General features: G+C 62.1%; 213 protein-coding genes, 1 tRNA gene, 2 other RNA genes, 1 pseudogene and 1 riboswitch (1 of these 218 running past the window's edge). Of the genes and pseudogenes, 107 read left to right on the top strand and 110 right to left on the bottom strand.

The features are described from left to right. The 4 genes from moaA to ACYQ00_RS15100 all read right to left on the bottom strand — a co-directional run. Nucleotides 1-1048, bottom strand: partial view of a GTP 3',8-cyclase MoaA gene (moaA, locus tag ACYQ00_RS15115; RefSeq protein WP_460032931.1) — the 5' portion only. Its footprint begins 11 nt before the window's first position; the window shows 1048 of its 1059 coding nt (coding positions 1-1048); its start codon is at nt 1046-1048; its stop codon lies beyond the left edge, outside the window. A gap of 97 nt (nt 1049-1145) precedes the next feature. After that, nucleotides 1146-1793, bottom strand: a complete 648-nt coding sequence (mobA, locus tag ACYQ00_RS15110) for a molybdenum cofactor guanylyltransferase (RefSeq protein WP_460032930.1) — start codon at nt 1791-1793, stop codon at nt 1146-1148. 126 nt (nt 1794-1919) lie between these two features. Further along, nucleotides 1920-2891, bottom strand: coding sequence for a formate dehydrogenase accessory protein FdhE (locus ACYQ00_RS15105; protein WP_460032929.1), 972 nt, complete (start codon nt 2889-2891; stop codon nt 1920-1922). A gap of 128 nt (nt 2892-3019) precedes the next feature. Beyond that, complete coding sequence (locus ACYQ00_RS15100) at nt 3020-3454, bottom strand: winged helix-turn-helix domain-containing protein (RefSeq protein WP_460032928.1); 435 nt, start codon at nt 3452-3454, stop codon at nt 3020-3022. Nucleotides 3455-3661: 207 nt separating this feature from the next. On the opposite strand from ACYQ00_RS15100, the gene ACYQ00_RS15095 reads away from it, so the two are divergent. Both ACYQ00_RS15095 and ACYQ00_RS15090 read left to right on the top strand, forming a co-directional pair. Then, nucleotides 3662-4006 carry an STAS domain-containing protein gene (locus ACYQ00_RS15095; protein WP_460032927.1) on the top strand — a complete coding sequence of 115 codons (345 nt, stop codon included), beginning with the start codon at nt 3662-3664 and terminating at the stop codon, nt 4004-4006. 20 nt (nt 4007-4026) lie between these two features. Continuing rightward, nucleotides 4027-4476 carry an ATP-binding protein gene (locus ACYQ00_RS15090; RefSeq protein WP_460032926.1) on the top strand — a complete coding sequence of 150 codons (450 nt, stop codon included), beginning with the start codon at nt 4027-4029 and terminating at the stop codon, nt 4474-4476. A 185-nt stretch (nt 4477-4661) separates the two neighbouring features. Here the strand turns inward: ACYQ00_RS15090 and ACYQ00_RS15085 are convergent, their stop codons facing one another. Genes ACYQ00_RS15085 through ACYQ00_RS15075 form a run of 3 tightly spaced genes read right to left on the bottom strand, consistent with a single transcriptional unit; the run spans nt 4662 to nt 8084 of the window. Further along, nucleotides 4662-4997 (bottom strand): STAS domain-containing protein, encoded by a 336-nt coding sequence (locus ACYQ00_RS15085; protein WP_460032925.1) that lies wholly within the window; start codon nt 4995-4997, stop codon nt 4662-4664. 41 nt (nt 4998-5038) lie between these two features. Beyond that, nucleotides 5039-5584, bottom strand: coding sequence for a cyclic nucleotide-binding domain-containing protein (locus ACYQ00_RS15080; protein ID WP_460032924.1), 546 nt, complete (start codon nt 5582-5584; stop codon nt 5039-5041). Next, nucleotides 5553-8084 carry an ATP-binding cassette domain-containing protein gene (locus tag ACYQ00_RS15075; RefSeq protein WP_460032923.1) on the bottom strand — a complete coding sequence of 844 codons (2532 nt, stop codon included), beginning with the start codon at nt 8082-8084 and terminating at the stop codon, nt 5553-5555. Before ACYQ00_RS15075 ends, ACYQ00_RS15080 begins: the two co-directional genes overlap by 32 nt. 194 nt (nt 8085-8278) lie before the next feature. Between ACYQ00_RS15075 and ACYQ00_RS15070 the strand changes: the two genes are divergently transcribed. The 3 genes from ACYQ00_RS15070 to ACYQ00_RS15060 are packed head-to-tail and all read left to right on the top strand — an operon-like array spanning nt 8279 to nt 10589. Next, complete coding sequence (locus ACYQ00_RS15070) at nt 8279-9127, top strand: DMT family transporter (RefSeq protein WP_460032922.1); 849 nt, start codon at nt 8279-8281, stop codon at nt 9125-9127. A 32-nt stretch (nt 9128-9159) separates the two neighbouring features. Then, nucleotides 9160-9696 carry an ImmA/IrrE family metallo-endopeptidase gene (locus ACYQ00_RS15065; RefSeq protein WP_460032921.1) on the top strand — a complete coding sequence of 179 codons (537 nt, stop codon included), beginning with the start codon at nt 9160-9162 and terminating at the stop codon, nt 9694-9696. Beyond that, complete coding sequence (locus ACYQ00_RS15060) at nt 9693-10589, top strand: hypothetical protein (protein ID WP_460032920.1); 897 nt, start codon at nt 9693-9695, stop codon at nt 10587-10589. The genes ACYQ00_RS15065 and ACYQ00_RS15060 overlap by 4 nt, the downstream gene beginning before the upstream one ends. Before the next feature lie 6 nt (nt 10590-10595). Here ACYQ00_RS15060 and ACYQ00_RS15055 read toward each other — a convergent pair whose 3' ends face one another. From ACYQ00_RS15055 to ACYQ00_RS15040, 4 genes are all read right to left on the bottom strand, one after another. Continuing rightward, nucleotides 10596-11354: an STAS domain-containing protein gene (locus ACYQ00_RS15055; RefSeq protein ID WP_460032919.1), complete on the bottom strand. Its 759-nt coding sequence runs from the start codon at nt 11352-11354 to the stop codon at nt 10596-10598. Nucleotides 11355-11385: 31 nt separating this feature from the next. Then, complete coding sequence (locus ACYQ00_RS15050; protein ID WP_460032918.1) at nt 11386-13272, bottom strand: ATP-binding protein; 1887 nt, start codon at nt 13270-13272, stop codon at nt 11386-11388. Nucleotides 13273-13274: 2 nt separating this feature from the next. Beyond that, a complete protein-coding gene (locus tag ACYQ00_RS15045) occupies nt 13275-14591 on the bottom strand; it encodes an ABC transporter substrate-binding protein (protein ID WP_460032917.1) in 1317 nt (438 codons plus the stop codon). Nucleotides 14592-14707: 116 nt separating this feature from the next. Continuing rightward, the gene (locus tag ACYQ00_RS15040; protein ID WP_460032916.1) at nt 14708-16465 is read right to left on the bottom strand and encodes a GspE/PulE family protein; all 1758 of its coding nucleotides are present in this window, start codon (nt 16463-16465) and stop codon (nt 14708-14710) included. 311 nt (nt 16466-16776) lie between these two features. On the opposite strand from ACYQ00_RS15040, the gene ACYQ00_RS15035 reads away from it, so the two are divergent. Then, entirely contained in the window at nt 16777-16974 is a 198-nt protein-coding gene (locus ACYQ00_RS15035; RefSeq protein WP_460032915.1) for a heavy-metal-associated domain-containing protein, read from the top strand. Nucleotides 16975-17168: 194 nt separating this feature from the next. Here the strand turns inward: ACYQ00_RS15035 and ftsH are convergent, their stop codons facing one another. The 4 genes from ftsH to ACYQ00_RS15015 form a co-directional block, all read right to left on the bottom strand. Continuing rightward, nucleotides 17169-19115, bottom strand: coding sequence for an ATP-dependent zinc metalloprotease FtsH (gene ftsH / locus ACYQ00_RS15030; RefSeq protein WP_460032914.1), 1947 nt, complete (start codon nt 19113-19115; stop codon nt 17169-17171). A 101-nt stretch (nt 19116-19216) separates the two neighbouring features. Then, nucleotides 19217-20152, bottom strand: coding sequence for a DMT family transporter (locus ACYQ00_RS15025; RefSeq protein WP_460032913.1), 936 nt, complete (start codon nt 20150-20152; stop codon nt 19217-19219). 31 nt (nt 20153-20183) lie between these two features. Continuing rightward, the gene (locus tag ACYQ00_RS15020) at nt 20184-21071 is read right to left on the bottom strand and encodes an AraC family ligand binding domain-containing protein (RefSeq protein WP_460032912.1); all 888 of its coding nucleotides are present in this window, start codon (nt 21069-21071) and stop codon (nt 20184-20186) included. 4 nt (nt 21072-21075) lie between these two features. Then, a complete protein-coding gene (locus ACYQ00_RS15015; protein ID WP_460032911.1) occupies nt 21076-24543 on the bottom strand; it encodes an ABC transporter substrate-binding protein in 3468 nt (1155 codons plus the stop codon). 298 nt (nt 24544-24841) lie between these two features. On the opposite strand from ACYQ00_RS15015, the gene ACYQ00_RS15010 reads away from it, so the two are divergent. Beyond that, complete coding sequence (locus tag ACYQ00_RS15010) at nt 24842-25483, top strand: cysteine hydrolase family protein (RefSeq protein ID WP_460032910.1); 642 nt, start codon at nt 24842-24844, stop codon at nt 25481-25483. Between the two features lie 3 nt (nt 25484-25486). Further along, nucleotides 25487-25816, top strand: a pseudogene (locus ACYQ00_RS15005) (MarR family transcriptional regulator); the annotation flags it as partial. 107 nt (nt 25817-25923) lie between these two features. On the opposite strand, the gene ACYQ00_RS15000 reads toward ACYQ00_RS15005, so the two are convergent. From ACYQ00_RS15000 to ACYQ00_RS14925, 16 genes are all read right to left on the bottom strand, one after another. Next, on the bottom strand, nt 25924-27054 hold the full coding sequence (locus ACYQ00_RS15000) for a chemotaxis protein CheW (protein WP_460032909.1): 1131 nt from the start codon (nt 27052-27054) through the stop codon (nt 25924-25926). Nucleotides 27055-27082: 28 nt separating this feature from the next. Then, nucleotides 27083-27838: a GGDEF domain-containing protein gene (locus tag ACYQ00_RS14995; protein ID WP_460032908.1), complete on the bottom strand. Its 756-nt coding sequence runs from the start codon at nt 27836-27838 to the stop codon at nt 27083-27085. A gap of 2 nt (nt 27839-27840) precedes the next feature. Next, nucleotides 27841-28227 carry a DUF1987 domain-containing protein gene (locus ACYQ00_RS14990; RefSeq protein WP_460032907.1) on the bottom strand — a complete coding sequence of 129 codons (387 nt, stop codon included), beginning with the start codon at nt 28225-28227 and terminating at the stop codon, nt 27841-27843. A 3-nt stretch (nt 28228-28230) separates the two neighbouring features. Continuing rightward, a complete protein-coding gene (locus ACYQ00_RS14985) occupies nt 28231-28827 on the bottom strand; it encodes a SiaB family protein kinase (protein WP_460032906.1) in 597 nt (198 codons plus the stop codon). A gap of 16 nt (nt 28828-28843) precedes the next feature. Beyond that, complete coding sequence (gene feoB, locus ACYQ00_RS14980; RefSeq protein WP_460032905.1) at nt 28844-31411, bottom strand: ferrous iron transport protein B; 2568 nt, start codon at nt 31409-31411, stop codon at nt 28844-28846. After that, a complete protein-coding gene (locus ACYQ00_RS14975; protein ID WP_460032904.1) occupies nt 31408-32556 on the bottom strand; it encodes a SpoIIE family protein phosphatase in 1149 nt (382 codons plus the stop codon). The genes feoB and ACYQ00_RS14975 overlap by 4 nt, the downstream gene beginning before the upstream one ends. A gap of 82 nt (nt 32557-32638) precedes the next feature. After that, nucleotides 32639-34867 carry a heavy metal translocating P-type ATPase gene (locus ACYQ00_RS14970; protein WP_460032903.1) on the bottom strand — a complete coding sequence of 743 codons (2229 nt, stop codon included), beginning with the start codon at nt 34865-34867 and terminating at the stop codon, nt 32639-32641. Between the two features lie 7 nt (nt 34868-34874). Further along, nucleotides 34875-35051 (bottom strand): hypothetical protein, encoded by a 177-nt coding sequence (locus ACYQ00_RS14965; protein ID WP_460032902.1) that lies wholly within the window; start codon nt 35049-35051, stop codon nt 34875-34877. Nucleotides 35052-35100: 49 nt separating this feature from the next. Further along, entirely contained in the window at nt 35101-35445 is a 345-nt protein-coding gene (locus ACYQ00_RS14960) for a YtxH domain-containing protein (protein WP_460032901.1), read from the bottom strand. Between the two features lie 11 nt (nt 35446-35456). After that, entirely contained in the window at nt 35457-35858 is a 402-nt protein-coding gene (locus tag ACYQ00_RS14955) for a magnetosome protein MamC family protein (protein WP_460032900.1), read from the bottom strand. A 4-nt stretch (nt 35859-35862) separates the two neighbouring features. Then, a complete protein-coding gene (locus ACYQ00_RS14950) occupies nt 35863-36993 on the bottom strand; it encodes a PAT1 family protein (protein ID WP_460032899.1) in 1131 nt (376 codons plus the stop codon). Nucleotides 36994-37029: 36 nt separating this feature from the next. Further along, complete coding sequence (locus ACYQ00_RS14945) at nt 37030-37350, bottom strand: hypothetical protein (protein ID WP_460032898.1); 321 nt, start codon at nt 37348-37350, stop codon at nt 37030-37032. Nucleotides 37351-37504: 154 nt separating this feature from the next. Further along, the gene (locus tag ACYQ00_RS14940; protein WP_460032897.1) at nt 37505-39697 is read right to left on the bottom strand and encodes a heavy metal translocating P-type ATPase; all 2193 of its coding nucleotides are present in this window, start codon (nt 39695-39697) and stop codon (nt 37505-37507) included. Then, the gene (locus tag ACYQ00_RS14935) at nt 39694-40434 is read right to left on the bottom strand and encodes an HD-GYP domain-containing protein (protein ID WP_460032896.1); all 741 of its coding nucleotides are present in this window, start codon (nt 40432-40434) and stop codon (nt 39694-39696) included. Before ACYQ00_RS14935 ends, ACYQ00_RS14940 begins: the two co-directional genes overlap by 4 nt. A gap of 114 nt (nt 40435-40548) precedes the next feature. Next, the gene (locus tag ACYQ00_RS14930; protein WP_460032895.1) at nt 40549-41388 is read right to left on the bottom strand and encodes a DUF4198 domain-containing protein; all 840 of its coding nucleotides are present in this window, start codon (nt 41386-41388) and stop codon (nt 40549-40551) included. A gap of 68 nt (nt 41389-41456) precedes the next feature. Further along, nucleotides 41457-41771, bottom strand: coding sequence for a hypothetical protein (locus ACYQ00_RS14925; protein WP_460032894.1), 315 nt, complete (start codon nt 41769-41771; stop codon nt 41457-41459). Nucleotides 41772-42131: 360 nt separating this feature from the next. Between ACYQ00_RS14925 and ACYQ00_RS14920 the strand changes: the two genes are divergently transcribed. Then, nucleotides 42132-42452, top strand: a complete 321-nt coding sequence (locus ACYQ00_RS14920; protein ID WP_460032893.1) for a FeoA family protein — start codon at nt 42132-42134, stop codon at nt 42450-42452. 18 nt (nt 42453-42470) lie between these two features. Here ACYQ00_RS14920 and ACYQ00_RS14915 read toward each other — a convergent pair whose 3' ends face one another. Both ACYQ00_RS14915 and ACYQ00_RS14910 read right to left on the bottom strand, forming a co-directional pair. After that, nucleotides 42471-43532: a glycosyltransferase family protein gene (locus tag ACYQ00_RS14915; RefSeq protein ID WP_460032892.1), complete on the bottom strand. Its 1062-nt coding sequence runs from the start codon at nt 43530-43532 to the stop codon at nt 42471-42473. Then, nucleotides 43529-44569: a radical SAM protein gene (locus ACYQ00_RS14910; protein ID WP_460032891.1), complete on the bottom strand. Its 1041-nt coding sequence runs from the start codon at nt 44567-44569 to the stop codon at nt 43529-43531. The genes ACYQ00_RS14915 and ACYQ00_RS14910 overlap by 4 nt, the downstream gene beginning before the upstream one ends. Before the next feature lie 262 nt (nt 44570-44831). Here ACYQ00_RS14910 and ACYQ00_RS14905 point away from each other — a divergent pair, with 262 nt between their 5' ends. Next, on the top strand, nt 44832-45257 hold the full coding sequence (locus tag ACYQ00_RS14905) for an HIT family protein (RefSeq protein ID WP_460032890.1): 426 nt from the start codon (nt 44832-44834) through the stop codon (nt 45255-45257). A gap of 41 nt (nt 45258-45298) precedes the next feature. Further along, nucleotides 45299-45592 carry an integration host factor subunit alpha gene (locus ACYQ00_RS14900; protein ID WP_021759211.1) on the top strand — a complete coding sequence of 98 codons (294 nt, stop codon included), beginning with the start codon at nt 45299-45301 and terminating at the stop codon, nt 45590-45592. Here ACYQ00_RS14900 and ACYQ00_RS14895 read toward each other — a convergent pair. The 23 genes from ACYQ00_RS14895 to ACYQ00_RS14785 form a co-directional block, all read right to left on the bottom strand. Continuing rightward, the gene (locus ACYQ00_RS14895; protein WP_460032889.1) at nt 45579-46295 is read right to left on the bottom strand and encodes a septal ring lytic transglycosylase RlpA family protein; all 717 of its coding nucleotides are present in this window, start codon (nt 46293-46295) and stop codon (nt 45579-45581) included. The two genes, ACYQ00_RS14900 and ACYQ00_RS14895, sit on opposite strands and share 14 nt — an antisense overlap. Then, the gene (locus tag ACYQ00_RS14890; RefSeq protein WP_460032888.1) at nt 46271-47923 is read right to left on the bottom strand and encodes a homocitrate synthase/isopropylmalate synthase family protein; all 1653 of its coding nucleotides are present in this window, start codon (nt 47921-47923) and stop codon (nt 46271-46273) included. The genes ACYQ00_RS14895 and ACYQ00_RS14890 overlap by 25 nt, the downstream gene beginning before the upstream one ends. Continuing rightward, nucleotides 47920-48729 (bottom strand): hypothetical protein, encoded by an 810-nt coding sequence (locus tag ACYQ00_RS14885; RefSeq protein WP_460032887.1) that lies wholly within the window; start codon nt 48727-48729, stop codon nt 47920-47922. Before ACYQ00_RS14885 ends, ACYQ00_RS14890 begins: the two co-directional genes overlap by 4 nt. Nucleotides 48730-48859: 130 nt before the next feature. After that, nucleotides 48860-49273, bottom strand: a complete 414-nt coding sequence (locus ACYQ00_RS14880; protein WP_460032886.1) for a PaaI family thioesterase — start codon at nt 49271-49273, stop codon at nt 48860-48862. A 13-nt stretch (nt 49274-49286) separates the two neighbouring features. Continuing rightward, a complete protein-coding gene (locus ACYQ00_RS14875) occupies nt 49287-50393 on the bottom strand; it encodes a tetratricopeptide repeat protein (protein WP_460032885.1) in 1107 nt (368 codons plus the stop codon). 795 nt (nt 50394-51188) lie between these two features. Next, nucleotides 51189-52748, bottom strand: coding sequence for a ribonuclease Y (gene rny / locus ACYQ00_RS14870; protein ID WP_460032884.1), 1560 nt, complete (start codon nt 52746-52748; stop codon nt 51189-51191). A gap of 343 nt (nt 52749-53091) precedes the next feature. Further along, nucleotides 53092-53275: non-coding RNA, 6S RNA (gene ssrS, locus ACYQ00_RS14865), on the bottom strand. A 207-nt stretch (nt 53276-53482) separates the two neighbouring features. Continuing rightward, entirely contained in the window at nt 53483-53749 is a 267-nt protein-coding gene (gene zapA, locus ACYQ00_RS14860) for a cell division protein ZapA (RefSeq protein WP_460032883.1), read from the bottom strand. Then, nucleotides 53736-53990 carry a cell division protein ZapB gene (zapB, locus tag ACYQ00_RS14855; protein WP_460032882.1) on the bottom strand — a complete coding sequence of 85 codons (255 nt, stop codon included), beginning with the start codon at nt 53988-53990 and terminating at the stop codon, nt 53736-53738. Before zapB ends, zapA begins: the two co-directional genes overlap by 14 nt. A gap of 31 nt (nt 53991-54021) precedes the next feature. Continuing rightward, nucleotides 54022-55419, bottom strand: coding sequence for a bifunctional UDP-N-acetylglucosamine diphosphorylase/glucosamine-1-phosphate N-acetyltransferase GlmU (gene glmU / locus ACYQ00_RS14850; RefSeq protein WP_460033177.1), 1398 nt, complete (start codon nt 55417-55419; stop codon nt 54022-54024). Nucleotides 55420-55623: 204 nt separating this feature from the next. Then, nucleotides 55624-56025: a F0F1 ATP synthase subunit epsilon gene (locus ACYQ00_RS14845; protein ID WP_460032881.1), complete on the bottom strand. Its 402-nt coding sequence runs from the start codon at nt 56023-56025 to the stop codon at nt 55624-55626. A gap of 15 nt (nt 56026-56040) precedes the next feature. After that, nucleotides 56041-57456 (bottom strand): F0F1 ATP synthase subunit beta, encoded by a 1416-nt coding sequence (gene atpD / locus ACYQ00_RS14840; RefSeq protein WP_460032880.1) that lies wholly within the window; start codon nt 57454-57456, stop codon nt 56041-56043. A gap of 18 nt (nt 57457-57474) precedes the next feature. Then, a complete protein-coding gene (locus tag ACYQ00_RS14835) occupies nt 57475-58356 on the bottom strand; it encodes a F0F1 ATP synthase subunit gamma (RefSeq protein ID WP_460032879.1) in 882 nt (293 codons plus the stop codon). Nucleotides 58357-58375: 19 nt separating this feature from the next. Then, nucleotides 58376-59884, bottom strand: a complete 1509-nt coding sequence (gene atpA, locus ACYQ00_RS14830) for a F0F1 ATP synthase subunit alpha (RefSeq protein ID WP_460032878.1) — start codon at nt 59882-59884, stop codon at nt 58376-58378. Between the two features lie 4 nt (nt 59885-59888). After that, nucleotides 59889-60440, bottom strand: a complete 552-nt coding sequence (gene atpH, locus ACYQ00_RS14825; protein ID WP_460032877.1) for an ATP synthase F1 subunit delta — start codon at nt 60438-60440, stop codon at nt 59889-59891. After that, the gene (atpF, locus tag ACYQ00_RS14820; RefSeq protein WP_460032876.1) at nt 60437-61006 is read right to left on the bottom strand and encodes a F0F1 ATP synthase subunit B; all 570 of its coding nucleotides are present in this window, start codon (nt 61004-61006) and stop codon (nt 60437-60439) included. Before atpF ends, atpH begins: the two co-directional genes overlap by 4 nt. Nucleotides 61007-61046: 40 nt before the next feature. Next, nucleotides 61047-61463 (bottom strand): F0F1 ATP synthase subunit B, encoded by a 417-nt coding sequence (locus ACYQ00_RS14815; RefSeq protein WP_460032875.1) that lies wholly within the window; start codon nt 61461-61463, stop codon nt 61047-61049. 155 nt (nt 61464-61618) lie between these two features. Next, nucleotides 61619-62044, bottom strand: a complete 426-nt coding sequence (locus ACYQ00_RS14810; protein ID WP_460032874.1) for a bactofilin family protein — start codon at nt 62042-62044, stop codon at nt 61619-61621. 86 nt (nt 62045-62130) lie between these two features. Further along, entirely contained in the window at nt 62131-63270 is a 1140-nt protein-coding gene (gene rodA, locus ACYQ00_RS14805) for a rod shape-determining protein RodA (protein WP_460032873.1), read from the bottom strand. After that, nucleotides 63267-65285 carry a penicillin-binding protein 2 gene (gene mrdA / locus ACYQ00_RS14800; RefSeq protein WP_460032872.1) on the bottom strand — a complete coding sequence of 673 codons (2019 nt, stop codon included), beginning with the start codon at nt 65283-65285 and terminating at the stop codon, nt 63267-63269. Before mrdA ends, rodA begins: the two co-directional genes overlap by 4 nt. Beyond that, on the bottom strand, nt 65269-65736 hold the full coding sequence (locus tag ACYQ00_RS14795; protein ID WP_460032871.1) for a hypothetical protein: 468 nt from the start codon (nt 65734-65736) through the stop codon (nt 65269-65271). Before ACYQ00_RS14795 ends, mrdA begins: the two co-directional genes overlap by 17 nt. Before the next feature lie 24 nt (nt 65737-65760). Further along, nucleotides 65761-66633: a rod shape-determining protein MreC gene (mreC, locus tag ACYQ00_RS14790; RefSeq protein ID WP_460032870.1), complete on the bottom strand. Its 873-nt coding sequence runs from the start codon at nt 66631-66633 to the stop codon at nt 65761-65763. Between the two features lie 166 nt (nt 66634-66799). Further along, entirely contained in the window at nt 66800-67840 is a 1041-nt protein-coding gene (locus tag ACYQ00_RS14785) for a rod shape-determining protein (RefSeq protein WP_460032869.1), read from the bottom strand. A 266-nt stretch (nt 67841-68106) separates the two neighbouring features. Between ACYQ00_RS14785 and mnmL the strand changes: the two genes are divergently transcribed. Next, on the top strand, nt 68107-69057 hold the full coding sequence (gene mnmL, locus ACYQ00_RS14780; protein WP_460032868.1) for a tRNA modification radical SAM protein MnmL/YtqA: 951 nt from the start codon (nt 68107-68109) through the stop codon (nt 69055-69057). A 39-nt stretch (nt 69058-69096) separates the two neighbouring features. After that, the gene (locus tag ACYQ00_RS14775) at nt 69097-69618 is read left to right on the top strand and encodes a methylated-DNA--[protein]-cysteine S-methyltransferase (RefSeq protein ID WP_460032867.1); all 522 of its coding nucleotides are present in this window, start codon (nt 69097-69099) and stop codon (nt 69616-69618) included. A 74-nt stretch (nt 69619-69692) separates the two neighbouring features. Here ACYQ00_RS14775 and sppA read toward each other — a convergent pair whose 3' ends face one another. From sppA to rimO, 3 genes are all read right to left on the bottom strand, one after another. Then, nucleotides 69693-70589 (bottom strand): signal peptide peptidase SppA, encoded by an 897-nt coding sequence (sppA, locus tag ACYQ00_RS14770; protein WP_460032866.1) that lies wholly within the window; start codon nt 70587-70589, stop codon nt 69693-69695. Beyond that, the gene (locus ACYQ00_RS14765; RefSeq protein WP_460032865.1) at nt 70576-72294 is read right to left on the bottom strand and encodes a 30S ribosomal protein S1; all 1719 of its coding nucleotides are present in this window, start codon (nt 72292-72294) and stop codon (nt 70576-70578) included. Before ACYQ00_RS14765 ends, sppA begins: the two co-directional genes overlap by 14 nt. Nucleotides 72295-72627: 333 nt before the next feature. After that, nucleotides 72628-73971, bottom strand: a complete 1344-nt coding sequence (gene rimO, locus ACYQ00_RS14760; protein ID WP_460032864.1) for a 30S ribosomal protein S12 methylthiotransferase RimO — start codon at nt 73969-73971, stop codon at nt 72628-72630. Between the two features lie 241 nt (nt 73972-74212). Here rimO and ACYQ00_RS14755 point away from each other — a divergent pair, with 241 nt between their 5' ends. From ACYQ00_RS14755 to ACYQ00_RS14720, 8 genes are all read left to right on the top strand, one after another. After that, nucleotides 74213-75859, top strand: a complete 1647-nt coding sequence (locus ACYQ00_RS14755; protein ID WP_460032863.1) for a sensor histidine kinase — start codon at nt 74213-74215, stop codon at nt 75857-75859. Between the two features lie 259 nt (nt 75860-76118). Next, on the top strand, nt 76119-76787 hold the full coding sequence (locus ACYQ00_RS14750; protein ID WP_460032862.1) for an XTP/dITP diphosphatase: 669 nt from the start codon (nt 76119-76121) through the stop codon (nt 76785-76787). Nucleotides 76788-76793: 6 nt separating this feature from the next. Next, the gene (gene glmS, locus ACYQ00_RS14745) at nt 76794-78620 is read left to right on the top strand and encodes a glutamine--fructose-6-phosphate transaminase (isomerizing) (RefSeq protein WP_460032861.1); all 1827 of its coding nucleotides are present in this window, start codon (nt 76794-76796) and stop codon (nt 78618-78620) included. Nucleotides 78621-78663: 43 nt separating this feature from the next. Beyond that, nucleotides 78664-80946, top strand: a complete 2283-nt coding sequence (locus ACYQ00_RS14740; protein ID WP_460032860.1) for an N-acetylmuramoyl-L-alanine amidase — start codon at nt 78664-78666, stop codon at nt 80944-80946. A 70-nt stretch (nt 80947-81016) separates the two neighbouring features. Then, a complete protein-coding gene (polA, locus tag ACYQ00_RS14735) occupies nt 81017-83722 on the top strand; it encodes a DNA polymerase I (protein ID WP_460032859.1) in 2706 nt (901 codons plus the stop codon). A gap of 65 nt (nt 83723-83787) precedes the next feature. Continuing rightward, a complete protein-coding gene (locus tag ACYQ00_RS14730) occupies nt 83788-84207 on the top strand; it encodes a DUF1844 domain-containing protein (RefSeq protein WP_460032858.1) in 420 nt (139 codons plus the stop codon). Between the two features lie 10 nt (nt 84208-84217). Next, on the top strand, nt 84218-85279 hold the full coding sequence (gene argC, locus ACYQ00_RS14725; RefSeq protein ID WP_460032857.1) for an N-acetyl-gamma-glutamyl-phosphate reductase: 1062 nt from the start codon (nt 84218-84220) through the stop codon (nt 85277-85279). 38 nt (nt 85280-85317) lie between these two features. Beyond that, complete coding sequence (locus tag ACYQ00_RS14720; RefSeq protein WP_460032856.1) at nt 85318-86589, top strand: EAL and HDOD domain-containing protein; 1272 nt, start codon at nt 85318-85320, stop codon at nt 86587-86589. Nucleotides 86590-86641: 52 nt separating this feature from the next. Here ACYQ00_RS14720 and ACYQ00_RS14715 read toward each other — a convergent pair whose 3' ends face one another. Next, on the bottom strand, nt 86642-87946 hold the full coding sequence (locus ACYQ00_RS14715; protein WP_460032855.1) for a phenylacetate--CoA ligase family protein: 1305 nt from the start codon (nt 87944-87946) through the stop codon (nt 86642-86644). A 155-nt stretch (nt 87947-88101) separates the two neighbouring features. Between ACYQ00_RS14715 and purD the strand changes: the two genes are divergently transcribed. Further along, on the top strand, nt 88102-89406 hold the full coding sequence (gene purD / locus ACYQ00_RS14710) for a phosphoribosylamine--glycine ligase (protein WP_460032854.1): 1305 nt from the start codon (nt 88102-88104) through the stop codon (nt 89404-89406). 45 nt (nt 89407-89451) lie between these two features. After that, entirely contained in the window at nt 89452-89946 is a 495-nt protein-coding gene (gene purE / locus ACYQ00_RS14705) for a 5-(carboxyamino)imidazole ribonucleotide mutase (protein ID WP_460032853.1), read from the top strand. Between the two features lie 125 nt (nt 89947-90071). On the opposite strand, the gene ACYQ00_RS14700 is transcribed toward purE, so the two are convergent. Next, nucleotides 90072-90374, bottom strand: coding sequence for a hypothetical protein (locus tag ACYQ00_RS14700; RefSeq protein ID WP_460032852.1), 303 nt, complete (start codon nt 90372-90374; stop codon nt 90072-90074). A 158-nt stretch (nt 90375-90532) separates the two neighbouring features. Here ACYQ00_RS14700 and mutL point away from each other — a divergent pair, with 158 nt between their 5' ends. Beyond that, a complete protein-coding gene (gene mutL / locus ACYQ00_RS14695) occupies nt 90533-92521 on the top strand; it encodes a DNA mismatch repair endonuclease MutL (protein WP_460032851.1) in 1989 nt (662 codons plus the stop codon). A gap of 203 nt (nt 92522-92724) precedes the next feature. Beyond that, a complete protein-coding gene (locus tag ACYQ00_RS14690) occupies nt 92725-94785 on the top strand; it encodes a methyl-accepting chemotaxis protein (RefSeq protein ID WP_460032850.1) in 2061 nt (686 codons plus the stop codon). Between the two features lie 117 nt (nt 94786-94902). Here ACYQ00_RS14690 and rfaD read toward each other — a convergent pair whose 3' ends face one another. The 8 genes from rfaD to dsrA form a co-directional block, all read right to left on the bottom strand. Continuing rightward, nucleotides 94903-95886: an ADP-glyceromanno-heptose 6-epimerase gene (rfaD, locus tag ACYQ00_RS14685; protein WP_460033176.1), complete on the bottom strand. Its 984-nt coding sequence runs from the start codon at nt 95884-95886 to the stop codon at nt 94903-94905. 20 nt (nt 95887-95906) lie between these two features. After that, nucleotides 95907-96677 (bottom strand): YkgJ family cysteine cluster protein, encoded by a 771-nt coding sequence (locus ACYQ00_RS14680; protein ID WP_460032849.1) that lies wholly within the window; start codon nt 96675-96677, stop codon nt 95907-95909. Then, nucleotides 96674-98116, bottom strand: a complete 1443-nt coding sequence (locus ACYQ00_RS14675) for a protein kinase domain-containing protein (RefSeq protein ID WP_460032848.1) — start codon at nt 98114-98116, stop codon at nt 96674-96676. The genes ACYQ00_RS14680 and ACYQ00_RS14675 overlap by 4 nt, the downstream gene beginning before the upstream one ends. Before the next feature lie 9 nt (nt 98117-98125). Next, the gene (locus ACYQ00_RS14670; RefSeq protein WP_460032847.1) at nt 98126-98851 is read right to left on the bottom strand and encodes a metallophosphoesterase family protein; all 726 of its coding nucleotides are present in this window, start codon (nt 98849-98851) and stop codon (nt 98126-98128) included. Further along, on the bottom strand, nt 98851-100227 hold the full coding sequence (locus tag ACYQ00_RS14665) for a cobyrinic acid a,c-diamide synthase CobB (protein ID WP_460033175.1): 1377 nt from the start codon (nt 100225-100227) through the stop codon (nt 98851-98853). Before ACYQ00_RS14665 ends, ACYQ00_RS14670 begins: the two co-directional genes overlap by 1 nt. Before the next feature lie 291 nt (nt 100228-100518). Continuing rightward, nucleotides 100519-100746: a dissimilatory sulfite reductase D family protein gene (locus ACYQ00_RS14660; protein ID WP_460032846.1), complete on the bottom strand. Its 228-nt coding sequence runs from the start codon at nt 100744-100746 to the stop codon at nt 100519-100521. A 75-nt stretch (nt 100747-100821) separates the two neighbouring features. After that, nucleotides 100822-101982, bottom strand: a complete 1161-nt coding sequence (gene dsrB, locus ACYQ00_RS14655; RefSeq protein ID WP_460032845.1) for a dissimilatory-type sulfite reductase subunit beta — start codon at nt 101980-101982, stop codon at nt 100822-100824. Nucleotides 101983-101998: 16 nt separating this feature from the next. Next, entirely contained in the window at nt 101999-103312 is a 1314-nt protein-coding gene (gene dsrA, locus ACYQ00_RS14650) for a dissimilatory-type sulfite reductase subunit alpha (protein ID WP_460032844.1), read from the bottom strand. 518 nt (nt 103313-103830) lie between these two features. Between dsrA and ACYQ00_RS14645 the strand changes: the two genes are divergently transcribed. After that, nucleotides 103831-104094, top strand: coding sequence for a hypothetical protein (locus ACYQ00_RS14645; protein WP_460032843.1), 264 nt, complete (start codon nt 103831-103833; stop codon nt 104092-104094). 6 nt (nt 104095-104100) lie between these two features. On the opposite strand, the gene ACYQ00_RS14640 is transcribed toward ACYQ00_RS14645, so the two are convergent. Further along, nucleotides 104101-104700: a type I restriction enzyme HsdR N-terminal domain-containing protein gene (locus ACYQ00_RS14640; protein ID WP_460032842.1), complete on the bottom strand. Its 600-nt coding sequence runs from the start codon at nt 104698-104700 to the stop codon at nt 104101-104103. A 198-nt stretch (nt 104701-104898) separates the two neighbouring features. Here ACYQ00_RS14640 and ACYQ00_RS14635 point away from each other — a divergent pair, with 198 nt between their 5' ends. From ACYQ00_RS14635 to ACYQ00_RS14605, 7 genes are all read left to right on the top strand, one after another. Then, nucleotides 104899-105705 carry a tetratricopeptide repeat protein gene (locus ACYQ00_RS14635; RefSeq protein WP_460032841.1) on the top strand — a complete coding sequence of 269 codons (807 nt, stop codon included), beginning with the start codon at nt 104899-104901 and terminating at the stop codon, nt 105703-105705. Nucleotides 105706-105773: 68 nt separating this feature from the next. Further along, entirely contained in the window at nt 105774-106328 is a 555-nt protein-coding gene (locus ACYQ00_RS14630) for an acetate uptake transporter (RefSeq protein ID WP_460032840.1), read from the top strand. 134 nt (nt 106329-106462) lie between these two features. Beyond that, nucleotides 106463-107287 carry a type III pantothenate kinase gene (locus ACYQ00_RS14625; RefSeq protein ID WP_460032839.1) on the top strand — a complete coding sequence of 275 codons (825 nt, stop codon included), beginning with the start codon at nt 106463-106465 and terminating at the stop codon, nt 107285-107287. A gap of 74 nt (nt 107288-107361) precedes the next feature. After that, the gene (gene eno, locus ACYQ00_RS14620; protein WP_460032838.1) at nt 107362-108687 is read left to right on the top strand and encodes a phosphopyruvate hydratase; all 1326 of its coding nucleotides are present in this window, start codon (nt 107362-107364) and stop codon (nt 108685-108687) included. A gap of 187 nt (nt 108688-108874) precedes the next feature. After that, a complete protein-coding gene (folD, locus tag ACYQ00_RS14615) occupies nt 108875-109774 on the top strand; it encodes a bifunctional methylenetetrahydrofolate dehydrogenase/methenyltetrahydrofolate cyclohydrolase FolD (protein WP_460032837.1) in 900 nt (299 codons plus the stop codon). A gap of 30 nt (nt 109775-109804) precedes the next feature. Continuing rightward, the gene (locus ACYQ00_RS14610) at nt 109805-110548 is read left to right on the top strand and encodes a TlyA family RNA methyltransferase (protein WP_460032836.1); all 744 of its coding nucleotides are present in this window, start codon (nt 109805-109807) and stop codon (nt 110546-110548) included. Between the two features lie 140 nt (nt 110549-110688). Next, on the top strand, nt 110689-111642 hold the full coding sequence (locus tag ACYQ00_RS14605; RefSeq protein ID WP_460032835.1) for a biopolymer transporter Tol: 954 nt from the start codon (nt 110689-110691) through the stop codon (nt 111640-111642). A gap of 119 nt (nt 111643-111761) precedes the next feature. On the opposite strand, the gene ACYQ00_RS14600 is transcribed toward ACYQ00_RS14605, so the two are convergent. The 12 genes from ACYQ00_RS14600 to ACYQ00_RS14545 all read right to left on the bottom strand — a co-directional run bounded on the left by ACYQ00_RS14600 (nt 111762) and on the right by ACYQ00_RS14545 (nt 124477). Next, the gene (locus ACYQ00_RS14600; protein WP_460032834.1) at nt 111762-112646 is read right to left on the bottom strand and encodes a sirohydrochlorin cobaltochelatase; all 885 of its coding nucleotides are present in this window, start codon (nt 112644-112646) and stop codon (nt 111762-111764) included. A 136-nt stretch (nt 112647-112782) separates the two neighbouring features. Then, nucleotides 112783-112966: riboswitch (cobalamin riboswitch) on the bottom strand. Nucleotides 112967-113025: 59 nt separating this feature from the next. Beyond that, nucleotides 113026-114201: a phosphoglycerate kinase gene (locus tag ACYQ00_RS14595; protein WP_460032833.1), complete on the bottom strand. Its 1176-nt coding sequence runs from the start codon at nt 114199-114201 to the stop codon at nt 113026-113028. 61 nt (nt 114202-114262) lie between these two features. Beyond that, complete coding sequence (tkt, locus tag ACYQ00_RS14590; RefSeq protein ID WP_460032832.1) at nt 114263-116254, bottom strand: transketolase; 1992 nt, start codon at nt 116252-116254, stop codon at nt 114263-114265. 90 nt (nt 116255-116344) lie between these two features. After that, the gene (gene rpe / locus ACYQ00_RS14585) at nt 116345-117025 is read right to left on the bottom strand and encodes a ribulose-phosphate 3-epimerase (protein WP_460032831.1); all 681 of its coding nucleotides are present in this window, start codon (nt 117023-117025) and stop codon (nt 116345-116347) included. Beyond that, complete coding sequence (locus tag ACYQ00_RS14580) at nt 117022-117471, bottom strand: MerR family transcriptional regulator (RefSeq protein ID WP_460032830.1); 450 nt, start codon at nt 117469-117471, stop codon at nt 117022-117024. The genes rpe and ACYQ00_RS14580 overlap by 4 nt, the downstream gene beginning before the upstream one ends. A gap of 21 nt (nt 117472-117492) precedes the next feature. Next, complete coding sequence (gene pheT / locus ACYQ00_RS14575) at nt 117493-119922, bottom strand: phenylalanine--tRNA ligase subunit beta (RefSeq protein WP_460032829.1); 2430 nt, start codon at nt 119920-119922, stop codon at nt 117493-117495. A gap of 30 nt (nt 119923-119952) precedes the next feature. Further along, nucleotides 119953-121029, bottom strand: a complete 1077-nt coding sequence (gene pheS, locus ACYQ00_RS14570) for a phenylalanine--tRNA ligase subunit alpha (protein ID WP_460032828.1) — start codon at nt 121027-121029, stop codon at nt 119953-119955. A gap of 36 nt (nt 121030-121065) precedes the next feature. Next, the gene (gene rplT / locus ACYQ00_RS14565; RefSeq protein ID WP_460032827.1) at nt 121066-121425 is read right to left on the bottom strand and encodes a 50S ribosomal protein L20; all 360 of its coding nucleotides are present in this window, start codon (nt 121423-121425) and stop codon (nt 121066-121068) included. A 39-nt stretch (nt 121426-121464) separates the two neighbouring features. Beyond that, on the bottom strand, nt 121465-121662 hold the full coding sequence (gene rpmI, locus ACYQ00_RS14560) for a 50S ribosomal protein L35 (RefSeq protein WP_460032826.1): 198 nt from the start codon (nt 121660-121662) through the stop codon (nt 121465-121467). Between the two features lie 122 nt (nt 121663-121784). Beyond that, complete coding sequence (gene infC, locus ACYQ00_RS14555) at nt 121785-122309, bottom strand: translation initiation factor IF-3 (protein WP_460033174.1); 525 nt, start codon at nt 122307-122309, stop codon at nt 121785-121787. After that, entirely contained in the window at nt 122281-124230 is a 1950-nt protein-coding gene (thrS, locus tag ACYQ00_RS14550) for a threonine--tRNA ligase (protein WP_460033173.1), read from the bottom strand. Before thrS ends, infC begins: the two co-directional genes overlap by 29 nt. A 172-nt stretch (nt 124231-124402) precedes the next feature. Continuing rightward, nucleotides 124403-124477 (bottom strand) — tRNA-Val (locus tag ACYQ00_RS14545). A 174-nt stretch (nt 124478-124651) separates the two neighbouring features. On the opposite strand from ACYQ00_RS14545, the gene ACYQ00_RS14540 reads away from it, so the two are divergent. Further along, nucleotides 124652-124930 carry a hypothetical protein gene (locus tag ACYQ00_RS14540; RefSeq protein ID WP_460032825.1) on the top strand — a complete coding sequence of 93 codons (279 nt, stop codon included), beginning with the start codon at nt 124652-124654 and terminating at the stop codon, nt 124928-124930. Between the two features lie 278 nt (nt 124931-125208). On the opposite strand, the gene nifB is transcribed toward ACYQ00_RS14540, so the two are convergent. The 10 genes from nifB to nifH form a co-directional block, all read right to left on the bottom strand. Next, entirely contained in the window at nt 125209-126507 is a 1299-nt protein-coding gene (gene nifB / locus ACYQ00_RS14535) for a nitrogenase cofactor biosynthesis protein NifB (protein ID WP_460032824.1), read from the bottom strand. A gap of 12 nt (nt 126508-126519) precedes the next feature. Beyond that, the gene (locus ACYQ00_RS14530) at nt 126520-127950 is read right to left on the bottom strand and encodes a nitrogenase component 1 (RefSeq protein ID WP_460032823.1); all 1431 of its coding nucleotides are present in this window, start codon (nt 127948-127950) and stop codon (nt 126520-126522) included. After that, nucleotides 127947-129425: a nitrogenase iron-molybdenum cofactor biosynthesis protein NifE gene (nifE, locus tag ACYQ00_RS14525; RefSeq protein ID WP_460032822.1), complete on the bottom strand. Its 1479-nt coding sequence runs from the start codon at nt 129423-129425 to the stop codon at nt 127947-127949. Before nifE ends, ACYQ00_RS14530 begins: the two co-directional genes overlap by 4 nt. Nucleotides 129426-129553: 128 nt before the next feature. After that, the gene (locus tag ACYQ00_RS14520; RefSeq protein WP_460032821.1) at nt 129554-129853 is read right to left on the bottom strand and encodes a (2Fe-2S) ferredoxin domain-containing protein; all 300 of its coding nucleotides are present in this window, start codon (nt 129851-129853) and stop codon (nt 129554-129556) included. Between the two features lie 41 nt (nt 129854-129894). Continuing rightward, nucleotides 129895-131106 carry a NifB/NifX family molybdenum-iron cluster-binding protein gene (locus tag ACYQ00_RS14515; RefSeq protein WP_460032820.1) on the bottom strand — a complete coding sequence of 404 codons (1212 nt, stop codon included), beginning with the start codon at nt 131104-131106 and terminating at the stop codon, nt 129895-129897. A gap of 114 nt (nt 131107-131220) precedes the next feature. After that, the gene (locus ACYQ00_RS14510; RefSeq protein ID WP_460032819.1) at nt 131221-132606 is read right to left on the bottom strand and encodes a nitrogenase component 1; all 1386 of its coding nucleotides are present in this window, start codon (nt 132604-132606) and stop codon (nt 131221-131223) included. 28 nt (nt 132607-132634) lie between these two features. Further along, nucleotides 132635-134302, bottom strand: a complete 1668-nt coding sequence (gene nifD, locus ACYQ00_RS14505) for a nitrogenase molybdenum-iron protein alpha chain (protein WP_460032818.1) — start codon at nt 134300-134302, stop codon at nt 132635-132637. Between the two features lie 54 nt (nt 134303-134356). Continuing rightward, the gene (locus ACYQ00_RS14500) at nt 134357-134737 is read right to left on the bottom strand and encodes a P-II family nitrogen regulator (RefSeq protein ID WP_460032817.1); all 381 of its coding nucleotides are present in this window, start codon (nt 134735-134737) and stop codon (nt 134357-134359) included. A 1-nt stretch (nt 134738) separates the two neighbouring features. After that, the gene (locus ACYQ00_RS14495) at nt 134739-135095 is read right to left on the bottom strand and encodes a P-II family nitrogen regulator (RefSeq protein ID WP_460032816.1); all 357 of its coding nucleotides are present in this window, start codon (nt 135093-135095) and stop codon (nt 134739-134741) included. A gap of 55 nt (nt 135096-135150) precedes the next feature. Continuing rightward, nucleotides 135151-135975 carry a nitrogenase iron protein gene (nifH, locus tag ACYQ00_RS14490; protein WP_460032815.1) on the bottom strand — a complete coding sequence of 275 codons (825 nt, stop codon included), beginning with the start codon at nt 135973-135975 and terminating at the stop codon, nt 135151-135153. Nucleotides 135976-136289: 314 nt separating this feature from the next. Here nifH and ACYQ00_RS14485 point away from each other — a divergent pair, with 314 nt between their 5' ends. Next, nucleotides 136290-137219, top strand: a complete 930-nt coding sequence (locus ACYQ00_RS14485) for a DNA-methyltransferase (protein ID WP_460032814.1) — start codon at nt 136290-136292, stop codon at nt 137217-137219. 7 nt (nt 137220-137226) lie between these two features. Here the strand turns inward: ACYQ00_RS14485 and ACYQ00_RS14480 are convergent, their stop codons facing one another. Genes ACYQ00_RS14480 through ACYQ00_RS14470 form a run of 3 tightly spaced genes read right to left on the bottom strand, consistent with a single transcriptional unit; the run spans nt 137227 to nt 138488 of the window. Next, nucleotides 137227-137691: a hypothetical protein gene (locus ACYQ00_RS14480; RefSeq protein ID WP_460032813.1), complete on the bottom strand. Its 465-nt coding sequence runs from the start codon at nt 137689-137691 to the stop codon at nt 137227-137229. A gap of 15 nt (nt 137692-137706) precedes the next feature. Beyond that, entirely contained in the window at nt 137707-137934 is a 228-nt protein-coding gene (locus ACYQ00_RS14475; RefSeq protein WP_460032812.1) for a helix-turn-helix domain-containing protein, read from the bottom strand. 17 nt (nt 137935-137951) lie between these two features. Then, nucleotides 137952-138488, bottom strand: a complete 537-nt coding sequence (locus tag ACYQ00_RS14470) for a DUF2975 domain-containing protein (protein ID WP_460032811.1) — start codon at nt 138486-138488, stop codon at nt 137952-137954. 189 nt (nt 138489-138677) lie between these two features. Between ACYQ00_RS14470 and ssrA the strand changes: the two genes are divergently transcribed. Next, nucleotides 138678-139035: a transfer-messenger RNA gene (gene ssrA / locus ACYQ00_RS14465) on the top strand. Between the two features lie 418 nt (nt 139036-139453). Here ssrA and ACYQ00_RS14460 read toward each other — a convergent pair. From ACYQ00_RS14460 to ACYQ00_RS14445, 4 genes are read right to left on the bottom strand one after another with little or no spacing between them, the layout of a single operon-like run. Next, entirely contained in the window at nt 139454-139876 is a 423-nt protein-coding gene (locus ACYQ00_RS14460; protein WP_011367856.1) for a hypothetical protein, read from the bottom strand. Beyond that, the gene (locus ACYQ00_RS14455; RefSeq protein WP_460032810.1) at nt 139873-141459 is read right to left on the bottom strand and encodes a recombinase family protein; all 1587 of its coding nucleotides are present in this window, start codon (nt 141457-141459) and stop codon (nt 139873-139875) included. Before ACYQ00_RS14455 ends, ACYQ00_RS14460 begins: the two co-directional genes overlap by 4 nt. Beyond that, on the bottom strand, nt 141452-141976 hold the full coding sequence (locus tag ACYQ00_RS14450; protein WP_460032809.1) for a DUF2924 domain-containing protein: 525 nt from the start codon (nt 141974-141976) through the stop codon (nt 141452-141454). The genes ACYQ00_RS14455 and ACYQ00_RS14450 overlap by 8 nt, the downstream gene beginning before the upstream one ends. Before the next feature lie 34 nt (nt 141977-142010). Then, a complete protein-coding gene (locus tag ACYQ00_RS14445; RefSeq protein WP_460032808.1) occupies nt 142011-142253 on the bottom strand; it encodes a hypothetical protein in 243 nt (80 codons plus the stop codon). 301 nt (nt 142254-142554) lie between these two features. Between ACYQ00_RS14445 and lexA the strand changes: the two genes are divergently transcribed. From lexA to ACYQ00_RS14360, 17 genes are all read left to right on the top strand, one after another. After that, nucleotides 142555-143178: a transcriptional repressor LexA gene (lexA, locus tag ACYQ00_RS14440; protein WP_353612805.1), complete on the top strand. Its 624-nt coding sequence runs from the start codon at nt 142555-142557 to the stop codon at nt 143176-143178. Nucleotides 143179-143224: 46 nt separating this feature from the next. Further along, nucleotides 143225-144391: a hypothetical protein gene (locus ACYQ00_RS14435; RefSeq protein WP_199263706.1), complete on the top strand. Its 1167-nt coding sequence runs from the start codon at nt 143225-143227 to the stop codon at nt 144389-144391. Continuing rightward, nucleotides 144384-145448, top strand: a complete 1065-nt coding sequence (locus tag ACYQ00_RS14430) for a hypothetical protein (protein WP_460032807.1) — start codon at nt 144384-144386, stop codon at nt 145446-145448. Before ACYQ00_RS14435 ends, ACYQ00_RS14430 begins: the two co-directional genes overlap by 8 nt. Before the next feature lie 322 nt (nt 145449-145770). Beyond that, entirely contained in the window at nt 145771-146097 is a 327-nt protein-coding gene (locus ACYQ00_RS14425) for a hypothetical protein (protein ID WP_011367849.1), read from the top strand. Between the two features lie 195 nt (nt 146098-146292). Next, nucleotides 146293-146877, top strand: a complete 585-nt coding sequence (locus ACYQ00_RS14420; protein WP_020886696.1) for a sigma-70 family RNA polymerase sigma factor — start codon at nt 146293-146295, stop codon at nt 146875-146877. Between the two features lie 104 nt (nt 146878-146981). Beyond that, on the top strand, nt 146982-147320 hold the full coding sequence (locus ACYQ00_RS14415; protein ID WP_013258642.1) for a hypothetical protein: 339 nt from the start codon (nt 146982-146984) through the stop codon (nt 147318-147320). Then, complete coding sequence (locus tag ACYQ00_RS14410) at nt 147317-148333, top strand: PD-(D/E)XK nuclease family protein (RefSeq protein WP_200174595.1); 1017 nt, start codon at nt 147317-147319, stop codon at nt 148331-148333. The genes ACYQ00_RS14415 and ACYQ00_RS14410 overlap by 4 nt, the downstream gene beginning before the upstream one ends. A 26-nt stretch (nt 148334-148359) precedes the next feature. Next, nucleotides 148360-149130 carry an ATP-binding protein gene (locus ACYQ00_RS14405; RefSeq protein WP_460032806.1) on the top strand — a complete coding sequence of 257 codons (771 nt, stop codon included), beginning with the start codon at nt 148360-148362 and terminating at the stop codon, nt 149128-149130. A 12-nt stretch (nt 149131-149142) separates the two neighbouring features. Next, nucleotides 149143-149616, top strand: a complete 474-nt coding sequence (locus ACYQ00_RS14400; protein WP_013219083.1) for a DUF669 domain-containing protein — start codon at nt 149143-149145, stop codon at nt 149614-149616. Next, nucleotides 149616-150098: an ERCC4 domain-containing protein gene (locus ACYQ00_RS14395; protein WP_460032805.1), complete on the top strand. Its 483-nt coding sequence runs from the start codon at nt 149616-149618 to the stop codon at nt 150096-150098. The genes ACYQ00_RS14400 and ACYQ00_RS14395 overlap by 1 nt, the downstream gene beginning before the upstream one ends. After that, nucleotides 150050-152278, top strand: coding sequence for an SF1B family DNA helicase RecD2 (gene recD2, locus ACYQ00_RS14390; RefSeq protein WP_460032804.1), 2229 nt, complete (start codon nt 150050-150052; stop codon nt 152276-152278). The genes ACYQ00_RS14395 and recD2 overlap by 49 nt, the downstream gene beginning before the upstream one ends. A gap of 2 nt (nt 152279-152280) precedes the next feature. Further along, nucleotides 152281-155586, top strand: a complete 3306-nt coding sequence (locus tag ACYQ00_RS14385) for a CHC2 zinc finger domain-containing protein (RefSeq protein WP_460032803.1) — start codon at nt 152281-152283, stop codon at nt 155584-155586. Nucleotides 155587-155679: 93 nt separating this feature from the next. Beyond that, nucleotides 155680-157026: an AAA family ATPase gene (locus ACYQ00_RS14380; RefSeq protein ID WP_460032802.1), complete on the top strand. Its 1347-nt coding sequence runs from the start codon at nt 155680-155682 to the stop codon at nt 157024-157026. Next, a complete protein-coding gene (locus ACYQ00_RS14375) occupies nt 157026-157622 on the top strand; it encodes an RloB family protein (protein WP_460032801.1) in 597 nt (198 codons plus the stop codon). The genes ACYQ00_RS14380 and ACYQ00_RS14375 overlap by 1 nt, the downstream gene beginning before the upstream one ends. A gap of 490 nt (nt 157623-158112) precedes the next feature. Beyond that, nucleotides 158113-158883 carry a hypothetical protein gene (locus ACYQ00_RS14370; RefSeq protein ID WP_460032800.1) on the top strand — a complete coding sequence of 257 codons (771 nt, stop codon included), beginning with the start codon at nt 158113-158115 and terminating at the stop codon, nt 158881-158883. 3 nt (nt 158884-158886) lie between these two features. Next, nucleotides 158887-159165 (top strand): hypothetical protein, encoded by a 279-nt coding sequence (locus ACYQ00_RS14365; RefSeq protein ID WP_239882994.1) that lies wholly within the window; start codon nt 158887-158889, stop codon nt 159163-159165. Nucleotides 159166-159256: 91 nt separating this feature from the next. Beyond that, nucleotides 159257-159757 carry a hypothetical protein gene (locus ACYQ00_RS14360; RefSeq protein WP_015721258.1) on the top strand — a complete coding sequence of 167 codons (501 nt, stop codon included), beginning with the start codon at nt 159257-159259 and terminating at the stop codon, nt 159755-159757. Nucleotides 159758-160357: 600 nt separating this feature from the next. Here the strand turns inward: ACYQ00_RS14360 and ACYQ00_RS14355 are convergent. The 3 genes from ACYQ00_RS14355 to ACYQ00_RS14345 are packed head-to-tail and all read right to left on the bottom strand — an operon-like array spanning nt 160358 to nt 161855. Beyond that, a complete protein-coding gene (locus tag ACYQ00_RS14355) occupies nt 160358-161272 on the bottom strand; it encodes a tyrosine-type recombinase/integrase (RefSeq protein ID WP_460032799.1) in 915 nt (304 codons plus the stop codon). Beyond that, nucleotides 161253-161627, bottom strand: a complete 375-nt coding sequence (locus ACYQ00_RS14350; protein ID WP_045668318.1) for a hypothetical protein — start codon at nt 161625-161627, stop codon at nt 161253-161255. Before ACYQ00_RS14350 ends, ACYQ00_RS14355 begins: the two co-directional genes overlap by 20 nt. Nucleotides 161628-161660: 33 nt before the next feature. Next, nucleotides 161661-161855, bottom strand: coding sequence for a hypothetical protein (locus tag ACYQ00_RS14345; protein WP_011366959.1), 195 nt, complete (start codon nt 161853-161855; stop codon nt 161661-161663). A 140-nt stretch (nt 161856-161995) separates the two neighbouring features. Here ACYQ00_RS14345 and ACYQ00_RS14340 point away from each other — a divergent pair, with 140 nt between their 5' ends. The 3 genes from ACYQ00_RS14340 to ACYQ00_RS14330 are packed head-to-tail and all read left to right on the top strand — an operon-like array spanning nt 161996 to nt 164066. Further along, the gene (locus tag ACYQ00_RS14340) at nt 161996-162268 is read left to right on the top strand and encodes a hypothetical protein (RefSeq protein ID WP_415519341.1); all 273 of its coding nucleotides are present in this window, start codon (nt 161996-161998) and stop codon (nt 162266-162268) included. Then, a complete protein-coding gene (locus tag ACYQ00_RS14335) occupies nt 162265-162543 on the top strand; it encodes a hypothetical protein (RefSeq protein WP_192623669.1) in 279 nt (92 codons plus the stop codon). The genes ACYQ00_RS14340 and ACYQ00_RS14335 overlap by 4 nt, the downstream gene beginning before the upstream one ends. After that, on the top strand, nt 162543-164066 hold the full coding sequence (locus ACYQ00_RS14330) for a terminase large subunit domain-containing protein (RefSeq protein ID WP_205228843.1): 1524 nt from the start codon (nt 162543-162545) through the stop codon (nt 164064-164066). Before ACYQ00_RS14335 ends, ACYQ00_RS14330 begins: the two co-directional genes overlap by 1 nt. A gap of 84 nt (nt 164067-164150) precedes the next feature. Here the strand turns inward: ACYQ00_RS14330 and ACYQ00_RS14325 are convergent, their stop codons facing one another. Beyond that, nucleotides 164151-165461, bottom strand: coding sequence for an ATP-binding protein (locus ACYQ00_RS14325; RefSeq protein WP_455697346.1), 1311 nt, complete (start codon nt 165459-165461; stop codon nt 164151-164153). A 299-nt stretch (nt 165462-165760) separates the two neighbouring features. Here ACYQ00_RS14325 and ACYQ00_RS14320 point away from each other — a divergent pair, with 299 nt between their 5' ends. Both ACYQ00_RS14320 and ACYQ00_RS14315 read left to right on the top strand, forming a co-directional pair. Next, nucleotides 165761-167269 (top strand): phage portal protein family protein, encoded by a 1509-nt coding sequence (locus ACYQ00_RS14320; RefSeq protein ID WP_205228841.1) that lies wholly within the window; start codon nt 165761-165763, stop codon nt 167267-167269. Beyond that, a complete protein-coding gene (locus ACYQ00_RS14315) occupies nt 167269-168831 on the top strand; it encodes a minor capsid protein (protein ID WP_205228840.1) in 1563 nt (520 codons plus the stop codon). The genes ACYQ00_RS14320 and ACYQ00_RS14315 overlap by 1 nt, the downstream gene beginning before the upstream one ends. A gap of 3 nt (nt 168832-168834) precedes the next feature. Here the strand turns inward: ACYQ00_RS14315 and ACYQ00_RS14310 are convergent, their stop codons facing one another. From ACYQ00_RS14310 to ACYQ00_RS14300, 3 genes are read right to left on the bottom strand one after another with little or no spacing between them, the layout of a single operon-like run. Beyond that, nucleotides 168835-169575, bottom strand: coding sequence for a PaeR7I family type II restriction endonuclease (locus ACYQ00_RS14310; protein WP_205228839.1), 741 nt, complete (start codon nt 169573-169575; stop codon nt 168835-168837). 2 nt (nt 169576-169577) lie between these two features. After that, the gene (locus ACYQ00_RS14305) at nt 169578-171317 is read right to left on the bottom strand and encodes an Eco57I restriction-modification methylase domain-containing protein (RefSeq protein WP_205228838.1); all 1740 of its coding nucleotides are present in this window, start codon (nt 171315-171317) and stop codon (nt 169578-169580) included. Between the two features lie 21 nt (nt 171318-171338). Beyond that, a complete protein-coding gene (locus tag ACYQ00_RS14300) occupies nt 171339-171548 on the bottom strand; it encodes a helix-turn-helix domain-containing protein (protein ID WP_205228837.1) in 210 nt (69 codons plus the stop codon). 228 nt (nt 171549-171776) lie between these two features. Here ACYQ00_RS14300 and ACYQ00_RS14295 point away from each other — a divergent pair, with 228 nt between their 5' ends. The 35 genes from ACYQ00_RS14295 (at nt 171777) to ACYQ00_RS14125 (ending at nt 202185) form a co-directional block, all read left to right on the top strand. Further along, nucleotides 171777-174185 carry a DNA adenine methylase gene (locus ACYQ00_RS14295; RefSeq protein ID WP_205228836.1) on the top strand — a complete coding sequence of 803 codons (2409 nt, stop codon included), beginning with the start codon at nt 171777-171779 and terminating at the stop codon, nt 174183-174185. A gap of 12 nt (nt 174186-174197) precedes the next feature. Next, a complete protein-coding gene (locus tag ACYQ00_RS14290) occupies nt 174198-174560 on the top strand; it encodes a hypothetical protein (protein WP_013219066.1) in 363 nt (120 codons plus the stop codon). Between the two features lie 18 nt (nt 174561-174578). Further along, a complete protein-coding gene (locus ACYQ00_RS14285; protein ID WP_460032798.1) occupies nt 174579-175442 on the top strand; it encodes an HK97-fold major capsid protein in 864 nt (287 codons plus the stop codon). Between the two features lie 19 nt (nt 175443-175461). Next, nucleotides 175462-175821 carry a hypothetical protein gene (locus ACYQ00_RS14280; protein WP_013258624.1) on the top strand — a complete coding sequence of 120 codons (360 nt, stop codon included), beginning with the start codon at nt 175462-175464 and terminating at the stop codon, nt 175819-175821. Then, a complete protein-coding gene (locus tag ACYQ00_RS14275) occupies nt 175808-176272 on the top strand; it encodes a hypothetical protein (protein ID WP_423946454.1) in 465 nt (154 codons plus the stop codon). The genes ACYQ00_RS14280 and ACYQ00_RS14275 overlap by 14 nt, the downstream gene beginning before the upstream one ends. Further along, nucleotides 176259-176618: a hypothetical protein gene (locus ACYQ00_RS14270; RefSeq protein WP_011366972.1), complete on the top strand. Its 360-nt coding sequence runs from the start codon at nt 176259-176261 to the stop codon at nt 176616-176618. Before ACYQ00_RS14275 ends, ACYQ00_RS14270 begins: the two co-directional genes overlap by 14 nt. Continuing rightward, entirely contained in the window at nt 176608-177093 is a 486-nt protein-coding gene (locus ACYQ00_RS14265) for a phage virion morphogenesis protein (RefSeq protein WP_460032797.1), read from the top strand. Before ACYQ00_RS14270 ends, ACYQ00_RS14265 begins: the two co-directional genes overlap by 11 nt. A 59-nt stretch (nt 177094-177152) precedes the next feature. Beyond that, the gene (locus ACYQ00_RS14260) at nt 177153-177701 is read left to right on the top strand and encodes a hypothetical protein (RefSeq protein WP_199263728.1); all 549 of its coding nucleotides are present in this window, start codon (nt 177153-177155) and stop codon (nt 177699-177701) included. 12 nt (nt 177702-177713) lie between these two features. Beyond that, nucleotides 177714-177971 carry a hypothetical protein gene (locus ACYQ00_RS14255; protein WP_205228830.1) on the top strand — a complete coding sequence of 86 codons (258 nt, stop codon included), beginning with the start codon at nt 177714-177716 and terminating at the stop codon, nt 177969-177971. Nucleotides 177972-177973: 2 nt separating this feature from the next. Continuing rightward, nucleotides 177974-179503, top strand: coding sequence for a phage tail sheath C-terminal domain-containing protein (locus tag ACYQ00_RS14250; protein WP_205228829.1), 1530 nt, complete (start codon nt 177974-177976; stop codon nt 179501-179503). Between the two features lie 30 nt (nt 179504-179533). Next, nucleotides 179534-179980: a phage tail protein gene (locus ACYQ00_RS14245; protein WP_225940361.1), complete on the top strand. Its 447-nt coding sequence runs from the start codon at nt 179534-179536 to the stop codon at nt 179978-179980. 15 nt (nt 179981-179995) lie between these two features. Then, nucleotides 179996-180673: a T4 family baseplate hub assembly chaperone gene (locus ACYQ00_RS14240; RefSeq protein ID WP_460032796.1), complete on the top strand. Its 678-nt coding sequence runs from the start codon at nt 179996-179998 to the stop codon at nt 180671-180673. A 143-nt stretch (nt 180674-180816) separates the two neighbouring features. After that, nucleotides 180817-184452, top strand: coding sequence for a phage tail tape measure protein (locus ACYQ00_RS14235; protein WP_460032795.1), 3636 nt, complete (start codon nt 180817-180819; stop codon nt 184450-184452). An 8-nt stretch (nt 184453-184460) separates the two neighbouring features. Next, a complete protein-coding gene (locus tag ACYQ00_RS14230) occupies nt 184461-184772 on the top strand; it encodes a DUF7768 domain-containing protein (protein WP_460032794.1) in 312 nt (103 codons plus the stop codon). A gap of 3 nt (nt 184773-184775) precedes the next feature. Further along, entirely contained in the window at nt 184776-185246 is a 471-nt protein-coding gene (locus ACYQ00_RS14225) for a CIS tube protein (RefSeq protein WP_460032793.1), read from the top strand. Then, entirely contained in the window at nt 185243-185533 is a 291-nt protein-coding gene (locus ACYQ00_RS14220; RefSeq protein ID WP_460032792.1) for a LysM peptidoglycan-binding domain-containing protein, read from the top strand. Before ACYQ00_RS14225 ends, ACYQ00_RS14220 begins: the two co-directional genes overlap by 4 nt. Nucleotides 185534-185599: 66 nt before the next feature. Next, a complete protein-coding gene (locus tag ACYQ00_RS14215; protein WP_460032791.1) occupies nt 185600-186883 on the top strand; it encodes a phage late control D family protein in 1284 nt (427 codons plus the stop codon). Then, nucleotides 186876-187250 carry a YcbK family protein gene (locus ACYQ00_RS14210; RefSeq protein ID WP_460032790.1) on the top strand — a complete coding sequence of 125 codons (375 nt, stop codon included), beginning with the start codon at nt 186876-186878 and terminating at the stop codon, nt 187248-187250. Before ACYQ00_RS14215 ends, ACYQ00_RS14210 begins: the two co-directional genes overlap by 8 nt. Next, nucleotides 187247-187666 carry a DUF1353 domain-containing protein gene (locus tag ACYQ00_RS14205; RefSeq protein WP_460032789.1) on the top strand — a complete coding sequence of 140 codons (420 nt, stop codon included), beginning with the start codon at nt 187247-187249 and terminating at the stop codon, nt 187664-187666. The genes ACYQ00_RS14210 and ACYQ00_RS14205 overlap by 4 nt, the downstream gene beginning before the upstream one ends. Further along, the gene (locus ACYQ00_RS14200) at nt 187659-188708 is read left to right on the top strand and encodes a phage baseplate assembly protein V (protein ID WP_460032788.1); all 1050 of its coding nucleotides are present in this window, start codon (nt 187659-187661) and stop codon (nt 188706-188708) included. Before ACYQ00_RS14205 ends, ACYQ00_RS14200 begins: the two co-directional genes overlap by 8 nt. 12 nt (nt 188709-188720) lie before the next feature. Beyond that, nucleotides 188721-189095 carry a hypothetical protein gene (locus tag ACYQ00_RS14195; protein ID WP_015721232.1) on the top strand — a complete coding sequence of 125 codons (375 nt, stop codon included), beginning with the start codon at nt 188721-188723 and terminating at the stop codon, nt 189093-189095. Further along, complete coding sequence (locus ACYQ00_RS14190; RefSeq protein ID WP_011366988.1) at nt 189092-189355, top strand: PAAR domain-containing protein; 264 nt, start codon at nt 189092-189094, stop codon at nt 189353-189355. Before ACYQ00_RS14195 ends, ACYQ00_RS14190 begins: the two co-directional genes overlap by 4 nt. Before the next feature lie 10 nt (nt 189356-189365). Continuing rightward, complete coding sequence (locus tag ACYQ00_RS14185; protein ID WP_020886740.1) at nt 189366-189674, top strand: hypothetical protein; 309 nt, start codon at nt 189366-189368, stop codon at nt 189672-189674. Next, a complete protein-coding gene (locus tag ACYQ00_RS14180) occupies nt 189671-190681 on the top strand; it encodes a YfaP family protein (protein ID WP_460032787.1) in 1011 nt (336 codons plus the stop codon). The genes ACYQ00_RS14185 and ACYQ00_RS14180 overlap by 4 nt, the downstream gene beginning before the upstream one ends. A 12-nt stretch (nt 190682-190693) precedes the next feature. Then, a complete protein-coding gene (locus tag ACYQ00_RS14175; RefSeq protein ID WP_460032786.1) occupies nt 190694-191584 on the top strand; it encodes a hypothetical protein in 891 nt (296 codons plus the stop codon). Next, nucleotides 191584-192519: a GPW/gp25 family protein gene (locus ACYQ00_RS14170; protein WP_460032785.1), complete on the top strand. Its 936-nt coding sequence runs from the start codon at nt 191584-191586 to the stop codon at nt 192517-192519. Before ACYQ00_RS14175 ends, ACYQ00_RS14170 begins: the two co-directional genes overlap by 1 nt. A gap of 114 nt (nt 192520-192633) precedes the next feature. After that, a complete protein-coding gene (locus ACYQ00_RS14165; RefSeq protein ID WP_460032784.1) occupies nt 192634-194043 on the top strand; it encodes a baseplate J/gp47 family protein in 1410 nt (469 codons plus the stop codon). Then, entirely contained in the window at nt 194043-195617 is a 1575-nt protein-coding gene (locus ACYQ00_RS14160) for a phage tail protein (protein WP_460032783.1), read from the top strand. Before ACYQ00_RS14165 ends, ACYQ00_RS14160 begins: the two co-directional genes overlap by 1 nt. A 10-nt stretch (nt 195618-195627) precedes the next feature. Further along, nucleotides 195628-196221: a hypothetical protein gene (locus ACYQ00_RS14155; protein WP_460032782.1), complete on the top strand. Its 594-nt coding sequence runs from the start codon at nt 195628-195630 to the stop codon at nt 196219-196221. A gap of 10 nt (nt 196222-196231) precedes the next feature. Then, nucleotides 196232-197221, top strand: coding sequence for a hypothetical protein (locus ACYQ00_RS14150; RefSeq protein WP_460032781.1), 990 nt, complete (start codon nt 196232-196234; stop codon nt 197219-197221). A gap of 4 nt (nt 197222-197225) precedes the next feature. Then, a complete protein-coding gene (locus tag ACYQ00_RS14145; protein ID WP_460032780.1) occupies nt 197226-197357 on the top strand; it encodes a hypothetical protein in 132 nt (43 codons plus the stop codon). Beyond that, nucleotides 197344-197805, top strand: coding sequence for a hypothetical protein (locus ACYQ00_RS14140; RefSeq protein WP_460032779.1), 462 nt, complete (start codon nt 197344-197346; stop codon nt 197803-197805). Before ACYQ00_RS14145 ends, ACYQ00_RS14140 begins: the two co-directional genes overlap by 14 nt. A gap of 12 nt (nt 197806-197817) precedes the next feature. Beyond that, a complete protein-coding gene (locus ACYQ00_RS14135; RefSeq protein ID WP_460032778.1) occupies nt 197818-198351 on the top strand; it encodes a hypothetical protein in 534 nt (177 codons plus the stop codon). A gap of 15 nt (nt 198352-198366) precedes the next feature. Then, the gene (locus ACYQ00_RS14130; RefSeq protein ID WP_460032777.1) at nt 198367-201915 is read left to right on the top strand and encodes a DUF4815 domain-containing protein; all 3549 of its coding nucleotides are present in this window, start codon (nt 198367-198369) and stop codon (nt 201913-201915) included. Between the two features lie 12 nt (nt 201916-201927). Continuing rightward, nucleotides 201928-202185: a VrlD gene (locus ACYQ00_RS14125; protein ID WP_097010730.1), complete on the top strand. Its 258-nt coding sequence runs from the start codon at nt 201928-201930 to the stop codon at nt 202183-202185. A gap of 145 nt (nt 202186-202330) precedes the next feature. On the opposite strand, the gene ACYQ00_RS14120 is transcribed toward ACYQ00_RS14125, so the two are convergent. From ACYQ00_RS14120 to ACYQ00_RS14105, 4 genes are read right to left on the bottom strand one after another with little or no spacing between them, the layout of a single operon-like run. Further along, nucleotides 202331-202486 carry a bacterioferritin-associated ferredoxin gene (locus ACYQ00_RS14120; RefSeq protein WP_200174504.1) on the bottom strand — a complete coding sequence of 52 codons (156 nt, stop codon included), beginning with the start codon at nt 202484-202486 and terminating at the stop codon, nt 202331-202333. A 24-nt stretch (nt 202487-202510) separates the two neighbouring features. Continuing rightward, nucleotides 202511-203962: a mercury(II) reductase gene (gene merA / locus ACYQ00_RS14115; protein ID WP_448551976.1), complete on the bottom strand. Its 1452-nt coding sequence runs from the start codon at nt 203960-203962 to the stop codon at nt 202511-202513. After that, on the bottom strand, nt 203962-204573 hold the full coding sequence (gene merTP / locus ACYQ00_RS14110) for a mercuric transport protein MerTP (protein ID WP_200174500.1): 612 nt from the start codon (nt 204571-204573) through the stop codon (nt 203962-203964). The genes merA and merTP overlap by 1 nt, the downstream gene beginning before the upstream one ends. Then, nucleotides 204570-204980, bottom strand: coding sequence for a MerR family transcriptional regulator (locus ACYQ00_RS14105; protein ID WP_200174498.1), 411 nt, complete (start codon nt 204978-204980; stop codon nt 204570-204572). The genes merTP and ACYQ00_RS14105 overlap by 4 nt, the downstream gene beginning before the upstream one ends. 246 nt (nt 204981-205226) lie before the next feature. Here ACYQ00_RS14105 and ACYQ00_RS14100 point away from each other — a divergent pair, with 246 nt between their 5' ends. The 14 genes from ACYQ00_RS14100 to ACYQ00_RS14035 all read left to right on the top strand — a co-directional run bounded on the left by ACYQ00_RS14100 (nt 205227) and on the right by ACYQ00_RS14035 (nt 228108). Then, nucleotides 205227-206186 (top strand): amidoligase family protein, encoded by a 960-nt coding sequence (locus ACYQ00_RS14100; RefSeq protein WP_200174496.1) that lies wholly within the window; start codon nt 205227-205229, stop codon nt 206184-206186. Nucleotides 206187-206197: 11 nt separating this feature from the next. Further along, on the top strand, nt 206198-206719 hold the full coding sequence (locus ACYQ00_RS14095) for a DUF5049 domain-containing protein (protein ID WP_200174494.1): 522 nt from the start codon (nt 206198-206200) through the stop codon (nt 206717-206719). Beyond that, nucleotides 206704-207501 carry a glucosamine 6-phosphate synthetase gene (locus ACYQ00_RS14090; protein ID WP_460032776.1) on the top strand — a complete coding sequence of 266 codons (798 nt, stop codon included), beginning with the start codon at nt 206704-206706 and terminating at the stop codon, nt 207499-207501. The genes ACYQ00_RS14095 and ACYQ00_RS14090 overlap by 16 nt, the downstream gene beginning before the upstream one ends. Further along, a complete protein-coding gene (locus tag ACYQ00_RS14085; protein ID WP_460032775.1) occupies nt 207498-208097 on the top strand; it encodes a gamma-glutamylcyclotransferase family protein in 600 nt (199 codons plus the stop codon). The genes ACYQ00_RS14090 and ACYQ00_RS14085 overlap by 4 nt, the downstream gene beginning before the upstream one ends. 157 nt (nt 208098-208254) lie before the next feature. Beyond that, nucleotides 208255-208464, top strand: a complete 210-nt coding sequence (locus tag ACYQ00_RS14080; protein WP_460032774.1) for a helix-turn-helix domain-containing protein — start codon at nt 208255-208257, stop codon at nt 208462-208464. Next, complete coding sequence (locus ACYQ00_RS14075) at nt 208461-211355, top strand: SNF2-related protein (protein ID WP_460032773.1); 2895 nt, start codon at nt 208461-208463, stop codon at nt 211353-211355. The genes ACYQ00_RS14080 and ACYQ00_RS14075 overlap by 4 nt, the downstream gene beginning before the upstream one ends. Further along, on the top strand, nt 211352-211816 hold the full coding sequence (locus tag ACYQ00_RS14070; protein WP_460032772.1) for a GxxExxY protein: 465 nt from the start codon (nt 211352-211354) through the stop codon (nt 211814-211816). Before ACYQ00_RS14075 ends, ACYQ00_RS14070 begins: the two co-directional genes overlap by 4 nt. A 1-nt stretch (nt 211817) precedes the next feature. Further along, nucleotides 211818-215093, top strand: a complete 3276-nt coding sequence (locus ACYQ00_RS14065) for a site-specific DNA-methyltransferase (RefSeq protein ID WP_460032771.1) — start codon at nt 211818-211820, stop codon at nt 215091-215093. Between the two features lie 12 nt (nt 215094-215105). Then, entirely contained in the window at nt 215106-218396 is a 3291-nt protein-coding gene (locus tag ACYQ00_RS14060) for a DEAD/DEAH box helicase family protein (protein WP_460032770.1), read from the top strand. Continuing rightward, on the top strand, nt 218393-219724 hold the full coding sequence (locus ACYQ00_RS14055) for an SIR2 family protein (protein WP_277676601.1): 1332 nt from the start codon (nt 218393-218395) through the stop codon (nt 219722-219724). Before ACYQ00_RS14060 ends, ACYQ00_RS14055 begins: the two co-directional genes overlap by 4 nt. Further along, nucleotides 219721-221865: an ATP-binding protein gene (locus ACYQ00_RS14050; RefSeq protein WP_460032769.1), complete on the top strand. Its 2145-nt coding sequence runs from the start codon at nt 219721-219723 to the stop codon at nt 221863-221865. Before ACYQ00_RS14055 ends, ACYQ00_RS14050 begins: the two co-directional genes overlap by 4 nt. Beyond that, nucleotides 221862-223112 (top strand): exonuclease SbcCD subunit D C-terminal domain-containing protein, encoded by a 1251-nt coding sequence (locus tag ACYQ00_RS14045; protein ID WP_460032768.1) that lies wholly within the window; start codon nt 221862-221864, stop codon nt 223110-223112. The genes ACYQ00_RS14050 and ACYQ00_RS14045 overlap by 4 nt, the downstream gene beginning before the upstream one ends. 11 nt (nt 223113-223123) lie before the next feature. Next, nucleotides 223124-226378 (top strand): AAA family ATPase, encoded by a 3255-nt coding sequence (locus ACYQ00_RS14040; RefSeq protein ID WP_192905173.1) that lies wholly within the window; start codon nt 223124-223126, stop codon nt 226376-226378. 44 nt (nt 226379-226422) lie between these two features. Further along, nucleotides 226423-228108 carry a DUF262 domain-containing protein gene (locus ACYQ00_RS14035; protein WP_192905172.1) on the top strand — a complete coding sequence of 562 codons (1686 nt, stop codon included), beginning with the start codon at nt 226423-226425 and terminating at the stop codon, nt 228106-228108. The last annotated feature ends 5 nt before the right edge of the window (nt 228109-228113 follow it).

Below are 228113 nucleotides of genomic sequence, written 5' to 3'. Positions count from 1 at the left end.
TGGCGCTCATCTGCTTTCGGGCCACGCTCTGGAGCATCTGACGAGCCTGGAGGATCTCGTATCCCAGGGGTTTGGATCGCTGGGCCAGTTCGATGATCCGTTTGACGACGGGCAGGCCCAGGCGGGGGTGCCGCAGGGCCGGACGCAGGCGGTATTCCTTGTCCGAAAAGAGGCAGGTCCGCAGCCGGCCGTCGCTGGTGATGCGCAAGCGGTTGCAGCTGCCGCAGAAGTGGCTGGACATGGGCGAGATGAAGCCCAGGCGGGCGGGACCGTTGTCTATCTGGAACACCTTGGCCGGGCCGCCACCGGCATCCACGCGGTCCAGGGCCGTGAGAGTGACAAGCTCCCTGGCCTGGTCCAGCAGCACGCGGGAGGGCAGGTAATTGGCCTCGCTCCACTGGGAGTTCTCGCCCATGGGCATGAACTCAATAAAGCGGACTTCGCTGCCCGTGGCCTTGGCAAAGTCGATGAAGCCCGGCAATTCAGCCTCACTGGTACCCGCCATGGCCACGGCATTAATCTTGATGCGGATGCCGCGTTCCAGGCAGGCGTCTATCCCGCGTCGGACCTCCTCCAGGCAATCCACACCGGTGATGTCGCGAAACGTCTGCGGATTCAACGAGTCCAGGGAAACATTGACCCATTTGACCCCCAGCCGGGCCAGATCGTCGGCCATGCGGGCCAGGCGGGAACCATTGGTGGTGATGCGCACATCCAGGGGCGCTCCCAATTGCGCCGAGCGGATGCGGATGGCGTCCAGAAACCAGACGAAGTCCCGCCGCAAGAGTGGTTCGCCCCCGGTCAGGCGGATCTTGCGCACGCCAAGTTCGGAGACAATGCTGATGAGTTCCAGCAATTCTTCATAGCGCAGCACATCCTCATGGGGAATGAGTGGCGCCACAGGGCCGCCTCGGCAGTACTTGCAGCGGAAGTTGCACCGGTCTGTAAGGGAGAGCCGCAAATAATTGATGGAGCGGCCATGATCGTCCACCAGCCGGCTCTGCAGCGGCGTCCCTTGAGGGGTGGCAGTATTTGGCAATGTGGTCAAAGCGGCAACAGCTCCTCCAGTTTTCCCCGCATGCCGCAAAGAGAGCCTAGTCCTCCGGGCGCGGGTTGGCAAGCCCCAAACCGAGAATCCCGGCCTGCTAGGCCAAACACGTTGCGGGGGTCGAGGCCCCTGCCATTCCCATGTGGGTAAGCATGGCCAAGTCTGCCGGGTAGTTGATGTTGAAAAAAACCAGGGCCTGGTCCGGCTCGTAGGGAATATGATGTCGCCGTTCAAAAGGAATGGCCCGTGAAAGCTTGTTCATGCCGGCCGCCGCTGCGGCCTCCAGCAACGGCAGGGCCTCCGCCTCGTACACGGAAACCAGGGCTTCGATAAACCCGGTAGCCTGCTGCAAAAAAGTGGTCATCACCGCCTGGGGGGGGCGGTGACGATGGGCCTCCAGCAGGCGCCCCACGGTGGCGTCATCCAGCAGTGGGAGGTCGCAGGCCAGGACCAGCAACGGGCCGCCCAGCCGACGCAAACAGGTGCTGATACCCCGGAGAGGGCCGCCGCCGGGGCCTTCATCGGGCAGCCAGGGCAGATCCCGCACCGCCTGCGGCACCGCCTCCTGTGCTGCAGGATCGCGGCCGGATACGACCACCTGTCTGCAGTGGCGCCCGGCAAGCTCGGCCATGCGCGCCAGCATTGGCTGGCCGTCCACGCGTTCGAGCACCTTGTCCCGCCCCAGCCGGGTGGATTTGCCCCCGGCCAGGACCATCCCCCAGGGCAATTGCGGTCCATCATGCATGGTACGGCCCTCCTGCGATGCGCGTTTCAGGGTCGAATATCTGTCGTTACCGCCTGTCCCAAGGCACTGTGGTGGCCCAAGCGTGCAGTCTCGCCACCCCGGTCGTCAACCATCGAACCCACCTCGTCAAACCCCCAGCCCGGAAATCGTGGGCCGACGAAAACCCGCCTGGGCTGCCAGCATGTCCATGGGCAAGGATTCCAGATCATCCAGCACGGGAAGGAATACCTCCTCTCGGAGGCCTGCGTCCATGCCCTTGAGGTAGCCGCTGCAGGTGCGGCAATATTCCACGCGATAGGCAGACATCTCCCCGCTGGCGAGGACGCCGAGTTTTTCTGCGCGGTCTTCCCCGCACAGCAGGCAGCCCTGGCGATGGGCGCGATAAAAGGTTCTGCAAAAGGAGCAGCTGAGGCGACGTGTTCCCTGACCCTCCTGCAAACAGACGATGAGGGGCAGGCTGCCACACACCGGGCAATGGCCATGCAGCCGGGCGTCATTCTCCAGATCCAAGCGGGAATGCAGAGATTGCGCCACCTCCATCAGGGATGGCGTCACCGCTGCCTGCGCCAGAAAGGCCACGGCCCGGGGGGCCTGCGGCATTCTCGCGGCAAAGATCTCAAAAAAGGAAGTGTCTTCCGCAATGAAGGCCCGGGCTGCCGCCAGGGGCAAGAGCGGCGGCAATTCGTCCGGTGGTGTATCGGCAGACGCAGGCTCCCCGCCGGCATCCCCCTTGTCCAAGGCCTCATTGATTCGCCGCCCGGCCTCGCCGGCCTGGCCGGGCAAGGATGCCAGCAAACCGGCCAGGGAAAAGAACAATTGCTCGGTGGCCACGCGATCCCAGGGAAACCGGCTCCGCTCCAGCAGGGGGACGCCCAGGGCCAGCCGGACACGCGGCGCCAGATCGTCCTCGTGTGGTGCAAGCGGTGCAAGGGTGATGGCCGGGACCGCCGGATCCAGCACATCCAGCTGGGCAAGGCTCACTTGCCCGACAAGATCCGCAAGAGGAGCAGGTACATACACGGCAGCGGCCAACTGCTCCAGCCGTTGCCGGACGGCCGCGCGCAAGGCGTTGAAATTGGTTGGCTGGGGATGATGCATGGACAAAACCCTGGCTCCTTCGCGTTGGGAAGAGGAAAAACCTATCCTCTTTCACGCCCTGAATCCAGTGGCCCGTCACCGGCTCCTGCATAGTTCGGCACTGCAGCAGGAGACGGTGCTTTTCCCCATTATTTGTGCTTGCCGTCCTCTTCGGATGCGCTGTCGCCCACGGCTACGGCTGACGGCATTTCCCGAGCCCCATCGAATGCGCGGGCCTGGCGGGCAGCCTCGACATTCACATGCCCCTGCACGGCCAGGAAGAACTGCAGCACCGTCTTGCCAAAGGAGGTGAGGGAATAGCCAGAGCGGTCATACCCGGTTTTCTCAACCAGGGCCTGCCCCAGCAGCACCTCGGTTTTCTTGATTTTACCCCAGGCAGAGCGGTAGCTGATATGCATGGACTGCGCGGCCTTGCGCAAGGATCCCATCTGGTCAATGCGTTCCAGGAGCATGGCCCGACCGGGCCCCAACAGCACCTCGCCGTCCCGTTCCAGCCAGACATGGGCGCGGATCTGCATGGTGGCCAGGGCTGCCGAGAAATCAACAGGGGTTTTCGTATCCATGATTGCGCTGCACCCCGAAACTTAAAAAATCGTGTCCTGTGTGTATGCGTTTTTCCGCCAGGGGTGAAGCAAAATAATCCCCAGTCGCCAGAGGGGGCCCGCTGTGACTTTCCATTTCTCGCAAAGCCACGTATGCTTGCCGAAACTGAACACTGCCGCCAGCGCATTCCGGCAGGCAGGCGTATCGCAGCGGCAAGGAGAGTCTGCATGGCTTCAGGACTGGAACTCATCACGGACAAGCGCGGCCCCTTCCTGGTGCTTGCCCCGAAAGGCCGTCTGGACAACGTCACCGCCCTGCTGTTTCAGCAGCGGGTGGAACAGGTGCTGGCCATGGGCGAGACACGGTTGGTGATTGATCTGGCCGGGCTGGAGTACATTTCCTCGGCCGGGCTCAGAACGCTGCTGGCCATCTCCATGCAGTTGCGGTCCAAGCCGGGGGGATCGATGACCTTTGCCCGCCCTTCGGGCATGGTGCAGGACGTGCTCAATCTGGCCGGATTTCCGCAGATGTTCACCCTGTACGACACGCTGGAAGCCGCCCTTTCGGCCTGATGCACGCCATGTCGGATTCCATGCCAGATATTGTGATGGAGCATCTGCGCCTGCCAGCCACCATGGACAATCTGGCCCGGGCGCGGGACTTTGTCCTGAGCAGGGCCCCGGCCATCCTGGAGCACAAGGTGGATCTGGTGCTGGAGGAGTTGTTCCTCAATGTGGCCAATTATGCCTACGGGACTTCTGAAACGGGTGGAACGGGCGAGGCAGGCGCGCCGGGCGAGATAGAGATCTCCTGCGGGGTGGATGAACGGGTTTCTCCGCCGCGTTTTCACCTGTGCGTGGCCGACTGGGGCCATGCCTTTGATCCGCTGGCCCTGCCGGGTCCCGACCTCGCCGCCGATCTTGACGAACGCGAGCCGGGCGGGCTGGGCGTGCATCTGGTCAGACAGATGACCAACAGCCTGGAGTATTCCCGCGAGGCAGACACCAACCTTCTGCACTGCTGCTTTTTCTTCTCATCCTGACGCTGCGCCCGGCCGCACCCTGCCTCACACTTTGGCCGCTCTCTTGATCCTCCCCCCGACTTCCCAAGGTCTGAGGGACACTGCCAACCCGGCCTTGTGCCGACCCGGCCTTGCTGCTCCCAGTGCGCTGCAGCGGGGGATGCCGGCGGTGCCGAGCAGCATCCCCCTGAGGCATCACTGCCAGCTTATCCCAGCACGCCGCGGCCTTCCTCCAGGCTGCCCGCCACGGGAATGATGCTGGAAAAGCCAGACATATCAAAAATTTCCTTCACATAATCCTTGAGGGAGCAACAGACCATGCTGCCGCCTTTGGCCTTGATGGCCTTGGCCGCGCGCAGGAACTCCCGAAGCCCGGCGCTGGAAACGTAGTCCAGGGTGGTCAGGTCAAGAGCCAGCCGCTCGACGCCGTCGTTGATCAACTGTACCACCCCTGCGCCGAACTGGGCCGAGGTGGCGGCATCCAGCCGACCGCTCACGGTGACGATGCAAATGCCCTCATCCATGCGATGCACGAATTCCATTGCGTCTTCCTCTCAGGAATCACTGAACGTTCAAGAATGGTCTACAACAATGAGACGCCGAGCCGGGTTTCCTGGCGGGCCAGGGCATCCTGGGCACTGCGGTCCCACTGGCTCACGCGAGTGGCCAGGGCCTCGCACAGCTTGGCGCCGATGTCCGGGTACTGCTGCATGGCCCGCTGCAGTTTTTCCCGTCCCAACGTCAGGTACGTCAAAGGCCCGGCGGCCACGACAGTGTAGTTGTGCGGCTCCTTGCCCAAGAGCGCCAGGCCGCCCACGCAGTCGCCAGGGCCAAACACCACGTCCGGCTGGCGCGTGCCCGGTTCAGGGGCGTCGGCCAGGGCGTGCGCGTGCAGGGAACCTTCCAGCACCACCACCAGGGCCGTGGGCAACTCGCCGCGGTGGAACAACACTTCGCCGGGCTTGAGCGTTTCCCGCGTGGACAAATAGGCCAGCAGTTTCAGGGGCTCCAGGGCCAGACCGGAAAAAAGCCAGGTCTGGCGGTACTGGTCCAGGTTGCGCTGCAGTTCGCTCTTGCCGTCTGCCGGCTGGGCGGCATCAGTGCTGGGGGGTGCCGTGTACGAGCTCATAGAGGCTTCCCTTCTTGGCCATGAGGTCCGCGTAGGACCCCTGTTCCACGATCTTGCCGGCCTTCATCACGGCCACCTGATCGAAATTCTTGATGATATCAAGGCGGTGGACCACGGCGATGAGTGTGGCGCGGCCCTTCCACTTGGTTTCGATGAGATTCTGGATCCGGGACTGGGAGCGGTTATCCAGGGCGGAGGTGGCTTCATCCATGATAAGGATGGGCGGCTCTTTCATGAAGGCCCTGGCGATGGCCAGCTTTTGCTTCTGGCCGCCGGAGAGGCGGTCGCCCTTGGTGCCCACGCGGAACTGCATCCCAATGGACACCACAGCCTCCAGCATGTCCTGCTCAATGAGCAGCATGACAATGGCCTGCTGGATGCGCTCCATGACGTGGGGCTGATCGGTCTTGGCCTTGCCAAAGAGGATATTGTCCAGGATGGGCTGGGATTCGATGTACCCATCGGTGCGGTAAAAACTCACGGCGCCGGCGTCGTGGGTTTCCAGGGCGTCGTGCAGACGGGTCCGGCCCTCCAGCACCAGGGTTTCCAGCAGGCGGGAGAAAGGCACCATCTTGTGCCGGCCCGGGGCAAAGCGCAGGGCCAGTTCCAGGAGCTGATCCTGCAGATCCTGCGGCAATTCCGCCAGGGAACCCCGCGGCCGGGCCACGTATTCCTTCCAGCGCTCCAGCTCTTCGGCCAGGATGGGGCTCTGCTCGAAGAAGATGGCATCTTCCGGCAGTTCGCCCAGAATGTCCACAGTCTGGCGGGCCAGCTCGTCGCCCAGGGTCAGGAGCGGCAATTTGAGCTGGGCCTCCCTGAGGAATGCGCGGAAAAAGTCATTCTTGGCCAGATTTTCCAGGGCATATTCCGGTTTGACCGGGTGGCCGAACATGAGGTTCGCCGCCAGGCTGGAATGCTGCAGGTAGCGGCCTTCCTCGAAGAATTCCAGGTAGTCCGCCAGTTCCGCACCATGATCGTTACGGAAGTCCTGGCGGATGGCGATGATTTTTTGCCGCAGCTCGGCCTGGTCGGCGTGCCCGGGGGTCAGGATGGTGTTCAGCCCAAAGCGCAACACATCCTGAAAGATGCCCGTTTGCTGGACCACCTCGATCATCCGGTCCAGGCTGGGCAGGACGGCAGGGTCCAGCACCTTGCCATTGGCGTCGCGCGGGGTGTCCAGGGGCAGGTCTGCCTCAACGCCATAGAGGAGGTTTTCCTCGATGGTGCCATCGAAGATGAAGGGCGCCTGGGCCACGTAGCCCATGTTGTGGGCGATATCAGCCTTGGAGAGTTCGGCAACTTCGTGGCCGTCCAGCTGGATGCTGCCGCCGGTGTATTTGTAGAGCTGGCCGATGCACTGGGCCAGGGTGGACTTGCCGCTGCCCGAGAAGCCGACCAGGGCCAGATGCTCGCCGTCGGCCAGGGTCATGTCGATGCCATTGAGCAGGCGGATGCCTCCCTCGACCTCGAAAACCAGGCTCTTGACCTCTATGGCGCCATCCAGGCCCACCTTCTCCTGCGAATCGGCCGGAGCCAGGGCGAATTCCGGCTCCACGTCAAAGGCTTCCATGGTCTTGGCGTAGCGGACCTTGGCGTCCTGATAGACCTGATAAAAGTCCATCAGTTCCTTCCAGGGGTCGTAAATCTTTTCGTAGGCCGAGAGAAAGGCCACCAGGGCCCCGAGGTCGAACCGGCCGTTGATGGCCAGCCAGCCGCCCACCAGGAAAAGCAGGAACGGCCCGGTGCTCTGGAAGAGGTTGTTCAGCACCTTCACGCCCTGGCGGTAGAGCGTCCAGGTGATGCGGATTCGGTAGAGATTCTGCAGGAACCGGAAGTGCTTGCGGCCCTCAATATGAAAGGAGCCGTTGCCCTGAATCTCGTGGATGCCGCCGATGGCCTCGCTGATTTTGTTGGAGAGCACGCGGGTGGATTCCACACGGGCCTTGTTCCAGTTGTTCGTCCGGCGCTGCAGGGGCGGCAGCAGGAAGATGAGCACCGGATACAGGGCCAGGGAAATGGCCGCCATGGTTGGCGAAAGATAGAACATATACGCCGCAAAGGAGACCAGCGTCAGGATGTTCGTCACCGGAATGGCGATGGCCGCGCCCACGAACTCGCCAGCCGCGGTGAGTTCCTGGATGATGGAGGAGATGACCGTACCGGCAGAGGTTTTGCGGAAAAACGAAAGCGGCAGCGTGAGAATATGCTCGAAGAGCTGCTGCCGCATGCCCTGCAGGGCCCGTTCCCCCAGGGAGGTCTGCAGCAGGGTGATGACGTACTTGAGCCCGCTGGCCAGAAGCACGGACACCAGATAGAGCCCGCTGTACAGCACCAAGAGATCCACCTGCTTGAGGCTGATGGCCTCGTTGATGATCTTCTTCTGCATTTCCAGCGGGAAAACCCGCGCCGCCACGGTGACGCCGATGACCACCAGCAGCAGTATCTGCAGCTTGACGTTGCTTTCCTTGACCCAGGCAATAAGGGGCTTTTTGGTGACCATGGGCGAGGGGCGCCTTGGCTGGAGGGTGATATGCGTCCAAACCGCCTATTCCACAACAGGTGCGAACTGCGGAGAGGCCTGACCATTCCCGCCTGATACTGCCCTCTCCGGGCGCACAAGGCAAGTGTTCCAGCAGGGTTTTGTTCTCTTCCCCCCTTGCATTGCGGGACATTCCAGGGCATCACCGCTCGACCATGCCAGCACTCTGCATCATCACCGCCGCCCTGCTCTGGGGCTGCATTGGCCCCCTGGCCAAAGTCGCCATGTCCGACGGCATGCAGCCGGCGGAAATCGCCTTTTATCGCATCCTGTTCGGCTGGTTGCTCTTTGGGGGCGAGGCCGTGCTGCGCCGACGCACCCATGTGGCCGGGCGGGACTTGCCCCTGGTGCTCGGCTTTGGCGTGTGCGGGGTGGCCGGGCTCTTTGGACTCTACATGAAAGCCGTGGAAGCCGGGGGCGCGGCGCTGGCCTCGGTGCTGCTGTACACCGCGCCGGCCTGGGTGGCCCTGCTCTCCCGGCTGCTGCTGGGCGAACTGCTGACCGGCCGCACCCTGGTGGCCGTGGGGCTGACCATCCTTGGGGTGACCGGCGTCAGCTTCGGGGCGGACGCCTCCAGTTCCAGCATCAGCCTGGCGGCTCTGCTCTTTGGCCTGGGATCAGGGCTGTCTTATGCGCTGTATTACATCGTCGGCAAACTGTTCCAGGGCCGCTACCAGACGTCCACCCTGTTTTTATACGCCATGCCTGCGGGGCTGGCGGTGCTGGTCTGGTTTGTGCCCTTCACCAGCCTGCCGGCCACGGGACTGGCGGCCTGCCTCTCCCTGGCCGTGCTCTCCACCTACGGGGCTTACCGCGTCTATTACATCGGCCTGGCCCAGATGCCGGCCACCCGCGCCGCCGTGCTGGCCACCCTGGAGCCGGTCTTTTCCGCCGGCCTGGCCTATGCCATGTTCGGCGAGCAGTTCAGCTGGCTGGGCTACCTGGGCGGCGCGCTCATCCTGGCCGCCGTGGGAGTGACGGTGCTGATGGACAAGAAGGGCTAAATGCACTATTGATAATTCAATAGGAGAGCCATATGAGCATCAAAAAGCGCCAAGCCATCCAGCAACTTGCCGCCAATGTTTTTTCCAAACTGAACCTTTCAACACCTGTGAATGTTGACTCGGTCGTGAAGCAGTTGGGCGGCGAGATCATTCAGAGCACGGATTCCTCATATGAAGCTCGAATCCAAAAAAATGGTGATCAGGGATTCACCATTGAACTCAACGACAGCGCCATCAGTCATGATGGCCGTCGCCGCTTTACCATAGCACATGAGCTCGGGCACCTCTTTCTCCACATGGGGTACATTATCAACCCCGAGAAGTGGAACCGTATCGATACATATACAGATTCTCCCTATTACCGCCAAGGGTACACGGAAGAAGAGATGGAGGCTCATGAGTTTGCCGCGGCGCTTCTCATGCCTACCCAGCAATTCACTCCGGTTTTTCTGGCCGTCCCAGAATTCAGAACAGCCATCACCAATGCAGCCATCCATTTTGGCGTGACCGATAAAGCTGCCAAGACACGCGCAAAGTGGCTTGGGCTCATGCCTTGGGAGTATGAATGAGAGAACCCAGAAAATTTTATGAAGATCTAGTTGAAAATATTGCCCTGGCCGATCTTATAAACAACGAAGTTGACGTTAGTGGTCTTTATGTTTTTATTTCATTCGATTTGGTTCATTCGACACGCTTCAAGCTGCAGAATCCTGGGAAATGGCAATTAACTTTTCTTAATTTCTTCCTCCGAGTAACACATTTTTTTACCAACTCACTCAGTCAAATTCAAATTTGGAAGTACATTGGCGACGAGGTAGTCTTCTACTGCAAGGTCAATTCCCGCAGTGAGTTGGGCAGCATCCTCGGAATAACTTATGCAACCCAGCAAGACATCATTGAAGTGCTGCAAAGCCAAGAACCACCCTCAGCAAAACAACTCTCCGTCAAGTCGACAGTCTGGCCAGCCTACTGCAAAAATCTTACGAAATCAGAAAATGACATCGCCGCAAGCAACATAAAAATAAACAACAACGATAACATTCGTGTTTCCCTTGGTTCCCGTGATGAAACCATGTCTATTGACTTCCTCGGCCCAGACATTGACCGCGGATTTCGTCTCTCCAAGCATGCCACACGCGCGAGAGTATTAGTGAGTGCAGAATTTGCCTACCTGTTCCACAAGGCAAATCTTCACTACGCGCCTAACAGTGGGCTTCGAATTGTGGACTATGCTCCGTTGAAAGACATCCTTGACGGCAGGCCCTACCCACTCGTTTGGTTCGAAAAGGATTGGGATGCCGTCGACAGCACATTTTTCTACGATGAGAAGATGCAAAACAAGGCCATCGAAAACATCATCCATGGCAAGATGGAGCAAATCGGAGGCATCGTGAAGATAATCAAAGACCTTCACGAAGATCAGCGACTTGATGCCGTTCTTGCAGCGCTGTCTTCCGACTAATCCCCCCTACTCTCCTTCCAGCGCCGCAAGACCTTCTTCTTCCGTGAGATACAGCGTGGCGAAGCGCGTCACGCCCACCACCTCGAACACCCGGCGGAAGTTGTCGGACACGCCCATGATGCCGACCTTGATGCCCCGCCGCGCGCCTTCCATGAGCAGCTGGGTCAGGAGCGCAATGCCTGCGCCGTTGATGGTGGCGGTTTCCTGCAGCCGCAACAGCACGCGGGTGCGTTCTTCGGCAATGAGAGTGTTAAAGGCGTCCTGCAGGGCGGTTTCGGACCGCGAGGTGATGTTGCCCTGAATGTCCAGAACCGTCACACCGTCGCGTGCTTCCAGGGTGATGCGGTTCTCCGCGCCCGTATTTTTGGCAATGCGCTCCTCGGCCCGGGAAAGGGCGGCCTCCAGGGCATCCTTTTGCACGGGCTTGTTGATAAAATCCGTGGCGTTCAGGTTCAGGGCCTGGATGGCCAGCTCCATGTCCCCATGACCGGTGATGACCACCACCTCGGTCATAGGATCCAGGGCCTTGATGCGGGTGAGCACGTCTATGCCATCCATGCCCGGCATTTTGATGTCCGTGATGACCACTTCCGGCCGTTCCTGCTGGAACAGTTCCACGCCCGCCTCGCCTGTTTCGGCGGTAAGGGTCTGGTGCCCGTAAGCTTCCAGGAAGAGCTGCATCATGTCCAGGGTGGGTCGTTCGTCGTCGATGAGCAGGATTCGCATGGCGGCGTTGGCCTCGCTGGGAGTGAAGAAACGTTGCATCGACCGAGCGCAAAGACTGCGGGGGACCCGCTCAGGGCGCGGCCGGGAAGGTCAGGGTAAATGTGGCGCCTTCGCCTGGAGCGCTGTGCACGGCGATGTCGCCCTGGTAGTCTTTGACGATGCCGTATGAGATGGCCAGGCCGAGCCCCATCCCCTTGCCCGTCTCCTTGGTGGTATAGAATGGCTCGAAGATTTTATCCAGATCGGATTGCAAAATGCCGGTGCCGGAATCCTGCACGCTGAGGCACACCCGGCCATTGCGGGCAAAGGAGGCGATGCGGATATGGCGGGGCATCTGCTCGGGGTCTTGTTCCGCTTTGATGAGTTGCGCTTCGCGGGCAAGGATGGCGTCCCTGGCGTTGCTCACCAGATTAAAGAGCACCTGCTCCAGGCGGTTGTTGTGCGCCAGGATGCGCGGCAGATCCGGCGTCAGGTCGTACTGCACCTCGATGTTGGCCAGGGCCAGCTGGTGGCCCAGAATGTGGAATACGCCCTTGAGCGGCTTGGCGATATCCATTTTCTCCTTGGTCAAATCCGCCTTGCGGCCGAATTCGCGCAGGGTGGTGATGATTTCTGAAGCCCGATCCACCTGGCGGCTGATCTCGGCCGTGACCTTGACCAGGGGCTCGCGCGGAATGTCCCCGTCGCGGGAGGCGATGAGCTGCAGGTATTCGCTGCCAATCTTGATGGCGTTCAAAGGCTGGTTGATCTCATGGGCCATGCCGGCACTCATCTCCCCAAGGCTTTTCATTTTGCTGGCCTGGATGAGCTGGGCGTCCTTTTCGATCATATCCTGAATGTCGTTGGTGGAGACGATGATGGCCGGCTGCTCCTCATAAATGGTGGCGCAGGCGTGGATGTTCACAAAAAACGGCTCGCCGCCGCGGCGGTAATTGATGACCTTGGGCAGGAACATGCAACTGGCCTGGGCGTCCTTGTCTTCCATGGAAAAGGTCGGGTGGCACACATCTACAAACTCTGGGGACAACAGGCGAAAAGAGAGGCCTAACAGCTCCTTTTTGCTGTAGCAATATGTGTCCAGCGCCATGGGGTTGGCGTCCAGCACCGTGAGGCGTTCGCAATCCAGCACAAAGATGGGGTCCGGTCCGGAGTGGAACAGGGAGCGGTACTTTTGCTGGGAACGCCGCAGCTCGGCGCGGTACTCCTTGATATGTTTGACCATGTCCTCGAAGGCGTTGGCCAGCTGGATGACTTCGTCCCCATGCCGGCCGCTGAACTCCAGGGGCACATCCAGATTGTCGCGGCTGATTTCCTCGCTGACGTGAATGAGCTGCCGGATGGGCCGGGTGATGTGCCGGGAGAGCCGCTCGGAAATGAAGCTCATGATCAGGATGATGCCGGTGATGAACCCCAGAAAGGCCATGCGCAGCTGGCCCACGATGCGGTCGATGTGTTCCTTGGACAGGCCCACGTGCACGCTGCCCACGCTGTAGATACCCTCCTTGACCGGCACGGCAATGTCGTAGGTGGGTTCGTCAAAGGTATTCAGGAGCTTGATGGAGTGCGCCCAGCCAGAGGGCAGGATGTTGGCTGTGCGCAGGTCGTCCGGAAATGGTTTGATGAAGGTGCTGGCCAGCACATGCTGCTCGGTATCCAGGATATAAATATGGGCCACCAGATCCTTGCGCTCGCCCACGGACGTGGCTTCGAAGGCCAGACTGACCAGCTGGGGCAGATCCTGGGTCAGAATGAGGCCGGTGGCGCGGTCGGCAATGGAATGCGCGATGCCCAGGCCCCGGTACTCCAGTTCCCGGGTCAGACTGCTGATAAGGATGTAGCGTGCCACCAGGGCAATGGCCACGCTGACCAGCATGATCACAGCCAGGGAGGAGAACAGGATTTTGTTCTTGAGATTGAAGCGGATTTCGCCCACCAGCGGCAGCCGGATGCCAGGCATGGTCACTGCCCCCCGCCAGGGCCGGCAGGCGCCTGCACGGCGGGAGGCGCCGCGGTTGCCAGCCTGAAGACATCGGCCACCTCTTTCCAGTCCGTGATCAGCTGCAGCCGACCGTCGCGAATCCAGGTGAAATACACGGCGTCCAGGCCCTGGTGATCGTCCTTGGCAAAGCTGATGACCGTGCGCGCGCCCAGACGTTTTTCCCGAATGCTCTCCACAGCGTCGATAAAGCCTTCCCGCGTCAGGTGCGGGCCGGCGCGGGTGAGTCCTTCCACCAGCACCAGGGCGTTCAGGTAGCCCTCCAGCCCCACGGAACTGGTGGTGCCATCGGGAAAATGCTTGCCTGAAAGCTCCAGATAGGTCTGCACCTCGTCCACCAGCTCGCGGGACTCCGGCAGCTCCGGCGGCGGCGCCACCTGACTGACGATGACACCCGCGCCCTCCTTGCCCAGCAGCCGGGCCAGTTCCTCGGCCCCTACAAAGGAGACGTTGTAGAACAACAGATTCGGCTTGCGGGCCTTGGCCAGCTTGATGAACTTGGCGCAGGGCTCGTAGGTGCCAATCATGATCACCGCTTCAGCGTCGGACTCCAGGATGCGCTCCAACCCGTGCTCCACCTGCAAGGTGCCGCGGATGTACGAACTCTTGGCCACTGGTGCGGCGTCGTAGTTCAGCAGGGCCAGCTCCGCCCCGCGCAGGCCGTCCAGGCCATACGCATCGTATTGATAAAATATGGCAATCTTGCGCAGGCCCAGCTGCTCCACGATGTGCTCCACCGCGGCGCCGGTTTCCTGATAATATGAGGCCCGGACGTTGATGATGTACCGGTTGAACGGCTCGCGCAGATCCTTGGCGCCGGTAAACATGCCAATGAGGGGAATCCTGGCCCGCTGGACCAGGGGGATGATCTTCACTGTGGTGGGAGTGCCCACATAGCAGAACAGGGCAAAGATATTCTGCTCCACAATAAAGCGCTGGGTATTCATCAGACAGCGGGGGGGATCGTAGCCGTCGTCCCGGGCTACCAGCTCAAGACGCCGGCCGTGCACGCCGCCGCGTTCGTTGACCTCCCGCAACAGCGCTTCCGCCCCCTGCAGGGTCTGGCGGCCCAGAAAGCTGGCATGACCGGTGAGCGCCAGGGAAGAGCCGATGCGCACCGAGGTGGCGTTCACCCCTGGCACGGCGTCTGCTGCGCCATCATCGTTGGGCGGCGTGGTCTTGCACCCCGCCACGACACACACGACGACCAGCAGCACGGCCATGACCATTGGCCCGGCCGCCCGCCCGGCGAGCCCCACATCCCGTCGAATCTCCAGCATGCCTTGTCTCCAGACGCTTGGCTCCCTTGTGCGCGGAAACCGCCGCGGGGTCAAGCCGGAGAGAGGGACAACAGGCCGGAGATTCGCTCGAAATCAATGCGGAAGCGCCAGCCCGCCTACGCGTCAAAACTGACGTGCAGGAACTCCTCAAAAGTCGTCTTGCCGGTAAGGACGCGTTCGGCGGTGTCGCGGGTCAGGGTGCGGAGCAGGCCGGCGGCCACGGCAGCGTCGCGGATTTCCTGGGAAGACGCCCGCCGGAGCACCAGTTCCCGCACCGCCGGAGCCATGGGCAGCATCTCGAACACAGCCAGCCGGCCGCGGTAGCCGCTCTGGTTGCAGGCAAAGCAGCCCTTGCCGCGGAAAAACTGGATGCCATTGCCCTGCCGTCCTTCCAACTGCCGCAACCCCAGCTGGGCCAGCTCCTCGCGTTCGGGCGTGTAGCTCCCGGCGCAGTCCGGACAAATTCGCCGCACCAGCCGCTGGGCCATGACCAGATTCATGGTGGAGGCCACCAGAAACGGCTCAATCCCCATTTCCACAAAGCGGGTCACCGCGCCGGGGGCATCGTTGGTGTGCAGGGTGGAGAGCACCTTGTGCCCGGTGAGGGAAGCCTTGATGGCGATATCCGCAGTTTCCAGATCCCGGATCTCGCCGACCATGATCACGTCCGGATCCTGGCGCAGGATGGAGCGCAGGCCTGAGGCGAAGGTCATGCCGGCCTTGGTGTTCAGCTGCATCTGGCAGATGCCCCTGATGCGGTACTCCACCGGATCTTCCAGGGTGACGATGGAGTGCTCCGGGCTGTTCAGGCGCTTGAGCAGGGCATAAAGCATGGTGGTCTTGCCGCTGCCAGTGGGGCCGGTGGCCAGCAGCAGGCCGTGGGGCTTGCGCACGGCGGCGTCGATTTTGTTGCGGTCCTCCTGGGCGAGGTCCATGTCTTCCAGGGTCAGGGAATGGGCGCCCTGGTCCAGCAGACGCATGACCACCTTCTCGCCGTAGATGCTGGGGGCCGTGGACGTGCGCACGCTGACTTCGCGGTTCTGCGCCTTGTAGGAGAAGCGGCCGTCCTGCGGCACGCGGGAGACGGAAATATCCATGTTCGAGAGCAGCTTGATGCGCGAAACCAGGGGCAGGAGCACGCCGCGTGGCGGGGCGGACACCTGTTCCAGCTTGCCATCCACCCGAAAGCGCAGGCTGACGCTATCCTGCTCCGGCTGGATATGGATGTCCGAGGCGCGGCGGTTCAGGGCCTGCACCAGGATGGAGTTCACCAGGCGCACCACGGGCGCTTCCTCGGCCATGTTCTGCAGCGAATCCACGGAAAGGGTGGTGATTTCGGCGTCCACCCGGTGTTCCTGCTCCACGGCCACGTCTTCCGCATCCAGCAGCATTTCCGCGTGGGCGTTGAACTTATTGCCGTAGGTGGCGAAAAAGAGCTCCTCGAACTCCTGCTGGGAGCACATGACCGGTTCAATGTCGTGATTGGTCAACTGCATCAACTCACTGATGCCGTTGAAGTCCGTGGGATCGGTCATGCCCACCCACAGCAGGGAACCCTCGCGGTGCACCGGGATGGCTGTGCATTTGTGGGCCAGCTTTTCGCTGACCACAGCAGCCAGGGAACGGTCGGCCGTGAACTTGCTTTGCCGCAGCGTCTCGATGCGCAACTGCTTGGAGACGACGGCAATGATATCTTTTTCAGAGACGATTCTGTTTTGAATGAGACATTGTCCGAGCCGAATCTTTCGGGCTCGCTGTTCGGCAAGTTGCGCCTTGAGCGTGGCCTCGTCGATAAGGCCGGCTTCAATCAGCATTTCTCCCAGACGCTTTCGTGCGCCTGCATATCGGCCTGGTGTGGCGGGCTGGTACGTCATACGGCGGTATTATCCTACAAATTTGTCGTTCAATAAGGCAACACGTCAGTGCCGCTGCAATCTGGTTGCCCCTCCCAGCGCTGCAGCACCATACGGTTGGCTGTACACCTTCCACCTACAAAAGACCAGGGTATTCCCCGGGGGAGTCCCTCCCGGCAGCAAGCCGACTCGCCGGCGACTGGGCCAGCCTGGACTGGCCTGGACCGGGAAGATTCCCCCTGGCCTTTCGCTCCTTACAATGGCAAACTTCACACCATCGCGACCAACAGGTCACGTTCCTGTGGCTGCAACATAATTACGGAGGATTCCCTATGGAAACGGTGAAAGTCGTCGGAATGTCCTGCATGCATTGCGTCAAGTCCGTCACCGAGGCCCTCTCCAGGCTGGACGGTGTGGAGCAGGTCAAGGTTTCCCTGGACACCGGCGAGGCCAGCTTCGAAAACACCAAGAGCCTGTCCCTGGAGCAGATCAAAATGGCCATTAAAATGATCGGGTTTGACGTCGTCTGATCGCAACCTGATGCACACGCGCCCTTCCGCAGGCCTGACCAGCCGGCGAAGGGGTGGCTGCCCCATGACGAGCTGCGAAACGACAGCGCGGGGTGAAGAGGAAGACGGCGGAACACGCGGAAGCGAGGCGCCGGGCGCGTGCCGGCGGCCGGAAGCATGCGGCTGCATGCCTGCAGCAGAATGCCTGCAGCCGATTACACCGCGGGCGGCACGGCCGGAATGCCGGCCAGCTGCAGGAACTCCTCCTCGCCCATGACTTCCGTCTCCAGGAGGCGCTCCGCAATGGCGTGCAACTGTGGCATGCGTTCGGTAAGGATATCGCGGACATGGGTCTCCCTGTCCGCCAGAATGGCCTTGACTTCCGCATCCAGCTTGGCTGCGGTGGCCTCGGAATATTCGCGCGGGGTTGCGCCCAGCCCTTCCTGAGCCAGGAACATGGACTGCCCGCGCTGCGGGAAGCTGGCCAGCCCCAGCGTCTCGCCCATGCCATACTCCGTGACCATGGCCCGGGCGATGTCCGACGCGCGCTGCAGGTCGTTGTGCGCGCCGGTGGTCACGTCGCCAAAAATCAGCTGCTCCGTGACCCGACCGCCCAGCAGCACATCGATGCGGGCATACAACTCGTTCTTGCTCAGCAGGTAGCGGTCATCCGTGGGGCGCTGCTCGGTATAGCCCAAAGCGGCCATCCCACGGGGAATAATGGATATTTTATGTACGGGATCGGCCCCCGGCGTGGCCGCGGCCACCAGGGCATGCCCGGTCTCGTGGTAGGCCACGATCCGTTTTTCCTTGGGGTTGATGACCCGGTTCTTCTTCTCCAGCCCGCCGATGACACGGTCCACGGCCTCTTCGAAGTCGGCCATCTCCACGGCGTCCTTCTTGCGGCGGGCGGCCAGCAGGGCAGCCTCGTTGACCACGTTGGCCAGATCAGCCCCGGAAAAGCCCGGCGTGCGCTGGGCAATTTGCTGGAGCTTCACGTCCGGCCCGATGACCACGTTGCGCACATGAACCTTGAGGATGGCCTCCCGGCCGTTCACATCCGGCTTGTCCACCAGCACCTGCCGGTCAAACCGGCCGGCACGCAGCAGGGCAGGATCCAGAATTTCCGGGCGGTTGGTGGCAGCCATGATGATCACGCCCGTGCGGCCGTCAAAGCCGTCCATCTCCACCAGCAGCTGGTTCAGGGTCTGCTCGCGTTCGTCGTTGCCGGAAAACCCGCCCGGCCCGCGGGATTTGCCAATGGCGTCCAGTTCGTCGATGAAAATGATGCACGGCGCCTTGTTGCGGGCTTCCTGAAAGAGATCGCGCACCCGGGCCGCGCCCACACCAACGAGCATTTCCATGAAATCCGAACCCGAGAGCGAAAAAAACGGCCGCTTGGCCTCGCCGGCCACGGCCTTGGCCAGGAGCGTTTTGCCGGTGCCGGGAGGGCCCACCAGCAGCACCCCCTTGGGCAGTCGGCCGCCCAGCCGGGTGAACACCTTGGGATTTTTCAGAAACTCAATGATTTCCTGGAGTTCTTCCTTGGCTTCATCCGCACCGGCCACGTCGGCAAAACGGGTGGGGATGCTCTTTTCCATGTATACCTTGGCCTTGCTGCGGCCCATGGAGAGCATGCCCGCGCCAGGGGTCATCCGTTTGATCAGGAAATACCAGCCCACGCCAAAGAGCAGGATGGGCACAATCCAGGAAAGCACGTCCCGCCAGAGGGTGGATTCAATTTCCCCGCGAAATTTTACGCCAAACTTGGCCAGCTGCTGGGAAAGCTCGGTCTCCACGCGCACGGTGGTAAAGACAATGGGCTCCGGCTTGGCGGGTTCCGTGGCGTTGTCGCCCGGCGGGGGCTGCGGCGCCGTCTGACGGGGCTGCATCCGGCCCTCGATGGCGTCCTGGGTGATGGCCACTTCCAGCACACGATTCTCGTTGAGGGCCTGGAGGAACTCGCTGTACGGGATGCGCTTGGGGCCGTAGTAGTGCGAGATGGCAAACTGCACCAGATACACCCCCCAAATGGCCAGGAGCACGTACCAGATGCTGAACGTGACCTTGCTGTTGAGGGGCGATTTCTTCTCACCCTGCCGCTCCTTGCCTGGGGCGGATTTTTTGGGCGGAGGGGCGGAAGGGGTGCTGCGAGGTGGCATGCGCTGACCCTGTGGGGTTCCTCGTGAGGGTGGCCCCATTCATGCCTGGAAAACGGGCGTCCGGCAAGAAAAAAGCCATGGATGACGGCAAAGGATGCACCTTACGCCCGGTTGCGGAGGGTCAGAAAGATGATCCCCGCCAAGACCAGCAGACAGCCCGTCACCGTGCCCAGCCGCAGGGATTCGCCCAGCACCAGGGCCGAGAGCAGCACCGAACTGACGGGCATGAGGCCCGTGAACACCCCGGCCGTGGCCGAATCCACCCGCACCACGCCGGCAAACCAGCACAAATAGGCCAGCACCGTGACCACCACCCCGTAATACACCACCGCCAGCCAGGCCGTACCGCTCACGGGGGCCAGCTCCACGGTGGCGGCCTCAACCAGCCCGGGAATCAGGAACCAGAGCAGGCCAAAGGCGGAAACCGCCGTGGCCGCGCCCAGCGGGGTCAACGGCTCATCCACCCCCTTGCGCAGGAGCAGAAAGCTCGACTCGCACAGCACCGCTGCCAGCACCAGGGCGATACCCAGCCAGGCCTGTGTGCCAGAGGCGCTGCCGGCGTCCGCGGCCTCGCCCGTCAGCAGGTTCAGACAGGCCACCCCGGCCACGGCGCAGACAATGCCCAGGCCACCCCGCCGGCCCGGACGCTCGCCCAGGAATCCCCAGGCCAGGCAGGCCATCCAGGCCGGCGTGGAGCCGGCCACCACCCCGGCCATGGCCGGCGTGGCCCAGCCCAGCCCATACAGCAGAAACACGGTGAACAGGAACGACCCCAGCAAGGATTGCAGGGCCAGGATGCGCCAGTTCCGCCAGGCCAGCCGCGGCAGCAACCGCCTTTCGCGCCACCACATCAGGGGCAGGAGCACGGCCAGGGCCACGGCAAACCGCAGGGCCGACGAGAAAAATACCGGCAATTCCACCACCATCAGCTTGCCGGCAACCATCGAGCTGCCCACGATGCCCATGGCCGAAGCCAGATTGGCGTAAGCCCCTAAATTTCCTCGATGAATCCGACTCTGCAGTTGTGTACGATGCATGTGCCCTCCAGCGTGGTTGCTGGCGGGCACCCTACTCCTGGAACCGGTGGGGGTTTTGAAGAAAATTGCGCAGTGCGCCGGGAGTGAGGCCGTAGCGTTTTTTGAACAGGCGGGTCAGATGGCTCTGATCGGCAAAGCCTGTGGCCGCGGCGATGTCCGCCAGACGGTCTGAAGTTTCAAGCAGCCTGCGAGCCCGGGCCAGACGAATCTGGACCAGATAGGCATGCGGCGCCAGACCATAGCGAGCCTTGAACACCCGCACCAGATGGAACGGGCTCAACCCGGCGTGGGCGGCCAGTGTTTCCAGGGAAAGATCCTCGGCATACCGTTCCCGCAGCAGTGACAGGGCTCTGATTGCCGCGCCGCGCTCTTCTCCCAGCCTTGGCAGCGTGGCTCGCAGTTCGGCATGGCGGGTGATCCAGGCCGTGAGCACATGCAGCAGGACCGTTTGCCGGGCCAGGGCAGAGGCCTGCGGCGAGGCCCAGATTCGATGCGCACCGGTCACGGCGGCTGCCAGGGCCGGATCATCCAGCACGCCGGCATCAAAGTGCGGACGAAGCCGGCGCGGGCTCAGCTCCCCACAGGCGGTGTCCACCACTTCGGGAGCCAGATAGAACATGCGGTATGCCCAGCCCTCCTGATCGGCGGCGTGCCCGTCGTGCGGTTCGCCGGGCACCACAAGATTGACCTGCCCGGCGGAGGCGGTCATTTTTCGCCCAAGATACCAAAATTGCAGGGCACCACGCTCGATCACGCCCAGGGCGTAGCCATCATGCACGTGACGGTCAAAGTGTTGGGTGCGGAAACGGGCCCGCAACAGCTCCACCCCTGGCGTCTCCGGCAGGACCAGCATCCGCGCTTCTTCGCGACGTGGCTGCGCCACAGGCGCAATGCAGGATGGCGGGGTGCGACGGGACATGGCCTCAGTTGCGCGAGGATTGTGCAAGGGGAACGAATTCCGCCAGAGTCCGGCGCAGTTCGTCCATGTCCACAGGCTTGGCCAGATGCACGTTCATGCCGGCCTCCACACAGGCCTGGCGGTCCCGGCGCATGGCGTAGGCAGTCAGGGCCACAATGGGAATGCCCGCCCGGTCGGGACCAGCCTCCCCGGCACGGATGGCCCGGGTCGCCTCAAGGCCGTTCATGACCGGCATTTGCACGTCCATGAACACCATGGCGTAGGCCCCGCTGCGAACCATCTCCACGGCCTGCTCCCCATTCCCGGCCAGCTCCACCCGGACTCCCATCACTTCGAGCATACGGCGCATGGTGAGGGCGTTGGTCTCATCGTCTTCAGCCAGGAGCACCACGGGGCCGGGGGGCGGATCTTCCACCCCAGCCTCGGCAGCGGCCGATGCCTCGTGGCCAGACCCTCTGGCCTGGTGATGCCTGGTGCCTGCGGCTGACGCCGCTGCGGGCTGTACAAGCGGCGCGCCGTCCTCGCTTTCCATGGGCAGGGAAACATGCACCCGCGTGCCTGCGCCCTCCTCGCTATCCAGACACACCGTGCCTTCCATCAACTCCACCAGCCGTTTGACGATAGCCAGCCCGAGGCCCGCGCCCTGATGCAGGCGGGTCAGACCCTGGTCGGCCTGTCCAAAGGCCTCAAACACCACTTCAAGCATGTCATCGGAAATGCCCGGTCCCGTGTCGGTGACGATGAACAAGACGTGCTGGCGCTGCAGATGCGGGCCGGTCAGGTGCTCCACCTCCACCCGGACCTGCCCGGTGCTGGTGAACTTGACGGCATTGCCCACCAGATTGAAGAGAATCTGCCGCAGCCGCTGCTCATCGCCCACCAGTCGCCGTGGCACCATGGGCGAAAGGCGGACCTGCAGACCAATGCCTTTTTCCGCCGCCACGATGCCCAGCAGGTTCTCCACCGAGACAAGCACCTCGTCCAGGGCAAATGGTTTGTACAAGAGCCGCAGTTTGCCAGACTCCACGGCGGAAATGTCCAGGATATCCGAAAGCAGGCCCGTGAGCCGCTTGCTGGCCATGAGCGCCGTGCCCACGTGCTGCTGCTGCTCTTCTGACAAGGAGGAGTATTTGAGCAGCTGCAGCATGCCGATGATGCCATTGAGCGGCGTGCGGATCTCATGACTCATGTTGGCCAGGAATTCCGTTTTGGCCCGGCTGGCCGTTTCCGCGGCTTCCTTGGAAGCAAGCAACTCCTGTTCGGCGCGCTTTCTGGCGGAGATGTCTTCAAACACCGTGGCAAACCGGCCAGGAGTGGGCGAAACAGCGGAAATGGAGAAATGCTTGTGCATGGACTCCACATACGCCTCAAAATGGAGGCTCCGTCCGGTACGGGCCACCTCGGCATAGTGATTCAGGAACAGCGGTTCCGCGGTGCCATACGCCTCGCAACTCAGGCGGCCGCAGACGGCCTCCCTGCCAAGGCCCACCAGCCGCTCGAAGGCGGGGTTCACATCCAGGATGCGGTATTCCACACTGTTGCCCTGCCCGTCGTACACAATCTCATGCAGGGCCATACCTTCCTGCATGGACTCGAAGAGCATGCGGAACCGCTCCTCGCTGGCCAGCAGGGCCGATTCGGCGCGTTTGCGGTCCGTGACGTCCACCACGCAGGAGTACAGCAGTTCCCTGTCCCCTATCGTGATGGGTCTGGAATAGACTTCCACATCGCGCAGTTCTCCGTCCCGGCGACGATGCAGGAAGCTGAAATACTGTTTGCCGCTGCTTCGCGCGGCGCGCATTTCCCGTTGCACGGCTCCGGGCGGCAGGGTGTTGATGTCGAAGATGCGCATGGCGCACAATTCCTGGCAGGTCCAGCCATAGTAGGCCGCAGCGGAGCGGTTGGCGTCATGGATGCGGCCAGTCACAGGGTCCACCAGCAGCATGACCATCGGGTTGTCCTCAAAGAGCGTCCGGTGCCGCGCCTCACTCTCTTTCAACGAGGACTCCACCAGCTTGCGGGCGGTGACATCCTCGGCCACGGCCATGACCATATCATCGGGAACATAGACAAAAAAGTACTCCATGTGCAGGGTCTTGCCCGTGGAGCGCAGGGTGAAGAGGGTATCGCCATGAATGGTGGCGCCCGTCTGGAAGCAGCGCTCCATCCCCTCGATGACGAACGGCAGGTCCTTGTAAAAATCAGTCATTTTGGTGCCCAGATAGGCAGGGATCTTGCCTTCCGACAAGTTCATGAGCGCAGGATTCACACTTTCCAGCACAAAGTCCTGACCCTGGCGCTTCCACAGGGCCAGGGTGAGCGGCATGGTTTCGAACACGGCGCGGAACCGCGCTTCGCTTTTCTGCAAGTCACTCGTTTTGTGGCGAATGCCACGGCGCAGGGAAAAGACCCAGACATACGTGAGCAACAGCAACGCGCCAGCCGTAGCGGCCACATTGAGCCAGCGGCGCGCCCGGCGTGTTTCCTCCACATGATGATCAAGTTCCGGAGTGAAGATGAACTTGCCGAAATCCGTGGAGTTGGTCATGCCCATCATGGCCAGCACCTCAGCCATGCGTTGCCAGCGGCCCGGATTCATGTGGCCGATCTCCACCAGATCCGGCAGGACAAGAGCGCGAATGCCCTGGGCTTCGAACTCCAGGTGCTCACGGCTGTGCGGGCAATCGTATTGGGTTAACAGCAAATCAATAATTTCTGCCGGATGCGCCAGCGCATACTGCCAGCCCCGGATGCTCGCATCGCGGAACCGGCGGGTGCGGTCCGGATAGGCATGGGCGACCTGCTCGGAAGTGAACAGAAAATCTTCATAAAAATCAAGTCCATAAGAGCTCGGATGAATAATCCGGACCGGGATGCCCCGTTCATGATAAAAAAAAGGCTCGTTTGTGCTGTAGACGACCATGGCGTCACACTCGCCTTTGAGCAAGGAATCAGGCGAGTTGGGGATATGCAGGGCATGAATGCGCTCCGGCATGACCCCTTCGTGCACCAGCATGCCCAGAATCGAAGGGACCACCCCCGGGCCGAGCAGCACCCGCTTGCCCACAAGATCATGTGGCGTGACAATCCCTGACTGCTGCAGGGCAAGCAGCGCCACCGGGGAATGCTGGAAAATGGCGGCAATGGCTTGCAAGGGAGCGCCCTGGAGCCGCTGCAGCAGCACCTCTGCCGCGCCAACACCGTAATCGGCCTTGCCTTGCAGCACCAGCGTGGCCGGGTCTTCCTCCGGCCCGCGTTCCCGGATGGTTACGTCCAGTCCGGCGTCGCGATAAAAGCCCTTGGCCAGGGCCGCGTAGTATCCTGCAAACTGAAACTGGCTCTTCCACTTCAGCTGCAGGGTCACGCGTTCCCGCTTGCCATGGGGGAAACTCTGCGGTTCGGAAGAGGGGAAGAGCTCCCCCTCCCCATGGGCCATGGCGGGCAGCACCAGGGCAACCACAACCAGGAGCACCGCAGCCCATGCCGGCGTGCGCCAAGTGCGATGCAGTGCGGCCCACGCGAGCCGAATCCCCCTCCTTCGTAATCGCATCGGTTCTCCTGGAGCGCGACCTGCGCTCACAATCGCCCCCGGCCCTCCCGGCCCCCTCGTCCAGTGGGGCATCTCCAATGACGACAAACGGAAATCACCTATATTGCATTCCTGTACCATCCGATACTGCGAAGCTCAAGCCTTGCCCGGACCATCGCTTGACTTATTTGGTTAGTATGCTAACTTAGAACCACCCCACGCTTTCACCCAGGAGGTTTTCATGCCCGCCCCCCACTCTCTGCCCGGTGATGTCCACAAAGAGAATACTGCCCTGGTATTCATCGAATTCCAACAGGAATGGCTCGCGCCGCAGGGCCGGCTGCGTCAGCTCCTCATCAGGGATGAACCGGACTTTCTCGCCGCAACCGCGCGCGCCGCCGAGCTGCTGGCGGCAGGCCGGGCCCATGGCTGGCGCATCGTCCATGCCGGGTTGGATCTGCGACAGGATCCGCACTACTTGGTGTTCAACCGCGGTCAGCACGTCAGCGGGCTGCGCGCCGCCATTCCCAACGCCGGCACCTGGACCGGCGCGGGCGCCGAGTTTGCCCCGCCCTTTACGCCCAGGGACGGCGAGTATGTGGTGCAGGGGCGGGCCGGCGCCAGCGTGTTCAGGCATTCCACCCTGGACCCGTTCCTGCGTCATGCCGGCGTGCGCACCGTGGTGCTGCTGGGCTTTGCGTTGCATGTATGCGTGGAATCCAGCCTGCGCGAGGCCCATGACCTGGGCTACAATGCCGTGGTGCCCACGGACGCATGCGGCGTCTTCGAGCCTGCGCAACGAAGCTATTTTGAAACACACATCATCCATCACTTCGGTACATTGCAGCATACAGCACCGTTGCTTGATCAGTTGCGGAGCTGAGGCATGTTTTTTCTGAACGAACTGCCCACCAGGGACATGCTGGAAGCCTATGCCCGACGTTTTCCCGGGATGGACGTTCCCAGTGTGGAGGCGGCCCTGGGCCTGCTGCGCTCGGCCAGCGTGCTGTTACGCCGGCTGGAAGCCTACTTTGCCAGCCACGGCCTGTCTCAGACGCGTTTTTTGATCCTGGTGCTCATCGACCGGGAACCGGAACGTCAAGGGCTCACGGCCATGGATCTGGTGTCCCGGTTGGATATTTCCAAGCCCGTGGTCTCCACCACCCTGAAATCCCTCCTGCGCGAAGGGCTGTTGGTTGCCGCGCCGCATGAGTGCGATGCCCGATCCCGCCGGCTGCAGCTTTCCCCGGCAGGGCTGGCCAGGCTCGAGGCTGTCCTGCCGGGGTATTATGCCATTCTTGAAGCACACATGCACAGAGCGCCTCAGGGGAACGAGGGCTCCACGGACTCGGCCGCCAGGGCATCCACATCCAGGACAAAGCCGATGCCTCCGCCTGAGAGCAGTACGCAACCGCCCAAGGACGACCCCCAGTTGCAGCAGGGCGCGAGCGGGGACACCGCGCCGCGGTAGCGGCCACGCACGGCATCCACCCCCAGCGCAAACCGCTCGCCGGAGGAGGCTGTCAGGATGACTTTCTGGAGCGGTTCCCCGGCCTCGTTCCGGCCACCCAGGACCCGGGCCAAATCCAGATACAGGATCGTCCTGGAATCATACACCAACACTTCGTGCTGCTGCAGGACGGAGAGTTCCGTGCCTCGCAGGGGCTGGATGGCTGCGACGGCTTCCAGGGGGATGACAATCTGATGCTCCCCGGCCTGGAACACCACGCCATCCAGAAATTGAAAAGCCAACGGGATGTTGCACGTGGCCACGGTGCCGCCGCCAGGGGCCGGATGCAGGCTGAACGAGCCGTGCAAGGCGGCCATGGCCTGTTCGATGCGTGCCAGCCCGGAGAAGCCCGGGGCAGATTGCCGCCCCGTTGGCGCGCCCTGGGACAACCCGGCGCCGGGGCCGCGGCCATCGTCAAGCACATCCACCCGCACAGCGCCGTTGCGGCAATAGGCTCGCAATTCCAGCCGGCCACGAGGCGGTTTCCCCTTGGCACGGCGATCGTCCGGGGATTCCAGGCCGTGTTCCACGGCGTTGCGGACCAGATGGGCCAGCGGATCTTCCAGTGCTTCCAGGATGGCAATGTCCACGGACAATTCCGCCCCGTCCAGACGCAGGTCCAGCTCCTTGTCGCAGCGGCGGGCCATGTCCATGGCCAGGGCCTTCATCTGCCGGAAAAGTTTGGTGAAGTTGGCAGCCCGCACGCCCACGGCGATATCTTTCAGCCGTTCGAGGAGGGCATCCTGTTCATCTAACGGCCGGGCCAGACCTTCGCCGGAATCGCCAGCCATCCGCAACTGCTGATGATTGGACAACAGGTCCTGCAGTACGATCAGCAAGGCATCGCCCAGGGTGCGTTCCACCTTCAAATCCGCCTGCTGTCTGACGGGATGCGAGGGTGCGGGGACTTCGGCCTGCTGGCTGTTCTGCGTGTCATAGAGCATGGATATCGCCTTCGGTGCCATGAGGTTCTCAGGGGGAAAGTGCCGCCACCGTATTGCGGCCTGCGGCCTTGGCCCGGTACAGGGCTTCGTCCGCAGCCTTGATGAGACGATCCACGGTATCCACTGCTGTGCCCTGCGTTGCGCAAGAGCCCAGGGTGGCCACCCCGACGCTCACGGTGTAGCGAATGCGGCGGCCCTGGACGGCCACAGCGCACTGGGCCATGTTGTGCCGCAGGCGTTCGGCAGCTGCCAGGGCTTCCGGGAGTTCCGCATCCGGCAGCAGCGCGGCGAACTCCTCGCCGCCAAAGCGGGCGAAGAGATCTTCGGCGCGCAGGGAGGCCTTGCCCATGACGGCAATATTTTTGAGGACAAGGTCGCCGGCATCGTGGCCGTAGGAGTCATTGATCTGCTTGAAGTGGTCGGCGTCCACAAGAAACAGGGAGAGGGGCAGGTTGTGCCGTGCGGCACGGGAAAGGGCTGTGTGCGCCGCATCCATGAACGCCCTGCGGTTGGCCAGGCCGGTCAGCACGTCTGTGGCCGCCAGGCGCAACAACTCTTCCTGTTTGCGTTCCAGTGTATCGTTCAACCCCGCCAGTTTCTGCTGCATGCGGTCGCCCATTTTGACCAGCCGCATGCTCTGACGAAAGAGCTTCTCGTACTCGGCCAGGAGGAAGATGAATTCCTCTCGCATGGGGCAATCTGCATGCTCCGCATGCTCAAGGCAGCTTCTGCAGCGCGAGATAACGCGCTCTTCCTCCTGAAAGCCGAGTGCGAAGGCGTTCATGGTTATGTGTCTCCGTACGACTGCAACTCGAAACGCAGGAATTGCGTTTCTTCCTTGAATTCCTCACCACATTCCTGAGCGATTTCATTTTCCTCGTGATACCGCCAGACCACCTGGATCTCGCGTCCGCCTGCGGCAGCTTCTTCCAGCATGTCAAAGAGATTCATCAGAATCTTGGAGCTGGAGCTGTTGAAGTAGACGATGTCCATGGTCAGTTGCAGCGGCAGGGCCTGGGTTTCCAGGAACTCACGAATCCAGTGCAGCACCGGCTCATAGAATTTGACGGCGTGCTCAGGGTAGGATTCCCCACGGATGGACAAGGTGCCCGACGCAGCGAGGAACTCGATGGCCGGGCTGGATTTGGCGCCCTTGATAATCAGATCCTCCATGGCCTACCCCACCGCCTTGACGGAAAAGAACGACAACCCTTCGGCAATGTCCGCAATGCAGTAGTCCAGAGGGCGGCTGGCCTTGCGGGCCATTTCCAGAAAACCCAGGCCGGCGCCTTTGCTGTCTTCCGTAGCCGGCTCCTTGCGGCGCATTTCCTTGTACAGGGCCTTCAGCTCTTCCTTGCTCATGGTGCGCATGGATTCCAGCCGGTTGGCGAGCATCTGGCCTTTTTCCTTCTGGATGTAATTCCCGCACAGCACGAAGAACCGCCGGTCCGCCTCGCTTTCCCGGCCCACCACCACCACGCCGTGGCGCATTTCCTCCACGCCGGACTGCTCGCGGGGGGGCATGGTTTCTGCGGAATAATGCAGGATGTTCTGCATTTGTTCGATAAAGATGGCAAAAATGTTCCGCGTCACGGTCATGCCGGCTTCTTCCACGGCCATGCGCTGCTTGAGCAGGTCGCCAATGCCTTCCACCAGCGACTGGCTGGTGGGGCCGCTGTAGCAGAACAGGATGCCCTCGCGCTTCAGGGACTCGTAAAACTCATGCAGGTCCTGCAACACTGCGGGATACGAGGCAATGCATGTCTGGTTCATTCCACTCTCCAAGGTCTCATCTCGATTGTGGGGCATATTGACGCGGACGCAGCGAACGCCCGATGCCCTCCACCGGTGAGCGCCCGGCGAAGATCCCCAGCCCCAGGGCGATGCATACCATCGCCGCATAGAACAGTTGCATCATCAAATACCCGGACACGGCCAGGGCCGAGCCCAGGCTAAAGACCACGCTGGCCACCACAATGCCCACGGCTGAGGGGAAAATGATGGCAAAGAGCATCCACTTGTACGAGCCTGTCTGCACCTTGACCATGACTGTGGCCGCGAAACAGGGCGGATACAGGGCAAAGAAGATGATCAGCGCCAGGGCATGCAGGGGCGTCATGCCGGCCTCGGTGCTCTGGGCGCCCATGCGGGCCTCCAGGGTGCCGCCTTCATCCGCTCCCTGCTGGAAGAGCACGCCCAGGGTGGCCACACTGGATTCCCGCGCCGCAAAAGAGCTGATGAGGGCGATGTTGATCTTCCAGTCAAAGCCGGCAAACTGCGTCACCGGTTCCAGGGCCCGGCCCAGGCGGCCGAAGAAGGAATTCTCAATCCGCTGGTCCTTGATGACCCGCTGCAGCTCCTTGCGGGAGTTCATCAGCTGGGCCACGGCCGTGCCTACGGTGCGTTCGTCCTTCTCCTTTTTGCCCGGCTTGAGAAAGTTGAAGAACACCTGGTTCTGCTGTTCATAATCGGCCAGCACGGCGTCCATGCCACCACCGGCATTGAGTCTTGCGGCGGTGAACCGGCTGGAATAGTTCATCAGTTCCAGCACCTGGCCCCGATCGGCCAGCATTTCGGCAAACTGCGTGCCCTTCACGGCCTGCTGGAAGGTGGTGTACGCCTCTTCCATGGCCTGCTCATGTTTGGCCATGACGGCATCCGGCAGGGCCGGAAACTGGAGCAGGGCAAAGATGCAGATGCTCACGGCCAGCACGATGGTTCCCACCTTCTGGATGTATTCCCAGGTCCGCTGCAGGGTCCGCGTGGCCACCCCGCGGATGGTCGGCAGGTGGTATGTGGGCATTTCCATCACAAATGGCGCGCTTTCCTTGGACCGCAACACCGTGTGCGTGAGAATCCAGGCGATAATCAGCGCCATGACAATGGTGACAGTGGAGATAAAGAACAGGGCAAAGCTCTTTTCTCCAGGATAAAAGATGTTCACCAGCAAGGTATACAGCGGCACTTTGGCCAGACAGTTCATGTACGGCACGGTAAGAATCGTGGCCATGCGGGAGCGTTCGTCGGGAATGCCCTTGGTGGCCATGATCCCCGGCACGGAACAGCCGCCGGCAAACACCCCGCCCAGGATGAACGGCAGGGTGCTCTGTCCATGGAGTCCAAAACGCTGAAAGATGCGGTCCAGGATAAACGCAATGCGCGCCATGTATCCCGAGTCTTCCAGCATGGCGATGAGCGCAAAGAGAATGAAAAAGATGGGCAGATAGTTCAGCAGGGTATTGGCGCTGTCCACACACCAGAGCACCAGCGAGCGCAGGAGTCCGTCCTCAACCAGACCGGGAATGGGCAGCAAATCCCCCACAAAGCCCCGGAAGGACGCCAGATACGGCCACGTATATTTGGTCAGCTCATAGCCCTGCACAATGGACACCTGATAAATGCAGTACACCGTGAGCACCAGAAAGACCGGCGCCAGAATGCGGTTGAGCAACACGCGGTCCAGGCGCTCGGACAAGGTGGCCTTGTGGCCGGCGGGCCGGTTGATGCATTCGGCCACGATTTCCTGGGCCCGTGCATGGCGGCGGGCCAGGATGTAATCCGAAACACTCAGCTGCGCAGCCTGCTCAAAGGCGGCAGCGGTCTGATCCACCTGCTTGAGGATGGCTTCGGCGTCGGGATGATTCTCCAGCACCAGGGTGCGGACCATCTCGTCATGTTCCAGCAGCTTCACGGCCATCCAGCGGATGGGGTAGGACGCTTCCAGGCGGGAATTGTTGCGCAGGGCGTGCTCCAGGGCGCCCACCGTCTCTTCCAGGTCTCCATATTGCAAGGGCAGGTGGATGCGGGACTGGCCGTGCATGCCGGCCCCGGTCACCGCCTCGACCAGTTCCTTGCGGCCCACGCCTTTGCGCCCCACCAGGGGCACGGCCGGCGCCTCCAGAATGTGGGACAACCGTTCCACATCAATGTGCATGCCATGGGCGGTGGCCACGTCCATCATGTTCAGACCCAGCACCACCGGCCTTCCCAGCTCCAGCAGCTGCAGGGTGAGCATCAGGCTGCGGGAGAGGTTGGAGGCATCCATGATGTTCACGATGCAGTCCGGCTTGTCTTGCAGTAAAAAATCCCGGGCCACGCGCTCTTCCAGGGAGAAAGAGGTCAGGCTGTATGTGCCGGGTAGGTCCACCACCTCCACGCGCAGCTCGCCATCCCGGTAGCGGCCGGATTTTTTTTCCACGGTCACGCCGGGATAGTTGGCCACATACTGGCTGGCGCCGGTGAGCATGTTGAACACCGTGGACTTGCCGGCGTTCTGCTGCCCGGCCAGCGCCGTCAGCAAATAGCTTTTTGAGGTGGTTTCGGTGGATGCCAATTCGTCATGCGCCATGGAATTCATGCCCTCTCCCTTGCGACGCGTCCCGGCGCAAAGCCGAGGACGGTAACGTCGTCCCGCCGGGCCGAGAGCCCGCGATGCGACTCAAAGAGCTCCCAGATGCCAGCCTGCTGCGCACTGAAGGGATGCCCGCCATATTCCGCAATAAGTTTCAAAAACCGCCGCTTGCCAAAGGGGAGGTTCTTTTCCCCGCCCACCTGGTCGAAGAGCCCGTCCGTGGCCAGGTGCACGCCTGCAATGCCCTCCAGGGAAAGGCACTGTTCGGCGTAGGCATGGTCCTGCGGGGCCTCGCGGTAGCCGATGCCGACACGCTCGGCCTTGAGCTCCCGCGTCTCCCCGTCTGCCACCAGAAACGCGCTGATGCCGGCCCCGGCGTAACACATGGTCGCAGTGTCATTGGGCAGCCAGCACAGGCCCATCTCAAGCCCGTCGTTGGAGCGCTTGCCCGTCCCGGTGGCCTCGCCGTTCTGCCCAAGAAAGGCTTTGAGCTTGCGGTTCAGGGACTCCAGAACCCTGCCCGGGTGGCCCTCCATGGTGGTCAGATCCATGTTGTCCAGCATGCTGTGGACAATGAGGGTGATGAACGCGCCGGGAACCCCATGGCCAGTGCAATCGAACACCCCCACGAACACGCCGCCCGGTGTGCGGCGCAGCCAGTAGGAATCGCCGCCCACCACGTCACGGGGCTTCCAGAGGATGTAGCCATCCACCACATAGTCTGTGAGCCTTGCCGCAGGGATCTGCATCTGGTGCTGGATGGCGCTGGCGTATTCGATGCTGTCCATCACCTGACGCTGGGCCTCCTCCAGTTCGGACAACATGCCGGCGATGCGATGTTCGCGGTCCAGCAGGGAGCGGCCCATCCAGAACATGTTGCGCTTGAGGCGGATGAAATCGTTTTCCGCGCCGCGCTCGGGCGGCAGATGCAGATCCTGCAGCCCCTTGCCCTCCTGCAGGCTGCGGCAGAAGTTGTTGCACAGGGTGATGTTGCGCAGGGCCACAATCTCTTCCAGGGCTTTGCAGACCGGGAAATACAAGAGTACCCAGGCTGCCATGTACATGATGATCCCGGCGCTGACATGTTCCGCCTGCGAAACGCCCTGCGCGCCCACCCCTTCGTGCTGGCCGTGCGAGGTTTCCAGCTGCACGAGACAAATGAGAGCCGGAATGAATATGCTTATCAATACCAGGGTACGAATTTGGGTACGAATACCCAAATCGGACAACCAATCACAGATTCGTCGCCACATCGTGCGGGGCCTCCTCAATGGCAGGGGTGGAATCGCCGGTATCTTGCAGGGCGCGCCGGGACGAGACCGCAGTCGCAGACCGGCGGGATTGGGCCGGCAGGTCGGGCAGTGTGGGGGCGCGAAGGTTCCGCGCCGCTGCCCAGCCGAGCACGCCGAGGGTGAAGCCGTTGTGCAGGGTGGCCCACAGCGCCGGCGCGCCGCGGCCCGCCGCAGCCAGAGCCAGGATGGCGCCGTTCACGCCCACCGCGCCCCAGAAGGTCTGATTGACTGAAACATCCAGGCGCCGGGCGATGGCCCGGGCAGCAGCCAGGCTGTGGATATCCTCGTGCAGCAGCAACACCTGGGCGGTGTCGCGCGCCAGATCCGCCCCCTTGGGCATGCACACGCCCACCTTGGCCAGCATCATGGCCGGGGTGTCATTGAGACCGTCGCCCACGTAGGCGATGGTCCGGCCGGAATCAACCAGCTCCCTGACCATGGCCGCCTTTTCCTCAGGCTTGAGTTCGGCGTGGGCGGCATCCAGTTCCGGCAGCTCGCGCAACAGGTTGTTGGCGGTCTGCAGGTGATCCCCGGTGAGGACCACCATGCGGTCAATGCCCATGGCCCGCAGCTGGCGCAGGGTTTCGCGCGCCTCAGGGCGGATGGCGTCGGCCAGGCCCACAATGCCGGCCAGCTGCCCGTCCATGGCCACGTACAGCACGGTGTTGCCCCTGGCCCGCAGGTGATCGGCCTGATGCTCCAGGGCCGAGGCATCCACCTGTTCGTCTTCCACAATGAAATGCCGGCTGCCCACCAGCACGCGCCGCCCCTCCACCATGGCCGACACGCCATGCGCCACGATGAACTCCACCTGCGGCGTGGACGGCACCTCCACCCCGCGCCGGGTGGCCTCGGCCGTGACGGCGCGCGCCACGGGGTGCCCGTAGTGCGCTTCTGCCGCCGCAGCCAGGGCCAGCAGGCCATTCTCATCCAGCCCGCTTTGCACCGTGGAGACCACGGAGGTCACGGCCAGCTCACCACTGGTCAGCGTGCCGGTCTTGTCGAAGACAATCGTGTCCACCGCGGCAAAATCTTCCAACGCCTGCGCACCCTTGAAGATGACGCCGGCATGCCCGGCCGCGTACATGCTGCTGCGCACGGCCACGGGGCTGGCCAGCTTGATGGTGCAGGAGAAGTCCACGGTCAGTACCGAGGCGGCACGGCGGATGTCCCGCGTCACCAGCCACATGAGCACCCCGAGCCCAAAGGTGATGGGCACGAGGCGGTCGGCCAGGTTGGCCCGGCTCTCCTGCGTGGCCGATTTGGCCCGCAGCGACTGTTGCAAAAACCGGTTGATACGCGCCAGCCGCGTGCCCTCGCCCACCTCTTCGGCGGCGATGATGAGCTTGCCCTCCTCCACCACAGCCCCGGACAAGGCCATGGTTCCCGGCTTGTAATGAGCCGGCGCGGCCTCCCCGCTGATGGAGCTGGTGTTCACCGAGGCCTCGCCCTCGACCACCTCGCCATCCACGGGAATAAGTTCGCCAGGGCCGCAGACCACGCGGTCGCCCTTTTCGATTTCTCTCACGGCCAGCTGCACCTCGGCCCCATCGCGCAGGACCCAGGCGAACTCCGCCTGCGGTCGCATGAGGGTGCTCAGGAGGTCGGTGGAGGAATTCTCCAGCCGGGCTTCCAGGTATTCCACCAGGGAAAGCACGGCCACCACCAGGGAACTGGTCAGATAATCCCCGCGCAACAGCGAGGCCCCCACCACTGTGGCATCCAGCACCTTGACCCGCACGCCCTCGGTAAGCAGGCTGTGCACGCCCTCGACGATGACCGGCGTGCCCAGGGTCCAGGCCAGCACTGCCCGCAGATGCCGTGGCAGGAAAAGATTCAGGGCCAGGGCGGCCCCGCGCACGGCCACCGGGTAAAACGACGGCCGCACCACATCCCGGAACCCGGAGTGGAACGCCTCCTCGGGGAGGCGTTCCAGAAGCTCCAGGGCCTTGCTCCGGGCGGATTCCGAAGCATACTCCACCACCACGCACTGGGCCTTGCGGTTGATGCGGCAGCTCCGCACGCCGGGCAGAGCCTGCAGACGAGCCTGCAGGTATTCCGCATCCAGCTCCGGATCGAGAAACATCGGCCCGTGCCAACGAACCCGGCCGGGGATTTCGTGCGCCACCCGCAAACGGCTCTGGGGGCTGCTGAACGTGGCGGTGGTCATGATTCGATCATCCTTTGCGATTGGGCGACGGGTACAGGGAATGATGCCACAGGGAGAACCCCACCAGGGCCACCCCGGCAGCCAGATGCAGCCGCCGGGAGGTGGTGCCCCGGATAAAGCCCGTGGCCACCAGGGCCGCCAGCGAGACGGTCATGCCGTGCTTGGCCAGGGTCCTGGAGTCCATACCCCCGGTCTGGCGGCCGCATTGACCTGATGATGGCAACCCTGCGCCGTTACCCATTTTTCTGGCTCATTTCTGCTTTGACGTCCTCGACCTTTTCCTTGATCTCCTCGATGGAGCCCTGCACCGAGGTCCAGAGCTTCACGGCGCCCTTGACCAGGGCCTGCTGCACCGTGGGATTGGTCAGCACCAGCGCCACGGCCGCACCGGCGGCCAGGCCGGCCAGATAGTGCTTGTCCGTGACGTTGAACCAGCTCTTGAGCCCCTCAGGCGAGGTGCACATGCCGGCGGCGTACTGGTTGGGATCCTGGGCCTGATACTGCTGATATTGCGGGACCTGCTGGTATTGCGGGGCCGCATACTGGGGCGGATAGGAAGTGTAGTAGTGCTGGCTCATCAGATTTCCCCTTACTGCTTGACGACCTTGCCGCCCTTGCCCTCAGGCGTGGCGATGGCGGGCTCGGCAGGAGCAGGCGCCACGGCAGCCTTGCACGCGCCAGACATGGCATTGTTCCAGACGTACTTCACGGCAGTGCCCACGGCGATCATGCTCACCAGACCCACAATGCCGCCCAGGCCCACGGTGGAGGCCACGGCCGCGCCGGCTGCGGCGGCCAGACCGGTGCCGCCGGCTTCCTTGAGAGTGTGCACAGCGGCCTGCTGCTTATCCATGGTCCCGGCACGGTAACCGGCAATGCCTTCGGCCAGGCCGGCGGTGGCGCCCACCACGGCGCCAAACGCGCCAGCGCCCATGGCCACACGGGAAACAGGAACCACAGTGGCGGAAACGGCGTAATTCTGCTTGCTCATTCTCTTATTCTCCTTCGGGAGCGGAAGATTGGCTGGAGCCGACGAGCCCGCCGACCATGCCGGCCAGGGCGTCCTTCACGGCGTTGTTGGTCAGCAGGATAGACAGGGCCGCGCCCACGGCAGCGCCCTTCCAGAACTGCATGGAACAACTTTCCAACATGCCCATCATGCTGGTGGGGTTGGGCGTGCGGCCACTCATGATGTCATTCACCAAACCCATCATGTGCCCGAAGCCCTGGGGCATGCCCATGCTCGCGAACTGGCCAGATTGGCCAGCCTGGCCAGCCTGGGCGGAGGCATCATGTCCGCCACAGCCGCATCCGCCACCGGAGCCGCCGTGTCCGCCGCCCTGCGACGCTGCACCCTGCGTTGCTCCAGGCATTTGCCCAGGCATTTGGGCCTGACCGTACATATATTGCGCGGCCTGGGCAGGCTGCCGGGAAGGGGCCTGGTACATGTACTGGGCCGGCTGTTGAGGCGGGGACTGGTACATGTATTGTTCATGCAAAGGTGTTTTTTGAGGAGCCGGGCCCTGGGACATGTACTGCCCAGATTGCGGTCCAGCCTGGACCGGACCTTGCGGAGCACCCTGCGAAGCGCCTTGCGGAGCACCCTGCACGGGAGCCTGCATGGCCGGACCCTGGTACATGTACTGGCCCTGTTCAGGCATGGCCTGTTGCGGCGCCTGATACATGTACTGGGGCTGGCCAAGCATCTGGCCCGGCATCTGGCCAGGCATCTGGCCAGGCATCTGGCCAGGCATCGGGGCACCCATCTGCGCAGGCGCCTGGGGCTCGCCCGCATCGCAGGACTTGCCCGCTTCCGCCTCGCCGCTGTTTTTCTTGCCATACTGCCAGCCGCCTTCGGCCTCGGGCTGTACCGGTGCGGCGGCCTGTTCTGCCGGGCCCATGGCCTGGACTGCCTGAGGGGCCACGGGGGATGCCGGCGGCTGCGTTGCCGGGCCGTACTGCAGCAGGGGCTGGCCCGCATACTGACCCATCGGTTGGGCTGGGGCGGCCATTTGTTCCTGCCCATACATCTGCCCGGCCGCAGCCAGCTCCGCCGGAGCGGCGTACTGGGGCGCATATTGGGGGGCAGGCTGCGGGGCGTACTGGGGAGTACCCATCTCGTTCATGCCTTTTGCTCCTTGTGGATGCTGGGGTGACACTGGTTACTGCACGCAGCGTTGCTCGCCGGGAGAAACGAGCTGCAGCGCGCAGGCAAGGACGTGTTCGTCTGAGGATTGTTCTGCAAAAACCGCCTGCAGCAACTCAAAGGAAATAATGTCCGTCGCGTATTCCAGCACCATGGTTTTGGCCATGATGTTGACCCGCGTGTGCTTGATGCCGGCCAACAGTTCCACCGAGTCCCGCAGCGTGGAAAAAGACGGGTGCTTCTGGATGGCCGGATCGAATACCAGCCGCAACCGCCCAGGAATGTGATGCGCCACGCGGGCATATTGGCGCAGCACCAGCAAATCAGATGGATTCATGTCGTGCTTCCTTCCTGTAACCGCTTGCCGCGGAACCGCGGCCTTTCATGGAGCCGGATTGCACCAATTCCCCTCAAAACCCGGCGTCGATGGTACAGGTTTGTGGTATCTCTTCACGGTTGGCAACCCGTGATATTTGCAATGATTATTGACCTCACACAGATTGTGTCACGATTCCAACTTCTTTCAGCGTTTTTGGGCGCTCAACATTTTTTTCCACCTTCAATAACCGCGCTGAGTTAAGCAACACCGCCGACGTATGACCGATGTGCAGCAGCCCGGCGGCCACGGGGCCAAGCAGCCCGAGTGCCCCGGCCAGCCCGCCCAGGATGTTGCTGCCCGTGGCCATCCAGAAATTTTGGTGTATGATGTTGATGGTTTTTTGCGAAATCCGATGCGCCTTCATCACGCCTTCCAGGTCTTCGCCCATGAGGGCGATATCTGCGGCTTCCAGAGCGGCTTCGTTGCCATGAGAGCCCAGGGCCACGCCCACTTCCGCCTCCACCATGGCCAGGGCGTCATTCACGCCATCGCCCACCATGGCCGGCCGTTTGCCACGGGCCTTGAGCTCTGCCATGAGCCGGGCCTTGTCCTCGGGCATGGCCGAGACCAGCAGATTGGGAATGCGCAAGTCCCGCGCCAGGGCCTGCGCGGTCAGGGCTTCATCGCCAGTCACCAGATGCACATCCACACCACGGCCCTGGAAATACCGGACCACGGGTGCGGCATCCTTGCGCACGGGGTTCTGGATGCCAAAGAGCCCCCGCACCTCTCCGCCCTGGGCCAGGTACAGCACGGTCAGCCCGTCTGCCTGCATGGCGCTGACCCGCAGGTCGCCATGGGGGAACGGCGTGTCAAACCGCTGCAACAGCTTGTAGTTGCCCACCAGCACGTCCTGGCCATCCACCACGGCGCGCACCCCCTGCCCTAGAAAATACTCGCAGCGCTCGTGCCCCTGCGGTGTCAGGCCCAGGGCGACGCCGTGATCCTTGATGGCTTCGGCCAGCGGGTGGTGGTTATGCGCTTCCGCAGAAAGGGCCAGCTGCAGCACGCCGCGTTCATCCAGGCCGTTCATGGTATGGATGGCGGACAAGGTCGGCCGGGCGCCGGTGAGGGTGCCGGTCTTGTCCAGACAGACGGCGTCCACCTGCGCAAAGCGTTCCAGCGGCCGGCCGCCCTTGAAGATGATCCGCTCCCGGGCGCCGCCGGCGATGGCCGAATTGATGGCCGTGGAGGCCGCCAGGGACGTGGCGCAGGGGCAGGCCATGACCAGCAGCACTGTAAAGGCCCGCCACAGGCTCTGCGTGAAAACCAGGGTACCCGCCGTGACGATGAAGCCGATGACAATGGTTTTGCGGGCGAGCCCGTCGGCCATCTGCTCAATGTCGGCCCGATGGGAAAGGCCGGCTTCGACCTTTTCAAAAATTCTGGCCAAATAGGTCTCCTCACCCACGCACTCGGCCCGAACGTGGATCACTCCGCGGCGGACCACACTGCCGGCATAGACATAGTGGCCGTCGCTGCAGGGCTCCAGATCACACCGGCCGGTCATGGAAGAGACGTCCACCAGGGCCTCGCCCTCGATGACGGGCCCATCCACGGGAATGCGCTCCCCGGCGTGCAGGGCCAGGATATCGCCGGGCTGCAGCTGGGCCGTGGGCGTTTCCACCTCCACACCGTCACGCAGCACGAAAGTGTGATGGGCGGTTTCCTTGAGCATGGCCTTGATGCTGCGGCGGGAACGCCGGGCCATGTGCGCCGTGAGCAGGTCGGATCCGGCGCTGATCCAGAGCACCTCCAGGGCCGTGGCCACTTCGCCGGCCCCGGCCGCAGCCACAATGGCCCCGCCCAGGAAAGACTCCAGGCTGACCTTGCCGCGCCGGAAGTCCTGGATCATCTTTTTAAGGAGCGGCAGCGCCCCGTAAAGCACTGCCGCCCCCACTGGAGACAACAAGCCCGGCGCAGCCGCCGAGAGCAACACCTTGCGGCCCAGCATCCACAAGCCGGCGGCGGTAAGCACCCCGAAACGCACGGCGTGGGGCCGCAGGGTGGGCTCCACACTGGCGCGGGATGGGCAGGCGCATTGTTCCAGAGTATCTGACAGCCGGCAGTGATCCGGCTGCGTGCTGACTGGAGCATTGATCGCGGCGAGCAGGCCGGATTGTTCCAGCTGTTCCGGGTCGAACACCACCACCAGACTGCGGCAGGCCGGGTTGACGCGGACATGCCGCACGCCTGGCAGCTGCGTGAGGGCCGCATGGGCTTGCTGCAAGCCGTCACCGTGCTGGCCACTGCGCACCCGCACCCGTCCTGGCACGGCGTGAACAACCTTGAAAAATTGGCTCATGCTGCCTCCTCGGCATCGTCGGGCTGCGCATCCCGCACAGCATGCAACCCGGCAAGGTACTGGAAGAAATGCACATCGTCATGTCGGGGGCTCTGCCGCTTGAACACACTGACGATGTTGTGAAAGCTCAGCGCCACGTCAGGATCAAAATGCCGGCCGGCCTGCACGTGCACCTCTTCCGCCGCATCCAGCAGCGAGGTTCCTCGACGGTAAGGGCGGTCCTGCATCATGGCTGACACACAGTCTGCCACAGCCAGCACGCGCGCGCCATAGGGGATGGAGAGTTCTGCGAGACCATACGGGTAGCCGCTTCCATCGTACCGCTCATGGTGATGCAGAATCATGGTGGAAATGCCCGTCTCACCATTCAGGGCCTTGACCGGGGCGACGATGCGCGCGCCGGCTTCAGGATGCCGCTTGACGATCTCCCATTCCTGCGGCGTGAGGGGGCCTTCCTTGAGTAAAATATGGTCGGGCACGGCGATTTTACCCAAATCGTGCAAATGCCCGGCAATGTGAATGGCTGTGGCCAGTTCGCGCGAGGCGCCCTGCTCCAGGGCCAGAGCCAGGGCCAGCACGGCAACCTGCTCGGAGTGGCAGCGGGTGTGATGATCCTTGGCGTCGATGGCGCAGCCCAGGGATTCGGCGAACTGGTGAATGGACGAGCAGGTGCAGCGGCACGCGGGGGTGTCGAGGCTCCCCATGTCCAACAAATACCAGGATTTATCATACAACATGGCACAGGTCCTTGGGCTATGGCTCCTGCGTGGGCCATGCGAAATCCGACACAGGAGCCAAAGCGCCCCAGGCGGGATTCCCGGGGCGCTTTGGCAGGGAGAAACAGGGAACAGTTACTTCATTTCAAAGGCTTTGACCCAGATCACGGCATCCTGGGACAGTTCCTTGCCTTCGTATTCCTTGGCCGGGCCGGCGCCCAAGGCGCACACGCCCCACCAGCCGGCCTTGGCCAGCCCAATGGTGAACTCGCCCTGGCCATCGGCATTGGCGCCCATGGTCACCATGCAATCGTTGGGGGCCTTCACGGCAGCCTTGGCCTGGAAGGCGTTGGCCTTCATATCAGGCATGTGGTTCATGTATTCCACTTCCAGCTCGGCATCGGCCACAGGCTTGCCCTCGGAGAGCACCTGGCCGCGGAACACACCGCCGGCCCAGTTGGCGTACGGCTTGTCAAAGGGCACGATTTCCGCCGGCAGGCCCACGGGCTTGGCCCAGTTGCCAGGCACGCCGCCCACATTCACCACCAGCTTGGTGATCTGCTGGATGTAGGCGTCCTCTTCCTTTTCCAGGTAGGGGGAAGGCACGAGCACGAAAACATAGTCGCCCATGGAGCGGACCACGGTCTTGGGCAGCACGGCCTCATAGGCCACCCCGCTGTTGGTGAGGCTCTTCCACTTGATTTCCTTGAGGTATTGCTTGAGATCCACCTTCTTGGGCTCGCCCTCGGAGCCGCGCTGCTGGAGCACATAGAACTCCTGCACCGGACCCATGTCCATGGTGTGGCCCGCTTCGAAGGGATGGGTAAAGACAATCTTCAGCACCATCTCCCCGCCTTCCGACAGGGCGATCTCCGGCGTGTACATCATCTGGAAATGAGCATGGGCCGTGGCGGGGATGGCCAGGGCCATCACCATGGCCAGCATCACCTTGCGCAGAACCGTACGACGTTGCATGCGACCTCCTTGAGGCTGTTCGAAAATGAATGTGACAGTCTTTTTCAGTATGGTGCGGCAAAAGTCACTTATTTGATGTCCGCGCTCTTGATCACAATGGAGTGGCCTTCGCCACCCTCGAAATTCACGGTGAAGTCACCGGCGGGCTTTTTGAACGTAAATTCGCTCACTTCGCTCATTTTGCCTTCCTCCAGCACTGCGCCGGAAGCGTCCTTGACCACCATCTTCACGCCTGAGGCCGAAGAACCGTCGGAAAAGCCACCCTCGCACATCACCGTGCCATCGCCATTGTCAAAACAAGAGCACAGGGGGGTGTGCGCAAAGGCCAGAGAGGCAGAGGCCAGGAAGGCCGCACAGAACATCGCAGTCAGCAGGGTACGCATTGCATTTCTCCTTGGGCAGATCGTTGCAAGACATCGGGCAGCGCCCGGGCATGGCATCCTCAGCGGACAGGGCAAGGAAAATCCCCGCGCGCCACACGCGGGTTAGGGACTTTCCCTAAATCGTTCCCCGCACTCCCCCCTGGCGTCCCGATGACACCAACGTGGAAGGACAGGTGGTTATTTATCGATATTGATTTTCATTGTCAACACTAAAAACAATCCGGCCTGTTGCCTCCAAAACTGTTCAATTTCGGGCACCCGCGAGCGGCTCGGCGCGTTAAACCTCGTTGACCGGGATAATTAATTTCATTATCACCATCTCGTCAACCAATTCTTGCCACTAATTTACCGGAGGACGTCATGTTCGGGAAACGACACAGAAATCGGCAACGAGGGGCCGCACCGGACAGCCGCGAGACCGCAGCCGAAACCTGCGATGCCCTCACCCTGCGGCATGCGCCCAAAGGATGCGCCTGCCGGGTTCGGCGTCACAGAGCGTGCGGCGCCGTGCGTCAGCGCTTGCTGGATCTCGGGTTCTTGCCCGGTGCGGAAGTGGAAGTGGTGCGCGTGGCCACGCTGGGCGACCCCATCGAAGTCCGGATCGGCGGCTATTTTGTCGCCCTGCGCAAGGAGGAGGCAGATCGTATTGACGTGGAACTGCCTGAGGCGGCAGTGGGCTAACCCCGGCCGGGTAATCCCTTACAGCTGGTCCCGCATGGTGGGATAGGCCTTGGCCAGATTCAGGTAGGTCTGCTGCATTCTGGCAAATTCCGGCTGCACCAGCTCCGCGGCAATAAAGGCGCAGGCCTTGGCCAGTTCCTGGCGGATCCAGCCCTGCCTGGCCTGCCGGCGCGGCAGGGCATCCTCCTGCCGCAGGCGAAGGGCTTCGGCCACAAGCTGCCGTGCCCGCACCTGCAGCGAATGCTCGCGCCGGACCAGTTCCCTGGCCTGCGTCCCGATGCGAAGAAGCGCTTCGGGACGGGCAAGCCACTCCCTGGCAATGGCCGCCGCCGCCGGGGCATCGCCCCGGGGATAGGGCGGCAGCATGGTCTCGCCTGGCTGGAAGAGCTCTTCAAGCCCGTTTTCCCCAACCTCGGTGAGCACCGCCGCGCCACAGGCCGAGGCCTCGAACAGGCGGAAATTCAACTCCCCGGCCGCGGTCTGGTTCAGGACAATCTGCGAACGCTGAAAGATGGGTGCGTAGCGTCCCTGCAGCAGCACCAAGGGGGCCAGTTCCTTGAACCGTTTGAGGAACGGCAGGCGTTGCGGAATGTTCTTCGGCTGCAGTGTGCCCACAAAGCTGACGGGAATGTCCCGCGCCAGTCCGGGATCCGTATCCACGCGCTCGTCGCAAAACAGCGGACTCCACACCGCCACGTCAGGGCGCACGGCCTGATTGAACACGGGCACATAGTCCTTCTGGGCCACAAAGACCTTGTCGAACGCCGCGGCAAAGGGGATGTGCCAGGGGTTGCAATAGTCATCGATGGTCAGCCCCAGCACGGGGCACTCCAGGGCCTCGAAACCAAAGATCGAAGGCAGGTAGCCGTGGTCGCACCACAGCACCAGATCCGGCATGAATTGCCGGGCCTGCAACAGAGATTCCAGCTCGCGACGGTGGCACATCCGCGTCAGCTGCACGAAATCCCGGGGATCGACGCCCGCATGCGGCGCAGGATGCGGACTCAGGCACAGCACCTCACAGCCCTGGGCTTTGAACACATGGTAGAACCGCGGACTTTCCAGCAACAGCACATTCACGTTTGCCACTCCATCCAGCCTTGATCATGCCACCGCAACAGGCCCCTGTGCATGCCCAACCGGGCATACCGTGGCAGCAACTCCCCGCCTATTCCCCAGAGTTCTCCGCCAACCCGCCTGGGCAGCAGGACCCGCGCAGGGGGGCCGTATTGATGCAATATCCTGCGCAACCACAAAAAGATCGCCCGGCTTCTGGCCATGGTTCCCGCTGCGGGGTGATGCGGACCGGCCAGCACGTGCGGCGCAAAGCCCGGCTGCTCCAACACCCCGATACGCCAGAGTGGCACACCCTGCTCCCAGCAACGCAGAATCGCCCGTCCCATCGCCCAGGCCGCGGCCTCCAGGGGCATGGGGACAAATTTCCCTTGCCGCCACTGTCTAGCAAGAGCTGTTCCTTCAATGACCAGGCAGGGATACAGCCGCAGCCCTTCCGGGGCATGGACCAGGGCTTCGGCCACATCGCGCTCCACATCGCCGGGGCGGCGTCCCGGCAATCCTGGCATCAGTTGCACGCCCAGCCCCAGCCCTGCCGCGCGCACCATGCTGCAGGCACGTACGGCGCACGCGGCGTCATACCCTCGGGCGCAGGCCTGCAGGGCCGCATCCTGGAACGACTGCACGCCCAGTTCCACCACGTCCAGCCCCAAAGCCTTCCAGCGGGCCAAGCCGGCAGCATCCACGACATCCGGACGTGTGGAGCACCGCACCCGGCCAATGCGGCCCTGTTGTTTCCATGCCGCGGCCAAATCAAGAAAGCGTTCAATCCACTCCTGCGGCAGTGCCGTGAAGCTGCCACCGTAGAAGGCCAGCTCATCCCAGGCCGAGGCAGGGTCCGCATCCTGCATTCCCCGACGCAAGGCCTCATAGGCATCCGCCAGGGACGTTTCGCCCACTCCGGTCTGCCGTGTCTGGTCGCAGAACACGCACCGGCGCGAGCAACCGGCAAAGGGCAAAAACACCGGCCAGATGCGCCGGCGTCGTCCTGAAGGCAGGGCCTGCGGCTCCGGCCACGGTATTCGTTGCGTACGAGCCGACATGACCTCTCCTGAACTGGAAAAAACAGAAAAAAGTGAATGGCGCCGGGAAAATGCCTTGAACTGGCCGATACATTCAGTTATACCGGTGAGTAAGATTCCATAGCCTGCTTGGTCACATCTCCGCCACCCCATCTAACCACTTGACAACGTAAAGAAAATTGCTAATTTTCCGTTTTGGTGACGAAGCATGGTGGGGAATGTAGCCCACATACGGATGCTGGATCAGGAACGCGCGCCGCGCATGCCCAAGGACGCAGTGCATATGGTTGATGCCAATTGCATTTTCTGCAAGATCATCCAGGGAACGATCCCCTGTCAACAGGTGCTGCGCACGGAAACAGTGCTGGCTTTTCTTGACCTGAATCCAGTCCACCCCGGGCACACGCTTGTGGTGCCCACGTCGCATCACGTGACCCTGATGGATCTGCCCGCCGCAATGGGCAACGGGTTGCTTGACGCCCTCTCCCGGGTTGCCCGCGGGGTGATGGCGGCCACCGGTGCGGATGGCGTCAACCTGATGCAGAACAATCACCCTGCCGCAGGACAGGTGGTGATGCATGCGCATTTCCATCTCATCCCCCGGTTTGCAGACGACGGGCTGGCCTTGTGGCCGCAACGTCCCTATTCCAGTGCAGACGCCATGGCCGACATGGCACAGCGTATCGCCGCGGCCATTACGGCAGCGTAGTTTTTTTACAGACAGCGACCAGCGCCCTGAAAGGATTCCTTATGAGCGACAAGACACTGACCAAAGCGGAAATCGTCGACGCCATCTATGAGAAGACCAACCGCAACCGCGCGGAAGTCAAAAATATTGTCGAATCATTGCTCAAGATCATGAAGCAGGCCATCAAGAAGGACCACGCCCTGCTCATCAGCGGCTTCGGCAAGTTCGAGGCGTACGACAAGCAGGCGCGCAAGGGACGCAACCCCCAAACCGATGAAACCATCACCCTGCCCCCGCGCAAGGTTGTGGTCTTCCGGCTTTCCCGCAAGTTCCGCGCCGAACTCAATCAGCAATAACGAAGGCCCCCGGGAACCGGGAAAGCATCGTTCGGCGCGCGTTCTCCGCGGCAGACATACTCTGCCACGTGCCCATCTGCACGCGCCAGAACAGGCGCCCGCCAATGTCCGACTCCACGATGCGGGAACCCGGCTTGCCCTCGGCCTGAAGCGCTGACAGCAGACGCAGGGCATTCTCCTGCACGGTGAAGGCGCCTACCTGGACGAAGAACGTTCCTGTGAAGTCGCCATTGCGGTACGTTGGCACATCGCCTAGGGCCGCAATGCGCACTCGCGCCGTGCCCGGCCCGGTGACGCCCAGTTCCCTGGCTGCGGCGTGCGAGAGGTCGATGATCCGCTCCGAAACAAAAGGGCCGCGGTCGTTGATGCGCACCACTGTGGTGCGGCCATTGTCCAGGTTTTCCACCTGCACCATGGTGTGCATGGGCAGAATCTTGTGCGCCGCAGTCATCTGGTTCTGGTCGTACACCTCGCCGCAGGCCGTGCGTCGGCCGTGAAAACCCGGGCCATACCAGGACGCCAATCCCTTTTCCGTAAACCCGTCCGCCGTGAGCAGGGGATGGTACGTCTTGCCGCGAATGGTATAGGGCTTGTAGGTGCCTTTGAGATTGCTGCGCGTGGCCGAGCTGCCGCCGCAGCCGGAGAGCACAGCCATGGTCAGGCATGCGGCAAGGAGAATCAGCGAGGCGAACGGCCGGGACATGCATCCTCCTGCGGCCAGAAGGTCATGAGGTCCCAGATGGTTTCCAGGCGCCCACCGTCCGGCAGGGCCAGCACCCGGGCCCAGCCCAGGCGGCCCTGTTCCAGGCACGGGAAGAGTTGCCCCGGAGCCCCCGCAGGCAGTTCCGAAAGCATGGCTTCGCCAGGCGCACAGGCACCCCATCTGTTGTACGCCTTGCATGTGCCATGAGAATCCGTACAGCGCAACAGGCACAGGCCGTGAAACAGCGGTCTGGAATCTGAAACAGCCTCTTTCCCACACTGCGAGAGGCATCCGGCCACCAGCCGCATTGCCCGTTCCATAGACTGCAACATCCGTTCGCGCGCCGAATTATCCTGATGACTCGCCAAAGATGAAGAAAGCAAGGCTGCCATGGCAGTCATTTCGGCATCGGAGAACGGTGCTGCCCGACCCTGCTCATAGGCTTCGGCAATAATGGCCAGCAGGGTTGTGACCAACGGAGCATCCTTGGAGGGGTCTTGCAGCCCCAGCCGCTGTTCCAGCCAGGCAATCACCCCGGCCCGGCCGGATTTGTCGGTGATGATGATCCGCGACTGCCGGCCAAGCACGGCGTCGGGATCAAAAGCTTCATAGGTGTCGGCAGATTTGCGCAAGCCGTCCAGGTGCAGGCCGGCCACATGGGCAAAGGCGCGGCCGCCGAGCAGCGGCTGCTGCTCCGGGATGGGCACCCCCATGGCGGCCAGTTCGCGGGCCAGCTCGCCCAGCACGTGCAGATCCACCGAGGCCGTCCCAGGGGCCAGCAGACTGTATTCCGCGGTCAGGCCTTCCACACTGGCCGTTCCCGTGCGCTCGCCAAGGCCCATCAGGCTGGCGCTGGCGCCGGCGCAACCGGCCAGCCAGCCGGCCACGGTATTCGCGTGGGCCCGGTGGAAATCGTTGTGCCCGTGAAACTCCAGGCGCTCGCCGGGCACGCCGCCCTCCTGCACAAAGGCCTGCACCAACGCCGCCATGCCCATGGGCAGGGGCGCACCGGCATACGGCATGGCCAGCCCGAGGGTATCGCACAGGCGGATGACAATGGGGCGCCCGCTTTGCCTGGCACGTTCCATGATCCTGCGCGCCAGGGGGATGCAGAACCCGGGCACGTCCGCCCTGGTCACATCTTCAAAATGGCACCGCGGGGTCAGGCCCAGGGAGAGCGCCTCGTCCAGCACGGCCAGATAGGCGTCCGTGGCCTGGGCATCCGTCCAGCCGAATTTGTGCCGCAGGTGCTGGGGTGAAACGCTCATCAGCAGGCTGACTTCGGCGATTTCCATGTCCCGCACGGTTTGCAGATCCTGGTGGGAGGCGCGGGCCCAGGCCGTGACGCGGGGGAAGGGCCTCCCCAGCGCCCGGCAGGCGTCCACGGCGCGGCGATCCTTGGCTGTGTAGCAAAAAAACTCGCTGGACCGGATGAACCCGGCAGGGCCACCCAGGCGATGCAGCAGATCATACAGACGAACGATCTGCTCCACGGTAAAGCTGCGGCCGGCCTGCTGTCCCTCGCGGAAGGTGGCGTCGCAGATGTACACAGGAAGCCCCTGCGGCAGCAGGGAGGCACCGCTGGCAGCCGGCTGGGGACGACCCGGCGCGAGGAAGGCACGGCTCATGCGATGGCGCCTCGTCGGGCCGTGGGGAGTTTGGCGCACAGCCGGGCCATGCGGGAGGTTTCTTCCAGCACCAGGGGGCATTCAGGGCGCAGGGATTGCGCCCGCGCCAAGGCTTCGCGGGCCGGCTCCCACCAGCCACCCTGCCGCAGGCTCTGGGCTGCCAGGAGATACAGCAGCTGCGGGTCATCCTCGTAGAGCACTTCCAGCAAATATTCCCGCTTGTCCCCAAACACTTCCTGCACCAGGAGTTCCTGGCTGAACAGGAAGCGGGCCAGCAGCGGGCTGTCCCGATACTTGCGCAGCACCGGCGGGAAAAGCATGAGACATTCCGCAATAATTCGGCGAACCCGGGCAATTTCGCGCGCCAGGCTCTCCCGGGTCTGCCCCAGCACGTCCACCATGCAGGCCACGTGCTCGCGCTCCTGGGAGGGCAGGGCCTGGGTCTGCAGGCTTTGCACCCAGGGCACGTAATTCTCGTGCTGGTGGGCATCCTCGCGAATTTTCACCACTTCGTGAAAAATATAGCCCAGAGCCCAGTCCAGAAAGCTGTCCAGCCGCGCATCCTCGGCAAACTGTGGCAAGTCGGGCGAGCCGCGCAGGAGCAGGTGGGAGGTATCCTTGAGGCGCCAGAGGATGCCTTTATTCATCACGGAGCCGGTCAGCTGGCGCAGGGCCAGATAATCTATGGAGCCGCTGGCTTCATAGGCAGCGAAAATCTGTGAAAAATCGCGGGTTGCCAGGCAGAAGTCCCGCAACAGGTCGCGGGCGAACTCCAGCTTTTTGGCCCGAATCCAGGCACGTGACACGTCAGGCTCCAGGGTGGCCGGCACGGCGGCGCGGGGCCGGCGCAGTCGCAAGGGTGGCGGAAAAGAACAATCGTCTCGGCAACACTGGTATCATATAACGCCAAGCCGGCCGCTTAGTCAAAAGCGAGAGTCAAACCCGGATGAACGTGGCGACGGCTTTGGCGGCTAGTGTCCTGGCATTGCGCAACAATTCCGCTTCCAGGGTCAAAAGACGCGAGCCCTCGCGCTGCATCCAGGCCTTGGCCTCCACGGCATCGCCAAGTTGCACCGGGCTGAAATACCGCACAGACATCTCCACCGTGGCGATGCGCAGCATGCCCAGCCGGCCCAAGGCGGCGTGGGCCATGGCCTCGTCCAGAAGCGTGGCGATGACGCCGCCGGCCAGCACGCCGGCCCCCTGCAGAAGCGCGGGCGTGACCACGGTGCTGAGCACCGCCGCTTCGGCATCCAGTCTGGAAACGACAATGCCCAGGTGCGCAAGCAACGGATTGACCGCCTGCCCTGGCTGCACCACGTTTTCCAGATAGCTCCCCTTGCCTTCCAAGGCCGCACTCCTTTCACGCATCCTTGAGGTGCAGATCGTCCTTGACCAGAACCGAAGCCACGCGCGGCGTGACCTGACTTGCAGAGGCCGGCCAGGCCACGCCCTTCAAGTGCCGGTACATGTTGCCGGCTTCCTGAAAGTCCGGATTGATCTGCAGCGCCTGAATCACCCAGTCCAGGGCGTGATCCATTTCCTTGCTGAAATAATAGGCCTTGGCCAGATTATAATAAATGTTCTCGTCATTTGGAGTCAGTTCCAGGGCCTGCTTGTAGGCCCGGATGGCGCCAAAGACGTTGCCGGCCTTGCGCAGCTTGACACCCAGGGTATTGAACGGATTGGCGGCGCGCTCGTCCATTTTCAGGATGTCGATGAAGAGCTCCTTGACCTTTTCCATGTGGTCCAGCTCCGCGAACATATCGGCGGCTTTCTTGAGGAAACGCTGGCTGATGGACATCTCGCCCTTGCGCTTGAAGGCTTCGGCCAGCCCTTCGTACGCCTCGGCGAACAGGTCATTGATGCGGATGGCCTTCTGAAAGGCAATGATGGCTTGCCCGTAGCGCTCCTCGGCCAGATGGCGGCAGCCCAGGTCATACATCTTTTGCGCCTCGCCTTCCACGCTGGTCAATTCCTGCAGTTCTTCGATGGCTTCATCGAAGTCCCCGGTTTCCAGCATGAGCTTGGCGTCGCTGAGCTGGCGCTGTTCAATCTCGTTGAACGTGGCCAGCTGCAGCGCGGTCTGGCTGTGGCGGGCGAAGGTTTCATCGGAGTATGGCCGCAGGATGTAGCCGGAGCAGCCGGCGGCCACGGCGTCCAGCACGTCGTGCCGGTCGTTCTTCAAGGTGACCATGACCACGGGAATTTTCCGCAGCACCGGCGAGGTTTTCATCTTTCGGATAAAACCCAGGGCATCCAGGCCGCCGAGCTCGTGGTCGCAGAACAGAATGTCGCAGGGGCTGGCCAAAAGATAGCTGTAGGCCTCCACCGCAGAGGAAAACGTCCGCACCACTTCAAGGGGCATCTGCCGCAGGGCCAGTTTGTCCCGCTCCACGTGGGTGCGGTTGGCGCTGAGGATCACGACTTTTTTCGTCGCGGGGCGGATATCATACCCGGTCGGCCTCATGCCCTCCCCCTCACAAGCGAGGCCGGACGGCAAGACCGGGCCGCGCACCATGACGAGTGAGCGCACCAGGGCTGGATGCGCCCCCGGCAACTCCCGCCAGCCTGGCGCCCCGGCCGTCCCTGTCGGCCCTGTTGGCCCAGTTGGCCCAGTTGGCCCTGTTCTGGCGCAGCAGGCCGTAGCACTTCCGAAACAGCGCGCCAGAGGCGCCCCGGCACCGGAGGCAGCCCTTCCCGCCCCAGCCCCCGGGAAGGGGCCTGGGGCTGAACGCCCGGCCTGCCGGCTGTTTTGTCAGAGGCCACCACGGCAACCACCATCATGTACCTGCCCCCTTCCTTGCCATCAGCATGCGCCGCACGTGTATTGCCATGCATCGCAGCCAGAGATTGCCCGGACCGGCCACCTGTCCCCGCACCGGGGAGGAGATTGGCAGCAGGCGCTCCTGCCCCGGCTGCCAATGCTATCACCGGCACGGCATCTTGCGGAAGATGCGAAACCACAAAAAGCTGCATTCTGGCGCATCTCCTTTGGCCTCTGGCGGCAGACACAGCCCCCGGAAGCCTGCGGACCTTGCAAGGCTGTCGATCCCGCCCGCCCGCGCCCAAGCCCCCCCGGGCAGACGAAGCAGGCGGCAGGGCATGGCCGGCACGCACCAGCCACTCGCCCTGCCCATGTTGCCAGAAGATACTCCGGCCGACACAGGGCGCAGTCGCCTGCGCCGCAGTGGGTTCCAGTCGGACGCTGCGAGCCGGCTGCGACATTTCCCTGCCCTTGTTCAACGCAACACCCCGGTGCAGGTTACTTGGCGTAGCCCACGGCGCGGCGTTCACGAATCACAGTCACCCGGATCTGGCCGGGATAGGTCAGATTTTCTTCAATCTTATGCGAGATGTCTTTGCACAGCAGGTAGGTGGTGTCGTCATCGACCTGCTCGGAATCGACCATGACCCGGATCTCCCGGCCGGCCTGGATGGCGAAGGCCTTGCTCACGCCGCCAAAGCCGGTGGCAATGTTCTCCAAATCTTCCAGACGCTTGACGTAGTTTTCCAGCAGCTCTTTGCGGGCGCCTGGCCGGGCGCCGGAGAGGCTGTCCGCCGCCTGGACCAGCACCGCGGTGATGGACTTGGGAGGCACGTCTTCATGGTGGGCGGCGATGGCGTGGATGATCTCTTTGGATTCATTGTACTTCTTGGCCAAGTCCGCCCCAATGATGGCATGCGGCCCTTCGATCTCATGATCCACCGCCTTGCCGATGTCATGCAACAAACCGGCGCGCTTGGCCTTTTTCACATCAAGCCCCAGCTCCGCAGCCATGACCCCGCACAGGGAGCAGACTTCCAGGGAGTGCTGCAGCACGTTCTGGCTGAAGCTGGTCCTGTATTGCAACTGCCCAAGCAACTTGACGATTTCTGGATGGATGCCATGCACGCCCGCATCAAACGTGGCCTGTTCGCCAATCTCGCGCAGCTTGACATCCATCTCCTGCTCGACCTTCTTGACGATGTCTTCGATGCGGGCAGGATGGATGCGGCCATCGCTGATGAGGCGTTCCAGGGCCATTTTGGCAATCTGGCGACGAAGCGGCGAATAGGCGGAAAGAATGACCGTTTCAGGCGTGTCATCAATAATCAGGTCCACGCCGGTGGCTGCTTCCAGGGCCCGGATGTTACGGCCCTCACGGCCGATAATGCGGCCCTTCATGTCTTCGCTGGGTAACGTGACGGCAGTGACGGTGTTTTCCGCCACAAAGTCACCGGAATAGCGCTGCACGGCGGTGGCCAGGATTTCCTTGGCCTTGCGGGAGGCCACTTCCTTGGCTTCGGTCTCAATCTGGCGGATCATCTTGGCCGATTCATGGCGCGTGCGCTCTTCCAACTCCGTGACAATACGCTGGCGCGCTTCTTCCACGGTGAGGCCGGAGATTTCCTCCAGGCGGCGGGTGCGCTCGGCCTCCAGCGCCTGCAGGTGCTCCTCGCGGTCCACGAACTGCCGCTCCTTGCGGGTCAGTTCCTTTTCCAAGGCCAGCACTTCGCTTTCCTTTTGCGTGGCCTTCACGCTGCGCTCTTCCAGCCGCTCTTCCTTTTCCAGCACCTTGGATTCGCGACGCTTGAGCTCACGCTCGCGCTCCTTGATGTCGAGATCCAGTTCCTTTTTCAGATTGAGGATCTCATCCTGCGCCGAAAGCTGCACTTCTTTTTTGTGCGCCTGCGCCTCCTTGCGGGCCTCCTCCACGATTCTGTTGGCCAGCTCCTTGGCTTCGCTGACCTTCTTGTTGCCCATGACCTGCAAGGCCCAGTATGCCCCGCCAGCGCCCAAGGCAACACCCAGCAACATCAACATGAACGATGTGAATGACATAGACCACTCCCTCTATTCCATCAGGCCGTGCCTGTCGCAGCAAACGCGGCGCTGCGCGACCGGGACGCAAGCCGGTCAGTCCGCGCTGCTATGGGTTCAGCAGGCCATGGTGAGGAAGCGAGGTGCTCTACAGGCTTTACGAAGAAACGATGCGGCAAATCAGCCCGGTCCTGCGGCGGAGGGCATTGCGGGCCGCTTTCGCGGGGCATGCCTGATCGGGATGGCGTGAAACCGCGCCACTCGCCAAACGCGAAGCAAGCACGCAACGCGCCGGCACCTCCCCATCCACCGTTTGCCCTGTGCCATGCGGGCATCCCGCATGGCGGCATCATTTGAAAGCAACAAGGTCCCCAGAACGCCGTGTCATGGGCCTTTTTGAACCATGCTATGCATGGCGGGCGCCGCCTGTTCTGCTTCAGGCTCCCCGTGGATTTCGGGTATGCACACCGCAGAAGCTGAGGCAGCACCCTGGAGTGAATCATTGGCTCAAGAAAGAAACCCAATGATCACGCACATCCCAGGGCGACCGTGTTACTTCAAAGAACTCCCGAACTGCGTTCGGAGCGGTACATCCTCGATCCTGGTCCGGATCGGTCGGCCCGCGGCTGTATTCCCCCACGCCGCTTCCAGGTGCACCGTGCGCCCTCACGGGTGCCGGCCGGGTCCCGCTCGTTGTGACTCGGGGGCGCCAGACGTGGCGATGTTCTGCATCGCCACGTGCGCCTGCCGCCGTGTCACCCCTCATCTATCTTCGCCAGAAGTGCCTGGAGACGTTCCTGCATCGCCGAGCACTCCTGATTGGCTTGGAGCAAATCGTCAGCCAATCCCAAGGCCAGAAAGACCAGCAATCGTTCCCTGCTGATCTGCGTCCCTCGTTTTTCCAATTCGTGATATCGTTTCTCGGCCAGCTTTTTCGCTTGTTCCACACGTTGATGATCCGCCTCCGCCGTAAAGGAGACGTGCATGCCGAGCACTTGCAGGCTGTGACTATGGCTGGGCATGGGCAGCCGCATCTCCCGAGGCGGCCTCTATCTTCCGCAGGAGCGAATCTATCCGGGCGGCCACGGCCATGCGCGCCGCGCGCTCCCGCTCCAGCTCCTGCGTCAGGCGGACGGTTTCCGCCTGCAGCGCCTGCGTGTCGTGCTCCAGGGATTGCCTGAGCTGCACGTTTTCCTGGCGCAAGGCTGCGTTTGCCGTCAGCAACGTGTCGAGCTTCCGCTCTAGCTGGTCAATAAGTTCCATGCCCTCTAACTACGCTGTCCATGGCGCAAAATCAAGCGACCGGCTTCCTGGATTTAATCACCTGCCGTCCCCTGGCAAGAGCCAGACTGCCGGCGGGCACATCCTCGGTGATGACTGAGCCCGCCCCCACCAGGGCCCCCTCGCCTATCGTCACCGGCGCCACCAGGGCGGTATTGGAGCCGATAAAGACATTATCCTGTATTGTTGTCAGGTGCTTGTGCGTGCCATCATAGTTGCACGTGATGGTGCCGGCGCCAATGTTTGTCCCCGCGCCCACCACGGTATCGCCAAGATAGGTCAGGTGGCTGGCCTTGGCGCCCTGTCCCAGGCGCGTTTTTTTCAGTTCCACAAAATTGCCAACCCGGCTGTTGTGTTCCAGCACTGCGCCCGGCCGCAGCCGCGCATAGGGGCCGGCCTGGGCGCCGGCGTGCAGATGCGCGTGTTCTGCATGGGAAAAAGGATGCAGCACACAGCCGGACTCCAGCTCGACATGATTGAGCCAGCAATGGGACATAACCAGCGCGCCCTTGGCAATCCGCGTTTCCCCGTACAGCTCGCAGGGCCCGTGCAGTTCCGCGCCTGGCTCCAGGATGACCCGCGGCCCGATGCGGACCATGCCGGGGGACCGGATAAGGACATTGCGCGCCGCCCAGCAACAGACAATGGATTCGCGCATGCACTCTTCCGCGGCAACCAGTTCTGCGGGTGAATTGACCCCGAGAAACCGTACTGCGTCCTGCGGGCAAATCCCTTCTGCAGACACATTCTCAGCCAACACAGTCAGGCCGGCGGCCTTGGCCAGCCCGATCAGGTCAGTAATGTAGTACTCCCCGCTGCGGTTGGCATTGGTCAACTGGCTGAGCAACGTGTCCACCGTGGCGATTTCGAGCAGATAAATCCCGGCGTTGATTTCCCCGGTGGGGTAGCCATGCCTGGCGCGGTCATAGTCCTTGGCTTCGACAATGGCGGCGACTTCCCCGTTGGGATGGCGGACCACACGACCGAAGCTCCCTGGATCATTGAGTGTAATCGACAAGAAGGCCACTGCGGCGCGCTCTTCCAGGGCGATATTGACCATGCGCGCCAGCGCCGCAGGCGGTACCAGAGGGGTATCCCCATTGATGACCAGCACATGAGTCAGCCCGGAGGCCTTGAGGGTGGCCCAGGCGCACTGCAGGGCATGGCCGGTGCCAAGCTGTTCCTGTTGTAGGATGCTGGCCTCCGCAAGATTGGGCATGCGGGCCAGCACCTGATCCGCGCCAAAGCCAAGCACTGTCCACAGCCGTTCCCCAAGCAAGGGGGCCAGCGCTTCAAGCACGTGCCAGAGCATGGGTTCGCCCAGAATCGGGTGAAGCACCTTGGGCATGGAGGAATGCATGCGGGTGCCCTTGCCAGCCGCAAGAACAAGGCCGCCGATGGATTCCGGCACGGTGACGATCATATGCTGCTCCTGTGGATGGGTTCCCTGGGATGAGTGCCCCGCGCGGGGTGCGGCGTCAAGGGGGGAAGACTGCCTGGGACGCGTTGGCATCAAAGAAAGGGACATCAAAAAAACGGGGCAGGCGTGAAGCCTGCCCCGTTCTACTACGTCGGGTGCGTCGGAAAGGAAGAAGCTTGCAGGGTGCTTCCCTGGCTACCGGGCCTTGCTGGCCGCGCTCATGCGGGCGATTTCCCGCTGGAGCTCGGCCTGCGCACGGGCATAGGCAATACGATCCTGCGCTTCCTTCATACGTTGTTCGGCGCGCTCCTTGGCCTTGCGAGCGCCGTCCAGGTCGATTTCCTCGGCCTTTTCAGCTGCTTCGGCCAGGATAGTGACCTTGTTGTCGGAGACGTCGGCAAAGCCGCCGGACACGAAGACATAGTGGGTCCTGCCTTCCTTTCTGTAGTACAGGTTGCCAATCTGCAACGCGCACAAGAAAGGGATGTGGTTGGGCAGCACGCCGAATTCGCCTTCATAGCCAGGCGCGCCCACGTACTCCACACTCGTGCTGAGCACGAGCTTGTCCGGAGTAACGATGTCCAATTGCAGGCTCATGGGCGTCTCCAGGGCTTAGTTGTCGGCCAACCGCTTCTTCTGCTTCTCCAGGGCGGTGCTGATATCCCCGACCATGTAGAAGTCGGTTTCCGCCAGTTCATCATGGACGCCATCAAGGATTTCACGGAAGCCCTTGATGGTATCAGTCAGCTTGCAATACACGCCGGGCGTGCCAGTGAACTGCTCGGCCACGTGGAAGGGCTGAGACAAGAAGCGCTGGATGCGGCGGGCGCGGTGCACGATGAGCTTGTCTTCGTCAGAGAGTTCGTCCATGCCCAGGATGGCGATGATGTCCTGAAGTTCTTTGTACTTCTGGAGCACCTTCTGCACTTCGCGGGCAGTGTTGTAGTGTTCGGCGCCCAGGACGTTGGGGTCCAGGATGCGGGAGGTGGAGTCCAGCGGGTCCACCGCGGGGTAGATGCCCAGTTCAGCGATCTGGCGGGAAAGCACCAGCGTGCCGTCCAGGTGGGAGAAGGTCGTGGCGGGCGCGGGGTCGGTCAAGTCGTCCGCGGGCACATACACGGCCTGCACCGAAGTGATGGAACCCTTGGTGGTGGAGGTGATGCGTTCCTGCAGGCCGCCAAGGTCGGTGCCGAGGGTGGGCTGGTAACCCACCGCAGAGGGCATGCGGCCGAGGAGCGCGGACACTTCGGAACCCGCCTGGGTGAAGCGGAAGATGTTGTCGACGAAGAGAAGCACGTCCTGGCCTTCGGCATCACGGAAGTATTCCGCGCAGGCGAGAGCGGTCAGGGCCACGCGGGCACGGGCTCCTGGCGGTTCGTTCATCTGGCCGTACACAAGTGCGGCCTTGTCGATAACGCCAGCGTCCTTCATTTCGTGGTACAAGTCGTTGCCTTCACGGGTGCGTTCACCGACGCCCGCGAAGACGGAGATGCCGCCGTGCTGCTTGGCGATGTTGTTGATCATCTCCATCAGAATAACGGTCTTGCCCACGCCGGCGCCGCCGAACAGGCCCATCTTGCCGCCCTTGGGGAAGGGAATGAGCAAGTCCACGACCTTGATGCCGGTTTCGAGCAGTTCCACGGAGGTGGACTGTTCGGTGAACTCGGGGGCTTCACGGTGAATGGGCAGGTACTTGTCGGAATCGATGGGGCCCATTTCGTCCACAGGCTTGCCCACGACGTTCATGATGCGGCCCAGGGAGGCCTTGCCCACGGGAGCCATGATGGGCTTGCCGGTGTCGGCCGCAGCCATGCCGCGAACCAGACCTTCGGTAGCGTCCATGGCGATGGTGCGAACCACGTTGGAGCCCAGGTGCTGCGCCACTTCGCAGATCAGCTCAGGGGCATCCGTGTTGTTCGGGTTCTTGATTTCCAGTGCGTTCAAGATGTTGGGAAGCTTGCCTTCCTCAAACTCGACGTCCACGACGGCGCCGATGACTTGAACAATCTTACCGATGTTCTGACTCATGCCGGTCACACTCCTTCCTTATCCTTTCAGCGCTTCGGCGCCGCCGACGATATCCATCAGTTCCGTGGTGATGGCAGCCTGACGGGTCTTGTTGAAGACCAGCGTCAATGCCCCGACCATGTCGTCGCAGGCCTTGGTGGCGTTATCCATGGCCGCCATACGAGCAGCGTGCTCGCTGGCGGAGGTGGACAACAGGCCCTTGTAGACCTGGACCTTGAGGAAGCGGGGCAGGAGCTCTGCGAGCAAGCCAACCACATCCGGCTCGTAGATGTATTCCTGCGCCACACCCTTCTTGCCGTCCTCACTCGCGGACGTCTTGGGAGCGATGGGCAGAAGAGGCTGCACTTCGGGAACCTGCCTGGCCATGCTGATGAAGTTCCCGTACACGAGGATGACTTCATCAAGCTGCTTGGACAGATAGGATTCGATAATCTCCACACCCAGTTCATTGGCCAGGGTGAAGTCGAAGTTGTTCATGCGGTCCGGGTAGGCTGTGCCCATCTCGTACCCCTGCTTACGCAGGGCGTCCCGGCCTTTTTTGCCGACGGTGTAGACCACCACGCGTTTGCCTTCCGCCAGTTTGGCTTTGACGACCTTGTTCCCCTCGCGGATCATGTTGGCGTTGAAGCTGCCACAGAGTCCGCGGTCGGAGGTCATCACCACCACGCCTACGGTCTTGATTTCCTCGCGGACCTCAAGCAGGGGGTGTGCGCTGGAGTCCGCCTTGGCCGAAAGTTCCTGCAGCATGTCATAGAACTTTTCAGCGTATGGGCGGAAGCGCTCGATGCGCTGTTGCGCACCCCGCAGCTTGGCCGAGGCCACCATGTTCATGGCCTTGGTGATCTGCTTGGTCTTCTTGACCGCACCAATCTTGGTGCTAATGTCTCGAAGTGATGCCATGGGCATTCTCCCTTCCAGGCTAGGCCTGGAAGCCCTTCTTGAATTCGATGATGGCGGCCTTCAGCTTCTCTTCGATTTCGGGCGTCAGCGCCTTCTTTTCGGTGATGCCAGCCATGACATCAGCCTTGGCGTTGCGGATGAATTCCAGCATCTCGGATTCGAACTTGCGGACGGCTTCCAGGGGCACGTCGTCCATGTAGCCGCGGGTGCCGGCGTAAATGGAGCAGACCTGTTCTTCCGCGCTCATGGGCTGGTACTGGGGCTGCTTGAGCAGTTCCACCATGCGGGCGCCGCGGTTCAGCTTGGCCTGGGTGGCCTTGTCCAGGTCGGAACCGAAGGCAGCAAAGGCGGCCAGTTCGCGGTACTGGGCGAGGTCGAGGCGCAGCGTGCCGGCCACCTGCTTCATGGCCTTGATCTGGGCGGCGCCGCCGACGCGGGAGACCGACAGACCAACGTTGATGGCAGGACGGATGCCGGCGTTGAACAGGGCGGGTTCCAGGTACACCTGACCATCGGTGATGGAGATAACGTTGGTCGGGATGTAGGCGGACACGTCGCCAGCCTGGGTTTCGATGATGGGCAGGGCGGTCATGGAGCCGGCACCCATGCTGTCGGACACCTTGGCGGCGCGTTCCAGCAGGCGGGAGTGCAGGTAGAACACGTCACCGGGGAAGGCTTCACGGCCCGGAGGACGGCGCAGCAGCAGGGACATCTGGCGGTAAGCCACAGCCTGCTTGGACAAGTCATCATAGATGATCAGAGCGTGCTTGCCGCTGTCGCGGTAGTACTCGGCCATGGTGCAGCCGGAGTAGGCGGCGATGAACTGCAGCGGGGCAGGTTCGGACGCTGTGGCGGAGATGATGGTGGTGTAGTCCATGGCGCCGTACTTGCGCAGGGTGTCCGCCACCAGAGCCACGGTGGACTTCTTCTGGCCGATGGCCACATAGAAGCAGTGGATGTCCGTGTTCTTCTGGGCCAGGATGGCGTCCAGGCAGACGGCAGTCTTGCCGACCTGACGGTCACCAATGATCAGTTCGCGCTGGCCGCGGCCGATGGGCGTCATGGCGTCGATGGCCTTGAGGCCGGTCATGCAGGGCTCATGCACGCTCTTGCGCTGGACGATGCCGGGCGCCTTGAGTTCGACGGGACGGGTTTCCTTGGCGTCGATCGGCCCCAGACCGTCGATGGGCTGTCCCAGGGGGTTGATGACGCGGCCCATGACCGCATCGCCAACGGGCACGGAGAAGATCTTGCCGGTACGCTTGACCGGGTCGCCTTCCTTGATGTTCGTGCTTTCACCCAGAAGCGCCACACCGACGTTGTCTTCTTCCAGGTTGAGCACCATGCCCATCAGGCCGCCGGGGAATTCCAGCAGTTCCATGGACATGGCGTTCTGCACGCCATAGACGCGGGCAATACCGTCACCGACGTACAGGACGGTCCCGGTTTCGCTCATCTCGACTCGCTGCTCGTAGTTCGAGATTTGCTCCTCAATAATTTTGCTGACTTCTTCGGCTTTGATCTGCATGGCCCTACTCACCCCTTCTGATGTTTTCCTTCAGAATGCCCAACTGCGCGCGGAGGCTAGCATCCAGAACCTGATCGCCCACCTTGAGCACCACGCCGCCCAGGATGGAAGGATCATGGCTGAATTCCAGGACAAGCTCTTTGCCGACCTGGGATTCCAGCTTGGATTTCATTGCCTTTTGTTTGGCTGCATTGAGCTTGATGGCCGTCACCAGCTCGCCGCGCACCACGCCCTTTTCGGCATCCAGCATGCTCATGAAGACGGCATGGATTTGAGGAAGTTCACCCAACCGACCCTTGTCCGCCAGCAGGTGGACAAAGTTCTTGACCATTTCGCCCACGCCCAGTTTGACCAGCAGGGCGTCTGCCACCTTTTTCTTTTCCGCCACATCAAAGATGGGGTTGCGGAAAAGCTTGAGCAGACCGGGCGTCGCGTCGACGGCTTCCACCAACGCGGAAAGGTCCTTACCGTACTTGTCCAGCTCGGTGACGCCCTTGCTCTTGCCGATGGCAAACAGAGCCCGGGCGTACCTGCGCGCCACCACGTTGCCGATCAATTGAGCACCACCTTTGTTAAATATTTATCGATGAGCTTTTCCTGTTCCTGAGCGTTCAGCTTGTCCTTCAGGAGCTTTTCCGCAGCAGCGACGACCAGGTCGGCCATTTCGCCGCGGATCTGCTCCACAGCCAGGCGGGATTCCTGTTCGGCGGTCATCTTGGCCTGGGCGGTGATCTGCTCCGCCGTCTTGTTGGCCTTTTCGATGATGGCCGCCTTCAGCACTTCGCCCTGCTTGCGGTAATCGTCCAGGATGGCCTGGCGTTCTGCATCGATATTGGCGATGGACGCTTCCACGTCCTTGAGGCGCTTTTCCGCATCAACCTTGCGCTGGTTGAGGTCGGCCAGATCGTTCTCGATGGTGTAGCGGCGGGTCTTGAAGAAATCGATGATCTTCTTGCCGGCCACATAGTAAATGATGCCGACGAAGATGACGAAGTTGATGATGCGGTACAGGAGGTTCATCCAGTCGTAGTGGTGCTCGCCGCCCTCAGAGGCAAGGGCAGGGACAACAGCCAGGCAGACCAGCGCCGTTGCCGAGAGCAGCGTCAAGATTGTCTTCTTCAAGGGTGTACTCCTTGGCGGTTTGCGGCGTTCTCGGACGGCGTTACGCCAGCACTTTGTCGGCGACTTTCTTGGCCAGGGCCGGGGCCTGGGCCTTGAGGGCAGTCAGGGCGGCGTCAGTTTCCTTGGTGATGGTCGCGCGCGCTTGGGCCAGCTCCTGCTGGGCCTTGGCAACGGCAGCCTGCACCAGGGTCTGTTCTTCCGCTTCAGCGGCAGCCTTCACTTTCAGGCGCTCGTCAGTGCCAGCCTTGCGGGCTTCGGCAAGCACTTCCTCGTAATTCTTCAGCTTGTCTTCAGCGCGTGCAGAAAAGCCTTCGGCTTCCTTCAACATCCCGGCCATGACGTCGGCACGTTCCTTCAACTTGGCCCGAAGCGGCTTCACCAGCAAAAAATTCAAGCCGATCAGGGTGATGAGGAAATTGATGAGCTGCACCAAAAATGTGATGTCAAAATCAATCATGCCGGCCCCCGGGGTGCGGTTGGAGGTGGAGGTTGTGAATTTTTGCTCGAAGTCAGCGAGGGCTGTACTCCACTTTTCCTGTCCCTGTCAAAAGCTTTTCGCGGGTTCCGCGCAAGAGAACGCGCACAACCTCTTGATTGGATAATCAAAACCAACTACCCGGCTTCGTCATCCGGCCCTGCAGGCAGGGCGCTCTCCATGCTCTCAAATTCACGAAGTACCTGCACCTGCTTGAGAGATTCGGCTTCCGAAGGGGTGGCGCCCATGGCCACCTGCCCCTCCAGCATGGCCCCTTCCTCAATGGCCAGGGCCGGTGTGGAAAGTGAGCCGACCAGATTGGCCGTCTTGTGCAGCATGACTTTTTTGCTGGCCTTGACCTCACCCTGCAGCTGTCCGCTCAGGATAAGCTGGCCCACGTTGATCTGCCCGCGCACCTGGGCATCCTTGCCGACGATGAGCGTGCCTTCGGAGACAATTTCGCCCGTGAACGCGCCATCAATCCGCACTGCACCCTGAAACTGCAGCTTGCCTTCGTAGGCTGTGCCCACACCCAGGAACGCGTTGATTTCGTCTTTGGCCATCCGTGCTGTCCTCCTTAGTGCCTTATGGCGTCTACCCCGTGGGGTGCGACCTGTCGCAGGCCCTGCGGCGATTGCGGATCGGTCGCCTACGTTTTGATGTGTAAACTGCGGTGCTGCTTGAACACGAACCGTCGCATGGAGACATTGCAGACCAGTCCCACCAGACTGAAATTCACCAGCGTGGAGCTGCCGCCGTAGCTGACAAACGGCAGCGGCAACCCCACCACCGGCATCATGCCCAGCACCATGCCCAGGTTGATGGTGAACAAGCAGAAAAAGTAAAAAAAGACCCCGGCCGCCAGAAAGGAGCCAAAACGGTCCTTGGCGTCCCGGGCAGTGAGAAAAATGCTGTACAGAAACAGGGTGAACAGGGATAGCAGCACCACTGCGCCCACAAACCCCCATTCCTCACCCAAAATAGCCACGGCAAAGTCCGTGTGCTTTTCCGGCAAAAACCGCAGCTGGCCTTGCGTGCCGGAGAGGTAGCCCTTGCCCCACATCTCCCCGGAACCAATGGCGATTTGCGACTGGATAACCTGCCAGCCAGAGCCGCGAGGGTCTGAACTGGGATCCAGAAAGCTCATCACGCGATCTTTCTGGTAATCCAGCAACAGAAATTCCCAGGCCAGAAATGGCAGGGCCGGCACCACGATGAGCAGTACCCGCAGCACCCGCAGGGTCAGCCCTCTGTAGAGAACCAGTCCCCCCAGAAGCAGGAGGATGTTCATCCCGGTGCCAAGGTCCGGCTGGACCACCACCAGGGCGACCGGGATCAGCGCAATGCCCAGCACGGTGAAGAGCTCGCCCCAGTCCAGGGGATCGGCCCGACGCGAGAGCAGCCGGGACGCCACCAGCAGCACGCACAGTTTGGCCACCTCACTGGGCTGAAAAGACACCCCGCCCACGGATAACCACCGCTGGGCACCAAGGTAGGTCCGGCCCATGATGTCCACCGCCAGCAACAGCACCACCGTCACCCCGTACAGCGGCCAGCACAGGCTCTTGAACTTCTCATAGCTCACGCTCATGAAAGCCAGCATGCACAGCAGGCCCAACCCGCCCCAGACCAGCTGCTTTTGCCAAAACGGCTGCACCGTCACGCCGCCTTCCACGCGCACGCCGCCTGCGGAATACAGGTTCAGCACGCCGACGCTGAACAGCAGCAACAGCAAGCCCAGCAGAGGCCAGTTGATGTGGGAGAACAGTCTGCGGTCGATGGAAATCATTGCGGAGTCCCGGCAGGTGCAGGCGCGGAGCGCGCAGTGGGTCGGACTGTGGCCCTGTGTTCGCCGCTGGCTCTGGGTTCCTGAGCGCTGCCTGATTGGACGCCGGGGCGCCCCGCCGGCGGTGCGCTGGGGGGCACGCCGGTGTGCACGCCGGTTGTACGCGGCACCCGTGACGGCTGTGTGGCGTTGCCTCCTCCAGCCGGCGTGGCCGTGGCATTGGCGGCAGACAGATCGCCAAACAAATGATTGTACACGTCCCGCACCACCGGGCCGGCCACGGAACCGCCGTGTCCCCCATGCTCGATCATGTTCACGACCACATAGGTGGCATTGTTCTTTTCCCCGAAGCTGGCCATCCAGGCATGGTCGCGAAAGCGGTAGGGGGTGTCGCGCGTCTTGCGTCGCTCCTGCCCCAGGCGAACCACCTGGGCCGTGCCGGTCTTGGCGCCCATGATGGCGTCCGGCCGCTTGATGCTGCGCCCGGTGCCGGATTCCACAGTGCTGACCATGGACTGCACCAGCAGCTTGCGCCACTCTTCCCGGATGGGCAGACGGCCCTGGGTCACCACCGGATCATCCAGCAGGAGTTTGGGCTTGAGCAAGGTGCCACCATTGAGCAGGGCGGAAAGGAACCGGGCCACCTGCAGCGGCGTAACCAGGGTGAAGCCCTGGCCGATGGAATAGTTCAATGTCTCGCCGCCATGCCAGGGTTCGCGGAAGCGTTTGCGCTTCCAGTCCGGCGTGGGCACCAGACCGCCCTTTTCATACGGCAGATCAATGCCTGTCGGCTCCCCAAACCCGCAGGCCTTGGCGTACCGGCTGATGCGCTCCACCCCGAGTTTTTCCCCGAGCTGGTAAAAATACACGTCGCAGGAGTGCACCAGGGCCTGTTCAAGATTCAGGTTGCCGTGCCCGGCACTGCGCCAGCAGCGGAACACGCGCTTGCCCAGGGTATAGGATCCTGGGCAGAAAAAGGTCGTGTGCGGGGTGATGAGCCCTTCTTCCAACCCTGCGGCAGCCACCACGAGCTTCCAGACCGATCCTGGCGGATAGGTGGATTGAATGACCCGATTCTGCAAGGGCGCGCGGGGGTTGGCCTGAAGGGCCTGCATTTGCGAGGAACTGATGCCCGCGGTAAAAACGTTGTTGTCGTACGTGGGCAGGGTCAGCAGGGCCAGCAGGTCGCCCGTGGCCGGCTCCATCACCACCACGCCGCCTGCGTGGCCTTCCATCTCATTGGCCAGGGTTCGCTGCAGGTCCAGATCAATGGTCAGGTTCAGCCCGTTGCCAGCTTTGGAGGGTCGGAGGAGCCGTTCTTCCAGGCTGCGCCCGGTCACATCCACCTCCATCTCCTTGAGCCCCTTCTTGCCGCGCAGCTCTTTTTCCTTCACCTTTTCCACACCCTGCCGACCGACGAGATCCCCGCCTTCCAATTCGGGATCCTGTTCCAGGTCTTCCCGATTGGTTTCGGCCACGTAGCCCAGGATGTGCGAGAGCAGCGGGCCCTGCAGATATACCCGGCGCGGGCGGACCACAATCTCCAGGCCGGGCCAGAACACGGCGTTGGCTTCAATGAGGGCCACCAGATCAAAGCTCAGATCCGGCACAAGAATCAGCTGCTGGAAGGGTTTGACCCGCTCGCGGCTCTGCACCGAGCTGCCGCGGGCATAGCGGTCCAGGAGCTGGTCCATGGGCACGGTGGTCCATTTGGAGACTTGCTCCAGGGTGGCGTTGATGTCCGGCACGTCCTCGCGAACCACGGCCAGGGCATAGGCAGGCTGGTTCACAGCCACGAGCTGGCCATTGCGGTCGCGCAGTTCGCCCCGGGGCGCAAAGATGGCCTCCTGGCGCAGCTTGTTGTTCGCAGCTTTGACGGCAAATTCCTCCCCTTTGTGCACCTGCAGCTGCCAAAAGCGGAAGGCATACACAAAAAAGAAGCAGAGTGCAAAAATCTGCAACAACAACAGGCCGTTCTTGGGTGCGACCTGGCTTTCGGTCTCAGACAGTGGCGGCATCGACCTCGGGCCTCCCTCGAAGGGCATGGGCAATGCTCCAGGCCAGGGGGAACAACAACGCCTGCAGCAGGCATTCCCACAGGAACATGGAGCGCGGAGAAAGCGTGTACTCCTGCAGGGCAGCCATGCCATGAATGAGGGCGTAGCGCCAGACCCCCAGGCAGCAGCCCATCAGGAAGATGAAGAGCACATTGCGGGTTTCAAAAAGCCAGCGGCCCAGAATGTACAGGAGCATGGCCCCGCCCTGCCACAGCAGGCCGGCGCCAAAGGCCAGCGTGCCTGCGCCTTCCTGCAGCAGCAGAAATATGGAGAACAGCCAGGCTGTTTGCATGACCCGTCCCTCGCGCGCGCTGATGACCAACCCGACCACCAGAAAATCCACGCCATGCACCAGGCGCTGCGCCCACAGGCAGCAGATGATGAAACCCAGCCACCACAAGACGTTTCGCACTGGTGCGTCTCCTTTGGCCCGGACTTATTGCACGGCCGTGCCGCCACGCGAGGCGTTTGCAGGGCCGGAAGCCCCTGGCTGGCCCGCAGCACCGGGCTTCACCATCCGCCCCTTGGGCGTGGGCCCTGTCCGCGCAGGCATGATGGTGGCGTTGGTGGCGTTCACGGCGCGCAGAGCTTCGATCAGCGCGGTTTCCAGGACATCCTCCTCGCCGTCTTCACCCGGCTCTGCCAGGGAATCCGCCCCATTGGGATCAGGCATGAGCAGGATCAGCTCTTCCAGCTTGGTCACATTCACATAGGGCCGGGCCAGCACCTGCTGAAAGAGGGAAATGTCCGAACGGCTCACGCTCACCACCTCGGCCACAGGCACCCCCTTGGGGAAGATGCCGGCCAGCCCGGAGGTTACCAGCCGTTCGCCCACCTTCACCTCGGAGGTCAGGGGCACGTAACTCAGCTCCATGAGCTGGTCCACGCCATGCCCCTCCAGGATGCCGGCAGCGCGGCTGTCCTGCCCCATGACCGCGATTTTGGAGTTGGCGTCCACCAGCAGCAGGATGGTAGCCGCCGAGGGGGACACACGCAACACCCGCCCGGCCACGCCCTGGGGAGTGATGGCCGGCGTGTTCACGCGCACGCCATCTGCGGAACCCTGGTCCACCAGCAGCGATTCCAGGGCCGAATACGGCCCCAGCCGCTGCGCCACCACGCGCGCGCCCAGCTGTCGCCAGGCCGGCGGCGGCTTAAAGGACAGCAGCTCGCGCAGCCGTGCGGACTCCGCCGCATCCTCGCGCAGGGTCATGAGCTCCAGGGACAGCGCGTGCACTTCCTTCTTCAGGGTCTCATTTTCCTCGGACAAGCCCACCAGATAGATGTACCGCCGCCACAAGGTCGTCACACTTTCGCTCACCCACACACCGGGGGAAAGCACCCAGTGAATGACTTCGAGCCCGGTGTTTGCAGCCAGCCGATCCAGGAATCCGGTGCGCAGGTTCCAGGTGTAAATGCCCAGATACAGGAAGAACCCCAGCAGCAGATACGCCGCAAGGCGTCGGGAGACGAGGTTAATCGACCGTCACCTCTTTCAAAATATCCAAATTGTCCAGCGCCTTGCCGGACCCGAGCACCACCGTGGACAGGGGGTCGTCCACGACGGTGATCGGCAGGGAGGTCTCTTCCCGCAGCAGCTGGTCCAGTCCCTTGAGCAGGGCACCGCCACCGGTGAGCATGATGCCGCGGTCCACGATGTCCGCAGCCAGTTCCGGCGGGGTCTGCTCCAAGGCGATGCGCACGGCCTGCACGATGGCGTCCACCTGCTCGCTGATGGCCTTGCGGATCTCTTCGGACGTGATGATGATGTTCTGGGGAATGCCGGAGACGAGGTCGCGCCCCTTGACCTCCATCTCGATCTCCTGCTCCAGCGGATAGGCCGAGGCGATGTTGATCTTGATGGATTCGGCCGTGCTCTCGCCTATGAGCATGTTGTACTTGCGTTTGACGTGGGTCATGATGGCTTCGTCCATCTTGTCCCCACCCACGCGCACGCTGCGGCTGTACACAATGCCGGAAAGGGAGATCACCGCCACTTCCGTGGTCCCGCCGCCGATGTCCACGACCATGTTGGAGGTCGGGTCCTCGATGGGCAGGTTGGCGCCGATGGCCGCGGCCATGGGTTCCTCGATGAGATACACTTCCCGCGCGCCGGCACTTTCCGCGCTTTCCTTCACGGCCCGCTTTTCCACCTGGGTAATGCCCGTGGGCACACAGATGATGATGCGCGGCCGGACCAGACGGCGGGAGTTGTGCACCTTGGAAATGAAGTGCCGCAGCATGGCCTCGGTAATTTCGAAGTTGGCGATGACGCCGTCCTTCATGGGGCGGATGGCAACGATGTTGCCGGGCGTGCGGCCGAGCATCCGTTTGGCCTCGTTGCCCACGGCCAGCACCTTTTTGGCCCCGCGGGAATCTTCCTTCACCGCCACCACGCTTGGTTCGCGCAGGACGATGCCCTTGCCCTTCACGTAGACGCAGGTGTTTGCAGTGCCCAGGTCGATGGCGAGATCATTGGAAAAAACGCCCAACAAATGATTGAAAAACTTGGCCATAATATCCTCAAAGGAAAGTGATGGTCGCCACCGGTCAAACTGGAGGAGGCGGTCCCGGCGTACAGCGTGCACAGCATGCTCGTTGGGGGTGTTCGTTCAAAGCCGCGGCGATGTCAAGCGCGATATGCCCCAGTGAGGAAGGCAATCCCCCCCAACAGGTCCGGCAGAGCCCGGCTCACGCAACGCAACGGTGTGCATGCTGGCCTTGCGGTGCATCCTACGGTACACCCCAAGCCATGCACACCTCAGCAGCACAGCAAGCCACCATGCCGTACCTCGCCTTTGCCGCCTGGTTGCGCCGCCGTCATGGCCGGCCCGTGCGCAAGATTCCGCTCGACATCGGCGGCTCCTGCCCGAACCGGAACCCGGCGACCAACACCGGCGGCTGCAGCTACTGCAATGCCCGAGGCTCTGGCACCGGCTTGCACGAGCAGGGCCTCAGCCTGCGCGAGCAATGGCAGCACTGGGTGACCCGCCAGACCCGCCGCGCACCGAACTCTCTGTATTTAGCCTATCTTCAATCCTTTTCCAACACGTTTCGCCCGGCAGCGGAACTCCGGGAATTGATAGCGGAAATCATTCAATTCCAGAACCTTGTCGCCATCGCCGTGGGCACGAGGCCTGATTGTCTGGATGATGAAAAGTTGGATATTCTTGCCCGGGCCCGCGTGCCGGCGCTTTTTTCGAACCAACTTCCTGATCCGCCTGGCCGGGAACTCGATGTCTGGCTGGAGCTGGGGATGCAGTCTGCGGCTGACGCCACCCTGATCCGTATCAACCGCGGGCATGACGTCGCCTGCCTGTGCCGGGCCGCGCGGGCTGCTGCCGAGCGCGGACTGCTCGTCTGTCTGCACGTCATGCACGGGCTGCCTGGCGAAAAGGAAGCCGATTTTTTACACACCATTGACGTCGTGAATACCCTGCCCGTCCAGGCCGTCAAATTTCACAACACCCTGGTTCTGGAAGGCAGCGCCCTGGCCGGGCAATGGCGGCGGGGCGAATACTTCCCCCCAGCCAAGGCCGAGGTGATTGCCGCCCTGGCCAAAGGCATTGCCAGACTGCGGCCGGATATCGTGGTCCAGCGCCTCACGGCCGACGCCTGGCCCGGCGAGCTTCTGGCGCCGGACTGGGCAGCAGACAAACCCGCGTTGCGCGCGGCCGTTGTCGCATACCTGCAAACACAGCAGTGGGTCCAAGGGACCCTGCTGCAGACTTAGTCCACGTAGGGCAACCTAGTTGCAAAGGAAGGACCTGCCATGCTGCAAGATGTACTGTTCGAATCACCCGTGGCCCTGGTCGTCCGCTGGGCCGAGGCCCCCGGCGGTGGCCTGCTGCTGACCGGCCTTGATCTCCGCTGGAGCGAGGGGCTTGACGCCCAGGCCAGCGCGGCGTTCCCGTACCGGGACGAGTTCCGTCAGCGGCTGCAGACGCATCTGCGCGGCGAGGACCCGGACTGGAAGCACCTGCCCGAGGGCCTGGAACTGGACATGCGCGAAGTGACTACCTTCTCCCGCACCGTGCTGGACACGCTGTGGAACGAGGTCGGCTTTGGCCGGACCGTGACCTACGGCGAACTGGCCCGCATGGCCGGCCGCCCCGGCGCGGCGCGGGCCGTGGGCCGGGTGATGGCTTCCAACCGCTGGCCCCTGCTCATCCCCTGTCACCGTGTCCTTGGCAGTAACGGCGCCTTGACCGGTTTCTCCGGCGGCGGGGTGGAGATGAAAAAACTATTGTTGCAAAAAGAAGGGTTCGCAGAAGAGAAGATGCGGGGGAACTGAGTTCCCTCGCGCCCCCTCCAAAAGGGGAGACTCACGATACGCAGAGCACAAGGAGGGAGAAGCTCGCGCGCAGCCTACCGATACTGCGCCTGCCAGCGCGGGCCGGAAAGCTCGGACAGGCCGGGCACGGCCGAGAGCGGCAGAACGTCCACAAAGGCCTTGGCAAGTTTTTCGAACCACTTGCGCTTGTCCTTGGGGCCCTCGTCCAGCGGCAGCTCGCCCTTGCCGGTGGTCCGCTCCAGCCACTCCTGGGCATCTTCCTGCCCGCCCAGCTCGTCGATGGCCCCCACTTCCAGAGCCTGGCGGCCCGTGAGGATGCGGCCATCGGCGATTTGCTTGAGCGTCGCGCGGTCCATCTTGCGCACGGCCAGAATGTCGTCCAGGAACTGGTCGTACAGATCCAGCACCACGGATTCGATATACACCCGCTCCTCAGCCGTCATGTTGCGGAATGGCGAGGGGGTGTCCTTGAATTTGCCGCTGGTGACAGAGGTGTGGCTGATGCCAATGGAGTCCATCAGCTCCATGAGATTGGTCAGCTCCATGCGCACCCCGATGCTGCCGGTGAGGGTGCCGGGGTTGGCGAAGAGCCGGGTGCCCGGACAGGCCATGTAATAGCCGCCCGAGGCGCACACCGCCCCCATGGACACCGCCACGGGCTTGACTTCCGCCAGTCGGACCATGGCCCGGTACAGCTCCTGCGAGGGACCGACCACCCCGCCGGGCGAATCGATGCGCACCAGGACGCCGACCACATCGGCATCCTCGCGCAGTTCGGCCATCCACTCCACGTATTCGCGGGCGTCGGTGATGGCGCCCTGCAGGCGCACGAAGCCATACCGCCGGGAGCCTTCCAGGTCGCTTTTGGTTTCCTTGCACGCGGAAACGGCAAAGGCGACCCCCACAAGGAGGGTCGCCAGTATCGTCAGTCTGAGCATGCTGCGCAGCATGGGGTGGCTATTCGCCAGCATCCTCTTCCAGCTTCTGCTTGAGGATGTCGCCCAGGCTCTGTCCGGCTTCGCCGCCCACGGAGCGGTAGTCCTTGGGCTTCTTGCGCTCTTCTTCATCCTTGAGGGCCTTGATGGACAGGCCCAGGCGGCGCTCATCGGCGCTCACGTGGATGACGCGAGCCTGGATCGTGTCGCCTTCCTTGAAGATTTCGGAGGGGGACTTGATCTTCTTGTTGCTGATTTCAGAGACGTGCACCAGCCCTTCAATGCCTTCTTCCACTTCCACGAAGAGGCCGAAGTCAGTGATGTTGGTCACCACGCCGTTTACGGTGCTGCCCACGGGGTAGCGGTCGGGCACGTTGGTCCAGGGATCTTCGTGCAGCTGCTTCACGCCCAGGGTGAACTTCTCGTTTTCCTTGTCCACGGTCAGGACCTTGGCCTGCACCAGATCGCCCACCTTGTACAGCTCTTCGGGGTGGCGGATCTTCTTGGTCCAGGAGATGTCAGAGACGTGGATGAGGCCGTCGATGCCGTCTTCGATGCCGATGAAGATGCCGAACTCGGTGATGTTCTTGATGGCGCCTTCGATGACCGCCCCTTCAGGATAGCGCTCGGCCACCAGATCCCAGGGATTGGGCCGGACCTGCTTCATGCCCAGGGAGATGCGCTTCTTGTCGGGGTCCACGCCCAGGATGACCACTTCGACTTCGTCGCCCTGCTTGACCATCTGGCTGGGGTGACGCAGCTTGCGGGTCCAGGACATTTCGGAGATGTGCACCAGGCCTTCCACACCGGGTTCCAGCTCCACGAACGCACCGTAGTCCACCAGATTGGTGACCTTGCCGGCCAGACGGGCGCCTTCGGGGTACTTTTCGGTGATGGACGTCCACGGATCCGGTTTGAGCTGCTTGAGGCCCAGGGAGACCTTCTTGGACTCGCGGTCGAAGTTGAGGACCTTGAGTTCCAGTTCCTGGCCCAGCTTGACCAGTTCCTTGGGATGCTTGACGCGCTTCCAGCTCATGTCGGTGATATGCAGCAGGCCGTCCAGACCACCGAGGTCCACGAACACACCGTACTCGGTGATGTTCTTGACCTTGCCGGTAACCACCTGACCTTCTTCCAGGGTGGACAGCAGCTTGCTGCGCTTGGACTCGCGTTCTTCCTCCAGGAGCACCCGGCGGGAGACGATGACGTTGGAGCGGCGACGGTTGATCTTAAGGACGCGGAATTCGAATTCCTGACCAACCAGGGCGTCCATGTCGGGCACGGGGCGCAGATCCACGTGGGAGCCAGGCAGGAAGGCCTCCAGGCCGCCCAGATCCACGGTGTAGCCACCCTTGATGCGGCGCTGAATGGTGCCCTTGATGACGTCGTTGTTTTCCTGCACGTCTTCGAGGCGGTCGAAGAGCTGCATGCGCTTGGCCTTGTCGCGGGACAGGACGATGGATCCTTCGACCTCATCCTTGCGGGCCACATAGACGTCGACCTGGTCGCCCACTTTCACGGCGACGTTGCCATCGGCATCCTTGAATTCGTTGATGTTGATCTGGCCCTCGGACTTGAAGTTCACGTCCACCAGCACGTGATCCTTCTCAACCCGAACCACCTCGCCCTTGACGATGGAGCCTTCCTCCAGTTCGCCAAAGTCTGATTTCAGGTAATCTTCAAGGGCGGATTCGAAATTCAGCTCTGCATCGCCGCTGGTCATGGTCGCGTCATTGGACATAATGTAAGCCGTTTGTGAAAGGGTAGAGGTTGCAAGCCATCCAGGCCTTGGCTGGGCGCCCGGCTGTCACGTCAGTCTATTTAGGTGAAATTGCTGACAAGACCCGGCAAGCAGACGAAGGCCCGGCGGACGGTTCCGTCCGTTCAGGCAATTGGAAAGTCAGCATCTATCAAAAAGCGAGCTTCCTGACAACCCCAAATCGGGGCGCAGTGATGCATTTTCGGTCAGACCGTGACACGACCGCAATTGCCGATTCAACGAAGCGACGCTGGAATACCGGGCAGTTGTGCCGAATTTCCGGGATGCTCCGAAGATGTTTCCGGGGATTCTGGCTCAGGCCAGGGCCACGAGATCGTACTCCTTGGCCTCCTCGATACGCGCCCGCACCAACGCGCCAGGAACCACGCCGTCGCCGCTGATGTACGTGACGCCGTCCACCTCCGGAGCCTGGAACCAGACCCGGCCCAGGTGCAGGCCCGGCCACTCCGGCGAGGCCGTCTCCACCAGCACCTCCAGCTCCTCGCCCACGTGCGCCTCCAGCAGCTCGCGGGAAATCTCGCGCTGCCGGGTCATGAGCGCCTCGCGCCGGGCCTCGCGCACCTCCGGCGGCACCTGCCCGGCCATCCCGGCCGCCGGGGTGCCTTCCTCGGCGCAATAGGCAAAGACTCCCAGGTGGTTGAAGCGGGTCTGCTCCACAAAATCCATCAGCGCCGCATATTCCGCCTCCCCCTCACCGGGGAACCCGACGATGAGGCTGGTGCGCAAGGCCGCGCCGGGCAACACGCTGCGGATGGCATCCACCACCCGTCGAGGATCCTGGGCAAAAGGCCGGCCCATGGCCTTGAGCACTGTCGGGTGCGCGTGCTGCAGGGGCATGTCGAAATACGGCAGCAGCTGCGGCCCGCTCGCGCTGGTGGCCGAGGCGATGAATCCGAGCAATTCTTTTGTGATGCCTGCTGGATAGAGATACATCAGCCGCAGCCAGTCCAGCCCTGGCAGCTCCAGGAGCCGGGCCAGGAGATCGGGGAGCCCGTAGGCAAGGCCGGCGTCCTTGCCGTAGGCCGTGACGTCCTGACCGACGATGACCAGCTCCCGCGCGCCCTGGGCCAGCATGGAGCGGGCCTCGTGCACCAGCTCCTCCGGCGCACGGCTGACCAGCTTGCCGCGAATGGACGGGATGGTGCAGAAGCTGCAGCCATGATTGCAGCCCTCGCTGATTTTCAGATAGGCCGCCGGCGCTGTGGAGAGGCGACGGTATTCGCGCAGGGCGGGCGCCGGGGCCGTCTCCTGCCGGGCCAGCGCCTGGGCCAGCCGCTCGGGCCAGGCGGCCATGTCCTTCAAATTTAGCCACACATCCACCTCTGGCAGGTCCGGCGCCAGCCCGGCCTCCCCGTACCGGCCAACGAGGCAGCCGGCCACGGCAAAGAGCGGCCGGGGCTCCACCTCCGAGATGACTTCCGCAGCTTCAATGATGCAGCGCAGACTCTCTTCCACGGCAGGCTCGATAAAGCCGCAGGTGTTGATGAGCACCAGATCGGCTTCGGCCATGTCTTCCGTGGGGGCCACCTGCTCACCCAGGCGGCCGAGCAGGCGTTCGCTGTCGACACGGTTCTTCGGACACCCCAGGCTGGTCAGGTGCACTCGTAGCGGGCGGGTGGCGGTGGCGGATGGGGGCATGGTCGGCTCCTTCTCAATTGACTGGGGCAACGGCCCGGGAATGCCGGGCAACGTCACGATCCAGGCTATAGCCGCATCCCCGCCCCCCCGCAAGGCAGCGGACGCCTCCCGGGCGGTGTACCGCGTGCAGTGGCCCCGCCCGTTGCGATTTTCTTCAAATACGTTTACTGGATGAGACATGGTCCATCCCGCCGTGAACCCGTCGTGGTGCTGCCGGCGGGCTCAGCCACGGGGAGTCTGCATGCCGTCAGCCGCGCCCTACACCATCGCCCTCATCGGCCGCCCCGAAGCGCTGGAACGCGCCGTGCCTGCGCTGCTGCATCCGCATCTGCATGCCGACGCGGCCCGGCCCGCCCAACCGCCGGATCTGACGCGGAATCTCGCGCTGACGCACGCGCTGGCAGTACGGGGGGTGGTGGTGGATCCGCCCGGAGAATCCCCGGCCCTGCCGCCGGGAGTGCCCCAGTTCGACAGTCCCGCCGCGCTGCTGGCCGCCTGCCCGGATCTCCACATGCTCCTGGACTTGCGCGAATCACCCCAGGCGTTTGCAGCCCTCAAGGCCGTCATCCCCCCGGAACTGGCCGGCCAGCTGACCGTGGGCGACCGTTGCACCTTTGCTTTTCTGGAGACCCTGCTCGGCACCGGCCAGCTGCGGCCGGCGTGGCGTGAGGAACTGGAGCAGACGCGGTCGGTCCTGGAGGCCTTGTTCGAACAGTCTGACGACGAAATCCTGCTGCTGGATGCCCAGGGGACGGTCCTGGATGCCAATACCAAGGCCTGCGCCCGGCGTGGGCTGGCGCGCGAGGCGCTGCTGGGTTGCAACTATTTTCAGCTGGACGCCCCCGCCACGGCGGTGTGCCACCAGCCCGACGAACCGGACGCCTCGGCCCCGCAGCCCCTCCCCGGGAAGCCCCATGCGCTGGCCTGCCCGGTTTCGCGCGCCCTGGAAACCGCCACCCCGCAGGAAGCCACCGTGCCCCTGGTGGAACCGGATGGCGGCCTGCGCACCCTGCGCGTGATGGTCTATCCCATCCTTGGCCCCGGAGCCGGCGCGGCCGGCCGCCTGGAACACGTGCTGGAAATCCGGCGCGACATTACGGAAATGCTGGAGATGCATCGCCGCCTGCAGCAGTCCGAGCGTCTGGCCGCCATTGGCGAACTTTCCACCTACATTGCGCATGAAATCCGCAATCCCCTGTTCGCCATTGCCGGCTTTGCCAACTCCCTGGTCCGCTCCGGTGCCCTGGACGAGGACGCCCGGCAAAAAGCCTCCATCATTCTTGATGAATCCCGGCGGCTGGACGCCATTCTCAAAAGCACTCTCAACTTCGCCCGCCCCCTGCAGTCCGCAGACCTGGCCATGGCCTCCCTGGACCTGAACCTGCTGGTGCGGGACACGGCCGAGCTGTTCGCCATCAAGTGTCGCGAACAAGGACTGGAACTGCAGCTCGCGCTGGCTGAATCCCTCCCCCTGGCCAAGGCCGATGGCGAGTTGATCAAGCAGTGTGTCATCAACTGCATCAAGAACGCCATGGAAGCCCTGGAACTGCAACGCCCGCAGGACCGGCAGGGTCCCGGACGCATCACCCTGCGCACCGCCTTTTCCTCCTCCCTGGTCAGCGTGGCGGTGGAAGACAACGGGCCCGGCATTGCCGAGGAGATCCGCCCCCGCATCTTCAACCCCTTCTTCAGCACCAAAAACCAGGGCTCCGGGCTGGGCCTGGCCATGACCAAGAAAATTGTGGAGGAAATGGGCGGCGAGGTGCATCTGGCCACCCAGGAGGGCCAGGGCGCCACCATCACCCTCTCCCTGCCGGCCGTGGCGGCCCAGGGGGCCTCCGGCGTTGGCCATTCCTCCACGATGCGGACACACGGTGACGAATCCTGAACGTCCCTCCCGCACGACGCCGCAGCCATCCCGCACGCCGTTGCAGCTCATCCCGCGCCCGAATCCGCCCAAGCCAGACTTTAGAATGTCTCTTGAACGAGTCTATAATATTTGGTATCATTCTGCCGTTTCCTGGCCTGCTTCATGGTCCGCTCATGCCCTGGTGCCGGGCCTGCCCGCGGCAGCCGCACCCTCATATGCAGTGGCTGGCATTGTTGTGCGTCAGCATGCCGCAACGGTCACTCAGCAAGGTAGATTCATGTCCCAACTGCTTGTCCTCGCCACCCGCAATCAGGGCAAGGTCGCCGAACTGCAGACCTTGCTCGCCAACGCCGATGACCACCTGACCGTGCTCGGGCTGGCAGACTATCCCGACATGCCCGAAGTGGAAGAAACCGGCGACACTTTTACGGACAACGCCCTGCTCAAGGCCCGGGCCGTGGCGGCCCACACCGGATGCTTCGCCCTGGCTGACGATTCCGGGCTGATGGTGGATGCCCTGGGTGGCGAACCCGGCGTGCACTCCGCGCGCTATGCTGCGCCCTTTCCCCCCGGAGCGACCGCCAAGGACAAGGATCGCCTGAACAACGAAAAACTCCTGGCCGCCCTGACGGATGTGCCGGATCTCTCCCGCTCCGCCCGGTTCGTCTGTGTCATCGCCCTGGCCAGCCCGGCTGGCGCCACAGACACCGCCCAGGGCAGCTGGACCGGGCGCATCGGCCACGAGCCCCGCGGCGACAACGGCTTCGGCTATGACCCGCTTTTTCTGGATCCCGAAACCGGCTGCACCGCGGCCGAGCTCAGTCCCGAGGAAAAAAACGCCCGCAGCCATCGCGGCCAGGCCCTGCGCCATCTGGCGGAAATCCTGCCCGCGTTCCTGGCCACCCACGCGGACGACCAAGCCCCCACAAAGGCTCCCACGAGGTAACACGGCATGTGCGGCATCATTGGTTACAGCGGCCATCGCGTCGCCGTCCCCCTGATCATGGAAGGCCTGCGGCGGCTGGAATACCGCGGCTACGACTCCGCCGGCGTGGCGTACATCCAGGATGGCCAGCTCAACATCGTCCGCGCGCCGGGCAAGCTCATCGAGCTGGACAACAAGCTGGCCGCCCTCAATGTGGCCGGCGCGGTCTCCGGCATCGGCCACACCCGCTGGGCCACCCACGGCCTGCCCAACGAGAAGAACGCCCACCCGCACCGCGACGGCTCCGGCCATCTGGCCCTGGCCCACAACGGCATCGTGGAGAACTACCAGTCCCTGCGCTGCATGCTCAAGGCCGAGGGTTCCACCTTCGTGACCGATACGGACACCGAATCCCTGGCCCACCTGCTGGCCAAGGGGCTGAAAGAACATGATGGCGACATGCTCAAGGCCCTCTCCTGGACCCTCAACCAGGTGGAGGGCTCTTACGCCCTGGCCATCACCCGGCTGGAAGAACCAGGGGTGATTTACGGCGCGCGCCGCCATTCCCCGCTGGTGCTGGGTGTGGGCGAGGGCGAGAATTTCATCGCCTCGGACATCCCGGCCTTCCTGCCCTACACCCGCAACGTTGTCTTCCTCGACAGCGGCGAGATTGTCCGTATCGACGCCCAGTCCTGGGGCGTATGGGACGCAGCCACCCTGACCCAGATTCCCAAAACCCCGCAGCGCATCTCCTGGGACGTGCAGGCTGCCCAAAAAGGTGGCTACAAGCACTTCATGCTCAAGGAGATCTTCGAGCAGCCCCGCGTGGTGGCCGACTGCCTGGCCGGGCGGATGGACACCACCAGCCACCGCGCCTGCCTGGAAGAGCTGGAGGGCATGCCCATCCCTAAACGCCTGCACATCCTGGCCTGCGGCACCTCGTTCCACGCCGGGCTCTGGGGCATGCACCTGTTTGAAGACTGGGCGCGCATTCCCGTGTCCGTGGAAATTGCCTCGGAATTCCGCTACCGCAATGCGCTTCTGGACAAGGACGACGCCGTGCTGGTCATCAGCCAGTCCGGCGAAACCGCCGATACCCTGGCCAGCCTGCAGCTGGTCAAGTCCATGGGCATCCCGGTCATTGGCCTGTGCAACGTGGTCGGCTCCTCCATTGCCCGGGAGGCCGACCGAGTCATTTATACCCAGGCCGGTCCGGAAATCAGCGTGGCCTCCACCAAGGCCATGTGCAGCCAGCTGACTCTGCTGACCCTCATGGCCCTGCATTGGGGCGAGGCCAAGGGCACGCTCCAGGACGCCGACCGCGTGGCCTGCATCGAAGCCCTCAGGAGCCTGCCCGAGCTGCTGGAGGCCCATCTGCCCACCATGCGCACCCAGGCCCGCGAGCTTTCCCGCCACTACGCCGACGCCCGCAGCTTTCTGTACCTCGGCCGGGGCCATTGCCATCCCCTGGCCCTGGAAGGCGCGCTTAAACTTAAGGAAATCAGCTATATCCATGCAGAGGGCTACGCCGCCGGCGAGATGAAGCATGGGCCCATCGCCCTCATCGACCCGCATTTCCCCACCTTTGCCCTGGCCCTGGACGACGCGCTCTTCCCCAAGGTCAAGTCCAACCTGCAGGAAGTCCAGGCCCGCAATGGCCAGATCATCGCCCTGACCAATGAAGGGCTTGACCTGCAGGTGGAGCACTCCTGGGTCATCCCCCGGGTCTGGGGGCCGCTCTCGGCCTTCATGGCCCTGCCGGCCCTGCAGCTCTTTGCCTATGAAACCGCCGACTACCTGGGCAAGGACGTGGATCAGCCCCGCAACCTGGCCAAAAGCGTCACCGTGGAATAGGACCCGCCGTTCGTCCACCCAAGCCGGACCAGCAAGGATCTCCATGCAGCAGCCCCTTCACCCGCAGCGGACGATTTGTTCCAGGCGCCGCACGGCCGTGCTGGCGGCGTGGTTCTTGTGTTTTCTTCTGGCCCTGGGCGCGCTGTGCACCGGCTCCGGATGGGCAGGCCCGGCGGAAGAGTTTGAGAAACACCATGCGGCGTTCCAGGAGCTGGCCCAGGACGCCAAGAACAGCGAGTACCGCAGCAACTGGCAGGCCCTGGAGGCCTCCTTCCTGGCCATTTACAAGCAGAACCCCCGCGGCTCCGTGGCCGCCAAGGCCTTGTATTACGTGGGCCGGGTGAATGAAGAGCTTGGGCGTCGCTCTGCCCTGGCCACCGATTACAAAGTGGCCCTGGACTACTACAACCGCGTGGTGACACGTTTTTCGGACCATTCCTGGGCCGATGACGCCCAGTGGCGCATGGCCCAGATGCAGTATCAGTACTTTCATGATGTCGAGGCCGCCCGGAAACTCTGCAAGACAGGCCTGACCAAATTCCCCAAGGGCGACATGCGGGACCGCTTTGCCCAGCTGCTGGCCACCCTGGACGCGAATCCCCAGCCGCCGGCCACGCAGGCCAGAAAACGCGAAAACCCGCCCACACCGCCGCCTGCCCCCTCCACCACTGCCGACGCCGACTCCCGCGAGCCGGCGCTGAGCACCGCCGGGAAGCAGGCCAGGAACACGCCGCCGGAAACACGGCAGCAGATCGTCGGACGCGAAGCCCCCCTGGCCGAGCAGCCCCCGGCCCCCAAGACCGCCAGCACCAAAGCCCCTGCCCCTGCAGCGGACAAGGCCCCCGCGAACAAAGCCAACTCTGCCAAGGAAGAGGCGCCGGCGCCGGCCCCTTCTGGAGGCCCGGCCCAGCTTCTGGCCGTGCGGCATCAATCCAACGCAGAGTACACCCGCGTGACCCTGGTGCTGGACAAGCCTGCCCAGTTCATCCAGTCCACCCTGCCGGCGGATCCGGCCAGGAACCTGCCATACCGGCTCTATCTGGACCTCAAAAACGTCCATCGGGGCAAAGGGGTCTCCGGGGATATTGCCGTGGCCGACGGCAACCTGCGCCGGGTCCGCACGGCCCAGAACACCCCGGACGTGACCCGCGTGGTGCTGGATCTGCAACAAATGCAGAAATGCAAGGTCTTTGCCATGGATTCGGAGGAGGGCTTCCGCCTGCTGGTGGATATTCATAGCGGCCCGGAATCCAAAGACGGCAAGCCTGCCCAAAACCAGATCCAGGCCAGCCAGCCAGCGCCGCAGCCCGCACCGCAACCCGCGCCGGCTGTCTCACCCCAGGCGTCCCCCCAGGCAGCGCCCCAGCCTGCCCCGCAATCTGCCTCACAGCAGGGCACCCAGCCGGTTGTCGTGAAAAAGCCCAGCAAGCAGGGAACGCGTGTGCCTGGAACAGGGCAGCCTCCGTCCTCCCCAATGCCGGGCCAAACGACTTCGCAAACACCGGGCCAAGCACCGGCTCCGGCATCCCCTCCGGCCCCGGCGTCCCCTCCGGTTCCGGGCAAGCCGGCTTCCGAGGCCAAACCGGCCCCGGCCGCCAAGGCCCAGGCCAGCAATCAGGCTGGCAATCTTGTGGAACAGCTGGGCCTGACCGTGGGGGTGATCATGCTGGATCCCGGCCACGGCGGCAAAGACCCGGGCGCCTATGTGGGCACCGTCTATGAAAAGGACATCAACCTCAAATTCTCCAAAATCCTTGGCGCGCTGCTTAAAAAGGAAGGGTTCGAGGTGCTCTACACCCGCACCGACGACACGTTCATCCCGCTGGAAGAGCGCACGGCCATGGCCAACCTGAAAAAAGCCGACATCTTTCTCTCCATCCACGTGAACGCCTACGCCACCGATGACATTCACGGCCTGGAGACCTATTACCTGGACCTCGCCTCCTCCGACGACGCCGTCCGGGTGGCTGCGCGGGAAAATGCCGTTTCCGCCAAAAAACTCTCCGACGTCCAGTTCATTCTCACCGATCTGATGCTCAATGCAAAGATGAAGGAATCGCGGGAGCTGGCCAAAACCGCGCACAAGAACATCCTCAGCGCCGCGGCCAAGAAACAGCGCATCAAGGACATGGGGGTGCGCTCCGCGCCGTTTTACGTGCTCATGGGCGCGCGCATGCCCGCCATTCTGGTGGAGCTGGGCTACATCACCAACCCGGCCGAACGCGCCAACCTGACCGACGAGGCCTACCTGACCCGGCAGGCCCAGGGGCTGGTCCAGGGCATCCTGCAATACAAGAAACAGATCGAGCGGCTGGCAAGCTTGTAGGGCCGCGGGGTCGCGTGCTAGGGAAGGGCAGGCCCGCCAGCCTTCACCTTCAGCATTTCAGGATCGCCGCATGCCCCCTGTATCCAAAGCGCCCGCCGCCAAATCCACGGCTCCCGCGTCCCAGACGCCCGTGGCCGAGCAGCTCGGCTTTTCCAGGTCCCCGCTCTTCTGTATTGACGGCTCAGCCTACATCTTTCGCAGTTTCTTCGCCCTGCCCAACCTTTCCCGTGCCGACGGGCATCCCACCAACGCCCTCTTTCTGGTCACACGCATGCTCTTCAACCTGCTGAAAATCCAGCGGCCGGAGCATATTGTGTTTTTTGTGGATGGCCCCGGCCCCACCTTCCGCCACGAGGCCTTCCCCGAATACAAGGCCCAGCGCGACGCCACACCCGAAGGATTGCTGCAGCAAATACCCCTGGTTCTCAAGGTGGTGGGGCTCATGGGCGTGCGCACGCACGTCAGCCAGGGCTGCGAGGCCGATGACTGCATCGCCAGTCTGGCCAGCCGGTCCAAAGCCGAACGGCCCGTGGTCATCGTCGGGTCGGACAAGGACCTGAAGCAGCTGCTGGACTCGGACGTGGCCCTCTGGGATCCCATGAGCACCCCGGAAAAGCTGACCACCGCGGCCTCCTTTACCGAAGAAACCGGGCTTTCCCCGGTGCAATGGCCCGACGTCCAGGCCCTGGTGGGCGACACTTCGGACAATATCCCCGGCGTGCCCGGCATTGGCCCCAAGACCGCCCTGGCCCTGTTCAAGGAGCATCCCACCCTGGAAGACGTCCGGGCTCATCTGGACGAGCTCAAGCCCGCGGTGCGCAACAAGCTGGCGCCGGTCATGGACAAGACCTTCCTGTACCGCGAGTTGACCACCCTTAAACGCGAAGGCTGCGTACCCGGCACCTGGAAGGACTACCCCCGCAGCGCGCCGGACCGCGAGGCCCTGGCCGCCTTTCTGCAAGAGTGGGAGCTGCGGTCCCTGGGCCGGGAGTTCCAGGCCGACCCCGGCCTTGGGTACGGGCCGCCCGTGGCTGCGGTGCCGGTGGAGCTTTCATTGTTTCAGGATTCCCAGCCCGCCGCGCCCCTGCCCAAGGCCAGACGCATCGTCGACGCCGCCGCGTTGCCCGAACTGGCCGGCAAGCCCGCCGGTCTGGCCCTGGAATCCACTCCGGAGCACGAGACCCTGCTGTGCTGGATGGATGCCCAGCTGTACGCGCTTGCGCTTCCGGGCATTGCCCCCGCGGCCCTGGCCGCCTGGCTGCGCACGGCACAGGCCGTGTATTGCCCGGACGTCAAGGCCCTGCTGCGCGCCCTCCCCGGGCTGGGTGAGGAGGATCTGCCCACCCTGCAGGATGTTGGCCTGGCCGCCTATCTCCTGGATCCCGAGGAGCGTGACTATTCCCTGACCCGCCTGTACGACCGCCTGGGTCCAGAGCTGGAAACCCCTCCGCCGGCCCTGCCCCCGGCCCAGGCCCTGGCCCTGGGCGAGCTCCTGGCCCGCCGCGTGGCCGAGGCCGGCATGGCCGAACTGATGCGCGACCTGGAAGCCCCGCTCATCCCCGTGCTGGCAGCCATGGAAGCCACGGGCATTGCCATCGATCGGGCCGCCTTTCGCACGTTCCTCCAGGATGTGACCCGCGAGCTGGACAATCTGGAACGCCGCATCCACCAGCTGGCCGGGCATCCGTTCAACATCCGCTCCAGCCTGCAGCTGGCCAAGGTGCTCTTTGATGAGCTGCAACTTTCCCCGGCCGGCAAGACTCCCGGCGGCAAGGCTTCCACCTCCCAGGATGTCCTGGAAAAACTCGCCGGCGAGCATGAGGTGGTCCGGGCCATTCTGGACTTCCGAAAACTGGAGAAGCTCCGCTCCACCTACCTGGAGCCCCTGCCCCGCCTGGCCGACGAGCACGGCGTGCTGCGGACCACCTTCCATCAGCTGGCCACGGCCACGGGGCGGCTCTCCTCCTCCAATCCCAACCTCCAGAACATCCCCATCCGCGGCGAGCACGGCGCCCGCATGCGCGGCTGTTTCGTGGCCCGGCCGGGCGCGCTCCTCGTGGCTGCGGACTATTCCCAGATCGAGCTGCGCGTGCTGGCCCACATGAGCGGCGATCCCACCCTGATCGACGCCTTCCGCCACGGCGCAGACATCCATGCCCGCACCGCGGCCCTGCTCTTCGACAAGGCCCAGGAAGACGTCACCCCGGATGAACGCCGCAACGCCAAGACCATCAACTTCGGCCTGATCTATGGCATGGGCCCCCAGTCCCTGGCCCAGGAGCTGCAAGTCTCCCTCAAGGAAGCCAAGGCCTTCATTGCCCGCTACTTCGAAAAACTGGCCCGGCTCAAGGCCTTTTACGACGAGATCGAAGAGGCGGCCAAGCGCGATGGCTATGTGCTCACCCTGGCCCATCGCCGCCGGCTCCTGCCGCAAATCCACTCCCAAAACGCCCAGGTGGCCAGCCAGGCCCGCCGGCAGGCCGTGAACACCCGCATCCAGGGCAGCGCCGCGGACATCATCAAGCTGGCCATGCTCGCCGTGTTTCATGACCCCGAACTGCGCCGCCTGGGCGCGCGCATGCTCCTGCAGGTGCATGACGAACTGGTGCTGGAAGTGCCCGCCGGGCCAAAGGGGTCAGACGACAGCGACGTTGCCACCCAGGCCGGCCAACGCCTGCAGGCCCTGATGGCCGGTGTGTTGGACAAGACCACTCCGCTGGACGTGCCCCTGGTGGTGGACTGGGGGATGGGCCGGTCCTGGGCAGATGCGCATTGATCTGCCCAGAGCCTCGTGGTAGTGTGCATATTCTCTGATCGATCAATTGCCGAGAGGTGTTTGCCATGTCCCAAGAGGAAAAACAGGAAGAATTCGTGGTACATGACCGACGGGTCAAAGTGGAGGACGAACAGCCGGCCGCCGGACCTTCCGCCCCTGCGCAGGAAGCTTCCGCGGCGCAGCCCGGAGAAACCGGAGCGGCAGCAGAAGATCCCGCACACGTCTGCGGTATGCCGACCCTGCCCGCGCCGACCTTCTCCACCTTTGTCTTTTCCCTGTTTTCGAGCTGTCTGGTCCATCTTGGCGAAGTACCCAACCCGGAAAGCCGTGATGTGTGCCTGGATCTGGCCATGGCCAAGCACACCATCGACACCCTCACCATGCTCAAGGAAAAAACCGCCGGCAACCTCGACGCCGAGGAAGCCCGGCTGGTGGATGGCTTGCTGTACGAACTGCGCATGAAATATGTCATGCGTAAACCCTGACGAGGCGCTTGTGGAACGCATTCCTGTTGGTCTTGTGGGCGTAACCGGCTACACCGGCATGGAGCTGGCCCGGCTCCTGGAAACCCACCCCCGGTTCGAGCTGGTGGCTGCCACCTCCCGTACCGAATGTGGCAGGATGCTGCAGGACATTTATCCCTTCCTGCGCAACTGCCGTACCGGGACCTGCCCGGTGGTGGAGCCGGACCCCGCCGCCCTGGCCCAGCGCTGCAGCCTAGTCTTCCTGGCCGTGCCGCATGGCGCCGCCCAGGAAATGGCCGCCGCCCTGCGCGGCCGCGGTGTGAAGGTGGTGGACCTCTCTGCCGACTTCCGCCTGCGCGATCCCGACGTCTATCAGGAGTGGTACAACCAGCCCCACGAACAACAGCACCTGCTGGCCGACGCCGTGTACGGGCTGCCTGAAATCTATGGCGATGTCCTGCCGCGGGCCTCCCTGGTGGCCAACCCGGGCTGCTACCCCACCTCGGCCATCCTGGGCCTCTGGCCGGCGCTGGCAAACAAGCTGGTTATCCCCGACGGCATCATCATCGACGCCAAGTCCGGCGCCAGCGGCGCCGGCCGCAAGGCGCAGGCCGCCACGCTCTTTTGCGAGGTGGCCGACACCTTCCGGGCCTACAACCTGGGCCGCCACCGGCATACGCCGGAAATCGAGCAGGAGCTTTCCGCCCTGGCCGGCGCGTCGTTGACGGTCAATTTCTCCCCGCACCTCGTGCCCATGAACCGCGGCATCCTGAGCACCATGTACACCATGCTCAACCCCGAAGGCGCGGCCCTTGGCGCCGAGGGCATCCGCGACCTGTACGTGAACCACTATGCCAATCACCCCTTCGTGCGCGTGCTGCCCAAGGGCATGCTCCCCGAGACGCGCTCCGTGCGGGGGACCATGTTCTGCGACATTGCCGTGGTGGTCGATCCGCGCACCGGCCGGCTGCTCATCGTCTCGGCCATCGACAACCTGTGCCGCGGCGCGTCCGGCCAGGCCCTGGCCAACGCCAACCTCATGCTGGGCCTGCCTCTGGAAACGGGGCTCGCCTTCGCGCCAGCCGTGCCGTAAGTCCCGTTCATCTTCCGCAACCCCCCAGAGAGTGCCGCATGCCCACCACCTGCACTGACATTCCACCGGTCGAGGCGTTCCAGCCCATCTTTGTGGCCCGGCAACCCATTTTCGACCGGGAGCAGCGTGTCTGGGGGTATGAGCTGCTCTTTCGTCACGCCCAGGGCGCGCAAACCGCCGATTTCAGCGACCCCAACGCCGCCACGGCCCGGGTCATTGCCGACGGGTTCGCCCTGGGCAGCGAAGGGCTTCAGCCGGAACAGAAAATCCTGATCAATTTCCCGGCCGCCCTGTTGCTTTCCCACAGCGCCCTGGCCCTGCCCAAGAACATCTGCATCCCCGAAATCCTGGAGAACGTGCCCCCGGAGCCGGAAATCCTGCAGGCCTGCGCCGCACTCAAGCGGGAGGGCTATACCCTGGCCCTGGATGACTTTGTGGGCCAACCCGGGTTCGAGGCCCTGCTGGCCTTGGCAGACATCGTCAAGGTGGACGTCCTGGGTATGGAGACGGCACAAATCGTGGAGATCAGCCGGCAGCTGCTGCGCTCACGAGCCAGGCTCCTGGCGGAAAAGGTCGAGAACAAAGAAGTCTATGACCTGTGCCGTTCCTGCGGGTTCCAATACTTCCAGGGCTTCTTCTTCTCCAAGCCGCAGATCATCCCCGGCCGCACCCTCTCCAGCAGCCACATGGCCAAGCTGCAGCTTCTGGGGCAGCTGGCGCAGGAGGAGTATGACGTCAACCGGGTGGCCAAAACCATCACCCAGGATCCTTCCCTCTCCTTCCGGTTGCTGCGCTATCTGAATTCCGCCGCCTTCCAGCTCACGCGCAAGCTCGAGTCGATCCAGCAGGCCGTGGCCTACCTGGGCGGCCGCTCCCTGCGGCAGTGGCTGCTGGTGGCCACCCTCTCGGACATGGGCGACAGCCCCCGCGGCCAGGAGCTGTTTTACTCGTCCGTGCTGCGCGGGCGCTTCCTGTCCACCTGCTGCAAACTCATGCCCTCCCCGGCCTTGTCCGAGGACGGCTTCTTCCTGCTGGGGGTGTTCTCCCAGCTGGACGCCCTGCTGGGGCAGCCCATGCAGGATATCCTGCCCATGCTCAACCTTTCGGAATCCCTCAACCAGGCCCTGCTGGGACAAGGCGGCCCGGCGGTCAAGGCCCTGGATCTGAGCAAGGCCCTGTGCGAAGGCAACTTTGACTCTGCCTCCAAGCTCCTGATCTTCATGGGGCTGCCCGCGGCAGAAACGGCCACGCTGCACGTACAGGCCAGCAACTGGGCCAGGATGCTGCTGGAGAACGCCCCCGGCTGCTGAGAAACAGCCGGCGGCAAGCCCCGGGACGCGGCTTGCCCATTCCCGCGCTCGTTTACTCGCCACGCTCGTCGAGCACCCGCTTGCTCTTGCCGAAGCTGCGGGGCAGGCTGCCAGGGTCCACCAGTTTGACCTGCACCCGGGCCAGGAGCGCCTTGTGCAGGGCCGTGCCCACCTGCTCGGCCAGGGCCAGGTCGGCATCTGCCGTGCCGCAGGTGGCGCGTTCCACTTCCACGCGCATCACATCCTTGCCCATGTGTCGTTCGAGCACGATGCGGTATTCCGAGGAGCAATCCGCAAACCTGCCCAGCACTTCGGCAATCTGGCCAGGGTAGACGTTCACGCCACGGTAGATGATCATGTCGTCGCTGCGGCCCCGGATGCGGTCGTGCCTGGGCATGCTGCAGCCGCAGGCGCAGGATTCGGGGAGGAGTCTGGTGAGATCCCGGGTCCGGTAACGAATGAGCGGGGCGGCTTCCTTGCACAAGGTGGTCACCACCATCTCGCCCACCTCGCCGGGGGCCACGGGTTTGAGGGTGGCCGGGTCCAGAATCTCCAGGATGAACTTGTCCGCCCAGAAATGGATGCCCTCATGGGCCTGACACTCCAGGCCGGTGCCGGGCCCGTAGAGTTCCGTGAGCCCGGCGATATCGAAACTTTCCTCCAGGCCCAGCTTTTCCTCAAAGGCCTGGCGCATGGCCGGGCTGTGGGTTTCGGCGCCGAAGATGCATCTTTTGAGGGCTATCTTGTCCCTGAGGCCTTGCTTTTCCACAGCCTCGCCCAGCAGCAGGGCCATGGAAGCCGTGGAGCACAGGCAGGTAGAGCGGAAATCTTCCAGGAGCGTCAGCTGCATCTCCAGGTTTCCCGGCCCCACGGGCACGGCCATGGCCCCGAAGTGCTCGCAGCCCAGCTGAAAGCCCGCACCCGCAGTCCACAGGCCGTAGCCCACGCAGATCTGCACGCGGTCCAGCACGGTCAGTCCGGCCAGCTCGTAGCAGCGGGCGAACATTTCCTTCCAGGTCAGGATATCCTGCGCGGAATAGGCCAGCACCTTGCGCTTGCCCGTGGTGCCTGAGGAGGCATGCACCCGCACCACCTGCTCCTCCGGGATGCTCAGCAGCGGCAGGGGGTAGCCCTGGCGCAGGTCCTCCACCGAGGTGAAGGGCAGGCGGGACAGCTCGTCCAGGCTCAATCGCTGGCCGGGCTGCCAGCCGGCGTCCCGCAGTTTGGCCTGATACACCGGGCTGCCCTGCCAGGCATGATGGAGCGTCCAGTCCAGGCCGCGGGTCTGCGTCTCGCGCAGGGACTCGGCAGTGACTTCAGGAATAAACCGGGGCGTGGATCGGGGACTGGCGACCATGGCGGCGCTCCTCACGGCAAAGGGTCCAATTGCGCCGCGGGGCAAAATTTCGTATCCACCAGTTCATCACCTCCCGCAACGGCGTTTGCGTCTCCTAGCACAGTCTGCCCCAAGGGAAAAGCAGACGCTGCGCCATTCCCCCGCAAGGAGCCTCCATGCGTTGCCTCATCGTCGGCGGCGGCGGCCGCGAACATGCCCTGGCCTGGAAAATGGCCCAAAGTCCCGCCGTGGACACGCTCTTCGTCGCGCCCGGGAACGGCGGCACCGCGGCCATGCAGGCCGCCTCGGCCGGCAGAGTCCGCAACGCCCCCGTGAAGGATGGCGACATCCCCGGCCTGATGGACCTGGTTGCCCGCGAGCGCATCGACCTGGTGGTGGCTGGTCCCGAGCTGCCCCTGACCCTGGGCCTGGCCGACGCCTGCGCCGTGGCCGGCGTGCCCTGCTTTGGCCCAGTGCAGGCCGCCGCCCGGCTGGAAGGCAGCAAAATCTATGCAAAGGAAGCCATGGTCGCCGCCGGAGTGCCCACGGCCGCCTTCCAGGTCTTTGACGACCTGGCCGCAGCCAGGGCCCACATCCTGGAACGCCCCGTGCCCATGGTGGTCAAGGCCGACGGCCTGGCTGCCGGCAAGGGCGTGGTGGTGGCCAAAACCCGGGAAGAGGCCCTGGAGGCCGTGGAAGCCATGCTGGGCGCGCGCTGCTTTGGCGAGGCCGGCGCCCGCGTGCTCATCGAGGACGCCATCCTGGGCGAGGAAGCCTCCCTGCTGGCCCTCTGCGATGGCGAACACGTCGTCCCCCTGCCGGCCTGTCAGGACCACAAAGCCATTTTCGACAATGATCAGGGCCCGAACACCGGCGGCATGGGCGCCTACTCCCCGGCCCCCATCCTGCCCGACAGCCAGCTGCAGGCCATGTGCGATCTGGCCATCGCGCCCATCGTCCGCCTGATGGCCGAACGCGGCGCGCCCTTCAAGGGCGTGCTCTACGCCGGGCTGATGCTTGTGAACGGCGAGCCTTCCGTCCTGGAATACAACGTCCGCTTTGGCGATCCCGAATGCCAGCCCCTGATGGCCCGCCTGGACTGCGACCTGCCCGCCGTGCTCCTGGCCTGCAGTGAGGGCCGCCTGACCCCGGACATGCTGGCCATCCGCCCCGAAGCCGCCCTGTGCCTGGTGCTGGCCTCGGCCGGCTATCCCGGCGATTACGAAAAAGGAAAGGAAATTACCGGACTGGAAAACGCCAACGCCGTGTCCGGGGTCACCGTGTTTCATGCCGGAACCACGCTGGATGACGGCGTCGTCCGCACCTCGGGCGGCCGGGTGCTGGGAGTCACGGCCCTGGGCGGGGATCTGGCCCAGGCCCGCGAGCGGGCCTATGCTGCGGCCGGTGAAATCGCCTTTGCCGGAAAGTACTGCCGCAGCGACATCGGCATGAAAGGCCTCAGGCGGCTGGGCCTGGCCTGAGCCTCCAGAACCCATCACCACTTAAACGACTTATCAGGAGATCGTATGCCCCGCGTGGCCATTTTCATGGGCAGCCTGTCCGATGAAGCCAAGATGCGTCCCTGCGCCAGCGTGCTCGATTCGCTGGGCGTGGAATACCGCTTCACCGTCACCTCGGCCCACCGCACTCCGGCGCGCACGGAACAGCTGGTGGATGAACTGGAGGCCGGAGGCTGCCAGGTCTTCATCTGCGGCGCCGGCATGGCCGCCCATCTGGCCGGAGCCGTGGCCGCCCGGACCATGAAGCCGGTCATCGGCGTGCCCATCAATGCCTCGCCCCTCAATGGCCTGGACGCCCTGCTGGCCACGGTGCAGATGCCCCCCGGCTTCCCCGTGGCCACCGTGGCCCTGGACGGCGCCGGGGCCAAGAATGCCGCCTGGCTGGCCGCGCAGATTCTGGCCCTGCAGGATGCGGGGCTGGCCGCCAGACTGGCCGCCGCACGGGAGAAATTCCAGGACGAAGTGGCCGCCGCCGCCAGGACCCTGGAAACCCCGGCCTGAGCATTCAACAAGCACATTCCCTGGCATTCCGGATGGATGGCAAACCGCCAGTCATCCGGAATGCAGTGGCGCCCGCCTCCTGCCCGGCTGGCCTGCCGGGCCATGTGCGCTTGTGCAGTGCCGCGCTACATGAGTTTCACGAGGCTGATGGTCGCATCCTCCAGTTCCGGAGAGCAGCGGCCGCAGCCGTTGGTGCGCAGGAGGTGGGAGTAATCCAGGGTTCCGGGGTCCACGCCGGCCCGCCGCAGCACCAGCCGCGTGGCCGTTTCGGACCAGACGAGGGGCCTGCCGCAGACCCCGCACTCCGCGTACAGCAAGGACAAGTCGAATTCCCGGCCGGTCAGGAAGGCGTCCGGGAACAAATCTGCCAGGATGCGCCGGGCGGCTGCCCGTTCCGACGCCGGCGAGGGGCGTTGTCGATCCATCATGCCACAAACCTCCTCCATACTGCCATGCCTCTTCTATCGACCGCTGCGCCGAAAACTCTAGATCATGGCTGCCGCTTCCTCGTCCAGAGCCCCTGCCCCCTTCTGACCTGACAGGTCTTGCGTATTGACACCGTCTCCAGACAGGCTACCATCCGTCCATGCCGCACGCCCCTTCCGCTTCCCTGTCCGCCCGCCGCATTGCCATCCTGCCCCCGGCCCTGCAAAACCAGATTGCCGCCGGCGAGGTGGTGGAACGGCCGGCTTCGGTGCTCAAGGAACTGCTGGAAAACAGCCTGGACGCCGGGGCCTCGCGCATCGACGTGACCATTGAACGCGGGGGCCAGGGGCTCATCCTGGTCCGGGACGACGGCAGCGGCATCCCCGAGGCCGAGCTGGAACTGGCCCTGACCCGGCACGCCACCAGCAAGATCGCCCGGCTGGACGAACTCTTCTCCCTGGCCAGCTTCGGGTTTCGCGGCGAGGCCCTGCCCAGCGTGGCCTCCGTGGCCCGGCTGACCCTCAGCGCCACCCTCCCCGGCGAGGCCGAAGGGGCCTTCATTGATGTGCTGCATGGTCAGATCCGGGACCGCGGCAAAACCCCGCCCCGGCCCGGGACGGAAGTGGCCGTGCGGGATCTCTTCGCCAATGTCCCGGCGCGCCTGAAGTTTTTAAAAACCCAGAGCACCGAGGCCAAACGCTGCCAGGATCTCTTTGCCCGGCTGGCCCTGGCGCACCTGGACATCGCCTTTTCCCTGACCCTGGATGGCCGCGAAGTGTATCGCTTCCCGGCCCGGCAGACCCTGCGCGACCGCCTGGCCGCGGTCTGGCCGCCACAGCTGCTGCAGGGTCTCGTGCCCTTTCATCTGGAGCGCGAGGATGGCCGTGTCCACGGTCTGGCGGGCAGTCCGGCCCAGGCCCAGGCCCGGGGCGACCGGCTCCTCTTTTACGTGAACCAGCGGCCCGTGCAGGACCGCCTGCTCCAGGCCGCCGTGCGCGAGGCCTACAAGCAGCGCCTGCTGGCCCGGGAGCACCCGCAGGTGGTGCTCTTTCTGGACCTCCCGCCCGAGGCCGTGGACATGAACGTCCATCCGGCCAAGACCGAGGTCCGCTTCCGGGACGAGGACCGCGTTTTCTCCCTGGTCCGACGCGGGGTGCTGGCCGGCCTGGATGCCCTGCGCCCCGAGCTCTCGCGTGCAGCCGCCCCGGCCTTCGCGGTCTTCGCGGCTGACGAGACGGCGGCGCTGCCGCCCCTTGCGCCTGCGCCGGCGGCGTCCTGCGGAAACATTCCTCCCCAAACGCCTTGGGCCGTGTCTGCGGCTCAGGAGGCTCGTCACCAGACCCACCGTCCAGCTCCCTCCGGAGCAGGCCCTCGCGGCGAGGCTGCCGCCACCATGCGCCTGCTGGCCGAGCCGGCCGCGGCCTATCATTCGGCCCGCCCTGGCCAGTTCCATCCGCAGGGCCAGGATCAGGATCTGGGCCAGGCCCGGGAGCACCCCCTGGCAAACACGCCGCAGTGGTTGCATGCGCGCACAGTCGGGCCAGGCTCTTCCCAGACCAGCACTCAGGCCAGTCCCCAGGCCAGTCCCCAGGCCGCCCCCTGGCGCTACCTGGGGCAGATCGCCGCCACCTATCTGCTGCTGGCCCTGCACGACGGGTCTTTGGCCGTGGTGGACCAGCACGCTGCCCACGAGCGCGTGCTCTACCACCGTCTGCGGCGCGGCATGGGCCAGGAACCGGCACAGCTGCTGGCCGCTCCCCTGACGCTCTCCCTGCACGCCGCCGAGGCAGAAGCCTTGAAAGCGGCCCGCCCCCACTTGGCCCGGCTCGGTTTTTCCCTTGAATTACACAATAATGTGGCCAGCTGCACCGCCGTGCCGGCCATGCTCAGCACGGCCCAGGCCCGCAGCCTGCTGCGCGACGTGGCCACCGGGTCCCTGGATGCCGAGGACCCCCTGCACGACCTCTGCGCCATGATGGCCTGCAAGACGGCCCTGACCGCCGGCCAGTCCCTGGCCCCGGACGAGGTCCGGGCGCTCCTCGAAGCCTGGCAGGCCACGCCGGACCACCAGTTCTGCCCCCACGGCCGCCCGGCCATGCTCATCTGGACTGGCGAGGATCTGGAAAAGGCCTTCAAGCGTCGCAGCTGACCGCCGCCGTTCTCTTCTTCCTTCGATCCTGCCCCGCGCCCTCATTGCCTGCCGGGGGAGGCGCTGTCGCCGCCTCCCCCCGCTACGCGCTGCCCTTTTTTCGTTGCCTCATTGCACAGAGGGAAATGTTGTGGCATCAAGCATATATTCTCGTCGCCTTTGTCCGTCAGTCGGCATTTCAAATTAATCCAAAGAGAGCGGCTATGACCCTCCGCATGAAATTCATCCTGCCCACCCTGGCGCTTATCGTCTTTGGCATGGCCGTGACCACCTGGATGACCTATCAGCGAAGCACAGCCTCCCTGACCGCGGCGGCCATGGAGAAATCCACCACCGCGCTGCACGGGCTGCTTTCCGCCGTGGAACTGTGGGTGGACGGGACGCAAAATGAAATCCTGACGCTCTCCAAAACTGCCGACATCACTGAGGCCCTCGATCCCGCCGCCACCACCGCCACCGCTGCCCCTGACCGCGCAGAACGCACCCTGGCCCTGCTCCAGGACAGCGCCAACCGCCATTCTACCCTGGACAGCATCCTGCTCCTGAGCACCAATGGCACCTGCATCGTCTCCACCAACGCGGCGCTGTTGGGCAAGGATCTTTCCGGTCGCGAGTATTTCAAAAAGGCCGCAGGCGGGCAGGCGTTTTTATCCAAGCCCCTGTTCTCTTCCGACACCGGCGAGGCTGTTTTTGTCATTGCCGCCCCCGTGCTCTCGGCCGGAAAAGTCGTGGGGGTGATCGCCTCTGGCGTCAAGATCAGCGCCTTCACCAAGCAATTTGTCGAGCCTTTGAACACCCCCGCCAGTTACGCCTTCGTGCTGGACCCCGACGGCCTGACCCTGGCCCATGCCGACAAGGCTCTGGTGGGCAAGTACAACGTGTTCAAGGAGGCGACGTTCGGGCCCGCCATGGCCAGCGCCCCCAAAGGGCGGTTGGACACCGAGTCCCTGGGCGAGCAGAAGCTGATCCTCTTTGAAAAATCGCCCAAGACCAGCTGGACCCTGGGCATGACCGTCACCAAACGCCTTGCCTTTGCCGACGCAAAATCCCTGGGGCAGCTGTTGCTGGGGCTTTCGGCCGGGCAGGCGGCGCTCATTGCCGTCGGGGTGCTGGTCATCCTGTCCCTGAACGTGTTGCGGCCCATTCAGGCGCTGGTGGCTGCGGCCACGCGCATTGCCGGCGGGGATTTGACCACGGCCCTGGACGTGTCCCGCAAGGACGAGTTCGGCGTGCTGCAGCGAGCCATGGCCGCCATGGTGGTCAACCTCAAGGGCAAGATTGGCGAGGCCGAGGAACAGGGGCGGCTGGCCGCCGAGGAAAGCCGCAAGGCCAACGCCGCCATGGCCGAGGCCGAAGCCGCCACGCGCAAAGCCGAGGCCGCTCAGCGCGAGGGCATGCTCCTGGCTGCCGGCCGGCTGGAGCACATCGTCAATGCCGTCACCGACGCGTCCCAGACCATTGCCGGGCAGATTGACCAGTCCAGCCGGGGCTCCCAGGAGCAGTCGCACAGGGTGGGCGAAACCGCCGCAGCCATGGAGGAAATGAACGCCACGGTGATGGAGGTGGCCCAGAACGCCTCCCAGGCCGCGGCCACCGCAGACACCGCCCGCAACAAGGCCGGCGAGGGCTCGGGCATCGTGGCCCAGGTCATCCGCAGCATCCAGGAAGTGCAGACCAAGGCCCTGGATCTGAAGGCCGACATGACCCGCCTGGGCGAGCAGGCCCAGGGCATCGGGCAGGTGATGAACGTCATCTCCGACATTGCCGACCAGACCAACCTGCTGGCCCTGAACGCGGCCATCGAGGCCGCCCGGGCCGGGGATGCCGGCCGCGGCTTTGCCGTGGTGGCCGACGAGGTGCGCAAGCTGGCCGAAAAGACCATGACCGCCACCAAGGAAGTGGGCGCGGCCATTTCCGGCATTCAGCACGGCACGAGCAAGAATGTGGACAACGTGGAACAGGCTGTGCGTCGCATCGAGGACGCCACTACCCTGGCCGGGCAGTCCGGCCAGGCCCTGGAAGCCATTGTCCAGCTGGTGGACCAGACCACGGACCAGGTCCGCTCCATTGCCACGGCCTCTGAGCAACAGTCGGCCACCACGGAGGAAATCAACCGCAGCGTCATGGACATCAGCCGCATCTCGTCCGAAACTGCCGCCGCCTTGCAGCAGTCCGCCGCCGCCCTGGCCGGCCTGACGGATCAAACCCGGCAACTGCGCCGACTCATCGACGAAATGCATTCCGGCAAGGGGGGGCCCGCCTAGGGGAATCGTCGCCCATTATCCTGGCAAGAGCTCTGGAAAGGGCTCAACATGAAGGGGAAACCCGATGCGCCATCCATCGGGTTTCCCCTTGTGCATGGGATCGCAGCGGGCCAGGGGTTAGCAGTACCAGTCGTCCGTCAGCAGATGGTTGCGGACATAGTCGGCCACCGCGGCTTCCAGGGGCTGGAATGGCGCGGCATAGCCCGCGGCGTGCAGGCGGTGCATCCCGGCCTGGGTGAAGTACTGGTAGCCGGCCCGCAACGACTCGGGCATGGGGATGTAGTCGATGGCCGGCTCGCGGTTCATGGCGGTGAATACGGCCGTGGCCAGATCCTTGAAGCTGCGGGCCTGGCCGGTGCCGACATTGAAGATGCCGTTGGCCTCGGGATGCTCCAGGAGCCAGGCCATGACCGCGGCGCAGTCCTTGACCGAGACGAAGTCCCGCAACTGGCCGCCGTCGGCATAGTCCTCGCGGTGGGAGGCGAACAGGTTGACCCGGCCCGTGTCCCGAATCTGCTCATAAGCCTGCAGGGCCACGCTGCGCATGGGGCCCTTGTGGTACTCATTCGGCCCGAAGACATTGAAGAATTTGAGGGAGGCCACCCTGGGCAACAAGCCTTCCATGGCCAGCCACTGATCCACGCGGTGTTTGCTCCAGGCATAGGCATTGCGCGGCCGCAGGGTGGGCAGCCGTGTCGGGTCGTCATCGAACCCCTGGCTGCCGTCGCCATAGGTGGCCGCGCTGGAGGCGAACAGAAACCGGGCGCCCTGTTCCAGCGCCCAGCGACAGAGGATCATGCTGTAACGGACGTTGTTTTCATACAGAAAGCCGGCGTCGCGCTCGGTGGTGGCAGAGCGCGCACCCAGGTGCACCACGGCGCGCACGGGCAGGTCAAAGCGGCCGGACCGGATCAGTTCCAGGAAGACGTCCTTGTGCAGGAAATCCAGGTACCGGCGTTTGACGAGATTTTTCCACTTCTCGCCCGGGCCTGCGCCAGTGCCCAGATCGTCCACCAGGAGCAGCCGGTCCTCGCCATCCTCGTTCAGCCGCCAGCTCAGGACACTGCCGAGCATCCCGGCCGCACCGGTGACGATAACAATAGGCTTGTTCCTGCCTGCGCTCATGCCCGCACCGCCTCGTCTGGCCTGGGTTCGGGTGCCGGAACACCCAGGGGATCCGGATAGCGCCACAACCCGGTCTTGACCAGCGCCACCCCTTCCTGCGCAGGCCTGGAGACCGCGGGGGCAGAGGGAGCCATCAGGCCCAGACCAAACAGCTCCAGACACCCGACCAGGGGCCGGCCCAGCACAAACAGTTCCGCCGCACTGCCGCCGGCTTCGGCCAGCATGCTCCGTGCGCTCTGATCCAGGGCCAGCATGCCCAGCAGTCTGGCCTCGGCCGCGGGATCCCCCCTGCGGAAGGCCAGGGCCAGACGCGCCATTTCGGCCACGCTGCAACGCGCTTCATGCATGGCTGCCAGACTGGCCAGCCGGCCGCCTGCCGGCATGATCTCGAAGCGGGTCAGGCGCTCCTCGGCATAGGCCTCGCGCAGGGGGCCGGGGTTCCGGCAGTCTTGCAGGCGGCATTCCCAGGGACGCCAGGGATGGCGCACACAGGCGCTTTCCGCGGCATCGTAGAACACGCAGGTCCAGTCGTCGCCCCCATGGGCAAGCCCCTTGCCCCGGATTTTGACCATTTCGACGGCCAGAATCGTGACCCCGCCGGCCGGCTGATCGCGCACGGGCTCGCCCACACGCAGGGTGACCAGATCCGAGATGTCCAAAAACGGCCGCACCCCGCCTGGGTCCGGGGTCAGCAGCGCCAGGTCCTGACGATGCAGGGCCGGGCCGCCGTCGCGGCAGCAGGCACCGCAGCGAATGCAGTTGCTCATGCCGTCTCCTTGCTCTTTGACACGGGAAATTCAGTGCGCACAGCCCGGGCGTGGGTCTGGCAGTGCATGTCCACCCACTGGATAAAGCCCATGGCCGCGTGCAGCCGCCAGGCGGAAATATAGCTGCGGCGATCCGCACTCCAGCAGGTGGTCTGGTGCGGGTCGAAACAGCTGTCCGTGCAGGAAAGGCCGGGCTCTTTGTCCGGATCGATACAACTGGCCAGCTCGGCCACGGTGGGCAGCCGCCAATCGGCATACCCGGCAAAGCGCACGACATTGAGCTGATCCACATAAGCCCGCGCCTCCTGCCAGGAGCAGGCATACACGGTGCCGGATCGCTGCCAGCGCAGGCCGTGGGCGGTGTCCAGTACCGTCTCGCCTTCCGCCTCGCAGCTGAACTGCGGACGTACCGGACAGCGCGGCCGGCCCAGACGGTCCAGCCCCAGCTGTTCCAGATCGCGCAGGGGGCCGGTTTTCAGCGGCGTGCTGCGCAGGGCAACACCCGGCCCGGCAGCCACGCTGGAGACCGGCGCCGTCGCCGTCCAGTCCTCGGGCAATTGACAGGCCGCGTCCAGGGCCTCCAGAAAGCGATCCCGGAGCGCAAGCAGTTCGCTGGCCATGGCCGCGGCTGTGTGATGCCGCCGGGCCGGGTCGCGGGCCAGGGCCGTGGCGAAAAAGGCCTCCATTTCCCGGCCCAGAGCCGGATCCAGCAAGTTCCAGCGGGCGAAGCAGGCATCGCGCCAGCGGCGGGCCTCGGCAGCATCGTCGGCATCCATCTCATCCGGGGGGAGCATGCCCACGAGCATGCGCCAGAGGAGCACGCCCACGGCATAGCAGTCCGCAGCCGGCCCGGCGGCCTCGGGGTTTTCGGCCTGCTCTGGCGCGGCGTAGTACGGGGTGCCGATCTTCACGGCGTCCGGGTCATCGCGGGGCAGTTCACCACGCAGTTTGGAGAGGCCGAAGTCGATGATTTTGATGCGGTTTTCTTCCGCCAGCAGCAGGTTGAACGGCTTGATATCCCGGTGGATGATGCCGGCGTAGTGCAAGCGGGCCAGACCGTCCAGGGTCTGCATGGCGTAATCCAGGGCCATGGCCGGGGGAATCCGCCGGGAGGGGGCTTCCATGCGGTAGGACTCGCCCATGAGTGCGCCGAGACTGTCGCAGGCGTATTCCATGACGAAAAAAGGTCGCCCGCCGTCCTCGCCATAGTCCCAGACCTGGCTGACGTGCGGATGCCGGATGCCGGCCATGATCCGCGCCTCGCGCAGAAAGCGTTCCTTGAGCACGTCGTAGCCCAGCATGCGGGCCAGGTGCTCCGAAGGGGCCAGCAGTTTGAGGGCCACGAGCTTGCCCAGGGCCGGGTGCTCCACCTTGTACACCGCGCCCATGCCGCCCTTGCCCAACAGGCCGAGGATGCGATACCCGCCTATGGTGCGCATAATCAATCCTTACAGGAGCTTATTGGCATACGTTCTCGGCATGCCGCGGGCAAGGATCTTCTCGGCCGTGCGGTGGGCGTCATACTCCACGGCCCGAACCTGCAGCCGATGCGCCGCGTCATCCCAGCGTACGTATTTGGCGCGCTTGTCCTGTTCCCGGGGCTGTCCGACACTGCCCACGTTGATCACATACCTGACCGCCGGATCCAGGGGCAGCTCGCCTTCTGGCAGCCTCCCGCGCAGGACCTCGCCCTGGCGCCACTCCACCCGCGCCAGCAGATGCGTGTGCCCCACAAAGCAAATCCATTCCCGAAGCCGGCGGAACATGCACTGCAACTCCACGCTGTCTGCCTTGAACAGATACTTGAGGCAGGACTCCGGTGGGAACCCATGCACAAAGCGACAGTTGGCAAAGGTGCAGGCATAGGGCAGGGCCTGGAGCCGGCGCATGGCAGGCCGGCCCAGCAGTCGCCGCGTGTGCTCCAGCGCATCCTGAGCCAGAAAATTGAACCAGCTGCTGCGGCCGCGGCCCAGGAGCGCCCACTCGTGATTGCCTTGGATCATCCGCACCCGGCGCGTCTCCAAAAAAGTCAGGACCTCGCGCGGATCCGGGCCGTAGCCGACCATATCCCCCAGGCAGAAGACCGCGTCGGGCTGCCAGGGCTCCAGATCCTGCCACACGGCCTGGAGCGCTTCGAGGTTGCCGTGCACGTCTGCCAAAACGGCCAGACGCATCAGGCAGACTTCCTGCGCGCGGCCACGGCCGCCTGGACAAAACGTGGCGCCCAGTCCGGCACGGCCAGGGCGTGGAGGTGGGTGTACGAGGCCATGACGTTCTTGTGCATGAGCCCGTCATACCCGGCAAGCATGCCCTCGCCTTTTTTCATTTTCAGGCCCAGGTTCAGCTCCGCGCCATCCCCGGCCAGACACTGGGAATAATGGAACTCATGGCCGCGAAAGACCAGCCCCTTGGGGAGGAAGGGATTTTCCGCCACCACCTCGACCTCCACGTAGCCCAGGCCGGCGGGTTTGGCGGTCAGCTCCGTGCGCACGGGAAAGACGCCGGCCATGGGATGCGGCTGCCCCTCGACCATCAGGGCCTTGGCCAGGTACATGAAGCCGCCGCATTCGGCGTAGATGGGCAGGCCCATTTCCGCCAGCATGCGCACCCGCTGGCGTACAGCGGTGTTGGCCGCCAGCTGCTCGGCCAACTGCTCGGGAAACCCGCCGCCCAGGTACAGGCCATGAATATCCGGCCAGGGTGATGGATCCAGCAGGGAGAGCGGCACCAACCGGGCACCGGCGCGCTCCAGGGCCTCCAGATTCTCCTCGTAATAGAACCACAGGGCGGCGTCGTGGATGTAGCCGATGCGGGCCAGGGGTTTTTCGCCCTCACCGCGGTCTCCGGGCCAGATAAGTTCCGGTGCCTGCCCCCAGGGGGCAGCCTGTTGCGCAATGGCCTGGATGGCCGGCAGGTCCAGATGGCGTTCCATGAGATCCGCCAGGCTGTCCAGGGCGGCCTCCGCACCGTCCTGCTCGCGCATGCTGGTCAGGCCCATGTGGCGTTCCGGGATGGGATTTTCCTTGATTTTCGGAAGCATGCCCAAGATCGGGACATCCGTATAGGCCTCAATGGCCTGACGCAGGGCCTGACGGTGCCGGTCGCCAGCGGTGCGGTTGCAGATGACCCCGGCCAGCTGCAGGCCTTCTTCAAAACGTTGCACACCCTGGATGATCGCAGCCACGGTGCGGGTCATTTTGGTGCAGTCGATGACCAGAATCACCGGGCACTCCAGATGCCGCGCGAGCAGGGAGCTGGCGCAGGCGCCGTGGACATCGTGGCCGTCGAAGAGCCCGCGGTTGCCCTCCAGCACGGCGATATCGCCATCGCGCATACGGTACTGGAACAGGGCCCGCAAGGTGGGGGCTTCGAAAAAATAGGGATCCAGGTTGGTGGGCGGCACGCCTGCAGCAAGGCCAAGCCAGCCGGCGTCGATGTAATCAGGCCCTTTTTTGAAGGGGCGGACGCTGAGGCCGGCGCGCTTCCAGGCGCGGCACAGGCCAAGGGAGACGACGGTTTTGCCGGCACCGCCGGAGAGCCCGGCCACCATGACCCGAGGCCGGATGAGGGCCGGGAGTGCGGGAGCGTTGTGCTGCGCAAGGCCCGGAGCAGCGCCTGCCACAGCGGGCGCGGCGGGCGTGGCGGAGTTGGGGGGGCAGGAGACACCGCTGCGCACGCCATCGCCTGCCGTCGCGGGGGCGGCAGGTGATGCATGCGCCAAGGCGCGCTTTGGATGGGAACCGGGGCGATCAGGCATGGGAAATGCAGCCTCGCCTACCTCCCGACGCCCCTCTTCCGCGCGCCTTTTGCTTGAAAGGAGAGGCAAAGGGCAGTGAGCGTGCTAGCCCTCGACCTCGGACCGGTTGCCAGCGCCCTTGAGACCGTACATGGTGGTGGAACCGCTGGACCAGAATTCGAGCACGCCGTCGTTCACCAGAGCAGTGAGGATCTTCTTGACTTCGCGCTGCTTCATATCGGGGAAGAGGTCGGTGAAATCGTTGAAGTAGAACTTGGTCTTGCCCTTCTTTCCCTGCAGGTATTCCACAACTTTCTGTTTTGCTTCTTCCATGATGTCACGCCTCTCTGCGCGTTCGAGTGAACGGGCCGGACGCTTGCGCGCCCGGCCCGGGAAAGGCAGCCCCTCTTAGTCGAGGTGGCTCGTGAACTTGAACTGGGTGGTCTGCCGCCAGGTGTAGTAGGCGGGATCCCGGAAGTCGTCGATGCAGTGGTGGGAGAATTCCAGGCCGGTCTTCTCGTAGAAGGATTCCCAGCCGATCCGGTGAATCCAGTCGCCGATACGTTCGTACTTGCGAGCGTCGGCGGCGTAGACTTCCACGATCTTCTTCACGATCTTGGCCATCGTGGGCCAGCGGGGAGGCTCGTTGGGCACGAAGGCGACCACGACCTTGGAGAAGGAAGGGACGTTGATACGGTTGGAGATCTTGCCGCCCACCATGATGGCGATGCCGTCGCCGGGGCCGTCAGACAGGGGCAGGGCCGGGCACATGGTGTAGCAGTTGCCGCAGTACATGCAGCGATCGTTGTTGATGGCCACGGACTTGACCTTGTTGCCGTTCACTTCCGCGGTGATGGGCTTCACGGCGGCGGTGGGGCAGGCAGCCACGGCGAGGGGGATTTCGCAGAGGTTGGCCAGGTTTTCGTGGTCGATCATCGGGGGCTTGCGGTGGATGCCCACCAGACCGATGTCGGAGCAGTGCACGGCGCCGCACATGTTGATGCAGCAGGCCAGGGAAACACGCACAATGGCGGGCATGCGCATGTTGGTGAACTCTTCGAAGAGTTCGTCCATGACCACCTTGACCGGGCCGGAGGCGTCGGTGGCGGGGGTATGGCAGTGGACCCAGCCCTGGGTGTGCACGATGTTGGAGATGGAAGCACCGGTGCCGCCGATGGGGAACTTGAAGCTGCCGCCAGCGAACTTGCGGGACTTCAGGTCTTCCACCAGGGCCTTGAGGGTGGCTTCGTTATCCACCATGAATTCCACGTTGTTGCGGGTGGTGAACCGCAGGTGACCGCCGCAGTACTTGTTGGCGATCTCGCAGATCTCCCGCAGGTGGCTGGTGGACATCAGGCGGGCAGCGCCGCAACGGACGGTGAACACCTTGTCGCCGCTCTTGGCCACGTGCACCAGGATGCCGGGCTCAAGAATTTCGTGGTAATCCCAGTTGCCGGCGTTCTTGGCGATAACCGGGGGGAAGAACTCATCGAATTTGCGGGGGCCGATGTCCGTGATACGGTTTTCCATCGGCTTGTCGGGATTGTACCCGGAAGAAATGAAGGCCATCTTTTCTCTCCTCCCCTTATCTCATGTGACGCTTGCGGTAATCGGCGATGTCGCGGCTCCAGCCACCAGGCACTTCCTCTTCCTTGAAGAAGATGTACGGGTTGTGGCGAGGCTCGGACACGTGCTGGGGAACAGCCTTGGTGCCAGTCACTTCCAGGAGCTTCTGGAAGCCCACGCGCTTCATGGTTTCACCCAGACGCTCGCGGTTCTTGCCTTCTTCCATCCACCATTCCCAGATGTTTTCGATGACTTCTTTCACTTCATCGAAAGGCTCTTCGGCGGCGATGAAGGGAATGAGCAGGGAACCCATCTGCGCGCCGTCGAGGACGGGCGCCTTGGCGCCGACCAGGATGGAAGCGCCGCGTTCGTCGCCGATCTTCAGGGCGCGGGGCATGGTGTTGATGCAGTGCATGCAACGGGTGCAGTTCTTGTTGTCGATGCTCAGCTTGCCGGACTCGTAAGTCATGCAGCCGGTGGGGCAGAGACCAACCACTTCAGCTTCGATGTCGAACTTGCCCCAATCGCGGCCGGAGTGGGCGCCGCCATTGGGCTTGAATTCGCCGCCGACATAAGCCTTCACAGCTTCCTGGTCGATCTTGATGTCGTCCTTCCAGGTGCCGATGACGGAGAAGTCGGAACGGGCGATGGAGGCGACGCAGCCGTTGGGGCAGGCGTCGAACTTGAACTTGAACTTGTAGGGGAACGCGGGGCGGTGCAGTTCGTCCTGGTAGTCCTGGGTCAGCTGGTAGCACATCAGCTGCGAGTCGTAGCAGGCGAATTCGCAGCGGGAGATGCCCAGGCAGGATTCAGGGGTACGCAGGTTGGAACCGGAACCACCAAGGTCGGTGTTCAGGTTGTGGGTCACTTCGAAGAAGATTTCTTCGAGCTGCGGGGTCTGGGTGCCCAGGAGCACGATGTCACCGGTGGAGCCGTGCATGTTGGTCAGACCGGAGCCGCGCAGGTCCCAGATGTCACAGATGGCTTCCAGGTACTCGGCGGTGTAGTACTTGGCAGCGGGCTGGGCCAGACGAACGGTGTGGAAGTGCGCCACGCCGGGGAACTTTTCAGGCTGGTCGCAGTAGCGGCCGATGACGCCGCCCCCGTACCCGAAGACGCCCACGATGCCGCCGTGCTTCCAGTGAGTTTCCCCTTCGTGATACGAAAGTTCGAGGATCCCCAGCAGGTCGTCAGGGCATTCGGCAGGAATCTGGTAGTCAAACCCCTTGGGGTTCTTGGCCCGATTGTCGCACTCCTGCTTGATGTCGGACACGAAGCTGGGCCAGGGCCCTTTTTCGAGCTCGTCCAACATCGGGGTTGGATGCTTCGCCATCGCCTTACCTCCACATTGGTTAGGTTGGATGTTCCAACCGACGGCGCGCCGCATGCGCTCCCGTCGAAACGTTGCCTAATCACTGTGCAAAACGCGCTGTGCACCAGTGGTGCGCAATCGGGTCTTGCCTGCTTCCGCACACTTGCGCGTGCGCCGCCCCTTCCGCCACCGCAACCGATGGCGAAAACAGGCGGAAGGGATTCCTCCAAGCTAGCAGGAGTTCACGCTAGAAGGCTTGTCCTGCTTTGTCAACAAACATTTGTTCCATTCTGCACATGCATTCCGGACCAGTTCCGGACCAGTTCCGGACCAGTTCCGGACCAGTTCCGAGCCAGGCCCCCGCGCCTGACCTGACTCGATTTTTCGCCCGTAAGGTCTTTGCATTGTGGGATTAGCGCATTCCGCCTCGCAAGGCAAGGCTAGTTCCGCCAATCAATCCTCCCTCCCGACGCTTTCTCTCCACTTCACCCAGGGCAGTCCCTTGACGCCCCCCTCCCCCCACGCTTAAAGAAAGGCCCATGCAAGACGAACGTGGCCTCTACTACTATCCCAACCCCCAGCAGACCGACACCCGCTGCTATGTGCGCCACAGCGCCGCAGGCGAGATCGAGTTCCGGCTGTGGAATCGGCAGGAACCACGCTTGTGGGAACAGCACGGCTGGCTGCCCCTGGAAGTGATCCGACAGGCCGCCGCCCGGTATGCCGATCGCCAGCCGGACAAAAACCCCATGCTGCTGTACGACGAAGCCGTGGCCAGGATGCTGCTGGCCAACGGTTCCTAGCTGGCATCAATCTGTTTTCTGCTGCAGGCGGCCAGCTCCCCTGGCCAGCTGGCATGCGGCGGCGTGGCTGCAGCAACTGTGGCGCGATTCGCTGTAGGCATAGCAGATCCGTTGCTCGCGGAGCAGGCGTTCGGCAGTCAGGGGCGGGGCAGGATGTGCGCCGGCCAGGGCTGTGAGGGTATCCCAGCGTGGCAGGGCGTGCAGGCCTTCGGCCAGCGTTTCGCCTGTGGCCACGGCCAGCAGCACGGCGTCCTTGGAATCCGTGACCACAGCCAGCGGGATGGGGCCTTGCGGATGGATGCGCGCGGCAGCCAGGGTCTCACGCACGAACGTGGACACTTCCCCAGGACAAAAATCCAGCAGGCACAGCGGGGCGCCTGCCGGGCCCACGGCATCAAAGGCAATCAGATCCGTCAACCGCACGTAGGGCGCGCCGTCGATTTCAAAGTGAATGGCCTGGCGCGGGCGCAGGCATTCCTTGGGCCAGCCGCGTTCTTCCACCAGCAGGCGGGCCAGGGCCTGGCGCAAATCCTCGTAGGTGGTGGCCTCCACCTGCTCGCCGGTCAGGTAGTCTTCCAAGGTATGGCCGAGGCTGATGTCATGCATGCCTTTGCTCCCTCAAAACAACGCGACGCTGCGCCCGAAGGAACCCTGCGCCAGGAAAAACGGTGGCATTCGAAGCGAAGATCCCCGAATTGCACGGCCCTGCCCGGTCCAACATCTTGACGCGCAGCTTGCTTCCATCCTAGCATAAGAAGAAAGTACGTTTCCTCGCAACATCCTTTTTCCTGGAGCGTTCTCTCCGTGTCCACCGCCAAAGAGGTCATGGAACATCTGGCCCGGTCCAAAGGCTATTTTCATCGGCATGAAGTGGCCCGTGCTGTGCTGGCGCTTGCGCATGGCCTGAAGATGCTGGTCGAAACGCCTACCATCGTGGGCCGGGACAAGCAGGCTGTGCAGATGGCCATTGCAGAGATGGCCCAACACCTGGGGCGCACCGAAGAAGCCCAGGAACACATGCTGGAAGGCCTGTTTTACGAGCGGGGCAAGGAGAAGGCTTTTCTCAATGATTGCGCGACGTTCTATAAACGCCTTGACGCCGCGGCCAAGGCCGAACAGGAAGCCCAGACCCAGGCCCGCAAGCTGAAGATGGACCGCCTGATGCTGCGCGCCGGCAAGCTCATTGCCGCCGGCAAACTGGCCGAGGCCATCCAGCATTATGAGGAAGCCGCCAGCCTGCACCACGATGAAGACATCATTTTTACCATGATTGGGCGCAAGCTCCTGGATGCAGGCGCGGCCGAGCAGGCCCTGCCCTGGCTGACCCGGGCTGTCGGCACCAAGGATGCCAGCGTGGTTGCCTATCTCTCCCATGCCCAGGCTCTCAAAACGTTGGGGCAAACCCACGAAGCCCTCAAGGCCTGCCGCGATGCCCTGGACCGGCTCGGTCCCCGCGCGGAACTGTACCTGTTGCAGGCCCAGTTGCATGAGCAGGCCAGTCAGGCCAACGAGGCCCTGGCTGCCTACAAAAGCGCGCTGGACCAGCCGGACACCGACTCCCAGGTTCGCATGAAGGCCCTGGCCGGCTGCAAACGCCTGAGCCGGGTCTGATTCTCACGTTCCCTTGCCCTCTTTCTCCCTGTCCCCCTCTCCACCCCCAACACAAGGACCATACCGCCATGGACAACGCCATGACCGCGAATCCCGCGCCCCTCGGCCTCATGGGATTCGGCATGACCACCATTCTGCTCAACATCCACAATGCCGGGTTCTTTCCCATTTCGGCCATGATCCTGGCCATGGGCATTTTCTATGGCGGCATCGCCCAAGTCATCGCGGGCCTGATGGAGTTCAAGAAGGGCAACACCTTCGGCTTTACGGCCTTCGTCTCCTACGGCTTCTTCTGGCTCACCCTGGTCTTCATCCTCATGGCTCCCAAGCTGGGGCTGGCCGAGGCCACGCCCCACGCGTTCATGGGCTGGTTCCTGTTTTCTTGGGGCCTGTTCACCTTTTTCATGTTCCTGGGCACCGCCGGCAAAAGCCCGGTGCTGCGCTTCATTTTCGGTTCCCTGGTGATTCTCTTCCTGCTCCTGGCCATCCGGGACTGGACCGGTTCCGAGTTCATCGGCATCATTGCCGGCTATGAGGGCATCATCTGCGGTGCCAGCGCCTGCTACCTGGGGATGGCCGAAATGCTCCACGCCGCGCAGAGCAAAAAGGTCCTGCCCTACTAGATTCCCTGGATCCCATTGTCTCGACACGTCCGGCGGGAGCCCCGTGCACAGCGCGCTCCCGCCGGCCCGTCTTTCTGCCTTGAACACGCCCCGGTGACACACGCCGGCAACGCGGATGCGATACACCCGTGAGCATGAAGACGCACAGACTGCTGTTTGACGTGGGCAACACCACGGTGAGCGTGGGCCTTGCCTCCCTGGCCGGCCCCACGACGCCACCCCACCACCCTGCGCCCCCGGATCTCACCGTCTGGCAGCTGCCTTCCACGGGCGCGGTCACGCCGGACTCCCTGGGGCTGGCCCTGCACGGGCTGGTGCAGGTGGCCGGGGTGGCGCCGTCGCAGCTTGCGCCGGGTCTGGCCTGCAGTGTGGCTCCGGCCTTCGATGCCGTGCTGCGGCAGGCCTGCCAGCGTTTTCTGGGCCAGACGCCGGCCTTTGTGCAGCAGGATGTCACCATCCCCCTGGAAAACCGCTACGAACGCCCCCTCGAAGTCGGCGCGGACCGGCTGATGGCTGCCTGGGGCGCGCGGACGTTGCTGCCGGCCGATTCGCATCTGGTGGTGGACTTCGGCACCGCCACCACCCTTGACTGCGTGCGCGGAACAGCCTATCTGGGCGGACTCATTTGCCCGGGCGTGCTCTCTTCGGCCAGGGCCCTGTTTTCGCAAACGGCCAAGCTGCCCCAGATTGATCTGGATCTGAAAAGCGATGTGGTGGCCCCGGGCCGATCCACCAAAGAATCCCTCTCGCAGGGGCTGGTCTTCGGCTTCGCATCCATGATAGATGGTCTTGTGGACAAGCTTTCGCCTGTAGTCCAGGGCGAGCTCCCCGACGCGCCCATCGTCGTGGCTGCGGGTGGTCTGGCCAATGCCATTGCCCCCCATGCCGCGCGCATTCAGCACGTCCGGCCCGCGCTCATCCTGGAAGGTCTGGCGCTGCTGGCCATGGACGCCTGCTGATCCTTTTTTCGTTGCAACACAACCGAACCACTGAACCTGCCAAACCAACAGTTTGAGGCAAGGAGAAGACGAGCATGAGCACCATTGTCGCCGTTTGGGGCCGGGAGATCCTGGATTCCCGTGGCAATCCCACCGTGGAAGTGGAAGTGACCCTGGAGACCGGTGAAGTGGGCCGGGCGGCCGTGCCCTCCGGCGCCTCCACCGGCACCCGCGAGGCCCTGGAACTGCGCGATGGCGACGCCACCCGCTATCAGGGCAAAGGCGTGACCAAGGCCGTGGACCATGTGAACGGCGAAATCGCCGAAGCCGTGGTGGGTGTGGACGCCCTGCGCCAGAGCGCCCTGGACAACCTGCTCATCGAGCTGGACGGTACCGAAGGCAAGACCCGCCTGGGCGCCAACGCCATCCTGGGCGTGTCCATGGCCACGGCCCGCGCCGCCTCGGAATTCGTCGGCCTGCCCCTGTACCAGTACCTGGGCGGCGTGAATGCCAAGATCCTGCCTGTGCCCCTGATGAACATCATGAACGGCGGCATGCATGCCCCCAACAACCTGGACATCCAGGAATTCATGATCATGCCCATGGGCGCGGACACCTTTGCCGACGCCCTGCGCATGGGTGCGGAAACCTTCCACACCCTCAAGAAGATCCTGGCCAAGGACAAGCACATCACCTCCGTGGGCGATGAAGGCGGCTTTGCCCCCAACCTGGGAAGCCACCGCGAGGCCTTCCAGTACATCATGAAGGCCATCGAGGAAGCCGGCTACGTGCCCGGCGTGGACATCGCCCTGGCCATCGACGCCGCGGCCAGCGAATTCTACCGCGACGGCAAGTACATCCTCTCCGGCGAAGGCAAGACCCTCTCCAGCGCCGACATGGTGGAATACCTGGGCCAGTTCGTCAGCGAATTCCCCCTGGTCTCCATCGAAGACGGCCTGGCCGAAGGCGACTGGGAAGGCTGGAGCCACCTGACCATGGAGCTGGGCGACGTCATCCAGCTGGTGGGCGACGATATCTTCGTCACCAACCCCTCCATCCTCGCCCGGGGCATCCAGACCGGCGTGGCCAACTCCATCCTCATCAAGCTGAACCAGATCGGCACGGTGACCGAAACCCTGGATACCATCGAAATGGCCAAGCAGGCCGCGTACACCACGGTCATCTCCCACCGCTCCGGCGAAACCGAAGACAGCTTCATCGCCGACCTGGCCGTGGCTGTGAACGCCGGGCAGATCAAGACCGGCTCCCTGTGCCGCTCCGACCGCATCGCCAAGTACAACCAGCTCCTGCGCATTGAAGAAGAGCTGGAAGACGACGCCATCTACTTCGGCCCCACCATGGCGGACCACTTCTGCGCCGTGGACGAAGACGAGATGGACGTGCAGGACGAAACGGACTAAACAGTCCGCACGCGAAGGATTCGCGAGGGAGGAACCCCGCAATGCGGTTCCTCCCCCGCTCTTCTCTTCCCAGGCATGTATTGGCGCACCCCCTCAAAGACGAGTCTTTGGGGAGGGGGTTCGGGGGAACCCCTTTCTCCAGAAAAGGGTTCCCCCGATCTATTTTTTCCTGTTCAAAGGTGATCCCATGCTCCTCATTGACGGCAAAGCCACGGCCCAGGCCATCCGCGCAGAACTCAAGGACGAAATCCTCGCCATTGGCGGCGCGGCCTCCCGCCCTCCGCAGCTGACAGTCATCCTCGTTGGCGAGGACCCGGCCTCCGCCGTGTACGTGCGCAATAAGGAGCGCGCCTGCGCCGACGTGGGCATCACCTCCCGCACCGAGCGCCTGCCCGCCGGCACCGACGCCGCCACCCTGGACCGCCTCATCGCCGACCTGAATGCCGACCCCGGCGTGGACGGCATCCTGCTCCAGCTGCCCCTCCCCGGCGGGCTGGATTCCACCGCCTGCCTGGCCTGCATCGCTCCGGACAAGGATGTGGACGGCTTCCACCCCGTAAACATGGGCAATCTGGCCCTGGGGCATCCGGGCTTTCAGCCCTGCACCCCGGCCGGCGTCATGGAACTGCTCAAGCGCTATGATCTTTCCCCCAGCGGCAAGCATGCCGTGGTGGTGGGCCGCTCAAATATTGTCGGCCGCCCGCTCTCCCTCATGCTGGGTCAGTCCGGCCCCTTTGCCAACGCCACGGTGACGGTGTGCCACTCCCGCACCAAGGACCTCCCGGCCGTGACGCGCTCGGCGGATTTCCTCTTTGCCGCCATCGGCAAGCCCCGTTTCATCACGGCGGACATGGTCAAGGAAGGCGCCGTGGTCATTGATGTGGGCATCAACCGCACCGAAACCGGCCTGTGCGGGGACTGCGACTTCGACGCCCTCCAGGGCAAAGTCGCAGCCATGACCCCCGTCCCTGGCGGCGTGGGCCCCATGACCATCGCCATGCTCCTGCGCAACACCGTGACGGCCTGGAAGGCGCATCTGGGCATCGGAAGCAGCCCCATCGGCTGCGTTGGCTGCTCGCCGGCATGACCAGCGATCCTGCCACCCCCGAGCCTTCCCATGCCCAAAAAATTCCGCGCTGATCAGCTGGTGCACGAGCGTGGCCTGGCCGAGAGCCGCGAGCAGGCCAAACGGCTGATCATGGCCGGCCAGGTGCTGCTGGAAACGCCCCACGGCCCCGAGCCTGTGGCCAAGCCCGGCCAGCCCCTGCCGCCGGAGGCCCTGCTTTCCCTCAAGGCGCCGCAGCGGTTCGTCTCCCGCGGGGCGGAAAAACTGCTGACGGCCATTGAGGCCTTTCATCTCGATTTTACGGGAAAAGTCTGCCTGGACGCCGGCGCGTCCACGGGTGGATTCACCGACTGCATGCTCCAGCATGGCGCGGCGCGCGTCTATGCCGCGGACGTGGGTCATGGCCAGCTGCACGAAAAGCTGGTGGCCGATCCGCGGGTGGTCAACCTGGAGCGCATCAACCTGCGCCACGCCGAGCCGGATCTCTTGCCAGAGCTGGTGGACTGCATCAGCGTGGACGTGTCCTTCATCTCGCTCACGCAGGTCTTGCCGGCCTGCCTGCAGTTCCTCAAAACGCCCGGCGAGCTGGTGGCGCTCATCAAGCCACAGTTCGAACTGGGGCCAGGCCGCACGGTCAAAGGAGTGGTCCGGCGCGAGGAAGACCGCCAGGAGGCAGTGGACACGGTGGCGGCCTTTGTCACCTCGCAACTGGGGATGACGCTGGTTGGCGTCGTCCCCTCCAAGATCCTTGGCCCCAAGGGCAATCAGGAATTCGTCAGCTACTTCACGCGGTAGCGGGTGCGTGTCCGGAGAATCCGCCACAGCGGCCCGGCATTTCTTCCGAATGGCGAAGTGGTGGCGATGCGCGTAGGGTGTGGGTGCTGGCCGGAATGGCCGTGCTTCCCTTTCACCCCTGAGCCTGCAGGAGCCGCCCCATGCGTCATCCCCTTTTGTGTCCCCTGCTCTGCTGCGCGCTGTGGCTGCTGGCCGCCACGGCCACGGCCCATGCCGCCGAGCCTGGATTCCCCCTGGTGTACTGCCTGGACGGTGCGGTCATGTATCGCGATGGCGTGGGCGGCAAACCCGTGCGCCTGGGCCAGGGCATGTCGCCCTCGCTCTCTCCGGATGGGATGCGGGTCGTATGGATCCCTGTGGAAGGCTCTTCAGACAAGGACTCCAGGCATGGAGATCTGGTGCTGTATCACCGTGATACCGGAAACACCGAGGTCCTGGTCCACGACGGCGGCATCCTGCGCACCGTGGCCTGGTCCCCCACGGGGCAGCACCTGCTCTATTGCTCCTTCCGGGACGATCACACCGAACTCTGGACCCTGGACCCTGGCAAATCACCTGCCTGCATCATCAGGACCGGTGGTGACAGCCAGCACGGCGATGATGTGTTTGAGCCCGTGTGGGCTCCGGACGGCCAGAGCATCTCGTATCACGACATGTCACACTGGTATCGCGTGGGCCTGGATGGCGCAGTCCTGGCCCGGACCCCGCTGACCGAGTTCGCCGGCAGGAGCGAAGGCTTCACCAGCGCCGACCGCTTCGCGCCGCGCCCCGGCGAACCCGGGACCATCCTGTTCAGCGCCAGCGTCCCCGGCACGCCTCTTTTTCAAAAAAAGATCAACGATATTAATACAGCACTGTTCCTCTACGACACGCCCACCCGCAAAATCACGCGCCTTACCAGCGAGGATTTCACGGCCTTTTCACCGGTCTGGTCCCCTGATGGGCAGTCCATTCTCTTTGTGGGCTACACCGACGTGCAGGCATCCTCCTCTGCTAACCCACTGCGGGTGTTTGCCATGCGTCCTGGGGCGACACCGGTGGAATTGTTCAAGGGGGACAGCCCGATGCCTGCCGCGGGCGGCGGGAGTCACTGAAGCGGCGAGCGTCGGCAACCCACCCGCTTTCATGTAACACCGGGCCTGGAGCTGCCCCCTGGCCCGGTTGCAATGCGATTCTGCCATGCATGCGCCGCATGGCCTGCGCCACGCGTGGATTACTGCAACTTGTCCAACGCCTCGGCCAGGTGGTTGATCCAGATGTCCACCAGGCCGGCATTTTCCAGGCTGCCCTTGAGCACCGGCTCCACGGCAAAGCCCTTGTTGCGCAGCACGGTCTTCCAGCTGTCCTCCTCATCGCCGGCCATGTCGTTGTTGGCATGGTCACCCGCCACGGCCATGAAGGGCATCAGCCAGACCTTGGCCGGCTTTTTGCGAGTCAGCTCTGCCACAATGTCATCCAAAGAGGGTGAGCCCTCCACCGTGCCCATGCAGGCCAAGGGATCGAGCTTCCACAAATAATACTGCATGGCCGGGTACATGGCGTTGCCGGGATGGTGGGTGCCATGACCCATGAAGACCAAAGCGTCCTTGGCAGTGCGTCCCTTGGGCGCATTGGCCAGGAGGGCCTTGGCCGCGGCCTCGAAATCCCCGGTGGAGCTGAGCAGCGGCATCCCGAGTTCGATGTGCTGCAAGCCCTTGGGCATGCCTTCAAAGCGGCGGGCCGTCTCGGCGAGCATGTGGAATTCCTGCCCAGGAATCGTTTGCAGGGACTGCACGGCCACGTGGGTGAACTTGTCTTCCATGAGCCGGGCGAAGGCTTCGGCCGGGGAATCGACGGCTTCCGCGCCTTCCATTTGCCGGATCTGGTGCGACGACCAGGCCCAGCGAACCTCCACGCCTGGGAAACGCGCCTTGACCTTGGCCTCGAAGTCCTTCAGCGGACCGCGGGCTGTTTCGTATGACGTGCCAAAGGCCACCAGCAGGATGGCCACCTTGGGTTCGCCGCCTTTCTTGCCGCCATGGGCCTGGGCCTCCACGGGCTGCCCCAGCAGCATACACAGGACCACCGCCAGCAGCAGCGTGCACAGCGCCTGTTTCATGATACTCCTCCTCGCGTTGTGCGGACGGTCGGACAGGGCGAACCACGCAAAAAGCCCCTTCTCCCACGTGCGCAGGAGAAGGGGCCGTTTTTCCCTTGTCCACAAGAGCCGGGCCGGCAAAGTCCGCGTTGCCGGGGGCGGTGTCAGTTGTCGGGCAGGTCTTCCGACTCGTCCCCCGCCACCCCGGCCTTCCCGGACCAAAGGGCCAGTGGCTCGCAAGGAGGTGACGGTTGGATGGGACTCACGGCGGCGGGTCCGCTCCCGACTTGCACGGGATTCCCTATTAAGCCTTTGCAGGCGCCCGAGGCACTCAAATCACAATTAGGCCGTCCGGTCAACTGGCCGGTAATTGGCCGGCGCGCGGCCGAGCCAGCGCCCTCTAGCCCTTGGCGCGCTCCTCCAGCATGGCCACGGCCGGCAGGACCTTGCCTTCCAGGAACTCCAGGAAGGAGCCGCCGCCGGTGGAGATGTAGCCCATGGAGGCCGCAAGGCCGAACTTCTCCACCATGGCCACGGAATCGCCCCCGCCCACCAGGGAGAACGCCGCGGAGTCGGCGATGGAATACGCCAGCACCTTGGAACCACCGGCAAACTGTTCATATTCGAACACGCCCACGGGGCCGTTCCAGACGATGGTGGCGGCGTCCTTGCAGGCTGCGGCATAGGTCTTGGCCGTCTGCGGGCCGACGTCCAGGACCATGTCCTCCGCGCCAATTTCGTCCACATTTTTGAGGAAGGGCCGCGCCGTGGCCGAAAGCTCGGCAGCCACCACCACATCCGTGGGCACATAGATGGTCTTGCCCTGGGCCTTGGCGTCAGCCAGGAGCTGTTTGGCGTCTTCCACCAGATCGGCTTCGTAAAGGGACTTGCCCACGCCATACCCCTGGGCCACCAGGAAGGTATTGGCGATGCCGCCACCGACGATGAGGCCATCCACCTTTTTGAGCAGATTGTTGAGGACCAGGAGCTTGGTGGAAACCTTGGCCCCGCCCACGATGGCCAGAAGCGGCCGCTTGGGGCTGCCCAGGGCCTTGGTCAGGGCGTCGAGTTCGGCAGCCAGGAGCACGCCAGCGCAGGCCACGGGGGCGAACTGAGCCACGGCGTGGGTGGAGGCCTCGGCGCGGTGGGCTGTGCCAAAGGCATCCATGACGAAGATATCGCACAGGGCGGCGTACTTCTTGCCCAGCTCGGGATCGTTCTTCTTCTCGCCCTTGTTCATGCGCACGTTTTCCAGGAGCACCAGCTCACCGGGAGCGGCCTCCACGCCTTCCAGCTCGCGCACCAGGCGGACCTTGCCGCCCAGGTGTTCGTTCAGCCAGTCGGCCACAGGCTTCATGGAGTTCTTCTCGTCAAACTCGCCTTCCGTGGGCCGGCCCAGATGGCTCATGGCGATGACCCTGGCGCCCTTCTCCATGGCCAGCTTGATGGTGGGCAGGGAGGCCGTGAGACGGGTGGCGTCGGAAATGACGCCGTCCTTCAGGGGCACGTTGAAGTCTTCGCGGATGAGCACCCGCTTGCCGGCGAGATCCAGATTGGCCATGTGCAACACATGCATGATCACATCTCCTGGGATGGACGGGACGCGTAAGGATGGGAACAGCCGTTCCTGTCAAGCCTTACAGCATTTCCCGCACAAGTGCCACAATCCGATCTGCCGTGAGACCGAATTCGGGAAACAGCTTGTCCGCCGGGGCGGAAAGGCCGTAATGATCCAGCCCGACCACGGCGCCTTCGCTGCCCACGTATTTGTACCACAGCCCTGTGGCTCCGGCTTCCACCGCCACGCGCAGGGTCACCGCCGGCGGCAGCACGGCGTCCTTGTAGGCTTTTGGTTGGGCGTCGAAGACTTCCTGGCAGGGCATGGAGACCACGCGCACGGCCACGCCTTCCTCGGCCAGCTGCCGGGCCGCCTTGACGGCCAGCATCACCTCGCTGCCCGTGCCCATGAGGATGGCCTTGGGCTGCGGGGCGTCCAGCAGCACGTAGCCGCCCTTGTCCATGTTGGCCAGGGCGTCGGCTTCGCGCACCAGGGGCGCGAGGTTCTGGCGGGTCAGGCACAGGGCCGAAGGCGTGGTTTCCTGGGCCAGGGCCCAGGTCCAGGCCGCGGCGGTTTCCGCAGCGTCCGCCGGCCGCCAGACGGCCAGGTTGGGGATGAGCCTGAGGGAGCTGACGTGCTCGATGGGCTGGTGGGTCGGCCCGTCCTCACCCACGCCAATGGAGTCGTGGGTCAGCACGTAGATGGCCTTCAGGCCCATGAGGGCGCTCATGCGCATGGCATTGCGCATGTAGTCGGAAAAGACCAGGAAGGTTCCGCCAAAGGGGATGAACCCGCCGTGCAGGGCCAGGCCGTTCATGATGGCGGCCATGGCGAACTCGCGCACGCCATAGTTCACGCTGGTGCCCGTGGGGACGTCGGGCCGGTAATGCACCGCGCCTTTCCAGTGGGTGCAGTTGGATTCGGCCAGGTCCGCGGAGCCGCCCACCAGCTCGGGCAGGCGCGGGGCCAGGGCGTCCAGGCACATCTGGGATCCCTTGCGCGAGGCCACTGGCTTTTCCATCAGGTTCATTTCCCGTATCAGGCTGGCGGCCAGATCCTGAAAATCCGCAGGCAGGTCGCCGGCCATGCGACGGGTCAGTTCGGCGGCCTTTTCGGGATTGGCCTGGGCATAGGCGGCAAAGCGCTCGTTCCAGGTGGCTTCCAGTTCGCGGCCTTCGGGACGGGCGTCCATGGCGGCGTAGATGGTGTCGGGAATGGTGAAGGGCGGCTGCGTCCAGCCCAGCTCCGAGCGGGTGCGGGCGATTTCATCCTGGCCGAGGGGCGCACCGTGGCATTTCTCACTGCCGCAAAGGGTGGGCGAGCCGAAGCCGATGATGGTCTTGCAGCAGATGAGGGAAGGCTTGTCGGTCACGGCCTTGGCCGCGGCGATGGCCGCATCCACGGCTTCCGGGTCATGGCCGTCCACATCGGCAATCACGTGCCAGCCGTAGGCGGCAAAGCGGGCCGGGGTGTTGTCCGCAAACCAGGGATGGACCTGGCCGTCGATGGAGATGCCATTGTCATCATACAGGGCGATGAGCTTGCCAAGTTTGAGGGCCCCGGCCAGAGAGCAGGCCTCGTGAGAGAGGCCTTCCATCATGCAGCCGTCGCCCATGACCACATAGGTGTGGTGATCGATGAGGGTGCAGTCCGGAGTGTTGAACTGGGCGGCGAGCATGGTTTCAGCCAGGGCCATACCCACGGCGTTGGCAATGCCCTGCCCCAGGGGGCCGGTGGTGGTTTCCACACCGGGGGTGTGCCTGTATTCGGGATGCCCGGCAGTACGCGAGCCAAGCTGGCGGAAGTTTTTGATATCCTCAATGGAGAGATCATAGCCGGTCAGATGCAGCAGGCTGTACAGCAGCATGCTGGCGTGGCCGTTGGAAAGCACGAAACGGTCGCGGTTCCACCATCCGGGATTGATGGGGTTGTGCTTGAGGTGCCTGGTCCAGAGGGTCACGGCAAAGTCGGCCATGCCCATGGGTGCGCCAGGGTGGCCGGAGCGTGCCTGCTGCACGGCGTCGATGCTCAGGAAGCGCACGGCATTGGCCATCTCGCGCATGGTGGACATGATCATCTCTCCTTGCTGGGGACGGCCGCGGCGTAGCCAGGGCCGCCGGGTGAATGGGTCTGCGGCGCGGGGACGAATTGAACCTGTCCGCTACCCGCGCATGGCTTGCTGAAACAGTTGGTGGCGTTCATAATAAGGTGGAAACGCAAAGAAAGCCGACCCCGAGACCAGCACGTCGGCCCCGGAGTTGACCAAGGCGCCGGCATTGGAAGGGGTGACTCCACCATCCACCTGCACCCGCGGCCAGCAGCCCAGCCGGCGGCACATGGCCCGCAACTCAATGAGCTTGCGGTAGGTGAATTCCAGGAACTTCTGCCCGCCAAAGCCGGGGTTCACGCTCATGAGCAGGACCATGTCGCACTGGGGCAACACGTATTCCAGCACATTGAGCGGGGTGTGCGGATTCAGGGACACCGCAGCCTGTTTGCCCGTGGCCTTGATCTGGGCCAGGACGCGCTCCAGATGGGTGCAGGCCTCGGCATGCACGCAGATGAGATCCGCGCCAGCGTCGGCAAAGGCTTCCACATATTTCTCGGGTTCCACAATCATCAGGTGGACATCAAAAAACAGGGAGGAGCCCTTGCGGCAGGCCCGGATGAGCGGCGGCCCCAGGGTGATGTTCGGCACAAAGCGGCCGTCCATGACGTCCCAATGCACCCAGGAGAGCCCGGCGGCTTCCAGGGCCTCCAGCTCTTCGCGCAGGCGGCCGAAATCGCAGGACAGCAGGGAGGGAGACAACAGCGGGGGATGCACGGGGGAAGCGGGGGTCATTCGTCCTCCAGAAGACGGCGGATGGCGCGCAGTTCGGCGGCGATGTCCAGCAGGAGGATGTCGCGCCGCGGATCCGCCTTCGGGGGTCTGGGCGGCTCGGGGGCCATGGTCGCCGCCAGGGTGAGCGCCGCAGGCCTTGGGGGCTGCAGCGGGGCAGGCCGGGGTGACAGATCGATCAGGGCCAGCTGCTCCGAACTGCCCGGCGGCGCCGGGAACCGCGCCTCCAGGGCCTGGCGTGCGCCCTGGATGGTGCGTTTTTCCTCGTATAACAACCGTTTTATTTCCAGCAACAATGCCAGGTGGGCCTCGGTGTACAGCCGTTGGCCCCCCTCGGTACGCACTGGATCCAGCTGCGGAAACTCCGTTTCCCAGAACCGCAGCACCGAGGAGTTCACCTCCAAGAGGCGGGCGACTTCCCCGATCTTATGGAGCTGCTCTTCGGTCACACACCTTGCCCCTTGTCGGCGTCAGGAGCGGGCCGCCTCCGGGCTGGCTGCGGCCTGCTGCAGCACATTGTGCAGCCGCTCCATCTCTTTGTCCACATCCTTGTCCTTCAAGGTTTTGGACGGATGACGGAAGGTGAACCGCAGGGTCCAGTTGCGCGGGCCGTCCTCGCCGGAAGGCAGATAGCGGTCCACCAGAACCACCTCTTCCAGAATCGTTGATCCAGCGTCCCGGGTCGCCTCCAGCAACGTCTGCACCGGCATGCCCGCCGGAGCGGCCACGGTGATGTCCCGCCGCGACGCCGGGAAGACCGGCAGCGGCCTGAAAGCCGGCACAGACCCGCCAGCCAGCCGCGCGAGCACGTCCAGCTCCAGCTCGGCCAGCCAGACATCCTGGCGGGCGTGATAGTCCCTGGCGATTTCCGGCTGCACCCGGCCCAGCACCCCGACGAATTCTCCCTGCACGGTCACGGCCACGGCCGGCGAGAGGTAGGGATGCTCGTCCATTCGGGCGAAGGTTCCGGCAGGCAGGCCAAGGGCGGTCAGCAGATGTTCGACCAAGCCTTTGAGATCCTGATAATCCGCCACATCGCGAGCCTGAGGCCAGCCTTCGGCCTCGCGCGGGCCATACAGGACAAGGCCCAGACGACTTTCCTCGCGCACCGTGGTCTCGGAAGTCGCGTCCTGGAAAAAGGCCTTGGCCACCTCAAAGAGCCGCACCCGCTCTGCGCCCTGGGAGAGGTTGACCTTGAGGGAGTACAGCAGGCCGGGAGCCAGGGCCGTGCGCAAGGCGTCCTGCTCTTCGGAAAGCGGATTGAGGACACTGACCCGGTTTTCCACAGGCAGGTGGAAGCGATCCAAATCCTTGTGTCCGAAAAAGCTGAAGTTGATGGCTTCCAGCAGGCCGCAGCTCCGGGCCCAGTGCTTGGCGCGCATGGTCCAGGCAAAGGGAGTGCGGTCCTGACGCGGCGCGTCCAGCTGCCGGGGAACGGCGGGCACCACGCCGGGGATGCGATCCAGGCCATGGACGCGGCCCACTTCCTCGACGAGATCGGCCTCGCGATCCAAATCCACGCGATGGCTGGGGGCGGTCACCACCCAGGCGCCGGGCAGGTCGGCAGGGGCAGTCTCGTCCACCTGACAGCCGAGATGCTGCAGGGTGGTACGGCAGAAGTCCTCGGTCATCTCCACGCCCAGCAGCCTGCTGGCCCTGGCCGGACGGAAGTTGATGCGACGATTGATCCAGGGCGCGGGCTCGGCCACGGCCACGCCGGGGTGCAGCGTCCCGCCGCCCAGTTGGGTCATCAGTGCCGCGGCGCGGTCCAGGGCAAAGCGGGAGCCGGGCTGGTCCACACCCCGCTCGAAGCGGTACCCGGCCTCGCTGGAAAGGCCCAGGCGGCGGCCGGTGCGGCGGACCGTGCCCGGCCGGAACACGGCGGATTCCAGGAAAATGTTAGTGGTGCCGTCGTGCACCTCGGAGTTGGCCCCACCCATGACACCAGCCAGGGCCACGGGCTTGTCGCCGTCCCAGATGCAGAGGTCATCGGCGATGAGGGTCCGGGTCTGGCCGTCCAGGGTCACCACCTGCATGCCAGCCTCGGCGCGGGCAATGCGGATTTTGCCGCCGGCCAGGAGGTCCATGTCAAAGGCGTGCAGGGGCTGGCCCAGCTCCATCATCACGTAGTTGGTCACGTCCACCAGATTGCTGATGGGTCGCAGCCCCAGGGCAATGAGCCGGTAGCGCAGCCAGGCCGGGGACTTGCCAATGGTTACGCCGCTGATGACCCGGCCCTGGTAGACCGGACAGAGCGCGGGCTCTGGAATTTCCACGGCAAAGAGGGCGTTCGCGGCGGGCTTGCCGGCGTCTTCCTGCAACGCGAAAGCTGGCAGGGTGACGGGCATGCTCAGGGCCAGGGCGGCCTCGCGGGCCACACCGAGGTGGGAGAGGCAGTCGGCGCGGTTGGGAGTGATGCCGATCTCAAAGACTTCCGTATCCAGGCCCAGGGCCTCGACCAGGGGGGTGCCCGGCGTGCACGCGCCTTCGAGCACCAGGATGCCGTCCTTGCCTTCGCCAAGCCCCAGTTCCGTCTCGGAGCAGATCATGCCCTGAGAGGCCACGCCGCGCAGGGTGGCCGGCTTGATGGCCACGCCATTGGGCAGCACCGCGCCGGGCAGGGCCACGGGCACGGTCTGGCCGGCGGCCACGTTCGGCGCGCCGCAGACGATGGTCAGGGGCGGATTCTGGCCCACATCCACAGTGCAGACCGAGAGTTTCTCGGCCTGGGGATGGGTCTCCCGCGTCAGGACGCGGCCGATGACGACCTGGTCCAGGGAGGCAAAGGGATTGAACAAATCCTCAACTTCGAGTCCCTGCATGGTCAGGCGGTCGCCGAGGGCAGCCGGGGTGATCTCGAAGGGAACGAACTCTCTGAGCCAGGAGCAGCTCACGCGCATGGGGCGGTCTCCCTGGTATGCGCGGTGGGCCTAGGCGAACTGCCGCAGGAACCGCGCGTCGTTTTCGAAGAACATGCGCAGGTCGCCCACGCCGTATTTGAGCATGGCGATGCGTTCCACGCCCATGCCGAAGGCAAAGCCGCTCCAGGTTTCGGAGTCGTAGCCCACGGCGCGGAATACTTCGGGGTCGATCATGCCGCAGCCCAGGATCTCCAGCCAGCCGGTGGTCTTGCAGACCCGGCAGGGCTCGTTGCCGCGATGGCCGACGCCTCCGCACATGTTGCAGGAGATGTCCACCTCGGCGCTGGGCTCGGTGAAGGGGAAAAAGCTGGGGCGGAAGCGGACCTTGGTCCCGGTTCCGAACAGGGCCTGCAAAAAGGCCGTCAGACTGCCGCGCAGGTGGGCCATGCTCACGTTGCGGTCCACCAGAAAGCCTTCGATCTGATGGAACATGGGCGTGTGGGTGATGTCTGAATCGCGGCGGTAGACCTTGCCGGGGGCCACGGCGGCCACGGGGGGCTTGCGGGCCAGCATGGTGCGGATCTGCAGGGGCGAGGTGTGCGTGCGCAGGACGATGTTTTCCTTGACGAACAAGGTGTCCTGCATGTCGCGGGCCGGATGGTCGCCCGGCATGTTCAGGGCCTCGAAGTTGTACCAGTCGGTCTCCACCTCGGGGCCAGACACAATTTCGAACCCAAGATGCTGGAAGACCTGGCAGATCTCCTCCATCACCCTGGTGATGGGATGCAGCGCGCCCAGGGCCGGAGTGCGGCCGGGGACGGTGGGGTCGAAATGCTTGAGCAGCGCGTCGGCCTTGGCTTTTTCAAGGGCAGCCAGGGCATCGTCGAAGCGCTGGGTAATGGCTTCCTTGACGCGGTTGGCGGCCTGGCCCAGGACGGGGCGATCGGCCGGATCAGCCGTGCCCAGTCTGGACATCAGCCCGGCCAGCCGGCCCTTGCGGCCCAGGAATTCCACACGCACGGCGTCCAGGGCCTCGGCCAGAGACGCCGGCGACGAGGAAGCACCCTCCGCCATGACAGCGGAGAGCCCTTCCTCGAATGCCGGAACCAGGGAGTCGAACTCCCGCAACAAGTCGTCAATGCTCATGATCAGCGCCGCAGCTGCAAGCCGGGGCTCCGGCCCTTAGGCCAGGGCCAGCTTTTCTTTGACCACGGCAGCCAGGCTGGCGAAGGAGGCCTTCTCGCGCACAGCCAGATCGGCCAGGACCTTGCGGTTCAGCTCGATGCCGGCCAGGGCCAGACCGTGCATGAACTTGCCGTAGTTCAGGCCGTGCTCGCGGGCGGCGGCGTTGATGCGCAGAATCCACAGCTTGCGGAACTCGCGCTTTTTGACCTTGCGGTCACGGTAGGCATAGCAGAGGCTGCGTTCCACGGCCTCGCGCGCGGAGCGGTACAGGTTGCCCCGGCCGCCGCGGAAACCCTTGGCCTGATCGATGTATCGCTTGTGCCGCCGATGGGCGGCCATCCCGCGTTTGACTCGCATTGTCTAGCTCCTTGAGGCGTATGGGCAGCCCAACACGCCTTAGGCGTAGGGCATGAGCGCCTTGAGGGCGCGTTCGTTGGTCTTGTCCACCATGGCGCTCTGGCCCAGGCGGCGTTTGCGCTTGGGGGACTTCTTGGTCAGAATGTGGCGCATGTTCTGCTGCCGGCGCTTGAATTTGCCTGTGCCGGTTTTGGAAAAGCGCTTGGCCGTGGACTTGTTGGTCTTCAGCTTGGGCATGATGGCTCCTGCCTTGGTTCGAAGGATCGCACGCCCTCCCCTCCCCTTGCGGGGAGGCAGGCTGGCCGGGGCGGGCCAGGGCGGGACAGGCGCAATCCCATACGTATACTACACGAATGCGCTCACACTTTCTTGGCGGCAGGTGAGATCAGCATGAACAACGTACGGCCTTCGGCCTGCGGTTCCTGATCCACCTTCCCTCTGTCGCCGATGCACTCCACAAACCGCTGCAGAATGGTGAGCCCGCGGTCTTTGTGCACGATTTCCCGGCCACGGAAAAACACTGTCACCTTGACCCGATCGCCTTCTTCCAGAAAGCGCAGCACATGCTTGAGCTTGGTCTGAAAGTCGTGCTCATCGGTCTTGGGGCGGACCTTGATTTCCTTCACCTGGATGACGGACTGGCGCTTGCGCGCCTCCTGCTGCTTTTTCTGCTGCTGGTACTTGTACTTTCCGAAATCCATGATGCGGCAGACTGGAGGCTCGGCATTGGGCGCGACTTCCACGAGGTCCAGCCCCTTTTCCTGGGCGGCTCGAAGGGCGTCGTCGCGCGACAAGATGCCGAGCTGCTCCCCGTCTTCACCAATGACGCGAAGCTCCCGCGCACGAATCTGCAGGTTACACCGGGCATGGGGTGGCGAAGAAATAGCGCATCCCTCCTCGTTCAAACGGTTCCTGACAGGCCTTGACGATCAACGCGGCAGCGTCTTCCAGGGTCATGAACCCCAGGTTCTCCCCGCCGCGGAGACGCACGTTCACACCCCGCGCCTCCACTTCCTTGTCGCCCACGACCAACATGTACGGTATCTTTTCCATCTGGGCCTCGCGAACCTTGAAGCCCAGTTTTTCATTACGCAGGTCCGCCTCCACGCGCAGGCCGTGATCGGTCAGCACGCGGACAGCTTCCTGGGCAAATGCATTGTGCGCATCCGTCACCGTCAACACCCGCGCCTGCACCGGGGCCAGCCACGTGGGGAACGCGCCGGCGTAATGCTCAATGAGCACGCCGATGAAGCGTTCAATGGCTCCCAGCACCACGCGGTGCAGCATGACCGGGCGCTGCTTCTCACCATTTTCATCAATATAGGTGAGGTCGAAGCGTTCCGGCAAGGTGAAATCGCACTGAATGGTGGCGCACTGCCAGCGACGATCCAGGGCGTCCTTGAGCTTGATGTCGATCTTGGGCCCGTAAAACGCGCCGTCACCCTCATTGATGTCATAGGGCCGACCCAGCGTGTCCAGGGCCTGACGCAGGGCGCTGGTGGCGCGCTCCCAGTCTTCATCCGAGCCAATGGATTTTTCCGGCCGGGTGGAGAGTTCAATCTCGTACTCAAAGCCGAAGAGATCCATCACATCCTGCACGAACTTGACCACACCCAGGATTTCGTCCTGGAGCTGATCCGGCCGGCAGAGCAGATGCGCATCGTCCTGGGTGAACTGCCGCACACGCAAGAGCCCGTGGAGCACGCCGCTCTTTTCGTGGCGATGCACCACGCCCAGCTCGAACATGCGCAGGGGCAGATCCCGGTAGCTGCGCAGGCGAGACTTGTAAATCAGCATGTGGGACAGGCAGTTCATGGGCTTTACGCCATAGGCCTGGCCGTCCACCTCGGTGAAGTACATGTTCTCGCGGTAATTATCGTAGTGCCCGCTGGTTTCCCACAGGTCGCGCTTGAGCAGGATGGGGCCCTGCACGATGCTGTAGCCGCGCTTGAGGTGCTCCTTGCGTTCGAAGTCCTCAAGAATGGTGCGGACGAGTGCGCCCTTGGGATGCCAGATGACCATGCCCGCGCCGGCGTCTTCATTGAAGCTGAAGAGATCCAGCTGTTTGCCCAGCACGCGGTGGTCGCGTCGTTTGGCTTCCTCGATGCGGTCCAGGTAGGCCTTGAGCTCTTTTTCGTCGACAAAGGCGGCGCCGTAGATACGCTGCAGCCGGGGGCCGTGCTCGTCGCCGCGCCAGTAGGAACCGGCCACGGAGGTGAGCTTGAAGGCTTTGAGCATGCCGGTGCGGGGCAGGTGCGGGCCGCGGCAGAGATCCACAAAGTCGCCATTGCGGTAGACGCTGAATTCATCCGCGCCGATGCTGTCCATGAGTTCGAGCTTGTAGGTCTCGCCCATGGCCGCGAACATGGTTTTGGCGTCTTCCTTGGAGGCGACCTGACAGGAAAAAGGCAGGTCTTCGGCCACAACCTTGCGCATCTCGGCCTCGATGGCCTCAAGATCTTCGGGCGTAAACGGGCGTGCCGAGTCGAAATCGTAGTAAAAGCCGTTTTCGATGGCCGGACCGATGGTGACCTTCACCTCGGGGAAGAGGCGCTTGACCGCGGTGGCCATGATGTGGGCGGCGGAATGGCGCAGAATATCCAGGCCCTCCGCGGAGTCCAGCAGCACGGGAGCAAGCTCTTCGCACCCGGCCGGCACGGACGCCGTGAGGTCAAGCAGCCGTTCCCCGCATTTGCAGGCCACGGCTTTCTTGAACTGCTTGCCGCTCAAGGCACCCTTGAGGACCTCGGCGCACGAAGCGCCGGCCCGGGCCTCCACGGGCGCGGCGGCGCCATCATTTTGCACGACCCTGATCTGCACAACCCTGCTCCTTGCGAGCGGCGCTCAAGGCGCCCCGCGCCATCTGCGTAGCCTTTCCCAAAACATCCAAGCCGCTGCAGACGCTTGCGCCCGCATGCAGGCATAACAAGAACGGGAGGCCGAGGCCTCCCGCTCCGCCCGTGCGAGCAAAAATTTGTGGTAGGCGCGAGGAGATTTGAACTCCTGACCACTTGCGTGTCAAGCAAGTGCTCTCCCCCTGAGCTACGCGCCTACAGCAAAGAGACGTGTTGAATAGCCCCGAGGGCCTTTCCTGTCAATCGAAAAATGTCCACTTTTTTCTGGTGCAACTTTTTTCCTTGACCTCAGGCCGGCAGGGATTATCTCATACTTCACGACAACAATCCATCGCCGTCCGGTCATGTCGGCGAGTTTTCGAGGAGTTTTCATGGAAGAACGCCGCTGCCCCCATTGCAACAGTATCCTGGAGTCCTGGATCGGACCGCCTGAAACCGGCTGGGGTGAGTTGTTTGTCTGCAACAACAACGACTGCCATTACTACCTGACCTCCAACACCTGCCTGATGGACCAGGGCGCCAAGGAGTGCCTCGGCTTCCGCTATGCCGAGGATCCCATGAACAATTACGCCTCCTTCAACCTGCTCTCCTGGTTTCCGTCCTCGCTCAAGGAAAAGGCGCAGGCCCTGGCCAACGCCAATAACAGCTAGTGTGATGCCCACGAAACAAGGTGATAAGAATGTCATCAGATTTCGTGGAAGATCATCAGCCGAAATGCGGGGATTTCAGCTGGCTCACGGAGCATGCTGCTCCGTGAGCCAGCCTCCGGGCGGTGCCGAAGCACCTTGCCGCAACATCATCTTGTCGCAAACACGCCGGCGGCGGCTCCGAGAGAGCCACCGCCGGCGTGTTTGCGTTGACGCACGGGGGAGGCAGCCGCTCCGGCCACCTCCCCCGTGTACTCTTTTCCTGGGGGGATGCACCTGCCTCAGCAGCCTTCGCCCCCGCCGCCGCAACCCATCTTGCAGCCGCCCTTCTGCTTGCGCAGCAGGCTCAGGTCGCCGTGGCCATACACCGCGGCCAGACCCTGGTCGATGAGGCCCTGCATCTCGTGGCAGGCCAGGCCGGATTCCTCCAACACCGCGCGGGGGGTGGCGCCCATGGCCGAACAAAGCACGGCCTTGCAGTCCTTGAGCAGCTCAGCCACCATCAGCCAGCGTTTGGGGCCGGAGGCGCGGGATGGTGCGGGGCGTTCCTCCACGAGTGCATACGCGCCCCCGGCCTGCTGAGACCAGATCTGGAAGCGGTCCGCCTCGCCCAGGTGACGGTTCACCAGCAGGCCTTCCTGAGTGCATACGGCCACGTACGGGCGCGCTTCTTCCATGGGCAACTCCATCTTGCTGCAGGCCGAGAGGCAGCCGGCCATTTCCTTGGTGCGGTCCTGGGTCAGCAGGCCCACGGCGTCGGCGCGGCAGCGCTGGCAGTGGCGCATCTGGGGCAGGTACTGCTCCATGGTGTTGCGGATGCCATCCAGCTTGGCCTTGTTGGGTTCCTCGATGTTTTCGTAGATGGTGCCGGCCACGGGCTTGAGACCCATGCAGTTCAGCACATCCACGCCAAGCTCTTTCATGGTTCTGGCGATGTCTTCAATATGATGCTCGTTCACGCCGGGGATGACGATGGTGTTCACCTTGACCACCATGCCCAGCTCCTTGCAGCGCCGGATGCCTTCCAGCTGGCGGGAGAGCAGCAGTCTGGCCCCTTCCAGCCCCTTGTACATCACGTTGCCGTCCTTGACCCAGGCGTAAACACTGGCCCCGATCTCCGGATCCACGGCATTGACCGTGACCGTCACGTGGGACACGCCCACCTCGGCCATCTCGTCCACATGGGCTGGCAGGCCAAGCCCGTTGGTGGAGAGGCAGAAGAGCAGCTGCGGGTGCTTCTTGTTCAGCCGGCGCATGGTGTCCAGGGTCTGGCTGGCGTTGGCCATGGGGTCGCCAGGGCCGGCAATGCCCACCACGGTGATGCGCGGTTCCTTGGCCAGGACCTTATCCATATAATGGACCGCCTGGGCCGGGGAAAGCACCGCGGAGGTGACGCCGGGCCGGCTTTCGTTCACACAGTCGTACTTCCGGTTGCAGAAGTTGCACTGGATGTTGCACTTGGGAGCCACCGGCAGATGCACGCGCCCGCAGGACCCCTTGGCTTCCTTGTTGAAGCACGGATGCTTGGAAAAATCCTTGGTCGTGGTGGACACGGAGGATGGTGCGAGAAGTTCCTTCATGACGCCGCTCCTTTAGACGTAGCTCCAGCCGAGGGGGTTATCGGCCTGGCGTTTTTCGATGATGGCATTGACGATGCGATCGAACAACGACTGCGTGCCCGTATAGAACAGGTGCGGCATGCGGGCGGCCCCGAACCGATCATGGACGGGGAAGCCCACGCGGACCAATGGCGCGCCGGCATCGCGGGCAATGCGATGGCCCTTTGAGTTGCCCAGGATGAGATCTGGCTTCAGCTCTTTGGTTTCATTCTCTATTTCAAAAAAGTCGATGTTTGGGCGGATGTCTGGCAGTTCCTTGAGCAGATCCCCGCACACGTCGGCGATCTTTTCCTTGAGCAGGCCGGAGTTGCCGCCCGAGGCCACCAGCACCGGCACCACGCCGATTTCCGCCAACAGGCCCGTGAGGCCCACGACCAGCTCTTCCTCGCCGTACACCACGGCGCGTTTGCCGGAGATGTACTTGTGGCCATCCACCAGGGCGTCGAGGAAGCGGCCACGTTCCCGCGCATAGCGGGCGGGCAGGGGGGCTCCGGAAATTTCCTGCATGGCCTCAAAGAAGGCGTCCGAGGCGCGCAGGCCGATGGGCGTGGGCAGGCGATAAGCCGGCACGCCGAACTTGTCCTGCAGGATTTTTGCGCCGGAGTTGTCCGGGTGCAGGGTGGCGCCGAACTCGATGGTGGCGCGGGCCGCGCCCATGGCCTTCAGGGATGCCAGGGGGGTGCCGCCGGGGGGCAGCTTCTGGTAATCTTCCACAATCTCGCCATCCAACGTATCGGAGTAGTCCGGCAGGATGGTCACGGGCATGTCGAAGCGTTCGAAGATATCCCTGGCGTTGCGGATGTCTTCGGGAGAGACGAAGCCGGGCAGCAGGTTCACGCCGGCGTGGCTGGGATTTGCCGCGCTCACGGGCAGGGGCATCTGCTCGCAGACGGCCTTGACCGCGGCCTGAAAGCCTTCCATGTGCGAGCCGGAGTAGCTGGGCGTGGAGACATGGACCAGATCGGGCAGTTCCAGGTCGCCGAACTCCTGCTTGAATTCGTGCAGGAGCATGGCCACGTCATCGCCGATGGTTTCCGTGAGGCAGGTGGTGGCGATGCCGACCATTTTGGCCTCGTACTTCTTCATCACATTGAGGATGCCCTGCTTGAGATTCGGGCCGCCGCCGTAGATGGCCTGCTTTTCCCCGAGGGAGGAGGACGCGATGTCCATGGGTTCGCGGAAGTGGCTGATGATGTAGCGCCGCATGTAGGTGGCGCAGCCCTGGGAGCCATGCAGGAAGGGGATGGCCCCCTCGATGCCGCGGAAGACGATGCTTGCGCCCAGGGGCGTGCAGAGCTTGCAGGCGTTGGTGGTGGAGACGAAGTCCGGGCTGGCGTGCTTGCTCACGGTCGGGCCTTCCGGACTGGTCGTGACGCTGCGGTCTTTCAGGGTGGCGTCGCTCATATGGTCGCCTCCGTTTCGCTCAGGGTGGTGCCGGCAGCGGCTGGCGAGGTGGCTTGGGCCGCCTTGGCGGCAGCAGCCTGGGCCATGCGCCGGGGCATGAACCGCCAGACCGGGCTGGTCACGGTGCGGTGCACTTCCAGGGCAAAGTTATACATGCCCACAAAGCCTTCCAGGCATTCCTTGCGTTCGTGGTTGTGGTCGCAGAAACCGATGCCCAGCTTGTAGGCGATGGGCCGTTCCTTGACGCCGCCCACGAAGATGTCCACATCCTTTTCCTTGATGAAGGCCGAGAGCTCCAGGGGGTTGGAATCATCCACAATGATGGTGCCGGGATCGCAGATGGCGGCCAGCTCTTCGTAGTCTTCCTTGGTCCCGGTCTGGGAACCCACCAGGGACACCTTCATGCCCAGGTGGCGGAAGGCCTTGATCAGGGAAAAGGCCTTGAAGGCCCCGCCCACGTAAATGGCGGCCTTTTTGCCTTCCAGATCCTTGCGGAACTCCTTGAGCCTGGGCAGCAGCGCGCCCACTTCCTCGGCCACGAGCTTGCGGGCCCGGTCCATGATGCCGGGGTCCTTGTCCTTGAAGAATTCGGCCACGTCGTAGAGGGCCTGGGCCATGTCCTCAATGCCGAAGTAGGAAACGCGGATGTAGGGCTGGCCGAACTGCTCCTGCATCAGCTTGGCAAAAGGCTGGGTGGCGCCGTTGCACTGGACCAGGTTGAGGGCTGCGCCGTGGCAGCGGCGGATGTCGTCCACCCGGCCGTCGCCGGTGACGGTGGCCACCACCTGCAGGCCCAGGCGCTCATAATACTCGCGGATGACCCAGATTTCCCCGGCCAGATTAAAATCGCCCAGAATATTGATGGACAAGGGGGAGACGTCCGAGATGTCCCCGGTGCCGGCCAGCTTGGCCATAGCCTTGCAAGCAGCCTCGTAGCCAGCGCGCTTGTTGCCCTTGAAGCCCTCGCTCTGCACGGGCAGCACGGGGATTCCCTTCTCCTCGCTCACTTTTTTGCAGACGGCCTGGATGTCGTCCCCGATGATGCCCACAATACAGGTGGAGTAGACAAAGGCGGCCTTGGGCTGGTGGCGGTCGATGAGTTCGAGCAGGGCCTTGTACAGCTTCTTTTCCCCGCCGAAGATGACATCGCGTTCCTGCAGATCCGTGGAGAACGAAAGACGGTGCAGCTCCGGCCCCGAAGACATGGCGCCGCGGATGTCCCAGGTGTAGGCCGCGCAGCCGATGGGGCCGTGGACCAGATGCAGGGCATCGGCAATGGGGTACAGGACCACGCGGGAGCCGCAGAAGGTGCAGGCGCGCTGGGAGACGGCGCCAGCCAGGCTCGGACGGTTGCAGGCCAGATCAAAGGCGCTGGGGGCGTCTTTTTCGCCGGTCACGTGGATTTGGTTGGCCCGTTCCTCAAAAATGACGGGCTTGCTCTGTGTGGCGCTGTCGGGCATGGCGTGGTCAGACATGGCGGTCCTCCGTTCGTCTCTTGCGCAACGCAATTTTCAGATGACGACGGTATGAATGCTAACAATTCAGTCAATTTTGTCCAGGGCGACCCGAAAGAAAACACGGGCCGCCCGACAAATTTGTCAAACTAGAGCACAAAATCCTCGGCCACCCCGCCTTCTTCCATGGCGTCAAAGATGGCATCCACGGCGTCCTCGGATTCCACGCCGCCGTACCAGACGTTCTGGGGGTAGATGACCATCACGGGGCCATTGTCGCACTGCTTGAGGCAGCTGGTGGTGGTCAGCAGGGCGTCCAGGCCGCGATCGAGGATCTGTTCTTCAATGTAGCCTGCCAGGCCGGAGCTCTTTTTATGGCACACGCCCTTGGGTTCGCCCTTGGCGCGGAAGGACTGGCACAGCAGGATATGGTAGGTGGGCTTTTCCACGAGGTCTCTCCTCCACTGAACGGGGGTCGGGTTGGTGTGAGCTAGCGGGGTTGCTTGCCTTTTTTGTTCTTGATGCCAAAACTCGCCAGCACGGCCGGGACCACGTCCGTCTCTTCGGGCACCACGCGCACGGTGATGCCGTGTTCCGCGAGCACGCGCTGGGGATTGTCGCCGGCGCTGGCCACCAGGAGGATTTTGCAGTCCGCCAGGGTTTCGGCCAGTTCCTTCCAGCGGCTGTCACCGCCGCCCTTGGGCGGGGCCATCCGGGTTTCCTTGAGGGTCACCAGCCCGCCTTCGTTCTGATAGATGAGCAGGCGGCTGGCGTGGCCCAGGTGGGTATCCACCACTTCGCCGTTGCTGGTGGCCACGGCCACCAGGGGGCGCTGGGCATCGGGCATGACGATGGGCCCGGAATTGGCGCCCATGGCCATGATCTTGTTCAGGACGCTGGCGGCGGTCTCCTCGCCGAGCAGGCCTTGCGCATCGGCCCGGCAGTGGGCGCAGCATTCCATGAGGGGCAGATGCGGCCGGGCGGCCTCGCGGGCGGCGTGCATGTGGGCCTTGGTGGCGGCCTGGTGCAGACCCAGGGGCGAGGCCTGTGCCGGATGGAAGGGAACGAGCTCCAGCCCGTCCACATCCAGCTCGGCCAGCCAGGCCGCCACGGCGGCCACATGGGCGTCGTTGACGTCCGGAATCACGGTGCAGATGGCGATGACCTCCAGGCCCAGCTTTTTGCAGGCGAGAATCCCCTCGCGCTGGGCACTGATGAGCAGGGACGCACCTTCCACGCCAAAATGATTGCGCTTGCCGGGCCGCACAAAGTAGTACACCCGGGCGGCAATGGCTGGTTCCACGGCGTTTACAGCCACATAGACCTGCTCCACGCCGGCTTCCCTGAGGGACGCGGCCTGTTCCGCCAGGAGCAGACCATTGGTGGAAACGAATCGCCGCAGGGCGGGATGCGCCTGCCCGACCAGCCGCAGGGTTTCCAGGGTCTTTTCGGCATCGGCCAGGGAATCGCCCGGGCCGGCCACGCCCACGGCGCGGATGTCGTCCTTGCGGGTCAGCACTTCGTCCAGATAGGCCAGGGCCTGGGTGGGGGTGAGCAGCTGGCTGGTGACGTGCGGGCGGGACTGGTTGGCGCAGTCGAAGTTGCGGTCGCAGTATTTGCACTGGATGTTGCAACGAGCGGCCACCGGCAGGTGGAGCCTGCCGCAGAGGTGCTCTGATTCCAGAGGGGCCATGCTTTCCATATGCGTTCCTGCCGCCTCCCGAGGGTGAAGGAAGAAGGAGCGGGACCGCCCTGTGGGCCGGTAACGGGAGGAGCTGCCCGGCCGGGCGGTCCCGCTCTTGAGACGCGAGGGGTCTTAGAACACGAGCTCGAAGGTCTCGACAGGCGCGTCGCGTTCCTTGCGGCTGAGCAGCGCGTCGATCATCTTTTCGATCAGCCGCATGCCGCCGCGGTAGCCGACCGTGGGGAAGTACTGATGGCCCACGCGGTCGATGATGGGGAAGCCATGGCGGATCAGGGGGATGTCCTCGTCACGGGCAATGTACTTGGCGTAGGTGTTGCCGATGATGAGGTCGGGCTTGTCCTGCTTGATCCACTGGTGCAGCAGGAACATATCCCCGTGTTCGCGGACGTTGACCTTGTAGCCGATGTCCTTGGTCAGTTCCTCGATCTTGCCGGTGAACCGCTTGCCTGCCGGGGAGCCGGTGACGATGTGGATGGGCAGCATGTCCAGGGAGACCAGGAATTCCGTCAGGCTGACCAGCTGGTCCGGGTCGCCCACCAGGGCCACCTTCTTGCGGTAGAAGTACTGGTGGTAGTCGGAAATCATGTCCACCAGCTGACCGCGTTCAAACTCGATTTCCTTGGGCACTGCGACGCCGGCGATGACGCGCAGGGCGTCCACGTACGCGTCGGTGTAGTTCAGGCCGATGGGCAGCTCCAGGATGGAACAGGGCACCTTGTATTCGGTGTCCAGGTACCGGGCGCCGTCAGCAGAGGCCCAGAAACCCATGGCGATGGAGCCCTTGGAGTTGGAGCAGTCCTGCAGTTCGGGCACGGTGACGCCGCCGTCAGGGTACATCTTGTATTCGCCGGTGAGCGGGCCGTTGGTCACGCCGGAGGTGTCGGGGATGCAGATGGTCTTCACGCCCATGACGTTGGCCAGGCGCTTGACTTCGGCCATGTCTGCAGGCTCGACGTACCCGGGCAGGATGTTGATCTTGCCGTTGGGCTTGGTCTTGGGCTGGGCCAGACCCTTGATCATGCCCTTGACCATGTTGGCGAAGCCGGTGACATGGGAGCCGACGTACGAGGGCGTGGAGGCGCTGACCACATGCTTGCCGGCCGGGATTTTGCCTTCCTTGTCGGCCTTGTCCACGATCTGGGGCACGTCGTCGCCAATGGTTTCTGACAGACAGGTGGTATGCACGGCGATGACTTCAGGCTCGTACACCGTGAACATGTTCTGGATGGCCGCCAACAGGTTGGACTGGCCGCCAAAGACCGAGGAGCCTTCGGTAAAGGAGCTGGTGGCCGCGCTGATGGGTTCCTTGTAATGCCGGGTCAGCATGGAGCGGTGGTAGGCGCAGCAGCCCTGGGAGCCGTGGGAGTGCGGCAGGCAGCCGTGGATGCCCAGGGAGGCGTACATGGCGCCGATGGGCTGGCAGGTCTTGGCGGGGTTGATGCTCAGCGCCTGCCGTTCCACAGTTTCAACGGGGGTATGACGAAGGAGCTTGGACATGATGCTCTCCTGATATCCTGTAAGGGGCCTACGCGTCGTTCCAGGCGTAGGAGGCCACGAGTTCGGGCTTCTTCTGCCAGGGGGCCTTCATGTAGCCCCAGACCCGGGTGTTCACCAGGCGGTCGATTTCCTGGTAGAAGTTGATGGCGCCCGCGAAGCCGGCATAGGGGCCGCCGGAGTCGTAGCTGTGCAGCTGCTTCATGGGGATGCCCATCTTCTGGATGCTGAACTTTTCCTTGATGCCCGCGCAGAACACGTCCGGGCGGAACTTCTTGACCAGCTCGTCCGCCTCGTACTGGTTCAGGTCGTCAATCACGAGGGATTCGGGCTTCATGTCGGGCATCATGCCGTTGTAATCCTTGAACTCGAAGCCGCAATCTTCCAGGGCCTTCAGCTCTTCGGCCGACTTGCGGGGCTTGTAGAGTTCGGGATCCTGATGCACATCCAGTTCTTCGATGTTCCGGGAGTCGGCATCCACCTTGATGCTGGGGATGACCTTGCGGCCTTCGTAGTCGTCCCGGTGGGCGAACTCGTAGCCGGCCGCCAGGGTGGTCATGCCCATTTCCCCGAACAGGTCCTGGTAATGGTGGGCCCGGGAACCGCCGACAAAGAGCATGGCCGTCTTGCCGGTGGTGCGGGGCTTCACGTCGTTCAGCACGGTTTCCACGGCGGCCATTTCTTCGGCAATAACCTTTTCCACCCGGTCCTTGAGCTCCTGGTCGCCAAAGTATTCAGCGATCTTGCGCAGGCTCTTGCTGGAGCTTTCCGCACCGATGAAGTTCACCTTGATCCAGGGGATGCCGTACTTGATCTCCATCATTTCAGCCACGTAGTTGATGGAACGGTGGCACATGATGCAGTTCAGGTCCGCGGTGTGGGCCCGGGCGAAGTCATCATAGGTGGAGTTGCCGGAGAAGGTGGCGTTGAGGGTGATGCCGCAGCGTTCCAGCAGATCTTCGATGACGAAGGCGTCACCGCCGATGTTGTACTCGCCCAGCATGTTGATGCGGTACTTGCCTTCCACCTCCGTATTGGAGGTCCCCACCACGTGGGTGAAGATCTGGTTGTTGGCAATGTGGTGGCCGGCGGACTGGGACACACCCTTGTACCCTTCGCAGGAGAAGGCGAAGACGTTGATATCGATGCCCTGCTCGTTGAACTCGGCCTTCATGTCCCGGGCCACGGCGTTCACGTCGTCGCCGATCAGGCCCACGGGACAGGTGGCGAACACGGCCATGGCCTTGGGCTTGAAGAGGGCATAGGCCTCGCGGATGGCCGCCTTGAGCTTCTTTTCCCCGCCGAACACGATGTCGTTTTCGTTCATGTCCGTGGAAAAGGCGTACGGCATGTAGTTTTCGCTGGTCTCGGTCTCGGGGCGGGTCTGGTTGCGCCGGGTGAGCCAGGAGTAGAACCCGCAGCCGATGGGCCCGTGGGTGATGTTCACGATGTCGCGCGTGGGGCCCAGAATAACGCCCTTGCACCCGGCGTACGTGCAGCCGCGCATGGTGATGATGCCGGGAATGGTACGGACGTTGGCCTCGATGATCGGGGCGTCTTCACCCTTGAATTCGTTGAGCAGAAACTGCTTGCTCCGCTTGCGGGCCACCTTGGGCGGGTACTTCTTGAGCACCTCTTCCTTGAAGGAGGCCAGGCTCTCGGTGGTGATTTCGACTGGCTTTTTGGACTTGGTCGCCATGATGGTCGTGCTCCCTAATAAAATCTGTTGCGATCCTGGACGGTGCCGGCGGCGTTACATCTCATCGATGGCGTCGTCGCCCTTTTCACCGGTGCGCACGCGGACCGCGTCGCCCATGGGCATGACGAAGATCTTGCCATCGCCAGGCTTGCCGGTGAGGTTCACCTGCATGATGGTCTTGACCACGGTCTCCACCATGTCTTCCGGCACCACCACGGTGAGCACCCGCTTGGGATACAGGCGGCCTTTTTCGCCCAGGAGCGCAGCGGCTTCCTCGCTGCCTTCCTTCACACCATCCAGGAGGTCCTTGGGGACCAGGCCCTTGCCGCGACCCAGAGCCTCCACCGCGAAGAAGGCGCTTACACCGGCCTCCGTCAGGGCGCTCTTGGTCTGGTTCATCATGTTCATGCGGATAACCGCCATGATCTCTTTCATGTTACTTGACCTCCTCCACCACCCCAGGCTTCACTTCCTTGATGCCGGAGGAGACCGTGTACACAGAATCCACAGGGGAGACGAAGATCTTGCCGTCGCCGAAGGCGCCCTTGTCCCCGGTCCGGGCGGCGGCCATGATGGTCTTGATCACGAATTCCACGTCGGACGCGGGCACCACGCACATCAGCAGCGTTTTGGGGATTTCGTCATAGGTGATCTCGCCGATCTTGATGCCGCGCTGCTTGCCGCGGCCAGCGACGTTGAACTTGGTGACGGCGGGAAAGCCGTTGTCGAGCAGCGCAGCGAGGACGTCGTTGACTTTCTCGGGACGAACAATGGCGCGGACCATGCTGAACATTGGAGGTGCTCCTTGGAGGTTGGGATACGGTGGATGAGGTGCGTGCCGGTTCGGCCTAGTTCATGATGCCGTGCGCCACGAGCAGGGCTTCCAGTTCTTCGATGGACAGCGGATCAGGAATGACGAACATCTGGTTCTGGTCGATCTTCTTGGCCAGGGCCCGGTATTCATCGGCCTGGGGATGCTCGGGGGAGAAGTCGATGACGGTTTTGCGCATCAGTTCGGCGCGCTGCACCTGATTGTCACGAGGGACAAAGTGGATCATCTGGGTGCCAAGGCGTTCGGCCAGGGCCAGGATCAGCTTGTCTTCGTTGTCAACCTTACGGCTGTTGCAGATCAGCCCGCCCAGGCGTACGCCACCGGCGTCGGCGTACTTCACAATGCCCTTGCAGATGTTGTTGGCAGCGTACATGGCCATCATTTCGCCGGAAACGACGATGTAGATTTCCTGGGCCTTGCCTTCGCGGATGGGCATGGCGAACCCGCCGCACACCACGTCGCCCAGCACGTCGTAGAACACGTAGTCGAGCTGCTTTTCTTCCTTGAAGGCGCCCAGCTGTTCCAGCAGGTTGATGGAGGTGATGATGCCGCGGCCGGCGCAGCCAACGCCCGGTTCAGGGCCGCCGGATTCGGTGCACAGGGTGCCGGCAAAGCCTTCCAGCACGATATCTTCCAGTTCCACGTCCTCGCCTTCTTCACGCAGGGTGTCGAGCACGGTGCGCTGGCTCAGACCGCCAAGCAGCAAGCGGGTGGAGTCGGCCTTGGGGTCGCAGCCCACCACCATGACCTTTTTGCCCATTTCCGCCAGGCCAGCCACAGTGTTCTGCGTGGTGGTGGATTTGCCGATGCCGCCCTTGCCGTAGATAGCGATCTTCCTCATGACTGTTCCTCCCGTTTTGGATGTCGTTGAGGGGTGATGTCGATGGAGCGAATATGGCATTAAGCGTGCCAAACGCTGATCGGCAAATCAAATTCCATATTTTCAGGATGTTATATTATTGACTACATTTTTGTAGCACCGCTCGCCCGGCGGCACGGCTACCATTTGGTAGAATTGCCACTACCTTTTTGTATTGATAGGTATTTTCAATTGACAGGCAGGCCTTCACCCTGCCGCCGCAAGGGGGCTTCGCCTACCATCAGGGCATGCGCACCACCCTGCCCTGCCCGCTTTTTGCTACGGATTCCGGAAGTATGCACAGCACGGACAGCCTGACTGCCATGCGGATGCTCCCGGATGGTTGTGTGGATCTCATCTGCACGTCGCCCCCCTTCGCCCTGGGCTGCCCCAAGCCCTATGGGAACCCTGCCGAGGACGAGTACCTGCCCTGGTTCCGCCCCTTTGCCGTGGAGATGGCCCGTCTGCTGGCCCCAACCGGTTCGCTGGTGCTGGATGTGGGCGCGGCCTGGCAGCAGGGCCGCCCCTGCCGCAGCCTGTACCCTTACGAGGTGCTGCTCATGTGCTGTCGGGAGTTGGGCCTGCATCTGGCCCAGGAACTGACCTGGTGGAACCCCGCGACCATGGCCGCAGGCTACTGGACGAATCGCAAGAAGGAGCGTCTCAAGGATGCGGCGCACCATGTGTGGTGGCTGGCCAAAAGCCCGCGCCCCAAGGCCGACACCTCACGGGTGCTCTGGCCGTATCGCCCGCACATGCGCCATCTCCTGCGCACTGGTCGGAAGGGGCGCAAGAGCCCCAGCGGGCACGACAACCGTTACTTCCGCCGCGACAATGGCGGCGCCATTCCTCACAATCTCATTGCGCTGGCGCACGAGGGCGGGAGCTCCGCCTACCTGCGGGCCTGCCGGGCGGCAGGCATCCCGCCGCACCCGGCCCGCTTTCCCGAGGCCCTGCCGCGCTTCTTCATCCGCCTGTTGACCGATCCGGGCGATCTGGTGCTGGATCCCTTCGCCGGCTCCTGCACCACGGGGCGGGCCGCGGAGCGCCTGGGCCGACGCTGGCTCTGCCTGGAGCGCGAAGCTGCCTATCTGCAGGGCGGCATCCTGCGCTTCACGGCAGAGCCCACGGCCCACGCCACCCCTCCCCCGCCCCGCAAGCCCTACACCATCTTCCACCCCGAGGCCTCGGCCCGCGGCCCTGGCGACGCGCCCGGCCTGGAGTGAGGCGCCCTCACTTGCCCGTCCCGTTCACGCTCAGCATCCCGGCAGCGCCTTCGTCGGCCAGGGCCTGCAGGGCAAAGGAGAGATCAAGCCGGGAGGTCCCAAGGAGAGCCTTGGTCTGATCCACGTCGCGGATGGATGTCCAGCTCTGGCCATCACCGCTCAGGTACAGGCCCTTGCTGGAGATGCGGACGTAGATATCGCGATGAAAGCGCAGCTGGCCGGTCACCGGGGCCATGGTCACGGCCGGGGTGTTCACTTCCAGCCTGAGCGGCAACTGCTGGCCCTGCTCCAGCAGCAGGACCACGGGGGTATCGCTGGCAAAGGCCCGCTCCACCTCGTGCAAACGCGCCGGATTTGCCTTGAGTTCCGCCAGGGTCAGTTGCCGCGGCCCCTCTGCCTGGGTCTGTCGGCCGACGGTGGCGCAGCCTGCGAGCAGGCCCAGTACGAGACATGACAACATCAGTCGAGACATGACCGCCTCCCGAGGTTATTCCAATGATGAATCATCCTCATCTTCCACATATTCCAACACATCTCCTGGCTGACAGCCCAGGTGCCTGCAGATGGCGTCCAGCGTGGAAAACCGGATGGCTTTTGCCTTGCCGGTTTTCAGAATGGACAGATTCTGCACGCTGATGCCCACGCGCTGGGCCAGTTCGTTGGAGCGCATTTTGCGCCTGGCCAGCATCACATCGAGATTGATACGAATACCCATAGGTTCCCGCGCCATCATTAGATGGTCAGACTGTGATCCGCATGCAGTTCGCGCCCTTCCTCCATCACCCACACCGCCACGCGCAGCACCAGCCCGAGCAGCAGCGCCGTGAGATCCGGCGTGGTCAGACCCAGCTCGATGGTGCGCTGGCCCGGCGGCAGGTGCAGGGTCAGGGCCATGCTGAGCAGGGGGGTCTGCAAAAAGCCAAGGCCGGCCCACCAGAGCAGGGCCGCCGCCAATCGCTTGAAGCATTCCACATTTTCCTGCGCAAAGATGCGCCCTTGCGCGTACAGACCGAACAGCCTGCGCAACACGATCAGCCCATACACCGCCGCCGCGGTGGGCGCCAGGCAGACAAGACACCCCAATGCCCTCGTGGCCAGGGGAAGCACCAGGGGCGCGCTGCGGGGCAACACTCTGTGCACGTAGTCCTGCGGCAAGGCGTCCAGCCCAATCCAGAACGCCAGCTGGGCCAGGGGCAATGCTGCCGCCAACACTACCAACACCACCCGCAACCTGCGACTCCAGCGCGCAATCTTCGCAATCCTATTCATCCTGCACCTCCAGGGCATCGCGAACCACGTGTGCTTTTCAGGAATTTATTATCGAAAGTCAATCATTTTTTCGCGTCATTCGGGATACCCCGGTCTTCTCAGCCTCCCCTTGCCAAATGCGGAGCCAGGAATTATTGTGAGGATTGACCCACCGGCATGACCGGCAGACTGGTCTTTCACAATCGCAGAGGGGGCGCACTGGTTTCGACGGGGATGGGAAGTCGATGTTGCAGGTCGAGGACGCCGTTGGCCTCGTAAAAAAACGGCACCATCATAGTTGCCAATAACGACTACGATTACGCTCTGGCCGCCTAATACAGGCAGCCACGTCCGACTCGTTCACGCCTGATAGGCGGGAAGGGCGAAAAAACATCAGGCTGGCCGCTGCCGGCGCACGCCGCGGCAGGGGTGAGACTAAGGTGTGCTGGCCTGTGGGAGAGTTTGGTCATGGACGACTCCACGGGCGACAATAAAACATGACCTGAACCTGGAGACGCATCGCGCGGAACATTCTCGGACGGGGGTTCGATTCCCCCCGCCTCCACCATTTAGAAAAGACAAACCCGTCTCTCTGGGGTCATTCTCCGGGGTGACGGGTTTTCTTTTTCCCCTTGTTTCTAAAGGGTTTGCGCCCGTTTCACATCTTTCCGAAGCACCTCTTTGCACCATCGATTCTCCCCATCCTCCAGCCTTTCTTTCTCTGTTTGGCCCCTGATTCTCTGTTTTCTCCGGACCAAGTCCGAAGCGCGTCCGGAAAGCTACATCCTTGATTGATATGGGGTTGCGGCTGGTTGCCGTTTTTGGCGGTTGTCTTAGGTCATCGCTCGATGCCGAAACCGGACGTTTTTTTCGAAATTGCCTGCATCGGCCGTGAAAAGAAGCGTGGTCAACTCCGGTTTCCTGCCCCCAAAGAAGAAAAGCCGACGCTGATGGTCGGCTCTCTGGGGCGGTCTCCGGTCCGGTCGTCAGTCGGTGGCGAAGCCGAACTGGCGGCGCTGCTCGGCCCAGTCCTCGGGAAAGGTCTGGGTCAGCTTGGCCAGCGATAACCCGTTTGGTTCCTCGCCGTTGATCAGGGCCTCGACGATGTCGGGGGCCAGGGTCGTTAGCTTGAGGATGCGGGCCACATACGAGCCATCGACGTCGAGGGTACGGGCAAGCTCGCTGATGGACTTGATCTGGCCGGATTCGAGGATGTCGGCCCAGGAAAAGGCCCTGCCCAGCGCCTGGAGGACGGCGGACTGCACCGGTTCCTGCGCTCCGGTGATTTCTCCATCCAGGGCCTGGGGAGCGATGACCGTCTTGCGGCCGCGCATGCGCCGGATCAGCATCGGGATATGGATCTGCAGGTTGCCGTTGTCGGCAACGGTAATGGTCGGCTTTATTTTCATCGGCTTGCCCTCCGTTCGGTGACTTCGCATGCCAGACCGGCCAGCTCGGCGATGAGTGTTGTCAGCCCGTTGGTGCGCAGCTCCATATCGATTCCGGTCTCCCGGATCTCCACCTTATCCACCAGGAGGCGGATGAGCCGGTTTCGCTCCACCGGGAAAAGGTCTTCCCAGAAGCCCTCGACATTCTGGAAGGCCTCCGAGACATCCTGTTCCGTGATGCTGTTCCCCCGGTAGGCTCTGCAGCGCTCGCTCACATGGGTCAGTTGTTTCGAGAGCTCAACCGCCTGGCGATTGACCGTCGTCAGCATCTCGGTCTTGCCCGGCTGATCGCTGCCGGGTTTCATTAATTCGAGAGCCTGCTCCCGCGCCTGCGACAGCTCCATCTCGAGTTGGGCTTTCTGCTTGAACAACCGCTCCCGCTCTGCCTGCTCGATGTCCCGAGCCGCGAAGTAGGTTTTGGCCACCAGCGTCGGTGTGCGGAACACCGCGCTCAACTGTTCGACCACGGCCTGCTCGATGTCCCCGGCGGGAATCCGTTTGAGCGGACACCGGCTCACGGTCCGCTTGCTGTCCTTCTGGCAGATGTAATAGGTGTAGTGGCGACCGTTCTTGCGGGCGTAGGTCGGTCCCATCGCGCATCCGCAGTGGCCGCAGCGGATGACGCCTTTCAGCGGGGCGACCATTTTGGTTCTGGCCATGGAAACCTTGACCGGTTTGTTGTCCTCCAGGATGGCCTGCACTTTGTCCCAGGTCGCCCGGTCGATGATTCCTTCGTGCTCGCCAGGGTAGCTGCGGTCCTTGTGGGCGATCTCGCCGATATAGATCCGGTTGTTCAGCAGTCGATAGATGTGGGCGGTGTTCCATTCGGAGCCCTCGCGCACTTTGCCTTTCTTGGTAGTCCAGGCCTTGGTGCGGTAACCCTGTTCGTTCAATTCCTGGCCCAGCTTCTTGGCCGAGCCGATCTGGATGAAGCGGCGGAAGATGTACTGCACCGTCCTGGCTTCATCGGGATTGACCAGCAGCTTCTTATTATCCCGGTCGACGTCGTAGCCGATGATGGGCACGCCGCCGCAGTATTTACCTCGGCGCTTGGCTGCCGCCACCTTGTCCCGGATGCGTTCGGCGATGACCTCCCGCTCGTACTGGGCGAAGGTGATCAGGATGCCGAGAAACATCCGGCCAGTGGGATCGGTGGTGCTGAAGTGCTGGGTGACCGAGACGAAGCTGACGCCCTTTTCATTGAAGAGATCGATCATCTTCATGAAATCCAGCAGCGAGCGGGATAGCCGGTCGACCTTGTAGACGACGATCACATCGATCTTCCCGGCGTCGATGTCCGCCAGCAGGCGGCGCAGCCCCGGACGCTCCATGTTCCCGCCCGAGAAACCACCATCGTCATAGCGATCCGGCAGAGCCGTCCAGCCCCGCATCCGCTGGGCTTCGATATAGTGTTCCGCCGACTCCCGTTGGGCATCCAACGAGTTGAACTCCTGTTCGAGCCCTTCCTCGTGGCTCTTGCGTGTGTAAATGGCGCAGCGCAGGGTCTTGTTCTTGCCCGGCGCGACATTGCTGTTATCAAGCATCCGAACCTCCCTCGGCTTTTCTGCCGTAAACCTTCTTCAGCCCGAAAAAGACCTTGCCGTTCCACCTGGTCCCGGTGATCTCCCTGGCCACCGCGCTGAGCGACCGGAAGGTGCGGCCTTCGAACTCATAGCCATCGGCAAGGACAGTCACTTCATAGCGCCGGTCGTTCCAGACCCGCACCAGTCTGGTCCCGGGCAGGATCGCCTCGTTTGATTTCCGCTCTTCTGGGATGCGTCGATTGACAGTGGCGACCGGGTCCTCCTTGGCGGCCTGCTGGAGATGGACCTTGGCCTGCTCCGACAACCCACCGTAGAAAAGCTCCTGGATGCGATAGACCAGCCGCTTGATGAGGAATTGCTTCTTGTACTGGGGCGGCTCTTCGCCGTAGAGGTCGAGCCATTTTTCCCGGAGCTGCTCCAGGGACATGGATTGCAGCAGGGCCATCTGCCGAAGGACCGAGTTTCGGGTTCGGTCCTGATTCTTGCCGCCGGTGGCGACGTTCTGTAACTCATTCATTTTCAACTCCTTATTTTGGTTTCCGGACGAGTTGTCATGAATGAATGCTCTGTTCCGGCAATGAATCAAGTCCTTCTCCGAGCACAGGGGAAGAATCTTCGAAAATCTCTAACTCACTGCCACCACATGCTTTTTTGGCCTTTCGGCGCAGGATCGCAGTGGCCAGAATGGAGGCGGCTGACTGGAGCCTCGCCTCACCCGACAGGCGGCCGGGTTTGCCGTTTTCGCCAAGGTCATCCGTCCCCGGTACATCATTCATTTCCTGTACATCCAACATCGAACACCTCCGGTGGGACCGGGGGGCTGGATGGTGTGGATGCCAGAAAACGGTGGCGGTCGGGATGCGCGTTCGATGGCACCCACAACCGCCTCAGCTCCGCCTCTGGTCGGTTATCTGGTTTCTAACTGCTCGTCCGGTTTCAAACCGGCTTTCTTCAGGCCTTACCTACCGAGGGGCTCATGGAAGTGTCGGAAATCAGGTGTGAGATTATTTCTTGACCTGATATGCATCAGGTTTATATTATTAGGGTTTGCTGGCGCATTGCGCCTTTTTGTCTTTCAACAGAAATGGAGACGCCATGGGCAAAGCGAAGACGGATGAGATAACGCCGTTGCAGCGGAAAACGCTCGAAGCGATATGTCGTTTTGTCGATGCCAAGGGCTTCCCTCCAACGATGAAGGAACTGAGCGAGATCTTTGAAATCAGCCCGGCGAGTGCCCACGACCGGATCAATCAACTGGTGCGCAAGGGATACCTGAAGCGAGAGGACGGTAAGTCTCGCGGCATTGCCGTCGCCCGCCGTCCCAGCGAGATGGCTGCCTCCCTGGTTTCAATCCCTGTTGTGGGTATGGTGGCGGCTGGCTGCCCCATCCTGGCGGAAGAGAACATCATCGGCCAAGTACTGGTCGAATCGGACGTCGTTCGTTCCGGTCAGCACTTTGCACTCCGTGCGGTGGGTGACAGCATGGTCGGTGCCGGTATCAACGATGGTGATTTGATCATCGTGCGGCAGCAGCCCATCGCCGAGGACGGAGACATCGTTGTCGCGCTGCTCAACAACGAGGCGACCGTCAAGCGGCTGAAAATCAAAGACGAGCTCATCGAATTGGTGCCCGAGAACCCGGAGGTAAGAAAGATCCGGATCAGGCCGGAGGATGACCTTCGAGTTTTAGGCAAGGTCGTTGGATGGAAACGGAATTAACCGAGACAGACATGGACGAATAACGACAAAACGACAGGAGTATTTGATGGCAACTTTTAACCTACGCCGCTTTTCGAAGCCGGAGATGCTCCGGCGAATCGACAGGAAGCATCTCATTGCCTTTCTGGAGCCTCATGCCGCCTATTTTTCAGCTCGCGGCGTAGAGTTGCCACCAGTCCAGCAGGAAGATGGCCTGGACTACAACGCCCTCAGCCACCTTTTGCTGACGCCGGACAGTACGACCCCGGATGATCTCGCCGAGGCGCTGTTTTATGTCAATGAAGTCTCGACCCCCGAGGGTTTTGATTCCATTCAGGATGAGATCGCCGGAACGGACATCGACGTGGAAATCGGGGAGAACGCCGCACCGGCAGACTTGGCGATCCAGGTCTGGATGGCTGACCGGGAAATCATCGAGAAGGTACACGCCGAACAGTTCTTCATGAACGTCAGGTCCTTCGAGTATTTCAAGACCAAGAAAAACCCGCTGCCGGATTTCGTGCTGCCATCGGAGGAAACCCTCGCGGCCCTCGAAGCCGATCTCGACGAATGGTTTTCCAAGAAACGTCGCGGTAAGTATTCCAAGGTGTTCGTCTATCCCAAAGAGGGCCACACATGGTTCCTCGTGCGCCATGGCAAGCCCTATGCCCGTGAGGCGGTCATTGAGGCCGGTGAGTCCACCAGCCAGTACTTCCGTCCTGAAAAATTCGACGTGCTTGCCTACAACCCCGTGATCGGGGAAATCCGCATGAACGCTGAAACCAAGGGTGAGAAGGAGCTCTACCGCAAGAAATTCGGATTCCACCTGTTCGGAGACGAAGAGTTTTTCAACGAGCGCAGCCGATTTGATCTGGAACCTTTGCGGCAAATTGGTGAGGACGCGCTTCTATGTGACGATGTCGATGGCATCGAGTATGTCAGGCTCAAGGAAGTTCAGGTCTTTTGGGGCGGCGCTCATAAGGACGTTGAGATTCGTCGGTCCGAGGATCTGTTTGCCTCCCTTCGTGATCGCGAAAAATCCCTTCCCGCAGGCGGAAAGATCGTGAAGGCAAGCTTCCAGATTAAATTCGACGGTTCGAAGACGCCCAGGTCGGTCACCTTGAGTTCAGGTAACCGAGCGCAATTCAAGCGGGATGGTGATGCCGAGGTTATCGAGCGCTGGCTCGGACTCAGGGGCTTTATTGTCGGAGCCGGAGGGACATCGGATGAGTGATCCCTTCTGGGCATATCTGGAGAGATTGCCTGGAAATTCGGCGGCGCTGTTCGATTGGGATAAGGCGCTCTCCGGTTGGGACCGATACCCGTTGTTTCGGGATCACTTCCTTCAACTGACCAAGAATCACGCGACCGCCGTGGATTGCCCAACGGAATGTGGCCTCGGATGCCCACGGAGTGTTGTCACCCATGTGAAGACCAACATCCGGGCCATCTGCAATGAAAAGGAATATCCAGCCGTCCAACTCACCACAAGGCAGACCTTGATCTACCGGCTCAAGCAGTCAGCCATCAATGGTGCTATCTGTGCGGCCTTGGGAATAGAACACCGAGAATCGAAATTCGATGGACTGCCCCATACATGGAGACTGGGCGATTTCATACCCACGGCGGGGATGGACTTCCCGGTTGTTCTGACGATGCAGGACAGCAAGGATGCGCTGGCAGAGGTCGTTCGATCATTATGTCTCTCGATCCCCAAACCCTTTGTCCTGATCGCGCCCACGCGCCTTCATCTGAGTCCTGCAGTTGAAACACTGCTGGCGCAGAGAAGCAGCACCTTCATTGCGCTGAACGAAGAGCTGCACCTGGGAGATGCACCACGGTTTCTGACACGTCGGGACAAGGCCGCGATATTCGCCCCCCTTATCGGCCAGGTGCCTGAGCCGGATTCTGGCGGCACGGTGTTTTTTTCAACACCGCCGGGCACCACATGGGCGCAAATCAAGATTCAATTCCGTGATGGCCATACCGTCACAATATGGGCGGGAGATCAGAGCGGTCGATACACCTATACGCAAATGGGAATGGCGAGCAGGAAGAATGGCAATCCTACCGAGCAATGGAAATTGCTCGAGGGGTTTGCCAACTCCCGTGGCGAGATCGACTGGCACAGCCGATACGCGTCGGACAAACTGAAAAAACAGAAGCAAGAGCTGTCGAGGCACCTGCGGGAATTCTTCCGGCTCGATGACGATCCCATCGAATGGGTCAAGGACACCAAGACCTACCGGTGTAAGTTCAGCATCCTCCCGGAAGGTGCCGAGGTTTACTGACCACCCTTTATAGCGCCCGACAAATCTATAGCCCCGATTCAGGATTCTGGATCGGGGCTTTTTGCGTCTTGGAGGCCCGCTCGGTGAAATTTCACTGGGGCCGGGCAAAAAAAGTTAAAAAAGTTTTCCTCTGTAAATCCAACACCAATCAGAGCCTTACGGGCTTTCCTCCTTCTTGAGCCAGGGCGTTTTTCGGGGTCGCAACGAAAATTCGCCAAAGCAGGGTGACAGGTCTGGTGAACACAAAAAGTTCACGACCGCCACCCGGGAAATTCATGCCGGACCTGTCTCCCGGTCGGTCCAGAAATGAAGGAGGTTCGGCATGAACCAGACAAGCAAAGCACACCTCACCCCACCGAAGCGGCGACTCATCGAGTTGATGCAGGACATCAACTTCGGCCGCATCACCAACATTCCGGTCCGCGACGGCGAGCCGGAACTCACCCCTGACACGGTCATCGAGCGCGAGATCAAGCTGGGAGGACAGAGCGGTCCCCGGCCCGAGCGCGACCAGGATGACTTCATTCTCAAACAAGAGGTCGTGGCGCTGCTGGAGCACCTCGCGCAGATGGGCAGCGGAAAAGTCTGCCTGCTCGAGATCAAGCACGGTCTCCCGTTCCTGATGCGCATCGAGGAACGGGCAGCCTGAACACGTAACGACCTGAACCCTTAGACACTGGACAACAAGCTGGACGCATGGCGGAGGCTGTTGTGGGTGTCGCCGAGCCGAATACGGCAATTGGCGGCGTACCTGCGACCCCTTCGCCCACGCGACAGCTTTGTCCTGTGATCTGGCCCGTGCCGACACCCACGCGGACCTCCTCCTCGCTCCGAGGAGGCCCCGATGGTTTCACAAAATTCTTACGACGGCATCGACAAGTATGCCGCCGACCTCATTCGGCACAAAGCACGTCAACTCGTAGGCAAGGCCGGATTCACCGAGGACGACAGACCCGACCTCGAACAGGAACTGATGATCGATCTGCTGCAGCGGATGCGGCATTTCAATCCCGCCAAGGCCAAGAAGACCACCTTCATGGCCCGGATCGTCGAACGTCACATCTCCACCATCCTGGAGGCCCGGTTCGCCCAATGCCGGGACTGGCGGCTCTGCCAAACCTCACTCAACGAACCCCTCGACAACGGCGAAGGCGACACCACCGAGCGGATCGAGTTCCTGGACAGCGAAGGTTCTCTGGGAGGCGGCACCCGCGAGACAAGGGAGCGCCTCGCCCATGAGATCCGCATGGATCTCGGCCAGGCCATCGCCTCGCTGCCGGAAGAGCTCCGGGATCTGTGCGTGCGCCTGCACGACAGCACCATGGCCGAAGTCGCCCGGGAGATGGGCATTCCCAGAACCACCCTCTACGACCGGCTGAGCAAGCTCCGGGACGCGTTCCGCGAGGCCGGGCTCGAGGACTACCTGTGATCTCCGACGCATCGGCTCCGCCTCCGGTAAGTAAGCACCGTGCCGCATGGTGCGGCTATCCGGGGCCTCGGAAATCAGAACCTGAACAAAAGAGGAGTTCAACCATGACTCACGACACCTACAAGTACCGTTTTGACGAGTCGGTCCCGGCCCAGGAACTGGAAGACACTTTCATGCTGGCGATGCTGGCCGTCGAAAGCCTGCACGGACGTTCCCGTGTGCGGATGGAGAGCCGGTTCAATCTGGACAAGGCCCGCCGTACCTGCGTGATCGACGCCTCCACCGATGTCGGCAGTGATCTCGCCCGCATCTTTACCGGCTTCGCCACCAAGGAGTACGGCGAACGCTCGGTCCTGATCGAACGAACCCAGCCGTCGGGCTGTGCCTGCGCCTCCAAGCATCGCGCAGCGCCCGCCGCTGCTACAGCGGGGGTGGCGGTATGAGCGAGCTAATGACCACCACCTATTCCATGTGGCGGCTGTTCCGCAACTGCCGCATGGCCTGCAAGTGGCGCTACATCAACGAGCTGGTGCCGCTCGAGCGCGACCCCAATCTGGCCTTCGGCTCGGTCATTCACGACTGCCTGGAGTGCTGGCACGGCGAGCGGGATCTGGCCAAGGTCCTCGACCACATCGACCGGACCTATCCGAACCGGGCTCAGGACGATCATCAACAGGCCGACTGGCATCTCGCCCGGGCCATGATGAGCGCTTATGCGGAACACTACCCGGCCGAAGAGTTCGAGGTCGTCGCGCTCGAAAAGACCTTCGAAGGTCCCATCGTCAACCCGGCGACCGGCGCGACCTCGCGCAGTTTCATTCTCGCCGGAAAGGTGGACGGCATCGTCCGTCAGGATGGCCAGTATTTCCTGCTGGAACACAAAACCGCCTCGCAGATCGACGCCAGCTACCTGGAACGGCTGTGGACCGATTTCCAGATCATCCTCTACGCCTGGTACCTGGAGCAGACCCTCGGCATCACGGTCAGCGGCATCATCTACAACGTCCTGGTCAAGGCCAAGCTGCGCCAGGGCAAGGGTGAGACCGAGGCCGAATTCGAGGCCCGCCGGGCGGAGCTGATCGCCAAGTCGAAAACCGGCAAGAGCAGCGCCAAGCGCAAGCTGCCGGAGGACGACGACACCTTTCAGCAGCGGCTCCAGGAGAAATACCTCGAGCCGGGCATGTTCCACCGCGAGGTGCTCTACATCTCCCGCGACCAGTTCGAGGAACTGCGGGCGGAGCTGTGGGAACTCTCCAAGGCCATGCTCGACGCCCGTCGGCGCGACACCTTCTACCGCAACACCAGCTACTGCTTCCAGTACGGAAGGCCCTGCGCCTACTTCCAGCTCTGCCGCTCGGGCGGCAACCCCAACGTCATCGAAAACCATTTCCAACGGATCGCCCCGCACGAAGAGCTGCGGGACGGAGCCGGTGAAGACGCCGCTCCGGTGTTTTGAAATCCCAACCATAAGGAGACGAAGCCATGCTTCCCAAGACCAAAAGCAAACCCAAACACACGCTCTCGGACCTCACCGCCCTGGTGTACGGCCCGAGCAAGATCGGCAAGAGCACCTGGTGCTCCAAGGCCGATGACGCACTGTTCCTGGCGACCGAGCCGGGTCTGAACGCCCTGGAGGTGTTCCAGACCCCGATCACCTGCTGGGACGACCTTCTGCAAGCCTGCGCCGAGATCGCCGAGGGCAAGCACGAGTTCAAGACCATCGTCGTCGACACGGTGGATAACGCATACAAGATGTGCTCGGACTACGTCTGCAAGAAATTCAAGATCGAGCACGAGTCCGACCTAGGCTACGGCAAGGGCTACGCGCTGATCAACAACGAGTTCCAGCGCGTCATCAACAAGCTCGCCTTCCTGCCCTACGGGCTGATCCTGATCTCCCACTCTCAGGAGCGGGAGATCGAGACCCGGACCGGCAAACACACACGCATCGTGCCGACGCTTCCGGAAAAGGCGCGGAAGCTGGTCACCGGTCTGGTGGACCTGATCCTGTTCTGCGACCTGGACATGAAAACCGGCGAGGACGGCAAGCCGGTCTGGCAGCGCGTGATGCGCACCAAGCCCAGTCCCAACTACGACGCCGGTGACCGCACCGGCCGACTCCCCGAAGTCATCCCCCTCGATTTTTCGAGCTTCGTGAAAGCCTTCAACAACGCGGCAGCCGGAGCTGCGGCGAGTGCCGCCCGGCCGAAGCCGGAGCCGACCGCGAGTGCGGCGGCGAAACCTCAACAGTAAGGAGATCCGACCATGGAACACTACGAAAACCAATCCAGCAGCAACCTCGACCTGGCGCAGTTCGACGACGCCTTTGAAACCGCCGAAGTCGAGGAACGTGAGTTCGAGGCCGTCCCCGACGGCAAGTACCAGGTCAACGTCGACCGGGTCGAACTGACCCGCGCCCAGACCTCGGGCAATCCCATGCTCAAGTGGACTCTGCGCATTCTCGCGCCGACCCACAAGGGTCGTCTGCTCTGGCGCAACAACGTCATGGCCAGCAACGAGAACATCAAGTGGCTCAAGCAGGACCTCTACACCTGCGGGCTGCAGCTTCAGAAGCTCTCCGACCTGCCGGGCCACCTCGAGCAGCTTCTCAACATCAAGCTGGAGGTGACCAAGCGCACTCGCGGTGAAAACGAGAACATCTACTTCAACCGTCGCATTGTCATGGCCGACGATGCCGGGGCTCCCGGCGCGGCGATGGACGACATGATCCCGTTCTGATGATGGACCGGATCACCGTTGTCGTCGACACCCGCGAACAGGAGCCCTACAGCTTCGATAGCGATAAGGTTTCGGCGGTTCGCAAGGCGCTGCCCGCCGGTGATTACTCGCTGGTTGGCCTCGAGGAACGGGTGGCGGTGGAGCGCAAATCTTTGACGGATTTCGTCTCCACCGTCATTCGGGGGCGAAAGCGGTTTCACCGCGAGTTGGAAAAGTTCTCAGCCTACGAATCCGCCTGCGTGGTTGTCGAGTGCAACTTTCGCGATCTGGTCGATGGCCGCTACCGCAGCGATGCCCACCCGCATGCGCTGATCGGAACGGTCGCCTCCATCGTCGTCGACTTCGGTGTCCCCGTCTACTTCTGCTCGGACCGGCAGGCCGCCTGCCGTTTTGTCGAGGAGTACCTGACACGTTTTCACCGGAGGATCGCGAGATGCCAAAAAGAAATGAGAGTAACCCGGCGCGACTCCGGGGAAGAATAGAGCGCGTTTACTATGCCGGACCCAAGTTCTCCGCAGGCCGACTGCTCACCCCGGCCGGTGAGGAAGTCCAGTTCGCGGGCAATTTGTTCGCCCGGGAAAATCAGCCTGTGGTCCTGCTCGGGTCGTGGTCCACCCATCCCAAATACGGCCGTCAGTTCAAGGTCGACGGGATGGAGCACGACCTCGAACTCGATCCGGAGGGGCTGATCCACTATCTGGCCAACCATCCGGAGATCAAGGGCATTGGACCGGCCAAGGCCAGATTGATCGTCGAGAGCTTCGGCGACGCCTTTGAAGAAACCCTTCTGAACGACCCCGAGCGCATTGCGCTCAAGGCTCGACTGCCCCTGGACGCGGCCCGGCGGTTGCGTGACGAATGGTTGAAGAACCGTAGCGTCAACACCGTCATGGCCTGGCTGTCGGCATTCGGCCTGACCCATCATCAGGTCACCACCCTGGTCGAAAGACTCGGCGGCAACTGCCTCGATATCCTGAAGGAAGACCCGTACATCCTCATTTGGGAGATCCGGGGATTCGGCTTCAAGAAGGTCGACAAGATCGCCCGCAAGCTGGGAACCCCCAAGGACCATACCCCTCGTATCCGGGCCGGATTGAATTTCTGCGTCCGTGAAGCCCTGGACAATGGCCACTGTTGGATAGAATACGAGGATCTGGTGGACCAGGCCAATTTGCTGCTGGTCATGGATGCCCTGGACAGCCGGGTCCGTATCGAGAGCGCCCTCGACGCGCTCATCGAAGAACAGGCGCTTTCCTGCGATTCCCACGGCGGACGTTTCGTGGTCGCTCTGCCGGAGATCGTCCGCATGGAGCGGGAGCTGGCCTCGTTGTTCGGCCAGGCCGAAACACCCAACCCGCATTTCCAGTCCGTCAAGAAACTCGATGCCCTGATTCGGCGCTGCGCATCAACGCTGAACGAGAAGCAGCTCGAAGCGGTGCGCTCGGCCCTCCAGCACAGCATCAGCCTGATTTCGGGTGGAGCCGGTTCGGGCAAGAGCTACACCATTTCGGTCATCAACACTATCTGCGAGGAGAGCGACCTGGAGGTCGTGCTCGCCGCGCCGACCGGCAAGGCCGCCAAGCGCCTGGAGGAAGTCAGCGGCCGTAGCGGCACCACCATCCACCGTCTGCTCGGCTATGACGGCAAGGGTTTCTCGCGTAGCAAGGAGAACCCCATCGATGCCGACGTCTTGGTGGTCGACGAGTTTTCGATGGTGGACGTGCCCCTGGCCTGGCACTTGTTCGAGGCGGTCGACCTGTCGCGGACCACGGTGCTGCTGGTCGGTGACCACAACCAGCTTCCGCCGGTGGGACCCGGAAACATCCTGCGCGATCTGATCCAGACACGCGCCATCCCCACGGTCATCCTCGATAAGGTCGTGCGCCAGGCTGGTGTCCTCAAGGAGAACTGCACCGCCGTTCTCAAGGGCGAGGTGCGCAAGACCAGCGAGGCATCGGTGGCTGGATGCCGGGATTGGTATCTGGTGGATCAGTTCACCGACCCGATGGCGGCACGCTCGTTCCTGCTGGAGCTGTTTCAGGAGCGGCTCGACGCCCTGGGGTTCGACATCATCAAGGACGTGCAGGTGCTGACGCCGACCCACAAGGGGCCGCTCGGCACCAAGGAATTGAACGAGGAACTGCAGCGGCTCATCCAGCGCAAGCTCTGGAACGCCGAGGTACCGACGGTCGCTATGGGCCGCCGCGCTCCGTTTCTCAAGCACGACAAGGTCATCCAGACCCGGAACAATTACGACCTGAATGTGATGAATGGTGCCATCGGCTATGTGGTTGATGTCCTCGCGAACGGCACCCTGGTCATCGACTTCGACGGCATGCCGGTGGAGATGGAAAAGGGTTCGCCCGACCTTCAGGACCTGCAGCTCGCCTATGCGCTCACCATCCACAAAACCCAGGGTTCCGAATTCCCCTGCGCCGTGGTGGTGGTCCACAAGGCGCATTCCTTCATGCACCACCGCAATCTGCTCTACACCGGGGTGACTCGTGCCCGGCGCACCGCCATTGTCCTGGGTGACCATTGGGGCATCCAGAACTGCGCCAAGCGTTGCCAGGTGGATGACCGCCGGACCTTTCTGCCCCTGTTCCTGGACGCCGCCCAACACGCGGAAGCCGATTTCGCCCGTGTCGCGGAGGCCGAATGAGTATGGGCGGAACGGATAACGTCAGGGAATATTACCGGCTCGTCACCGAGATGGACATCGGTGAGGTGGCCCGGGAACTCCTGCCTGGACGGATCACCCAGGAGACCGGCCAGCGCTTGATGTGCGACTGCCCCAACCATCAGAGCCAGTCGCGTCTGTCGCTGCACGTGATGCTCGACAAGCAGGGCTGGTACTGCTTCGGCTGCGGAGTCGGCGGTGATGTGCTGCAGCTCGTTGAGTTCATTCAGACGGGCTCGGTCACCGCCGGGCAATCTGGTCCGATGCCGGACAGCCACCGTCAGGCCCGGGACTATCTCGCCAAGAAGGCGGGCTTGCCTCCGCTGTCGCGCTATGGCCTCAGCCAGGAGCGTCTGGCCCAGACGGAGGCCGACCGCGCCTTCGAACTGCGGGTCAAGGACGCGTTGACCTCGCTGGCCAGGCTTTACCACGCCAGGCTGAAGGAGTCGCCGGAGGTCCTCGACTGGCTGAAATCCAAATACGCCCTGAGCGAGGAGACCATCGACGATCTCCTGATCGGCTACGCGGACAACGCGTCCGGCGCGGTCGCCCAACTGACCGGGGGTGAGGACGGTTTTTCCAAGCGGGAGCTCGCCGCCACCGGCGCTTTCCGTCCCACCAGCCAGGACGGCCTGACGCCATTTTTCGAGCGCCGCATCGTCTTTCCCTACTGGAGCCGTGGCCGGGTAGTGTTCATGATCGGCCGCAAGACGCCGTGGACTCCGGACGTGGGCTGGGAGCAAGGGAAATACAAGAAACTGCCGGTTCATGACGAGCACCAGCGGCCCTACGTCGCCGACTTCATCAACAACGCGCTGCTGTTCAACGAGGACTGTCTGCTGGCCCGGCCCGGCAAGGTGATCATCACCGAGGGGGTGACCGATTGCCTGGCGCTGATGCAACTGGGCCTGCCCACCGTATCTCCGGTCACCGTCCGCATCCGGGCCGCCGATTGGGAGCGCCTGATCCCCAAGCTGCGCGGCGTCGAAACCGTCTACATCTGTCAAGACAACGAGCTCTCCCAGGCCGGTCTCAAAGGGGCGCTGCAAACCGCCCGCACCCTGGCCGAACACAAGATCGACACCCGCCTGGTGACGCTGCCCTTGTCGGAGACACAGATCTCGGCCCGGCAGGAGCTGACCGAACGCTTCAGCCTGACGGCGAGCGTGGGGCCGAAGGAGCTGGCCAAGCTGCTGGCGGGGCGTTCCGCCCAGGAAATTCAGGCGGCCGAAGCGCTTCTCGCCACCGCCAAGATCGACGTCAACGATTACATTGCCGCCGGGCATACCCGGGAGGATTTCGAACGTCTGCTCGCCGAGGCCAGCACGCCCATCGAGTTCGGCGTGCGCTCGCTGCCCGAGGGCGCTGAAGAGGAGGAACGCAACCGCCTGCTCGAACCGATCCTGGGGGAGATTTCCGAGCAGTCGCCGCTGGAACAGGCCCGTCTGCTGAAGCTGGTGCAGGAGCGCATCGGCGGTGGTGTTTCGATGGCCACCCTCAAAGAGCAGATCCGCGCCATCCAGAAGGACCGTAAAGTCGAGTTCCGCAACGAAAAGAAGAAGGCCAAGCGGATGTCCGGCGCGATGCCCGGATCGTGCCGCGCCCGGGTCGACGAGGTGCTGATCGACACGGAGCTGGAGAACGGAGCTCCCGACTACACCCTGGCCGCCGAGGCCGCCTACGATTGGTTCACCGCCAACGGTGCCCAGTTCTTTCACACCCTGCAGGGCGAGCCGTTCATGTATTTCGACAACGCCATCTACTGGATGGATTCGCCGGACCGGGGCCGCAAGCGCCACTACGCGGCCATGCTCTACAAGCACACGGGTATGGTGCCGACCACGGGCGGCGGACGGACATTTTTCGAGGTGCTGCCCAGCCTGGCCATGATCCGTGGCCAGGTGCGCGACCATTTCTCCTGGCTGCACACCGATGTGGCCTCCTACACCGTCTATTTCAATCTGAACAATCCGGAGCACGAGATCGCCAAGATCACCCCGGACGAGATCCGGATCATGAAGAACGGCGGCAACGAGGACGGCATCATCCTGGACGGCTCGCGGAAGATGAAGCCGCTGAAATTCCTGCCCGACGCCGACCTCGAAGAGGCGGACCGGCTCCTGGTCGATCTGCTGGTGGGCAACATGACCTGCCCGCAGGGGGATCGCTTTCTCATCCTTTCCTGGCTCTCCTGCTTCCTGCTGATCGACTTCGCCGGGACGCGGCCCATGACCCGCTTCGAGGGCTCGGCCGGATCGGGCAAGACCACCGCCAGCAAGATCACGTCGACACTGCTTTACGGCGAGCCCCAGCACAAGAAGGCCACCGACGCGGCGAACTACACCGATGGTTCCCAGAACCCGCTCATCGTCCTCGACAACATCGAGGTCAAGCAGATGACCGAGGATCTGACCACCTTCATGTTGACCAGCATCACCGGCATCGCCAAGGAGAAACGCAAGAGCGGCACCGACAGCGAGACCATCACCGAGCGGACCAAATGCCTGCTGAACACCACCGGCATCGAGCCGCTGTGCGGAGAGCTTTCGGAGATCCTGTCGAGGTCCTTCGTCATCAACTTCGACCTCGCCAACCAGGCCAGCGACTGCTTTCTGGAATCGGAGGTCATCTCCGCCATCCAGCAGAACCGGGATCTGATCATCTCGGCCATCATGAAGCGGACCAGCCATGTGCTGGCGATGATCCGGGACGGAGCCCAGAAACAGGTCATGCGTCTGCTGCACCGAACCATGCCGACCCATGGCAAGCGCCGGTGCAACGACTATTTGAGCCTGATGTACCTGATGATGCTGGCCGGGTCCGAGGAGCACGAGGTGACTACCGGACTCGAGGAGCTGAGCCCGCTGTTCATCGAGCAGATCCATTCCATCAACGACACCAGCCAGGAGATGGCCCGGGAGTCGAACCCCATCGCAACGGCGCTGGCGTCGCTCTTCCACGCTTATCGGAACGCGGTGGAGCTGGACGAGAAGGCCCGCTACGGCGAGGACGACCGGGCAAACCATGTGGTGGGGTTCATCGAACGCTACCAGGTGAGGTTCGAGAACGAGAACACCATGGAACCGGTGTCTGCGGGACGGCTGCTCGCGGCGCTGCGCAGGGTCGGCCGGGAATTCAACATCGAGTTCGAATACAAGAAGCCCGCCCAGCTCGGTCGGCGCATCAGCAACGACCTGGACGTCATCCGGGATGCCGGGTTCGATATCGTCCGGCAGCGCAACGCCCACACCAAGAACTTCGAGTACCGGATCAGCAGCAAAGGTGTTTAACGAGATATTTTCTCTTTTAGATTGACTTTCCGGTCGCCCATGCCTATATTAAAGGCATGATAAAGCGAATATTTCACTTTAGGAGGCGGTAAGATGATAGTCAGTTTCTCACTCGAAAACTGGATGTCCTTCCGCAACCAGGTCACATTTTCGATGGTCGCCAGCAGGGAGCGCCAGCATGGAGACAGGGTTCCCAAGCTCGGCAAGTACCAGACGAGAGTTCTTCCGGTTGCGGCAATTTATGGCGGCAACGCGTCGGGCAAGACCAACTTTTTCAAGGCACTGAGTTTCGCCAAGGCGCTGGTCGTCAAGGGGACCCAGCCCGACAGCCTGATTCCTGTCGAGCCGTTTCGGCTGGACGCCAAGGTGGCCGATCAGCCGTCACGGTTTGGCTTCGAGCTGCTGATCGACGAGATCATTTACGAGTTCAGCTTCGCGGTGACCCGCAAGGCGGTTCTGGAAGAGAAGCTGGTGGTCATCACCAGCACCAGTGAAAAGGTGCTCTACCACCGTCGAGACGGAAAGCCCAACTTCGATGATTCCCTGGCCAAGGACCAGTTCCTCCAGTTCGCCTTCAAAGGGACCCGGGACAATCAACTCTTTCTGACCAACTCGGTCTCCCAGAAGGTCGACAATTTCCGGCCGGTCTACGACTGGTTCAAGGACACGCTCGAGCTGGTCGCGCCCGATTCCCGCTTCGAACCGTTCGAGCAGTTCCTCGACGAGGGGCATCCGCTCTACTCGACCATGAACGAGATGCTGCCGCAGCTCGACACCGGCATCGCGCACCTGGGTGGCGAGGAGATCCCCTTCGAAAACATTCCGCTGCCCGAGCCGCTGAAAACCAAGCTGCAGGAAGACGTGAAGGAAGGCATGACCGTTCGTCTGCTGACCGAGCCGATCAACGAACGGTTCGTGGTGACCCGCAAAAGTGGCGAGCTGATCGCCAAGAAGCTGGTGACCTATCATCCGAAGGCGGACGGCACGGAAGCCAAGTTCGAGATCCGTCAGGAGTCCGACGGCTCGCAGCGGGTGATCGATCTGCTGCCCGCGTTTCTTGAGCTGTCGGCCCAGGTCTCGAAGAAGGTCTACGTGATAGACGAGGTCGACCGCAGCCTGCACACGCTGCTGACACGCAGATTGCTCGAAGCGTACCTGGCCAACTGCTCCACGGAAACCAGAACGCAATTGCTGCTGACCACCCATGACGTTCTGCTCATGGATCAGCAACTCCTGCGCCGCGACGAGATGTGGGTCGCCGAAAGAGACGCCACCGGAGCTTCGAACCTGCTCTCCTTCAGCGAGTACAAGGATGTCCGATACGACAAGGATATCCGCAAGAGCTACCTGCAGGGGCGACTGGGTGGGATTCCCCGGATTCTGTTGGGAGGCGCTTTGACCAATCCCTGCCTCACCGAGGAAAGTGAGGGGGATGACTGATGCCGCCGAAGAGACGCAAATTCCAGAGACCCCTTGGCGAGCGTCGCTACCGCAAACTGTTCGTGATCGCGGTGGAAGGCGTGAAGACCGAGCCGCAGTATTTCGCCATCTTCAATGACCAGCAATCGGTGATCCGGGTGAACTGTCTCAAAGGCAGCCACGATAGCTCCCCGCCGCAGGTCCTGAAGCGGATGGAGGACCATCTCCGCCAGGAGGAGCTGAGATCCTCCGACGAAGCCTGGCTCGTGGTGGACAAGGATCAGTGGACCGACGAACAGTTGGACCAGCTTCATGCCTGGGCTCAGGCACGCGACAATTACGGCTTCGCCCTGAGCAACCCCAAGTTCGAATACTGGCTGCTGCTCCATTTCGAGGACGGCACCGGCATCGCATCGTCACGGGATTGCAGCGACCGGCTGAAGCGGCATCTTCCCGGTTACGACAAGGGGATCGACGCACGCAAGATCACCCGCGACCGAATCGATGAGGCCATCCGCCGCGCCAGGCTGCGCGACAATCCTCCTTGTGCCGACTGGCCACGAGCCCTTGGCGGCACCACGGTTTACAAGCTGGTCGAAAACATTCTCCAGGTCTGAACCTCAACCAATTCGATCCCCAATCATCCAGGACGCTCTCGGGCGTCCTTTTCTTTTGCGGTGGTGCGGTGATCACCGTTGTCCCTTGCGGTGGATGACCACCGCACGCCAAACCCTTGCCAGACAAGGCTTTCATGGCCTTTGCGGTGGTTGCGGTGGTAAACCCAGAGGTCTCACCCCCTATGGGCTGAAATATTTTTCCTTCCTACCAACCTGGCGTTTCCCGCTAGAGAAATTCCGGCCCAGCGTGAGAGACATTCCCCAAATACCACCGCAACCACCGCACTCTATCTTCTCTTTCTTCATAACTATCTAAAAACAAATAACAAACAAAGCGCCATCCCCTGCGGTGGGACGAGAAAACCTTCCACCGCACGACCACCGCAACCACCGCACATATCCACCGCAGCGGGTGGTCACCGACGGTTTCAGGGCAGCTCCGGTAAGTAACGGGAAAAGCGATTAACCCGTATTTCTGGAGCCTGAAACCATGAGCCTTCTGAAAACCATGATCAAGCACACCGCCGGAGGGCAGGAAGCCTCGGCCGGATGTGAAACCCCATTATTACCACCGCAACCACCGCAGCCCGCCATCTATGTCTCCACCGGGCTCGACATCCACGAGATCGAAGACGCCCGCGACTGGCCTGAAGACATGGAGATCGACGGCACGCTGTGTCGCCGTCTGTCGCCTGAATACTTTGCCTGGCTACGTTCCCGCATGGTCACCGCCCAAGCCGCGCACAAGGCCGGAAAACTCCCCGACGATGCCTGGAACACGCTACGGCAGCGATTCAACGCCCTGCAGGAGCTGGCCATCCGAGAATTCGGCAAGGAAAGCCTACAAGAGGTCCTGCAGTCCTTTTCCCCAAAGAACTACCGGCCACCCGCGCTTCGTTCCGAGCCCCAGGAGAAACCCGTCGAAGCTCCCAGAAAGGACTGGCTTTATCCCGGGAACCAAGCTTGGAAATGTAAGCAGCCGGTGACTTCCCAGGCCGTCGCCAAGGTCGACACCATCCGTGAGGAGGCCATGGCCAAGGGCTGGTCCGAGGCACGGCTCTATCAGAACCAGGGCCGCTTCCGGTTTCCCTGCGGCGAGGACTACGGTCTGGTCTGTTTCGTCGATGGCGATCAGGAGATTGGCGAGGTCACCGAGCGTTTTATCGAAATTGTCCACGGGCCGAAGTCCGGGCGTCCCAGCACGCTGCGGTTCTACAACCCGGACGTGCCGCAGCCATGGATGAAGAAAGTGGAGGATTGAGCCGTGAAGAAAAAGAAACGCTACGCCAACGCCAAGGATGTTCTGCCCGAGGAACTGTTCGCGCAGATCCAGAAGCACTACACCGGGATTCTCTGGGTTCCGGCACCGAGCCGGTTTTACCAAGAGCGCCGCGACCTGGTGCTTGCCCTTCATCTGCAGGGGATCAGCAGCCAGGAGATCTCCAACCTCGCCGGAGTGACCACCCGCCGGGTCAATCAGATCATCGCCGCCGAACGAAAACAGGATCGGGACCGACAGTTGGCCGCCGCTTCCGGTAAGTAACCCCTGAACCGGCGGGAGCGCGTTTGGAGGCTAAATCGGCCTCCCGCCCCGCATCCCGGCTTGGGAAAACAATATTCCGCAGGATTTCCACGTGGCACTGAACAAACCGGACAAAGAGACGCTGGACCGCTGGCACCGCAACGAGGGCAAGACCGAACCGCCCCGGCGCGGGCCTGGTGCGCCCGAGGGCAATCAGAACCGGCTGCGTCACGGCATCTTTGCCGACCGCTGCCTGACGCCGGAAGAGAAGGTCATGTTCGACGCGATCATCGACCGCCTCAACCAGGACTTCGAGTTCAACAAGTCCAGCGACTTCCTGCAGGTGGAGCTGGTGGGCGTCTACTCGGTGAAGCTGGTCCGCGCCCAGATCGAGGGGAACACGGACGCCGCCGAAAAGCTCGACCGGATGATCCGCTGCCACATGAAGGATCTCAAGACCACCAAGATTGCCCGCGAGGGTGAGGAGCCGAAAGGCCCGCAGACCTCTCCGGCAGAATGGGCGGCGGCGCTGCTCGAAAAGGTAGCCGAGGCCGCCAACGCCCCGGGCGCGAAACCCTCCGGCCGCAAGAAACGCGGAAAGAATTGCGGATAACACCATGGAGGGCTTTTCCGATGACCCCGGCACACGGCGACTTGCGGCAGACAGCTTCACCAGGGATTGCGGATAAGACGTGTTCCTTGCACTTTCGGAATCGGCATTCTCCGGCGGCCGATCATCATTCCCACTCCTCGATTTCTTCCTGCAGCTCTCGATATCCGCTTGGCATGTGTACGCATAAGCCGAGCCGCATAACCCAAGTAGATATTGGCATGTTCACGCCGGGGCTCTCTCACACAACCCAAGTAAATATGGGCATGTCGAGCCCCAGTCAGAACCGGCCAAGCCCCGCAAACAGCCATTCCTTCGACAGCGGCCCTCGCATATGCCAAGCAGATATTGCCATGTGTGTTCCGCGCCCGGAGCGCACAAGCCAAGCAGTTATAGCCATGTGCGGCCGACAAACAGAAAAGGAGAAATTCCGGTCAATCGATATTTCCCGCTCTGCCAGGGAGGCTGAGAACCATCGTCATGATCATTCATCATCGGCAGATGTGTTCTTCTGCGGGCACTGTCATTCACTGTCTTCGGCACTGTCTCGGCCAACGAAAACAGGAGCAGCCGAGGCCGCTCCCATCGTCGGGTCCGGAAGGATCAGAGGCGTTCGAGGGCTTCCTCGAGCTGACCGTCCACGAGGTGGGTATAGATCTGGGTGGTGGACACGTCCCGGTGCCCCAAGGCCCGCTGCACCACGAGCAGGTCGTTGGTCGCGCCGTAGAGGTGGGTGGCGAAGGTGTGCCGCAGCCCGTGCGGCGTCAATTCCTTTTCGATCCCGGCCTTCCGCAGCCAGTGGGCGAGCCGGTTTGCAATCTGCCGCTGGCAGAGTCTGCCGTCCCGGTTCGACAGGAACAGGGCTTCCATTTCCGGGCGGCCGTGTCGACGGCGCTCGGCCAGGTAACGGCGAAGCAATGCACGGAGGTCGGTCTTGATGAACTTGACCTGCGGCACATTCCCCTTGGCCCGCACCCGCAGATGCTTGGCGTCGAGGTCGATGTCATCCATGTCGAGCGCGGCCAGCTCGCCAAGCCTGATCCCGGTGCCCAGCAGCACCTCGATCATGGCGCGGTCGCGCAGCGCGGAGAAGTCGGTCCGTCCTTTGAGCTCCTTGAGCAGGCGTTTCTTTTCGGCGGTGGTCAGGAACACCGGCAGCTTTCTCGGCAGCCGATGCATGCGGATGGACCGGGCCGGATTGTCATCGACCACGTCCGCCTCGGCGGCCCAGGCGAAAAACGCCCGCACCGCCGCCTTCATCCGATGGAGCGAGGCCGCCGAGCGTGGGCCTCGCTCACTCTCGGTGACCGCCCCGGCGGAGAACACCTGGTCGAGGAATCCTGCCGTGACCGCCCGACAGACGATACCCGGGGCCAGCTCATCGGCAACGCGGGCCACCAGGGCAAGGTCCCGGCGGTATGCGGCTATGGTCGCAGGGGAGCGACCTTCGGCCGACAGGCGGGCACAGAACGCCTCCGTCGCGCCCGTCAGGTCGAGGTCAGCCGTTCGGTTGCTCATCGCTGGTCTCCTTCACCCGGCTGTGGCCCATGGGTGTGCTCTTGGGCAGAGGCAACTCCTCGATGCGCCCCGACTCCCTGGCCCAGACCATCATCATGCGGAACACCCGAATGGTCTTGGCAATGGTGCGCTCAGCCCGCTCCTTGCCGTCGGGGAGTTTGAGCAGCAGGTCGGACTTGTAGAACTTGCCGACCTGGGGAAGCCGGATCTCGGCGAGCTGGCGATCCGCGCCGAAGAAGGCCTCAACCGCATCGAGGTCCTTCCGGTAGGTGTAAAGGGTCCGCTCTTTCTTTCCGGATTCCCGCAGGTGGCCGATGAAAGCCTCGGCGGCTTGATGCACGGTGCATTCGGTCATGTCGATGTCTCCTTTGTCGGTGGCCCGGTGTGTTCAGGACAGGAACTCGTCCAGCTCCCGCAGCAGTTCCTCGACGTGGCCGAGGGAGCCGACGCTCGCCCAGGTGATGTCCGGCTGTTTCGCGTCCGCTTCGAGCTTGCCGCGAATGCCCTCGATCAGCCGGGCGATGTTCTCCTGCTTTTCTCGGTACGCCTTGAGTGCCTGCTGGCGGTTTCTGTCGTAGGTCATGGCCTGCCTCCGGTTCCGGTTTTCGTGGATGCGGGACCATCCCGCGTCACATCCAATGACGCTTCTATTTCGTTGGAAATCAAGTGTTTGCAGAGATCTTTCTGTATGTACCCCAAACCCCTAACCCAAAGGAGATCAACATGTTGAAGAAGACCCTCGAATGGACCATCCCGCTGGTCCTGGCCGGGATCATGACCGGCTGCGCCACCTACCGGCCTCCGGCCCAGATCCAGTCGGCGGTGGCCACCGTCAACCGCCACACGCCCGAGTATGTGACCGAGGCCAACAAGGCGCTGCGCGAGGTCGGCCACCCGGACGCCGAGCGCCTGACCGGTGTCGGCCTGCGCCTGCAGACCGCCGTGGAAGCCCTTGACCAGTGGGCCAACGGATCGAACCAGGAGGCAGGCCAATGAAAGAGATCCTTCAGGAAAACAGCGATGCCGTCCGCCAGGCCGGTGAGGCCCTGGTTGAAATCGGGACCGAACTGGCGGCGGGACGGATCGAGAACGCCCTCGGCCGTCTGGAAGCGGCCCAGCAGCAATACCGGGCCTGGGCGGAGTTGGACCAGGCCATCATCGACATTCAGGAGGCTGTCCACGACCGGAAGAACACCCTGGCCGTGCAGCAGATCCTGACGGAACTGGTGGGCACCATCCTCGGCAACGCCTTGAGGACAGGAATGCACTGATGGCGGTAACCGACAAGGAGCGCAAACTCGCGGCGACCCTGAGCGATCCCGTGTTGTGGGGGCAAGCCTACCTCTACAACCGGGATGGCTCAGGCCGCGACTACTGGCCGCACCAGGTGGAGGACCTGCGTTGCCCGGCCAAGAACATCATCCACCTCGACGGCCGGGACGTGGGCAAGTCCATCGTGCTCTCGACCGACGCGCTCCATTACGCCTTCACCACCCGAGGCGGCCAGGGCCTCATCGCGGCTCCACACCAGGGGCACCTCGATACCATCATCGAGGAGATCGAGTTCCAGCTCGACACCAACCCGGATCTGATGAACAGCATCGCCCTGACCAAATATGGCAAACCCAAAATCCACCGCAAACCCTATTTCCGGCTGGAGTTCACCAACGGTTCGGTGCTCTATTTCCGCCCGGCCGGGGCCTATGGCGACGCCTTCCGGTCCCTGCACGTGGGCCGCGTCTGGGTCGATGAAGGAGCCTGGCTGACCGAACGGGCCTGGAAGGCGCTGCGCCAGTGCCTCAAGGCCGGGGGAACCCTGCGCATCTACTCCACGCCCAACGGCCTGCGCGACACCACCTATTACCGGCTCACCTCGTCGGAGCAGTTCCATGTGTTCCGCTGGCCGTCCTGGCTCAATCCCCTGTGGACCGAAGATCGCGAGGCCGAACTGCTGGAGTTCTACGGCGGCCGCGACAGCTCCGGCTGGCAGCACGAGGTGGCCGGTGAACACGGCAAGCCTTCCTATGGGGCCTTCAATGTCGAGCAGTTCAACCTCTGTCGGCAGGATCTGCTGGAGTACCAGAAGATCGTCATCACCGATTCCGAGCTGCGCGATTGCGATACCGAGGAAGCGGCCCACGACCGGCTGGAGATGCTGCTCAACCTCACTCCCCGCAGCGGGCAGTTCTGGGTCGGCGGCGACCTGGGCTACACCAACGACCCCACCGAGATCGTCGTATTTCAGGAGATGGAGGTCGGCGAGCGGACGCTGCTGAAGATGATCCTGCGCGTGCATCTTGAACACGTTTCCTATCCGCACATCGCCCAGATCATCGCGCTGCTGGAGCGTTACTACACCCCGGCTGGCATCGGCGTGGACAACGGCGGGAACGGTCTGGCGGTGGTTCAGGAATTGCTCACCCTGGACAAGTACAAAGGGCTGGAGCTGGAAGGCAGGCTCAAGGGATACGACTTCGGCGGCATGACCCGGCTGGCGGTCCGCGACGGCAAGGAAATCAAGAAGCGGACCAAGGAGCTGATGACCAGCCTCATCAACGGAGCCCTGCAGCGTAAGCAGGTCATTTTCCCCTCGGACGACCTGGAGGTGGAGGACCAGTTCACCACCCACACCTACACCCTGCGGGACGGCAAGATCATCTATTCCAAGGGCAACGACCACATCATTGACGCGGTGCGCTGCGCCATGCTGATCCGGGAGGAAGGCAACCTCGACCCGGTCGGCGAAGAGGTGGTCTCGCTTAAGCCGGTGCTCACCAACCCGATTTTTATCTGAACCAGACAAATCGTTACCAGTTTTGTGGAAGTGGCAACAATAGGTCTGATGCCCGAGGGCCAGGGAATGGCCGTGGCTTGGATGTCAGGCGCTTTCCGGCATGTTCAGCAGAAACCGCCAGGCGGGCACCACGTCAATTTTTCCGGAATCTACCTGTATCTGCTCTTCCTCGTTACGCGTCACGATAATGCCATGCGACAGTTTCAGTTCGGTCATGGCTTCGGCAAGCGCGGTGGTTTCCCGCTTGCGGGTTTGCTGGTCGGCCATCGATTCACAAACCTGAACAAGCCTGCGGGACGGGCCTTGTCGTCCGGCGATGAAATCAACCTCCCGGCCCGCCTTGGTCTTGTAGTAAAAGATATCCGGCGTGACCCGACGCAGCGCGGTGAACACCAGGTTCTCCAGAAGATGGCCCGAGTTGACCAGAATGCCGGAGCTGATCGACGTCACCAGCGCGTGATCGACGCAGTAAATCTTCTTGGGGTTGGTGTTGGCCCGGGCCAGCGAGGCGTCAAAGATGCGCACCGTGAACAGAACGTAGGCATCCTCGAACCATTCGAGATAATCGGAGACGGCGGGTTTCGGCGCTTTGTGCCCCAGGGATTTCAGGTAGCCGGTCAGGTTGTTGATGGAATAGAGGGAACCCGTATTGTCCACCAGCCAATGCGCCAGATCCGTGACCGCCTTGGGGTGAGAGATATCATGGCGTTCAACAAGGTCCCGGAACAGCATTGCGTTGAAATACTCTTGGTGGGTCTTGATTCGCAGCATACGGTTAAGGCCTGCAACCTCGGGGAAGCCACCGGTTTCCCAGTACTCCTCGAATGCCTTCTGGACAGTCAGACGTTTTTTGGTCGAGAGTGGACCGTCGCTCTCGATCCCCTTGTAGTCGAGAAACTCCCGGAATGAAAACGGGAACATTTCCCAGGAGAGTGCCCGGCCGCGCATCTGGGTCGCTATCTCTCGTGAGAGCATCTGAGCCGACGACCCGGTAATGTACACCTCGCACTTTTCCATGCGCATCAAGCGGTCAACGAAGGGCTCCCAGCCAGGTACGACCTGGATCTCATCGAAAAAGCAATAAACCTTCTCGGCATTCTTTTTTTCCGGATAGAGCGAAAAGTAGGCTTCCAGAATCACACCCAGATTGTCGTGTTGCAGACTATGCAGACGATCATCGAAGAAGTTCAGATAGAGGATGTTCTGACGGGCAACGCCAGTGTCCTGCAGCTTCTTCATAAGCTGGAACATGAAAGTCGATTTACCGCTGCGGCGCACACCGATGCAAACCGTGGCTTTTCCCGGCACTGGCGAAACAGCAACCCGCCTGGGCACACCCGTCGGAAGGTCAATCTCCTGAAAATCGAGGATTATTTCTTTAAGCATGTCAATCATCGCGAAAACCTCCGGCTATCAATTTTTCCGGTCAATATAACAACCGGAAATAATTATTGCCAGTTTAGGCTTGAAATGGCAAGGTAAATTTCTGGTTTCGGCCTCGGCCGCCTCAATGCAGTCTGATGCAAAACCTCTTTACTTCTTCTCAAATGAAGAGGTTTTGCATATTGACCACCCGCCAAACTCATCCTCCGACGCTTTCCACCCATCTCCGGTAAGTAACCGGCATCGAGCCGGGTTCGGCCCACACGGGCCGGATGTGCGGCTGTCATGGCCGAAACTACCGAGAGGATCACGTGGAAAGCACCGCCCATCAGGACGAACAACCCGAAAGCCTGGACACCACCGGCTTTGTCATCGCGCCGCTGGCCGCAGCGGCAGCGCTCGACTCGGCCGCCTTCAGCAAGGTCAACGCCGCCGAAGCGATTCCGGCCACCTGGGAAGAACGCGCCCGCAAGGCCTGGGAATACTACGTCGAGGAGCCGCTGGTGAAGAACTGCGTCAACTCTTGGCGCACTTTCGCCGTGGGCGACGAGATCAAGATCACCAGCGATGACGAGAACCTCAAGGAACAGGCTCTGGAGGCCGCCTGGCGGCTGAACGTCTCGCAGTTCATCAAGGACATGGTTCTTCAGCTCCTGGTGAAAGGCGACGCCATCGGCTTCAAGCGCTTCACCAAGTCCGGCCAGGACATCGAGGAGCTGGTCTGTGTCAACCCGGTTTCGGTCAAGGTCAAATACGCCCAGGGCGAACTGATCGAGGCCCGGCAATTTCCCGAGGACACCCCCGGCGGTGGCGAATCCATCCCGCTGCCCGTCGAGCAGGTGGTCCATCTCAAATGGGACGCACCCGCCTTTTCGCCCAGGGGCAACTCCCTCGTGCTTCCCGCCTTTCAAGCCATCGAACTGCTGCGCGATTACCGCCGGGCCGAACAGGCCATCGCCAAGCGCTGGGCCACGCCGTTCCGTCTGCTCAAGGTGGGCGGCGCGTTCGGCCAGAAGATGGTGATGCCGGACCAGCGGATGCTCGAACAGGTTCGCGACATGGTCAACAAGATGGACATGAAAAGTGGCCTGGTGGTCCCGTTCTACGTCAATGTCGAAACCCACGGCACCGACGGTCAGGTCCTCAACGTCGAGGACAAGGTAAAGGAGGTGAAGGAAGACATCGTGGTAGCCCTGGGTCTGTCTCGCTCGCTGGTGACCGGCGACGGTCCGAATTTCGCCACTGCCTCGGTGAGCATGCAGAAGATGATGGTCATGATCCGCGAGATCAAACAGGCCGCACGCAAGCTCCTCGACTGGGTGTTCGACGACTGGATGGAGCTGAACGGCCACGGCGACAAGAGCATCCAGTTCATCTTCAACGACCTCGACCCCAGCGACGCGGTCGATTTCAAGAAGCTCCTCATCGAACTCTACGACCGCAAACTCATCAGCCGCTCCAGCCTTCAGCTCAAGATGGACCTGGACCCGGACATCGAGGCCGCCAACCGCGAGACCGAACGTAAGCAGATCGACCTGATGGACGAGAAACAGGTGAAGCCGGTGGTGGATATGGTCGTCTCCGGCATCCTCAGCGTGCCTCGCGCCCGGAAGATGCTCGGGATTCCGGCCGAGGACGATGAACCCACGGCGGAGGCGGCATTGGTCTGGTCGGGCGACCTGGAGTCCACCGGCATTGCTGCCGTGTGCGACGAGTGCAGCCACTTCATTGCTGACACCAACCACTGCCGGGTTCACAACAGCGAGCGCACCTTCGACGCCCCGGCCTGTCGTTTCATCGACCGCCGGGAGCCCCGCTGATGCCGTCGGACCTCAAGCAGCGCATCCAGGCGGCCACCCTGAAAAGCCTGACGGCCCGCAACCGCTACAACGACCAGGTCACGGCCCAACTCACCCAGGCACTGAAACAGGCCGAAGACGAGGTCGCCCGCGCCATTCTCCAGTACCGCTCCCTCGGCTCCCTGCCGGACAACAAGCTCGCCGCCCTCAAAGGGCTGGAAAAGCTCCAGCTCGAACTCGACGACACCATGAAGCGGCTCAAGCGGGAGCAGACCCTGGTCTTTCGCAAGACAACCAAGGACTCCTTCAAGCTCGGCATCCAGCAGGGAATCGGCGAACTCGCCGACGCGGCGCTGCCGTTCTACGCCGACCTCAAACCCGAAGGCATCGACAAGCTGGCCACCAAGGTGTTCACCATCGTCGACACCAATGCTCTCGACTTCATGGCGCAGTACAACCTCACACTCGCCGGTGACGTTCACCGCGAACTCGCAGACGGCATCAAGCGCACCATCCTGAACGGCGTCGCCACGGGCAAGGGAGCCGACGACATCGTCCGGGATATGGGCAAGGTGATCATCGACAAGGACTCCTTTCGCCAGGCCGGAAGCCGGGTGTTCAACAAGGCTCAGTACCGCATGGAGATGATCGCCCGCACCGAGGTCCTCCGCGCCCACAACATGGGCAGGCTCAAATTCCACGAGCGGGTCGGCATCCAGAAACTGGAATGGCTGGCCATGGAGGATGAGCGCATGTGCCCGGTCTGCGGCGGCCTGGACGGCAAGACCTTTCCCATCGACAAGTTCCCCCAGCAACCCGCGCATCCGCACTGCCGCTGTACCAACATCGTGGCCTGGCCGATGACCGTCTGCGGTAGCGAGATGGCAACCAAGGCCGCCGCCCAGGCATCGCAGGGGGACGCCTGCATTCTACCGCCCCATGTGCTGGAAGGCATGGCCGATGCCCAGGCCAAGGAGAACGCCAAGCTCAAGAGCGCCTTTGAAACCGGCGACATCGCCGACCTCGGTTCGCTGACGGTCAAACAGCTCCAGACCCTGGCGAAACAGAACGGCGTGGCCATTGCCCGGACCAAGGCCGATTTCATCAAGCTGCTCGATCTGGCCGAACCGGGGATCGATCACGGTGACCTGGCCGGAGCGGCGCTCAGCGCCAAGCTCAAGGAACACAAGATCGGTCTGCTGCGGACCAAGGAAGAACTGGTCGAGCTGCTGGGACTGAAGCAGGCGGAACTCAGACAGGCCAAGCTGCTCGCCGCCCAGATGGCGAAGATCCCTCCCGCCGAGGGGCTGGAGGGCATGACCGCCCAGCAGCTCAAGGAGATGGCGAAGGAAAACGGCATCTCCCTCAACATGACCAAGCAGGAGACCATCGAGCTGCTGGACAAGCTGGAGCCCGGCGTGGACCACAGCGGCCTGATGGGCAAGGAACTCGCGGCGGCCAAACAGAAGCACGGTATCGGCATCCTCAAGAACAAGCAGCAGCTCGTCGAGGCGTTGATCCGGCTGGCGACCGAGGAAACGTTGAGGAAGTGGATTCTCCGGCAGGTGAAGGCAGGTTCCTGATAACTACTCAAGTCTTGCCGCTTCGCCTGCGATGTGCCCGGCAAGAGAGGAGACGAAGGTCTTGAGACTGGTCATTGATGACAACGAGGAAAAATCACCGCTGTCAGCGGCTGTTCGCGGAGAGGCGATTACCGAAGCGGTTGTGTAGAGCTGTTCCTGAGTCAACTTCTGGCACAGCAAATCGTACCGCTGGAGATAGGATGCGCCCTTGAATTCCTCGAACACGGGAAAATGAGGCGAGTTGTCCTTGACCGGAGACCGGGATTCGGGCGCGTCCTCAACCAGCATCAGCCAGCCTACAAATGGGCGGGGCTGTTTGCCGAATGCCCCTTCTCGGTATGCTGTCCATAAATCATGGGCTGTGCCGATGGACTCTTCCGTCCGGTTGTTGAAGTTGTTGCCGAAGGAAGGTCCGACCTGGCTTTTCAGTTCGATAGCCGCGATCAGTTCACCCTTGTGGATGACCAGCAGATCCCAGAGTTTGGTTGGCCGAAAGAAACCGGGCAGCGTCAGGACGGCGCGTTTCTGATGGATGTCGGCATGGGCGAGTCCATTGGCTCGAATGATATCGAGTATCAAAGCAATGAACCCATCCATATTTTTGCCAGCGGTCACGCCTGCGCGTTCGCCCTGGTCGGCCTTGCCCGATTCAATTTGCTTCTGCCTGGCGGCTTCCCGGTTTCCCCAAAACGCCTGCACAGCTTCATGAGCCTTGCGCTCGTAATCCACAAGATCAATTGCCATTGTTATTCTCCATTGCCGCCAAGAGCGGATCGTTCTTCTTGGTTCAGTTTGTAAAGTTTGAAAACCGCTCTGTTACAGGCGTCAAGATCGCGGAAGGTCGCGGCATGGATCAATTCCCTCCGGAGATTCTCGGATACGTCCTGCCAGAATGGGATACGGATGCGCCGCAGGTACTGAGCCTGAAAGCGAAAGTAGCCTCCGCGCATTTTCGTCGAGTAGGTTGCCACAAAGAGCTTGGCGATGCTGGAGAGCAACACCGCCTGCAATGCCCGCAAATCCCAGGTATCCGAGATTACATAGTAAAGATTGTGGTGCGGATAGAGTTTGCCGGGCTCAAAAACGATATGAGCCTCGCCTTTGATATCCGGTATCAGCAACTTTGGTTTACTGGTGAGCTCCGGCCATATCCGGTCAATCGTCCGATACCAATTTGACGGTGCTTTCTGGGCACAGTGGCGCTTTGCAATGACCGCCTTGCGCTCTTCAAGGTAGCTGCCCAATTTGGGATAATCCCGCAAATCGACAAGGCCGCCGTCATCTGCGAACGGATTGATAACTCCTTGACCTTGCCAGACGACTTCACCGGATTGAATGTCACGGGTCGCCACAAGAGGAAGTTTTCGGTCGGGCTCGACGTCAAGAGATTCGAAATCCCCGATGAACGCCTTATCAGCGCCAGTGGCCACACCAATTCCGACCTTACAGCCAGCATGTTCTAGTGCGGGAAAGTGGCTTTCGATACGTCGAATCAGCGACATTTGATCCGATGATTCCAAAAGCCAAGGTTCCGAACCACTTGCCACTCCAACCATTTCCCGGACAGATGAGTCTTTGGACAGGGCTTCAGACCTGATTTCTGCGGCAACAGCAGATAACGCCTTTTTCTCAATCTTGGGCCTGTGGGCAATCCGGGTTGCGCCTGCTTTCGTCTTCTCAATGACGGTGATCGCGGGATAGGCACTGACTTCGGAATGAAAGGCGTTGGTATCCACCATATCGACATAGGCTTTGAGATGGAAACCTCTTGCTATGAACTCCCGCAATGGACCGCCATAGCGGTTTTTCATCCAGCGGTCGGCGCAGATAAAACCAAGAGTTCCGCCTTTGTCGAGAAGTGACAGCGAATGTTCGATGAAGGGAATGTAGAGGTCGGCGCGGTCATACATCGTCTGATAGCGGCGACGGTATTCAGACAACAACGGCGCTGGAATCAGCTCTTGCCGGACATATGGCGGATTACCGACAACGAAATCAAAGCGGGCGCTTTGCCGCTCAAGAAGGAAGTCCCCCTGAATCAGCCATTGGTCGGCGAGCTCTGAAGCCACGGATGCCGAAATCCCCTCCTTGATAAGGCGGTTGACGACAATCTTGCGTGTTGAGACAAAGGTTTCCCTGTGCAGCTCCACGCCACGAATGGCTTCTCCCAATTCAACGCCAGCGGAAGAAACATTCCCGCCATTTTCCCGCCACGCAGAAAGGAGTCGTTCAATAATCGGAAGAAGGAAATCGCCTTCGCCAAAAGAGGGCTCCAGAATGCGAAGGTGGTGCAATGGCTCATCGGCGACGTAGCCAACCAGGTCGAGAATAAAATCAACGACCTCGATGCGCGTAAAGATTGCCCCTCGCGCCTCGATGCCACTGTTTGAAGCCAGTGTTTCAATCGCGTTCGTGACCGCCGCAGGTCTCGGAAAGGCCGGAACATCAAGTAGGTCGAATAATGTTGGCTGTATCAGGCTCGGCATGGGAATCCCTCTTTATTGTGGCTATCCATTGTTGGCCGATGCCTTTTGCGGTGCCGTCTGTCGAAGGCTTTTCATCCAGTCGTCAACCTCGTCCCGATCAAACCGCCACTGGGTTCCGATCTTGGAACCGGGCAGCTCGCCTTTCTGCGCCATCTGATAGAGCTTGCTGCGGCTCATCTTCAGATAGCCGGAAAGCTCTTCGATAGTCAGCCATTTGTCTTGTGGTTCCATGTCAGTCACCGCTTCTTTGGATTCCGTAATAAAACATGATAACACAAGATAACGAATAGCAGACCGACTTTCAAGCCAAATCTCGGCGACTTCCAGGAAATTCCCGGCCGGACTCCGCCCGCTGAAATTCACCGTCACCCTCCGACACATCGCCGACGCTTCCGGTAAGTAACCGCTGAACGCTCCCCGCAGGTCGCGGAGAGCACAGCAAACTGACCGGAGACGTTGATGGAACTGTTCGCCACAGACCTGGAAAGGCTGGCGTTTCTACTGGAGGCCGATGCGGCGCTGACTCTCGATCCCGATGCGCTCGGGACCGAGGCCGCCGAACAGCCCGCTCCTGAAGAGCTCCCTCCCGAGAAGCGCCCCAAGTACATCACCAACTACATCGGCAGTAAGCAGAAGCTCGTCGACTGGATCTGGAAGCATACCCCGGAAGGCACTGGCACGGTGCTGGACGCCTTTTCGGGATCTGCGGTCGTGGCCTACATGTACAAGACCAAGGGCCTGCAGGTCATCGCCAACGACCGGCTCCGCTACTGCCACCATGCCGCCAAGGCGATCATCGAGAACAACTCGGTTCGCCTGAGCGAGGACGAGATCGAAGCGCTTCTGGCCGACAACGCCAAGGCGGGCAGCTTCGTCCAGGACAACTTCAAGGGCATTTTCTTCGCCAAGGGCGTCCATGCGCTGATCGACACCATCCGCGCCAACTGCGACAAGCTCTCCGGCTTCAAGAAAGACATCGCCCTGTTCGGCCTCGGCAAAACCTGCATGAGCGGCAAGGGCGGCTTCGGCCACTTCTCGTCGTCCACCGATTATGGCCGCCGCCAGGACACCCCCGACGAGTTCAAGGATCGTCTGCGCAAGAACCTGCAGCGCATCAACGCCCTGGTCTTCGACAACGACAAGGAGAACAAGGCGCACCGGCAGGACATCAACGACCTGCTGCCGAAAGCCAAGGCGGATCTGGCCTACTTCGACCCGCCTTACGCCACCGAGTTTTCGACCACCAACTACGAGCGGGCCTACCACTTCGTGGAGGGGCTCATGACCTATTGGGAAGGGCTCGAAATCAAGGCCGACACCAAGGTCAAGTACTACGAGACCGACCACAAGACCGTCACCAAGGCCAACGCCAGCGAGTTCTTCCAGACCTTTCTCGGCAACGCCAAACACATCCCGAACTGGCTGATCTCCTACCGCGATCACGCCTATCCCAACGAGCAGGAGATGAAGCGGATCATCGGCTCCTTCGGCAAACAGAGCCGGATGAAGTCCAAGGATCACCACTACGCCATCACCTCCAAGCACGGCGAGGCTTCCAATGCCAAGGAGCGTCTGTTCGTCTGCGCTCCCGGGGCCAAGGCCAGCGCCGAGCGGGAGGAGAAACCCGTTCCGATGGCCGCCGCAGCGAACTTTCACACCAGCATTCCCGTGGACATCCGGCTGGGTGAAGGCGAACGCCTCGCGACCGAGGCCATGGATGTCGGCTCGGCGGGCGACCCTCAGTTCAGCTTCGTGCTCTGCCGCACCGGGACCAACAAGAACGGCGACCACTTCACCGCTGAGGAGTTGTCCGGTCGGCACATGACGGCCGTGAACAAGAAGGTCGATCTGCAGCATTCGCAGGAGTTCAACGACATCGTCGGTGGCATCGTCGCCGCCGACTACCTGGAGGACGACAACGGCGGCCGCGTGGAATGCGTCGGCGAGCTGTACGTCCACGACACCCCGGCCGCCCGGCTGGCCTACAAGCTGATGAAGCGCGGGATCATCTCCCAAGTCTCCATGGAGTGCGACTACCAGGAAGGCGAATGTTCGGTCTGCCACAAGCGCTTCCAGAACAAGGCCGACTACTGCACACACCTGCGCAAATTCAAGGGCCGTGATTTCAACGGCCAACCCGTTTTCGAGATTCTGCACGGCGTCACTTTCACCGGACTGGGACTGCTCGACCGCAAAGGCGCGGACGAGAACGCCAGGATTCTGCAGGTGGCGTCCCTTCAGAGCCAGCCCGACCAATCCCAACCCGAAGGAGATTTCACGATGGAAGACAAAACCAAACCTACCGATGAACCGGCCGCCAAGACTGAATCTGACGCGGCCAAGAAGAAACCGGCCCAGCAGGAAGGCGATCCTGCCCGCGTTTCCGACCTGGAAAAGGAAAACCGGCAGCTCAAAGCCCAGGTGGCCGAGCTGCAGAAACGAGTCCAGGAACTGGAAGCCGAACAAAAGGCGGTCGCCTGCCGCTCCCGGGCCAAGAAGCTGCTCACCCGGCTGGAAAAGCAGGGACTCTCTTTCGCTTCCGAGGAGGACCGGGAAGCCGAACTGAAACGCCTGGCCGAACTGTCCGACGAAGCCTTCGCCGCCACCGAGGCCGCTTACGAACGCCTGCCCAAATCGGCCAAAGCTGACAAGGACAAGGAAGAGAAACCCACCGACAGCGACCAGGGCGGCAAGCCCGCCGCCAAGGCATCGACGGAAACCCCGCTGCGCAGCGACGCCGGTGTCCGGCCCCACGATGTGGACGACCGCAAGGTATCGCTCGAGGACCGCCTGCGCGACGGGTTCATGGCCGCTTACCGCAACCGTGTCGGCGAGGACTCTCCCGAACACTCGGAAATCAACGCATAAGGAGGAAACACCATGTCATTCATCAATCCGTGTCACCGCAGCCTCGCCTATGGCGACGGCCACATCCAGGGCGACGGCCAACTCGGCCAGGTGGTCCGCGTGGTCGGCGACGACCTGTTCGCCGTCAACACCGATCCCACCAAGCGCTCCTTCGGCATCCTGATCAAGGACTACGCCGGTGGCGAAATGCCCGGCATCTACTGTGACGGCGGTGTCTACGAGACCGACGCCTTCGAAGGGACCGTCGTCGCCGGAGACGACCTGAAAGTTTCAGCGGGCGGTCGCCTGACCAACGGTGTCGCGGCCGGAGAGCACGTCGTCGCCCACGCCATTTCCGTACAGAGCGGCGTCCTCAAATTCCGCCTGCTCGTCTAACCCAAGGAGCCAACGCACATGAAAACCAATCAGTTGAAGATCCATTCCCAGGAATACATGGAAACCATGGCGCGGCTCATGAGCGAGGCTCTCGAGTCGCCCGAAGGCATGCGGGCGCTTGCCGCCGCCATCGCCGCGCCCATCGAACAGGAGATCAAGCGCAAGGAGATCTCCTCGCTGCTGCTCACCAAGCACACGCTGCCCAAGGGCGAACGTCCGGTCTATCAGAAGAAACCGACCGTCAAGGCCCACTGGATCAGCAAGGACGGCGACGCCCAGGAGCAGGAGGTGGGCAAGGACGAGGTCGAGTTCCCCACCAACCGCATCCACTCCAACCCGATGGTGGACGTTTCCGTTCTCAAGAACGGCAACATCGGCACGCTGATGGACATCCAGACCAGCGCCGCCGACGCCATCCGCAAGGAGATGGATCGCCGCACCATCTCGGTGCTCTCCTCGGCCATCCCGGCGACCAACATCATCGAGGTTACCGGCGACCTGCTCACCGAGGAGGCACTGAACGAGGCCATCTCGATCATCGAGGACCTGGAGCTGTCGGTGAAGTACGTCGTCATGCGTGGCCGTCGGTTCAACGACATGCGCGGCTGGAACCTCGATCCCCAGACCAAGCTCGAGCTGCGCCAGAAGGGTGTCATCAAGAACTACGGCACCGGCGGCATTCTGCTGACCGCCTCCATGCCGCTGGACGAGATCATCATCGTCCCGGATGAAGAGGTCGGGAAGATGCCGGTGCGCGAAAACCTGAAGACGGAGTCCATCGACCAGAAGACCCGCTTCAAGACCGGCTGGCTGGTGTGGTCCGAGATCGGCCAGGGCATTACCCGCCCCGACATCATGGCCAAAGTCAAACTGGTTCCGTAATCTTAGGAGGTGACGTGAGATGAATCGAATCAAGAACATCCGTCCCGGCGTTCTGGTGATCCCCGACGCCGGGCTGAAACTCAAGCCCGGTCAGGTGGTCGAGGTGGAACGCCTCACCAAGCAGATCCAGGCGGCGCTCAAGAATGGCCGCCTGGCCATGGCCGACAAACCGAAGCAGGAACCGCTCGCCCCTCCAGAACCCGACCAGGACGCGGAACCGGTGGACCTGAGCAAACTCTCCGCCACCGACGCCATCTCCAGGGTCAACGAGGAGGCCAATCCGGAGACCCTCAAAGGCTACATGGACACCGAAAAACGCCGCACGGTGATCGACGCGCTCAAGAGCCGTCTGGAGGGCCTGCAAGGTGCTGCTGAGTGACCTGATCGCCGACCTGCGGCTCGACCTGTCCGATCCGGGCGCATCTCTCTTCGAGGACCAGACTCTGGAGAGATGCGTCCGGAAGGCCGTTTTCCGTGTCAGCCGTGACCTCGACCAATCGCTGACGATTACGGCCGGAGAGATTACCCCCGATCCCACCGGCGAGGTCCGCGAGCTTTTGGTGATCATGGCGCAGATCCACGCCTGCCAGGTCATGCGTTCGGCCACCGCCAACGCCTTCTCCTTTTCCAGCGGCGACAAGCGGGTGGACAAAACCGGCCAGCCCGGCCACTGGGCCAAGCTCGAGGCCGATCTGCTCGCCGACTACCGCCAGCGGCTCACCGAGCTGCGTCCGGACACCCAGCTCGATCAGGAAGCCTACATCCTGACCCCGAGCGGCCTTACGCCGGTCATCTACGAACAAGGGATCGATCTCGATGTTGTTGAATGACCGGGAACGCGCCGAAGCCGTGGCCGACGTCGCCCGGCTGATCCTCTCCTCGGGCCAGACAGCACGCGTCCTGCGCGTGGTTCCCGGCGAGCGGCTCTACGGCACCGACGATGCCGAATACACGGAAATCTCCGTCATCCCCCTCGAACTGAACGAAACCCCGCCGGAGGAGCTGAGCGGCAAGATCGACGCGCTTGCCTGTGTCCTTCCGGATGCCGATGTCCGGGGTGAAGACCGCCTGGCCTCAGACAGGGAAACCTATCGCATACAGAGTGTGGAAGAAGAACACTTCTTCGGCACCGTCACCCATAAGAACCTGCAACTGGTGAAGCTCAATGGGCGTTAGGCGAACCGGTGACTGGGACAAGGCCCGCGCCAAGCTGACCACCGGCATGGGGCCGCGCCTGGCCACGGCCCTGCGTCAGGCCACGATCCGCAACGCCCTTTTTCTGGTGCGCGAGATCCAGCGGGGGATTCGCTCGCAGGCCCCGGGCGGACAGGCCTTCGTGAAACTCGCCGCAAGCACCATCGAGCGCAAAGGCTCCAGCAAGGCGCTCATCGACACCGGCTTTCTCGTCAACGCCATCACCCAGAAGATCATGGCCGACAAGGCGTTCGTCGGCCTGCTGCGCGGCACCGTCAACAAGGACGGGGAAGACATGGTGAACATCGGTGCCGTCATGGAGTACGGGGCCACCATCAACCATCCGAACGGCGCGACCATCATCATCCCCGCAAGACCCTTTCTGCATCCGGTGATGGAGAAGTACCGCGAACAGATCCTCCAGAACTATCGCGAGGCGATCCGCTCCGCGCTTTGATCCTCCGACACATCGCCAGCGCTTCCGGTAAGTAACCAGGCAGAAAACGGAGGCGTCCCTTGAGCACGATACAGACCGTCACAGAAACACTGATCCGCCTGGCCAAGCAGGCCATCCACCCGGACACCGTGCTGGTGTTCCCGGATGACCTGTTCGAGGTCCAGCGTACCCCCAGCGTCATCCTCCAGGGGCCGAAGCTGGCGGAAGACCGTTTCCGCCGCAGCCAGAGCCGCCTGTTCGAGAAGAATGTCGCGGAGCTGAGTTTCGAGGAGTGCCGGTTTCCCCGGCTCTATCACCTCGATTTCGACCTGGTGGTGACCGTGGACCGGGAGGCCGAACTGCTCGGGTTTCACGAGTCGGTATCGCGGTTCCTCCAGCTTCACCCGGAGATCGCCATCGCCGACCAGGGCAGCCTGAACCTCACCGAACTGGTTCCTCTGGGCGGTCTGACCCGGGTGAACCTCTCCAATCTCCGGCAGAGCTCCGGACGCATCCGCATCGAATCCTGCCCGGTGTACGACGGCGACCTGCGCGACGGTCGGCTGATCCGGGACCGGACCTTCCAGTTTCACGGCGACGTGACAGAGCAACGAACCATTCAACCGTAAAGGAGAACAACCGTGATCGAGATCAGAAACCTGCAGTTCCAACCCCTGACGTTCAACCTCTCCGGCCAGGGAACCCTCCACCTCGGACCGCGAGAGCGCAAGAGCATCGCCCGCAAGGACCTCTCCGCCGAGATCCAGACCGCCGGAAAACGCGGACTGGTGCGCATCACCGACCTGACCGGCGGCGCGGAACCGGAGCCGGAAAGGCCCACGGCGACCGAGGACGCCGGAACCGATGAGGCCAAGACCACCAGCAAGCGGAGGAAATAACCATGCCGACCTATCTATCGCCCGGGATTTACACCCGGGAAACGGATTTCAGTTTCTATGTGAAGCAGATCTCGACTTCGTCGGCCGCCATGGTCGGGGTGGCCGAAAAAGGCCCGATCAACAAGCCCGTGCTGGTGACGAGCTGGGAGCAGTTCATCAACCGTTTCGGCTCCTATATCAACGAGAGCTATCTGGCCTACGCCGCACGGGCGTTTTTCGACAACGGCGGATCGGTCCTCTACGTCACCCGCATCTCCCATCTCACCGACTCCACCGACCGGGACACCCTGACGGCGCTCAAATCTTCCATCGTGCTGCAGAACCGGGAGGCGACGCCCGCCGACGCCCTGCGGATCGAGGCCGTGAACGAAGGCGTCTGGGGGGACCGGCTCTCCGTTTCCATCGAGGATGGCTCCCTTGACCCAGCCAACCATTTCAACCTGGTGGTTCGGCATAAAGGCGATGTGGTCGAGGTATTCAAGGATCTGAGCATGGACGAGACGCTGCCGAATCATGTGGAGCTGGCAATCAACGACCGTTCGGATTTCATCCTGGTCCAGGATATGGCAGCAGCGTCGGGAACGCCCAGCGACCGTCCGGCATTGGGCGTGTTCACGCTCACCGGCGGCGACAACGGGCTGACCGACCTGGCCGATGCCGATTTCATCGGCGATCCCTCGCAGCATACCGGCCTCTATGGCTTTGACGAGATCGACGCCCTGAACCTGCTGCTGGTTCCCGGCGTCACCACAGTGCCGGTAATCAACGCCGGAATCGCCTATGCCGAAGGGCGCAAGGATCTGCTGTTCATCGCCGACACGCCCATGCATCTGGAGCCGCTCGAAGCGGTCGACTTCCGCAAGGGACAAGGGATGTACAGCCACGCGGCCTTCAACTCCTCCTACGCGGCGCTCTACTACCCCTGGCTGGAGATCAGCGATCCGGTCAACTCGCGCAAGAAGCTGGTGCCGCCCTGCGGCGCGGTGGCGGGCTGCATCGCCCGCAGCGACCAGAAGACCAACGTCTGGAACGCGCCCGCCGGTATCGACCGGGGCCGCATCTTCAACACGCTCTCCCTGGCCTACAAGACCAGCCGTGGCGAGCGCGATGTGCTCTATCCGGAAGGGGTCAACGTCATCGCCGTGTTCCCCGACACCGGCATCAACATCTGGGGCCAGAAGACACTGCAAAGCCAGCCCTCGGCCGTGGACCGCATCAACGTGCGCCGCCTGATGATGTACATGGAGGAAGCCATCTCGGAATCCTCCCGCTTCGTGGTGTTCGAGCCGAACCATCCCCAGACCTGGCGTGCCCTCGGTCGCCTGATCAACCCCTTCCTGCAGGACATCAAGGACAAGGGTGGCCTCTACGACTTCGCTTTCCAGTGCGACGAGGAGACCAACACCCCGGCGGTCATCGACCGCAACGAAATGGTGGCCCGCGTGTTCGTCAAGCCGACCAAGACGGCGGAGTTCATCGAGCTGAACTTCATCCTGACCAGCACCGGCGCGGACTTCAAAGAAATCATCTAACGGGAGAACACGGCTATGAGAAGCGGAAACATGCCCAAGAGCCTTTACCAGAACTGGCAGTTCGCCATCGAGGTAAACGGCTTCGACGTGGCCCTGTTCCACAAGGGACAGGAGCCCAAAACCGAATTCGAGGAAGTGGCCTTTGCCCCGGCTGGTTCGATGTTCGACCAGAAGGTGGCGGGCCGGGTCAAGTTCGAGGACATCACCCTCGAGAAAGGCAACCTGCAGGACGGCTCCGACGAGGCGGCCCGCGAATGGATCAAGAAACAGGTGGACGTGAACGCCGTCACCGGCGGCCTTCCGGCCGACTACATGCGCGACATCGACGTTGTCCGTTACGACCGCACCGGCAACGAGACCCGCCGTTGGACCCTGCACGGGGCCTGGGTGAAGGCGCTCGAATACGACGAGCTCGAGGGCGGGAACACCGAGAACACCATCGAGAAGCTCACTATCTGCTTCCAATACTGGACCTAAACCGGAGGATCGACCATGTACAGCTTTGAACTGCCAAGCGGCACTGAACTCGAGCTCCGGGAAATGACCGGGGCTGAGGAAGAACTGCTCACCAACCAGCGTCTGATCCGCTCCGGAGAGGCGATCAACCAGGTGCTCCGCAACTGTTTCGTCCGGCTGGGCGAGAAGACCGCCCCCGATCTTTCCGAGGTGATGAACCTGCTCTCGGGTGACCGGCTGTTCGCCCTGGTCCGCCTGCGCCAGATTTCCCTGGGGGACGAGGTGGAGCTGGAGCTGAGCTGCCCGAACAGCGCCTGCCGCATGACCAACTTCGTGACCATCAATCTCGAGGATCTCAAGGTCACCCCCTACGGCGAGGAGCGCGAGTTCGCCTTCAAGCTTCCCGGCTCGAAGAAAACCGTGCGCTTCGGATATCTCGACGGCCACAAGGAAAAACGTTTGGCCAGCCTGCGCGAGCCCAACATCAGCTCGGCCATGCTCATCCGTATCCTCGACATCGACGGCAAGGCTCCCTCCAAGAAGAGCCTGGCGGAAATGTCGATGCGTGACCGCAACGCGCTGCGACAGGAGATGTCGCGGGTCGACGCGGGAATCGACACCTCGGTCGAAACCGAATGCGATGGCTGCGGCACCAAGATCCGCACCCGTCTGGAGGCAGAACCGGCTTTTTTGTTCCCCGGAGTTCGCTTGTAAGCGACGCATTCTTTCTCGCTTACGGCGGACTGCACTGGGGCTGGTCGGAAACCCGCTCGCTGCCGCTCAGAGTCCGGCGTCAGTTCGTCGAGGCCCTCGAGCGGCAGCTTGATTTTGAACGTGAGCAAACGGAACGGCGATAGATGAACGGCGATCTCGGACTGGGCATAGTGGTATCGATGAAGGATGCGTTCTCGCAGAACGCGCAGCGCATCCGTGGCTCCATGATGGACCTCGATTCCACCGTGGCGGATGCCAGCGAGCGGATGACCCGCAACCTGGACCGCATCCAGCAAGGCACCATGATGCTCGGGGCGGGACTGGCCCTGATGGCAGTGCCCGCCGCCCTGGTCGCCTCCACCGCCGCGACCCAGAAGGCTCTGGGCGAGCTGGCGTCCCTCGGCGTGCAGGACCTCCGGGCCATCGAGGACGCCGCAGAATCCTTCACCAACCAGTGGTCCGGTGCTGACAAGGCGGCGTTCATCACTGCCACCTACGATGTGAAATCGGCCCTGTCCAACCTCAGCGACGAGGCGGTGGGCGTCTTCACCTCCATGGCCGCCATGACCGCCAAGGCGACCAAGGCCACCACCCAGGAGATGGTCGGCACCTTCACCACGGCCTACGGGATCTTCAAGCCCATCATGGCCGACATGAACGACATGGAATGGGCGACCGCCTTTTCCGGAGCCATGGCGCAGACCGTGGCCTCGTTCAAGACCAACGGCACCCAGATGGCCGACGCCATCAAGAACATCGGCGCGGTGGCGGCGGCGAGCAATATTCCCCTGAACGAGCAGCTCGCCGTGCTCGGTCAGCTCCAGACCACCATGCCCGGCTCAGAGGCTGGCACGCTGTACAAGGCGTTCATCATGAAGGCGGCCGAGGCCGGTGACGAGCTGGGGCTGTCCTTCACCGACACTAGCGGCCGTCTCAAGGGCGTGGTTCCCATTCTGCAGGAGATCAAGCGCCAGTTCCCCGATCTCTCCAACGCCGCCGCCCAGGTGAAGCTGAAGAAGGCCTTCGGCTCCGACGAGGCGGTCAAGTTCCTGCTGCAGATGTCGGCGGGCATGGAGAGCCTCGAAGGCAATATCCAGTCGGTGGGCCGAGCCATGAAAACCGGCACGGCGGTCACCGAACAGATGGCCGACGCCATGAACCAGGACATCGGAGCCCGGTTCCTGCTCCTGCGCCAGCAGGTGGCCAACCTCAGCGAAATCCTGGGACGCACTCTGCTACCGGTGGTCACGCCGGTGATCAACGGCGTCTCCCGCTTCATTCTGTTCCTGCAACGCATGGCCAAATCGATGCCGGGCGTGACCCGGGTGGTCCTGGGACTGTCCATGGCCCTCGGCACCATTCTGGTCGTGGCCGGAGCCGTCACCGCCGCCGTAGGCATGGTGGGACTCATGCTTCCCGCCATCAAGGCCGGGTTCGTGGCCATCAGCGCCGCGCTCGCCGGGGTGGGTTCGGCGGTCGCGACCTATTTTCTGCCCGTCACCGCGACCATCGCGGGCGTGATCCTCTCGGTGTATCTGCTTAAACGCGCCTGGGAAACCAACTTCGGCGGCATCCAGGAAATCATCACCGGTGCCTGGAACAAGGTCTCGCTGGTGTTCCGGGGGATCAGAGAGCTGGTGGGTTCGCTCAGCGGCGGCGTCGGGCAGATGTCGGCCGAACTGGCCCAGAAGCTCGAATCCGCCGGACTGATGGACTTCGTGGTCACCGTCTTCAAAGCCTATTACCGCGTTCGTGAGGCCCTGGCCGGATTGTGGGCCGCGTTCTCCCATGCCTTTGGCCGCATCCGCGCCATCCTCGAACCCACCGTCCGCACCCTGATGAGTGCCTATGCGGCGCTGGCCAGCGCGGTCTTTTCGGTGGTGGAGATCTTCGGCGTTGCCGCCAGCGCCACCGACGGGTCGTCCTGGCGCACCTTCGGCACGGTTATCGGCACCGTCGCCGGTGTGCTTCTGCAGGGGCTGGCATTCGCGCTGAAGATCGTGGCCTGGAACCTGTCGCTCATCGTCCGAGCCCTGGCGGTGGTGGTGCGCAGCGTGGTCTGGGTCGGCAAGGTCATCGTCGGGTCCCTGGTCGGAGCAACCAAGTTCATCTACAAGTTCCTGTTGCCCTTGCGCATGATCGGCGAGGCATTTATGGCCGCCGGGAAGATCGTCTATGCGGTCTGGCAGGTGCTGACCGGCGACATCTCCCTGCTGGACGGTCTCAAGGCCATTGGCGGCGCGGTCTACGACTTTCTTGCCACCCCGTTCCGCTGGGCGCGGGATGTGGTGGTCGGGGTCTGGAATTTCATTTCCGGCATCTTCACCTCCATCGGACGCCTGGTGGCCGACGCCGCCGGACAGATCGGCCAGGCGATTCTGAATCTGCCGATCATCAGCACTCTGCGGGAGATGTTTGCCACCGTGCGCTCCTTCTTCGCCGGGGACACCACCTTCTTCGAGGCGGGCAAAAAGCTGCTGATCACCCTTGGCGAAGGGATCTGGTCGGCGGTGACCTATCCCTTCACCATGCTCAAGAACGCCCTGGGCAAGCTGCGCAATCTGCTGCCGTTCTCCGATGCCCGCGAGGGACCACTCTCCAGCCTGACCGCCTCCGGTTCCGCGCTGCTCAAGACCCTCGCCGACGGCATGAGCCTTACCCAGACGCTGCCCGCGAAAGTGTTCGGCTTCGCCGCTCGCGGAATTCTCTCGGCCGCTGCGGGAGCGTGGCAGCAGATCAAAACGGCGGGCGGCAACCTCATGGACGCCGCCTCGGCTCCCTTCCGCATGGCCGGAAAACTCTGGGACGGGTTGACCTCCGGCGCTCAAACCGTCGCGGCCAAGGCTGGTACCATTTTCGGAGGTCTCAAACAATCCCTGTTTGGCGACACGCCCGAGCTGGCGATCAAACCGCCCCAAGCCAATACCTGGGACGCGCTGGCCACGGGAGCCGTCAATCTCCGCGACCGGATCGTTGCCACGCTGTCGGCCGTCCCCGGGGCTGTGGGCCGAATCTTTGCCAGTGCCGGTACCGAGGGGCAATCCCTCTGGCAGAGGCTTTCCAGCGTCGCGAGCGCGGGCATTCAGGCGATCAAAGATCGCAGCGCCGGGATCGCCAACGGTTTGCTCTCCTCCGCTCGCGCCATGCTGGGAGTCCAGACCCCGATTCCGCAGGTGGCCGAGCAGAAGCAACCATTCAAAACCGCGCCACCCGACGAATCGATTGGGCAACGCATCATCGAAAGCGTGCTCAGTCTTGTGCCGCGTCTGGACGAGCGCCTGGTGCCCAAGGCCCTGAGCGCCATGCTGATGCTCCAGCCGGTCATGGCCACGGCCGCGCCACCCCCGCAACCGATGAACGGTACCGTGCAGATCGTCGCAGCGGCCGTCGAGCCGGTAAGTAAGAGCTATATCCAGCCGTTCGCCGTGGAACCGGCACCGGAAATTGGAAGTGTTTCGCCAGTTCCAGCCGGGATTGAACGGCCCAAGACGGCCGCGCCGACTCCGATTGCGAAGCCACTGCAATCGGGACTCACCGAGACGGTGCCTTCCGAACGGTTGATTACTCCGGCTCGCACCGCTCCATCGACACCCATGCGGGGAGAGGAAGTTGGTCCGGGTCTGCGCGAGCTTCTGGAATCGCTGCTCTCGCGCCTCGATGGTCTGGCCGACCGCCCGGTGGAACTGAGCGTGACCACCAACATCGATGGCCGGAAGGTGGCCGAGGCGGTCTACAAGGATCTTCGCGAACGGAAGATCAGAAACTACGAAACCCTGTGAGAGGACCGATGAAACGCATCTTTGTCTGCAGCCCGTTCGCGGGCGACATAGCCCAAAACGTCAAGGTAGCCGAGGCGCTTTGCCGTCGGGTCATGAGAAACGGTCACGCGCCGTTCGCGCCGCACCTGCTGTATCCAACCTTTACCGATGACAGCATTTCCGAGCAGCGGGAGACGGGCATCGCCTGCGGCCTGGCTTACATGGAATGTTGCGACGAGGTGTGGGCGTTCACCGGCAACGGCATTTCCAGCGGCATGCGGCAGGAACTCGACCATGCAGAGCAACTGGGCAAGCCGATCATCGAGATCGCCGAGGTGTAAACAATGGCCTGGGATCAACAGCCCATCAAGGGATATCTGGTGGACGCCGACACGGGGGAGCGGCTCGAATTCCAGTACAACCCCAACTCCATCAGCGACGAAAAGTCGACCGACTACGCGACGATCAAAATCCCCGGCATGAGCCACCCGCGCTACCAGTACGTCGCCGGGGAGCCGCGCCGGATCGCCTTTAAGGTCGAGCTGTTCAAGGGGCCGGTGAAGCAGAAGGTCGACTGGCTCCGCTCGCTGCAATATCCGGAACACGCCGGAACCATGCTCAAGAACGCGCCGCACCGTGTGCTGCTGATTTTCGGCGATCTCTACCCTGGCGTGACCTGCATCGTCCGGCAGGTAAAGGCACGTTTCTTCGGCCTGTTCGACCGGGACAACCTGCTGCCGCAACTCGCCGAGGTGGACATCGTCCTCGAGGAATATGTGGATCGTTCCATCAACTGGTCGGAGGTGCGCTCATGATCGGCCGCGATTCCCGCTACGCCCGCTGCGTTCTCTACCGGGACAGCGACGGCACCTCCCTCGGCATGCGCCAGCGCATCGACACCACCCCCAGACACGACGACCGCCTGCACACCGTGGTCGAGGGCGACCGTCTGGATCTGCTCGCGCACCGCTATCTGGGCGACGCCCGGCTCTGGTGGATCATCTGCGACTACAACGACCTCTTTTTCCCGTTGGCGCTCGAGCCGGGTCTGGCGCTGCGCATTCCCTCCCGCGAAAACGTCCAGATGCGCCTGCTCGACTGAAGCGTCCGACACCTCGCCATGCCTTCCGGTAAGTAAGCAGGGAACTGCGAACCGCCGGAGATACGCATGGATCTGGATACCTTCAAGCCGACATTTCTGATTCAGATCGAGGGGCAAGACCTCTCGAAGGACATCACCCAGGAGATCACCTCGTTCGTTTTCACCGACAACGAGGAGGAGTTGGATGTCCTCGAACTGTCGGTGACCGACCGCAACCTGCAGTTCGTCGACGATCCGCTGTTCCAGGAAGGCAACGAGATCGTGGCCCGCTTCGGCTACGTGGGGAACCTCTCCCCGCGCAAGAAGGCGGTCATCAAGGACATCGATTACGACTTCCCGGAAAACGGCGATCCGACCATCCGCATCAAGGCCTACGACAAGGGCTTCAAACTCGCGGGCAAGGAGAACCAGAAGGTCTGGCAAAAACCCGCTCCCGGCATCCTCTATTCGGAAATCGCCGAACAGATCGCCGCCGCCAACGGCCTCACCCCGGTGGTCACGGCAACCAAGGGAACACATCTCCGCGTCACCCAGAGCAACATCTCGGACGCCCAGTTCCTCAAGGAGCTGGCGGAAAAGGCCCGTGACCGCGATGGCGACGGCGTGAGCGGCTATGTCTTCTACATCCAGGACGACGAACTCCATTTCCATCCCCGCGAGCTCGACCAGACGCCGCTTCTGACCCTCGAATATTTCACCGACACCAAGGGCCTGCTGCGCTCGTTCCGCCCCAGCACCCAATCCCAGGGAGCCAAGGGCGCGGGTGTCGAGACCAAGACGGTCGGTATCGACCCGCGCAAGAAGGACGTGGTCGAGCACAAGGCCAACAACGCCACCACGCCCGAGCGGACGGCCCTGGGCAAGCAGACCTATCTGGTCGACGGCAACACCGGCGAAGGCAGCTTCAAGGAACAGGAGACGGGGCAGATCGTGCCCAGCTTCGACCGTTCCGAAGGCTTTCACGAAGAGCCACGCCAGGAGCCCGCCCAGGACAGCGCCGAAGGCAAATTCCGCGAGGCCGAGCTGCGCCAGGTCGAGGCGGACGCGGCCACCATCGGCATTCCCCAGCTACGCGCCAAGAAAAACGTCGAGATCAAGGGCGTGGGACGGAAGTTTTCCGGCATCTATTACTGCCACTCGGTGCGCCACAGCATCAGCGGCGCTGGCTATCTCTGCGAACTCAAACTCAAGAAGAACGCCCTCGGCAAGGGCGCGGGCGACAAGTCCGCCGAGTCCCAGGGCAAACCCAATGACAAGGAGGCCCCGCCCACGCCGCAAAACGAGCCGCCAGCCATGGTGACCATCGACGCGGATTCCGGCGCGGTCACACAAGGAGGCGGCAATGGGTGATCTCAGTAAGAATTTCAACCGTTCGGAATTCGCCTGCAAGGGCAAGAACTGCTGCGGCCATTCGGCTGCGGTCCATCCCGACCTGGTCGAGGCCCTGCAGGCGTTGCGTGACCGCATCGGCAAACCGCTGTCCATCACCAGCGGCTTCCGGTGCAACCGGCACAACAAAACCGTGGGCGGCGCGGAGCAGAGTTTCCACACGCTGGGCATGGCGGCCGACGTGAGCTGTCCCGCAGGCGTTTCGCCCGAGGAACTGGCGGTCATCGCCGAGGAAATTCCGCTCTTCCGCGAGGGCGGCATCGGTGTCTATGCCTCCTGGGTCCATCTCGATGTGCGCCAGTCGGGCAAGGCGAGGTGGCGGTCATGAGCGCCGAAACCAAGACCCTGTTTTCCGGCACCGCGCAGGGTATCTCCGGGCCGCTTCGGGTGGAGATCCTGCCCAATGGAATGACCGCCAGGCTGACTCAGCCGTTTCGTGTCCGTACCGGCGCTGGCCGCATCATCGAAGTGCCCGCCGGGTTCGAGACCGACTTCGCCTCGGTGCCGCGCCTGTTCTGGCGCGTGGTGCCGCCCTGGGGGAGATATTCCCCGGCGGCCGTCGTTCACGACTACCTCTACCACACCGGCAAGGTCTCGCGGCTTGCGGCCGACCGCCTCTTTCTCGAACTGATGGCGGCCCTGGGAGTGCCTCTGTGGAAACGCCAGATCATGTATTGGGCGGTTCGCCTGGGCGGCTGGCTGGCCTGGAACGCCAGTCGAAAGCGGGAGGCGGAGCATGCTTGAAACCCGCGACCGCCAATCCGAAGAGCGCTACCGCAACCGCTGGTACGGCAAGTACCGGGCCTTCGTGCGCGACAACAACGACCCCGAACGCCTCGGCCGGGTCCGCCTGGAAATCCCCGCCGTGCTCGGCAGCGGGCGGGAGAACTGGTCCGAATGGGCCACGCCCTGTTTTCCCTACGGCGGCAACGACGACACCGGCATGTTCCTGGTCCCCGAGGAAGGAGCCTCGGTCTGGGCCGAGTTCGAGGGCGGGGTCGTCCAGCATCCGATCTGGACTGGGGTCTGGCTGGCCAAGAGCAATCCCGGTGAGCAGCCCGAGGAATCGAAGCGCACCTGCGCGAACGCCTTCTGTCATGACTGCGAGGACAAGATCGAGCATCAGGCCAACCGGCACGACGATCTCGAACACAAGAAGTACCACGGCCATCCGCCGTATTACTGCCCGCGACTGAAGGTCCTGCTCAAGACCGAAACCGGCCACACCATCCTGGCCGATGACCGCGACGGCGACGAGCTGCTGCGGATCATCGACCGCGCCGGACAGATCCTCACCATGGAAGGGAAGGTGAAGCCGGAGATGCAGAGCGGCAACGCTCTGCGCCGAGGCACGAAGGACGCCGAGAAAGGCGACCAGCTCGACATCGCCTCGCAGATCGTCGGCTCCCGCGCCCGCATCCAGCTCACCGACCTCTGCCGCCAGCAGGTGATCCTCGAAGCCTGGCAGGACAAGGAGAAGGTCCACATCCTCTCGTGCGACAAGGGCCGCTCCCGCTGGCAGAAGATCCTCATCGATACCACCAAGGGTCGGGAGAAGGTTCACATCTGGGGACTCAACGGCACCCAGGAAATCCTCGTCGATTCCACCGCCGCCGCCGAACAGATCCGGCTGACCGACAAGGCCGGTCAGGTGGTGCGCATGAACGCCGCGCCCGGCCAGGAGAGCATCAGCGCCACCGACAAGTCCGGCAGCCTCGTGTTCATGGATGGGGTGGCCGGAAACATCATCATTCGCTCGACGAACACCGTCTTGATCAACACCTGAAGGAAGCATCGCATGGGAGAAAGAACAACAACGCCCTCCGGACTTTCGGCCAGCGAGGAATTGCTGGCCCGGACCTTCGATCATTGGCGGGAGGAATTCCGCAGCATCCTCGAAAGTCACCGCCGGGAAATCCAGGACCGCCTCGAGAAGATCGAGCGTGAAATCGAGAAGAAATCGGACAAGGAAAACGTCGAGGTGCTGGTCCGCTCGATCTATTCCGATCTGCACCGGCACGCCGAGGAGATCGACCGGTTGCACGCCCGGGTCGGCTCCAAGATGGGGACCGAGACCATGTGGAAGATCGTCGGCCTGGTGTTGACCATCGGCAGCACCATCGGCGGACTCGTCGGCTTTCTGATCCATCTGCTGCTGAAGGTGAACCCATGAGCTCCCAGGCGCGGCTCGGCGACATCAGCAGTCACGGCGGCGTCATCATCACCGGGGCCAGTCGGACGCTGGACAACGGCATGCCGGTGGCCCGCATGGGGGATCTGCACGTCTGTCCCATTCCGGGGCATGGCGTGACGCCCATCGTGACCGGCAGCTTCGACACCATCACCGAAGGATTGCCCAACGCCCGCATCGGCGACATCACCGCCTGCGGAGCCATCATCGTCACCGGCAGTCCCGACACCATCGACAACTGAGGGGGCCGCCATGAACAATCTCGAACAGCCGCAGGAACCGCACTACTGGGATGTCTTCCCGAAACTGATCCGGGTCTCGCGATCCCCATTCGTCCAGCGTATTCCGCTCTCGATCCGGGGTCTGCCCGAAGCGCCTGTGTTCGAATCGTCCAATCCCGACGTGGCCAGTGTCGATGAGGACGGCAATGTCGAGTGCGGCTTCGTTCCCGGAGCGGCCATGATCCTGGTCTGGGATTCGCCCGAGCGGCTCAGCCTGCGGCACGTCCAGGTCGAGGTCTATGGCGGCGGCGTCTCCGCACCGGTGGAGGTCCCTTCATGACGGATACCCCGCCAGACTATAGCCACTGGGAGGTTCAGCCTCGCTCCATCCGGCTCTCCGCTGGCGAGTCCGAGCAACGGATTCCGCTCTCCCTGCGCGGCGACGTGGACGCCCCGGTTTTTGCCTCCAGCAATCCGGAGGTCGCGGAGATCGGGCAGGATGGCGTCATTCGCTGCGGCTGGACCATCGGCAACGCCGTGCTCATGGTTTGGCGGTCTTCGGCCCGGGACAGCCTCCGCCATGTTCTGGTGGAGGTCCGCGATCCGTCCTGGTTCGCCGACCACCCGGACTTTGCCAGCGGAGCATCGGTTTTCCTCAGCGGCATGGTGGTCAACGCCCTCAACACCAGCGGCGTCGGCAACGCGCTGATCGAATTCCGCCGCTCGGAAACCGGCCCGGCGGCGTTCCAGACCTTCGCCAACGCCTATGGCGGGTTCGAACTATCCGTGCCCGAAGGGTTCTATTATGTGGAGGTCACCGCGCCGGGATACATCGCCTGGCACGGCTGGGTGAACGCCGACCCCAACACCTCCGGCGACATCCAGATCGTTCTCTCGCCCGAGCTCGACGGCCAGGTCGCCCGCATCGTGTTGCAGTGGGGGCTCAACCCCCGCGATCTCGATTCCCATCTCACCGGACCGACGCCATCGGGCGGTCGCTTCCATGTGTTCTATTCCCACACCATCGAAAACGAGGCGGCGGAATTGGACGTGGACGACACCAGTTCCTACGGGCCGGAGACCATCACCATCCATCGGCTCATCCCCGGCGTCTACCGCTACGCGGTCCACGACTACACCAACCGCAACGCCAATCCGAGCACCGGCCTGGCGCAGTCGGGAGCATCGGTGAAGGTGTTCCTGAGCGATGGCCGTGAGCAGACCTTCACCGTTCCCAACGCCCCGGGCACGGTCTGGACCGTGTTCGAAATAGACGGTGCGACCGGGACAGTGACGCCGGTCAACGCCATGAGCTATCAATCCCAACCCGCCAACGTCGGCATGTAGTGGAGGTTGTCCATGATTTCCGAAGAACCCGCCGACTTGCAGGCCACCATAGAACAAACCGATTCCGGCCAACAACAGTATGTGCTGCGGGCGCTCTGCGATCACCTGTCCGGCATCCGTGAAGAACTTTCCGGCATCCGCACGCTGCTGGATGCCAGTCACGCCGCCTCGGAGGCGATGCGTGGCCAGGCCCAGGCCTATCTTGAGGCCCAGCAGGCCAGGACCCAGGAGTACCTGGAGCAGGTACAGATCGAGCCGGAGCCCGATTTCTATCCCTTCGTCGAACTGCCTGTGGGCACCGAACCCCGGGATCTGCCGGACGGCAACCGGCTCTTCACCTTGCCCGACGGCATGATCCTGCGGACCACGGACGACCAGCGAATCTGCGTTATCGACGGAGGGGAACAGCAGGTCATCACCCCCGGACCCGGCACGGCCATCGAGGTCGCCCCGGGACGCCTTTACACCCTGGTCGAGTCCTATCTGCGTTCGACCCAGGAGGCAGCCGGTATCAGCGGACTGCCCGCCGGGATCGAGCCGACCACCATGGGCGCGGAACGCTTCGCGGTGGTTCTGCCCGAGGGCATCCGCCTCGACGTCGATCACCGGGAGCGGTTCATCACCCTGATCAACTCGGCCGGACCTATCGACATCATCGGCATCGGCCGCATCGAGGGCATCGGCGAAACCATCGCTGTCCGTCTGCTCTCCGGCGGAGCCAAGGGATTCCAGTGTGGCCAGTCCGGCCACGGCGGGCTGATCGAGGCGGACGGAACCATCCACCTGGGACTGAAAAGCGGTCTGGATCTGGTGGTCCGGTTCCAGGGAGAAGCCATCGACGACGGCGCACCGGAAACTGGCTGCTCTGGACAGTGCGGCCTCGACTGCGAGGAGCGTGCCTGATGAGCTACGATTTCCTCGGCAAGGGGTTGCGTTACCCGTTCCGGTTTCAGTCGGTATCCGGCGGCACCCAGGTCTCGACCGCCACATCGCGGGAGCACGAGCACATCCGCGAAAGCATCCTGCAGATCCTCGGCACCCGGATCGGTGAACGGTTCATGAATCCTGAGTTCGGCTCCCGGCTGAAGGATCTGGTGTTCGAACAGAACGACGAGGTGCTCAAGGGCCTGCTGCGCCATTACGTGATCGACGCCATCAAGCGCTGGGAAAAGCGGGTGATCATCACGGAGGTGCGCTTCGACGACCGGCCGCTGAACATCGACGGCAACCTGCTGCTGGTGCATATCGCCTACCGGGTGATCCAGAGCCAGGTGGACGGTAACCTGGTCTATCCCTTCTACAGAGAAGACCCGAACAATCCCGCGCCCAGCTACCCCCAGCCTGAAATACCCCCAGAGCCCGAACCCGATCCGGAACCACCGCCGGTGCGCAGCGTGCGCCTGTCGCCGGACGTGCGCTCGCTGTTCAATCTGCTCTGGTTCGACGCGGCCGAGATGAGCCCCGATCCGGACGATTCCTTCATCTGGCCAGCCGGGGAATACGAAGTCGCCTACATCGAGGGAGCCTTTCAGGACCGCAACGGCAAGTGGATCGTCAGCGATCCGGGTGACAACCACGGCCATTACCTGGTCTTCGAGGGAGCGCCAGAAACGGAAACGCCCCAGGCCGAGCACGCCCTCTATCTGGCCGCGAACGGTCTGGGCTTCGACACCCAGAGCCAGGCGGAAGACAACGCCGCTGGCACCGTTCACCGGATCAGCACCCTGGAGCCGGGCCGCATCGGTCTGTTCTATTTCGAGGGCAAGAAGGAATCCCACTACCTCAACAACACCTCTGGGCAGCCCAATCCCGTCTGGCAACTGCGCGGCCCGCTCTGAGGCATCCCGCCTCCGACACATCCCGCCTCCGACACATCCAGGCCCCTTCCGGTAAGTAACCGGCGTGGCGAGAGCATCAGGCGCTCTTGCGTAACCCCGAAAACCGGAGAGACCATGGGCCGCGCAAGCATCGGATACATCAACAAGGATTACGAATCGATCCGCCAGGAGCTGCTGGCGAAGATCCCGCAGCTCACCGACCGCTGGACCGATTTCAATCACTCCGATCTCGGCGTCGTCCTGCTCGATCTGTTCTGCGGCGTGGGCGACATGCTGGCCTACTACCTGGACGCCCAGGCGGCCGAGGCCTTTCTGCCCACGGCCCGCCAGCGCCAGAACGTCATCAACCTCTGCAAGCTCATCGGCTACCGGCTGGATTCGCCGGTGGCCTCCACCACCACGCTGCGTTTCCGGCTCTCCGCCCCGCTCGGCAAGGATCTGACCATTCCGGCGGGAACGGCCTGCCGCGCCTTGCTGAGTGACGGCGAGGCGGATTTCGAGACGGTCGAGGACGGCCTGCTCCCGCGAGGCGTACTCTCGGTGGATATTCCGGCCCGGCAAGGCGTGCGCCGCACCGAGGCCTTCACGTCGACGGGGCTGCCATTCCAGCGCATCCGCCTGACCGGCGACGTCATCGCCCAGGGCACCATCACCGTTACGGTGGGGGACGACGCCTGGAGCGAGGTCGATCACTTCCAGGACAGCCTGGCCGACAGCCGCCATTTCATGGCAGATCTCGACGCCCTCGACATCTCCACCCTGATTTTCGGCGACGGGCAAAGCGGCGCTGTACCCGCTCAGGGAAGCGCCATCACCGTCAGCTATCTGCAGACCATCGGAGACCAGGGCAATCTCGGTCCGAACCGGATTAACCAACTGCTGAGCCCGGTCTACCTCGACGGCGGCCAGGTCTCACTGACCGTCACCAACCCGGTGCCCGCCACCGGAGGAGCGTCGCGGGAAGCCCTCGAACACGCCCGCCGACAGGCACCGGCGGAGCTGCGCAGTCTCTGGAAGGCCGTCACCCTGGAGGATTACCAGGCCCTCGCCGAAGGTTACCCAGGCGTCGCCAAGGCCAAGGTGCTCGACACCAATGCCTGCCAGAACATCCGCTATTACAACGTCCAACTGGCCATCGCCCCCAACGGCGGCGGCATGCCCTCGGCGCTGCTCAAGCGGGACCTCGCGGAGTTTCTCGAACGCCGCAAGGTCATCACGGTCGAGATCAACTTGTTCGACCCGATCTACCGCCCCGTTTCCATCGACGCCGAGGTCTACATCTGGCCCGGTGAACCGCTGGAAAACGTACGCAGCCGCATCGAAGCCGCGCTCACCGATTTCTTTTCTTTCGACCGGGTCTCCTTCGGCCAGACCGTTCACTTCTCCGACCTGGTGGCGCTGATCGATGGCGTGCGCGGCGTCAGCCACATGCATCTCTACGCGCCGCAGCAGGACATCGAGCTGCGCCACGGCGAAATCCCGGTTCTCGGCAGCGTCAACCTCGATCTGCGGAGGGCCGGTTGATGTCTGATTGGTTCAAGGACAATCTGCTCGGCCTGCTGCCGCCGCTTTACGAGCACAACGACGAATCCGGTGACCTGCGCACCTTTCTGAGCCTTCCCGCCGGGACGCTGGACGAGCTCAAGCAGGCCATCGACGACTTCCCGACCATTTTTGATGTCGATCACTGCGACGAGCGCTTCCTGCCGCTGCTGGCGAGACTGGTCGGCCTCGAAGTGGACGGCACCTGTTCGCCGGACTGCCAGCGCCGCCGCGTGCGGGAGGCGGTCGAAATCTATCGCCGCAAGGGCACCATTCCGGCCATCGAACGCGACTTTGACGCGCTCGGTTGGCATGGGGAACTGCAGGAGACCTTCCGCTCGGCGCTGCGTCTCAATGCCCGCTCAAAACTCAGCAGCGCCAAGCTGCCCGGGCTGGTGTTCAGCCTCGGCGTGTTTCGCGTGCTGTGTCTCAACCAGACCGAGGGGCTGCGCGACGCCCTGGTGTTTCACCACCCGGCGGGCACGCGCTGTTTCTGGCTCCAGTTCCTCCTGGAATGGATCGAAGGCGGCGCGATGCTCGACTTCTGGCATGCCAACGCCGTGCGCCGGATCGTATTGGCGTTTCTCGACGAAACCTTCGTCCTCGGACGTTCCTCGCTCGGTTCCTGCCGTCACCTGACCAACAAGCAGAGGGCCTGGGAGCTGCTGCAGCTCACCAGCACCACGGAGATGATCCCGGAGATCGACCGGGCCGCCGTGAAGGTCTCCCGTTTTCACGGCCGCCAGAACCGGATGCGCCTGAACCACAAGGCCCTCAACGACTGGCGGCTGCCGTACACCCGTGTCGGCGAGGACCGGGTTTCCTTCTGCACGCCCATCTACACCGGCCGCGATTTCGAAGGGGATGTGCTGGAAAGCGGTTTCGGGCTGGGCGAGAGCCATCTCAACCGCAAGCCGCTGACCCATGGCGAGACCGCGCTGCGCTACTGCTTCCGGCAGAAGGATTTCTTTTTCGACACGCAGGCGGAACCGGTCGAACGGGCGGAGGCCAAGTACGACCTGCGCCTGCCGCTGGAATCCCGGCACCGCCTCTGTTTCCAGCTTGGCCGCGCCAGGCTCAACGAAGGTCTCGATCTCACCGCCAACCAGGGCGGCATCAGCAATCTGCTGCTCGCCTCCACCGCTGGCTGCGACGCGGACGTCACCCTGGCCGTCGACCGGATCGACCGATGGCGGCGGAGAGGGCCTGTGTTCCGGCTCAACGCGAACACCCTGAACACCCGGTATCTGAGCAATGCGAATCTGACCGGCGAACGGGCTTCGCTTGAAGTCTACGTGGACACGGGCTCTCTCCAGCGCCATCGGGTCGAGACCATGAAGCTGGGCGCGAGCCCGCTCAACACCACCGGCCTGCGCCTCTCCGTGGATCGGACCCGACCCCTGCGCGTCAGCCGCATGCGCCTCAACCAGGCTGGATTCCGCTGGTCGCGGCCTTCCTATCGCTGGCTGTTCCGTCAGCAGGATCTGCACGCACCGACGCAGGCCGGGTTCGAGGCCGCCACCAATAACTATCGTGCCACCCAGTGGCCCACCTGAAGGAGAACCCATGGCGATTCACCTCTATCTTGACGAAGCGCTGACTCAGCAGATTTCCGAGGGGGATTTCAGCAGCCCCGAGGCCGAGAGCTACAACGGCACCGATGGCGACATCAAGGATCGGCAACTCTACGTCGCCAACGAGCAGACGAGCCTCCCCTCGGCCATCGACGCGGCGCAGACCTCCATCGTCCTGGCCGAACCGCGCTTTGCCGACGGCGAACTCATCATCATCGACGGCGAGCAGATGCTCATCGAAAGCGGCGGCGGCACCGCCAATCTCACCGTGCAGCGGGGCGTGGCCAACACCGCTCCGGCCGCGCACGACGCCGGAACGACCGTCTATTCCGGCTACGACTACACCGGACTGGTGCTCGATCCCATTGATGAGACCGGCACCGACGAATCGGTCTGGTACCGCCTGGCCCTGACCCAGGCCGGACTCGACACCGCCACTCAGGGCGCACCGCTCAATCTCGGTGACAAGGCCTTCCAGCAGACGCTGTCTTTCTGGCGGCGTTGCACAGTGCTCCCGGGCACCCGAGTGCAAAACAAACTCGACATCAAGCTGCGCCTGACCGGCACGGAAAACCCGATTCTCTAAGGAGGCCGCCATGGCATACCACAGCATTCAAGGACTCGCCCACGGTCGGCTCGACCTGCTCAATCAACTGCGGACCTTCCTGGTGACCACCACCGGCTGGACCCTGCATGACGACCAGTCGGCCGACTCGCAGCCGTATTTCGTCTTCAAGTCGCAAGGGGAATCCGGGGCCGAGGACGTCTATCTACAGTTCCGTATCAGCACCACCTCCGGGCGGATTCACGTCGCTGCATTCCAGTATTGGGACGCGGCCACCCACACCGGCGTCAACGAGGCTTCGCACACCAGTTACACCTACCTGCGGGTGGAGGACAGCGCCGACTTCATCTTCTGGCTGTTCGCCGATCTGGATCACGTCTTCGTGGTCACCAAGCTCGTCTCCACCTACTACGGCCATTACAGCGGATTGCTGAAACGGTTCTGGTCTGGGGCCGTCGCGCTCACGCAGGCGGCGGTCACCGCCGGAAGCGGCGTGGTGATTCAGGTCAACGACGCCACCGTGGTCACGCCCGGACAGGACTATGTGATCAAAGACGACGCGGGCATCGAACGCGTGCGGGTGAGCGCCATCGACACCGCTGCCACGCCGAACACCATCACCGTCGAGACTCTCGTTCGGGATTACGCCTCGGGAGCCAAGATCGGCGAGGACCCGCAGCCGGTCATCAACAGCTACTACAACGCGCCGGGCACATTTTACGCCGTGAACAAGTTCGACGGCTGGACCTCCGCGTCCGGCCAGCAGGGCCGCTGCGGCGCGGCCCACGGCGGTCTCCAGGGCGAAACCGATCCGGAAATGCGCTACGGCACCACCATCCTTTTTCCCTGGATCGCCTCGATGTCCGGCTCCGCCGTCTACCAGGAACTGCGCGGCGAACTCATCGAGATCTTCTCCGTGGGCGGCGGCAACGTCGCCTCGGAAGACACCATTCAAATCGGAACGGACAGCTACCGCGTGTTCAACCTGACCACCGGCGGCTGGTGCGCGGTGAAGGAGTAACGCCATGGCAACTCAAAACGGAAAGCTCAAAACCGTCACCACGATCACCGGCCAGCGTCGCCCGGAAACGCTCTTGTCCATGAACCGTGGCCAGGCGCTCAAGCTCAGCGGGAGGATTCGCCGTGGCCGTGCATAAGGGACAACTGGCATCCATTACCACCCTCCGAGGCATCCGACGGCCGGAACTGCTCGCCATCGGCGCGGCGCAACCAGGAACGCTCTTCGAGCTGTTTTCCGGGGCACCGGCCAGGCGCACGGTGATGGTCCGAGCCGACAGCGCAATGCGGGTCGTCCATCGGCTCGAACGTCGATCCGATCTCGCATTTCGCGTGAACAACCGCCTGAACCGGAGGGCCGACCTGTGGCTCGTCATTCATGGCCGCCTGGGCGTCGATACCGACGCGGCGGTGCGGGTGACGCGCCCCTGGCTGCGGAGCATCGATACCAGCATCCGGACATCCGGCGCACACACCAGCCGATCCGACACCGTTCAGCGCATCGCGATCCCGGCCGGGCTGCTGGCCGACACGCGCCAGATCCTGTTCGCGGTGCTCATCGATCAAGACCACGAAATTCAGACCTAAAGGAGAACAGCAATGGCACTGGGACTCATCGTCAAAACCGGCCGGATACTGACGGCCAAACTCCTCCTCGGCCAGGCCGTGGACGGCATCACCCACTGCGCAATCGGCGACGGGGACGCCAGCTTCACCGACCCGCAGAATCCGCCCGCGCCGGACATCGGCCAGACCGGGCTCAGAAACGAACGCGCCCGCAAGCGCTACTACAAGCGGACCTTCCTCAAGGAGGACGCCGAAGGGGCGCTCCTGGTCAACGGCGTGCGCTACCTGGAAACCGGCGAGGAGACCAACACCATCGGTGTCTTCTTCCGCTTCGACGAGGCGGAGGCCAACGGCATCACCATCCGCGAATACGGCTTCTTCGGCGGCGACGTGCAGTACACGGCCAGCGTCACCGGGGATCTCGCCATGGGCGGCGTGTTCCATCAGGACACCAACCCGACCGGCGAGGTGCTGCGCCCGGGCTACCTGTACGAGGTGAAGAACATTCCCGACTTCAACAAGATTTCCGACACCCGCGTGGAGCTGGTCGGGATCATCAAGATCTAACTGGAGGATTCAAACATGAGCATCTCACGCGAGACATTCGACCCGACCAAGAATTACAAGCGCATCCGTTACCATCAGGATCGCGACCTGCTGGATTCCGAACTCAACGAGCAGCAGGACATCATCAACCTGGAGCGGCGCAAGATCGCCGACATCCTGTTCAAGGAAGGCTCCATCATCATGGGCCTCGAGGTCAGCGCGGCCGCCAACGTCCTGACCCTGGCCCCGGGCGTGGTCTACATCGACGGCCATCTGGAACAGGTGAGCGGCGCGACCCTGACCTATGATCCGGCCACCACCAGCGGGGCCGATTACGTTTACGTGGAGCTGCTGAAGTACAACTACGGCTACACCCAGGACCCGGCCCTGATCAATCCGGCCACCGGCGAGCCCACCGCCGAGCGGGAAAAATGGGCGCTCTCCCTCAAGGCGACGGACACCAGCGGTCAGACGCTGCCCAACAACGTGACCGAGCGTCGGGTGATCCCGATCTACAAGTTCGACCGCGAGAGCGGAGACGTCACGCCCACGGTGCAGGAGAAGTCCAACCTCTACCTGCGGGATCTGCTGGGCACGCTGCCGGGCAGCCGGATTACCGTCTCCTCGATCACCGAGGACCAGCTCTCCTTCGCCGCCGCCGAGGGGCTCAATTCCCTGATTCAGAACCTGGCCGAGCGCACCTTCGACCAGGCCGGAAGCTATCTGGTGCGGGGCTTCGACACCTTCATCGGCGGCGTCGACGACGACAGCGTGGAGGCGATCACCAACGCCGGACGCGCCTATATCCAGGGCTTCCGGCATCAGCGCGATCTGCCCACCTCGACCCTGGTGCCTAAATCCATCGCCACCAAGTCGGTGCGCGGCGAGCAGAAGACCTTCGATATCAACAAGCGCCGCTATCCGGTCAACTCCACGCCACTCAAGGAGACGACCCAGGTGGAGGCCATCGTCGAGATCACCCGTAACGTCACTCGCGGCTCCGTGGGTGGCGGCGAAGACCTGCTCGATCCCAATCCCGTGGTGGACATCCTCGAGGTCAGTCAGGGGGCGACCATCTTCCAGGAGGGCGTGGACTGGCAGCAGTCCGGCAACCATGTCGACTGGCTCGGCTCCGGCAACGAACCGGCCATCGGCACCACCTACACGGTGCGCTGGACCTACACCAAGCAGATGGTCAAGGGCACCGACTACGTGGACAGCGGCTGGTTCGGACAGGCCAACCATCCGGCGGCCGGAAACTATTTCTATCTGGTGACCGCCTACAACGCCACCGGCGAGACGGCCTTCAACGCCGCTGCGGTCATTGCCCGGGCCACCGCCGCCGGGGAGATGAACAAGCTCTCGTGGCTGCCGGTCAGCGGCGCGACCGGCTATCGCGTCTACCGGGCCGCCACCAACGGCGCACGCACCGACTACAAGCGCCTGATGGAACTGGGCAGCGAGGCACTCTCCTACGTCGACGACGGTGTCGAGGAGATCGGCACCGCTTCGCCTCCGGCCACCAACACGGCCGGACTCACCATGTCGCCGGTCCAGCTCGAGCTGGGCAACCTCAATGTGATCAACTTCGGGCGCGGCAGCCTCGGCGACCAGCCGGTGAACGGCTCCAACTGCAGCCTGGACTACGACTATTACCTCGGCCGCCGCGACATCGTTTACGCCACCACCACCGAGATTAAGCGGTTGGAAGGGGCTCCGGCGGATTTCCCGAAGCTGCCCATCGTGCCGGAAAACGCCCTGGGGCTGTGCAGCATCGACTGCCCGCCCAACTCCACCGACATGGAGATCCGCAACTTCGGTCTGACCCGCATCACCATGGACCAGATCCACGACATCATCCAGGACGTCGAGGACCTGAAGTACAACGATGCCCAGTACCAGATGAACAACGAGCTGCAGAACCGGGACGCCCAGACCAAGAAAGGCATCTACTCGGACGACTTCTCGAACACCGCCCAGTCGGACATCTACCACGCCGAATGGGACGCCCGGGTCAACGAGATCGCCCGTTTCGTCGCGCCGGACCGCATTCCGCACTCCACCGTGCTCTCGGTCGATCAGGCGGGCAGCAACGCAAGCTTCTTCGGCAGCCTGGCGCTGCTGCCGGGCAACGAGACCGTGCTGGTGGAGCAGAACGACTGGTCCGAGGAGCGCAACATCAACCCCTATGCCGTGTTCGACAAGCCCCCGGCCATGCTGCAGATCACGCCCAACCTCGGGCGGCGCGGCCAGACCGGGATCGCCGTCACCGGCATCAACTTCACCCCGAGCAAGTCCGGCATCGTGCTGCGCTGCGACGGCCAGGTGATGGCCAGCAACCTGATCAGCGACGAGGCCGGTCGGGTCAGCGCCTCCTTCACCATTCCGACCAACGCCCGCAACGGCAACCGGATCGTGGAGATGGCCGATGGCGTCTACTCGGCCCGGGCCAGCCTGCAGATCAACGATCCGCTGGTCATCACCCGCATCGAGCGGATCATCGAGAACCGCATCATCCGCGTGCCCGTGGTGCAGGTGGTCTGGCGCACCCAGACCATCTTCGTACCCCGCGATCCGCTGGCCCAGACTTTCAGCTTCACCCAAAACCAGGTGATCTCCAGCATCGGACTGCAGTTCACCGCCAGGGACCCGAGCATTCCGGTCACGGTGCAGATTCGCGGCGTCACCACCGGTCTGCCCAACGGCGTGGTGTTCGCCGAGAAGGTGCTGGCCCCGAACGAGATCAGCCTGAGCGGCGAGACCCGCATTCGCTTCGACGACCCGTTCTACGCCGAGGCCAATACCAGCTATGCCGTGGTGCTGCTGACCAACAGCACCAATTACAAGGTCCGCACCGCCACCCTCGGCAAGATGGGCCGCTGGGGCATCATCACCCGGCAGACCTACATGGAAGGCGTGCTGCTGGAGAGCTCCAACGCCGAAACCTGGACTCCGCTCAACGGCTCCGACCTGGCGATGAAGATCTACGGCTACAACTTTCAATCCGAGGGGATGATCCGCTTCCAGCCGATCACCGGCGTGCAGTTCTCCGACATCAACCTCGACGAGTACTCGGCCATCCCGCAGGGCACCGGCCTCGACTGGGAATACTCCACCGACGGCGGCGTGACCTGGGACGCCATGGTTCCCGCCGAGGAGGAACGGCTGCCCAACCTCGCCACCCGGGTCCAGATCCGCGTGCGTCTGAGCAGCTCGCTTGCCAACGACACCCCGGCCATCAACTTCCGCGACGTCAACCTGGTGGGCTACCTCAACAAGACCACCGGGGCCTACCTGACCCGCGAGAACGAGCTGACCCAGGGAGTGGAATCGACCAAGGCCTATGTGCAGATGCAAATCCCCAGCGGCACCACCCTGCAATGGTTCGCCAGCAACGACGGCGGCCAGACCTGGGAGGCGATGACCATCCAAGACACCCGGCCCATCGACGAGAACTGGACCGAGTACACCCTGGTGCGCACCTTCACCGACAACACCGGCAACAAGGTCCGCTACAAGGCCGAGATGACCGGAACACCGCTGATCTACCCGCGCATCCATTCGCTGGGCGCGACCCTGAGCTAAGGAGGCACGTCCATGATCGTTCGACGCAAAGGCGGACTGACCGAGTTCATCCCCACGCCGCAGGAGAAGCGCGACGGGCTGATCCGTGACCACGCCCTGGGCCTGCTGGAGAATCTTCACCAGCGCCTGGCGCGGCTGGAACGGGCATCAAAGCTCCCGGCCGACGAAGCGGAGGCCTTCACGGCGCTGCTGGCGCGGATGCGGGCCGACGAGTCGCGCAACCTCGAGCTGCACGCCAGCCTGATCACCTCTGATACCGCCTCCGGCTGACCGGCTCACTGCCACCGCCAACCCAGAAACCCCGGATACGGCCAGCCCGTTCCGGGGTTTCTGCTTCTTGAAACCGTCAGGGTCCAACGAAGAGGTTGGAACCGCCCATAATCTTGTCCACCAACTGGCGGACATTACCGACACATCAGCGGCCCTTGGGATTTTTCACGGAACACTGGCAAGCGCCAGCTTTCTTTTCGGACAGAATTTTCTCCAGGATCGTGGATTTGCCGTTGAGACGGACATCCTCTTCAATGTCGGACGCCGTGTACCCGAAGCAGTAACAGACCAAATCTTCCATAAAATCGTTCTCCTTTGTAGTTGTTTATGCCGAGCAGCATGACAGCTTGGCTACATCCTTGCCGAAGGTCTGGGCGCAGAGCTTGATCCCTTCCGCCTGGGTCAGATAGGGGTGGAAGGCCGAAGCGAGATCCGACACGCCGATGCCGTGGCGGATCGCCAGTGCGGCCTCCATGATCTGTTCGCCGCCTTCAGGTGCCAGGATGCGTGCCCCGATCAGTTCATCGGAACCCTTGCGGCGGATAAGCTTGATGAAGCCCCGGGTGTCCCTCGCCGCCAGCGCCCGGGGCACGTTCCTGAGATCGAGTCTGGCCACCTCCACCTCGATTCCGGCGCTTGCCGCTTCCAGCTCGTTCAGACCGACACCGGCCACTTGCGGATCGGAAAAGATGACCCAGGGCAACGCCCGGTAATCGCGCCTTTGTGGCTCCCCTGACAAGGCGTTGGCGGCGGCCAGGCGTCCCTCGTAGGCCGCCGTGTAAACGAAAGCGGGTTCGCCGATGACGTCTCCGGCGGCAAAGATTCCGGGCTGGGATGTTTGCAGATGTTCGTCCACCAGGATTTCGCCCTGCCCGGAAAGGCGCACTCCGATTTGCTCCAGACCAAGAGTTTCGGTGTTGGCCCGTCTGCCGGTGGCGCACAGAATCCGTTCGGCGGAAAACTCCCGCTCCGCATCACCGACATGAGCGCGGACAACCACGCCGGAACCCTCACGCCTCACCTCGTGGACCCGAACCGAAGTTTCGATGCGCAGACTTTCATCCCGCAGATAGCCGGTCAACGCCTCGGTCAGATCCGCGTCTTCGGTGGGGAGAATCCGCCCGCTGCGCTGGAGCACGGTGATCCTGGTTCCGAGTCTCGCGAACATCTGAGCGATCTCCAGGGCGATATAGCGCCCACCCAGCACGATCATTGATTCCGGCAGACGCGTCAGCTCGAAGGCCGAGGTACTGTCGAGCGGGTCACTCTCGGCCAGGCCGGGAATATCCGGCAGCCAGGGACGCGAGCCGGTGGCGACGAGGATTCTCGATGCTTCGTACACCACGCCGTTGACCCGCACCGTCCGGGGAGATTCCAGTCTGGCGTCGCCTTCGATCAGTTCCACCCGGTCGTAGGCCTCCAACACATCCATGTATTTGGCCTGCCTGAGCTGCGAGACCAGTTCGTCCTTCTGCCGGATAACGGCCTCGAAATCGACCAGCGCGGCTTCACTCTTGATTCCGGCGAAGGCGTGATGGCCTCCCTTGTGCAGGGCCTCGGCGGCCCGGATCAGGGTCTTGGAGGGCACGCAGCCGACATTGACGCAGGTGCCGCCAAGGGTCTCGGCGTTCACCATCAGCACCGTCCTGCCCAACTCATGCGCCTGAATGGCGGCGGCGAATCCCGCTGAACCACCGCCAAGAATGATCAGGTCGTATTTCCGCACATCATCCGAAGACGATGCGCAGCAGCTTTCCCGATGCGATTGCCCGCTCATTACCTATCCTCCTTGTCTTTCACTTTGTATCCTGTCGCGTCAATTGCCCGCCGGATCGCTTCATCGTTGGTCCGTCCACGGTCGAACCGCACCACCGCCTTCCCGGTCCGGTAATCTGCCGTGACGTCAATGACACCGTCTACGCCGCTGGCCCCATGCCGGACATGTTCCTCGCAACTGGGGCAGGTCATGCCTTCGATCTGGTAGGCAACGGTATGGACCTGGTCGGCGGGGACGATCACAGTGTTGGTCTGGTTTTCCGGGTAGACCAGACTGCCATACCAGGGAAAGGCCATCATCAGTGCGGCCAATACGGTGACGATCCCAAGAAATGCCTTGCTCTGCAGGAAGGGTGGTTTCCGTTCATCTTCGCACGCGCACTGAATCTCGGCGGCGGTGCGTGGTTTGAGCTTCTGATACCAGGCAAATCCCAGCAGGCCGACGCTCAGCGCGATCAGCCAGGGACGGGCCGGTTCCATCCAGGAAAACGCGGATGCCAGCCCACTGGCACCGGAGAGAAACGCCAGCACCGGCGTGATGCAGCACAGTGATGCCGCGAAGGCGGATAGGACGCCCACGCCCATCAGTTTCTTGTCGGCCTTGGGGTTCATGGTCGGTCCTCCTTTTCGATTGCCCGCAAAATCGGGCATGGTTCGGTTTTCTTGTTGCTTTTGCAGGCGACGACCAGCTCTCCCAGGGTAGTCCGCATCCTCTGCAGCAAGGCGATCTTTTCCTCGATGTCGGCAATCTTGGCCTCCGCAAGAGAACGCACCTCGTCGCAGGCCTGTTCGCCATCCAATCTGAGATCCAGAAGTTCCCTGATCTCCTTCAGCGAAAAGCCGAGATCCTTCGCCTGCCGAATGAAATGGACCTGATCTTTCGCCTCCTCGGGATAGAGGCGATAGCCGGAAGGTTTTCTCTCGGGCTGCAGAATCAATCCCTCTCGTTCGTAGAAGCGGATGGTTTCCACCCCCACACCGCACTGTTTCGCCAGCTTGCCGATGGTCATGTTGTTCATATCTCGATCTCCTGAATTAAATATAAGGTCCGTACCATACTACGGAGTCAAGGGTTTTTTGAGGAAAAACTGAGCTTCGGTCAAGAGCGTTCACAAGTCATTGAAAATAAACGTGTTAAATGTCTGCTTCGGCTGTTCTTCTACTTGATTTGTGTCCGGAAAGAAGCATTCATTCATGGTGTAAGCGGGGGCTAAAAAGGCTTGCTAGACAACGACTTAGAAGCGCCATGAACGACGGAGGCACGCATGAACCTGAAAGAGATCCACTACGGGATCGAGATCGAGACCGTAAAACGCACCCGGGAACAGATCGCCTGGGCCATCCACTCGGTGGTGGGCGGCACGGTCCGCCATGTCGGCATTCCCAGCAGCTATGACCCCTGGGAGGTCGAGGACCTGCGCGGCCGCGTCTGGAAGGTGGTGGGGGACGCCTCCCTGACCAGCGTCCCGGCCCATCTGCGGGCCGAGGTGGTCAGCCCGGTGCTCGGCTATGACGACATCCCGCAACTGCAGGAGGTGGTCCGGGCCATCCGCCGCGCCGGAGGCAAGATCAACAGCCAGTGCGGCATCCACATCCATATCGATGCCGCTCCCTTCGACGGCAGGCACCTGTGCAACCTGGCCAAGATCATTTACAAGCAGGAGCCGCTGATCCTCCACGCCCTCGGCATCAGCCGCGACCGGCTCAACCGCTACACCCGGCCAGTCAGCGACGAGCTGATCCAGCGCATCGAACAGCATCGTCCCCGCACCAAGGACCAGCTCAACCGCATCTGGTACGGCTACCACAACCGCCAGCCCCAGCACTACGACAACAGCCGCTACCACGGGGTCAACCTGCACAACGTCTGGTACCGGGGCACGGTGGAGTTCCGCTGGTTCGAGGCGACCCTCCACGCGGGACGGATCAAGGCCTACCTGCAGTTCTGCCTCGCGGTTGCCGCCAAGGCGCTCAATGGGCGGGCCGCCTCCAGCCGCAAGCGGGATTTCGATCCTCAGAGCGCCAAGTACGACTTCCGGGTCTTCCTGCTCCACCTCGGCCTGATCGGCGACGAGTTCAAGACCGCCCGCAAGCATCTGATGGCCAACATGCCCGGCGACGCCGCCTTCAAGAACGGACGGCCCAAACCGGAGGACGTCCTCCCGGACGAAACAACCACCACTCTCACCAACGAGGCCGGGCAAGTTCCCGGCCTCACTGTTTAAGGAGGTGCCCCATGAAGATTCTGATCCGCTCCACCACGCTGGACGGCGAACCGATCCCCGGCAGCGGAGAAACCATCCAGGCCGCCGACTGCCTTGAGGTGGTCGAGCTGATGCGCGGCCAGACGCCGTTTACCGCCAGCCGAGCGCCCCGGGACTACATGACCGAGGTGCTCTCCGGCATCGAAGGCGGGCCGACCCAGCCGTTGCCGGAGGACGCCGCCGCTGCGGCCGCCGAGTTTCTCACCCGTCTGGCCCGGCACGGCCTGATCGAGTTTCTTCCCGACGACAAGGCCAGCGATCCCTGGCCGGAGCGATTCCTCGAAGCCCTGGAGACGGTGCGGCTCTCCGGGCGCACCAACATGCTCGATCACCCGGAGGTGACCCGGCTGACCGCCGAGATGGGTTACCCGGAGGTGGCCGAGTGGCTGGCGGACCACCGGCGCGAATACGCGGCCTTCGTCCTCGAAGGGACGAGACCGCTCGGCAAGAACTTCAGCGGCAAGGAGGACCCGGCTCCATGTGCGGACAAGTAGGCATCATCTTCGGCCGCAAGCGCAGACGGCCCGACGAGCGGGATTACCTGCGCGAGGTCTTCATACGCATGCTGCTGCACAGCGAGGAGCGCGGCCCGCACGCCTCCGGTCTGGCCTGGCTCAAGACCGACGGCAGCCACCGCATCTTCAAGCGGCCGATGCGGGCGCACGAGCTGGTCTACGAGAAGCCGTTTCAGGAGCTGCTCGGGCAGGTCGACAACGAGACCACCATCCTCATGGGCCACACCCGTTGGCGCACCCGGGGCAACGAGTTCAACAACCGCAACAACCATCCCATCCGGGCCGGGATCGTCATCGGCACCCACAACGGCACCATCTACAACGCCGATTATCTGTTCCGCCGACTCGGGCTGCCGCGCTACGCCGAAGTGGACAGCGAGCTGATTTTCCGCCTGGCCGACCGCTTCGCGCCCGAAGGCCCCATCGACCAGGAGGGCTTGAAGAAGGCGCTCGCCCTCTGTCGTGGCCAGATGAGCGCCGTGCTGGCCTCTCGGCTCGACCCGGGCACCATCACCGTGCTCAAGGGCAACAAGCCGCTCTGCCTGCGCATCCACCGCCAGCACCGGGTGGTGCTCTACGCCTCGGACGACGCCTTTATTGACTTTGCCGTGGACAACGAGAAGGGCTGGCGCGAGCTGGAGGTGCCGCCCATGACCATGCTCACCATCCGCCACGCGAATGTGCGGGCCATCGAAAACAGCGAATTCCGCTTCATACCCCAGGAGCGCAAAGGGACACTGCCCGAAGGAGTGAATGCATGAACATTGGAGAATCCTCGAAGCTGACAAATCCGCAGGACAGCGGATTTGGACGCACTGAAAGTGCGCCCGCAGGGCGAGGGCCAGGGACGGCCCGAGTCAGCACAAACCCGGAAGACACTCCCGAGACCATCCTCCGGCTCTTCGTCTACGGCACCCTGAAACGGGGCTACTGGAACCATCAACGCTTCTGCGCCCAGGCCCGCAACATCGAACCGGCCGTGGTCTGGGGCAGGCTCTACCATCTCCACACCGGATTCCCGGCGCTCGAGGTGCCGGAAGGGCTGATCCTGGCCCGGGGCAGCGCCGATCCACTGGCCGACGCCCGCAGGCAGCAGGAGATTGGCACGCCTCGCTTCGGTCGCCCGACCGGCGACTGGGATCTGATCCATGGGGAACTGGTGACCTTCACCGACCCGCTGCGCGACCTGCCGCCCATCGACCGGCTGGAAGGATTCCGGCCCGGCGGACATAGCATGTACCAGCGGGTGATGGTGGCGGTGCTGTGCGGGCGCACCCCGATTCCAGCCTGGACCTACTGGATGTCATGCCCTCCATACGCGGAAAGAGTCGCCAGCGGCCAGTGGTTACGTCCGTGAGCCGACGTTTGCGGCCTTATCCGGACGAAAGCGTTTGACAATCGGCCCCTGCCTAAATATATTAGAGGATGTTTTAAGTTGGGGAAGCTGCGCCCAGCATCCCCGTTACCGCCTCTGGCGTGGCAAGAAAACCAATCGCCCACGAGGAGCTTGAGAAATGGCCGAGATGGAAGACCGCTGGTTATCAGTAGACGAGATAGGCAAGTACCTCGGTGTCAGCAGTGACACCGTTTACCGCTGGATCGACAAACATGTGATGCCCGCCCATCGCATGGGCCGTCTTTGGAAGTTCAAGAAAGATGAAGTCGACGAGTGGGTGAAGGCTGGCGGCGCGGCTGATCGTAATAAGAAGGATTCGGAAGCATGATTACGGACTACCATGCAAGCTACTACGCGCATGAATTGAGCCGGGTCGGCGGCACCGGTGTCGACCGCCTTGGCCGTGCGTTGTTTGATGCATGCGTAGACCTGAATCCACACCAGATTGAAGCAGCTCTTTTCGCATTACGCTCACCCCTTTCAAAGGGGGTGCTGCTCGCCGACGAGGTCGGCCTTGGCAAGACCATCGAGGCAGGTCTTGTACTGTGTCAATACTGGGCAGAACGCAGACGGAACATTCTGGTCATCAGTCCTGCCTCGCTCCGGAAGCAGTGGGCGCTGGAGCTCTCCGAAAAGTTCAATCTGCCATCCATCGTTCTGGATGCAAAAACCTATAAAGACCAGCAAAAGCTTGGTGTTCCTAACCCGTTCAGGGACAAGCAAATCATCATTTGCTCCATGCACTTTGCCGCCAGCCGGGCGGAAGAACTCAAAGAGATTGCCTGGGATCTCGTGGTTATTGATGAAGCCCACAAGCTTCGTAATGCCTACCGGGAAAGCAACCGGCTGGGCCAGCGTATCCGTTGGGCAACAGAAGATCGCAAAAAGCTGCTTCTGACGGCGACGCCGCTGCAAAACTCCCTGCTCGAACTCTATGGCCTTTCGACCCTGATCGATGACCGGCTGTTTGGTGACTTGGCATCTTTCAGAACGCAGTACATCAACTATGGCGGTGATATTTCCGGCCTGCGGGAACGCCTGGGCGCATTCTGCTGGCGTTCGCTCCGTAGCCAGGTTATCGAATTCGTGCGCTACACCGAGCGCAAACTCATTACCCGACCGTTCAAGCCCACGGAGCAAGAGCACAAACTGTATGAGGCGGTTTCCAGCTATCTCATGCGTGACGAAACCTATGCGCTCCCATCAGGGCAGAAACACCTGCTCATACTTCTTGTCCGAAAAGTTCTGGCATCCTCGCCCCACGCCGTTGCCGGAACGCTTGAGATCATGCGTGACCGTCTGCTGAAATTGAGGGACGAAGCCAGGCAGAACGCAAGCGCCTTGGATCTCCTGATTTCTGGTGAGGACATTGATGACGATCTGCTCGATGAAATCCTCGAGGACGAAGAAGATGGTCTCATCGATGACGAATCCCCGACACCTGAGATAGAACCGGAACCGCAGGCTAAAAAGATTGATCTGGAAAAGCTGGGTGCTGAAATTGAAGAGCTGACCGACTATATCCGCTGGGCCAGAAGCCTTGGCATCGACACGAAAACCAGGGCGCTTCTGACAGCCCTGGACATCGGTTTCAGCGCCATGGAGGAAATGGGCGCAGCCAAAAAGGTAGTCATCTTTACTGAATCCCGTCGAACCCAGAACTGGCTGAAAGATTTCCTCGAAGGGAATGGCTATGCCGGTCAGGTGCTGACCTTCAATGGCACCAACAAGGATGATGCTTCCGGCCAGATTTATCAGGAATGGCTTGCCGTTAACAAAGTATCAGGTCGGGCAACCGGCTCTCGTCAGGTGGACCTCAGAGCGGCAATCATTGATCGTTTCCGTGACCAGGCAAGTGTCTTGATCGCGACAGAGGCCGGTGCCGAAGGCCTTAACCTTCAGTTCTGTTCGGCCATCGTCAACTTTGATCTGCCCTGGAACCCTCAGCGAATCGAACAACGAATCGGTCGATGCCACCGTTACGGCCAGAAACACGACGTGGTCGTTATCAACTTTCTCAACGAGCGCAACGAGGCCGACCGGCGCGTCCATGAGCTGCTGGAACAGAAATTCAATCTGTTTACGGGTGTATTCGGTGCCAGTGATGATGTTCTGGGCTCCATCGAAGCCGGGGTGGATTTTGAACGCCGCATCCTGGAAATCTACCAAGGGTGTCGGAGCGAAGAAGAAATTCAGTCCGCGTTCGAGAAGTTGCAGGCGGAGCTGGACGAACAGATCCAGACCAAGATGCGCGACACGCGGAAAATGCTGCTGGAGCATTTCGACGAGGACGTACACGACCGCCTGAAAGTGAATCTGGCCGGAACTCAGGAGCGTCTAGATCGTATTGGCCGTTTGTTCTGGGCCGTCACCCGGCACACATTGCAAAATCATGCTGAGTTTGACGACCAGAGCTTCTCCTTCACCCTTCAAAACAGCCCGGTCGCGCATGTTTCACACGGTCGTTATCACCTGATTTCCAAAACTCAGGAAAACGTGCCTGGCGAATACCTGTATCGCCTGAGCCACCCCCTTGGGGAACACGTCATCCATGAGGCTTCAAAGCGTCCATGTCCGCCCGCTGAAGTTGTTTTTGATATTTCCGGGCACTCTACCCGCATCGCGGTGGTGGAGCGCCTCAAGGATAGATCCGGCTGGCTGAGCCTCCAGCATATGCACATCGAGTCATTTGATTCCGAGGAGTATCTGCTTTTCTCGGGAATGGACAATGCGGGCAACAACATCGACCAGGAAACCTGTGAAAAGCTGTTCAACTGCAGCGGTCAGGCCCGTGCCATTGCCGAGATTCCAGATTCCGCCAAAGAACGCCTCATGCGGGACCAGGAGCGCCATGCCAAGGCGACCCTGGCTAAAAACCTGGAGGAGAACAACCGCCACTTCTCCGAAGCCCGTGACCAGCTCGACAAATGGGCCGAGGACATGGAAATGGCGGCTCAAAAAGAATTGGATGATACCAAACGTCAGATCCGCGACCTGCAACGGCGCAGCCGCCAGGCTCCCACCATCGAGGAGCAGCACAGCCTGCAGGAAGAAATCGCCAAGCTCGAGCGTAAAAAACGCGCCTTACGCGAGCGGATTTTCGACATAGAGGACGAGATTGCTGAAAAGCGTGACCGCCTCGTGGAATCGCTCGAAAAACGTATGCAACAGAAAACAACTGTCACGCCGGTGTTCACCATAAAATGGACGGTTATATGAACCAGGAAGATTTAACCGCAAAAGACGCGAAAAGCGCTAAAGAAGGACTTCTTTTCAAAAATGAATCTTACGCCATTCAGGGAGCGATCTTTGATGTATATCGTGAGATGGGTTGCGGGTTTCTTGAGGCAGTCTATCAGGAGTGCCTTGAAAAGGAATTTCGCTCACGGCAGTTGCCGTTCGAACCACAGAAGGAGCTTATGCTTTTTTACAAGGGCGATCAGCTTGCCCAAACCTACAAGCCTGACTTCATCTGCTACGGCAAAATCATTGTGGAACTGAAGGCGGTCAAGGAAATCGTGCCAGAACATAAAGCCCAGCTTTTGAATTACCTGAAAGCAACCGGCCTAGGACTCGGTTTGCTTGTGAACTTCGGCTCCCATCCAAAGGCCGAGATTATCCGGTTAGCCAATACAAACTTTCGCGATTTTAGCGCTTTTCGCGGTTACAAAGGAGAATAACATGCCGTCAGTAGATCAACTTCGCAGCCGCCTTTTGAAGAAGCTTTCCGAGCTGTTTCAGCTCGACCAGCCGGACCTCGATTTCGGCTTTTACCGCATCATGCACGCCAAGGCGCAGGAAGTTCATGACTTCATCGGCACCGACCTGCTGAAAATCGTGGCGGATGCCTTCGGTGATGCCGACGAGGCCCGCAAGGCCGAGCTGCAGGCCGCCTATGAGAAGGCCATTCAGACCGCCAAGGATTTCGGCGCACCCAATCCGGAAGAGACCGAGCCGGTCAAAAAGGCCAAAGCCGCGCTGGATGCAGTCAAGGATACGGCCAGCGCCGAGGCCGATGTGTATGACCACCTGTATCGCTTCTTTGAGCGCTACTACGACGACGGCGACTTTATCTCCCGCCGCTATTACACCCGGGAAACATCCGGCAAGGCCGCGCCTTTTGCCGTGCCGTACAACGGCGAGGAAGTGAAACTGCACTGGGCCAACGCCGACCAGTATTACATCAAGAGCGCCGAGTATTTTTCCAACTTCACCTTCGATTTGCGGCAGGCGCAAGAGATCCGCGCTCTGCGGCAGCAGAATCAGATCGGTATCCTGCTCGGTGCCGAGGATGAATCTCCGCTCAAGGTCCATTTTCGCGTCGTCGAGGCCACCGAGGGTGAGCACGGCAACGTCAAGGCCTCCGAGGCCAACAAGCGTTTCTTCATTCTGCATGCCGAAAATCCCGTCGCCCTGCTTGAGACCGGCGAGCTGGTCGTCAATTTTGAATACCGGCCCGACCCGGAAAAAACCGGCCAGGAAAACACCTGGCGGGACAAGCGCAACACCGAGGCGGTGGAGACCATTCTGGAGCGTCTCCAGGCCATGGCTGCCGCCGGTGGCGAACACGAAAAACAGATCGCGGAATATCTGCGTCTATTCAAGGTGCCCGCTCCGACCGACAGCGACAAGAAGCGCCCCGTGCTGGCCAAGTACGTGAACCAGTACACGGCCCGCAACACCATGGACTATTTCATCCATAAGGACCTGGGCGGCTTCCTGCGCCGGGAACTGGATTTCTACATCAAGAACGAGGTTATGCGCCTCGATGACATCGAAAACGCCGAAGCCCCGGCGGTCGAAAGCTATCTGGCCAAGATCAAGGTGCTGCGCAAGATCGCGGGCAAGCTGATCGACTTTCTGGCCCAGCTTGAGGATTTTCAGAAAAAGCTCTGGCTCAAGAAGAAGTTCATTATTGAAACCAACTACTGCATCACCCTCGACCGGGTTCCCGAGGAACTCTTCGCGGAAGTGGCCGCCTGTGATGCGCAGTGTGAAGAATGGACCAAGCTGTTCGCCATCGACGAAATCCAGGCCGATCTGCACAGCCCGGGGTTCTCGCGGCCTTTGTCGGTCGAGTTCCTCAAGGCCAACAACAAGCTGGTGCTGGATACCCGCTTTTTCGATGACAGCTTCAAGGCCCGGCTGGTGGCGTCGATTGAGAACTTCGATGAGCAGTGCGATGGTCTGCTGATTCATTCGGAGAACTTTCAGGCGTTGAACCTGTTACAGGAGCGATATCGTGAGCAGGTGAAATGTGTGTATATTGATCCACCATATAATACTGGCGCAGATGGTTTTTCCTACAAGGATAGCTATCAGCATTCAAGCTGGATTAGCTTTATCTTTGATAGATCAATACTGTCTAAGTTGCTACTTATGGACTCTGGATTGAACTTTGTATCCATAAGCGATGATGAGCAAGCGGCATTAAAATTCTTGCTTGATGCTGTTTACACTGACAATTATATCGGTACAGTTGAATGGAACTCCACAAAGTCAGTCACCAATACTGCCTTAATCTCAGTTGGCCATACCCATAATTATATTCACGCGAAAAACCTGTCATATTTCACGAGAAATCGTGTTCATTTCCGTTTGCCAGACTCTGAAGATGGTTTTTCTAATCCAGATAATGATCCACGAGGACCTTGGAAGGCCGACCCATTTCAAGTTGGGGGAGAGAGGCCGAATCAGTTATATGAAATTGAGAATCCAAAGACAGGAGTTAAATATCGACCTAATCCTGGATGTAGCTGGAAAAATGACTATGAAACATTTAATCGTCTGTTAGCAGATAATCGCATTGTTTTTGGAACGACTGGAGAAGCTGGACCTCAACGGAAAAGGTTTTGGAGCGAGGCCGAAGAGCGTGGAAAAGTTGCAAAAACATGGTGGGAAGACGTTGAAACTACTACCAATGGGACACAACTAGTTAAGAGTATGTTTGGTACTTCGATGTTTACAAATCCAAAGCCGATTGGATTGCTTACACGCTTCTTGCAGCTGGGACTTTACGAAAACGATCAAATATCGCTCGACTACTTCGGCGGTTCTGGTACCACCGGCCACGCGGTGATCAATCTCAACCGTGAAGACGGCGGCAAGCGCAAATACATTCTTGTCGAAATGGGTGACTACTTTGATACCGTCCTCAAGCCCCGCATCGCCAAGGTGATTTATTCTGAAGGCTGGAAAGACGGCAAACCCACTGCCCGCACTACAGGCGTTTCACACTGCTTCAAATACATCCGCTTGGAATCCTACGAGGACACGCTCAACAACTTGCGCCTCGACCACAACCCCCAGCGCAAAAAGGCGGTAGCTGCCAATCCGGCGCTCAAGGAAGATTACATGCTCCGCTACCTGCTGGATGTGGAGACACGGGGCAGCCAGTCGTTGCTCAACATCGACGCCTTTGCCGATCCGACCGCTTACACCCTGGAGGTCAAAAAGCCGGGGACGGACGAGTACGCCACCCGTGCGGTCGACCTGATCGAGACCTTCAACTATCTGATCGGCCTGCGCGTGCTGCATTCGTCCGTGCCGCAAACCTTCCAGGCGACCTTTAAGCGCATCACTGACCCGGAGCTGCCCGAAGACCAGCACACCAAGCTGGTGGTGGATGGCCGCATCCGCCAGGACGAAGGCGGCCCGTGGTGGTTCCGCAAAGTCGAAGGCTGGGTGCCCAAGGACCCGGCCAATCCCAACAATGGCCAGCAGGAAAAGGTTTTGGTTGTCTGGCGCAAGCTCACCGACGACATCGAGCAGGACAACCTGATGCTGGATGAATGGTTCCAATCGATGCGCATCAACACCCGCGATTTCGAGTTCGACACCATCTACGTCAACGGCAGCAACAATCTGCCCAATCTGAAGCTGGATGACGAGAACTGGAAGGTCCGCCTCATCGAAGAAGAGTTCATGAAGCGCATGTGGAATGGCGAAAACGCGTAAGGAGGCGGTGTGATGGCAAAGAAACGTTCACGCGGCCCCAAACCGCATAAGTTCCGCAACAAACTGCTCCTCAATCAGTGGCTGGTGAGCCTGTTCGGCATCGATCCGCTCGCCGAACACAAAGTAAATGGCAAAGTGGTTCGCCCCTTTCACAAGCTGGCTGAACCCATCCGCGATCCGCGACTGGAAGGGTTGGACAAGGATAATCTGCATTTCTTCTACCACCATCTCGGCGATAGCCCGCTCTTCAGCTATGCCGATGGGGCGGCTGATTTCCCGGGCTTTCGCATCAGTCGGGACATGCTCTTGACCTATGAGCAGAACATTGTCCGACATACCCAGGCGATCAACGAAAAACGCCACCGGCCAGTGGTGTGGAAATATTACCAGTGGCTGACCCTGGTCTTTGTTGAAATCTACCTGGACCGATTTTTTGGCAATCGTGAAGGGATGCTTGCCGATCTCAATGCATTCGTTGAGCGTTTCAACCGCCACTGGGACGATTACGCCGATGTGCCGCCTTACAACGAGGATGACCTGAACAAGCTCTGCATGCAGAACGCCACCGGCAGCGGCAAGACGCTGCTGATGCACGTCAACCTGCTGCAATACCGGCACTACGCCGCAAAGCATGGGAAGGATAAAGAACTCTCCCGGGTTATCCTGCTGACGCCCAACGAGCGTCTCTCGGAGCAACACATCACCGAGTTTCGGGAGAGCGATATTTCTGCAGGCAGCTACCTGCAATCACGTGGCGGCCTGTTCGGCCTGGCCCAGGGCCTTGAGCGCGTGGATGTTCTGGAAATCACCAAACTGGCTGATCAGGAGGGACCGAACACCATCGCCACGCGAAGCCTTGGAGATCAGAACCTGCTTCTGGTTGACGAGGGGCATCGCGGCATGAGCGGCAAAGAGGAAGGCGTCTGGTTCACCCGGCGGTCCGATCTCTGCGCTAAGGGGTTCACCTTCGAGTATTCGGCCACCTTCGAGCAGGCTGTTCAGGCATCAGGCAATGCCGATTTTGAGAACAGCTACGCCAAGACGGTCGTTTTTGATTACTCCTACCGGTGGTTCTATGAGGACGGTTTCGGCAAGGATTATCAGATCCTGAACCTGCCAGGGTCATTCGAAGAGACGCAGTCGATCTATATGACAGCCTGTCTGCTGAAGTTCTATCAGCAACTCCGGATCTACGAGGAAAAGGCGAAAGATTTCGAGCCGTTCAATCTGGAAAAGCCGCTGTGGGTCTTTGTCGGCAGCACGGTTTCATCGGGCAAGATGAGCAAGGATGAACAGATCGTGGCCACGGACGTGGCGCTCATCATCCAGTTTATCGCCGACTTCCTCGACAACAGCCAAGTGGCTACGCGGCGCATGCACGAGATCCTCACCGGCAAAGGCCAGGATACCGGCCTGCTGGACAAGGATGGGAACGACATCTTTGCCGGGGCCTTTACCTATCTGGCCCGGGCCATGAATGGCGGCGAAACTGTTGAAGCCCTCTACCGGGATATTCTCGCCAGGCTGTTCAACCATGCCGCAGGCGGGCATTTGTCACTGGATCGCATCAAAGGCGAATCCGGCGAAGTGGCCTTGCGTGTGGGCACGAGCGAGACGGCCTTCGGTCTGATCAACGTCGGTGATGCCAAGAGCCTGTGCGACCACGTGGCCGAAGTGGCAGCACAGAATGGCACACGACTGACCGTGGAAGACAGTGACTTTACCGAGGCGATGTTCGCCTCCGTGAAGGATTCCACGTCACCGGTCAATCTGCTTATCGGCTCGAAGAAATTCGTTGAAGGCTGGGACTGCTGGCGCGTCAGCACCATGGGCCTGATGCATGTCGGGCGCTCGGAAGGCTCGCAGATTATTCAGCTCTTTGGGCGTGGTGTCCGCTTGAAGGGTTACGAGTGGAGCCTCAAGCGCAGCGGCCATTCCCATGCTCCGCTCCGGCCGACCTTCATCGAGGAATTGGAAACCCTCAACGTGTTCGGCATCGAAGCCGACTTCATGGAGAAGTTCCGCGAGTTCCTCAAAGAGGAAGGCCTACCCGGCAACGAGCGCCGCAAGACCATTACCATACCGCTGAATGTCACCTATGACTTCGGCAAGAAGCTTAAAATCCTTCGCCCTAAGCGGAAGGCCTCTGACGGCAAGGAATACGACTTCAAGAAAGATGCAGCGGTGCCCACTGTCGGGGATATCCCGGACTACATGACGCACAACACGGTAGTCGCCGACTGGTACCCGCGCATTCAGGCCATGCAGTCACGCGGTACATCCCTGGCGACACAGAAGGACAAGGTGTCATTGCGTGAACAGCATTTGGCTCTGCTGGACTATGATACGCTCTTTTTCGAGCTGGAGCGGTTCAAGCGCGAACGGAGCTGGTACAACTTCAACATCACCAAGGATGGCATTCAACGTCTGCTGGGGGACCCGAACTGGTACACCCTCTACCTGCCCGAAACCCGCCTGAACCCGGCAACCTTTGATGGCGTGCTCTTGCTGCAGCAGGTGGCGTCAGAGCTTCTGAAGCGGTACTGCGATCACTACTACAACTATCGCAAACGGGAATACATTGAACCGCGTCTGGAGCTTCGCGACCTTACGCCGGATGATGACAACATCCCGCAGGAGGAATTCTATCAGCTCATCGTGGATGGCGATGAAGAACAGGTCATCCAGGGGATTCAGCAGATCAAGAAGGATCTGGAGCAGAAGAAGGATGATCTGCTGAAGATTGGTGATCTGAACGCCTGCAATTTCGGCAAGCACCTGTTCCAGCCGCTCTTTCACGTCCGGCGCGGTGGGAAAATCACCATCCTGCCTGTCGCCCTCAACGAGAGCGAATATCAGTTTGTCACCGATCTGAAGAGCTGGTGCGACGGCCACAAAGCCGCTCTGGAAAAGGAAGGAATGGAACTCTTCCTGCTCAGGAACATGAGCCGGGGTAAAGGCGTGGGATTCTTCGAGGCGGGCAACTTCCACCCTGATTTCATTCTTTGGATGCTGATTGGCGGGAAACAGTACGTCACCTTCATCGAGCCGCACGGTCTTTTGCACGAAGGCCCCGCCAGCGAGAAGGTTCTGTTCCACAAGCGGATCAAGGATGTCGAGCAACGTTTGAAGGACCCAACCGTGATCCTCAACAGCTTCATCCTTTCCTGGACGCGATACCCGCAACTGAAATGGGATAACACACAGGACGAGCTCGAGGATATGCACGTGCTGTTCATGACCAATGATCGTGACAGGTATATCGACAAGCTGTTTGCCCGGCTGAGGGGGATGGTGAAATGAGCAAAAACACATGGGGAACTCACGTTTATCGCATCGGGAACGAGGAAAACCTCGATGTCCAGAACCCGGATGACAGCAAAAGCATCGAGCTCCAGAAAAAGCACATTGAGCCCTGGCTGGCGGCTGTTTTTCAGAGCGAGCATCTTGCTCTCTTGCTTGGCAGCGGTTTCACAAAGGCAGTTTCATATCAGGCTGGAACTAGCGCAGCCGACATGGCTTGTGACTATGGTGGCTTCCCACTGGACGACAAGCTAAAGGATGCCGCCCAGCAGGCCGCTGTGGCTATGGGACGCGGCGAGGCAAATATTGAGGATCAGATCCGGGCCGCCAACTCGTTGGCCCAAGGTTTGAAAATTCTGGGCGATGACCGTCATACCGAGGTCATCTCCGCCCTTGATGCTTTGTTCAAAAAGTTTCTGAACGGTATCTCCAAAACCGAGCGGGATCTGAAATCAGCGGTCGAAAAATGCGCGGCACCAGAACCAGCAGATGCAGAACCTGCAGCCGGGGAAGAAGCTTCGGAGAAGCTCGATCCGCTTGTCATGCTCGTCTCTTTCCTGCTCAGCTTCTCTAGCCGGACAGCAACAAGGGAGCGCCTCCATATCTTTACGACCAATTACGACCGGTTGATCGAATATGGTGCAGATCTGGCGGGTCTTCACTTGCTTGATCGCTTCGTCGGATGCCTTGAACCGATTTTCAGGTCTTCTCGCTTGGACATCGATATGCACTACAACCCACCTGGCATACGTGGTGAGCCACGTTACCTGGAGGGCGTAGTTCGTCTTACCAAGCTGCACGGGTCATTGGACTGGGTTTACCGAAATAGCTTTGTAAGAAAGGTTGGTCTGCCATTCGGCCCGCAGGATGACCATCCAGCGATCAACGACCAGCCAAGCGATTCCGTGATGATCTACCCGAACTCGGCCAAGGACCGGGAGACATCCGAATACCCATACGTCGAGTTGTTCCGCGATTATGCGGCTGCGGTCTGCCGCCCGAACTCGGTGCTTGTCACCTATGGGTATGGCTTTGGTGACGAGCACATCAACCGCACCATCGCCGACATGCTGACGATTCCATCGACGCATTTGGTCATTATTTCCTTCGGTGATGAAGGGGGGCGGATTAGCTCCTTCTGCAAGCACGTCGGCAGAAAAGCGCAGATATCGTTATTGATCGGACCGCACTTTGGGAACATGCCGACCTTGGTCGAAAACTACCTTCCGAAGCCAGCGATAGACCGCATCACCATCCGGCAGACCGAATTGCTTCGAAACCGGGGTTGGGAACCTTCCTCCCATAAAGACGAGGAGGACGAGGCATGACCTCACCGATCTCCAAGATTTCATCCCTGACAATCGGGACGGTGGAGAGCGTTGCCCCAGATGAAATCAAGGTGTTGCTGGATATCGATTCTCCCAGAAATACCGCCCTCAACACCGGCGTCCCGACACCCTTTCCGAGAATAAACAGTTTCGTTCTGCTGCCCAACGAATCCGGGGCGGTCGTCGGGATCGTCGTGTGGCTGGGCGTGGAAAGATCGGCCTATCCCAAACGACAAGGGCTCAAGGATTTCGGCCTGATCGACCTGCCATTCCCGCTGCGAAAAATGGCGGTGTGTCCGATTGGAACCCTGCTTTCGGAAAAGAATAAATGGCGGCTCGAGAGAGGTGTCCAGAGTTTCCCCTCAGTTGGTGATCCAGTAATTCTGCCAACAAGGGAGCAAACCATTGCCATAGTTACCGGCCAAGGAAAGGATAGCCGAGTTCCTCTGGGAACCTGTCCTATCGCACATGATGCTCCAATCGCGGTTGACCCTGACAAGCTGTTTGGCCGCCATCTTGCCGTTTTGGGTAACACCGGTAGCGGTAAGTCTTGCACCTTGGCAGCCTTGGTGCGGTCTGCCGTTGAATCGGCTCAGAAATCTTTAAAGAAACCCGAGATTCCTGAGGGAGCCGAGGAAGCTCAAAACGGACAAGCCAATCCAAACGCTCGGTTCATAATCCTTGATCCTAATGGTGAGTATTCGAAATGTTTTCAGGATTTGGGAGCGGGCTGTAGGGTATTTCAGGTTCCACCGCTTACCAACTCCGATGCCGCAGAATTCACTCTACCTGCCTGGATGTGGAATAGCTCGGAGTGGGCAGCAGTTGCCCAGGCGGCACCACGCGCTCAAAGGCCGTTGTTGCAAGAAGCATTGCGAAATCTAAGATCGAATAAGCAAATAACGCTCACCATAGAAAACCGGTTATTTGCAAGATGCAAATCGCTGGATTCTTTTCTTCTTCAATACGCCGGAACCGGCGCTATTGGTTTTCAGAGCAGCAATAATTGCGGCCAGCAGCTTACTCGTTTTTGGGAAGATGTTTCAACCTATGCCCAGGAACTTTCGGGAGATATTAAAACTCGTACTGAAAGAGCTGCCGCCGCAATCAAGCAAATCATCGACAACAGAATGTGGACAGGTCGGGATGGAAGGACCGGTTTCAATGACTTTGGTGATACCGATTTATCTTCGGTCGGCCAATGGCTTCAGAATATATTCCAGGGATTTCCTCAAGGCGAAAATGCTGGATCGGTAAACGAAGACAGCCCATTGCCTTTTGATCCTCAGATTTTGGCTGAACATCTTGAATCCTTGGCAATGCAAGAAGGTGGCTCGGCGTCCCAATTCATCTCTACTCTGACGATGCGGATCAAAGGGATCATGTCAGATCCGAGAATGAATGGCGTCATTAACCCCGATTCCTCTGTATCTTTGAAAGATTGGCTTGATCTTCATGTCGGCTCCGACGGTGGTGGAAACGGTCCTGTTGCCGTAATAGACCTGTCCCTTGTTCCTTATGAAATTCTCCATCTTGTGATCGCCGTTTCATCACGGCTGATACTGGAATCACTGCAGCGTTACCGGAAACTCAATAACCAGAACCTACCCACCGTACTTGTTCTGGAAGAGGCACACACGTTCGTAGCGAAGCGGCTCCCTCGCGGAGATGAAATCCCAAGCCCTGCTGATATGTGTCGAGGGATTTTTGAACGAGTCGCGAGAGAGGGGCGCAAGTTCGGATTGGGGCTTGTACTGTCGTCACAGAGGCCTTCCGAGCTATCCGAAACCGTGCTGTCTCAATGTAATTCCTTCCTTCTTCACCGGATTACGAATGATCGGGATCAAGAGCTGATCTCCCGTTTGGTTCCTGATAATGCACGCGGACTGCTTCGGGAACTGCCCAGCCTGCCCACACGCCATTGCATTCTCCTGGGCATTGCCTCAAAGGTACCCGCGCTCGTTGAGGTGAAACATCTTGAGGACGGTCAAAGACCGGAATCTGACGACCCGGATTTCTGGAAGGTCTGGACCAACGAAGAACCTCGCCCAATCGATTGGGATAAAATCACCAGCGATTGGGCAGGATCGGAAGCGGAAGCTGATGACGATTCTCCGCAGGAAGGCGGGGATTCCCAATGAATCAGAAATTGCCGCCGCTCAAATTGCTCCACACATCCGATTGGCATATCGGCCGCACCCTTTACGGCAGAAAGCGCTACGAGGAGTTCGAGGCCTTTATGAGCTGGCTGGCGGAGACGATTCAGCAAAATGAGATTGATGCCCTGCTGGTGGCAGGTGATGTCTTTGACACCAGCGCTCCGAGCAATCGTGCCCAGGAGCTCTATTACCGCTTTTTATGCCGGGTGGCCGCCTCATCCTGTCGGCATGTTGTTGTCGTCGCGGGCAACCACGATTCGCCGTCCTTTCTCAATGCTCCCAAGGAGCTGCTCAAGGCCCTTGATGTCCACGTGGTCGGTAGTAGCACCTCATCCCCGGAAGACGAAGTGCTGGTGCTATGTAATGAGCAGGACGCTCCGGAATTGATTGTCTGCGCCGTGCCCTACCTTCGCGACAGGGATATCCGCGTGGCGGAAGCGGGTGAGAGCGTCGAGGACAAGGAGCGGAAACTGATCGAAGGCATTCGCACCCATTACGCCGCCGTCGCCGCCTTGGCCGAGCAGAAGCGCGAGGAACTCGGGGTCGATATTCCCATCGTTGGCACGGGACATCTGTTCACCGCAGGTGGACAAACCGTCGATGGTGATGGCGTGCGCGAACTCTATGTCGGCTCCTTGGCTCACGTGACTGCCGGGATTTTTCCTGCCTGCTTCAACTATCTGGCGCTGGGGCACCTCCACGTCCCGCAAAAGGTGAACGGCTCCGAAACCATTCGGTACAGCGGCTCTCCTCTGCCCATGGGGTTCGGAGAGGCAAAACAGCAGAAGAGCGTTTGCCAGGTTGAGTTCCACAGCACGGCTGCATCCGTACAGCTGATCGATGTGCCAATTTTTCAGAAACTTGAGCGCGTCAAGGGAGACTGGGAAGGCATCTCAAACCGCATCATTGAATTGTCGGCGACGGACTCCCAAGGCTGGCTCGAAGTCATTTACGACGGCACTGAAGTCATTGGCGACCTGCGTGAGCGCCTGGAGGCAGCGATTTCCGGCACTCAAATGGAAATTCTCCGGATAAAGAACAACCGCATCATCGAGCGCGTGCTGGGACAAATCCATGAAGAGGAAACACTCGACGATTTGAACGTGAACGACGTGTTCGAACGATGCCTCGCTGTCCATGACGTGCCCGAAGAGCAGCGGCCTGAGCTGCTTCGGGCCTATCAGGAAACGGTCTCGTCTCTCTATGAAGACGATGTGCAGGCGGAATAGCGGGGCTGTCGATGAGAATACTGCAGGTACGCTTCAAGAATCTGAACTCACTGGTCGGCGAATGGCAAATCGATCTGATGCATCCGGCCTTCGCGTCTGACGGCATCTTCGCCATCACCGGTCCCACCGGCGCGGGGAAGACCACCATCCTCGATGCCATTTGCCTCGCTCTTTACGGGCGGACGCCTCGCCTGAACAAGGTCACCAAGAGTGGAAACGAAATCATGTCCCGCCAGACCGGCGAGTGCTTTGCCGAGGTGACCTTCGAAACCCAGACCGGGCGTTACCGCTGTCACTGGAGCCAACACCGGGCACGCAAGAAGCCGGATGGTGAACTCCAGGCCCCGAAGCACGAAATTGCCAATGCCGATTCCGGTGAAATTTTCGAATCCAAGATCAGAGGTGTAGCCGACCAGATCGAGTCCGCTACCGGCATGGACTTTGACCGTTTTACCCGCTCCATGTTGCTGGCCCAGGGCGGCTTTGCCGCGTTCCTCCAAGCGGCACCGGATGATCGGGCTCCTATCCTGGAGCAGATAACGGGTACAGAGATCTACAGTCAGATATCCATCCGTGTCCATGAACGCCAGCGCGAAGAGAGGGAAAAACTGAACCTGCTCCAGGCTGAAACGGCAGGCATCGTGATTCTTGAGCCGGAGCAGGAACAAGAGATTGGGCAGGCACTCGATGCAAAGCAGAAGGATGAGACAGACCTTGCCGCCAGGACGGCTGATACCGGGAAGGCCATAGCCTGGCTCACCACCATCGATGGGCTGAAGAAGGAAATCGTCAACCTGGCCGATGAAGCGAGCAAGCTGCAGGGCGATATCGAGGCGTTCAAACCGGATCGTGAAAAGCTGGGCCGGGCTTTGAGTGCCGCCTCGCTGGACGGCGCATACGCAACGCTCACCGCCACCCGCAAACAGCAGGCGGATGACAGTGCAGGCTTGAAAGCCGAGGAAGAGGCGCTTCCTGGACTGGAATCCTCCGCCAAGGAACAGGCCGAGGCACTGAAATCAGCTGAGCAACAAACTGCTCAGGCCAAAGAAGAGCTGAAAGCGGCCACGCCTACATTGCAGAAGGTCCGCTCCCTTGATCAGAAACATGCCGATCAGAAAAAAGCTGTATCGGAAGAGGATGAGGGCTGCAAGAAGGCTACGGCAAAAATTGATGCAGACAAAAAGACACGGCTCGAAGAGCAGGACAAACGATCCAAGGCTCATGAGACGCTGGATCTTGTGGACGGCTATCTCAAGGAGCATGCACAGGATGAATGGCTGATAAGTGGTCTGGCTGGCGTTGAAGAACAGATCGGCGGCCTGCTCTCCAAACAAAAAGAAATCGTTCAAAAAGAGGCTGCTCAAGAAGCGGCCAATACGACTCTGGAACTGGCGACAAAGTCACTCGACGACTGTCAAAAGCAATCCGGCATTCGGAAGCAGGAACTGGAGGACGCCTTAAAACAGCTTCAGCAGGGCAAAGATGCATTGAGCCAGTTGCTGGGAGACCGCTTGTTGCGGGAATACCGCACCGAGAAGGAAACCCTGCTGCGTGAAATGGCCTTCCTGACCAAAATTGCGGAACTTGAAGATCACCGGGCAAAACTGGAAGACGGCAAGCCCTGTCCGCTCTGCGGCGCGACCGAACACCCCTTCGCGGAAGGGAATGTCCCTGTCCCCGATGAAACCGAACGGAAGATCGATTCCCTGGCCAGCCTGATCAGCAAAGCCGAGGATCAGGAAGCCGCCATCAAGAAACTCGAAGACGCTGAACGACTGGCCCGCACAAACCTTACGGATGGTGAAAAGCTGGAGTCAGCAGCGGCTAATGACAAGAAGGCTGCCGAGAAAGCCCTCGCCGAGGTGAAGGACGGCCTGGTGAAACTCCGTGCCGATTTTGCCGAACACAGGCAGGCTGTTGCTACCAAGCTCCAGCCGCTTGGTATTGCGGACATCTCCGAAACGGACATTTCATCACTGATCGAAACCCTCACGGCGCGGCTGAAGGCGTGGCAGGCCCAGGTCAAGAAAAAGGCGGACATCGAGAAACAGATTGCCGACATCGACAGCGAGGTGAAGCGGCTGGATGCGGTTATCGAAACTCAAAGCACCGCCCTGAATGAAAAGCTGGAACGCCTGGAGACCTTGAAAAAGGATCTCGCCATCGGAAGTGATGAGCGCAATGCACTGTACGGCGACAAGAATCCCGACGATGAGGAGCGCCGTTTAAACAAGGCGATTTCGGATGCCGAAGGTGCCGAAAAGCAGGTCAGAGACCGGCACAATGAGCTCCAACAAAAATGGAATACCGCGAAGGCCCATGTCGAATCTCTGAAGAAACGCATCGACCTACGAGAACCGGAACTGAGAAGGCTTGAAACAGAATTCTCCGCAGCGCTCGCGCCTGTTGGCTTTTCAAATGAAGAACAGTTCCTGGCGGCCATACTGCCCTCTGAAGCTCGGGCGGAGCTGACAGCCACGGCCAAGGATCTTGATGAGCGTCAAACAGATCTGAAAGCCAGACAGAAGGATCGGGAAACGCGCTTGGCTAAGGAAGTGGCCAGCAAGATCACCGACAAATCATTGGAAGAGCTCGAGCCCCAATTCAAAAAGCAAGAGGAGGCCCTGAAAGAGCTACGGGACATCATTGCCGGTCTCAAGCACAAGTTGAGTGAAAATGCGGCCGCTAAAGAGCGGATAAAGGAAAAGCAGGCAGCTATCGAGGCCCAGAAAAAAGAGTGCCGCAGGTGGGAAAACCTGCACGAATTGATCGGCTCCGCAGACGGAAAGAAGTACCGCAATTTTGCCCAGGGGCTGACCTTCGAAATGATGATTGGTCACGCCAACCGGCAATTGCAGAAAATGACCGACCGTTACTTGCTGGCCCGAGACGATGCTCAGCCCCTTGAGCTCAACGTGGTCGACAACTATCAGGCTGGAGAGATTCGGTCCACGAAGAATCTTTCCGGCGGCGAGAGCTTCATCGTCAGCCTGTCCCTGGCGCTTGGGTTGTCCCATATGGCCAGCAAGAATGTCCGGGTGGATTCGCTGTTTCTGGATGAAGGCTTCGGCACCCTGGACGAGGAAGCCCTCGACACCGCCCTGGAAACCCTCGCGGGCCTGCAGCAGGACGGCAAGCTGATCGGCGTCATTTCGCACGTGCCCGCCTTGAAGGAGCGGATCAGCACGCAGATCCAGGTATCGCCTCAAACCGGTGGCAGAAGCCAGATATCCGGGCCTGGATGCGGCAGCGTCGTCCCAGTTTAGCGGAGCTGGAATTTCGAGAAGATGGTTAATAACAAGGAGACAAGATGAGCAAAAAAATCAGTGGTGCCGAATATCCTCTCTCGAAAATATTCAGCTCCGACTTTGATTATGTCATACCGTCGTATCAGAGGCCGTATGCGTGGACAGTGGACCAGGCGTCCGAGCTGTTTGACGACCTATATGATTTTTACGTCCGCGAGAAGGAAGACACTTATTTCCTCGGCAGCATTGTTCTGATCAAAGAAGAAGGAAAGCCATACTCTGAGGTCATTGATGGTCAGCAGAGATTAACGACGCTGACGATTCTCCTCTCATCGATAACGTCAAATCTTTCGGGCGATCTGAGGAGTGACTTCGAGAACTACATAAGGGAGCCAGGACGTGCCTCCCAGGGACTGAAGCCTAAACCGAGGCTTTCTCTCCGAGAAAGAGACCGTGAGTTTTTTACGAAACACGTTCAGTCTCTTGATTTTGATACCCTGCTCGGCCTTGATCCTGCTGGTCTCGACAACGAATCTCAGAAGAATATTCAGTCGAACAGTCGCCTGTTGCTGGACAGACTTAAAAATACCTTCGGCAGTGACGCCGACAAGCTATGTGCTTTTGGCGCGTTTCTGGTTCAACGGTGCTTTTTGGTGGCGGTGTCAACGCCAAGCCAGCAATCCGCCTTCAGGGTGTTCTCAGTGCTGAACAACCGAGGCCTAGATTTGCTCCCTTCCGATATTGTTAAGGCTGATGTTATTGGGCGAATTGCCCCGGCGCGTCAGGATGAGTTCACTGAAAAATGGGAGGAACTCGAAGTTCAAACCGGCAGGAATGGTTTCAATGACCTGTTTGGACACATCCGGATGATTTATGCTCGGGAAAAGGCCAAGCGTGCGCTACTTGAGGAGTTCAAGGAGCATGTGCTGAGCGTGGTAGCCACCCCGGAAGACCTGATTGAAAAAGTCCTGGAGCCCTACGCCGATTCATACCTCATCGCAAAATCACAGCAATATGTGTCCACGAAAAATGCTGAGGACGTGAATCGTCTTCTGAAATGGCTGAATCGCATCGATAACTCCGATTGGCTGCCGCCAGCGATCCTCTTCCTTTCACAGAAGAAAGATCACCCGGAATACGTTCTGTGGTTCTTTACAAAGTTGGAGCGCCTGGCGGCCTATCTGCATATTTGCGCAAAAAACGTGAATCAACGCATCGAACGTTATGCAGAGGTTATTGCTTCCCTGCAAGCGCCGCATTCAAAGGATGCACCTGCCGTCAGCGTCGAACTGACCAAGGCTGAAATCGATGAGATGAAAGAAGCCCTTGATGGCAAGATCTATGAGTTGACGGCTCGCCGCCGAAATTACCTTATCCTGCGCTTGGATTCATTCCTGTCAGATGGGGCCGCAACCTATGATCCAACCCTACTGACTATCGAGCACGTTCTTCCGCAAACCGTCAGCGACGGGAGCGAATGGGAGAGGTTATGGCCCGATCCAGACGGACGGAAGAGCTGGGTTCATCGCATAGCGAATCTTGTGCCCCTTACACAGAAGCGGAACTCGAAAGCACAAAACTTCGATTTCGACACCAAGAAGACAGCGTACTTTGGCGGGAAGCGAGGAGTGTCGTCATACGTTCTGACGACGCAGGTTCTTAAAACCGCTGAATGGACACCATCTGTTGTCGATCAACGGCAAAAGGACCTGCTTGAAGTTCTGATTGATCGCTGGGAACTCGCTTGAGGGGC

This window comes from Megalodesulfovibrio paquesii, assembly GCF_054653055.1.
Note: the sequence above shows the minus strand (reverse complement) of the source record. Positions and strands in the feature narration are given on the sequence as shown.

Bases quoted from the DNA above. Each gene is read 5' to 3' on its own strand.
- mobA (WP_460032930.1), bottom strand. From the start codon at position 1,793: ATGCATGATGGACCGCAATTGCCCTGGGGGATGGTCCTGGCCGGGGGC.
- ACYQ00_RS15105 (WP_460032929.1), bottom strand. From the start codon at position 2,891: ATGCATCATCCCCAGCCAACCAATTTCAACGCCTTGCGCGCGGCCGTC.
- ACYQ00_RS15100 (WP_460032928.1), bottom strand. From the start codon at position 3,454: ATGGATACGAAAACCCCTGTTGATTTCTCGGCAGCCCTGGCCACCATG.
- ACYQ00_RS15095 (WP_460032927.1), top strand. From the start codon at position 3,662: ATGGCTTCAGGACTGGAACTCATCACGGACAAGCGCGGCCCCTTCCTG.
- ACYQ00_RS15090 (WP_460032926.1), top strand. From the start codon at position 4,027: ATGCCAGATATTGTGATGGAGCATCTGCGCCTGCCAGCCACCATGGAC.
- ACYQ00_RS15085 (WP_460032925.1), bottom strand. From the start codon at position 4,997: ATGGAATTCGTGCATCGCATGGATGAGGGCATTTGCATCGTCACCGTG.
- ACYQ00_RS15080 (WP_460032924.1), bottom strand. From the start codon at position 5,584: ATGAGCTCGTACACGGCACCCCCCAGCACTGATGCCGCCCAGCCGGCA.
- ACYQ00_RS15075 (WP_460032923.1), bottom strand. From the start codon at position 8,084: ATGGTCACCAAAAAGCCCCTTATTGCCTGGGTCAAGGAAAGCAACGTC.
- ACYQ00_RS15070 (WP_460032922.1), top strand. From the start codon at position 8,279: ATGCCAGCACTCTGCATCATCACCGCCGCCCTGCTCTGGGGCTGCATT.
- ACYQ00_RS15065 (WP_460032921.1), top strand. From the start codon at position 9,160: ATGAGCATCAAAAAGCGCCAAGCCATCCAGCAACTTGCCGCCAATGTT.
- ACYQ00_RS15060 (WP_460032920.1), top strand. From the start codon at position 9,693: ATGAGAGAACCCAGAAAATTTTATGAAGATCTAGTTGAAAATATTGCC.
- ACYQ00_RS15055 (WP_460032919.1), bottom strand. From the start codon at position 11,354: ATGCAACGTTTCTTCACTCCCAGCGAGGCCAACGCCGCCATGCGAATC.
- ACYQ00_RS15050 (WP_460032918.1), bottom strand. From the start codon at position 13,272: ATGCCTGGCATCCGGCTGCCGCTGGTGGGCGAAATCCGCTTCAATCTC.
- ACYQ00_RS15045 (WP_460032917.1), bottom strand. From the start codon at position 14,591: ATGCTGGAGATTCGACGGGATGTGGGGCTCGCCGGGCGGGCGGCCGGG.
- ACYQ00_RS15040 (WP_460032916.1), bottom strand. From the start codon at position 16,465: ATGACGTACCAGCCCGCCACACCAGGCCGATATGCAGGCGCACGAAAG.
- ACYQ00_RS15035 (WP_460032915.1), top strand. From the start codon at position 16,777: ATGGAAACGGTGAAAGTCGTCGGAATGTCCTGCATGCATTGCGTCAAG.
- ftsH (WP_460032914.1), bottom strand. From the start codon at position 19,115: ATGCCACCTCGCAGCACCCCTTCCGCCCCTCCGCCCAAAAAATCCGCC.
- ACYQ00_RS15025 (WP_460032913.1), bottom strand. From the start codon at position 20,152: ATGCATCGTACACAACTGCAGAGTCGGATTCATCGAGGAAATTTAGGG.
- ACYQ00_RS15020 (WP_460032912.1), bottom strand. From the start codon at position 21,071: ATGTCCCGTCGCACCCCGCCATCCTGCATTGCGCCTGTGGCGCAGCCA.
- ACYQ00_RS15010 (WP_460032910.1), top strand. From the start codon at position 24,842: ATGCCCGCCCCCCACTCTCTGCCCGGTGATGTCCACAAAGAGAATACT.
- ACYQ00_RS15000 (WP_460032909.1), bottom strand. From the start codon at position 27,054: ATGCTCTATGACACGCAGAACAGCCAGCAGGCCGAAGTCCCCGCACCC.
- ACYQ00_RS14995 (WP_460032908.1), bottom strand. From the start codon at position 27,838: ATGAACGCCTTCGCACTCGGCTTTCAGGAGGAAGAGCGCGTTATCTCG.
- ACYQ00_RS14990 (WP_460032907.1), bottom strand. From the start codon at position 28,227: ATGGAGGATCTGATTATCAAGGGCGCCAAATCCAGCCCGGCCATCGAG.
- ACYQ00_RS14985 (WP_460032906.1), bottom strand. From the start codon at position 28,827: ATGAACCAGACATGCATTGCCTCGTATCCCGCAGTGTTGCAGGACCTG.
- feoB (WP_460032905.1), bottom strand. From the start codon at position 31,411: ATGAATTCCATGGCGCATGACGAATTGGCATCCACCGAAACCACCTCA.
- ACYQ00_RS14970 (WP_460032903.1), bottom strand. From the start codon at position 34,867: ATGACCACCGCCACGTTCAGCAGCCCCCAGAGCCGTTTGCGGGTGGCG.
- ACYQ00_RS14965 (WP_460032902.1), bottom strand. From the start codon at position 35,051: ATGGACTCCAGGACCCTGGCCAAGCACGGCATGACCGTCTCGCTGGCG.
- ACYQ00_RS14960 (WP_460032901.1), bottom strand. From the start codon at position 35,445: ATGAGCCAGCACTACTACACTTCCTATCCGCCCCAGTATGCGGCCCCG.
- ACYQ00_RS14955 (WP_460032900.1), bottom strand. From the start codon at position 35,858: ATGAGCAAGCAGAATTACGCCGTTTCCGCCACTGTGGTTCCTGTTTCC.
- ACYQ00_RS14950 (WP_460032899.1), bottom strand. From the start codon at position 36,993: ATGAACGAGATGGGTACTCCCCAGTACGCCCCGCAGCCTGCCCCCCAA.
- ACYQ00_RS14945 (WP_460032898.1), bottom strand. From the start codon at position 37,350: ATGAATCCATCTGATTTGCTGGTGCTGCGCCAATATGCCCGCGTGGCG.
- ACYQ00_RS14940 (WP_460032897.1), bottom strand. From the start codon at position 39,697: ATGAGCCAATTTTTCAAGGTTGTTCACGCCGTGCCAGGACGGGTGCGG.
- ACYQ00_RS14935 (WP_460032896.1), bottom strand. From the start codon at position 40,434: ATGTTGTATGATAAATCCTGGTATTTGTTGGACATGGGGAGCCTCGAC.
- ACYQ00_RS14930 (WP_460032895.1), bottom strand. From the start codon at position 41,388: ATGCAACGTCGTACGGTTCTGCGCAAGGTGATGCTGGCCATGGTGATG.
- ACYQ00_RS14925 (WP_460032894.1), bottom strand. From the start codon at position 41,771: ATGCGTACCCTGCTGACTGCGATGTTCTGTGCGGCCTTCCTGGCCTCT.
- ACYQ00_RS14920 (WP_460032893.1), top strand. From the start codon at position 42,132: ATGTTCGGGAAACGACACAGAAATCGGCAACGAGGGGCCGCACCGGAC.
- ACYQ00_RS14910 (WP_460032891.1), bottom strand. From the start codon at position 44,569: ATGTCGGCTCGTACGCAACGAATACCGTGGCCGGAGCCGCAGGCCCTG.
- ACYQ00_RS14905 (WP_460032890.1), top strand. From the start codon at position 44,832: ATGGTTGATGCCAATTGCATTTTCTGCAAGATCATCCAGGGAACGATC.
- ACYQ00_RS14900 (WP_021759211.1), top strand. From the start codon at position 45,299: ATGAGCGACAAGACACTGACCAAAGCGGAAATCGTCGACGCCATCTAT.
- ACYQ00_RS14895 (WP_460032889.1), bottom strand. From the start codon at position 46,295: ATGTCCCGGCCGTTCGCCTCGCTGATTCTCCTTGCCGCATGCCTGACC.
- ACYQ00_RS14890 (WP_460032888.1), bottom strand. From the start codon at position 47,923: ATGAGCCGTGCCTTCCTCGCGCCGGGTCGTCCCCAGCCGGCTGCCAGC.
- ACYQ00_RS14875 (WP_460032885.1), bottom strand. From the start codon at position 50,393: ATGAGGCCGACCGGGTATGATATCCGCCCCGCGACGAAAAAAGTCGTG.
- rny (WP_460032884.1), bottom strand. From the start codon at position 52,748: ATGTCATTCACATCGTTCATGTTGATGTTGCTGGGTGTTGCCTTGGGC.
- zapA (WP_460032883.1), bottom strand. From the start codon at position 53,749: ATGCCCAGCCATAGTCACAGCCTGCAAGTGCTCGGCATGCACGTCTCC.
- zapB (WP_460032882.1), bottom strand. From the start codon at position 53,990: ATGGAACTTATTGACCAGCTAGAGCGGAAGCTCGACACGTTGCTGACG.
- ACYQ00_RS14845 (WP_460032881.1), bottom strand. From the start codon at position 56,025: ATGAGCCTGCAATTGGACATCGTTACTCCGGACAAGCTCGTGCTCAGC.
- atpD (WP_460032880.1), bottom strand. From the start codon at position 57,456: ATGAGTCAGAACATCGGTAAGATTGTTCAAGTCATCGGCGCCGTCGTG.
- ACYQ00_RS14835 (WP_460032879.1), bottom strand. From the start codon at position 58,356: ATGGCATCACTTCGAGACATTAGCACCAAGATTGGTGCGGTCAAGAAG.
- atpA (WP_460032878.1), bottom strand. From the start codon at position 59,884: ATGCAGATCAAAGCCGAAGAAGTCAGCAAAATTATTGAGGAGCAAATC.
- ACYQ00_RS14815 (WP_460032875.1), bottom strand. From the start codon at position 61,463: ATGATTGATTTTGACATCACATTTTTGGTGCAGCTCATCAATTTCCTC.
- ACYQ00_RS14810 (WP_460032874.1), bottom strand. From the start codon at position 62,044: ATGGCCAAAGACGAAATCAACGCGTTCCTGGGTGTGGGCACAGCCTAC.
- rodA (WP_460032873.1), bottom strand. From the start codon at position 63,270: ATGATTTCCATCGACCGCAGACTGTTCTCCCACATCAACTGGCCTCTG.
- mrdA (WP_460032872.1), bottom strand. From the start codon at position 65,285: ATGCCGCCACTGTCTGAGACCGAAAGCCAGGTCGCACCCAAGAACGGC.
- ACYQ00_RS14785 (WP_460032869.1), bottom strand. From the start codon at position 67,840: ATGGCCAAGTTTTTCAATCATTTGTTGGGCGTTTTTTCCAATGATCTC.
- mnmL (WP_460032868.1), top strand. From the start codon at position 68,107: ATGCCGTACCTCGCCTTTGCCGCCTGGTTGCGCCGCCGTCATGGCCGG.
- ACYQ00_RS14775 (WP_460032867.1), top strand. From the start codon at position 69,097: ATGCTGCAAGATGTACTGTTCGAATCACCCGTGGCCCTGGTCGTCCGC.
- sppA (WP_460032866.1), bottom strand. From the start codon at position 70,589: ATGCTGGCGAATAGCCACCCCATGCTGCGCAGCATGCTCAGACTGACG.
- ACYQ00_RS14765 (WP_460032865.1), bottom strand. From the start codon at position 72,294: ATGTCCAATGACGCGACCATGACCAGCGGCGATGCAGAGCTGAATTTC.
- rimO (WP_460032864.1), bottom strand. From the start codon at position 73,971: ATGCCCCCATCCGCCACCGCCACCCGCCCGCTACGAGTGCACCTGACC.
- ACYQ00_RS14755 (WP_460032863.1), top strand. From the start codon at position 74,213: ATGCCGTCAGCCGCGCCCTACACCATCGCCCTCATCGGCCGCCCCGAA.
- ACYQ00_RS14750 (WP_460032862.1), top strand. From the start codon at position 76,119: ATGTCCCAACTGCTTGTCCTCGCCACCCGCAATCAGGGCAAGGTCGCC.
- glmS (WP_460032861.1), top strand. From the start codon at position 76,794: ATGTGCGGCATCATTGGTTACAGCGGCCATCGCGTCGCCGTCCCCCTG.
- ACYQ00_RS14740 (WP_460032860.1), top strand. From the start codon at position 78,664: ATGCAGCAGCCCCTTCACCCGCAGCGGACGATTTGTTCCAGGCGCCGC.
- polA (WP_460032859.1), top strand. From the start codon at position 81,017: ATGCCCCCTGTATCCAAAGCGCCCGCCGCCAAATCCACGGCTCCCGCG.
- ACYQ00_RS14730 (WP_460032858.1), top strand. From the start codon at position 83,788: ATGTCCCAAGAGGAAAAACAGGAAGAATTCGTGGTACATGACCGACGG.
- ACYQ00_RS14720 (WP_460032856.1), top strand. From the start codon at position 85,318: ATGCCCACCACCTGCACTGACATTCCACCGGTCGAGGCGTTCCAGCCC.
- ACYQ00_RS14715 (WP_460032855.1), bottom strand. From the start codon at position 87,946: ATGGTCGCCAGTCCCCGATCCACGCCCCGGTTTATTCCTGAAGTCACT.
- purD (WP_460032854.1), top strand. From the start codon at position 88,102: ATGCGTTGCCTCATCGTCGGCGGCGGCGGCCGCGAACATGCCCTGGCC.
- purE (WP_460032853.1), top strand. From the start codon at position 89,452: ATGCCCCGCGTGGCCATTTTCATGGGCAGCCTGTCCGATGAAGCCAAG.
- ACYQ00_RS14700 (WP_460032852.1), bottom strand. From the start codon at position 90,374: ATGATGGATCGACAACGCCCCTCGCCGGCGTCGGAACGGGCAGCCGCC.
- mutL (WP_460032851.1), top strand. From the start codon at position 90,533: ATGCCGCACGCCCCTTCCGCTTCCCTGTCCGCCCGCCGCATTGCCATC.
- ACYQ00_RS14690 (WP_460032850.1), top strand. From the start codon at position 92,725: ATGACCCTCCGCATGAAATTCATCCTGCCCACCCTGGCGCTTATCGTC.
- ACYQ00_RS14680 (WP_460032849.1), bottom strand. From the start codon at position 96,677: ATGAGCAACTGCATTCGCTGCGGTGCCTGCTGCCGCGACGGCGGCCCG.
- ACYQ00_RS14675 (WP_460032848.1), bottom strand. From the start codon at position 98,116: ATGCGCACCATAGGCGGGTATCGCATCCTCGGCCTGTTGGGCAAGGGC.
- ACYQ00_RS14670 (WP_460032847.1), bottom strand. From the start codon at position 98,851: ATGCGTCTGGCCGTTTTGGCAGACGTGCACGGCAACCTCGAAGCGCTC.
- ACYQ00_RS14665 (WP_460033175.1), bottom strand. From the start codon at position 100,227: ATGGTGGCCGGGCTCTCCGGCGGTGCCGGCAAAACCGTCGTCTCCCTT.
- ACYQ00_RS14660 (WP_460032846.1), bottom strand. From the start codon at position 100,746: ATGGAAGAAGCAAAACAGAAAGTTGTGGAATACCTGCAGGGAAAGAAG.
- dsrB (WP_460032845.1), bottom strand. From the start codon at position 101,982: ATGGCCTTCATTTCTTCCGGGTACAATCCCGACAAGCCGATGGAAAAC.
- dsrA (WP_460032844.1), bottom strand. From the start codon at position 103,312: ATGGCGAAGCATCCAACCCCGATGTTGGACGAGCTCGAAAAAGGGCCC.
- ACYQ00_RS14645 (WP_460032843.1), top strand. From the start codon at position 103,831: ATGCAAGACGAACGTGGCCTCTACTACTATCCCAACCCCCAGCAGACC.
- ACYQ00_RS14640 (WP_460032842.1), bottom strand. From the start codon at position 104,700: ATGCATGACATCAGCCTCGGCCATACCTTGGAAGACTACCTGACCGGC.
- ACYQ00_RS14630 (WP_460032840.1), top strand. From the start codon at position 105,774: ATGGACAACGCCATGACCGCGAATCCCGCGCCCCTCGGCCTCATGGGA.
- ACYQ00_RS14625 (WP_460032839.1), top strand. From the start codon at position 106,463: ATGAAGACGCACAGACTGCTGTTTGACGTGGGCAACACCACGGTGAGC.
- eno (WP_460032838.1), top strand. From the start codon at position 107,362: ATGAGCACCATTGTCGCCGTTTGGGGCCGGGAGATCCTGGATTCCCGT.
- folD (WP_460032837.1), top strand. From the start codon at position 108,875: ATGCTCCTCATTGACGGCAAAGCCACGGCCCAGGCCATCCGCGCAGAA.
- ACYQ00_RS14610 (WP_460032836.1), top strand. From the start codon at position 109,805: ATGCCCAAAAAATTCCGCGCTGATCAGCTGGTGCACGAGCGTGGCCTG.
- ACYQ00_RS14605 (WP_460032835.1), top strand. From the start codon at position 110,689: ATGCGTCATCCCCTTTTGTGTCCCCTGCTCTGCTGCGCGCTGTGGCTG.
- ACYQ00_RS14600 (WP_460032834.1), bottom strand. From the start codon at position 112,646: ATGAAACAGGCGCTGTGCACGCTGCTGCTGGCGGTGGTCCTGTGTATG.
- ACYQ00_RS14595 (WP_460032833.1), bottom strand. From the start codon at position 114,201: ATGCATGTGTTGCACATGGCCAATCTGGATCTCGCCGGCAAGCGGGTG.
- tkt (WP_460032832.1), bottom strand. From the start codon at position 116,254: ATGTCCACCATGCGCGAGATGGCCAATGCCGTGCGCTTCCTGAGCATC.
- rpe (WP_460032831.1), bottom strand. From the start codon at position 117,025: ATGACCCCCGCTTCCCCCGTGCATCCCCCGCTGTTGTCTCCCTCCCTG.
- pheT (WP_460032829.1), bottom strand. From the start codon at position 119,922: ATGCGCGTGAGCTGCTCCTGGCTCAGAGAGTTCGTTCCCTTCGAGATC.
- pheS (WP_460032828.1), bottom strand. From the start codon at position 121,029: ATGAGCATTGACGACTTGTTGCGGGAGTTCGACTCCCTGGTTCCGGCA.
- rplT (WP_460032827.1), bottom strand. From the start codon at position 121,425: ATGCGAGTCAAACGCGGGATGGCCGCCCATCGGCGGCACAAGCGATAC.
- rpmI (WP_460032826.1), bottom strand. From the start codon at position 121,662: ATGCCCAAGCTGAAGACCAACAAGTCCACGGCCAAGCGCTTTTCCAAA.
- ACYQ00_RS14540 (WP_460032825.1), top strand. From the start codon at position 124,652: ATGGAAGAACGCCGCTGCCCCCATTGCAACAGTATCCTGGAGTCCTGG.
- nifB (WP_460032824.1), bottom strand. From the start codon at position 126,507: ATGAAGGAACTTCTCGCACCATCCTCCGTGTCCACCACGACCAAGGAT.
- ACYQ00_RS14530 (WP_460032823.1), bottom strand. From the start codon at position 127,950: ATGAGCGACGCCACCCTGAAAGACCGCAGCGTCACGACCAGTCCGGAA.
- nifE (WP_460032822.1), bottom strand. From the start codon at position 129,425: ATGTCTGACCACGCCATGCCCGACAGCGCCACACAGAGCAAGCCCGTC.
- ACYQ00_RS14515 (WP_460032820.1), bottom strand. From the start codon at position 131,106: ATGGAAAGCATGGCCCCTCTGGAATCAGAGCACCTCTGCGGCAGGCTC.
- ACYQ00_RS14510 (WP_460032819.1), bottom strand. From the start codon at position 132,606: ATGTCCAAGCTCCTTCGTCATACCCCCGTTGAAACTGTGGAACGGCAG.
- nifD (WP_460032818.1), bottom strand. From the start codon at position 134,302: ATGGCGACCAAGTCCAAAAAGCCAGTCGAAATCACCACCGAGAGCCTG.
- ACYQ00_RS14500 (WP_460032817.1), bottom strand. From the start codon at position 134,737: ATGAAAGAGATCATGGCGGTTATCCGCATGAACATGATGAACCAGACC.
- ACYQ00_RS14495 (WP_460032816.1), bottom strand. From the start codon at position 135,095: ATGTTCAGCATGGTCCGCGCCATTGTTCGTCCCGAGAAAGTCAACGAC.
- nifH (WP_460032815.1), bottom strand. From the start codon at position 135,975: ATGAGGAAGATCGCTATCTACGGCAAGGGCGGCATCGGCAAATCCACC.
- ACYQ00_RS14485 (WP_460032814.1), top strand. From the start codon at position 136,290: ATGCACAGCACGGACAGCCTGACTGCCATGCGGATGCTCCCGGATGGT.
- ACYQ00_RS14480 (WP_460032813.1), bottom strand. From the start codon at position 137,691: ATGTCTCGACTGATGTTGTCATGTCTCGTACTGGGCCTGCTCGCAGGC.
- ACYQ00_RS14475 (WP_460032812.1), bottom strand. From the start codon at position 137,934: ATGGGTATTCGTATCAATCTCGATGTGATGCTGGCCAGGCGCAAAATG.
- ACYQ00_RS14470 (WP_460032811.1), bottom strand. From the start codon at position 138,488: ATGAATAGGATTGCGAAGATTGCGCGCTGGAGTCGCAGGTTGCGGGTG.
- ACYQ00_RS14460 (WP_011367856.1), bottom strand. From the start codon at position 139,876: ATGAAAATAAAGCCGACCATTACCGTTGCCGACAACGGCAACCTGCAG.
- ACYQ00_RS14455 (WP_460032810.1), bottom strand. From the start codon at position 141,459: ATGCTTGATAACAGCAATGTCGCGCCGGGCAAGAACAAGACCCTGCGC.
- ACYQ00_RS14450 (WP_460032809.1), bottom strand. From the start codon at position 141,976: ATGAATGAGTTACAGAACGTCGCCACCGGCGGCAAGAATCAGGACCGA.
- ACYQ00_RS14445 (WP_460032808.1), bottom strand. From the start codon at position 142,253: ATGTTGGATGTACAGGAAATGAATGATGTACCGGGGACGGATGACCTT.
- lexA (WP_353612805.1), top strand. From the start codon at position 142,555: ATGGGCAAAGCGAAGACGGATGAGATAACGCCGTTGCAGCGGAAAACG.
- ACYQ00_RS14435 (WP_199263706.1), top strand. From the start codon at position 143,225: ATGGCAACTTTTAACCTACGCCGCTTTTCGAAGCCGGAGATGCTCCGG.
- ACYQ00_RS14430 (WP_460032807.1), top strand. From the start codon at position 144,384: ATGAGTGATCCCTTCTGGGCATATCTGGAGAGATTGCCTGGAAATTCG.
- ACYQ00_RS14425 (WP_011367849.1), top strand. From the start codon at position 145,771: ATGAACCAGACAAGCAAAGCACACCTCACCCCACCGAAGCGGCGACTC.
- ACYQ00_RS14420 (WP_020886696.1), top strand. From the start codon at position 146,293: ATGGTTTCACAAAATTCTTACGACGGCATCGACAAGTATGCCGCCGAC.
- ACYQ00_RS14415 (WP_013258642.1), top strand. From the start codon at position 146,982: ATGACTCACGACACCTACAAGTACCGTTTTGACGAGTCGGTCCCGGCC.
- ACYQ00_RS14410 (WP_200174595.1), top strand. From the start codon at position 147,317: ATGAGCGAGCTAATGACCACCACCTATTCCATGTGGCGGCTGTTCCGC.
- ACYQ00_RS14405 (WP_460032806.1), top strand. From the start codon at position 148,360: ATGCTTCCCAAGACCAAAAGCAAACCCAAACACACGCTCTCGGACCTC.
- ACYQ00_RS14400 (WP_013219083.1), top strand. From the start codon at position 149,143: ATGGAACACTACGAAAACCAATCCAGCAGCAACCTCGACCTGGCGCAG.
- ACYQ00_RS14395 (WP_460032805.1), top strand. From the start codon at position 149,616: ATGATGGACCGGATCACCGTTGTCGTCGACACCCGCGAACAGGAGCCC.
- recD2 (WP_460032804.1), top strand. From the start codon at position 150,050: ATGCCAAAAAGAAATGAGAGTAACCCGGCGCGACTCCGGGGAAGAATA.
- ACYQ00_RS14385 (WP_460032803.1), top strand. From the start codon at position 152,281: ATGGGCGGAACGGATAACGTCAGGGAATATTACCGGCTCGTCACCGAG.
- ACYQ00_RS14380 (WP_460032802.1), top strand. From the start codon at position 155,680: ATGATAGTCAGTTTCTCACTCGAAAACTGGATGTCCTTCCGCAACCAG.
- ACYQ00_RS14375 (WP_460032801.1), top strand. From the start codon at position 157,026: ATGCCGCCGAAGAGACGCAAATTCCAGAGACCCCTTGGCGAGCGTCGC.
- ACYQ00_RS14370 (WP_460032800.1), top strand. From the start codon at position 158,113: ATGAGCCTTCTGAAAACCATGATCAAGCACACCGCCGGAGGGCAGGAA.
- ACYQ00_RS14355 (WP_460032799.1), bottom strand. From the start codon at position 161,272: ATGAGCAACCGAACGGCTGACCTCGACCTGACGGGCGCGACGGAGGCG.
- ACYQ00_RS14350 (WP_045668318.1), bottom strand. From the start codon at position 161,627: ATGACCGAATGCACCGTGCATCAAGCCGCCGAGGCTTTCATCGGCCAC.
- ACYQ00_RS14345 (WP_011366959.1), bottom strand. From the start codon at position 161,855: ATGACCTACGACAGAAACCGCCAGCAGGCACTCAAGGCGTACCGAGAA.
- ACYQ00_RS14340 (WP_415519341.1), top strand. From the start codon at position 161,996: ATGTTGAAGAAGACCCTCGAATGGACCATCCCGCTGGTCCTGGCCGGG.
- ACYQ00_RS14335 (WP_192623669.1), top strand. From the start codon at position 162,265: ATGAAAGAGATCCTTCAGGAAAACAGCGATGCCGTCCGCCAGGCCGGT.
- ACYQ00_RS14330 (WP_205228843.1), top strand. From the start codon at position 162,543: ATGGCGGTAACCGACAAGGAGCGCAAACTCGCGGCGACCCTGAGCGAT.
- ACYQ00_RS14325 (WP_455697346.1), bottom strand. From the start codon at position 165,461: ATGATTGACATGCTTAAAGAAATAATCCTCGATTTTCAGGAGATTGAC.
- ACYQ00_RS14315 (WP_205228840.1), top strand. From the start codon at position 167,269: ATGCCGTCGGACCTCAAGCAGCGCATCCAGGCGGCCACCCTGAAAAGC.
- ACYQ00_RS14310 (WP_205228839.1), bottom strand. From the start codon at position 169,575: ATGGCAATTGATCTTGTGGATTACGAGCGCAAGGCTCATGAAGCTGTG.
- ACYQ00_RS14305 (WP_205228838.1), bottom strand. From the start codon at position 171,317: ATGCCGAGCCTGATACAGCCAACATTATTCGACCTACTTGATGTTCCG.
- ACYQ00_RS14300 (WP_205228837.1), bottom strand. From the start codon at position 171,548: ATGGAACCACAAGACAAATGGCTGACTATCGAAGAGCTTTCCGGCTAT.
- ACYQ00_RS14295 (WP_205228836.1), top strand. From the start codon at position 171,777: ATGGAACTGTTCGCCACAGACCTGGAAAGGCTGGCGTTTCTACTGGAG.
- ACYQ00_RS14290 (WP_013219066.1), top strand. From the start codon at position 174,198: ATGTCATTCATCAATCCGTGTCACCGCAGCCTCGCCTATGGCGACGGC.
- ACYQ00_RS14285 (WP_460032798.1), top strand. From the start codon at position 174,579: ATGAAAACCAATCAGTTGAAGATCCATTCCCAGGAATACATGGAAACC.
- ACYQ00_RS14280 (WP_013258624.1), top strand. From the start codon at position 175,462: ATGAATCGAATCAAGAACATCCGTCCCGGCGTTCTGGTGATCCCCGAC.
- ACYQ00_RS14270 (WP_011366972.1), top strand. From the start codon at position 176,259: ATGTTGTTGAATGACCGGGAACGCGCCGAAGCCGTGGCCGACGTCGCC.
- ACYQ00_RS14265 (WP_460032797.1), top strand. From the start codon at position 176,608: ATGGGCGTTAGGCGAACCGGTGACTGGGACAAGGCCCGCGCCAAGCTG.
- ACYQ00_RS14250 (WP_205228829.1), top strand. From the start codon at position 177,974: ATGCCGACCTATCTATCGCCCGGGATTTACACCCGGGAAACGGATTTC.
- ACYQ00_RS14245 (WP_225940361.1), top strand. From the start codon at position 179,534: ATGCCCAAGAGCCTTTACCAGAACTGGCAGTTCGCCATCGAGGTAAAC.
- ACYQ00_RS14240 (WP_460032796.1), top strand. From the start codon at position 179,996: ATGTACAGCTTTGAACTGCCAAGCGGCACTGAACTCGAGCTCCGGGAA.
- ACYQ00_RS14235 (WP_460032795.1), top strand. From the start codon at position 180,817: ATGAACGGCGATCTCGGACTGGGCATAGTGGTATCGATGAAGGATGCG.
- ACYQ00_RS14230 (WP_460032794.1), top strand. From the start codon at position 184,461: ATGAAACGCATCTTTGTCTGCAGCCCGTTCGCGGGCGACATAGCCCAA.
- ACYQ00_RS14225 (WP_460032793.1), top strand. From the start codon at position 184,776: ATGGCCTGGGATCAACAGCCCATCAAGGGATATCTGGTGGACGCCGAC.
- ACYQ00_RS14220 (WP_460032792.1), top strand. From the start codon at position 185,243: ATGATCGGCCGCGATTCCCGCTACGCCCGCTGCGTTCTCTACCGGGAC.
- ACYQ00_RS14215 (WP_460032791.1), top strand. From the start codon at position 185,600: ATGGATCTGGATACCTTCAAGCCGACATTTCTGATTCAGATCGAGGGG.
- ACYQ00_RS14210 (WP_460032790.1), top strand. From the start codon at position 186,876: ATGGGTGATCTCAGTAAGAATTTCAACCGTTCGGAATTCGCCTGCAAG.
- ACYQ00_RS14205 (WP_460032789.1), top strand. From the start codon at position 187,247: ATGAGCGCCGAAACCAAGACCCTGTTTTCCGGCACCGCGCAGGGTATC.
- ACYQ00_RS14200 (WP_460032788.1), top strand. From the start codon at position 187,659: ATGCTTGAAACCCGCGACCGCCAATCCGAAGAGCGCTACCGCAACCGC.
- ACYQ00_RS14195 (WP_015721232.1), top strand. From the start codon at position 188,721: ATGGGAGAAAGAACAACAACGCCCTCCGGACTTTCGGCCAGCGAGGAA.
- ACYQ00_RS14190 (WP_011366988.1), top strand. From the start codon at position 189,092: ATGAGCTCCCAGGCGCGGCTCGGCGACATCAGCAGTCACGGCGGCGTC.
- ACYQ00_RS14185 (WP_020886740.1), top strand. From the start codon at position 189,366: ATGAACAATCTCGAACAGCCGCAGGAACCGCACTACTGGGATGTCTTC.
- ACYQ00_RS14180 (WP_460032787.1), top strand. From the start codon at position 189,671: ATGACGGATACCCCGCCAGACTATAGCCACTGGGAGGTTCAGCCTCGC.
- ACYQ00_RS14175 (WP_460032786.1), top strand. From the start codon at position 190,694: ATGATTTCCGAAGAACCCGCCGACTTGCAGGCCACCATAGAACAAACC.
- ACYQ00_RS14170 (WP_460032785.1), top strand. From the start codon at position 191,584: ATGAGCTACGATTTCCTCGGCAAGGGGTTGCGTTACCCGTTCCGGTTT.
- ACYQ00_RS14165 (WP_460032784.1), top strand. From the start codon at position 192,634: ATGGGCCGCGCAAGCATCGGATACATCAACAAGGATTACGAATCGATC.
- ACYQ00_RS14160 (WP_460032783.1), top strand. From the start codon at position 194,043: ATGTCTGATTGGTTCAAGGACAATCTGCTCGGCCTGCTGCCGCCGCTT.
- ACYQ00_RS14155 (WP_460032782.1), top strand. From the start codon at position 195,628: ATGGCGATTCACCTCTATCTTGACGAAGCGCTGACTCAGCAGATTTCC.
- ACYQ00_RS14150 (WP_460032781.1), top strand. From the start codon at position 196,232: ATGGCATACCACAGCATTCAAGGACTCGCCCACGGTCGGCTCGACCTG.
- ACYQ00_RS14145 (WP_460032780.1), top strand. From the start codon at position 197,226: ATGGCAACTCAAAACGGAAAGCTCAAAACCGTCACCACGATCACCGGC.
- ACYQ00_RS14135 (WP_460032778.1), top strand. From the start codon at position 197,818: ATGGCACTGGGACTCATCGTCAAAACCGGCCGGATACTGACGGCCAAA.
- ACYQ00_RS14130 (WP_460032777.1), top strand. From the start codon at position 198,367: ATGAGCATCTCACGCGAGACATTCGACCCGACCAAGAATTACAAGCGC.
- ACYQ00_RS14125 (WP_097010730.1), top strand. From the start codon at position 201,928: ATGATCGTTCGACGCAAAGGCGGACTGACCGAGTTCATCCCCACGCCG.
- ACYQ00_RS14120 (WP_200174504.1), bottom strand. From the start codon at position 202,486: ATGGAAGATTTGGTCTGTTACTGCTTCGGGTACACGGCGTCCGACATT.
- merA (WP_448551976.1), bottom strand. From the start codon at position 203,962: ATGAGCGGGCAATCGCATCGGGAAAGCTGCTGCGCATCGTCTTCGGAT.
- merTP (WP_200174500.1), bottom strand. From the start codon at position 204,573: ATGAACCCCAAGGCCGACAAGAAACTGATGGGCGTGGGCGTCCTATCC.
- ACYQ00_RS14105 (WP_200174498.1), bottom strand. From the start codon at position 204,980: ATGAACAACATGACCATCGGCAAGCTGGCGAAACAGTGCGGTGTGGGG.
- ACYQ00_RS14100 (WP_200174496.1), top strand. From the start codon at position 205,227: ATGAACCTGAAAGAGATCCACTACGGGATCGAGATCGAGACCGTAAAA.
- ACYQ00_RS14095 (WP_200174494.1), top strand. From the start codon at position 206,198: ATGAAGATTCTGATCCGCTCCACCACGCTGGACGGCGAACCGATCCCC.
- ACYQ00_RS14090 (WP_460032776.1), top strand. From the start codon at position 206,704: ATGTGCGGACAAGTAGGCATCATCTTCGGCCGCAAGCGCAGACGGCCC.
- ACYQ00_RS14085 (WP_460032775.1), top strand. From the start codon at position 207,498: ATGAACATTGGAGAATCCTCGAAGCTGACAAATCCGCAGGACAGCGGA.
- ACYQ00_RS14080 (WP_460032774.1), top strand. From the start codon at position 208,255: ATGGCCGAGATGGAAGACCGCTGGTTATCAGTAGACGAGATAGGCAAG.
- ACYQ00_RS14075 (WP_460032773.1), top strand. From the start codon at position 208,461: ATGATTACGGACTACCATGCAAGCTACTACGCGCATGAATTGAGCCGG.
- ACYQ00_RS14070 (WP_460032772.1), top strand. From the start codon at position 211,352: ATGAACCAGGAAGATTTAACCGCAAAAGACGCGAAAAGCGCTAAAGAA.
- ACYQ00_RS14065 (WP_460032771.1), top strand. From the start codon at position 211,818: ATGCCGTCAGTAGATCAACTTCGCAGCCGCCTTTTGAAGAAGCTTTCC.
- ACYQ00_RS14060 (WP_460032770.1), top strand. From the start codon at position 215,106: ATGGCAAAGAAACGTTCACGCGGCCCCAAACCGCATAAGTTCCGCAAC.
- ACYQ00_RS14055 (WP_277676601.1), top strand. From the start codon at position 218,393: ATGAGCAAAAACACATGGGGAACTCACGTTTATCGCATCGGGAACGAG.
- ACYQ00_RS14050 (WP_460032769.1), top strand. From the start codon at position 219,721: ATGACCTCACCGATCTCCAAGATTTCATCCCTGACAATCGGGACGGTG.
- ACYQ00_RS14045 (WP_460032768.1), top strand. From the start codon at position 221,862: ATGAATCAGAAATTGCCGCCGCTCAAATTGCTCCACACATCCGATTGG.
- ACYQ00_RS14040 (WP_192905173.1), top strand. From the start codon at position 223,124: ATGAGAATACTGCAGGTACGCTTCAAGAATCTGAACTCACTGGTCGGC.
- ACYQ00_RS14035 (WP_192905172.1), top strand. From the start codon at position 226,423: ATGAGCAAAAAAATCAGTGGTGCCGAATATCCTCTCTCGAAAATATTC.